The organism is Anabaena azotica FACHB-119 (genome assembly GCF_014697625.1).
GTDB lineage: Bacteria > Cyanobacteriota > Cyanobacteriia > Cyanobacteriales > Nostocaceae > Trichormus > Trichormus azoticus_A.
Genome location: NZ_JACJSG010000004.1, coordinates 1 through 226,706 on the forward strand (window position 1 = coordinate 1; position 226,706 = coordinate 226,706).

At 41.3% G+C, this 226,706-nt stretch carries 234 protein-coding genes and 3 pseudogenes; 114 read left to right on the forward strand and 123 right to left on the reverse strand.

What is annotated here, in order from left to right; translation table 11 throughout:
• On the forward strand, positions 1–684 hold a 684-nt coding region (locus tag H6G83_RS03545), incomplete at its 5' end, for a transposase (RefSeq protein WP_190467053.1).
• A 278-nt stretch (positions 685–962) separates the two neighbouring features.
• Here H6G83_RS03545 and H6G83_RS03550 read toward each other — a convergent pair.
• The 6 genes from H6G83_RS03550 to H6G83_RS03575 all read right to left on the reverse strand — a co-directional run bounded on the left by H6G83_RS03550 (position 963) and on the right by H6G83_RS03575 (position 5,750).
• The gene (locus H6G83_RS03550) at positions 963–1,487 is read right to left on the reverse strand and encodes a tetratricopeptide repeat protein (protein ID WP_190467057.1); all 525 of its coding nucleotides are present in this window, start codon (positions 1,485–1,487) and stop codon (positions 963–965) included.
• Between the two features lie 251 nt (positions 1,488–1,738).
• Positions 1,739–2,551 carry a transporter substrate-binding domain-containing protein gene (locus tag H6G83_RS03555; RefSeq protein ID WP_190467059.1) on the reverse strand — a complete coding sequence of 271 codons (813 nt, stop codon included), beginning with the start codon at positions 2,549–2,551 and terminating at the stop codon, positions 1,739–1,741.
• 12 nt (positions 2,552–2,563) lie between these two features.
• Positions 2,564–2,920 (reverse strand): 50S ribosomal protein L20, encoded by a 357-nt coding sequence (gene rplT / locus H6G83_RS03560; RefSeq protein ID WP_190467062.1) that lies wholly within the window; start codon positions 2,918–2,920, stop codon positions 2,564–2,566.
• A gap of 26 nt (positions 2,921–2,946) precedes the next feature.
• Positions 2,947–3,144 carry a 50S ribosomal protein L35 gene (gene rpmI, locus H6G83_RS03565; protein WP_067766668.1) on the reverse strand — a complete coding sequence of 66 codons (198 nt, stop codon included), beginning with the start codon at positions 3,142–3,144 and terminating at the stop codon, positions 2,947–2,949.
• A 205-nt stretch (positions 3,145–3,349) separates the two neighbouring features.
• Positions 3,350–4,177 carry a peptidoglycan-binding protein gene (locus H6G83_RS03570; protein ID WP_190467064.1) on the reverse strand — a complete coding sequence of 276 codons (828 nt, stop codon included), beginning with the start codon at positions 4,175–4,177 and terminating at the stop codon, positions 3,350–3,352.
• Positions 4,178–4,685: 508 nt separating this feature from the next.
• Entirely contained in the window at positions 4,686–5,750 is a 1,065-nt protein-coding gene (locus tag H6G83_RS03575; protein ID WP_190467067.1) for a M23 family metallopeptidase, read from the reverse strand.
• A 1,330-nt stretch (positions 5,751–7,080) separates the two neighbouring features.
• On the opposite strand from H6G83_RS03575, the gene H6G83_RS03580 reads away from it, so the two are divergent.
• Both H6G83_RS03580 and H6G83_RS03585 read left to right on the forward strand, forming a co-directional pair.
• Complete coding sequence (locus H6G83_RS03580) at positions 7,081–7,326, forward strand: hypothetical protein (RefSeq protein WP_190467070.1); 246 nt, start codon at positions 7,081–7,083, stop codon at positions 7,324–7,326.
• 8 nt (positions 7,327–7,334) lie between these two features.
• Positions 7,335–8,351: a hypothetical protein gene (locus H6G83_RS03585; RefSeq protein WP_190467073.1), complete on the forward strand. Its 1,017-nt coding sequence runs from the start codon at positions 7,335–7,337 to the stop codon at positions 8,349–8,351.
• 63 nt (positions 8,352–8,414) lie between these two features.
• Here the strand turns inward: H6G83_RS03585 and glpK are convergent, their stop codons facing one another.
• The 11 genes from glpK to H6G83_RS03640 all read right to left on the reverse strand — a co-directional run bounded on the left by glpK (position 8,415) and on the right by H6G83_RS03640 (position 23,492).
• On the reverse strand, positions 8,415–9,938 hold the full coding sequence (gene glpK, locus H6G83_RS03590) for a glycerol kinase GlpK (RefSeq protein ID WP_190467077.1): 1,524 nt from the start codon (positions 9,936–9,938) through the stop codon (positions 8,415–8,417).
• A 424-nt stretch (positions 9,939–10,362) separates the two neighbouring features.
• On the reverse strand, positions 10,363–10,962 hold the full coding sequence (locus H6G83_RS03595; protein ID WP_190467080.1) for a DJ-1/PfpI family protein: 600 nt from the start codon (positions 10,960–10,962) through the stop codon (positions 10,363–10,365).
• Positions 10,963–11,114: 152 nt separating this feature from the next.
• A complete protein-coding gene (locus H6G83_RS03600) occupies positions 11,115–11,567 on the reverse strand; it encodes a nitrate reductase associated protein (RefSeq protein WP_190467083.1) in 453 nt (150 codons plus the stop codon).
• A gap of 53 nt (positions 11,568–11,620) precedes the next feature.
• Entirely contained in the window at positions 11,621–12,070 is a 450-nt protein-coding gene (locus H6G83_RS03605; protein ID WP_190467086.1) for a phosphate-starvation-inducible PsiE family protein, read from the reverse strand.
• A gap of 642 nt (positions 12,071–12,712) precedes the next feature.
• Positions 12,713–14,905: a molybdopterin oxidoreductase family protein gene (locus H6G83_RS03610; RefSeq protein WP_190467090.1), complete on the reverse strand. Its 2,193-nt coding sequence runs from the start codon at positions 14,903–14,905 to the stop codon at positions 12,713–12,715.
• Between the two features lie 69 nt (positions 14,906–14,974).
• On the reverse strand, positions 14,975–16,477 hold the full coding sequence (locus H6G83_RS03615) for a NarK family nitrate/nitrite MFS transporter (RefSeq protein ID WP_190467092.1): 1,503 nt from the start codon (positions 16,475–16,477) through the stop codon (positions 14,975–14,977).
• Positions 16,478–16,569: 92 nt separating this feature from the next.
• Positions 16,570–17,400 (reverse strand): nitrate ABC transporter ATP-binding protein, encoded by an 831-nt coding sequence (locus tag H6G83_RS03620; RefSeq protein WP_190467095.1) that lies wholly within the window; start codon positions 17,398–17,400, stop codon positions 16,570–16,572.
• A gap of 92 nt (positions 17,401–17,492) precedes the next feature.
• Complete coding sequence (locus H6G83_RS03625; RefSeq protein ID WP_190467098.1) at positions 17,493–19,466, reverse strand: ABC transporter ATP-binding/substrate-binding protein; 1,974 nt, start codon at positions 19,464–19,466, stop codon at positions 17,493–17,495.
• A gap of 94 nt (positions 19,467–19,560) precedes the next feature.
• Positions 19,561–20,400, reverse strand: coding sequence for a nitrate ABC transporter permease (gene ntrB, locus H6G83_RS03630; RefSeq protein ID WP_190467102.1), 840 nt, complete (start codon positions 20,398–20,400; stop codon positions 19,561–19,563).
• A 95-nt stretch (positions 20,401–20,495) separates the two neighbouring features.
• A complete protein-coding gene (locus tag H6G83_RS03635) occupies positions 20,496–21,812 on the reverse strand; it encodes a CmpA/NrtA family ABC transporter substrate-binding protein (protein ID WP_190467105.1) in 1,317 nt (438 codons plus the stop codon).
• A 93-nt stretch (positions 21,813–21,905) separates the two neighbouring features.
• Complete coding sequence (locus H6G83_RS03640) at positions 21,906–23,492, reverse strand: ferredoxin--nitrite reductase (RefSeq protein WP_190467108.1); 1,587 nt, start codon at positions 23,490–23,492, stop codon at positions 21,906–21,908.
• Between the two features lie 686 nt (positions 23,493–24,178).
• Between H6G83_RS03640 and H6G83_RS03645 the strand changes: the two genes are divergently transcribed.
• From H6G83_RS03645 to H6G83_RS03660, 4 genes are all read left to right on the forward strand, one after another.
• Positions 24,179–24,589, forward strand: coding sequence for a QcrA and Rieske domain-containing protein (locus H6G83_RS03645; RefSeq protein WP_190467112.1), 411 nt, complete (start codon positions 24,179–24,181; stop codon positions 24,587–24,589).
• A gap of 116 nt (positions 24,590–24,705) precedes the next feature.
• Entirely contained in the window at positions 24,706–25,890 is a 1,185-nt protein-coding gene (locus tag H6G83_RS03650; RefSeq protein WP_190467115.1) for a HEAT repeat domain-containing protein, read from the forward strand.
• A gap of 61 nt (positions 25,891–25,951) precedes the next feature.
• Positions 25,952–26,788: a 4-hydroxy-tetrahydrodipicolinate reductase gene (gene dapB, locus H6G83_RS03655; RefSeq protein WP_190467117.1), complete on the forward strand. Its 837-nt coding sequence runs from the start codon at positions 25,952–25,954 to the stop codon at positions 26,786–26,788.
• Positions 26,789–26,806: 18 nt separating this feature from the next.
• The gene (locus H6G83_RS03660; protein ID WP_190467120.1) at positions 26,807–27,487 is read left to right on the forward strand and encodes a phosphate ABC transporter permease; all 681 of its coding nucleotides are present in this window, start codon (positions 26,807–26,809) and stop codon (positions 27,485–27,487) included.
• An 84-nt stretch (positions 27,488–27,571) separates the two neighbouring features.
• On the opposite strand, the gene H6G83_RS03665 is transcribed toward H6G83_RS03660, so the two are convergent.
• Both H6G83_RS03665 and H6G83_RS03670 read right to left on the reverse strand, forming a co-directional pair.
• Complete coding sequence (locus tag H6G83_RS03665) at positions 27,572–28,201, reverse strand: precorrin-8X methylmutase (protein WP_190467122.1); 630 nt, start codon at positions 28,199–28,201, stop codon at positions 27,572–27,574.
• Positions 28,202–28,314: 113 nt separating this feature from the next.
• Positions 28,315–29,124 (reverse strand): TPM domain-containing protein, encoded by an 810-nt coding sequence (locus tag H6G83_RS03670; RefSeq protein ID WP_190467125.1) that lies wholly within the window; start codon positions 29,122–29,124, stop codon positions 28,315–28,317.
• A gap of 260 nt (positions 29,125–29,384) precedes the next feature.
• Here H6G83_RS03670 and H6G83_RS03675 point away from each other — a divergent pair, with 260 nt between their 5' ends.
• The 6 genes from H6G83_RS03675 to H6G83_RS03700 all read left to right on the forward strand — a co-directional run bounded on the left by H6G83_RS03675 (position 29,385) and on the right by H6G83_RS03700 (position 35,695).
• Positions 29,385–30,146, forward strand: a complete 762-nt coding sequence (locus H6G83_RS03675) for a Uma2 family endonuclease (RefSeq protein ID WP_190467127.1) — start codon at positions 29,385–29,387, stop codon at positions 30,144–30,146.
• A gap of 97 nt (positions 30,147–30,243) precedes the next feature.
• The gene (locus H6G83_RS03680; protein WP_190467130.1) at positions 30,244–34,080 is read left to right on the forward strand and encodes a HEAT repeat domain-containing protein; all 3,837 of its coding nucleotides are present in this window, start codon (positions 30,244–30,246) and stop codon (positions 34,078–34,080) included.
• Positions 34,081–34,174: 94 nt separating this feature from the next.
• The gene (locus tag H6G83_RS03685; protein ID WP_190467133.1) at positions 34,175–34,399 is read left to right on the forward strand and encodes a type II toxin-antitoxin system HicB family antitoxin; all 225 of its coding nucleotides are present in this window, start codon (positions 34,175–34,177) and stop codon (positions 34,397–34,399) included.
• A gap of 21 nt (positions 34,400–34,420) precedes the next feature.
• Complete coding sequence (locus H6G83_RS03690) at positions 34,421–34,675, forward strand: hypothetical protein (RefSeq protein ID WP_190467135.1); 255 nt, start codon at positions 34,421–34,423, stop codon at positions 34,673–34,675.
• A gap of 9 nt (positions 34,676–34,684) precedes the next feature.
• A complete protein-coding gene (locus H6G83_RS03695; RefSeq protein WP_190467138.1) occupies positions 34,685–35,125 on the forward strand; it encodes an HNH endonuclease in 441 nt (146 codons plus the stop codon).
• A gap of 90 nt (positions 35,126–35,215) precedes the next feature.
• On the forward strand, positions 35,216–35,695 hold the full coding sequence (locus H6G83_RS03700; protein WP_190467140.1) for a hypothetical protein: 480 nt from the start codon (positions 35,216–35,218) through the stop codon (positions 35,693–35,695).
• A gap of 645 nt (positions 35,696–36,340) precedes the next feature.
• Here H6G83_RS03700 and H6G83_RS03705 read toward each other — a convergent pair.
• From H6G83_RS03705 to H6G83_RS03720, 4 genes are all read right to left on the reverse strand, one after another.
• Positions 36,341–36,874 (reverse strand): DUF948 domain-containing protein, encoded by a 534-nt coding sequence (locus H6G83_RS03705; RefSeq protein WP_190467145.1) that lies wholly within the window; start codon positions 36,872–36,874, stop codon positions 36,341–36,343.
• 102 nt (positions 36,875–36,976) lie between these two features.
• Complete coding sequence (locus H6G83_RS03710) at positions 36,977–37,327, reverse strand: YtxH domain-containing protein (protein WP_190467153.1); 351 nt, start codon at positions 37,325–37,327, stop codon at positions 36,977–36,979.
• A gap of 114 nt (positions 37,328–37,441) precedes the next feature.
• A complete protein-coding gene (locus tag H6G83_RS03715) occupies positions 37,442–37,789 on the reverse strand; it encodes a hypothetical protein (RefSeq protein WP_190467159.1) in 348 nt (115 codons plus the stop codon).
• Between the two features lie 915 nt (positions 37,790–38,704).
• A complete protein-coding gene (locus H6G83_RS03720; protein ID WP_190467161.1) occupies positions 38,705–40,180 on the reverse strand; it encodes a site-2 protease family protein in 1,476 nt (491 codons plus the stop codon).
• Between the two features lie 248 nt (positions 40,181–40,428).
• On the opposite strand from H6G83_RS03720, the gene H6G83_RS03725 reads away from it, so the two are divergent.
• Positions 40,429–41,115 carry an MBL fold metallo-hydrolase gene (locus H6G83_RS03725; RefSeq protein WP_190467164.1) on the forward strand — a complete coding sequence of 229 codons (687 nt, stop codon included), beginning with the start codon at positions 40,429–40,431 and terminating at the stop codon, positions 41,113–41,115.
• A gap of 73 nt (positions 41,116–41,188) precedes the next feature.
• Here H6G83_RS03725 and ctpA read toward each other — a convergent pair whose 3' ends face one another.
• The gene (ctpA, locus tag H6G83_RS03730; protein ID WP_190467167.1) at positions 41,189–42,442 is read right to left on the reverse strand and encodes a carboxyl-terminal processing protease CtpA; all 1,254 of its coding nucleotides are present in this window, start codon (positions 42,440–42,442) and stop codon (positions 41,189–41,191) included.
• Positions 42,443–42,813: 371 nt separating this feature from the next.
• On the opposite strand from ctpA, the gene petB reads away from it, so the two are divergent.
• The 6 genes from petB to H6G83_RS03760 all read left to right on the forward strand — a co-directional run bounded on the left by petB (position 42,814) and on the right by H6G83_RS03760 (position 48,776).
• Positions 42,814–43,461, forward strand: a complete 648-nt coding sequence (petB, locus tag H6G83_RS03735; protein WP_190467170.1) for a cytochrome b6 — start codon at positions 42,814–42,816, stop codon at positions 43,459–43,461.
• A gap of 283 nt (positions 43,462–43,744) precedes the next feature.
• Positions 43,745–44,227 (forward strand): cytochrome b6-f complex subunit IV, encoded by a 483-nt coding sequence (gene petD / locus H6G83_RS03740; protein ID WP_190467172.1) that lies wholly within the window; start codon positions 43,745–43,747, stop codon positions 44,225–44,227.
• 808 nt (positions 44,228–45,035) lie between these two features.
• Positions 45,036–45,479, forward strand: a complete 444-nt coding sequence (locus H6G83_RS03745; protein ID WP_190467711.1) for an ATP-binding protein — start codon at positions 45,036–45,038, stop codon at positions 45,477–45,479.
• A 306-nt stretch (positions 45,480–45,785) separates the two neighbouring features.
• Positions 45,786–46,790 (forward strand): GDP-mannose 4,6-dehydratase, encoded by a 1,005-nt coding sequence (locus H6G83_RS03750; protein WP_190467175.1) that lies wholly within the window; start codon positions 45,786–45,788, stop codon positions 46,788–46,790.
• Between the two features lie 233 nt (positions 46,791–47,023).
• On the forward strand, positions 47,024–48,190 hold the full coding sequence (locus H6G83_RS03755; protein ID WP_190467178.1) for a glycosyltransferase family 4 protein: 1,167 nt from the start codon (positions 47,024–47,026) through the stop codon (positions 48,188–48,190).
• Positions 48,191–48,404: 214 nt separating this feature from the next.
• Positions 48,405–48,776 carry a PHD finger domain-containing protein gene (locus H6G83_RS03760; RefSeq protein WP_190467180.1) on the forward strand — a complete coding sequence of 124 codons (372 nt, stop codon included), beginning with the start codon at positions 48,405–48,407 and terminating at the stop codon, positions 48,774–48,776.
• Between the two features lie 249 nt (positions 48,777–49,025).
• Here H6G83_RS03760 and H6G83_RS03765 read toward each other — a convergent pair whose 3' ends face one another.
• The 3 genes from H6G83_RS03765 to H6G83_RS03770 all read right to left on the reverse strand — a co-directional run bounded on the left by H6G83_RS03765 (position 49,026) and on the right by H6G83_RS03770 (position 53,299).
• Positions 49,026–51,224: a transglycosylase SLT domain-containing protein gene (locus H6G83_RS03765; RefSeq protein WP_190467182.1), complete on the reverse strand. Its 2,199-nt coding sequence runs from the start codon at positions 51,222–51,224 to the stop codon at positions 49,026–49,028.
• A 336-nt stretch (positions 51,225–51,560) separates the two neighbouring features.
• Positions 51,561–51,683 carry a hypothetical protein gene (locus tag H6G83_RS35785; protein ID WP_277876276.1) on the reverse strand — a complete coding sequence of 41 codons (123 nt, stop codon included), beginning with the start codon at positions 51,681–51,683 and terminating at the stop codon, positions 51,561–51,563.
• A gap of 47 nt (positions 51,684–51,730) precedes the next feature.
• Entirely contained in the window at positions 51,731–53,299 is a 1,569-nt protein-coding gene (locus H6G83_RS03770) for a helicase C-terminal domain-containing protein (protein WP_190467184.1), read from the reverse strand.
• 293 nt (positions 53,300–53,592) lie between these two features.
• On the opposite strand from H6G83_RS03770, the gene H6G83_RS03775 reads away from it, so the two are divergent.
• A complete protein-coding gene (locus H6G83_RS03775) occupies positions 53,593–54,558 on the forward strand; it encodes a M48 family metallopeptidase (RefSeq protein ID WP_190467187.1) in 966 nt (321 codons plus the stop codon).
• Positions 54,559–54,598: 40 nt separating this feature from the next.
• On the opposite strand, the gene H6G83_RS03780 is transcribed toward H6G83_RS03775, so the two are convergent.
• A complete protein-coding gene (locus tag H6G83_RS03780; RefSeq protein WP_190467713.1) occupies positions 54,599–54,898 on the reverse strand; it encodes a hypothetical protein in 300 nt (99 codons plus the stop codon).
• A 716-nt stretch (positions 54,899–55,614) separates the two neighbouring features.
• Here H6G83_RS03780 and H6G83_RS03785 point away from each other — a divergent pair.
• Entirely contained in the window at positions 55,615–56,292 is a 678-nt protein-coding gene (locus H6G83_RS03785) for a sugar transferase (RefSeq protein ID WP_190467189.1), read from the forward strand.
• A gap of 400 nt (positions 56,293–56,692) precedes the next feature.
• On the opposite strand, the gene H6G83_RS03790 is transcribed toward H6G83_RS03785, so the two are convergent.
• The 4 genes from H6G83_RS03790 to H6G83_RS03805 all read right to left on the reverse strand — a co-directional run bounded on the left by H6G83_RS03790 (position 56,693) and on the right by H6G83_RS03805 (position 61,518).
• Positions 56,693–57,310, reverse strand: coding sequence for a HupE/UreJ family protein (locus tag H6G83_RS03790; RefSeq protein ID WP_190467191.1), 618 nt, complete (start codon positions 57,308–57,310; stop codon positions 56,693–56,695).
• A 435-nt stretch (positions 57,311–57,745) separates the two neighbouring features.
• A complete protein-coding gene (locus tag H6G83_RS03795) occupies positions 57,746–58,741 on the reverse strand; it encodes a sensor histidine kinase (RefSeq protein WP_190467193.1) in 996 nt (331 codons plus the stop codon).
• A gap of 86 nt (positions 58,742–58,827) precedes the next feature.
• Positions 58,828–60,579, reverse strand: a complete 1,752-nt coding sequence (locus H6G83_RS03800; RefSeq protein WP_190467195.1) for an ABC transporter ATP-binding protein — start codon at positions 60,577–60,579, stop codon at positions 58,828–58,830.
• Between the two features lie 243 nt (positions 60,580–60,822).
• Complete coding sequence (locus tag H6G83_RS03805; protein WP_190467196.1) at positions 60,823–61,518, reverse strand: hypothetical protein; 696 nt, start codon at positions 61,516–61,518, stop codon at positions 60,823–60,825.
• Positions 61,519–61,763: 245 nt separating this feature from the next.
• Here H6G83_RS03805 and galE point away from each other — a divergent pair, with 245 nt between their 5' ends.
• Positions 61,764–62,762, forward strand: coding sequence for a UDP-glucose 4-epimerase GalE (gene galE / locus H6G83_RS03810; RefSeq protein WP_190467198.1), 999 nt, complete (start codon positions 61,764–61,766; stop codon positions 62,760–62,762).
• A gap of 57 nt (positions 62,763–62,819) precedes the next feature.
• On the opposite strand, the gene H6G83_RS03815 is transcribed toward galE, so the two are convergent.
• Genes H6G83_RS03815 through H6G83_RS03825 form a run of 3 tightly spaced genes read right to left on the reverse strand, consistent with a single transcriptional unit; the run spans position 62,820 to position 65,589 of the window.
• The gene (locus H6G83_RS03815; protein ID WP_190467202.1) at positions 62,820–63,683 is read right to left on the reverse strand and encodes a DUF4351 domain-containing protein; all 864 of its coding nucleotides are present in this window, start codon (positions 63,681–63,683) and stop codon (positions 62,820–62,822) included.
• Between the two features lie 3 nt (positions 63,684–63,686).
• Positions 63,687–64,346, reverse strand: a complete 660-nt coding sequence (locus tag H6G83_RS03820; RefSeq protein WP_190467205.1) for a hypothetical protein — start codon at positions 64,344–64,346, stop codon at positions 63,687–63,689.
• Positions 64,321–65,589: an urease accessory protein UreH domain-containing protein gene (locus tag H6G83_RS03825; protein ID WP_190467208.1), complete on the reverse strand. Its 1,269-nt coding sequence runs from the start codon at positions 65,587–65,589 to the stop codon at positions 64,321–64,323. The genes H6G83_RS03820 and H6G83_RS03825 overlap by 26 nt, the downstream gene beginning before the upstream one ends.
• A gap of 163 nt (positions 65,590–65,752) precedes the next feature.
• Here H6G83_RS03825 and H6G83_RS03830 point away from each other — a divergent pair, with 163 nt between their 5' ends.
• Both H6G83_RS03830 and H6G83_RS03835 read left to right on the forward strand, forming a co-directional pair.
• Positions 65,753–66,751 carry a M28 family peptidase gene (locus H6G83_RS03830; protein ID WP_190467211.1) on the forward strand — a complete coding sequence of 333 codons (999 nt, stop codon included), beginning with the start codon at positions 65,753–65,755 and terminating at the stop codon, positions 66,749–66,751.
• Between the two features lie 254 nt (positions 66,752–67,005).
• A complete protein-coding gene (locus tag H6G83_RS03835) occupies positions 67,006–67,446 on the forward strand; it encodes a hypothetical protein (RefSeq protein ID WP_190467214.1) in 441 nt (146 codons plus the stop codon).
• Positions 67,447–67,476: 30 nt separating this feature from the next.
• Here H6G83_RS03835 and rbsK read toward each other — a convergent pair whose 3' ends face one another.
• Complete coding sequence (gene rbsK / locus H6G83_RS03840) at positions 67,477–68,400, reverse strand: ribokinase (protein ID WP_190467217.1); 924 nt, start codon at positions 68,398–68,400, stop codon at positions 67,477–67,479.
• A gap of 55 nt (positions 68,401–68,455) precedes the next feature.
• Between rbsK and H6G83_RS03845 the strand changes: the two genes are divergently transcribed.
• Positions 68,456–68,629 carry a hypothetical protein gene (locus H6G83_RS03845; RefSeq protein ID WP_190467220.1) on the forward strand — a complete coding sequence of 58 codons (174 nt, stop codon included), beginning with the start codon at positions 68,456–68,458 and terminating at the stop codon, positions 68,627–68,629.
• 289 nt (positions 68,630–68,918) lie between these two features.
• Here the strand turns inward: H6G83_RS03845 and ssuE are convergent, their stop codons facing one another.
• A complete protein-coding gene (gene ssuE, locus H6G83_RS03850; RefSeq protein ID WP_190467223.1) occupies positions 68,919–69,485 on the reverse strand; it encodes an NADPH-dependent FMN reductase in 567 nt (188 codons plus the stop codon).
• Positions 69,486–69,523: 38 nt separating this feature from the next.
• Positions 69,524–70,678 (reverse strand): FMNH2-dependent alkanesulfonate monooxygenase, encoded by a 1,155-nt coding sequence (gene ssuD / locus H6G83_RS03855; protein ID WP_190467225.1) that lies wholly within the window; start codon positions 70,676–70,678, stop codon positions 69,524–69,526.
• Between the two features lie 592 nt (positions 70,679–71,270).
• Between ssuD and H6G83_RS03860 the strand changes: the two genes are divergently transcribed.
• The 3 genes from H6G83_RS03860 to msrB all read left to right on the forward strand — a co-directional run bounded on the left by H6G83_RS03860 (position 71,271) and on the right by msrB (position 72,580).
• Positions 71,271–71,690, forward strand: coding sequence for a XisH family protein (locus H6G83_RS03860; RefSeq protein ID WP_190467227.1), 420 nt, complete (start codon positions 71,271–71,273; stop codon positions 71,688–71,690).
• Entirely contained in the window at positions 71,675–71,986 is a 312-nt protein-coding gene (locus tag H6G83_RS03865) for an element excision factor XisI family protein (protein WP_190467230.1), read from the forward strand. Before H6G83_RS03860 ends, H6G83_RS03865 begins: the two co-directional genes overlap by 16 nt.
• 186 nt (positions 71,987–72,172) lie before the next feature.
• On the forward strand, positions 72,173–72,580 hold the full coding sequence (msrB, locus tag H6G83_RS03870; protein ID WP_190467233.1) for a peptide-methionine (R)-S-oxide reductase MsrB: 408 nt from the start codon (positions 72,173–72,175) through the stop codon (positions 72,578–72,580).
• A 68-nt stretch (positions 72,581–72,648) separates the two neighbouring features.
• Here the strand turns inward: msrB and H6G83_RS03875 are convergent, their stop codons facing one another.
• The 7 genes from H6G83_RS03875 to H6G83_RS03905 all read right to left on the reverse strand — a co-directional run bounded on the left by H6G83_RS03875 (position 72,649) and on the right by H6G83_RS03905 (position 81,418).
• Positions 72,649–74,235: a B12-binding domain-containing radical SAM protein gene (locus tag H6G83_RS03875; RefSeq protein WP_190467236.1), complete on the reverse strand. Its 1,587-nt coding sequence runs from the start codon at positions 74,233–74,235 to the stop codon at positions 72,649–72,651.
• A 189-nt stretch (positions 74,236–74,424) separates the two neighbouring features.
• Entirely contained in the window at positions 74,425–75,381 is a 957-nt protein-coding gene (locus H6G83_RS03880) for an NAD-dependent epimerase/dehydratase family protein (RefSeq protein ID WP_190467238.1), read from the reverse strand.
• 52 nt (positions 75,382–75,433) lie between these two features.
• On the reverse strand, positions 75,434–76,690 hold the full coding sequence (locus H6G83_RS03885; RefSeq protein WP_190467241.1) for an RNA-guided endonuclease InsQ/TnpB family protein: 1,257 nt from the start codon (positions 76,688–76,690) through the stop codon (positions 75,434–75,436).
• Between the two features lie 321 nt (positions 76,691–77,011).
• Complete coding sequence (gene hemE, locus H6G83_RS03890; protein ID WP_190467243.1) at positions 77,012–78,064, reverse strand: uroporphyrinogen decarboxylase; 1,053 nt, start codon at positions 78,062–78,064, stop codon at positions 77,012–77,014.
• Between the two features lie 596 nt (positions 78,065–78,660).
• Entirely contained in the window at positions 78,661–79,047 is a 387-nt protein-coding gene (locus H6G83_RS03895; protein WP_190467245.1) for a DUF760 domain-containing protein, read from the reverse strand.
• Between the two features lie 437 nt (positions 79,048–79,484).
• A complete protein-coding gene (locus H6G83_RS03900; RefSeq protein WP_190467247.1) occupies positions 79,485–80,912 on the reverse strand; it encodes a site-specific integrase in 1,428 nt (475 codons plus the stop codon).
• Between the two features lie 50 nt (positions 80,913–80,962).
• Complete coding sequence (locus H6G83_RS03905) at positions 80,963–81,418, reverse strand: TOBE domain-containing protein (RefSeq protein ID WP_190467249.1); 456 nt, start codon at positions 81,416–81,418, stop codon at positions 80,963–80,965.
• A gap of 98 nt (positions 81,419–81,516) precedes the next feature.
• Between H6G83_RS03905 and modA the strand changes: the two genes are divergently transcribed.
• The 3 genes from modA (at position 81,517) to H6G83_RS03920 (ending at position 83,465) form a co-directional block, all read left to right on the forward strand.
• On the forward strand, positions 81,517–82,314 hold the full coding sequence (gene modA / locus H6G83_RS03910; RefSeq protein WP_190467251.1) for a molybdate ABC transporter substrate-binding protein: 798 nt from the start codon (positions 81,517–81,519) through the stop codon (positions 82,312–82,314).
• 375 nt (positions 82,315–82,689) lie between these two features.
• A complete protein-coding gene (locus tag H6G83_RS03915; protein ID WP_190467253.1) occupies positions 82,690–83,181 on the forward strand; it encodes a hypothetical protein in 492 nt (163 codons plus the stop codon).
• 5 nt (positions 83,182–83,186) lie between these two features.
• Complete coding sequence (locus H6G83_RS03920) at positions 83,187–83,465, forward strand: hypothetical protein (RefSeq protein ID WP_190467256.1); 279 nt, start codon at positions 83,187–83,189, stop codon at positions 83,463–83,465.
• A gap of 671 nt (positions 83,466–84,136) precedes the next feature.
• On the opposite strand, the gene H6G83_RS03925 is transcribed toward H6G83_RS03920, so the two are convergent.
• From H6G83_RS03925 to H6G83_RS03935, 3 genes are all read right to left on the reverse strand, one after another.
• On the reverse strand, positions 84,137–84,511 hold the full coding sequence (locus H6G83_RS03925; RefSeq protein ID WP_190467259.1) for a hypothetical protein: 375 nt from the start codon (positions 84,509–84,511) through the stop codon (positions 84,137–84,139).
• A 101-nt stretch (positions 84,512–84,612) separates the two neighbouring features.
• Positions 84,613–85,362, reverse strand: coding sequence for an SDR family oxidoreductase (locus H6G83_RS03930; RefSeq protein ID WP_190467263.1), 750 nt, complete (start codon positions 85,360–85,362; stop codon positions 84,613–84,615).
• Positions 85,363–85,682: 320 nt separating this feature from the next.
• A complete protein-coding gene (locus H6G83_RS03935) occupies positions 85,683–86,171 on the reverse strand; it encodes a hypothetical protein (RefSeq protein ID WP_190467265.1) in 489 nt (162 codons plus the stop codon).
• A gap of 160 nt (positions 86,172–86,331) precedes the next feature.
• Between H6G83_RS03935 and H6G83_RS03940 the strand changes: the two genes are divergently transcribed.
• Positions 86,332–88,257, forward strand: a complete 1,926-nt coding sequence (locus H6G83_RS03940) for a serine/threonine protein kinase (protein WP_190467269.1) — start codon at positions 86,332–86,334, stop codon at positions 88,255–88,257.
• Between the two features lie 366 nt (positions 88,258–88,623).
• Here the strand turns inward: H6G83_RS03940 and H6G83_RS03945 are convergent, their stop codons facing one another.
• The 9 genes from H6G83_RS03945 to glmM all read right to left on the reverse strand — a co-directional run bounded on the left by H6G83_RS03945 (position 88,624) and on the right by glmM (position 101,697).
• On the reverse strand, positions 88,624–89,385 hold the full coding sequence (locus tag H6G83_RS03945) for a hypothetical protein (protein WP_190467273.1): 762 nt from the start codon (positions 89,383–89,385) through the stop codon (positions 88,624–88,626).
• A 7-nt stretch (positions 89,386–89,392) separates the two neighbouring features.
• Positions 89,393–89,683 (reverse strand): hypothetical protein, encoded by a 291-nt coding sequence (locus H6G83_RS03950; RefSeq protein WP_242044406.1) that lies wholly within the window; start codon positions 89,681–89,683, stop codon positions 89,393–89,395.
• An 85-nt stretch (positions 89,684–89,768) separates the two neighbouring features.
• Complete coding sequence (locus tag H6G83_RS03955) at positions 89,769–90,881, reverse strand: hypothetical protein (RefSeq protein WP_190467285.1); 1,113 nt, start codon at positions 90,879–90,881, stop codon at positions 89,769–89,771.
• A 130-nt stretch (positions 90,882–91,011) separates the two neighbouring features.
• A complete protein-coding gene (gene alaS / locus H6G83_RS03960) occupies positions 91,012–93,765 on the reverse strand; it encodes an alanine--tRNA ligase (RefSeq protein WP_190467288.1) in 2,754 nt (917 codons plus the stop codon).
• 251 nt (positions 93,766–94,016) lie between these two features.
• On the reverse strand, positions 94,017–95,180 hold the full coding sequence (hpsP, locus tag H6G83_RS03965; protein ID WP_190467290.1) for a hormogonium polysaccharide biosynthesis glycosyltransferase HpsP: 1,164 nt from the start codon (positions 95,178–95,180) through the stop codon (positions 94,017–94,019).
• 356 nt (positions 95,181–95,536) lie between these two features.
• Positions 95,537–96,712 carry a hormogonium polysaccharide biosynthesis glycosyltransferase HpsO gene (hpsO, locus tag H6G83_RS03970; RefSeq protein ID WP_190467292.1) on the reverse strand — a complete coding sequence of 392 codons (1,176 nt, stop codon included), beginning with the start codon at positions 96,710–96,712 and terminating at the stop codon, positions 95,537–95,539.
• 108 nt (positions 96,713–96,820) lie between these two features.
• Positions 96,821–97,816, reverse strand: coding sequence for a hormogonium polysaccharide biosynthesis glycosyltransferase HpsN (hpsN, locus tag H6G83_RS03975; RefSeq protein WP_190467294.1), 996 nt, complete (start codon positions 97,814–97,816; stop codon positions 96,821–96,823).
• Positions 97,817–97,889: 73 nt separating this feature from the next.
• On the reverse strand, positions 97,890–99,551 hold the full coding sequence (gene hpsL, locus H6G83_RS03980) for a hormogonium polysaccharide biosynthesis protein HpsL (RefSeq protein WP_190467296.1): 1,662 nt from the start codon (positions 99,549–99,551) through the stop codon (positions 97,890–97,892).
• 673 nt (positions 99,552–100,224) lie between these two features.
• Positions 100,225–101,697: a phosphoglucosamine mutase gene (gene glmM / locus H6G83_RS03985; RefSeq protein ID WP_190467298.1), complete on the reverse strand. Its 1,473-nt coding sequence runs from the start codon at positions 101,695–101,697 to the stop codon at positions 100,225–100,227.
• 702 nt (positions 101,698–102,399) lie between these two features.
• On the opposite strand from glmM, the gene H6G83_RS03990 reads away from it, so the two are divergent.
• The gene (locus H6G83_RS03990; RefSeq protein WP_190467300.1) at positions 102,400–103,116 is read left to right on the forward strand and encodes a biliverdin-producing heme oxygenase; all 717 of its coding nucleotides are present in this window, start codon (positions 102,400–102,402) and stop codon (positions 103,114–103,116) included.
• Between the two features lie 361 nt (positions 103,117–103,477).
• Here the strand turns inward: H6G83_RS03990 and groL are convergent, their stop codons facing one another.
• Positions 103,478–105,163 carry a chaperonin GroEL gene (gene groL / locus H6G83_RS03995; RefSeq protein WP_190467302.1) on the reverse strand — a complete coding sequence of 562 codons (1,686 nt, stop codon included), beginning with the start codon at positions 105,161–105,163 and terminating at the stop codon, positions 103,478–103,480.
• 158 nt (positions 105,164–105,321) lie between these two features.
• On the opposite strand from groL, the gene H6G83_RS04000 reads away from it, so the two are divergent.
• A complete protein-coding gene (locus H6G83_RS04000; RefSeq protein ID WP_190467305.1) occupies positions 105,322–106,431 on the forward strand; it encodes an MraY family glycosyltransferase in 1,110 nt (369 codons plus the stop codon).
• Positions 106,432–106,533: 102 nt separating this feature from the next.
• On the opposite strand, the gene fabG is transcribed toward H6G83_RS04000, so the two are convergent.
• Positions 106,534–107,286 (reverse strand): 3-oxoacyl-[acyl-carrier-protein] reductase, encoded by a 753-nt coding sequence (gene fabG / locus H6G83_RS04005; RefSeq protein WP_190467307.1) that lies wholly within the window; start codon positions 107,284–107,286, stop codon positions 106,534–106,536.
• A 225-nt stretch (positions 107,287–107,511) separates the two neighbouring features.
• On the opposite strand from fabG, the gene trxA reads away from it, so the two are divergent.
• From trxA to H6G83_RS04020, 3 genes are all read left to right on the forward strand, one after another.
• The gene (trxA, locus tag H6G83_RS04010) at positions 107,512–107,829 is read left to right on the forward strand and encodes a thioredoxin (RefSeq protein ID WP_190467310.1); all 318 of its coding nucleotides are present in this window, start codon (positions 107,512–107,514) and stop codon (positions 107,827–107,829) included.
• A gap of 384 nt (positions 107,830–108,213) precedes the next feature.
• Positions 108,214–108,636, forward strand: a complete 423-nt coding sequence (locus H6G83_RS04015) for a hypothetical protein (RefSeq protein WP_190467313.1) — start codon at positions 108,214–108,216, stop codon at positions 108,634–108,636.
• Positions 108,637–108,753: 117 nt separating this feature from the next.
• Complete coding sequence (locus tag H6G83_RS04020) at positions 108,754–109,326, forward strand: Uma2 family endonuclease (RefSeq protein ID WP_190467316.1); 573 nt, start codon at positions 108,754–108,756, stop codon at positions 109,324–109,326.
• A gap of 14 nt (positions 109,327–109,340) precedes the next feature.
• Here the strand turns inward: H6G83_RS04020 and H6G83_RS35790 are convergent, their stop codons facing one another.
• Positions 109,341–109,463, reverse strand: a complete 123-nt coding sequence (locus tag H6G83_RS35790) for a hypothetical protein (RefSeq protein WP_277876277.1) — start codon at positions 109,461–109,463, stop codon at positions 109,341–109,343.
• Between the two features lie 252 nt (positions 109,464–109,715).
• On the opposite strand from H6G83_RS35790, the gene H6G83_RS04030 reads away from it, so the two are divergent.
• Together H6G83_RS04030 and H6G83_RS04035 are read left to right on the forward strand one after the other, a co-directional pair.
• Complete coding sequence (locus H6G83_RS04030; RefSeq protein WP_190467319.1) at positions 109,716–110,189, forward strand: NC domain-containing protein; 474 nt, start codon at positions 109,716–109,718, stop codon at positions 110,187–110,189.
• Positions 110,190–110,195: 6 nt separating this feature from the next.
• Positions 110,196–110,657, forward strand: coding sequence for a hydrogenase maturation protease (locus H6G83_RS04035; RefSeq protein WP_190467322.1), 462 nt, complete (start codon positions 110,196–110,198; stop codon positions 110,655–110,657).
• Positions 110,658–110,739: 82 nt separating this feature from the next.
• Here the strand turns inward: H6G83_RS04035 and H6G83_RS04040 are convergent, their stop codons facing one another.
• The 4 genes from H6G83_RS04040 to H6G83_RS04055 form a co-directional block, all read right to left on the reverse strand.
• Positions 110,740–111,114, reverse strand: a complete 375-nt coding sequence (locus tag H6G83_RS04040) for a hypothetical protein (RefSeq protein WP_190467325.1) — start codon at positions 111,112–111,114, stop codon at positions 110,740–110,742.
• A 15-nt stretch (positions 111,115–111,129) separates the two neighbouring features.
• Positions 111,130–112,416, reverse strand: a complete 1,287-nt coding sequence (locus H6G83_RS04045; protein ID WP_190467329.1) for a nitroreductase family protein — start codon at positions 112,414–112,416, stop codon at positions 111,130–111,132.
• Positions 112,403–112,867, reverse strand: a complete 465-nt coding sequence (locus H6G83_RS04050; RefSeq protein ID WP_190467332.1) for an ankyrin repeat domain-containing protein — start codon at positions 112,865–112,867, stop codon at positions 112,403–112,405. Before H6G83_RS04050 ends, H6G83_RS04045 begins: the two co-directional genes overlap by 14 nt.
• Positions 112,868–113,120: 253 nt before the next feature.
• Positions 113,121–113,717, reverse strand: a complete 597-nt coding sequence (locus H6G83_RS04055; protein WP_190467346.1) for a CBS domain-containing protein — start codon at positions 113,715–113,717, stop codon at positions 113,121–113,123.
• Between the two features lie 707 nt (positions 113,718–114,424).
• Between H6G83_RS04055 and H6G83_RS04060 the strand changes: the two genes are divergently transcribed.
• Positions 114,425–114,634: a TOBE domain-containing protein gene (locus H6G83_RS04060; RefSeq protein ID WP_190467349.1), complete on the forward strand. Its 210-nt coding sequence runs from the start codon at positions 114,425–114,427 to the stop codon at positions 114,632–114,634.
• Between the two features lie 291 nt (positions 114,635–114,925).
• Here H6G83_RS04060 and H6G83_RS04065 read toward each other — a convergent pair whose 3' ends face one another.
• From H6G83_RS04065 to H6G83_RS36340, 13 genes and pseudogenes are all read right to left on the reverse strand, one after another.
• Positions 114,926–115,171 carry a FeoA family protein gene (locus H6G83_RS04065; protein ID WP_190467352.1) on the reverse strand — a complete coding sequence of 82 codons (246 nt, stop codon included), beginning with the start codon at positions 115,169–115,171 and terminating at the stop codon, positions 114,926–114,928.
• A 115-nt stretch (positions 115,172–115,286) separates the two neighbouring features.
• Entirely contained in the window at positions 115,287–115,586 is a 300-nt protein-coding gene (locus tag H6G83_RS04070) for a 2Fe-2S iron-sulfur cluster-binding protein (protein WP_190467355.1), read from the reverse strand.
• A gap of 285 nt (positions 115,587–115,871) precedes the next feature.
• Complete coding sequence (locus H6G83_RS04075) at positions 115,872–116,243, reverse strand: HesB/IscA family protein (protein WP_190467357.1); 372 nt, start codon at positions 116,241–116,243, stop codon at positions 115,872–115,874.
• A gap of 250 nt (positions 116,244–116,493) precedes the next feature.
• Positions 116,494–117,297 (reverse strand): HesA/MoeB/ThiF family protein, encoded by an 804-nt coding sequence (locus tag H6G83_RS04080; RefSeq protein WP_190467360.1) that lies wholly within the window; start codon positions 117,295–117,297, stop codon positions 116,494–116,496.
• 10 nt (positions 117,298–117,307) lie between these two features.
• Positions 117,308–117,625 carry a nitrogenase-stabilizing/protective protein NifW gene (gene nifW / locus H6G83_RS04085; RefSeq protein WP_190467362.1) on the reverse strand — a complete coding sequence of 106 codons (318 nt, stop codon included), beginning with the start codon at positions 117,623–117,625 and terminating at the stop codon, positions 117,308–117,310.
• Entirely contained in the window at positions 117,622–117,837 is a 216-nt protein-coding gene (locus H6G83_RS04090) for a CCE_0567 family metalloprotein (RefSeq protein WP_190467366.1), read from the reverse strand. The genes nifW and H6G83_RS04090 overlap by 4 nt, the downstream gene beginning before the upstream one ends.
• A gap of 115 nt (positions 117,838–117,952) precedes the next feature.
• Positions 117,953–118,429, reverse strand: a complete 477-nt coding sequence (locus H6G83_RS04095) for a NifX-associated nitrogen fixation protein (protein WP_190467369.1) — start codon at positions 118,427–118,429, stop codon at positions 117,953–117,955.
• Positions 118,426–118,839, reverse strand: coding sequence for a nitrogen fixation protein NifX (gene nifX / locus H6G83_RS04100; RefSeq protein WP_190467372.1), 414 nt, complete (start codon positions 118,837–118,839; stop codon positions 118,426–118,428). The genes H6G83_RS04095 and nifX overlap by 4 nt, the downstream gene beginning before the upstream one ends.
• 82 nt (positions 118,840–118,921) lie before the next feature.
• Entirely contained in the window at positions 118,922–120,256 is a 1,335-nt protein-coding gene (nifN, locus tag H6G83_RS04105) for a nitrogenase iron-molybdenum cofactor biosynthesis protein NifN (protein ID WP_190467375.1), read from the reverse strand.
• Positions 120,256–121,698 (reverse strand): nitrogenase iron-molybdenum cofactor biosynthesis protein NifE, encoded by a 1,443-nt coding sequence (nifE, locus tag H6G83_RS04110; RefSeq protein ID WP_190467377.1) that lies wholly within the window; start codon positions 121,696–121,698, stop codon positions 120,256–120,258. The genes nifN and nifE overlap by 1 nt, the downstream gene beginning before the upstream one ends.
• Before the next feature lie 476 nt (positions 121,699–122,174).
• Positions 122,175–122,504: a Mo-dependent nitrogenase C-terminal domain-containing protein gene (locus tag H6G83_RS04115; protein WP_190467380.1), complete on the reverse strand. Its 330-nt coding sequence runs from the start codon at positions 122,502–122,504 to the stop codon at positions 122,175–122,177.
• Between the two features lie 114 nt (positions 122,505–122,618).
• Positions 122,619–124,157: a nitrogenase molybdenum-iron protein subunit beta gene (nifK, locus tag H6G83_RS04120; protein ID WP_190467382.1), complete on the reverse strand. Its 1,539-nt coding sequence runs from the start codon at positions 124,155–124,157 to the stop codon at positions 122,619–122,621.
• A 199-nt stretch (positions 124,158–124,356) separates the two neighbouring features.
• A pseudogene (locus H6G83_RS36340) lies at positions 124,357–124,506 on the reverse strand (nitrogenase molybdenum-iron protein subunit alpha); the annotation flags it as partial.
• A gap of 110 nt (positions 124,507–124,616) precedes the next feature.
• On the opposite strand from H6G83_RS36340, the gene H6G83_RS04125 reads away from it, so the two are divergent.
• Genes H6G83_RS04125 through H6G83_RS04135 form a run of 3 tightly spaced genes read left to right on the forward strand, consistent with a single transcriptional unit; the run spans position 124,617 to position 126,816 of the window.
• On the forward strand, positions 124,617–126,035 hold the full coding sequence (locus H6G83_RS04125) for a site-specific integrase (RefSeq protein ID WP_190467384.1): 1,419 nt from the start codon (positions 124,617–124,619) through the stop codon (positions 126,033–126,035).
• Between the two features lie 41 nt (positions 126,036–126,076).
• Entirely contained in the window at positions 126,077–126,346 is a 270-nt protein-coding gene (locus H6G83_RS04130) for a UPF0175 family protein (protein ID WP_190467387.1), read from the forward strand.
• Positions 126,343–126,816: a DUF3368 domain-containing protein gene (locus tag H6G83_RS04135; protein ID WP_190467390.1), complete on the forward strand. Its 474-nt coding sequence runs from the start codon at positions 126,343–126,345 to the stop codon at positions 126,814–126,816. The genes H6G83_RS04130 and H6G83_RS04135 overlap by 4 nt, the downstream gene beginning before the upstream one ends.
• A 1-nt stretch (position 126,817) precedes the next feature.
• Here the strand turns inward: H6G83_RS04135 and H6G83_RS04140 are convergent, their stop codons facing one another.
• The 3 genes from H6G83_RS04140 to H6G83_RS04150 form a co-directional block, all read right to left on the reverse strand.
• Complete coding sequence (locus H6G83_RS04140) at positions 126,818–127,480, reverse strand: hypothetical protein (RefSeq protein ID WP_190467393.1); 663 nt, start codon at positions 127,478–127,480, stop codon at positions 126,818–126,820.
• 171 nt (positions 127,481–127,651) lie between these two features.
• Complete coding sequence (locus H6G83_RS04145; protein ID WP_190467397.1) at positions 127,652–128,203, reverse strand: REP-associated tyrosine transposase; 552 nt, start codon at positions 128,201–128,203, stop codon at positions 127,652–127,654.
• 218 nt (positions 128,204–128,421) lie between these two features.
• A complete protein-coding gene (locus H6G83_RS04150) occupies positions 128,422–128,991 on the reverse strand; it encodes a Uma2 family endonuclease (protein WP_190467401.1) in 570 nt (189 codons plus the stop codon).
• 479 nt (positions 128,992–129,470) lie between these two features.
• Here H6G83_RS04150 and H6G83_RS04155 point away from each other — a divergent pair, with 479 nt between their 5' ends.
• The 6 genes from H6G83_RS04155 to H6G83_RS35795 all read left to right on the forward strand — a co-directional run bounded on the left by H6G83_RS04155 (position 129,471) and on the right by H6G83_RS35795 (position 133,760).
• Positions 129,471–129,647 carry a hypothetical protein gene (locus H6G83_RS04155; RefSeq protein WP_190467404.1) on the forward strand — a complete coding sequence of 59 codons (177 nt, stop codon included), beginning with the start codon at positions 129,471–129,473 and terminating at the stop codon, positions 129,645–129,647.
• Between the two features lie 162 nt (positions 129,648–129,809).
• Positions 129,810–130,388 (forward strand): hypothetical protein, encoded by a 579-nt coding sequence (locus H6G83_RS04160; RefSeq protein ID WP_190467407.1) that lies wholly within the window; start codon positions 129,810–129,812, stop codon positions 130,386–130,388.
• 29 nt (positions 130,389–130,417) lie between these two features.
• On the forward strand, positions 130,418–130,897 hold the full coding sequence (locus tag H6G83_RS04165) for a DNA methyltransferase (RefSeq protein WP_190467410.1): 480 nt from the start codon (positions 130,418–130,420) through the stop codon (positions 130,895–130,897).
• Positions 130,898–131,083: 186 nt separating this feature from the next.
• Positions 131,084–132,883, forward strand: a complete 1,800-nt coding sequence (locus tag H6G83_RS04170; protein WP_199328311.1) for an N-6 DNA methylase — start codon at positions 131,084–131,086, stop codon at positions 132,881–132,883.
• A complete protein-coding gene (locus tag H6G83_RS04175; RefSeq protein ID WP_190467413.1) occupies positions 132,880–133,617 on the forward strand; it encodes a restriction endonuclease subunit S in 738 nt (245 codons plus the stop codon). Before H6G83_RS04170 ends, H6G83_RS04175 begins: the two co-directional genes overlap by 4 nt.
• Before the next feature lie 11 nt (positions 133,618–133,628).
• Positions 133,629–133,760 (forward strand): hypothetical protein, encoded by a 132-nt coding sequence (locus H6G83_RS35795; RefSeq protein ID WP_277876278.1) that lies wholly within the window; start codon positions 133,629–133,631, stop codon positions 133,758–133,760.
• A 128-nt stretch (positions 133,761–133,888) separates the two neighbouring features.
• On the opposite strand, the gene nifD is transcribed toward H6G83_RS35795, so the two are convergent.
• Both nifD and nifH (H6G83_RS04185) read right to left on the reverse strand, forming a co-directional pair.
• Complete coding sequence (nifD, locus tag H6G83_RS04180) at positions 133,889–135,331, reverse strand: nitrogenase molybdenum-iron protein alpha chain (protein WP_190467416.1); 1,443 nt, start codon at positions 135,329–135,331, stop codon at positions 133,889–133,891.
• 138 nt (positions 135,332–135,469) lie between these two features.
• Positions 135,470–135,928 (reverse strand): annotated as a pseudogene (gene nifH, locus H6G83_RS04185) (nitrogenase reductase); the annotation flags it as partial.
• Between the two features lie 109 nt (positions 135,929–136,037).
• On the opposite strand from nifH (H6G83_RS04185), the gene H6G83_RS04190 reads away from it, so the two are divergent.
• The 3 genes from H6G83_RS04190 to H6G83_RS04200 all read left to right on the forward strand — a co-directional run bounded on the left by H6G83_RS04190 (position 136,038) and on the right by H6G83_RS04200 (position 138,705).
• Complete coding sequence (locus tag H6G83_RS04190) at positions 136,038–137,465, forward strand: integrase (protein ID WP_190467419.1); 1,428 nt, start codon at positions 136,038–136,040, stop codon at positions 137,463–137,465.
• 180 nt (positions 137,466–137,645) lie between these two features.
• Positions 137,646–138,248, forward strand: a complete 603-nt coding sequence (locus H6G83_RS04195; protein ID WP_190467422.1) for a hypothetical protein — start codon at positions 137,646–137,648, stop codon at positions 138,246–138,248.
• Positions 138,249–138,450: 202 nt separating this feature from the next.
• Positions 138,451–138,705 carry a UPF0175 family protein gene (locus tag H6G83_RS04200; RefSeq protein ID WP_190467425.1) on the forward strand — a complete coding sequence of 85 codons (255 nt, stop codon included), beginning with the start codon at positions 138,451–138,453 and terminating at the stop codon, positions 138,703–138,705.
• A gap of 49 nt (positions 138,706–138,754) precedes the next feature.
• On the opposite strand, the gene H6G83_RS04205 is transcribed toward H6G83_RS04200, so the two are convergent.
• From H6G83_RS04205 to nifH (H6G83_RS04230), 6 genes and pseudogenes are all read right to left on the reverse strand, one after another.
• Positions 138,755–139,177: a pepsin/retropepsin-like aspartic protease family protein gene (locus H6G83_RS04205; RefSeq protein WP_190467428.1), complete on the reverse strand. Its 423-nt coding sequence runs from the start codon at positions 139,175–139,177 to the stop codon at positions 138,755–138,757.
• Entirely contained in the window at positions 139,170–139,430 is a 261-nt protein-coding gene (locus H6G83_RS04210) for a hypothetical protein (RefSeq protein WP_190467433.1), read from the reverse strand. The genes H6G83_RS04205 and H6G83_RS04210 overlap by 8 nt, the downstream gene beginning before the upstream one ends.
• Positions 139,431–139,632: 202 nt before the next feature.
• Positions 139,633–139,848 (reverse strand): type II toxin-antitoxin system HicB family antitoxin, encoded by a 216-nt coding sequence (locus tag H6G83_RS04215; protein ID WP_190467436.1) that lies wholly within the window; start codon positions 139,846–139,848, stop codon positions 139,633–139,635.
• Complete coding sequence (locus H6G83_RS04220; RefSeq protein ID WP_190467439.1) at positions 139,848–140,072, reverse strand: hypothetical protein; 225 nt, start codon at positions 140,070–140,072, stop codon at positions 139,848–139,850. Before H6G83_RS04220 ends, H6G83_RS04215 begins: the two co-directional genes overlap by 1 nt.
• A 30-nt stretch (positions 140,073–140,102) precedes the next feature.
• Positions 140,103–140,927 carry a hypothetical protein gene (locus H6G83_RS04225; RefSeq protein ID WP_190467442.1) on the reverse strand — a complete coding sequence of 275 codons (825 nt, stop codon included), beginning with the start codon at positions 140,925–140,927 and terminating at the stop codon, positions 140,103–140,105.
• Between the two features lie 317 nt (positions 140,928–141,244).
• A pseudogene (gene nifH, locus H6G83_RS04230) lies at positions 141,245–141,544 on the reverse strand (nitrogenase reductase); the annotation flags it as partial.
• Between the two features lie 24 nt (positions 141,545–141,568).
• On the opposite strand from nifH (H6G83_RS04230), the gene xisF reads away from it, so the two are divergent.
• Entirely contained in the window at positions 141,569–142,927 is a 1,359-nt protein-coding gene (xisF, locus tag H6G83_RS04235) for a fdxN element excision recombinase XisF (RefSeq protein ID WP_190467445.1), read from the forward strand.
• Positions 142,928–143,357: 430 nt separating this feature from the next.
• On the opposite strand, the gene H6G83_RS04240 is transcribed toward xisF, so the two are convergent.
• The 4 genes from H6G83_RS04240 to H6G83_RS35135 are packed head-to-tail and all read right to left on the reverse strand — an operon-like array spanning position 143,358 to position 147,885.
• Positions 143,358–144,374 (reverse strand): phosphoadenosine phosphosulfate reductase domain-containing protein, encoded by a 1,017-nt coding sequence (locus H6G83_RS04240; RefSeq protein ID WP_190467448.1) that lies wholly within the window; start codon positions 144,372–144,374, stop codon positions 143,358–143,360.
• A gap of 43 nt (positions 144,375–144,417) precedes the next feature.
• Complete coding sequence (locus H6G83_RS04245; protein WP_190467450.1) at positions 144,418–144,630, reverse strand: hypothetical protein; 213 nt, start codon at positions 144,628–144,630, stop codon at positions 144,418–144,420.
• On the reverse strand, positions 144,627–144,815 hold the full coding sequence (locus tag H6G83_RS04250; protein ID WP_190467453.1) for a hypothetical protein: 189 nt from the start codon (positions 144,813–144,815) through the stop codon (positions 144,627–144,629). Before H6G83_RS04250 ends, H6G83_RS04245 begins: the two co-directional genes overlap by 4 nt.
• 1 nt (position 144,816) lies before the next feature.
• Complete coding sequence (locus tag H6G83_RS35135) at positions 144,817–147,885, reverse strand: DUF5906 domain-containing protein (RefSeq protein WP_190467456.1); 3,069 nt, start codon at positions 147,883–147,885, stop codon at positions 144,817–144,819.
• A 363-nt stretch (positions 147,886–148,248) separates the two neighbouring features.
• Between H6G83_RS35135 and H6G83_RS04260 the strand changes: the two genes are divergently transcribed.
• The 9 genes from H6G83_RS04260 (at position 148,249) to H6G83_RS04300 (ending at position 152,849) form a co-directional block, all read left to right on the forward strand.
• A complete protein-coding gene (locus H6G83_RS04260) occupies positions 148,249–148,590 on the forward strand; it encodes a helix-turn-helix transcriptional regulator (RefSeq protein WP_190467459.1) in 342 nt (113 codons plus the stop codon).
• Positions 148,591–148,676: 86 nt separating this feature from the next.
• Entirely contained in the window at positions 148,677–149,720 is a 1,044-nt protein-coding gene (locus H6G83_RS04265) for a hypothetical protein (protein WP_190467462.1), read from the forward strand.
• Positions 149,721–149,792: 72 nt separating this feature from the next.
• The gene (locus tag H6G83_RS04270) at positions 149,793–149,975 is read left to right on the forward strand and encodes a hypothetical protein (protein WP_190467465.1); all 183 of its coding nucleotides are present in this window, start codon (positions 149,793–149,795) and stop codon (positions 149,973–149,975) included.
• A 1-nt stretch (position 149,976) separates the two neighbouring features.
• Entirely contained in the window at positions 149,977–151,542 is a 1,566-nt protein-coding gene (locus H6G83_RS04275; RefSeq protein WP_199328312.1) for an AAA family ATPase, read from the forward strand.
• Entirely contained in the window at positions 151,535–151,825 is a 291-nt protein-coding gene (locus H6G83_RS04280; RefSeq protein WP_190467467.1) for a hypothetical protein, read from the forward strand. Before H6G83_RS04275 ends, H6G83_RS04280 begins: the two co-directional genes overlap by 8 nt.
• 44 nt (positions 151,826–151,869) lie before the next feature.
• The gene (locus tag H6G83_RS04285) at positions 151,870–152,082 is read left to right on the forward strand and encodes a hypothetical protein (RefSeq protein ID WP_190467472.1); all 213 of its coding nucleotides are present in this window, start codon (positions 151,870–151,872) and stop codon (positions 152,080–152,082) included.
• 39 nt (positions 152,083–152,121) lie between these two features.
• Positions 152,122–152,268 (forward strand): hypothetical protein, encoded by a 147-nt coding sequence (locus H6G83_RS04290; protein WP_190467475.1) that lies wholly within the window; start codon positions 152,122–152,124, stop codon positions 152,266–152,268.
• Between the two features lie 55 nt (positions 152,269–152,323).
• Positions 152,324–152,629: a helix-turn-helix domain-containing protein gene (locus tag H6G83_RS04295; protein ID WP_190467479.1), complete on the forward strand. Its 306-nt coding sequence runs from the start codon at positions 152,324–152,326 to the stop codon at positions 152,627–152,629.
• Between the two features lie 7 nt (positions 152,630–152,636).
• The gene (locus tag H6G83_RS04300; protein WP_190467480.1) at positions 152,637–152,849 is read left to right on the forward strand and encodes a DUF2997 domain-containing protein; all 213 of its coding nucleotides are present in this window, start codon (positions 152,637–152,639) and stop codon (positions 152,847–152,849) included.
• Here H6G83_RS04300 and H6G83_RS04305 read toward each other — a convergent pair.
• Positions 152,846–153,058, reverse strand: a complete 213-nt coding sequence (locus tag H6G83_RS04305) for a hypothetical protein (RefSeq protein WP_190467484.1) — start codon at positions 153,056–153,058, stop codon at positions 152,846–152,848. The two genes, H6G83_RS04300 and H6G83_RS04305, sit on opposite strands and share 4 nt — an antisense overlap.
• On the opposite strand from H6G83_RS04305, the gene H6G83_RS04310 reads away from it, so the two are divergent.
• From H6G83_RS04310 to H6G83_RS04335, 6 genes are all read left to right on the forward strand, one after another.
• On the forward strand, positions 153,057–153,413 hold the full coding sequence (locus tag H6G83_RS04310; protein ID WP_190467486.1) for a hypothetical protein: 357 nt from the start codon (positions 153,057–153,059) through the stop codon (positions 153,411–153,413). The two genes, H6G83_RS04305 and H6G83_RS04310, sit on opposite strands and share 2 nt — an antisense overlap.
• A gap of 323 nt (positions 153,414–153,736) precedes the next feature.
• Entirely contained in the window at positions 153,737–154,150 is a 414-nt protein-coding gene (locus tag H6G83_RS04315) for a DUF1257 domain-containing protein (protein WP_190467487.1), read from the forward strand.
• A 165-nt stretch (positions 154,151–154,315) separates the two neighbouring features.
• Entirely contained in the window at positions 154,316–154,777 is a 462-nt protein-coding gene (locus tag H6G83_RS04320; RefSeq protein ID WP_190467720.1) for a hypothetical protein, read from the forward strand.
• Positions 154,778–154,869: 92 nt separating this feature from the next.
• Positions 154,870–155,703: an ATP-dependent DNA ligase gene (locus tag H6G83_RS04325; protein ID WP_190467490.1), complete on the forward strand. Its 834-nt coding sequence runs from the start codon at positions 154,870–154,872 to the stop codon at positions 155,701–155,703.
• A gap of 78 nt (positions 155,704–155,781) precedes the next feature.
• A complete protein-coding gene (locus tag H6G83_RS04330) occupies positions 155,782–156,366 on the forward strand; it encodes a hypothetical protein (protein WP_190467493.1) in 585 nt (194 codons plus the stop codon).
• Between the two features lie 69 nt (positions 156,367–156,435).
• Complete coding sequence (locus H6G83_RS04335) at positions 156,436–157,377, forward strand: Calx-beta domain-containing protein (RefSeq protein WP_190467496.1); 942 nt, start codon at positions 156,436–156,438, stop codon at positions 157,375–157,377.
• A 78-nt stretch (positions 157,378–157,455) separates the two neighbouring features.
• Here H6G83_RS04335 and H6G83_RS04340 read toward each other — a convergent pair whose 3' ends face one another.
• From H6G83_RS04340 to H6G83_RS04370, 7 genes are all read right to left on the reverse strand, one after another.
• Positions 157,456–157,980: an HU family DNA-binding protein gene (locus tag H6G83_RS04340; RefSeq protein ID WP_190467499.1), complete on the reverse strand. Its 525-nt coding sequence runs from the start codon at positions 157,978–157,980 to the stop codon at positions 157,456–157,458.
• Between the two features lie 50 nt (positions 157,981–158,030).
• Positions 158,031–160,646 carry a hypothetical protein gene (locus tag H6G83_RS04345; protein WP_190467502.1) on the reverse strand — a complete coding sequence of 872 codons (2,616 nt, stop codon included), beginning with the start codon at positions 160,644–160,646 and terminating at the stop codon, positions 158,031–158,033.
• Positions 160,647–160,650: 4 nt separating this feature from the next.
• Complete coding sequence (locus tag H6G83_RS04350; RefSeq protein ID WP_190467505.1) at positions 160,651–162,213, reverse strand: hypothetical protein; 1,563 nt, start codon at positions 162,211–162,213, stop codon at positions 160,651–160,653.
• Positions 162,214–162,331: 118 nt separating this feature from the next.
• The gene (locus H6G83_RS04355) at positions 162,332–162,799 is read right to left on the reverse strand and encodes a hypothetical protein (protein WP_190467508.1); all 468 of its coding nucleotides are present in this window, start codon (positions 162,797–162,799) and stop codon (positions 162,332–162,334) included.
• 468 nt (positions 162,800–163,267) lie between these two features.
• A complete protein-coding gene (locus H6G83_RS04360; RefSeq protein ID WP_190467511.1) occupies positions 163,268–163,651 on the reverse strand; it encodes an RNase H family protein in 384 nt (127 codons plus the stop codon).
• A gap of 39 nt (positions 163,652–163,690) precedes the next feature.
• Positions 163,691–163,873 (reverse strand): hypothetical protein, encoded by a 183-nt coding sequence (locus H6G83_RS04365; RefSeq protein ID WP_190467513.1) that lies wholly within the window; start codon positions 163,871–163,873, stop codon positions 163,691–163,693.
• A gap of 42 nt (positions 163,874–163,915) precedes the next feature.
• A complete protein-coding gene (locus tag H6G83_RS04370) occupies positions 163,916–164,764 on the reverse strand; it encodes a DNA cytosine methyltransferase (protein WP_190467516.1) in 849 nt (282 codons plus the stop codon).
• Positions 164,765–164,780: 16 nt separating this feature from the next.
• Between H6G83_RS04370 and H6G83_RS04375 the strand changes: the two genes are divergently transcribed.
• The 21 genes from H6G83_RS04375 (at position 164,781) to H6G83_RS04475 (ending at position 175,420) form a co-directional block, all read left to right on the forward strand.
• Entirely contained in the window at positions 164,781–164,963 is a 183-nt protein-coding gene (locus H6G83_RS04375) for a hypothetical protein (RefSeq protein WP_190467519.1), read from the forward strand.
• Positions 164,964–165,042: 79 nt separating this feature from the next.
• Entirely contained in the window at positions 165,043–165,402 is a 360-nt protein-coding gene (locus H6G83_RS04380; RefSeq protein ID WP_190467522.1) for a hypothetical protein, read from the forward strand.
• An 84-nt stretch (positions 165,403–165,486) separates the two neighbouring features.
• Entirely contained in the window at positions 165,487–165,843 is a 357-nt protein-coding gene (locus H6G83_RS04385; protein ID WP_242044407.1) for a hypothetical protein, read from the forward strand.
• Between the two features lie 95 nt (positions 165,844–165,938).
• A complete protein-coding gene (locus tag H6G83_RS04390; RefSeq protein WP_190467526.1) occupies positions 165,939–166,418 on the forward strand; it encodes a hypothetical protein in 480 nt (159 codons plus the stop codon).
• Positions 166,419–166,469: 51 nt separating this feature from the next.
• Positions 166,470–166,862, forward strand: a complete 393-nt coding sequence (locus tag H6G83_RS04395; protein WP_190467529.1) for a DUF4326 domain-containing protein — start codon at positions 166,470–166,472, stop codon at positions 166,860–166,862.
• A gap of 38 nt (positions 166,863–166,900) precedes the next feature.
• Positions 166,901–167,281 (forward strand): hypothetical protein, encoded by a 381-nt coding sequence (locus H6G83_RS04400; protein ID WP_199328314.1) that lies wholly within the window; start codon positions 166,901–166,903, stop codon positions 167,279–167,281.
• Positions 167,282–167,421: 140 nt separating this feature from the next.
• Positions 167,422–167,763: a hypothetical protein gene (locus tag H6G83_RS04405; protein ID WP_190467532.1), complete on the forward strand. Its 342-nt coding sequence runs from the start codon at positions 167,422–167,424 to the stop codon at positions 167,761–167,763.
• Positions 167,764–167,849: 86 nt separating this feature from the next.
• A complete protein-coding gene (locus H6G83_RS04410) occupies positions 167,850–168,116 on the forward strand; it encodes a hypothetical protein (protein ID WP_190467534.1) in 267 nt (88 codons plus the stop codon).
• 110 nt (positions 168,117–168,226) lie between these two features.
• Positions 168,227–168,739 carry a cupin domain-containing protein gene (locus tag H6G83_RS04415; RefSeq protein ID WP_190467537.1) on the forward strand — a complete coding sequence of 171 codons (513 nt, stop codon included), beginning with the start codon at positions 168,227–168,229 and terminating at the stop codon, positions 168,737–168,739.
• Positions 168,740–168,824: 85 nt separating this feature from the next.
• Positions 168,825–169,073 (forward strand): hypothetical protein, encoded by a 249-nt coding sequence (locus tag H6G83_RS04420; RefSeq protein WP_190467540.1) that lies wholly within the window; start codon positions 168,825–168,827, stop codon positions 169,071–169,073.
• On the forward strand, positions 169,070–169,558 hold the full coding sequence (locus H6G83_RS04425; protein ID WP_190467542.1) for an SLOG family protein: 489 nt from the start codon (positions 169,070–169,072) through the stop codon (positions 169,556–169,558). Before H6G83_RS04420 ends, H6G83_RS04425 begins: the two co-directional genes overlap by 4 nt.
• Positions 169,559–169,641: 83 nt before the next feature.
• Positions 169,642–170,139: a hypothetical protein gene (locus tag H6G83_RS04430; RefSeq protein WP_190467545.1), complete on the forward strand. Its 498-nt coding sequence runs from the start codon at positions 169,642–169,644 to the stop codon at positions 170,137–170,139.
• Positions 170,140–170,197: 58 nt separating this feature from the next.
• A complete protein-coding gene (locus H6G83_RS04435; RefSeq protein ID WP_190467548.1) occupies positions 170,198–170,410 on the forward strand; it encodes a hypothetical protein in 213 nt (70 codons plus the stop codon).
• 111 nt (positions 170,411–170,521) lie between these two features.
• Positions 170,522–170,896, forward strand: a complete 375-nt coding sequence (locus H6G83_RS04440; RefSeq protein ID WP_190467551.1) for a hypothetical protein — start codon at positions 170,522–170,524, stop codon at positions 170,894–170,896.
• A gap of 83 nt (positions 170,897–170,979) precedes the next feature.
• Positions 170,980–171,156: a hypothetical protein gene (locus H6G83_RS04445; RefSeq protein ID WP_190467554.1), complete on the forward strand. Its 177-nt coding sequence runs from the start codon at positions 170,980–170,982 to the stop codon at positions 171,154–171,156.
• 28 nt (positions 171,157–171,184) lie between these two features.
• Positions 171,185–171,640: a hypothetical protein gene (locus tag H6G83_RS04450; protein ID WP_190467557.1), complete on the forward strand. Its 456-nt coding sequence runs from the start codon at positions 171,185–171,187 to the stop codon at positions 171,638–171,640.
• Between the two features lie 51 nt (positions 171,641–171,691).
• Complete coding sequence (locus tag H6G83_RS35140) at positions 171,692–172,615, forward strand: DUF5895 domain-containing protein (RefSeq protein WP_242044408.1); 924 nt, start codon at positions 171,692–171,694, stop codon at positions 172,613–172,615.
• Between the two features lie 87 nt (positions 172,616–172,702).
• Complete coding sequence (locus tag H6G83_RS04460; protein WP_190467560.1) at positions 172,703–173,020, forward strand: hypothetical protein; 318 nt, start codon at positions 172,703–172,705, stop codon at positions 173,018–173,020.
• 80 nt (positions 173,021–173,100) lie between these two features.
• On the forward strand, positions 173,101–173,304 hold the full coding sequence (locus H6G83_RS04465; protein ID WP_190467563.1) for a hypothetical protein: 204 nt from the start codon (positions 173,101–173,103) through the stop codon (positions 173,302–173,304).
• 104 nt (positions 173,305–173,408) lie between these two features.
• Complete coding sequence (locus H6G83_RS04470; RefSeq protein ID WP_190467566.1) at positions 173,409–174,404, forward strand: DUF5131 family protein; 996 nt, start codon at positions 173,409–173,411, stop codon at positions 174,402–174,404.
• Positions 174,405–174,445: 41 nt separating this feature from the next.
• Positions 174,446–175,420, forward strand: coding sequence for a hypothetical protein (locus tag H6G83_RS04475; RefSeq protein ID WP_190467569.1), 975 nt, complete (start codon positions 174,446–174,448; stop codon positions 175,418–175,420).
• 32 nt (positions 175,421–175,452) lie between these two features.
• On the opposite strand, the gene H6G83_RS04480 is transcribed toward H6G83_RS04475, so the two are convergent.
• A complete protein-coding gene (locus H6G83_RS04480; protein WP_190467573.1) occupies positions 175,453–175,887 on the reverse strand; it encodes a thermonuclease family protein in 435 nt (144 codons plus the stop codon).
• On the opposite strand from H6G83_RS04480, the gene H6G83_RS04485 reads away from it, so the two are divergent.
• Positions 175,886–176,404 (forward strand): thermonuclease family protein, encoded by a 519-nt coding sequence (locus tag H6G83_RS04485; protein ID WP_190467577.1) that lies wholly within the window; start codon positions 175,886–175,888, stop codon positions 176,402–176,404. The two genes, H6G83_RS04480 and H6G83_RS04485, sit on opposite strands and share 2 nt — an antisense overlap.
• Here H6G83_RS04485 and H6G83_RS04490 read toward each other — a convergent pair.
• The 6 genes from H6G83_RS04490 to nifB all read right to left on the reverse strand — a co-directional run bounded on the left by H6G83_RS04490 (position 176,401) and on the right by nifB (position 181,993).
• Positions 176,401–177,210 (reverse strand): hypothetical protein, encoded by an 810-nt coding sequence (locus tag H6G83_RS04490; protein WP_190467580.1) that lies wholly within the window; start codon positions 177,208–177,210, stop codon positions 176,401–176,403. The genes H6G83_RS04485 and H6G83_RS04490 overlap by 4 nt on opposite strands.
• Positions 177,211–177,310: 100 nt before the next feature.
• The gene (locus H6G83_RS36495) at positions 177,311–177,568 is read right to left on the reverse strand and encodes an AAA family ATPase (RefSeq protein WP_277876279.1); all 258 of its coding nucleotides are present in this window, start codon (positions 177,566–177,568) and stop codon (positions 177,311–177,313) included.
• 283 nt (positions 177,569–177,851) lie between these two features.
• Positions 177,852–178,754 carry a Fe-S cluster assembly protein NifU gene (gene nifU / locus H6G83_RS04500; RefSeq protein WP_190467582.1) on the reverse strand — a complete coding sequence of 301 codons (903 nt, stop codon included), beginning with the start codon at positions 178,752–178,754 and terminating at the stop codon, positions 177,852–177,854.
• Between the two features lie 134 nt (positions 178,755–178,888).
• The gene (nifS, locus tag H6G83_RS04505) at positions 178,889–180,091 is read right to left on the reverse strand and encodes a cysteine desulfurase NifS (protein ID WP_190467584.1); all 1,203 of its coding nucleotides are present in this window, start codon (positions 180,089–180,091) and stop codon (positions 178,889–178,891) included.
• 18 nt (positions 180,092–180,109) lie between these two features.
• Positions 180,110–180,445, reverse strand: a complete 336-nt coding sequence (locus H6G83_RS04510) for a 4Fe-4S binding protein (protein WP_190467587.1) — start codon at positions 180,443–180,445, stop codon at positions 180,110–180,112.
• Between the two features lie 111 nt (positions 180,446–180,556).
• On the reverse strand, positions 180,557–181,993 hold the full coding sequence (gene nifB, locus H6G83_RS04515) for a nitrogenase cofactor biosynthesis protein NifB (protein WP_190467590.1): 1,437 nt from the start codon (positions 181,991–181,993) through the stop codon (positions 180,557–180,559).
• A gap of 1,415 nt (positions 181,994–183,408) precedes the next feature.
• Between nifB and H6G83_RS04520 the strand changes: the two genes are divergently transcribed.
• The 3 genes from H6G83_RS04520 to H6G83_RS04530 all read left to right on the forward strand — a co-directional run bounded on the left by H6G83_RS04520 (position 183,409) and on the right by H6G83_RS04530 (position 187,414).
• Positions 183,409–184,770 (forward strand): APC family permease, encoded by a 1,362-nt coding sequence (locus tag H6G83_RS04520; RefSeq protein ID WP_190467594.1) that lies wholly within the window; start codon positions 183,409–183,411, stop codon positions 184,768–184,770.
• An 84-nt stretch (positions 184,771–184,854) separates the two neighbouring features.
• Positions 184,855–185,508, forward strand: coding sequence for an SAM-dependent methyltransferase (locus H6G83_RS04525; RefSeq protein WP_190467596.1), 654 nt, complete (start codon positions 184,855–184,857; stop codon positions 185,506–185,508).
• 499 nt (positions 185,509–186,007) lie between these two features.
• Entirely contained in the window at positions 186,008–187,414 is a 1,407-nt protein-coding gene (locus tag H6G83_RS04530) for a glycoside hydrolase 100 family protein (protein ID WP_190467599.1), read from the forward strand.
• Between the two features lie 147 nt (positions 187,415–187,561).
• Here the strand turns inward: H6G83_RS04530 and panB are convergent, their stop codons facing one another.
• Entirely contained in the window at positions 187,562–188,335 is a 774-nt protein-coding gene (gene panB, locus H6G83_RS04535; protein WP_190467602.1) for a 3-methyl-2-oxobutanoate hydroxymethyltransferase, read from the reverse strand.
• Positions 188,336–188,417: 82 nt separating this feature from the next.
• The gene (locus tag H6G83_RS04540) at positions 188,418–189,542 is read right to left on the reverse strand and encodes a ligand-binding sensor domain-containing protein (protein ID WP_190467605.1); all 1,125 of its coding nucleotides are present in this window, start codon (positions 189,540–189,542) and stop codon (positions 188,418–188,420) included.
• Positions 189,543–190,132: 590 nt separating this feature from the next.
• Between H6G83_RS04540 and H6G83_RS04545 the strand changes: the two genes are divergently transcribed.
• From H6G83_RS04545 to H6G83_RS04560, 4 genes are all read left to right on the forward strand, one after another.
• Complete coding sequence (locus H6G83_RS04545) at positions 190,133–190,297, forward strand: hypothetical protein (RefSeq protein WP_190467608.1); 165 nt, start codon at positions 190,133–190,135, stop codon at positions 190,295–190,297.
• A gap of 116 nt (positions 190,298–190,413) precedes the next feature.
• Positions 190,414–191,844 carry a form I ribulose bisphosphate carboxylase large subunit gene (locus H6G83_RS04550; RefSeq protein ID WP_190467611.1) on the forward strand — a complete coding sequence of 477 codons (1,431 nt, stop codon included), beginning with the start codon at positions 190,414–190,416 and terminating at the stop codon, positions 191,842–191,844.
• A 100-nt stretch (positions 191,845–191,944) separates the two neighbouring features.
• The gene (gene rcbX, locus H6G83_RS04555; RefSeq protein WP_190467615.1) at positions 191,945–192,352 is read left to right on the forward strand and encodes a RuBisCO chaperone RbcX; all 408 of its coding nucleotides are present in this window, start codon (positions 191,945–191,947) and stop codon (positions 192,350–192,352) included.
• A gap of 44 nt (positions 192,353–192,396) precedes the next feature.
• Positions 192,397–192,726: a ribulose bisphosphate carboxylase small subunit gene (locus tag H6G83_RS04560; RefSeq protein WP_190467618.1), complete on the forward strand. Its 330-nt coding sequence runs from the start codon at positions 192,397–192,399 to the stop codon at positions 192,724–192,726.
• A 124-nt stretch (positions 192,727–192,850) separates the two neighbouring features.
• Here the strand turns inward: H6G83_RS04560 and pstB are convergent, their stop codons facing one another.
• The 5 genes from pstB to H6G83_RS04585 all read right to left on the reverse strand — a co-directional run bounded on the left by pstB (position 192,851) and on the right by H6G83_RS04585 (position 197,321).
• Positions 192,851–193,657 (reverse strand): phosphate ABC transporter ATP-binding protein PstB, encoded by an 807-nt coding sequence (pstB, locus tag H6G83_RS04565; protein ID WP_190467621.1) that lies wholly within the window; start codon positions 193,655–193,657, stop codon positions 192,851–192,853.
• Positions 193,658–193,707: 50 nt separating this feature from the next.
• On the reverse strand, positions 193,708–194,589 hold the full coding sequence (gene pstA / locus H6G83_RS04570) for a phosphate ABC transporter permease PstA (protein WP_190467625.1): 882 nt from the start codon (positions 194,587–194,589) through the stop codon (positions 193,708–193,710).
• Positions 194,590–194,606: 17 nt separating this feature from the next.
• Complete coding sequence (gene pstC, locus H6G83_RS04575; RefSeq protein WP_190467629.1) at positions 194,607–195,557, reverse strand: phosphate ABC transporter permease subunit PstC; 951 nt, start codon at positions 195,555–195,557, stop codon at positions 194,607–194,609.
• A 226-nt stretch (positions 195,558–195,783) separates the two neighbouring features.
• Entirely contained in the window at positions 195,784–196,965 is a 1,182-nt protein-coding gene (gene pstS, locus H6G83_RS04580) for a phosphate ABC transporter substrate-binding protein PstS (protein ID WP_190467633.1), read from the reverse strand.
• 149 nt (positions 196,966–197,114) lie between these two features.
• Positions 197,115–197,321: a hypothetical protein gene (locus H6G83_RS04585; RefSeq protein WP_190467637.1), complete on the reverse strand. Its 207-nt coding sequence runs from the start codon at positions 197,319–197,321 to the stop codon at positions 197,115–197,117.
• A gap of 87 nt (positions 197,322–197,408) precedes the next feature.
• Here H6G83_RS04585 and H6G83_RS04590 point away from each other — a divergent pair, with 87 nt between their 5' ends.
• Both H6G83_RS04590 and lspA read left to right on the forward strand, forming a co-directional pair.
• Positions 197,409–197,999 carry a biotin transporter BioY gene (locus H6G83_RS04590; RefSeq protein ID WP_190467641.1) on the forward strand — a complete coding sequence of 197 codons (591 nt, stop codon included), beginning with the start codon at positions 197,409–197,411 and terminating at the stop codon, positions 197,997–197,999.
• Positions 198,000–198,098: 99 nt separating this feature from the next.
• Positions 198,099–198,575 (forward strand): signal peptidase II, encoded by a 477-nt coding sequence (gene lspA, locus H6G83_RS04595; protein WP_190467729.1) that lies wholly within the window; start codon positions 198,099–198,101, stop codon positions 198,573–198,575.
• A 130-nt stretch (positions 198,576–198,705) separates the two neighbouring features.
• Here the strand turns inward: lspA and H6G83_RS04600 are convergent, their stop codons facing one another.
• Together H6G83_RS04600 and H6G83_RS04605 are read right to left on the reverse strand one after the other, a co-directional pair.
• Complete coding sequence (locus tag H6G83_RS04600) at positions 198,706–199,743, reverse strand: ABC transporter permease (protein ID WP_190467644.1); 1,038 nt, start codon at positions 199,741–199,743, stop codon at positions 198,706–198,708.
• Between the two features lie 100 nt (positions 199,744–199,843).
• On the reverse strand, positions 199,844–200,362 hold the full coding sequence (locus H6G83_RS04605) for an adenine phosphoribosyltransferase (protein ID WP_190467647.1): 519 nt from the start codon (positions 200,360–200,362) through the stop codon (positions 199,844–199,846).
• A 551-nt stretch (positions 200,363–200,913) separates the two neighbouring features.
• Between H6G83_RS04605 and H6G83_RS04610 the strand changes: the two genes are divergently transcribed.
• Positions 200,914–201,540 (forward strand): DUF3038 domain-containing protein, encoded by a 627-nt coding sequence (locus H6G83_RS04610; RefSeq protein WP_190467650.1) that lies wholly within the window; start codon positions 200,914–200,916, stop codon positions 201,538–201,540.
• Positions 201,537–203,051, forward strand: a complete 1,515-nt coding sequence (locus H6G83_RS04615; protein WP_190467653.1) for a DUF4335 domain-containing protein — start codon at positions 201,537–201,539, stop codon at positions 203,049–203,051. The genes H6G83_RS04610 and H6G83_RS04615 overlap by 4 nt, the downstream gene beginning before the upstream one ends.
• Positions 203,052–203,196: 145 nt before the next feature.
• Here H6G83_RS04615 and H6G83_RS04620 read toward each other — a convergent pair whose 3' ends face one another.
• A complete protein-coding gene (locus tag H6G83_RS04620) occupies positions 203,197–205,467 on the reverse strand; it encodes a transglycosylase domain-containing protein (RefSeq protein ID WP_190467656.1) in 2,271 nt (756 codons plus the stop codon).
• 759 nt (positions 205,468–206,226) lie between these two features.
• Between H6G83_RS04620 and H6G83_RS04625 the strand changes: the two genes are divergently transcribed.
• Positions 206,227–206,928 (forward strand): hypothetical protein, encoded by a 702-nt coding sequence (locus H6G83_RS04625; RefSeq protein ID WP_190467659.1) that lies wholly within the window; start codon positions 206,227–206,229, stop codon positions 206,926–206,928.
• A 377-nt stretch (positions 206,929–207,305) separates the two neighbouring features.
• Here H6G83_RS04625 and H6G83_RS04630 read toward each other — a convergent pair whose 3' ends face one another.
• Positions 207,306–209,501 carry a CHASE2 domain-containing serine/threonine-protein kinase gene (locus H6G83_RS04630; RefSeq protein ID WP_190467662.1) on the reverse strand — a complete coding sequence of 732 codons (2,196 nt, stop codon included), beginning with the start codon at positions 209,499–209,501 and terminating at the stop codon, positions 207,306–207,308.
• A gap of 662 nt (positions 209,502–210,163) precedes the next feature.
• Between H6G83_RS04630 and H6G83_RS04635 the strand changes: the two genes are divergently transcribed.
• The 5 genes from H6G83_RS04635 (at position 210,164) to H6G83_RS04660 (ending at position 215,898) form a co-directional block, all read left to right on the forward strand.
• Positions 210,164–211,279 (forward strand): sensor histidine kinase, encoded by a 1,116-nt coding sequence (locus tag H6G83_RS04635; RefSeq protein WP_190467665.1) that lies wholly within the window; start codon positions 210,164–210,166, stop codon positions 211,277–211,279.
• 11 nt (positions 211,280–211,290) lie between these two features.
• Entirely contained in the window at positions 211,291–211,968 is a 678-nt protein-coding gene (locus H6G83_RS04640; protein WP_190467669.1) for a response regulator transcription factor, read from the forward strand.
• A 43-nt stretch (positions 211,969–212,011) separates the two neighbouring features.
• Positions 212,012–214,135: a substrate-binding domain-containing protein gene (locus H6G83_RS04645; protein WP_190467672.1), complete on the forward strand. Its 2,124-nt coding sequence runs from the start codon at positions 212,012–212,014 to the stop codon at positions 214,133–214,135.
• Positions 214,113–214,799 carry an FHA domain-containing protein gene (locus H6G83_RS04650; RefSeq protein WP_190467674.1) on the forward strand — a complete coding sequence of 229 codons (687 nt, stop codon included), beginning with the start codon at positions 214,113–214,115 and terminating at the stop codon, positions 214,797–214,799. Before H6G83_RS04645 ends, H6G83_RS04650 begins: the two co-directional genes overlap by 23 nt.
• A 184-nt stretch (positions 214,800–214,983) precedes the next feature.
• A complete protein-coding gene (locus tag H6G83_RS04660) occupies positions 214,984–215,898 on the forward strand; it encodes a DUF928 domain-containing protein (protein WP_242044414.1) in 915 nt (304 codons plus the stop codon).
• A gap of 137 nt (positions 215,899–216,035) precedes the next feature.
• Here H6G83_RS04660 and H6G83_RS04665 read toward each other — a convergent pair whose 3' ends face one another.
• Positions 216,036–216,419 carry a MerR family transcriptional regulator gene (locus tag H6G83_RS04665; RefSeq protein ID WP_190467682.1) on the reverse strand — a complete coding sequence of 128 codons (384 nt, stop codon included), beginning with the start codon at positions 216,417–216,419 and terminating at the stop codon, positions 216,036–216,038.
• 198 nt (positions 216,420–216,617) lie between these two features.
• Here H6G83_RS04665 and H6G83_RS04670 point away from each other — a divergent pair, with 198 nt between their 5' ends.
• On the forward strand, positions 216,618–216,791 hold the full coding sequence (locus H6G83_RS04670) for an SDR family NAD(P)-dependent oxidoreductase (RefSeq protein ID WP_199328315.1): 174 nt from the start codon (positions 216,618–216,620) through the stop codon (positions 216,789–216,791).
• A gap of 206 nt (positions 216,792–216,997) precedes the next feature.
• Positions 216,998–217,834 (forward strand): SDR family oxidoreductase, encoded by an 837-nt coding sequence (locus tag H6G83_RS04675; RefSeq protein ID WP_190467685.1) that lies wholly within the window; start codon positions 216,998–217,000, stop codon positions 217,832–217,834.
• Positions 217,835–217,840: 6 nt separating this feature from the next.
• On the opposite strand, the gene H6G83_RS04680 is transcribed toward H6G83_RS04675, so the two are convergent.
• Positions 217,841–218,767 (reverse strand): lysylphosphatidylglycerol synthase transmembrane domain-containing protein, encoded by a 927-nt coding sequence (locus H6G83_RS04680; RefSeq protein WP_190467688.1) that lies wholly within the window; start codon positions 218,765–218,767, stop codon positions 217,841–217,843.
• A gap of 508 nt (positions 218,768–219,275) precedes the next feature.
• Between H6G83_RS04680 and H6G83_RS04685 the strand changes: the two genes are divergently transcribed.
• Positions 219,276–219,839, forward strand: a complete 564-nt coding sequence (locus H6G83_RS04685; RefSeq protein WP_190467691.1) for a DUF6658 family protein — start codon at positions 219,276–219,278, stop codon at positions 219,837–219,839.
• A 58-nt stretch (positions 219,840–219,897) separates the two neighbouring features.
• Positions 219,898–220,440, forward strand: coding sequence for a hypothetical protein (locus tag H6G83_RS04690; protein ID WP_190467694.1), 543 nt, complete (start codon positions 219,898–219,900; stop codon positions 220,438–220,440).
• Positions 220,441–220,562: 122 nt separating this feature from the next.
• Here the strand turns inward: H6G83_RS04690 and larC are convergent, their stop codons facing one another.
• Positions 220,563–221,840 (reverse strand): nickel pincer cofactor biosynthesis protein LarC, encoded by a 1,278-nt coding sequence (gene larC, locus H6G83_RS04695; protein ID WP_190467697.1) that lies wholly within the window; start codon positions 221,838–221,840, stop codon positions 220,563–220,565.
• Between the two features lie 244 nt (positions 221,841–222,084).
• On the opposite strand from larC, the gene H6G83_RS04700 reads away from it, so the two are divergent.
• Together H6G83_RS04700 and H6G83_RS04705 are read left to right on the forward strand one after the other, a co-directional pair.
• Positions 222,085–222,744: an L-threonylcarbamoyladenylate synthase gene (locus H6G83_RS04700; RefSeq protein WP_190467699.1), complete on the forward strand. Its 660-nt coding sequence runs from the start codon at positions 222,085–222,087 to the stop codon at positions 222,742–222,744.
• Positions 222,745–223,109: 365 nt separating this feature from the next.
• Entirely contained in the window at positions 223,110–224,324 is a 1,215-nt protein-coding gene (locus tag H6G83_RS04705) for a HetZ-related protein (RefSeq protein WP_190467703.1), read from the forward strand.
• Positions 224,325–224,445: 121 nt separating this feature from the next.
• Here the strand turns inward: H6G83_RS04705 and H6G83_RS04710 are convergent, their stop codons facing one another.
• Together H6G83_RS04710 and H6G83_RS04715 are read right to left on the reverse strand one after the other, a co-directional pair.
• Positions 224,446–225,708: an MFS transporter gene (locus tag H6G83_RS04710; RefSeq protein ID WP_190467706.1), complete on the reverse strand. Its 1,263-nt coding sequence runs from the start codon at positions 225,706–225,708 to the stop codon at positions 224,446–224,448.
• A 290-nt stretch (positions 225,709–225,998) separates the two neighbouring features.
• Positions 225,999–226,571 carry a hypothetical protein gene (locus tag H6G83_RS04715; protein WP_190467708.1) on the reverse strand — a complete coding sequence of 191 codons (573 nt, stop codon included), beginning with the start codon at positions 226,569–226,571 and terminating at the stop codon, positions 225,999–226,001.
• Between the last annotated feature and the right edge of the window lie 135 nt (positions 226,572–226,706).

The following is a 226,706-nucleotide window of genomic DNA, read 5'->3' on the forward strand; positions in this document are numbered from 1 at the left end:
ACGGACTTAGCAGGTAAATCTGTGCCTGTCAATTATCGCATTTATAACAAACAGGAGGGAAAGACGAAGAATGATTATTTACAAGAAATGATTGCCGAGGTTTTGAATTGGGGGTTAAGTCCAAAAATAGTAACTACTGACACTTGGTATTCGAGTCAAAAAAACCTGAAATTCTTTAAAAACAAAGGGTTAGGGTTTTTAACTGGAATAGCTAAAAATCGCTCGTGTTCGATTGATGGTAAGAATTTTACTCAAGTTCAACATCTAGAAATCCCAGAATCTGGTTTAATAGTATATCTGAAAAATTTTGGTCAGGTGAAGGTCTTTCAGAGAAGTTTCAAAAACGAAACAACACGATATTACATTATGTATATCCCTGAAAAAGATGCACTTGACTCAATCACTAGAACAGAATTTAGGGAACTTCATTCAATACATTGGGGTATTGAGTGTTACCACAGAGCTATTAAACAAGTTTGTGGCATTAGTCGATTTATGGTGAGGACATCTGAAGCAATTAGAACTCACTTTTTTAGTGCAATTCGAGCTTTTACACAACTAGAACTAATGCGCTCCGAAGAGTTAATTGAAAATTGGTATGAAATCCAAAGAAATTTATCTCTTCAAGTAGCTCGTGACTTTATTTTAGAACACCTAACACAGAAGTTGGGCTTGATTGCATAGTATCAACTTTCTGTCAATGCGTAAGTCCTAATTATTACGACAATCTGAGCTTGAAACTTATTATTTCGTAGCCCACCATCTGCTTCCACAAGGGATGTGCAAGATGTCAGTTACATAACTAGGGCCGACAAGATACCCACCGCACAAGAGTTTAATTTAACTTGGGTTGAATATGAAAAATAGATATTTTTCAGCTTCTTCTACTTTCCTACACAAAAAGGTGCAGTAGTTAATTGCACCTTTTTGATATAGCCTACTTGTAGCCGAATTTTGAGTAATTATGCAGCAACCAAGCGCCTTAAAGATTCAGCACGACGTTTTGCTGTGACGTTATTGGGGGCAAATTTGAGTGCTTCTTCGTACATTTGTAACGCTTGAGCATTCAATTTTTTGCGCTCATAAGCATGACCCAAATTATTCAATCCTACTACATAATCAGGCTTCAATTTTAGCGCTTCTTTATATTGGCGAATCGCTAAATCATATTGCTCTTGGGCAAAATAAGCGTATCCCAAACCATTGTAAATAGGAGCAGTATTTTCTTCTCCTTCCTCCTCGGCTGCTTTAAGAGCCTTTTGAAACAATGGTATGGCTTGTGTAAACACTTTCTTCTCTGAATAAATACAGGCTAACTCGTAATATTCTTGAGCCGTACCTTTATCTTTACTCAACTTGTTACGCAATCGTGATAAAGAACTTTCACGCTTACGAGTTTTGAACAGCTGGCGGAAAACACTCACAACTGCGAATGCTAGTAAACCCACCAAAACAGAGAGATAAACAACCGCTAGACTGTTATCCATTGCCTTCAAATCAAATTATTATAGGTGCTTCAATATCTATTATGAGTCTTTTGGGGAAAGGGGAAAGGGGGAAGGGGGAAGGGAAGGGGAAAGGGGAAAGGGGAAAGGGGAAGGGGGAAAGGGGAAGGGGGAAAGGGGAAGGGGGAAGGGAAGGGGAAAGGGGAAAGGGGAAGGGGAAAGGGGAAAGGGGAAGGGGAAGGGGGAAGGGAAGGGGAAAGGGGAAAGGGAAGAAATCGACTATGGACTATGGACTATGGACTATTAACTAATCTCCAGTATTTAATCCTTTCTTTTAACCAGCCTTGAGCGATGTAACGAGCGATCGCTTCGTTAACTTCTCTTCTGAATTCATCATACTGCAAACCCTTAGGCATAACTACAGATAAGGGTGCTGTTGATAATTTTGTAGATAGCAGGCGATATTGGGGGTTTTGCTGCACCCAGCCACTCAAAACGCTACCATCGGCGGCGAAAGCAGTCACGGTATTATTTTCTATTGCTGTTTGTGCTTCTTGGTAGGAATTAACCCCTACTAACTCGGCGTTGGGAATATAGTAACGCACTTCGGCGATGGTGCTGGAATTATAGAGGACAGCTATTTTACGTTTTGCTAAATCATTTATTTGCTGTATAGCCGCATCCTTGGTAACTATATAAGTGCCATCCAGATAATAGGGAACACTAAAATCTACCAAGCGTGAACGTGATGCGGTGGCTGTGACTCTAGCGATCGCCATATCAACTTTATGGTTCAATACTACAGATAGGCGATCGCGATTACTGACACTTTGCAATCTTACAGCCTCTGGTTTACCTAGCAAATCGGTTGCTAAACGCTGTGCTAAATCAATTTCTAATCCTTGTAATCTGCCGTTAGCATCTTTGAAACCCAACAGAGGTAAATTATCTTTCACCGCCACAGTGATATAGCCTCGGCGTTGAATTTCTGGTGTTGATGCGGCAGATGCAACAAATCCTATTACTAACAAAAGGCAAATAATAGTAGCGGATAATACCAGATGTAACCGACTAATTATTCGCCTGCTGTTACATCCGTTATTCATCCGTTACCACCTTTAACCTTTAGCTTGACTTGCCAACTGTGCCACTTTGCTGAAGCTAGCGGGGTCGAGAACTGCCAACTGTGCCAACATTTTGCGGTTGAGTTGGATGTTAGCTTTTTTCAAGTTACCGATTAACTGACTGTAGCTTAATCCTTGTTCTCTAGCAGCAGCATTAATGCGGGTGATCCACAGACGGCGGAAATCGCGCTTTTTCTTTTTGCGATCGCGGTACGCACTGCGGAGTGCTTTCATTACCTGCTGGTTAGCGGTTCTAAACAAAGTGGAATGAGAACCACGAAAACCCTTAGCCAGTTTGAGAATTTTATTGCGGCGTTTACGAGCAACATTACCGCGTTTTACACGAGTCATCTTTTATTCCTAAAAAACTTACAAATTTACAAATAAGGCAACATCAAACGCACGTTTTCTTCATCGCGCTCATTGACAATTGCCATCTTGGACAAGCCACGCTTTTTGTTAGTAGTCTTGTGTTCCAAAAGGTGATTTTTGAAAGCCTTACGGCGCACGATTTTACCGCTACCTGTAGCGCGAAATCGCTTCGCTGCTGCTTTGCGTGTTTTCAGTTTAGGCATGGATTGGCTTTAATTCGACACAATCCCTCATTATATATTATTTTTGTCAGTTGTCAGTTATCAGTTATCAGTTATCAGTTATCAGTTATCAGTTATCAGTTGTCAGTTGTTCCCCCTTTCCCCCTTCCCCCTTCCCCTTCCTCACTCACTCAATAAGGGTGCAAGAGTTCACCCCTACACCCCTACACCCCTACACCCTTCGTGACTAACTTCTAAATAAAGCGCTACGAGTTTCCGGGCCGAATACGCCATCAACACGTAAACCGTTATTAGCTTGGAACTCACGCACACGGCGGACTGTCACCCCACCATAATAGCCTGTGGGTTCCACACCCAGCGCCCTTTGCAATTCTGAAACTGCTGAACCACGAGAACCTAAGCTAAGTGTTACAGGGCCGCCAGTACCGCCATTATCACCATTCCCGCCGTTACCACCACCTCTAAACAAAGCATTGCGAGTTTGAGCGCCGACTACACCATCAACACGCAAACCATTATTAGCTTGAAACTCGCGCACCCGGCGAGCTGTCACCCCACCATAATAGCCTGTGGGTTCTACACCCAGCGCTCTTTGCACCCGCGAAACTGCTGAACCGCGAGAACCAAGTCCTAATGTGTAAGTACCACCAACGCCGCCGCTATAGTTACCGCCATAGTTACCGCCAGACGTACCCGTAACCCATCTAGCAGCTACGTATCTGTTACCATACAGACGAGCAAAACCATTGACATTTCCCCTAGTGGTGATTCGCGTACCGTTAGGGATGCAGTCTATAACTCTAGCATTGACATTGGGAGAACTGCGTACATTTAGGCAACTACCATTAGTCCGAACGTAGGCGGCTAAAGCGCCATTTACTTGAGTTAGAGAGGTAAATAACACCATTAAGCCGGCTACAGATAACCAAGCCGAAGACTTGAGTAATTTGCCCCAACTAAAATCAAACTTAGGTAGTTCATATTCGAGATATTCAGCCTGACCATTTGCCTGTTGATTAGCAATGACCATAGAAGAATAAGCGATAAATTCCATTGCAGAACACCTTTACCTATTCAAGCTAAAAGATGAAAATTGATATAGGAAGACGATTTGATTTTTGTGTAATCTCAGTATTTGTAGCGTGGGTATTGCCCAAAACCATGATACTACTCTTACGTATATTTCCCAAATCAGGATGAATCCTTTACCATATTTGTGTATTTTCGATTACTGGAGATCATAAGGGGTTTTCCCTTTTAGTATCAATAAAAGTAAGAAAATTTATAAAAATCCATGACATTGTGGTTTTCATCTGAGACTGGTTGAGCTAAAAGTCAGAAAAACTTGATTTTTTAAATCAGTTATCAGTCATCAGTTATCAGTTATCAGTTATCAGTCCTGACGGCCTATGGTGGGGGATAAAGAAGCGCCACCCTAAGTTTTCCACCAAAACAATTGGTGGAAGACTTTCGTATTTAACTGAATAACTGTTCACTGATAACTGATAACTGATAACTGATAACTGATAACTGATAACTGATAACTGATAACTGATAACTGTTCACTGTTCATTGTTCACTGTATAAAAACTATCAGTGCGTATCTGATTACCATTACGCCAAACTTCTACCTCTTCCGGACTAACTACGTAAGAGAAAGTACCATTATCAGCTTGATATCTATTACTACCAATCATCCAAGCTGGTATTTTGACAGGCAGGCTGGGTTTCTGTTTCAACTCACCAATATAAAATAACTGCCCATTCTCGTCACAAATCCTGATGAGCGCATTTGCTGTCTCTCCTTGCACAAGTGTCAAACCATTGCATTGTGCATCGGTCATTGGTATGGGTTTTGAGGGTGAAACTTGTTGTTCTGGGGAAGGTTGGGTAATTAGTGGGGAGGGAATGGGGAGGAGGCTACCGCCGTAAGCGCCTGGAGAACGGGGGTAGGAAGTAGGGTAATTATTTTCTGGTTTGGTGGATAATTGCCGTACTTGTGTGGTTGGACTAACTTGAGTCGCATTACTAGCAACAGGCTGTGATGGAATTTTGTTAGCTGTTGAAGACCCTAAGAAACTCATAGGGTTAACAGCTAATCTTCCATTAGGATAATATTCAAAGTGTAAATGCGGTGCGGTGCTGTTACCTGTAGACCCCATCTCCGCAATTATTTGTCCTTGTTTCACCTGTTGACCTTTGCTCACCAACAAACGGCGATTATGTCCATAAACAGTAACGCTACCATTGGGATGTCTAATTTCTATTGCGTTACCTAGTCCCCATTCATCCCATCCAGCCTTAACTACATTTCCCGCCGCCGCCGCGACAATTGGTGTTCCCGCCGCACCTGCAATATCAATTCCTTCATGTCTGTATTTACGAAAGCCTTGGGAAATATATCCTTTTGTGGGCCAAATTAAGTTAGGGCTAGAAATAGGGTTAGGGGTAGAAATAGGTTTGGGAACGGTAAGAGGGATAGACTTTTGTGGAATCTGAGAATACTCTGTAACTTGAGTGAAAGCAGTAGTATTTGTACTGAATACTGTAGTTAAAGATGTAAAAATTATATAAGTATATATACGACGGTTAATGAAGGCAAATTTTTTGATTAGTTTTGAGAGCATATAATGATATCTCAGATACTTTTATGAATATTTGCTATTTCACTCTTATGCTGGGATGGTCAGGGAAGTTTTAGTCAAATTTATCACTTTAATTGATGCTGTACATCAAGTAGACGAACATCTATTGCGAAAGTGTCAGGGTCAGATAATTTTGATATAAAGAGCTAAAAATAATGCAAATCATTGGCGTAGTTTTGTAGGTTGGGCATCTTGCTGGTTGTATTTTCGGGGCAGGCAGTAGTGGGGTGAGCAATGCCAACAGTATAATGTTCTTGATGGGCAATGCCCACCTACTTATGTTTGAAAAACTAAGTATGAATCCTATTGAGTTTTTCAGTCTTTACCCTTTACCCAAAAGGTTTTCATCTTCAGGCTTTATACCTATCTTATAAGACTACTAAGAAACACAGGCGACAGGTGACAGGTTACAGGTTACAGAATAAGAAAATAGGGAATAGTTGTGTTTCTTTGATATTTTGCGGGAGCGTTCATCGCGCCCGTAGGAGGCTCATATCTAATTTTTGGAGAGATCCAGTCAATTTCTACCTAGTCAGGACTTACGCAAGTGTCACAATTGGTGGTTGGTGCGTGACGCTACAAGTCTCATGACTACGTTCAAATATTATCGCCAGTCACACACCCTACAGAAAAAATATGCCAGTTGCGTAAGTCCTACTAGTTTCTTAGCTGTTTCCTGTAACCTCTACCCTATTACCTAGAATTCTTTACAAGACGGTAAAACCCACATCATGAATAAGGCGAGGTCTTCTTTGTACCAATTATTCATAGTTATCATAAGGCTAGAGTTGGATATTTTTTACCGCAAAGGCGCTAACAGACAAAGCTCAAGGGTATTTCTACTTGTCTTTGGATAAGTCTAGAACTAAGCGATCGCACATACAACCCCAACATCCCCTATGACGAAGCAAAAATCTGCTTACTAACACTACAAGAGAGTATATGTTTGATTTTGTTTAATTTTTGTATTTGATAGCCTATATATACGATGGCAAATAGTACTTAAATGTTAATAATGCAATATATAGGAGTCCGATTTGATTTTTGTAGCAAATTCAGTACCTATCTATTCCTTCCTAACTGTTACCTGTTACCTGTCACCTGTTCCCTACCTACGCAAATCAATTCAGGAATCAAACCGGATACTATATGCTAATAAAACAAGCAATTAATGTTTATAGTTGGTTCTGTGCCAATTTGGCTTTCTACAAGATTGCTAATTTGCCCAAAACAGACAACTAAACACACACTGATCCCAGTTTATTTGCTTGAATAGCTATATTGAGAGACTTGTAATTTCATACTCTTGATTATGACCAGTAAGCTCATTGATGTTAGAGAATACACTGTAAGAGCGCATAAGCGACTGATTCACACTCGCGTTTTTAACTTTGTGTGTAAGCAGTGTGATGAACCCACAAAACGCGAGACTTTTGGCCCTCGTCCTTTGTATTGTGAAAGATGTCGTCCCCCACAAGCACCGAAGAAATCTCAGCAGCCATCTCGCAAAGCTAAACCTCGACCAACTACTTACAAAAGCGACATTGATTTAGGTTGATTTGAAGCATGATTAATCCTCAATTACAATTAGAACCTCCCCCCCAAGACTTTGTTTCGCCACTTTTGGAATTACGAGACTATTATGCGCGTCTTGTAGAAGAGTATGAAACCCTATTTACACAAGCGCGATCGCAATTAGACCATGTAGAAGCTTTATTATCTACTTGGTCTGGTGATAACAAACTGCAACTACCAGCCAGTAAAATTACTCAAGAAGTTCAGACTTCTCTGGCGCAAGTTTCTCTACCCTCTTCAGCTAACGGTATTTCTCACACTCAGCTGAACTTGCTGGAGTCTAGTAGACATGACTCCGCCAATGTCGAAGACTTGGAAGCAGAAGATATAGAGACTCTAGAAGAGGATGAGGACGAGTTCCCAGTCTCCAGATCATCACCGACTATAGAAATTACTCCAGAGACTATCAAGGGAACTGATATCCCGATGTTACCTGAGTATGAGTCTCTGACTCGCATGGAAGCGATTAAACGGCTATTGCAAGAACATCTTGGTTCTGTATGTCACATAGATTTTATAGTGCGATCGCTTTATGGAGAGTTAGAGCCTTATATTTTTAGAGTAGTCAAAGGTCGAGTGCAATCATCTCTGACTCAAGGTAGAGAAAGACAGGCTTGGTATGGTATTCCTGACGAACCCGGATGTTACACTTTGGATTTAGGTTTAGTCACATCCAACCGCACTCATACCTACTCCCAAAATGGCAGAAGTAAGAAGAAGAAGCCTATACCTGCGCCTAAAGCCAGAGTTGTCCCGATGTTGGAACCTTACGAAGGGCAATTTTTAATTGATGCTTTGAGTGTTTTCTTCAAAAAAAATCCAGGGAAAGTTTTTGGTGTAGGTGACGTGATCTCTGGACTTTATGGAGAACTAGATGAGGAAGATACTAGAGAGGTGAAAAGCAAAGTCTTGAATGAACTTTCACGGGGTTATCGTACAGGTAGATTCGCTAGAATACCTAATAAAGTTGGCTTTTATACTTTGGATTTAAAGTTAGCTGGGAAGTAGGGGAAGTTAATCAGTTATCAGTTATCAGTTATCAGATGATGTTAACTGATAACTGTTCACTGTTCACTGACACACCCACCCCAAAGTCCGTTGCACTGCTTTTTGCCATGTGGCAAAATTCGCTCTGGCGCTGTTGCTGGCTTCTGTTGGCTCAAATATGCGGTCGATTTGCCGTTGGTTGACTAATGTTGTATAATTATCCCACAAGCCTACGGCTAAACCTGCGGCGAAGGCTGCGCCTTGAACTGTTGTGTCGCGCATGATGGGGCGTTCTATGGGTATACCTAAGACATCGGCTTGGAACTGCATGAGGAAATTGTTCTCGCAAGCGCCACCATCTACAATTAAGCGCTGCATGGGACTACTACAAGAGGCGTTGATGGCTTGTACTACTTCTAACACTTGATAGGCGATCGCTTCTAGTACCGCCCTCACTAAATGTTGGGTTTGCACACTGGCGGTAATGCCAAAAAAGGCTCCCCTGGCGTTCATATCCCAGTAGGGTGCGCCTAGTCCACTAAATGCAGGAACAAAGTAGACTCCGCCGTTATCTGCTACTTGCTTTGCCATTGTCTCGGTTTCCGCCGCCGTTTTGATGATTTTCAGGCTATCACGCAGCCACTGGATACAAGCACCACTCGTAAACATACTGCCTTCTAGGGCATAGCCAATATTTAGCTGTTGCTGGGAATTGGCTTGTGTCCAGGCAATTGTGGAAATGAGTTGATGTTGGGAACGGATGATATTATTGCCAGTGTGAGCTACTAAAAAGCTACCAGTGCCGTAAGTACATTTCATTAAACCAGGGCGATCGCAGCCATGACCAAACAACGCGGCTTGCTGGTCGCCTAAAATAGCTGTGATGGGGATAGCTGCACCTAATAAGTTGGTATCGGTGATGCCAAATTTGCCTAAGCTGGGTTGAATTTGCGGCAGAATATGGGCAGGTATTTGGAAGATATCTAATAGTTGTTCATCCCAGTTGCAGGTTTTGAGATTCATCAACATTGTGCGACTGGCGTTACTATGGTCGGTAGCGTGGACTCGACCACCTGTTAATTTCCACAATATCCAAGTATCAATTGTACCTGCGAGGACGTTGTTTAAGTCTAAGCCAGAGATGTGATCTAATAACCACCGGAGTTTAGTAGCGGAGAAGTAAGCATCAATGACTAAGCCGGTGCGATCGTAAATTTCTTGGGCGTAGCCTTGTGATTGTAACTCATGACATAGTGGCGCGGTGCGGCGGTCTTGCCAAACTATGGCTTTATGTAATGGTTCCCCTGTAGTTTTGTCCCAGAGTAAGCAAGTTTCCCTTTGGACAGTTAAACCGATAGCAGCAATTTCACTGGGTGAGATTTGAGCATTTGCAATAGCTGTTTGCATCACCCAGTATGTATCTTGCCAAATTTCCTTGGGGTCATGTTCTAACCATCCCGGTTGGGGATAATATTGTGTCAGTTCTTTATATGCTTGCGCTACTATTTTACCTGCGGCGTTAAAGATAAATGCCCGGTTCCCTGTCGTCCCCAAGTCTAAGGCGAGGATATACCCGGATGATAGTGTTTTGCTCCCCAATGTCTGCATAGGTGTTGTAAATATTTATTGAAAATCTACTTATATATACCCAATTAATGATTTTCTCGTTAGTAGGGGCGGGTTTACCAAGATCATCATCAATCATCAAAGGTATTTATCAACCCGCCCCTACAACTCACTGCTATATTAAAAACCTACACTTGTGAGTGTTCCCCTCCTGGGAGGGGCTAGGGGTGGGTTGCTCTGACTTTTCACGGGATCTGAAAGACCTCTCTCCAAACCTCTCTCCTACAAGGAGAGAGGCTTTGATTTCTCCCCCTTCCCTTGAAGGGAAGGGGGCTGGGGGGTTAGGTCTGCTGTTAACTTTACATAACGTGAAAAGTCAGGTGGGTTGCTCCCCCTGCTCCCCAAAGTGTTGGTATATTTTTAGTTTGCAGTTCTTAAGCGAAAAACGCTGTATGTTTAAGCTTGACTAAACCCTAGCTACTTCAGGATGTTCAATTTTAGTACCTAAGACCTTGAGAAACTCGGCTAACCAACGGGGATGGGCTGGCCAAGCTGGTGCTGTAACTAAGTTACCATCAACTATGGCTTCATCCACAGGAATTTGTACGTAGATACCGCCAGCAGCACGGACATCTGGACTACAAGCCGGGTAGGCAGTACAACTCTTACCGCGTAATACATCCGCAGCCGCCAATAGTTGTAAACCATGACAGATAGCAGCAATAGGCTTATTTACTTCGGCAAAATGACGAGTTATTTCTAGCACTCTTTGATTAAGGCGGATATATTCGGGTGCGCGTCCACCAGGGACAACTAAAGCATCGTAATTTTCCGGTTCGACTTCTGCAAAGGTGGCGTTTAAGGTGAAGTTATGACCGGGTTTTTCACTATAAGTTTGATCTCCCTCAAAATCGTGAACTGCTGTGCGAATTTTATCCCCTGCTTGCTTGTCTGGACAAACTGCATGGACTGTATGTCCTACCATTTGCAAAGCCTGGAAAGGAACCATAACTTCATAATCTTCTACATAATCTCCAACAAGAAACAGAATTGTCTTTCCAGTCATATACCTATATCCTTGTTTTAGTTGTAAATTATCAGTATTTAATACATCGGTAATTGAACTAAATATTATTCAATTAGGCTGTAAGAAACCAGCTTAATTCGTAAATTTTTACATGGGATTGGGAAGGCAGAGGAGAATAACTAATGACTAGACTAATGAAGATGAAATTCGGCGATCGCTTTGGGAAAATTCTGGTTTTCATGTCCTGAACGGCTGAGTTTAATCAAAGCAAAACGCTGTAATGGCGTTAAATTCATCCATTGCGACAATGTGAGAGTTACACCTATTTCTTGAGCTTTATCCTGAATACTATCTGGTATGGTGTTTGTATTTAACCAAGCAGGCTCAGGCTCAATTGGTAATGTTGCAGGTGCTGTGCCAGTATGTTTGATAATTAGCTGTTGGAGATAGTTTTGATAAGCTTGAATTTCTGTTTCTGTAGTGCAAGGTAATTCGACTAAAGCTTCTCGTTCAGCTTGAGTCATGTGGTTCCAATCAGATAACTTTAATTTAATGCCACAGGTATCAAGTTTGTAACGTACCTGCATGGGTATACAGCGTAGAGAATCAACAAAGTCTGATTCAAATTGAAAAAAATCTGACATAAAAATATTAAACAAAGTTATCAAAAATACTTCCTAAAATAACTCACTTTCTATTATTTAGAGTTACTGGAACGGATAATTAAATAACTAATTGAAAGAGCTAAAACAGCAGTTCCTAAACCAATTATATCAAGTCCTCTTACCTTTTCCAAATCCAGAATAATAATTTTTCTAGCAACGGCAATTAAAGAAGTAACAATTACCAATTCAACTTGGAAAACGTGTTTCTTAAGATAAGCAGTAATGTTTTCTAAAATTTCTAAGGCAATTAAGATATTTAAAAATAAACCAAAAACTTTAAATAATGTAGTATTAATTTTCCCATAGGGAACGGTAAAAACTTCTTTAACAATAAAAGTTCCTAAATCAACGAGCGCCACTAAAATTACAAACACCATGAAAATAGAGAGGACTTTAGAAACTATCACCTCTACATTTTCAATGGCGTGCATGAAGTTTTCGTCTTTCGTCCAACCAAACAGTTGTCTCATTAACCTTTTCATAACCTACACCCCAGTTCTCAGTAAGCTTTACCACCTAAAATAAAAATCCTATAGATTAATCTAGAGGATTCTATGATTATTCCGTTATTTGTTTTTATGTTTAGTTATGTAAAGGTTTTAGTTAAACACCAAAACTCAGGACAAGTATAGTTAGTTCATGAGAAACCATAATTATAACTATTGATTATTGTCTATTGATGAAATTACTAAAAACCTATACCTAGAAGCTTACCATTGAGAGGACTGGAGTTGTTGACACTCCCCTGCCTAACCAAGTTTCGCTTTCGCTCACTTGCTTAAAAAGGCAGGGGATTCTTGGTTCAATGAGTCCACTTAGCGCCCGATTCCTTGCGGTATCTTGTGCCAGAGGTGGTTCTCTCCCCAAGCGTTAACTTTTGGTCTGCCCGACCATAGTTGCACAGTGTGCAATATTTGTTTGGTAGAGAAGCGATTAATCGCTTCTGTACAATGCTGTTCGTCTAGTACCTGTAAATCTTTTACCTACTTCCAGGTGATACTAGAACTACGAAGTAGAACCCCCTAGATTCATTTGTCAAGGTTCAGCTTCTGCGTATTAGGCAGCAATAGGGTTTTTTCAGTGGTTGATTACCCTTCCACAACCATATTCTACCAAAAGCCGTCCTATAAGGACGGGGTTTTCAACCCAAATTTTCGATAATTTTGGGTAGGAATTTCTACACAAACGGGTATTAGTTGGACTGCACAGGCTTTCAACTCTGGTTGCAGTGAGTCAGGGCAAGATTCAGGATGAGTTAGGGCGTTAGCTTCGGCATTATCTGCCCAGAGTGTACCCCAGTGCATGGGGACAAAAACTGTACCTGGGGCGATCGCTTTTGTCACTTTAGCAGGAAACTTAGCGCTACCACGACGCGATCGCACTTCTATCACTTGCTGATCTTCAATTGCTAACTTCGCCGCATCACGAGGATGAATTTCGATAAGTGGTTCTGGGTGCATGGCACGAATTTTTTCTATTCGACCTGTGCGGGTTAGCGTGTGCCAATGTCCGTATAAACGCCCAGTAGTCAAGACAAAAGGATATTCTGGGTCTGGTGGTTCAGCCAATCCTTTAGAATAATAAGCCCCAAAGCGGGCGCGACCATCAGGCGTATGAAACCGCAAATCAGTATAAAGTCTTTTCCCTTGATCCCCATTCCCCATCTCTGGATGCGGCCATTGTGTAGGACCTTGCGCCTGTAATTGTTCGTGACTAATACCAGACATATCACAAGGGCGACCCCTGGTCAGTTGGACAAACTCGGCGTAGACTTGGGCGGAGTTGGTAAAGGCGAACTTGTCCGCAAAATCTAATCTGCGTCCTACCTCCGCGAAGATTTCCCAATCTGGTTTCGCTTCCCTGGGCGGTTGGCGGAAGGCTTGACATAGGGTAACACGGCGTTCTGAGTTAGTCATGATACCAGTTTTCTCACCCCATTGTGCCGCAGGGAGAAGCACATGAGCATAAGCTGCCGTTTCTGTGGGATAGTAAGCATCTTGGTAGATGGTGAAAGGCGATCGCAATAATGCCTTTTTCGTCCGTTCCAAATCTGGCATACTGACAGCTGGGTTAGTAGCTGCAATCCACAACAATCCCACATCACCAGTTTCTAAACCTGTAATCATATCCCAAGCTGTTAACCCTGGATGGGGGGAAATTTGCCCAGGCTTCAACCCCCAAAATTGTTCTACCTCTGCGCGGTGTTGGGGATTTTTCACCAACCGATAACCGGGTAACAAATGGGCTAAACCGCCAGCTTCGCGTCCTCCCATTGCGTTGGGTTGTCCAGTGAGGGAGAAAGGCCCCGCCCCTGGTTTACCAATTTGTCCCGTCATCAAGTGCAAATTGATAATCGTTCTAACCTTAGCTGTACCTTCACTCGATTGATTTACACCCATCGACCACATCGACAACACAAGCCCAGACTCGCCCCAATAACGGGCGGCGGTTTCCAAATCTTCCATGCTGATACCACATTGACGGGCTACCACTTCGGGCGAATAGTGGCGAATTACCTCAGCATAAGCAGAAAAATCACGGGTACAATCATCAATGAAACCCACGTCTATCATATGCCAGCGCATCAATAAATGGGCGATCCCATTTAACAAGTCGATATCTGTACCGGGATTTATTGCTAAATGTAAATCTGCTGCTTCGGCGGTGGGTGTGCGTCGAGGATCAACCACAATCATTTTCATCTTGCGGTTTTTGCGGTGGTACTTTTCCAGACGGTTAAAAACGATGGGGTGACATTCGGCGGTGTTTGTCCCAATTAAAAATGCACAGTCGGTTAACTCCAAATCTTCGTAGCAGCAAGGAGGCCCATCAGCGCCAAAACTTTGGATGTAGCCAGATACCGCACTGGACATACATAAGCGCGAGTTAGCATCGAAGTTGTTACTACCTAAACAACCTTTCATGAGTTTTTGGGCGAGGTAGTAATCTTCGGTTTGGAATTGACCGGAACCGTACATACATATAGCTTCTGACCCTTGGGTGAAGCGTACAGTTTGAATGCGGTTGGTGATGAGGTCAAAAGCTTCATCCCAACTGACGCGGCGAAACTCCTGATCTAGAGAGTCGCGCACCATTGGGTAGTGTAATCTATTTTTATCCAAAGATTCAGCGATCGTTGCACCTTTGACGCACACCATACCCTGGCTAGATGGGTGGGCTTTATCTCCACGTACCCGCCAGATGGGATTTCCTTTACTATCTCGATTAGTGGCTTTATTGGCTTGGGCTGGTGGTGATACTTCTAGTCCACAACCGACACCACAATAGGGACACTGGGTTTTGATAAATTCACTCATGTTTTTCTCACGCAAAGGCGCAAAGTCGCAAAGAATGTTGAGTAAAGGTAGAGGTTAGTAGTAAGGACTTTAGTCCTCTGCTACGAATGCAGGTTTTTGCGGCGTATTATTTGCTAATTCACTTTCAGAAGTACCCGCAAAAGAACCTTGAGGTTCTTTGAGGAAGAAGGCACACATAAAGGCACAAATTAAAGCAGCTATACCCATTGTGGTAAACAAGGTGGGTGCATCGGTGAGGCTGAAAATAGTTAGATAAATTACGCCGCCAAAATTACCGTAAGCGCCTACGTTTCCAGCGATTTGTCCGGTGACTTCTTTCTTAATTAGGGGGACGATACTATAAGTTGCACCACAGCCTGCTTGAGAGAAGTAGGCGGCGAACATGGTGATAGCGATCGCCAAAGGAATCGGCCAGTTACTATTAATAAAATGTGCTGCTAAATAGCTTACACCAATCCCAACGCTAATAATTGTCATCGTCCATTTACGAGAGCCAGATTTATCAGAAATTAAGCCACCGCTAGGACGAGAAACTAAGTTGAGAAAAGGGTATGTCGCCGCAATCATCCCGGCGACAACGTGTTCTAAAGCAAAGGTTTTTTCAAAGAATGCGGGTAGCATGGAAACAACTGCTAATTCACTACCAAAGTTAGTGACATAGGTAAACTCAAGTAAGGCAACTTGTCCAAATTGATAGCGCCCAGATGGTGGATAATTTTTCTTACCAAGCAGTAATTCTTTGTTGACTTGGTAAGCTTTGTATGTTTGATAAGTAAACAATCCAGCTAATAAAAACCAGACAAAATACATCTGGTTAATTGTGAGGAAGTGGATATTTTTTTGTGCTAACCGCCAAGCTAACAAACCCAAAGCAAATATTAAACCAAAGTTGGAAATTAACATCGCCCAGAAGCTTTTGACGCTGGTGACTTCTAAAGCACCGTTTTTCTTAGGTCTTTGGTAAGTTTTGCCTGGGGGTGTATCTTGGACGCTATTGTAATAAACTACGCCGTAGATAGCGGTAATGATACCAGTGAGAGCGATCGCTAAACGCCAATTAGAAGCACCACCTGCTAAAAAGCCTGTAGCCACCGCAATCATTGGTAGGGCAAATTCTGCACCAAATGCACCAAAATTACCCCAACCACCATAAATCCCCTGGGCAATTCCCATTTCTTTGGGTGTGAACCATTCCGCCACCATGCGGATACCCACGACAAACCCAGAACCGACAATTCCCATCAACAGGCGACTGATAACTAACTGATGAAAGTCTTGAGATAGGGCGGTGGCTAAACAAGGAACCGCCGCAAATATCAGGAGGATAGAGTAGGTTTTGCGAGGGCCGAATTTGTCCAGCAGCATCCCAATAATTAGGCGTGCGGGAATTGTCAGCGCCAGGTTACAAATACCTAAAGTTTTAATTTGTTCAGGTAACAGATGTAACTGTTTGCCGATAGTAGTTGCAAAGGGCGCAAAGTTAAACCAACAGACAAAAGTAAGGAAGAAGGCGAACCAAGTTTGATGTAAAATTCGGTAGCGATCCCTGATAGAAAATAATTCTCTCAGCATTTTATTATTCCTGATTGTTGAGAATGAGTGTGTCAGTGAACAGCTAACACAACCTGATAACTGATAACTGATAACTGACAACTGATAACTGACTACTCATCATGAGCAAATCGGTTATATAAGAAATCTAAGGCGTAGTTTCGTAAGTTGTAGTATTCGGTGTCTTCCATGATGCGGCGGCGGTTGCGGGGACGGCTGAAGGGAATATCGAGGATTTCGCCGATTTGCGCGGCTGGGCCGTTGGTCATCATCACAACTCGGTCGGCTAGGAACAGCGCCTCATCGATGTCGTGGGTAATCATTAATACGGTAACTTGGTGGTCACTCCAGATTTGTAGTAGTTCTTCCTGTAATTCCTCTTTAGTAATTGCGTCTAATGCGCCGAAGGGTTCATCGAGGATGAGGACTTGGGGACGGATGGATAAAGCGCGGGCGATCGCAACTCGTTGTTTCATCCCCCCGGAGATTTGGCTGGGTTTCTTATCTGCGGCTTCTGTTAAACCCACCATTGCTAAATGTTCTCTGACAATGGCGCGTTTTTCGGCTTGGGGTTTGTTGGGGAATACTGCATCTACGGCTAGGTAAACGTTATCGAAGACAGTTAGCCAAGGGAGTAAGCAGTAGTTTTGGAAGACCATCATCCGGTCTGGGCCTGGTTCGGTGATGGGTTGGTCTTGCAGGAGAACTACGCCTTCGCTGGGGGTGTTAAACCCGGAAATCATGTTAAGTAAGGTTGATTTACCACAGCCTGAGTGACCGATTAAGCAAACAAATTCGCCTTCACGAATTTTGAGGTCTATTCCGTCGAGGACGGTGTAGGGGCCTTCGGGGGTGGGGTAGATTTTGCTTACGCCTTCGATGACTAGGAAGTTTTCTTTTTGGGTTTTTAGGTTCGTTTGGTTATTTTTATTGATTATTTGCATATGGCGAATAGATTGATTATTTACTCACGCAAAGGCGCGAAGATGCAAAGGAAAAAAGGAGATACTATGGACTATTGACTATGGACTTTGGACTAAATAAATATTTCTTCAATACGGATTTGTCGTTTGATTTCTAAGTTTTTGAGGTATTCTATGGGGTCTGAGGGGTTGAAGGTTTTGCCGTCGAATAGGTGAATGGGGTTGTCTTCGCCGATGTCTAGTAAGCCCAGGTCACGGGCGGCTGCGCCGAATATGTCTGCGCGGCAAACTCTTTCGATGACTTCTACCCAGTTTTTAGGGAATGGTGTTAAGCCCCAGCGTGCCATTTGTGTTACCATCCACAGGATTTCGGTACGGTTGGGATAGTTGGTTTTGTTGAGGTAAAACTGGTTGTAGGTTGTAAGTTCTTGGGGTGGTGTACCGTCGCCGCGATCGTAGGGGTCGGTGAAACCTGGGCGGATGTATGCAGGGTTTACATCCAGATATTCGGGACGACAGAGTAATTCGAGGATTTCTTCGCGGTTGCGGAGGTCGTCGCAATATTTGCAGGCTTCTAATAATGCTTTAACTAGGTTCAGGTAGGTTTCTGGATATTGTTGCGCCCATTGTTCCCTTACTCCCAAGACTTTTTTCGGTTGTCCTGACCAAATTTCTAGGGCGGTGGCGGCTACAAAGCCTATGTCTTGATGCACTGCTTGGTAGTTCCAAGGTTCTCCCGCACAGTAACCATCAATATTTCCGGCTTTGAGTTGGGCTACCATTTGGGTTGGCGGAATGACTGTTAAACTCACATCTCTATCGGGGTCTATCCCACCAGCTGCTAACCAGTAACGCAGAATTAAGTTCTGCATGGAGGTGGGATGAACTACGCCCAAGGTGAGGATTTGGTCGGGGGAAGCGTCAATTGCGGCTTTTAAGTCGGTTAAGGTTCTTACGCCTTGGTTGTAAAGTCTTTTGCTGAAGGTGATGGCGTTGGCGTTGCGCGAAAGATTTAAGGCGTTAACTATGGGGACTGGTTGATGATCACCAGCACCTAAAGTTAGGGCTAGGGGCATTCCTGCCACCATTTGGGCTGCATCAAATCTGCCAGAAATCACACCTTGAGATATTTCTTGCCAGTCGTTGGCACGGTTGAGGGTGACATGATTTAAGCCATACTTAGCCAAGAAACCCATTTCTTTGGCGACAATTAGCGGGGCTGCATCAGTCAAAGGCATAAAGCCAATTTCGAGGACGGCTTTTGCTGCTGCAACTTTTGTCGAGGCTTGTTGAGTCTTGCGTTTCTTCGCCTGCTTTTGTTGGTTGAGGAAATAAATTATTTCGTTGCGGAGATTATAGTAACTAGGATGTTTAACGACTTCTAAACGCTGACGGGGACGAGGGATTGGTACTTCCAGAATTTGTCCAATGTGGGCTTCTGGGCCATTGGTTAGCATGACAACGCGATCGCTTAACAACAATGCTTCATCTACATCATGTGTCACCATTACGCAAGTAATTTGATGTTCATTGCAGATTTTCATCAATTGTTCTTGCAAACTCCCCCTAGTTAAAGCATCCAACGCACCAAAGGGTTCATCTAATAATAATAACTTGGGACGAGTAGCTAAAGCACGAGCGATCGCTACCCGTTGTTTCATCCCCCCAGATAACTCACTCGGACGTTTATTCGCCGCCAAGCGCAGCCCCACCATATCGATATGTTCTTCAATAATTGCCCGACGCTGACCTTTAGGTTTACCTTGATAAACCTCATCCACAGCCAAAGCAATATTGTCCCGCACCGTTAACCAAGGAAGCAAGGAATAATTTTGAAAAACCACCATGCGATCGGGACTAGGTTCTCTAATTTCCCGCCCTTCCAAAGTCACACCACCAATACTAGCCCGATCCAACCCAGCAATGATATTTAATAAAGTAGACTTACCACAACCAGAATGCCCAATTAAAGATACAAACTCGCCTTGTTTGATTTTCAATTCAATATTTTTCAGGGCAATATATCGACCACCATTAGGTAGTTCAAAAATCCGATCAACGTGGTCAACTTCAACAAAAGTAGTCATTAGTCCTTAGTCCTTAGTCAATAGTCCAAAGTTCATTCATTCCCCTCCAGGGAGGGGGTAGGGGTGGGTTAATCCCTCTGCGTTTAACTCCTAACTACTTCTGATCAGCCACAACTTTACTAGCAACAAACCCAACCAACCTATCTAGAAATAACCCAACCAAACCAACATAAATAAGTGCCAAAATAATCTCACTTAAATTAGTTTCCGTCGTCGTATTATAAGCATCCCAAATAAACGAACCGATACCCACACCACCAACTAACATTTCTGCCGCCACAATTGCCAACCAAGACAACCCAATCCCAATACGTAAACCCGTGAAAATATAAGGAACAGTTGCAGGGAAGACAATTTTAAAGAAGTATTTCGCCCCCTTCAGCCGTAATACCTTAGCTACATTAATATAATCTTGAGGAATTTGTTGTACACCGACTGTTGTGTTGATGAGAATCGGCCAAATTGAAGTGATAAAGATTACGAAAATTGCTGAAGGGTTAGCTTGTTGAAATGCTGCTAAAGAAATAGGCAACCAAGCTAGAGGCGGTACAGTTCTTAACACCTGAAAAATCGGGTCTACAGCATTATAAACCATAGGATTAACACCGATTAAAATGCCTAGTGTAATGCCTGCGATCGCCGCTAACGAAAAACCTAAACCAACTCTTCCCAAACTACTAAGTATCTGCCAACCCAAACCCTTATCACTTTCGCCATTATCAAAAAATGGATGAATAATAAACGGGTCAAATGTTTCCGAGAAAGTTTCTATCGGCCCAGGTAATTTAAAATTAGGATTTAAACATAGTAATTGCCAAATAACCAGGAAAATTCCTAATGCTATCAGAGGTGGTACAATTTTTTTCCAAATAAATTTATTGATAGTATTTTGAGACTTTCTTATTTTAACGCGATTCCCTAAAGTAGCTGCCATTTTCTCATGTCTCCCGTGGATAATATTCGCTCGTAGTAAGGGCTTTAGCCCTTTCTTATGCCTCTAAGGACTAAAGTCCTGACTACAAACCCTAATTAAACTTTTTTAATCTTCAAACTATTCAAATATTCTTCAGGTTTTTCTGGGTCAAATTTAACTCCATCAAAGAAGGTTTCCACACCACGAGAACTGCTAGCAGGAATTTCCGCAGCAGCTAGATTAAGAGATTTCGCAGCTTGCTTCCATAAATTTTCTTTATTTACCTGATTCACAAGGTCTTGAACTTTGGTATCTTTTGGCAAATAACCCCAACGAATTTCCTCAGTTAAAAACCATGTATCATGACTCTTATAAGGATATGAAGCATTATCTGCCCAGAATTTCATACGATGTGCATAGTCTTTTTGTGTGCGACCATCGCCATAATCAATATTACCCTTAGACCTTTCTAAAATATCAGCAGCAGCCACATTTAAGTATTTGCGGTCAGCAATTATTTTACACATTTCCTCTTTATTTTCTGCCTTGTCGCACCATTGTTGTGCTTCTAAAATCGCCATCAAAATCGCCTGTGCAGCGTTGGGATTTTTATCAACCCAATCTTGACGCATGGTAAAAGCTTTTTCTGGGTGGTCATTCCATAATTCGCCAGTAACTAAAGCAGAATAACCTAATTTTTGGCTGACTAATTGAGCGTTCCAAGGTTCTCCTACACAGAAAGCATCAACCGTACCAACTTTCATATTGGCAACCATTTGTGGTGGTGGTACAGGTTCCAAAACTACATCTTGGTCTGGGTTAATACCGCCAGCAGCTAACCAATAGCGCATCCATAAATCATGGGTTCCGCCTGGAAAGGTAATCCCAGCTTTCCACGCTTTCTTATCAGCTTTGGCTTTGGCTGCGGTTTCTTTTAAACCTTTGCTTTCTAAATTAATTTTCAAATCTTGATACTTTTGGGCAACAGAAATAGCTTGACCGTTAGTATTTAAACGAGCCAAAATATACATTGGCACTTTATCGTTGATGGTCATCAAATAAGGCATGGGGCTGAGAATATGTGCGCCGTCAATACCATCACCTGATGAACCGATTTTCAAGTTATCGCGAGTGACAGGCCAAGATTTCTGTTTGATGACTTCCACATCAGTCATGCCGTATTTGGCAAAGATGCCCTTTTCTTTGGCAATAATTAAGGGTGCAGCATCAGTCAGAGGAATAAACCCTAGCTTGGCTTTGGTGGTTTCTACTTTAGGGGCGTTGGTGGCTGTAACGTTGGCGGCTGGGGCGGCTGAAGGTGCTTCGCCTGTGGAAGTTGATTGTGTGTTGGAGGTGCAAGCATGGGCGAAGATGGAAGCCGCAGCCGCCGCGCCTGTGGTGAAAATAAATTTTCTTCTGGAAACCTGTGTCATTGTTGTTGTGTAAGTTGTTAATTCGTCAGTGGTTGGTAGTAAGCACTTTAGTGCTGAGAAGAATTAAGAAGGACTAAAGTCCTTACTACATACTTATTTGGGTTTTGCGCCGAAGTTTTGGATGAGTAAGTCTCTTAATATGGGCTGCAAGTCTTCACAAGGGATGCCTTTTTGGACGCAGCTACCCAAGTGTGCGTCTTTGCCAACTTTGCCTCCCATATAGATGTCAACGCCTTCTACAGCTTTGCCATCTTTACGGGCTTTGGTTCCCATAAGTCCGATATCTGCAACTTGGGGTTGTCCGCAGGAGTTGGGACAGCCTGTCCAATGAATGCGTACTGGACGAGTGAATGTGAGTTCACTTTCTAAGGCTTTAATCATTTCTGAGGCGCGGTTTTTGGTTTCGATGAGGGCGAAGTTGCAAAACTGTGCGCCTGTGCAGGAAACTAGCGATCGCGTTAACATTCCCGGATCAAGGGAAAATCTCTCTAGCAAGGGATCTGCTAACAATGTTTGTAACCGCGAGTCGGGAATATTGGGAATAATCACGTTTTGTTCCACAGTCATACGGATTTCGCCGCTACCGTAAACATCAGCTAATCTCGCCAGTTCAAACATATCTTCGGCATACAATCTACCCACAGGTATGTGTAAGCCTACATAGTTTAATCCCGCTTGTTTTTGTTTATAAACTCCAATGTGGTCGCGCTTTTCCCAATCGATTTCGTCTTTGGGTGCGGCGTGGAGTAAGGTTTTACCTAAACGCTGTTCGACTTCACTACGGAACTTCTCTATCCCCCACTCATCAATTAGCCACATCAAACGAGATTTCAAGCGGTTAGCCCTGGGGCCGTTGTCCCGATAAACCTCTAAAACTGCCCTACATACCGCTACAACTTCTTCTGGTGTGACCCAAGCATTCAAGGGGATCGCCGCCTCACAACGTTTAGCGGAAAAGAAACCACCAACCAGTATGTTAAATCCGAAGACTTTTTGCGGTGTAGGAGGCTTTTCAGGATTGCCTAATACCCAGTCTCCATTGACTTCTTTGAATGCTGGGACAAAGGCTAAATCGTTGATTTCTGCGTGAACTGAATTGTCTCTTCCACCAGCGATCGCAATATTAAATTTCCGAGGTAGATTACTAAATTCAGGATTTCCTTCTCCTTTATTGGTCAACATATCCTGAATTTGCTGGACTAACTCGCGAGTATCATACAATTCATCCGCATCCAACCCCGCCACAGCATCGCCTGTGATGTTGCGGATATTATCCATCCCTGATTGCACACTGGTTAAACCTACGGCGTGAAACTTATTGAAGATATGTGGCAAATCTTCAATTCTGATTCCCCGCAACTGAATATTCTGCCTAGTTGTAATATCAGCGTTACCTTCATCTCCGTAACGCTGCACCACTTCAGCTAAAACACGCATTTGATCACTGGTGAGAATACCATTAGGCATTCGCATCCGCATCATAAATTTACCAGGAGTGACTGGACGAAAGAATACACCCACCCACTTAAGACGATGATCCCTGTCTGTTTCGTCCATTGCTTCCCATCCCAGGGAGGCAATTTTCTCGATTTCTGCCTTGATAGCTAGCCCGTCTTTTTCAGCTTTGAACTTTTCAAACTTATTCAGACTGGCTTTTGCGGTAGTTGCTGTATCTGTCATGAGCTGGTTCTCATAAACTACTAATCATCGGAAACTTGAAACCTATCTACTCAACATCCATCAGCCCGTAGTTTGTTCTTTGGTCTACGCGGTCTAATCATGAAATATTTATTTAGATTTGATTACTTGTACTCAAGAGCGTTTTAAGATGATTCTTCTGCTACTTCAATGACTGGCACGCCGCCTATTGTTCAGTGAATGCAGTTAGGAGTGATTGGTTATCTTTTACATTGGCTCCATTTGTCAAGAGGTTGGTGTAAATGTTCATGTAACAATTTCGATACTTATAAGGTTATGTTGGGATTCCAGGTAAAATAGTATAAGCAGCTACAAAATTTTAGTAATAATCCCTAAATTGAATAGCTTATATGCGTTTTCTGCATTACACTGAGCAAGTGAGTAGTGCAAAAATACTTGTAAAGCATTGCTACGCATGGCATACAAGTGATTGATGATAGTAGGGGACAGGGGACAGGGGACAGGGAACAGGGGAGCAGAGGAGCAGAGGAGAAACCCACCCCTAACCCCTCCCAGGAGGGGAAAGGAGCAGAGGAGCAGAGGAGAAACCCACCCCTAACCCCTCCCAGGAGGGGAAAGGAGCAGAGGAGCAGAGGAGAAAAACTATTGACTATTGACTATTGACTATTGACTATTGACTATTGACTATTGACTATTGACTAAAAACTATGAAACGTCGTGATTTTATCAATTGGGTGGGTTTGGGTTTATTAGCAAGTAGCTTACCTGTAGCGATCGCCGCTTGTAGTCCTGCACAAACAGCATCTACAGACTGGCAAACTATAGGGACGGTGGCAGACTTAGATAAATCAGGTCAATTACTCAACGAAAATTCCCCCATCGGCCCGGTTTTAGTAGTGGGGACATCAAAAGCACAAGAAAATCTTGTGGCTGTTAACCCCACCTGCACCCACAAAGGCTGCACCGTCGCCTGGAAAGCCCAAGCGAAAAAATTTGTCTGCCCTTGTCATGGCGCAGAATATGGAATTGATGGTACAGTGCAGAAAGAACCAGCTACAAAACCCCTCAAAACTTACGCCGCCAAAATTGAGGGCAATTCCGTAGTAGTCAAGCAATAAGGTTTAGGGATTAGAGGCTAGAGGCTAAAGGCTAGTAGTTTTTACGCAGCAATAGTAAAAATTACATCCCCAGTCCCCAATCCCCAGTACCCAGTCCCCATTTAATTTAAATTACTGTGAATAATATCGGGCAACTTTTGGCACAGGCAAAAGCAGCAAACCATGCAGGTGATTGGTCATCATTGATTAATTATCTGCAACAGCTAATTTTGGTATGTAAGGATGAAGCTGATCGAGAATGTCTGTTGGAATTGGCACTCTCAGCTTTAGAGATGGGCGATTTTCAGCAAAGATGGGATATTGCTAAGGTGTTGATCAGTTTGGGAAATATTACCATCAACCCATTGATAGAAATTTTGCAAGATGAAGATGCAGAGGATGAATTGCGCTGGTTTGCTGCAAGAATTTTGGGTGAGTTTCCCCATCCAGATGTGATTAATCCTTTGGTAGGATTTTTGCAGACAAATCAGGATGAGGAACTAAAAGCGATCGCTGCATCTTCTCTCGGACAAATGGGGACTGTAGCTATTCCCCAACTAACGGAACTGTTAAAAGATGAACAGACAAGGCTTTTGGCAGTGCGATCGCTAGCTTACATCCGCAGTAAAGAAACTATCACACCCCTATTAACTGTGGTGCAAGATAGTCAAGTCGCAGTCCGTACCGCCGCCTTAGAAGCCCTCAGTAGTTTCCATGATGAGCGTGTAGCCCCTGTATTGTTGCAAGCTTTAGATGATTTAGCCGCGCCTGTGAGACGTGCGGCAATTGTCGGTTTAAGTTATCGTTTAGAATTATGCACCGAATTAGATTTGATTGCTAAAATCAAGCCGCACCTTTATGATTTTAACATTGAGGTGTGCTGTGCAACTGCCGTTGCTCTTGCCCGCATGGGTGATGATGCTGCCCAACATCTATTTACAGTATTGGTATCACCCCATACACCAATTACATTACAGCTAGAAATCATCCGCGCCTTGAGTTGGTTAGAGTCATTAATAGGACTAGAGTATTTACAGCAAGCACTCAATCAACTCACCTCAGCAACACTTTGGCAAGAAATTATCACACTTTTGGGAAGGGTGCAAAAACCTGAGTTAAAGACAGCAGCCGCAGAGATTATATTACAGATGGTGCAAGCCGGACATCCAGCGACAAAAATTAACAGTATTAAAAGTGCGATCGCCTTAGCTTTGGGACAGTTGAGTTATTCACAAGCCACAGAACTATTAAACCAGATGCAGCAAGACCCAGATGAATTTGTCCGACTCCATGCGATCGCGGCACTCAATAAACTAGGGTAGGGAACTAGAAACAGGTTTGACCGTATAATTCCCTTGTTAGCTGAAAAATATTTGCTCAATTATGACTAATCAAGCTCCTATCCCGGTGATTGTCAACGGTGCGGCTGGTAAAATGGGTCGTGAAGTGGTGAAAGCTGTAGCCCAAGCACCAGACTTAAATTTATTAGGTGCAATTGACCGCAGCCCAGAACATCAAGGTAAAGATGCTGGAGAATTAGCGGGTTTAGGTGAAGCCTTAGAAGTACCCATAACAGACCAACTAGAACCAATGCTGGGTTATGTGGCTGGTGAAAGAAACGGGCCGCCAGGGGTAATAGTAGACTTTACTCATCCTGATTCAGTTTATGATAACGTCCGTAGTGCGATCGCCTACGGTATTCGTCCAGTTGTCGGGACTACAGGTTTAAGTCCCGCACAAATTCAAGATTTGGCTGACTTTGCGGAAAAAGCTAGCACCGGTTGTCTCATTATCCCTAACTTCTCCATCGGGATGGTATTACTCCAACAAGCCGCCATCACCGCATCCCAATATTTTGACCATGTAGAAATTATCGAACTCCATCATAACCAAAAAGCTGATGCGCCTAGCGGGACTGCAATTCAAACAGCGCAGTTACTAGCAGAAATGGGTAAAACTTTTAACCCGGCAATTGTGGAAGAAACGGAAAAGATAGCCGGGGCTAGAGGTAGTTTAGCCGGGGAAGGGATTAGAATCCATAGTGTGCGCCTACCTGGATTGATAGCCCATCAAGAAGTCATATTTGGTGCGGCTGGACAAATTTATACATTACGCCATGATACAAGCGATCGCGCCTGCTATATGCCTGGAGTTTTGCTTGCGATTCGCAAAGTCTTACAGTTAAAGTCGTTAGTATATGGTTTAGAAAAAATCCTTTAAAATACCAACTTTCCACTCATGTTAGTACCACTGACCCGCCAGAAACTTGAACAACTAATTCCCCTCATCGCCACTGGCCCGCAATTCAAGTACTACTGGGGAAAGTTTTCTAACTTTTTGCAACGCCTACTAATTTCCGTCGTGGCGATAGTCGCAATTCTACTAATTAGGACTGTCTTTGGTTTAGATTTTGGCTTTATCGTCTTTCTTGTAGGAGTATTCGCCGCGCTGTTTTGGTTGTGGTATCCCATATTTCAGGCTAGTCTACGGAATGTCAAATTGCGCCGTTACAAATACGGTGGCTTTTTCCGTGGACGAATCCTCGATTGGTGGATTACTGATAAATTGATGGGTAAACAAGAAACCGTCAACAACAAAGGCGAATTGGTAATTGTCGAAAACCGAGAAAAGCGCATTAACATCGAAGTAGGCGATGATACAGGCTTCAGCATTGAGTTAGAAGCACCCCTCCGTCCCTTTCATAAAGCCATTGCCCGTGGTCAAATAGCCGAAATGATTGTCCTGTCAAATCGCGCTGATTTAAGTAGAATCGAAGAATTTAGCGACGTTTATATACCCAACCGCGACATTTGGGTAAATGATTATCCTGTACTGCGGCGAGACTTCTTTGGCGAAGTTAGCGATCGCCTGCGTGAAGACCGACAAGACAGACCACGCCGTAGGCGGAGAGTTGAGTAGGGACTGGGGACTGGGGACTGGGGAGATGAGGGAGAATAACTGACAACTGATAACTGATAACTGACAACTGATAACTGTCAACTGTCAACTGTCAACTGTCAACTGTTTCCCATAAGCTTGCCATGCTAAGTCTATTAGACCAACGGCGATCGCAGCTGCTACAACTGCATTACCTTTGGGACAGTCAATTGTGATATTGGGTATTAAGGAATCTTGCAAGCGCCTTTTATAATCTTCCTCATCTAAGAATATTGCAGGCGTAGCAATAATCAAAGCTGGGTTAATCTCTTCCACTTCGATTAAATCTACCAGCGTAATCAATGCTGTCTGGGCTTGACCGACAATAAAAATTCCCTCTGGATAGCGTTTAGCTAAAGTTTCCATTCCCCAAGCCGCGATAGTTTTGTCCGTTTGGGGACGGGTCAAAGCTTCCGTACCACAATACACTGGATTAGCAAAAGTATTTTGAATATTTTGGGCTATCCCTGTTTGCATCATCGGCACATCCACCACAATTGTAGTTCTTGCCGCCAATGCAGCAGCCCCAGCTTGTAAAGCACGCTCAGAAAACCGAATTAAAGACTTATACTCAAAATCAGCCGTAGCGTAAATTACCCGGCGGACAATCTCATATTCTGCTGGCGATAACACATGATCGCCAATTTCGCTATCAATGATTGCTAAACTTTGAGCATCAGTTACGTGCCATTCCATTGCTATTAAGTACCAAAAGACCAGCTTTCAGCTTATCAGGTTGCTGTGTTTAAGGTAATCCTGCACCAAATAAATCCTGTAGAGACGTTGCATACAACGTCTCTACAACTCCCCTAAGAATTAGCATTAGAGGAAGGACGACTAAAAACAGGGGATAGGTAAGCCACTAAAGCACCAATGAAGAAACCAGAGAAGTTACGAACCAGAGGTAGCCAGTCACTAGTGCGTGTCACCACAGGCCCGATACCGAAAGCAAGAAACAAAATTCCCCATAAAGGCGAGAAAATTAAAGCCCATTGCCAAGCGAAAACTTGTCCCTCCTGGCGCGGTTGTCCGGCAAAGCCACAAATAATTCCACCAATAATTGATGTAATTAAGGTTAAAATCCACTGTTCCCTGGGTAAACCAGGTACAACCGTGCAACCACCCTTGAGTAAGCAGCCTTTAACCGAATCTAAGGCTTGTAAAATCGCTTGGTCTTCGCCTTGTTCTCGCACAAAATACAAATTCCCAAAGCGGGTTTGCAGTTCTATCCAAAATGTCCGGGGTAAAAGTTCATAAACTGCATCACCAACACTAAAGCTGAGGATGTTCCCGCCACGGGAGTCAGCAACTAAAAGAATGCTTTTATCATCCAATCCCCAATAATTGATGACAGCCCTACCTGGAGTACGGTCATACTGAGTTAATACTCGCAGTTTCCAACCAGTATCCGCCTCGAACTGTTCGATTTCTTTAACTAGCTTGTCTTCCTGCGGATCAGGTAATGTCTTAGCTAAGTCTACAACTGGGGTAAAAAACTTAGGTAACAACTCAGGATTGTCATAAGCCAACGCCGAGGGAGAATGTAGTCCCCAAAGCGTCCCAGCTAAGAAAAATACTGTAATAGATACTAAAATTCGTCGCCAAAAACGAGACTGCATGGACGTTCTTATACAAATATCAGGAGTAGAAGTGAACAAGTTGATTTAAAAGAATACGGGAAAAGTGATAATTCGTTACACTTGTTTACTTTACTCTAATATATCGATGTGTTGCAAAGATTTTTTGCATCGGTATTACTAATTTCAGTGCGATCGCCTTCTGCTCACCATAGGCGATCGCACAACTGATGAGAAATCAGCCGATAAATCGTTATAATGCTGATGAAAACACTGGCGTAGAAGATTTGGTGTCACCAGTCATGTTAAATTTGAACCTGCCAAGGTACTTACCTTCAGCCGACGAACTACCCGACTCTGATGATGCGCCAGTGGATAATGAACTGCAAGAACTCATCCCCGGCTTACTTAAAGCTATTCTGCTGATACTTTGGGCGGAACGCATGGATTGGTTTTTTGGGGTGGATATGGGTATTTATTATCACCCTGATGAAAGTGCGATCGTTCCCGATGGCTTTTTAAGTCTTGGGGTAGAAAGATTTTACGATGAGGAACTACGTCCCAGTTATGTGCTGTGGGATGAAAAGGTAGTCCCCATTTTTGTGTTAGAAGTGGTTTCGCCCAAATATCGCAAAGAATACAGCGATAAATTAAATGATTATGCCGCTTTGGGTGTACTTTATTACGTCATTTATTCTTCTCAACGCCGCCGTAAACCGCGTTTAGAAGTACATAAGTTAGTTAATGGTAAATATGAATTGCAAACAGGAAACCCAGTTTGGCTACCAGAAATTGGTTTAGGAATTGGTTGTGAAAGGGGAAATTATTGTGGAGTAACGCGAGAGTGGATGTATTGGTATGATGAACAGGGACAGCGTTACCCGACACCCCAAGAACAAATTAAACAGGCGCAACAACAAGCGCAATTAGCACAAGAACAGGCGCAATTAGCCCAACAACAAGCGCAGCAGGAAGCACAACGCGCCCAGCAGGAAGCGCAACGGGCGCAGCAGTTAGCGGAAAGATTACGTGCTTTAGGGATAGATCCTGATAATCTTATTTGAGATTTAACCGTGACTTTTGTGTAATAATCTGGAAATTTCGCCGCCTTAATTGAGATTGGTGTATATACTCGTAGTCAAGATATCAATAGACACGGGTATGCTAATTGAATGGTTTGGTACTTGGATTGCAGGTAAAGCATTTGGATTTCTGGTTAAGACTATTATTAGCCAGGAATTTTTACAAGAGTTAGTTAAAGATTACGCTAAAGATTTTTTCAGAAATATTATTCATACTGCTGTGACTGCACCATTCCAGCGCGAACCACTACAGAAAGCTGAGGTGATGGCGTTTGCAGAATTTTTGCAACTCATGCAGCAAGACTTAGAAGATAGTCTACTCTCTCAAGAGGAAATTGAAAATTATAGCCAGCCTTTACAGCAGTTTTTAAAGCAGTCAGAAGTTAAAGAAATTTTGGGCGCTGCTTTTTACTATGAATGTGAGGCTATCAATACTAAGAGATTAAAAGAAATTTGGTATCAACTGACCGCCTCTAGTTCGCTACCAGAGGATTTTAAATGGAAGAAGATAGGCAAAGAATATTTACAAAAAGTGAAAAATATTATTCGAGAATTTCCTGAACTTAGGGCAATTCTTGATTCTCAGAATATAGAACAAATCAAAGAATATACAAAAGCCCAAGCGGGAATTATTCCGGCTTTTGATTTAGAACGCTATCAGGAAGGAATTAAGGAGCGTTACGGTAATTTAAAATTAGAAAGTTTAGATACAACTGGCTACGCTTATAACGAACTCAAGTTATGGCGAATGTTCATTGCTCAAAATGTGCGGGAAGTGCATCAAGTTTTGCCGCGAGTTCATGAACTGCCCAAGGAACATTTTAGAAGGCTGCGAGAAACTGACCAAATAGAGGCAGAAATTGCTGCCGAGGAATTGCAACAACTCACAAGGGTTTATTTAGAACAGCCGCTACTTTCAGTATTAGATGTTGTTAATAATCAGCAGACCTATAAATATATTGTAGTTTTGGGTGATCCTGGTTCTGGTAAGTCTACACTGTTGCAGTATTTAGCTTTGAATTGGGCTGATTCACCATTAGATAATGTCATCTCACAACCCATTCCTTTGCTAATTGAGTTACGTACTTATATGCGGCGAAGAGATGATAAGGAGTGTGATAGTTTTCTGGAATTTTTGGATAAATGTAGCGGTACAATTGAACATCTCAATCAACATCAACTACATGAACAGCTACAAGCTGGTAACGCTTTAGTCATGTTTGATGGGTTAGATGAAGTATTTGAAGCTGGTAAGCGAGAGGATGTAATTACAGATATTCATCGCTTTACTAATGAGTATCCTAATGTGCAGGTGATTGTTACTTCTCGCGTAATTGGCTATAAACCGCAACGGTTGCGTGATGCTGAGTTTCGCCACTTCATGTTACAAGATTTGGACGCAGAACAAATTCAAGATTTTATTTACCGTTGGCATGAGTTAACTTTTAGCGATGAAGCGGATAAACTGAGAAAACGGGAAAGGCTGGAAAGAGGAATTAAAAATTCCAAAGCGATTACAGAATTAGCAGGAAATCCTCTATTGTTGACGATGATGGCAATTCTCAATCGTAATCAGGAATTGCCAAGGGATAGAAGTTCACTTTATGAACAAGCATCGCGGGTATTGCTGCATCAGTGGGATGTGGAACGGGCTTTAGTTGAAGATAAGCGGCTAGATCATAAGACTATTGATTATAAAGATAAGCAAGCAATGCTGCGTCAAGTTGCTTATAAGATGCAAACTAGCGGTGCAGGTTTAGCTGGGAATGTGATTAGTAGCAGTGAATTAGAAAAGATTTTGGCTGAATATTTAAGAAGTATAGAAATTCAGCAACCGAGAGAAGCGGCGAGGGTGATGATTAATCAACTACGGACTCGTAACTTTATGTTATGTTTCCTTGGTGCTGATTATTATGCTTTTGTGCATCGGACTTTTTTGGAATATTTCTGTGCTTGGGAGTTTGTATGGCAGTTTAAAGAAACGCAAACGCTGAATATTGAACGGCTTAAGGAAGAGGTTTTTGGCAAACACTGGGATGATGAAACTTGGCATGAGGTATTGTTGTTAATTGCGGGGATGATTGAAGCCAAGTTTGTTGGTGAGATTATTGAATATTTAATGGTGCTAGATGGTGAAGAGAAGAAATTTATTAATATCTTTTTGGCAGCTAATTGTCTTATTGAAGTGAGAAATCACTCAGTGATTGAGTCAACGGCTGATAAATTGCTGAAGCGGTTAAAAGATTTAACTGAATATGACCTCTGGTATTGTCGTCATCCTGACTTTGATGACGAAGAAGCTAATCTCATTCAAGAAATTCGCTCTGAAGCAGTCACAGCAATTATCACAATTTGGCAAGATGACCCCAACACCAAAACCTTTCTCGAACAACTCGCCACGGCGAAGGATGATTGGGATGTGCAATGGATAGTAGTGGAATATTTAGTTCAGGCTTACAAGGACGACCCCACCACCAAAACCTTTCTTCAACAACTTGCCACTACGGATAGTAATTCGGGTGTGCGATGGACAGCAGTAGAACAATTAGCCCAGACTTACAAGGATGACCCCACAACTAAAACCATTCTTCAACAACTCGCTACTGTGGATGATGATTCGAGTTTGCCACTGACAGCAGTGCATCAATTAGTCCAGGCTTACAAGGATGACCCCAAGACTAAAACATTTCTCCAACAACTCGCCACTGCGGATAATAATTTGATTGTCCGACAGATAGCAATAAGAGAATTAGTTCAGGCTTACAAGGATGACCCCAATACCAAAACCATTCTCAAAAAACTTGTTATTAAGGACAATAATCCTTATGTGCGACAGACAGCAGTAAGAGAATTAGCCCAGGCTTACAAGGATGACCCCACAACTAAAACCATTCTTCAACAACGCGCCATTGTCGATAATAATTCAAATGTGCGACGGACAGCAGTGGAACAATTAGCCCAGGTTTACAAGGATGACCCCACAACTAAAACCATTCTCCAACAACGCGCCAGTGGGGATAATAATTCGGATGTGCGACAGACAGCAGTGGAACAATTAGCCCAAGCTTACAAGGATGATCCCACAACTAAAACCATTCTCCAAGAACGCGCCACTGCCGATGATAATTCGGATGTGCGACGGACAGCAGTCAAACAATTAGTCCAGGCTTACAAGGATGACCTTACCACCAAAACCTTTCTCCAAGAACTCGTTAATACAAACGATAATTCAAATGTGCGAGGGACAGCAGTAGAACAATTAGCCCAGGCTTACAAGGATGACCCGAATATTAAAAGCATTCTCCTACAACTCGCCACGGCAGACGATAATTCTGGTATGCGACTGACCGCAGTCAGAGAATTAGCCCAGGTTGATGAGGATGACGCTAATATCAAAATAATTCTCCAACAACTTGCTACTGAGGATAATAATTGGTATGTACGATGGACAGCAGTGCAAGATTTAGCTCTGACTTACGAGGATGACCCCACAACCAAAAACATTCTCCAACAACGCGCCACTGCTGATGATAATTGGGAAGTGCGACGGCTAGCAGTGGAACATTTAGTCCAGTCTTACAAGGATGACCCCGATACCAAAACCTTTCTCCAACAACGCGCCACTGCTGATGATGATTCGGATATGCGATGGACAGCAGTAAATGAATTAGCCAAGGCTTACAAATCTCAGCCTGAACTTTTTGAAATCTACTATGACTGTGCTATTAACGACCCCTTTGACGATAGCCATGATGATTTTTACGCAAATCCCCGGCGCGTTGCACTTGAGATAATTGTCAAACAATATCCCCAGCATCCCCAGACTTTACCACTGTTGCGCGACAGAGCAGAGAATGACCCAGATGAGAAGGTGCGGGAGTATGCAAGAGAAAAGTTGGCAAAATTAGATCAGTGAAAGAATGGCTGATATCAATTCTCTATGGAGTCGCGCTAAATATAATGTAGAGACGTTGCATGCAACGTCTCTACAGTAAAGCCTATAAATAAAGATGAAATACACAATCGTTATTCAATGGTCAGAGGAAGATAAATGTTATGTGGTTTTTTTACCTGAGTTTATTAATGTAATGCAGCCTTGCACTCATGGAGATAGTTATGAGGAAGCTGTAAAAAATGCTCAGGAAGTTTTAGAAATGCTAATTGAATCAGCTTTAGCCGATGGTGAAGCTTTGCCGGAACCGCAAACTTTGGGAAAGTCATTTAAGGTAGCATAGTTGAATTAGGGAGATAAACTGATGACTACATCTATAAATACAGCCAAAGTCTACGATGAAATTATCGACTTTATTGCGGCTGGTACTACACCGGAAACTGTTGTGAAGTTTCAGCTTTCCGAGATGGCGAAAGGGCGTTTAGAATATCTGGTCTATCAACACAAAATGGGCGAACTGACACCAGAGGAAAAGAAAGAATTAAATCATTTCCTCACGTTAGAACATATTATGAGATTAGCAAAAGCAAAAGCACACTTGTACATCAAGGCAGAGTAGGTATTTCCAGTGTCTAGTAATTACGTTACTGTAGAACTGCGGCGTTTAGTGATTGATCGCGCTGATTGTCTGTGTGAGTATTGTTTAATTCCTGAAACAGACGGCTTAAGTTTTCAAGTTGATCATATCATCAGCGTGAAACATGGCGGTTCTACAACAGCCGATAATCTCTGTTATGCCTGTATTTTCTGCAATCTCCAAAAAGGAACGGATTTAGGCTCAATTAATTGGCGCACTGGGGAACTTGTGCGGTTTTTTAACCCCCGGAGGGACTTTTGGGGCGACCATTTTCGCTTAGATGAGGCTGTGATTCAACCTCTCACCGATATCGGCGAGGTAACGGCTCGTATTTTGGATTTTAACATCGATGAACGGATTCTAGAGCGCCAAGTTTTCATTATGTCTGGTCAGTATCCATCAGCATCAGCACTAAAACGGATAAATAAGTAAAATCATTGTGTGTTTTTGCTCTCTTCAATGGGCATCCTATACTTAGCAATTACTGCTACTCACCCCTCGAATTAGCACGGTAAATATAGGATGCCTTATCAAAATATTAACGCCTCTCTGTCAGCAGAAGATATCAAAGAAATCAAAGCAGCGTTACAGACAATTCAAAACAAGTTACCCTTTCTCATTACTCTGACTATGCAGGAACGGCGGAAGCTGGTGAAAATGGGTGATAAAAGTCTAGCTTTCGTCAACAATAGCATCACGGCTGCTCAGTCTAACCCGGAAATTTTGCCAGCTAGTTTTAATGTTGAGGAACTTGTGCGTGATTATCAGTTAGCGATCGCACTCAACGAGTTATTAATCTCCATGAACCAAATGACTGAACAGGTTGATGATACTCTACTTGCTGTCGGTAGTGAAGTGATGACTGACAGTTTAACCGTTTACGACTACGTGAAAACAGCCGCAAAGAAAACCCCCGGTTTAAAATCTCTGGCTGAACAGTTAGGTGAGCGTTTTAAGGCTATTGGTAAAGGTAAATCCGCAAAAACTGCCAGCGTTTCATAAGTGAATACTCGTCGATGAGTAGTTGAGGTGGATTCATCTATCTCAGATACTCGTCGATGAGTAGTTGAAGTGGATTCATCTATCTCAGATACTCGTCAATGAGTAGTTGAAGTAGATTCATCTGTCTCAGATACTCGTCGATGAGTAGTTGAAGTGGATTCATCTATCTCAGATACTCGTCGATGAGTAGTTGAAGTGGATTCATCTATCTCAGATACTCGTCGATGAGTAGTTGAAGTGGATTGATGTCATGTGGAAAAGCTAACGCCAAACCTAACCCTTCCTTCCCTTATTACTTTACCTGACTTTTCACGGGATCTGGAAGACCTCTCTCCAAACCTCTCTCCTACAAGGAGAGAGGCTTTGATTTCTCCCCCTTCCCTTGTAGGGAAGGGGGCTGGGGGGTTAGGTCTGACGGAGCGCTTTTCCACATAACGTGAAAAGTCAGATTACTTTACAGGACTTACGCAAGTTTCACAATTGGTGGTTGGTGCGTGACGCTACAAGTCTCATGACTACGTTCAAATAATTTCGCAGCGTCACACACCCTACAGAAAAAATATGCCAGTTGCGTAAGTCCTAAGAAGAAAAACTAATAACTATGGACTATTGACTATGGACTATGGACTATTGACTATTGACCAATCACTCATCAATTTCATTGTCCCAGTTAGAAGCTTCTTGATAACCATCACTAATACGGTATGCTTCTGCTTTGGGGAGACGGTTTTCTGGTTTTAGTGCTTCTCGTTCTCGCACAGTCAGGGAAGATTGTTCTGTAATAGGTAGACGTTCGACTGTTCGCCTTGTTGGTTTTTGCCTAGTGAAGGTCTTCCAGGCTGCTTTAACACCAACAAATACGCTACGTGTACCTGTTTGGATATTTTGAGCTTGTTTTCTGGCTCCGTCTAAACTCTGATCAACTTGCTTGACAACTTGACCAGCACTTTTGACACCTTCGCTCACATCTTCGGTCAAATCTGTGATTTCTAAGCCTGTGGTGCGGATGGCTTCTAAGGTAGGTGGGAGTTCTCTTGAGAGTGTATCAAATAACTTTTCTGCGCTACGAGCAGCCCGTGCTAGTTCCTGCAAAGCGGGTATTGCTGCTACCAAAACAGCAGTTAAGCTAGCAGCAACTAAGACAATGGAAAGTCCCAACCAAAACAGGGGTTCAGTCACGGTAATAAAATTTTACAATTCAAAATGCTTTTGGCTAAGTTACAAAATCAGCAAATACTCATTTACTGTAATCAATTTTGATATTGTTACCTGTTTGACAACTTATGGACGTTCTAATTCTTCGGCTAGCGTATCTGATGCTGGGGTAGCTTGTTGGCGTTTCAAGACTTGACTTTCACGCTGACTAGCATCTATACCAGCTGCGATCGCATCCCGTAATCTATCCAAAGTTTCATCCCAGTTTCGCAAAGCGTTAGCAGAAAGTCTGTCTGCTTGAATTTGTACGCTTGTTGATAAATCCTCTGCCAATTCGGGAATTGCATCAGCAGATTTTTTCAAAAGTTTACGAGTTTCGCGCCCTGTGCGTGGAGCTGCAAGTAACCCTGCTAAAGCACCAATGGTAGCTCCCAGCATCAAACCGCCAATAAATACTCCAGAACGGTTATTAGACATCTTATACTGTTTCTCTCCTTACACCTATTTTAGGTGCTTTTCACTGATGGCAAAACGCCAATAATTTTCCGCAGTTAGCTTCTGTTGACAATATATCAACTAAAAAAGTTGCTTTTATGCCTTAACTGATTTTACAGACTGTTGTTTCCCAGATAGAGAACTTGGTCTGCGAACGTAACGCCCCCAGCTTCTTTGCCCAAGTAATAGTAAACTGACGATTTGCCGTATTTGTTGAATTTTTGTCTGTAAACCTTGGTTACTCTGCCGTAAATTTAGAATATTCTGCTGACCAAGATAAATGTTTTCCGGTGCGTTGTGTAGTAAATTGTGACTACATTGCTCGTATTGCAGTAGGCGATCGCTCAATAAAGCTATCCGCTTTTTCAGTTGCCAAACTTGCCAAGCTACGAAGAGTAGCATGAATGAGATGAGAATGTTAATCGCTACAACCACTGTTACCATCATTGAACTCAGGGAATTTTGTTATTTGTGGTATTAAAGAAGCTAATATTTCCCACTTAGCATCACACAGTTCTGTCAGCTACGGCTTGTCAGGCATACTTACTTAGTGGATATCCTCTTTGATGAGTATATTATCCTTCTTGTTCAATCTCTGTTTTCTTCTTTATATTTCCTTTATAAATAACGTCTAATGTGAATAAAAATCTTGTAATTGGGTAGACATTTGTAGGGGCGGGTTCACCGGGATCATCGTTAATTGTTGATGATATTTGATTAACCCGCCCCTACCGAGTCTCATAGGCTCCAAGCATAGGCTATTTTTTGGATATAGAAGGTTTTCCTAATTCACATCAGACGTAAATAGATTTTTGACATCTCCGTAGATTATGATTAGCTGGGCAATTTCTCATCTACAGATGCTTAGTTAACGCCTTCTTTCTTTTTTAGAATACCAAATCTCTGTAACAATGAGCTTAATACAATTACAGCAACTTTTGCGTCTTTGCGCCTTTGCGTGAGTTATAGAAAGCAATATTAAGCTCAACTTCATAGAGAAATGGTATAAGTAGGTAGACATAATTAAATATAAAATGAGTTGTTGTTCGTAGTTAGCGATTTATCGCTCTATTGCTGGGTTTGAAAGGACTAAAGTCCTTACTACAAACTTATATTTAATTAAGTCTCTCTACTTTCAGTTACTGAGCAGATTAGGAAATGCTGTAATATAAAATTTGCAAAATTTAAAATAATTAAACTAGACAATAATTTTCATATATTAATATAGCAAGCAGCTAGGCTGGAGGTAAAGCGATCGCCACACAGATTACAACCAATCTCATCAGCAGATATAGTTACGAATCACCTCTTTAGCTGTAACCTGTAACCTGACACCTGTTACCTATCTCCCTGCTATATTTAAATTTGCAGCAAATTAGCAAGCACCTGCGGCATTGGCAACACAATAATTACCAACAAAGCTATTGCTAACAGACCTAAAATATCTCGCTTGCTATCCAATTCCGTCACATCATTCAAAGCAGGTTCATCAACTAAGGGAATGAACAATAAGATAATTGCCCAGACAAAAAATTCAGATTGAACTAATGAAAGTAACAATAACAAAAGCCGGGCAATTTGACCGATAAACATAGCTTTTCTTTGTCCGAACATGGCATGAACAATATGTCCACCATCTAATTGCCCCACAGGCATAAGATTTAATGCTGTGACAATTAATCCTAAAAAACCAGCCACTGCAACTGGATGTAAATCAATCGCTGATTTTGCAGTTAATGCACTTCCCATAGCTAATTTAGCCAGTAATCCTACAAGAATTGAATATCTAGGATTAAGAGCATCAGGATTGAGTAAACTTGTTTTGTCGGTTAAGGGAATTACATCCGAATGAGCCAAGCCCCAAATAACTAAGGGTAATGTAGCGATAAACCCAGCCAGAGGCCCAGCAATACCCACATCAAATAAAGCCTTGCGGTTGGGAATAGGACTCCGCATTTGAATGAATGCACCAAAGGTTCCCAAGAAAAAAGGTATGGGAATAAAATAGGGCAGAGTCGAGCGAATTTTGTAAAACCTAGCTGCTAAATAATGACCCATTTCATGGATACCCAAGATAGTCATTAACGCTAAGGCATAGGGTAATCCTTGTAAAAGTATTGTTGGGTCGCTTTGTAATCTTGTCAGGTCAACTCCGGCAATTCTGACACCTACTATAGTAGTTGTTACTAAAGTTGCCGCTAATAATAATAAAGCTAATCCAGGGCGGGTTAATTGTTCTGATTGTCTAGCTTTAGCTTTAGCAGCTTGGGTGTTGGGAACTAGTACAAAGAAAGGTTTACCGTTGAAACCTTCTTGAAAGATGAGTAAGAAGCGATCGCCAAATTCGGCTTCAATATTCGCTCTAATCTGCTGGTAAGCTTGAGTTGGTGTCGTGCGTAACTGTCCCCGGCAAATCACCGCCTGGGGTCTATACTCAATATTCTGGACGTAGTAAATAGACCAGGGAAAACAATTACGTAGTTGGGTTTCTTCCGTTGGTTCAATGGGACGCACAGGCACTGGTTCTACGGTAGGATGAATAGCCGATTGTGATTCTGGGGTCTGGGGTGCAGTTTGCGTATCCCTTGGCGTTTGCCGTCCCCACTGAAACAACAGCCAGTATAACAAAAGGCAGATAATCGACGGCCAAAATATCAGTGCTGGCGGTGGAGCTTGTTTCGCCCCATAAATCAGCGTCCATCCAGTTAAAATTAGTGCCGGTGTCATCAACACCAGCCATAACAGCCAGATGGGTGTTTTGGTGATGTTAGCCACACTGCGCTGCACCATCAGATAAGTAGCAATTCCCAATAACAGGAGAAACCAAAATGTCATGTTTTCTTTAGTATTTTTGAACAATGTCCCGCAAGTAGTGCTAGCACCGTAGCCATCACTACCAAGCAGACCTGCAACCCCAGATTTTTAGATCACATTTTATGTGTCAGTTGTTAGTTGTCAGAAGTCAGTTGTTTTAGGATTTGGTGTAATACATTCCTGATGGGGTAGTTTTCACAAATCTCAGCTACTGACCACTGACCACTGACAAAAACTATTTTTACAACACATCAGGTTTAGTTTTTCTTATGTGTCCCTTACCTCAACAACCTAGTTCTACAACCAAGTCACCACGGGATGTTTTAGACAGTATTTTTGCCTTTCCACCAAATCGGGACACATTAGGAGGAACCTCTTATTTCATTGTAGGAAATGAAGGCAATATCCTCATAGATTGCCCTGGCTTAGACCAAACAAATTTAGATTTTTTGCGATCGCATGGCGGCGTAAAGTGGTTATTCCTCACCCATCGCGGCGCTATTGGCAAAAGCGCGGAAATTCAACAAAATTTCAGCTGTGACATTCTCATCCAAGAACAAGAAGCCTATTTACTACCGGGCTTAAGCCTCACCACCTTCACCCAAGAACTCACCATCACACCCACAGCCAAAATTATCTGGACACCCGGACATTCTCCTGGTTCCTCTTGCTTGTACTATAACAATTTAGGCGGTGTATTATTTTCCGGTCGTCATTTACTCCCCAACCAACAAGGTGAACCCGTCCCACTACGCACAGCCAAAACCTTTCACTGGCCAAGACAAATCAACAGCCTCAAAACCATCATAGAAACCTTCACCCCAGATAATTTAAATTACATCTGTCCCGGTGCTAACACTGGCTTCCTCAGAGGTAAACGCTGCATAGACCAAGCCTATCACCGCCTCGCCGCCTTGGATTTGTCAACTTTGCTACAGATACAGGCGATTTTGTAGTTAATCAGTTATCAGTTATCAGTTATCAGTTATCAGGTTATGTTCACTGTTCACTGATAACTGTCAACTGACCCTACTCCCCAGTCCCTAACTTCGCCACCACAGCATTTTTACTCAACACATCCAAAGCGGCTTGATATTGCAAATCTGTTTCTGTACCAATTTCATCGCGGGTGAGTATTTGTTGGGTAACAACCGTATCTGGTTTGATGCCTAACTTGTTAATATCTCGGTGGTTAGGAGTCTCATATTTAGCGATCGTCACGGCTAAACCAGAACCATCGGATAATTCAAATAAAGACTGAATTAAACCTTTGCCAAAAGTGGTTTCCCCTACCAACTCGGCGCGACCGTTATCTTGGAGTGCGCCGGCGAGAATTTCGCTAGCGCTGGCGGTTCCTTGATTGACTAGAATTACCAGTGGGTCGTCTGTCAAGGCTGGGCCGAAAGCTTCAAAGCTACCTTGAATACCTTGGCGATTGACGGTGTAAACAATTGTACCGGAGTCTAACCACAGACGGGCAATTTCAATACCGGCTTGGAGTAAGCCACCGGGATTATTTCGCAAATCCAAGATGTAGGCAGCCGCACCTTTTTTTTCTAGACTAGAAATAGCGTGTGCTAATTCCATTGAGGCGTTAGCATTGAATTGATTTAAGCGCAGATAACCGTAAGGCGTACCTTGGGGGGATGAGCGTAATTCTGCCACAACAGGGTTGAGGGCGATGCGATCGCGCACGACTCTAATTTCCTGTTCGCCTTCGCCGTCGCGTTCAATCAACAGCGTCACTAAACTACCAATGGGGCCGCGCATTCTAGCAGCAGCTTCGTCTAATGTCAAGTCTGTAGTAGAAATGCCTTCAATTTTGACAATGCGATCGCGTGGTCTAATTCCCGCTTTCTCGGCTGGAGAACCCGCGATCGGCGCAACTACTTCCAACTTCCCACTTTGGGGATTGAGGGCAATTTGTAAACCTACTCCCGTCAGTTCTCCAGAAGTATTCACCTGTAAACTGCGATATTGCTCAGGGTCTAAAAACCTAGTAAAAGGATCATCCAAGGTTTTGAGCATATTTTGAATAGCGCCGTAAGCAGCTTTCTGGTCTGAGATTGGCTTTTCGAGTACCTTCTGTCTTACCGCCGCCCAGTTTTGATGATTAAAAGTGTCATCCAGATAAGTGCGATTAACAATTCGCCACACTTCCGACACCAGTTTTTGCTCATCCGTCAACGCTGCGGCTGGTTGAATAAATATTCCACAAGCCAAACTCAAAGCCACTAATAACGAAAATCCCAACCGAAAAACCTGTTTTTGCATGAACCCCATTTTCAGTTTTACCTCAACCCAAATTGCCTAGAATTTAGCCAGTTGCCCGATTTTTGATGAAATCTATCTCTCGACTATGTTACTTTTTTTATAGAAGTGGTGCATTATTCTCATCAAGTCGTTAAGGCAGCTGGTGTTAGTGCATCCCCTCTACCAAAAGGTTTATGATCTACTTTGTACCCCCCAATCGGGTCGGCTTGCAAAGAGAACGCAATATATTCCATATTTAACAGAGTGTTAAGTTTGTGAAAACTCTTAGCATTCTGCAAGAGTGAAAAACAAACAAAAAAACCTCCTCTTAAAAGAAAATCCCAAAATTGCCAATTGGGAGATTGAATCAACCGCAACCGATTTTAGGAACTTGAGATTGTATGGCCAACGTTTACGACTGGTTTGAGGAACGCTTGGAAATCCAGGCAATTGCCGAAGATGTGACAAGCAAATACGTCCCTCCCCACGTCAACATCTTCTACTGCTTGGGTGGCATTACCCTAGTTTGTTTTCTGATCCAGTTCGCCACTGGATTCGCTATGACGTTCTACTACAAGCCAACAGTTGCTGAAGCATACTCCTCGGTAGAGTACATCATGAACGAGGTGAACTTCGGTTGGCTCATTCGCTCCATCCATCGCTGGTCTGCCAGCATGATGGTGCTGATGATGATTCTGCACGTCTTCCGCGTTTACTTGACTGGTGGTTTCAAAAAGCCCCGCGAATTGACCTGGGTTAGTGGTGTGATCCTCGCTGTCATCACCGTTTCCTTCGGTGTTACAGGTTATTCTCTACCTTGGGATCAAGTCGGCTACTGGGCTGTGAAAATCGTGAGCGGTGTACCAGAAGCAATTCCCGTAGTCGGCGTACTCATCTCCGACTTGTTGCGCGGTGGTTCTAGCGTAGGTCAAGCAACCTTGACCCGCTACTACAGCGCCCACACCTTCGTTCTACCTTGGTTAATTGCGGTATTCATGCTATTCCACTTCTTGATGATCCGCAAACAAGGTATTTCTGGCCCCTTGTAATCGAGCAATGAGTTTTCAGAGCTAGTAGTTTGTTTTAAATTAAGATTGCTGAGTAGTGAGTGGTGAGTGTTGAGTGAAAAACCAAACACAAAAGGCAGCAGATCAGCCAGGGAGTGAGAGGAACTTACTCACAACTCAGGACTCAAGACTCAGCACTATAATTCCCTAGTATCTGAAACTGAAAGTTGTAAACAGCCTAAAGAAGGCTAGTGAAAATCTAGTAATGATTTAGGTTCAATACAAGGCCTTTAATTGAATTTTAAGCAGGAGAGCGCATTTAAACATGGCTACACTGAAGAAACCCGATCTGAGCGATCCTAATTTAAGAGCTAAACTCGCCAAAGGCATGGGTCACAACTACTATGGTGAACCAGCTTGGCCTAACGATTTGCTGTATGTATTCCCAGTGGTCATCATGGGTTCATTTGCTTGTATCGTGGCTCTAGCTGTATTAGACCCAGCAATGACAGGCGAACCAGCAAATCCTTTCGCTACACCACTGGAAATTTTACCAGAGTGGTATTTGTACCCAGTATTCCAAATTTTGCGATCGCTCCCTAACAAATTGTTGGGAGTATTAGCAATGGCTTCCGTACCCCTGGGATTAATTCTCGTTCCCTTCATTGAGAACGTCAACAAATTCCAAAACCCCTTCCGCCGTCCAGTTGCAACCACAGTGTTCTTGTTTGGCACTTTGGTAACTCTCTGGTTAGGTATCGGTGCTGCATTACCATTAGACAAATCTTTAACCTTGGGCTTGTTCTAAGATAGTAAGCTAGTCACCTAGAAGCTCCTTGACACCTGTAGGTTTCAGGAGCGTATATCTGAAAGTTATGATGTCATTCATATCAAGGATATGCGCTCTTGAAAACACAAAACAGGTGTCAATTTTAGTGATAATGATTAGTCAATAGTCAATAGTCAACAGTCAACAGTCAATAGTCAACAGTTAAAGAGTTTGACTATGGACTATGGACTATGGACTAATTAATTTTAGATACAAAAAATTCTCCAAAATCTAAAATAGACTGAAGATCATAAGACCTCACGGGACGTGGGAAACCCAGTAGCTTTAGCTCTGGGAGGAAAACGGACAAGGCAACTTTAGTCGCCGTCAAACATGGTAAAATCGATACAGCCACTAAGACCTTAAATGGTGGGTGAGACTCCCAGTGGTGGGACATACAGTTAAAAGACGGTTCACCGAAATGGTGACTTGCTACTAAGTGTAGTCTGTTTCTAGCCCCCGCAAGCAAAGACTTTTAAGAGAGTGAAGCAAACAATATACAAAACGTAGACCCAATGGTAGAGGCGGGTTTATATAGATCATCGCTGATCAGGGATAATGTATGTGAACCTGCCCTTACGCACTGTTTCGGAGGGAGTAGTGGGAATTGATGCCCCCTGTCGCACGACACCGGGATACGAGTAAACGGTCTTGGGAGTTGTGGTTCGAGCAATGCCTTGGTGGTATCTCCTTTTCAAGAATCCCCCGACTTTTTGTGAAAATGAGCGATAGCGAAATTTTCACAAAAAGTCGGGGGAGTGTCAAAGTTACATTAAACTCACGGTCAATGCTTGGCATAATGCAGCACGACCAACTCACAACTAAGAGCGAACTGAAGCTCCTCAACCAAGTACAACAATGGTTTGAGGATTTTTCCCTAAAATACCTGTTTCAACTTGGCTGGACAGAAACACAACTTTATCGCCTCAACTTAGCGTTAGCGGAAGGTTTTACAAATGCAGTCCGCCATGCTCATCGTACTTTACCACCGGAAACAACCATAGAAATTGAGGTCAATCTATGGATTAACAAAATAGAATTGAGAATTTGGGATCATGGTAATCCTTTTGATCCAGATGCGATCGCCGAACCAGAACCAGGTACTTTACAGGTGGGTGGTTATGGCTGGTTCCTCCTGCGACGCTTGGCTGACCGTGTGGTTTACGAGCGCAGTGAGGATGGAAGAAATTGTCTAGTAATCGTTAAATATCTCAAAGAAGGGCAGCATTAGGTACTGGGGACTGGGGTAAAGGATGCCCATTTTTCCCTTTCCCCTTTCCCCTTTAAACTTTTCCCCTCATCCCCCTCAAACCTGTGACAGTGGAGAAAGTCAAAGGGAAATCTGTATAAAAAATAATACTCACAGTAGTGTAGTTAGCATACGAGTTACTTTTAGGACTTTGTTACAATTAGGCAAAATTATTTTCGGCGGGAAATTTCACTAAAGTGTTTATCGGTGCAAATGGTAAACGCTGAGTAACTTTTCCTAATGCTGCTTTAGCTCTTATGTAGTAAAAGAGGGGATAGCGAAAAGGATATGACTAAGACAGCCCTAGTTACAGGTATTACTGGTCAAGATGGCTATTATCTCAGCCATTTGCTTCTCAATCAAGGTTATCGAGTTGTAGGACTGGTTTCACCGCACCGCCAACCGAATTTGGCAAAGTTGGGGAATTTGGCAACTCAGGTAGAAATATATAATGTTGATTTGAGAGATCCTCTAGCACTACTAAATGCAGTAGAACAACTGCGTCCCCAAGAAATTTATAATTTGGCTGCACCTAGTTTTGTTCCTGACTCATGGAAAGACCCACTAGGAACTCTTGATTTAATTACTGGGACGGCTACTAGATTATTGGATGCAGTCCGACAAGTTGGTTTATCTACCCGATTTTATCAAGCTAGCAGTTCCGAAATGTTCGGGGATGTGTTATCTTCCCCTCAAGACGAAGAAACTACCTTTCGTCCCAAAAATCCCTATGCAGCAGCAAAGCTACACGCCCATTGGACAATGGTGCATCACCGACAACGCTATGGTCTGTTTGCTTGTAGTGGGATTTTATACAACCATGAATCTCCTTTGCGCCCGCCTCAATTTGTTACACGCAAAGTATCATTAGCGGCTGCATCGATTAAATTGGGTTTAGCTGAGACTTTAGAAATGGGTAATCTAGATGCTAAACGCGACTGGGGATTTGCGGGTGATTACGTAAGGGCAATGTGGTTGATGTTGCAAGCTAATGAGCCAGAAGAGTATGTAATTGGTACAGGTAAACTACGCAGTGTGAAAGAATTAGTGTCTATAGCTTTCGATTCTGTGGGCTTAAACTGGGAAAATCATATAGTAATTAATACAAACTTACTCAGGCAAGACGAACACTTCCAACTGGTAGCTAACCCTAGTAAGGCGAAAAAAAATCTGGGCTGGGAACCGGAAGTGAGCTTTGAAGCACTTTTAGAGAAAATGGTGCAAACCGATATAGAACGATTACAAAATGGCTCAATTAGCCAAGCAACAGAAGGGAAATTACTGGTAGATTAATATCTTTGATTTTTAAAATATGGCGTAGTGCTGTTAAGGTAGCTAATAAAACTCTTAATTTTGCTTTCTGTGTTTTTTGTGCCTCTGTGGTTTAATAAATTATTTTTTACCACAGAGTCACAGAGGCACGGAGTTAAGAGATTATACCTTGACAGAGTTAGCAATGCTTACCCTACGATCTCAATGGTGGGCATTGCTCACCCTACCGATACTAGCCTAATAAAATAACTTCAATGTCAATTGATACAGTGGGTGAAAACATAAGTCTAAATCATACTTCTGGTGGAAAAACTCAGCATATATTCCTCTTTTTAGAAGTTTTTTGCCAAGAAGGCGGAATTCAATCTTATGTCAAGGATATTTTTCGGGCATATTCAGGATTAGGTCAAGGTTATCAAGCAGAGGTTTTGATACTGCGAGATAGCCCTGAAGACTCAAATCCTTTTACATCAGATATTTTGAGATTTCATTATTTTAAAAGCCGCAAGCCCCAATTAGGCAGAATTAAAATGGCTGGGGTGCTAGTGAAGTTATTATTGCAGAGACGACCACAACAGGTTTTTTGCGGACATATTAAGCTAGCAGTATTAATACAAACCCTCTGCCAACCTTTGGGTATTCCTTACACTATCTTGACTTATGGTAAGGAGTTTTGGGAACCTTTGAGCGATAAAGAACGCCGCGCTTTGGCTGGCGCAAAAGAAATTTGGACAATTAGTCGTTATAGTCGCGATCGCGCCTGTGCAGTTAATGGTATAAATCCACAAAAGGTGAGAATGTTGCCTTGTGCAATTGATGGGGATAAATTCACACCAGGCCCCAAGCAGCCAGAATTAGTAGAAAAGTATGGCTTACAGGATGCTAAAGTGTTAATGACTGTAGCCAGACTATGGTCAGGCGATATATATAAAGGTGTGGATGTGACAATTCGGGCATTACCGAAGATTGTCCAGGCGTTCCCAGAAGTAAAATATTTAGTCATTGGTCGGGGTGATGACCAACCGCGACTAGCACAATTAGCCCAAGATTTAGGTGTAAGCGATCGCGTTATTTTTGCAGGTTTTGTGCCTACTGAACAGTTAATGGCACATTATCGCCTAGCGGATGCTTATATTATGCCCTCACAAGAAGGTTTTGGTATTGTCTATCTAGAAGCAATGGCTTGTGGTGTCCCCGTGCTGTCTGGTGATGACGATGGTTCAGCAGACCCCTTACAAGATGGTAAGCTAGGGTGGCGCGTTCCCCATCGCAACCCAGAAGCCGTAGCCGCAGCTTGTTTAGAAATTCTGCAAGGAAACGATAAACGCTGTGACGGAGAATGGTTACGCGAACAGGCGATCGCACTTTTTGGTATAGAAGCTTTGCAAAAGCAGCTTTTGTCTTTAGTCCAGAGTCAATAGTCCAGAGTCCATAGTCCATAGTCCATAGTCCATAGTCCAGAGTCCATAGTCCATAGTCCATAGTCCAGAGTCCAGAGTCCATAGTAATAACAACTGATAACTGATAACTGACAACTGATAACTGATAACTGATAACTGATAACTGATAACTGATAACTGATAACTGATAACTGACCAAACGCTATCCTAGAAGGAGAGCAAGACAGTATTTAAAATGAGCTTTAACAACTCTCAATTGAATCTTTTAAACTTCCGCCCCTGGCTAACCGCTTTAGCGATCGCTTGGCTACTCGCTTCTTTGGGTTTAGGCTGGTTAGTAAATTCATTATTGATCATTTTTGGATTGCTATTGCTAGCGCCCGTTGTGGCATTTTTCGGGTTTCGCTGGTGGCTAGAACGCAATTTAGTCACTGATCAATGTCCCGTCTGTAATTATCAATTTACGGGTTTAAATAATAGTCAACTGCAATGTCCTAACTGCGGAGAAAACGTCATGATCCAAAAGGGGCGTTTTCAACGCTTCGCACCAGAAGGAACAATTGATGTTACCGCCATTGAAGTACCATCACAACAATTGGAAGATTAAGTTAATCAGTTGACAGTTATCAGTTATCAGTTGTCAGTTGTCAGTTGTCAGGTTATTTCGGCTGTTCACTGATAACTGTTCACTGATAACTGTTCACTGATAACTGTTCACTGATAACTGTTCACTGATAACTGTTCACTGATAACTGTTCACTGATAACTGTTCACTGATAACTGTTCACTGATAACTGTTCACTGATAACTGTTCACTGATAACTGTTCACTGATAACTGTTCACTGTCAACTGTCCCTAATTCCCCTCGGCTGGGAGTTTTGGGTGCTGGGCTGAATATTTAGCTACGACGTTGGAAATCTCCGGGTTATAAAGTCGTAGATAATTCCAGTAATTACCGAATACTTGCCGCACGTAGTCTCTAGTTTCATTGAAAGGGATGGCTTCAACAAACTCATCTGGGTCTTGGTTGGGTATAGTTTGTAACCATTTAGCGACGTTACCGGGGCCTGCATTGTAACTGGCGATCGCTAGCATGGAATTATTGCCATACTGTTCATGAGTATGGTCTAAATACCATGTTCCCAACATAATGTTGTCGTTGGGGTTTTCTAAATCAAGAGTCTTATTATCAACTTTAATTTTTTCAGCTATCCATTTTCCAGTATCTGGCATTACCTGCATTAAGCCAGTAGCGCCAGCAACAGATTTAATTTTCGCTTCAAACCGTGATTCTTGACGCATCAAGGCAGTTACTAACAGGGGATTAAGTTGTCTCTGTGATGACCATTTTTCAATTTCTCTCAGGTAAGGGAATGGGTAACGAGCTTGCCAGTAGGTGATTTGCTGACTCAATGCTTGATATTGGGTTTGTTCTTCTGGTGTTTCCCTGTCTTCTAATTTGGAAATGAGGTTAATTCCTGAGAGATATTCTCCTCTAGCTAACAGCATCAGTCCTTCAGTGAATTGTTCGGCTACCGTGGGTTGCTGTTTATTGAGATATTCTGTTTCCCATTGCAGCCAAGCATCACGGTCTTGACCAAGTAGATACAATTCTTGAAAAGTTTGGGAACCGGCTGGGGGTACGGGACGTTGGTAGGGAATAACTTCCGGCTTAAGTTGACGGACGTTATTAAAGTTGCCGACATTCAACCCTAACAGGTTCGCCGATCGCCAGGCATAGTAAGAGTAGGGAAATTGGCTAATCACATACTCATAAGCATCTTTAGCTTCCTGTTCTCTGCCGATGGCGGTTGCCCATTTACCCATCCAAAAACCTGCTCTGGGAGCCAAAATACTATTAGGATTGTTGATCACAATCGGTTGCGCCCACTTCCAAGCACTGGTATAATCCCTAGCTTTGGCTTTGTTGAGAGCAGTTTTCCAACGATACTCTGCTGCTTCATCAGACTTGGGATACTTGGTGATCAGTTGTTGCCAAGTTTCTTGGGCTGATTTTTGATCGTTGAGGGCTGTGAGAATTTCCGCTTTTCTTTGCAATGCTTGACTTGCTTGTTCCGGGAACTTAGCAATTACTTGGTTGAGATAGGGTATGGCATCTTTACTAGTTCGCGCCATTTCTGCCATACGTAACAAACCTGTGCCTGTTTCCCTAGCAGTAGGAAATTGTTGGATTAATTGATTATAGGTGGCGATCGCTTGTTCTCGATTTTTCCCGCCTACCTGTAACCCTCGTGCAGTCCGGTAGAGGTTACGCGCTGTCTTGGGTGCTTTAGCGTAAGCATTCGCCGCTTTGAGGAATTGATTGTTCTCCCAGTAGGCTGTACCGATGATATCCCAATCTTGGGGTTTAAGGTTAGGCTGTTGCACTAACTGGTCTAACACACCTACTGTTCCAGGCTGATTATAGGCATATTGCGCCAAGATTAACTGTAACTGCGGCTGATTAGGATTTTCTGACAAGCGCTTCCTGATAATTTCCCAAGTGAGGGGATGAGAGGGAAATTGCGCGATCGCTGTATCTTGAAGCTTTGGTTGGGCAATTAGATACATAGCCTTTACAGCCGCCGCTTCCTTCGGGTACTCTTTTAACACCTTTTGTCTGAGGTCAGAAGCTTTGCCATCTTCACCCAGTAAATCCTGTGCTTGTGCTTGTTTCAGTAAGATGTAGGGTGCAAGAGCAGGATAATTCTTCTCTAAACCCGTCAGTAATTCTAAGGCTTTTTCACCTTGTTTTCTGTCAATATAATCACTCGCCAACAAATAACGCGCCCGTTCTCGGTCTGGCGATCGCCCGTTTTGTGCAAGTTCCTCTAGTTTAGCGGCTCGTTCTGCTGGGGGTTGTGATATGAGGGGAAATACATCTGATCTAGTCTTCTTACCCTCAGATAACTGTTCTGGCTGATCCTTAAAATTAAGCCATCGCCCTAAAGACTGACCAATTTGAGGTGCTGCTACCATCGCCCCTGCTGAAAAGGCAAACAGCGCCGCACCTGCAATTATGGGAATTTGCTTTTTCTGGATTTTCTTCAGCATGGATACTCGCCAAACAGCGCAGATGAATTTTTTAGCAACTCTAGCATTAGTTGCTAGGAATGTAATCACCCTATTAGTTAGTTGTCAGTTGTCAGTTATCAGTTATCAGTTATCAGTTATCAGTTATCAGTTATCAGTTATCATTTTTTCTCCTCATCTCCCCCATCTCCCCCCACTCCCTCATCTCCCTCATCTCCCCCCACCTTTCAAGGGCAGGTTTTTTACACTTCGACCCAAAAACACTGATTTTAGGGTGTAGGGGTATAAGGGTGTAGGGGTGTAGGGGTAGATGAAAGTCTGATAATTTACTGAATCTTATAGTCCTCACTGATTACTTTATGAAAAACCTGCCCTTAAGAGTCTCCCCCCTCCCTCATCTCCCCCATCTCCCCCCACTCCCTCATCTCCCCCATCTCCCCCCACTCCCTCATCTCCCTCATCTCCCTCATCTCCCCCCACTCCCTCATCTCCCTCATCTCCCCCATCTCCCCCACTCCCGTCTCACGTTAGGCTGAATTTTCCTCACCGCTAGGAGCAAATACACTGGGGTCGAGATAGTTGAGACGGGCGAGGGGGCTGAGGGAGTTGAGGATTTGGGAGCCGTAGCTGCGGTTGACTACACGGCTATCGAGTAGGGCGACGATACCTTGATTTTCGCGTACCGGGGCTACTGCCCGTTGTAGTTCATTTAAAGCGGTTGGTAATAAGAATAAACGGAACCAGTCTTGATGCGATCGCTTATAGTGAGCTACTCTACCCGCCACAAGGGGATGCTCTAAAGATGGTAAGGGTAAAGTCGCAATCACTAACAATTGAGGCGCGGGTAAGACGGCTTGATGTTCTCGCCAAAACTCCCAACCGCTCACTAAAATGCCATTCTCATCTAAACAAGTTTTTTCTACCTGCACCCGCGAACCAAACTCAGAGGCTAAAATTGCACCCACCTGCGCCTTTAATGGCACATCTCCCACTAGTAAAACTGTCAATCCCTTTGCCGTAGCGCTCAAACAGACTAAAGTCCGCACCTTATGAATAAATGCTGCTTGGAACTCTGGCGTATTGGGCAGAGGTAACTGATATGGTATGTACAGTTGAATTGCCTCTGATTGGCTATCAGAAGCGAATTTTAGGCAGGTTAAATCATCTAAACCCAAACGCTGACGGAACAGAGGAGCTTCGGTTTCTGGCTCTAAAGCGCTGCCAATTAGGACGACTGGCTGTCGTTGCCAAATGGGGGCAAGAATTTCGCCTAATTCCAATGGTGCGTAGTGTAGCGAGAATAAACCTTGGCGACGGGCGATAGTTGCCCAGAGGAGGGGTAGGGGAGATGGGGGAGATGAGGGGGATGAGGAAGTTTCATTGGTTGGTAATTGCTGCCAGAGTTTCTGCCAAACTTCTGGTACACCTGATACTGATGCTAAAGTTGCTTGGAGTTGGTTTAAAATATCGGTTTCTGATTGGGAAATTAAATAACACTCGTAGGGATTAGCTGGATGTTTATAAAGTTCACTTGTCAGTTGAATCCTGGCGGCGCGAATTGCTTCGGCTTGTTCAGGACAAGCGAGAATTAGCTGCTCCCAGTCTTGGGGCTGGATATTTTGAGTAAGCTGATGACGTACCCAATCTTCTAAATCATCTACGCCATCGATAATTGTGGGGATGCCTTGGGGAAAACTATCGGCAGATGTGATCTGTCCTTGTAACCAAGCTTCGGGAGAAATCAGAAGTATTCCTTGGAACTCAGGGTTGGGCCAAGCGTCACCTGTTCTGATTGATTTGTTAACTTGTAACCACTGCTGTAGACGAGGAATTTCCACTCGCAGCAGCAGTTGTTGTACTGTTTGGGTAGCCACAATAATTACAGGGCCATGCCACATCAAAGCGGAGGCAACAAAGCTAGTGCGATACCGTCCTTGATAGCCACAAACAGCCCCTACTTGAATTAAGGCGCTACGTCCCAGACGCAAGGCGCGTGCTACCAACCGTGCCATCGTTAAATGATGGGGCCAGGAAGGGAAACCCGCCTGCGATCGCAAAAAGTTATGTAATGACAAATGAACTTCTGCCTCAATCACACGCTTTCCATCCCATACAAAATGACTTTAATTGCCAATAGCCCCATTTCTATTATGTTGTCAGAAGTCCATAGTCAACAGTCAACAGTGAGTCCAGTCCTGTAGGAGGGTTTCCCGCGCCCTCTTAACTGGCGTTCGCCCTTGGCGTGCCGTTGGCATACCCGTTCGCGTTAGCGTCCCGTAGGGAAGGGTCAACAGTTACTAGGTCGTATTTTGACCAATTAAGAATTATAGATTTTTGACATTGGACTATTGACTATTGACTATGGACTAATTACCTATCACCCCAAATTATGCCAACTTACACAGGAATTTCCAGCGAAGCCTTCAGGCATCCACTAGATCGTCAAGCCGAGCAAGCTTTACGGAATTTACCAGGATTTGATTTAACTGCTCGTAAATTTGTGGAATTTGTCTACGAACGCCCTCAGCTAGTTTATCTCATGGGCAACACCATCCAAGTCGGGCCAAGGCAATATTCCACTATTTACCAGATATTTCGGGAGTGTGTGCGGGATTTGGATATTTATCCAGAACCTACACTGTTTGTTGCACAAAATCCACAGGCAAATAGCTACGCATTAGGTCAAGAGAATCCTTATATAGTCATAGACACAGGGATACTGGACTTACTGGACGAATCCGAAATTCGGGCGGTGTTAGCCCACGAATTGGGGCATATTAAATGTGGTCATACTATTCTAATTCAAATGGCGATGTGGGCAATGAGTACGGCTTCTGCCTTGGGGGAATTCACCTTTGGCATCGGCAATTTCGTCTCTGGAGCCTTAATTTATGCTTTTTTTGAATGGCGGCGTAAGGCTGAGTTAACGGCAGATCGGGCGGCTCTGTTGGTTGTAGATGACTTGAATACGGTTTTATCGTCAATGATGAAGCTTGCTGGCGGTAGTGGTAAATATGCCCATGAATGCAGTTTGCCGGAATTTATCAAGCAGTCCGAAAATTATCAAGCTCTAGACCAAGATGGACTTAATCAAGTTTATAAATTCTTAATGTATAACGGCGCTCAAGGGATGATGTTAACTCATCCTTTCCCTGTAGAAAGAGTGCAGTATTTAAAACAGTGGGCAGTGTCATCAGAATATCAACAAATTCGCCAAGGTAATTATCAGCGATCGCCTGCCTCCGGTTCCGTAGAAGTACCAGTCGCCACACCAGAAGCCGAAGCCGAAAAGCTACGTCGTCAAATTGCAGAATTACAACAACAAATTAACAAAATGAAGCGGTCTGAATCATAGGGAGTAGGGAGTGGGAGAAAAATCTGGATATTCTCCCAATTTATTCCTCTACTGCTTCAATTAAAGAAGTCAGCCTATCTAAAGTTTGTGTGAGCTGTGTGAGTTTTCGTAATGATTCATTTTGAGATTCAGCCAGGCTTTGTACTGCATCACACAAGGCAAAAACTTGATATCCCTGTTGCTGTAATTGCTTGCCTTGTGCTTCAACTTGGTTACTGATATTTTCTACTCTTTCGGCAAGTCTTTCTATAGCTTCAGTAGTAGATAGTACTGCTTCCCCAATCTGTTCAACAATTGATTCCAAACGGCTAATTTTTACTTCGACCCCAGATGCAATCATTTCTTGACCACCCCGATTATAAGAGAGCATTTTAGAATCTTGTGACGTAAATAATTAAGTAATTAAATTCAACAAACTTAGATTTCTATAAATGTTTTTTCCTACTATTGATGATTTTGTTGCTCGTTGCTTCTAGCAAATGATAGAAGCTTTTTTGCCATATCAATGGTAAGTCGGTAGATGAATGATTTAATTGGCAATTTCCTTAGTAGGAAGACAAAAATAAACTTAACTATATATAGCAGTAGCCACATAGGTTAGGACATAGGTAAATCATAAAACCCTTATATTAACAAGCTTCCCTTGCCTATACCTTGTACCCTGTGACCTGTCCCCTGCTATAAATCAAAGTCAATATATAGCAGGTGACAGATGCTTGCTATCAAGAGTTGATGATTTAGCCATCTCCTCACCTATGTGATTACTGCTATAGCTAAAAACTTTTTTATTCTGCCTTTTGCCCTCTTCAACAGAGGATCACAATTAGTAGGAGTAAGCTTTTTTGTTACATATTATGGTCTATTTATCATCCTCCTTACGGAATATTTATCTTTCTTTATTCTAAGTTTAAAAAACTTCATGATCCCTAGAATATTGATGAAGATTACGTAAATATACCGTAAAAAGCGAATTTTTTTCATAAAGAGGAGTTTATATTTTGAGTGAAACTCCGTGTTTTTACCCTTGTTGTTAGGCAATCGGCTAGAAAATGTACCATGTATCAAACACAAATAGAAAGCGTCTTGCAAGGTACGAGTTACAAGGATTGGGAATTTGCACTTATGCCCCATCCCTCTGCACAATCCAAGTTCAAGCGTTGTTTGGATATTGTAGGTAGCTTGGTGGGGTTATTGATTTTGGCGATCGCCTTCGTACCAATTGCGATCGCCATAAAATTGGATAGTCCAGGCCCAATCTTCTTTTCTCAAGAACGTTATGGTCTTCGGGGTCGTCCCTTCCACATCTGGAAGTTTCGCTCAATGGTGAATGATGCGGAAAAACTGAAAAGCTTAGTAGATAATGAAGCTGACGGACTGATCTTTAAAAACAAAAATGATTTCCGTGTTACCAGAGTAGGACGCATCTTGCGTAGTACCAGCTTAGATGAACTGCCCCAATTCTGGAATGTGTTTATGGGTGATATGAGTTTGGTCGGAACACGTCCACCCACGGCTGATGAAGTAGCTAAATATAACAAGCGTCATTGGCAACGTTTGAATGTCAAGCCTGGTTTAACCGGAGAGTGGCAAGTTAACGGTCGTTCTCATGTGAAAGATTTTGAAAAAATAGTAGATTTAGATTTGCAATATCAAAATAATTGGCATCCACTATACGATTTACAACTGATTTTTAAAACGATTTACGTGATCCTTGGCAGAGTTGGAGCATTTTAAAACAGTTATCAGTTATCAGTCAGCCAGGGCGTATGGTGGGGGATAAACAAGCTCCTACCTACGCTTTCCACCAATTACTGTGGTGTTTCACTTTCGTTTTTACAGCATATTTTGGGTAAATTAGGTATAAGCGTAATACCCAAAACCATGTAGAGACGTTACATATAACGTCTCTACAGTATTTCACAAATAGCGACATTGCTTTAACTGATACAGCATATTTCATCGGTACACAAGGGCGGGCAAGATGCCCACCCCACAAGACTTTTACCATTTATATCTGTACCTCATTTACCTACAAATTGCTGTAACTATTTACTGTTAGCTGTTAAATCATCGATTTAACACCACCCTATCTTGGCAAAGGCTGTCATAGGGTGGTGTTTTATGCCAGTCTTAATCAAGTTGCTAAAAATACGATACCAATACTAGCTAGAGCAAAGCCAACAAAATGGGCAAGAGGTAAACTGTGAGAGTTGATTTTTCTGGCGGTGGTCGCCACTGTGTAGTGAGTGAAAGCCATACCTGATGTGTAGATAAGCGACGATGTTAGGTCAGTCCCAGTTATTGTGTGACCTGTAAGGTGGCCTTGAAACAAACCAGCGATCGCACCTAAAATAACCACAATCAACAAGTTTGAGCGATTGGGCGTGATTAACATAATACCAACAGCGAGAATAGAAACAGCGATCGCTATCTCTGCACTGGGTAAGTGGAACTGTAGTAAATGAGTAATTAAGCCTAAAACCGATGCTAATACAAAGGTGTTAGTGACGATAGCACCATGTACAAGACCAGCAGAGAACAAACCAATAGCCAAGAGATTAACCAAACTATTCCAGTGCAGTACCGGGTCGGCAACTCCCCATAAACAGCCATCCCAGACATTAGAGATAGTATGCTGGAGTGGTAATCCACTCAAAGAGCTTAACAGACTAATTACTATCACAGATGCGATCGCTCCAACATGACGATGCTGTAATTTCCCCAACGTAGCAGGCTTAGAAGTAGAAGACATTATTATGCACCATTAGTTTTTGAGGTAATATCAAATCCGACTAATTACTTACAATATGGTTGGTTGAATTACTAATGGGTAATTGTTTTCTACCATTACCCATTACCAGCCACCAAGATATGATAAGTGTTTAAGCGGACATCATATATAGCAGGGGACCTGACTTTTCACGGCATCTAGAAGACCTCTCTCCAAACCTCTCTCCTACAACGAGAGAGGCTTTGATTTCTCCCCCTTCCCTCGTAGGGAAGGGGGCTGGGGGGTTAGGTCTGACGTTGGCTTTTCCACATAACGTGAAAAGTTAGAGCAGGGGACAGGTGATAGGTGACTCTTTACAGGGCTGAAAGCCTTTGAAACCAAAGGTTTTAAGATTGTATGATGTCCTAACCTATCACACAACTGCTGTAATTTATACTTCCCTAGTAGTTAGGCAAACTAACACTGCAAATAAATCTGCTTGATTAGGCAAAACGCCGTAGAAACACCCACATATCTAAAGAAAATTGTCCAGATTTCTATGAGTTGTTTAGAATAACAACTAATTTTTGGTAAATTGCCGTATTCCTTAATTATCTCAATCGCTGGGTATTTACCTTGACCTTTTAAGCGATTTTGCAATAGTAATAATGTAGAATCAATACTTTGGTGAATATCTACTTTTTTTATTTCAGCTTCATCTAATCGAGAAAATTTTCGTAAATATATAATTACCTCTCGAATCCTTGTTGCTCCAATTGCGATTGAAGATAATATCTTTTGTATATCTTCTTGAATAAAATCGATATCAAATTCTTGAATATAAGTTTGAATCGCTGATGTTGGTTGGGGATATTGTTCCTTGTAAAGCGCAATTAACCCTAATAAATTTTGCACATATTCCTGAGCAAAATGAATATTGCCATAGATGAAGTTAGTTGGATTATTAATTTCGTAGGCGATACCGGAAACTAACTTAACCAGAGAGGAAATTTTCTCAGTTTGAATGAGTTGCGCTTGTGTATTTTCTAGATTTTCTAAAGTTGCTTTGAGTTCAGCATTACTAGCCGCCAATTGAGCAGGACTGGGTAAAGCTAGTGCTTGGGGAATTATCGGTACTAAAACCATAGCTGTATAAACCGATAATAAAGCTGTAATAGCTTTGATACTGCCAGATAACCAGTAAGTTGGATGCCAAATTGTCCAGATTTCCATTATGTGGGTTGTACCGCAGGAGACAATAAAAGCTCCAAATAACAGCAGTATGTTTTTGAAAGGTAAATCCTTGCGTTTGTGGGCAAAATAAATCAGACTGATGGGGATTGAATAATAAGCAAGAGCAATCAAAGAGTCTGAGAGGATGTTTAACCACAATAAACTAGGTTTCCAAAGGTAACAATGCCCATACGGAATGAATAAGCCGTCTGTAAAAAATTGTTGTATGAATTCAAGCATTAATTTCTAAAAGTATGAATATTTTCGAGTTGGTGTTTACCAAAAAGTATACTCATAAGAGCGGAAATATGCCTAGATGGAAAATACTAATTTAGTAATTCTTCTACTTGATGCTGACTCCACAATTTTCTGTAAAGACCTTCTTTCTGCACTAGTTCTAAGTGATTACCCATCTGGACAATTTTGCCTTTATCCATGACAAAAATCCGGTCAGCTACCGCCGCAGCCGAAAGTTGGTGAGTGATGAAAACTACTGTTTTACGTTCAGTGCCATGAGAAAGATTATTGAGGATTTGGGTAGCTGTTTGATTGTCTACACTTGAGAGGGCATCATCTAAGATTAAGACCGGAGCATTGACTAACATTGCTCTAGCTAATGCGGTGCGTTGCCTTTGCCCACCAGAGAGGGTAATACCACGTTCGCCCACAATGGTTTCATATTGTTGAGGAAAGTTAATGATTTCTGGATGAATTTGGGCAACTTTAGCCACGTACTCGACATTTTCCATTGGGCTGACTGGATCGCCATAACGAATGTTATTTTTAATGGTGGTACTAAATAAGAAGCTTTCTTGAGGAACGTAGGCGATCGCGCTACGTAAATCTGCTATGGCTACCTTAGTAATATCCAACCCATCTAAAAATAACTGTCCTGGTTCAATTTCCAATAATCTAGGCAAAGCATTGGCTAAAGTGGACTTACCCGAACCGATAGCCCCGACAATAGCCACGGTTTCACCAGGGTTAATGGTAAAGTTCACTTTGTCTAAAGCTGGAGTTTCCGCCCCTGGATAAGTGTAACTGAGATTTTTAGCTGTTAATTCCCCTTTGACTTCTGCCAAGGGTAGATTGATGGCTTCTTCTGCATCTTGAATTTTAGCTTTAACGCTGAGGATAGATTCTAAACGATCCACACTCACCTCACCTCGTTGGTAAGTGGAAATAGTAAAGCCCAAAAGCGCCGTAGGAAATGCTAAACGTTCTATATATAATAAAAGTGCCAAAAAATCCCCAACAAGCAAGGTTCCCTCAGCAATTCGTGATGTTCCCAACCAGATAATCACCAGTGAACTCAAACTGGCTAAACCACCAATTAAAGGAAACAGAGTATTACGAGTTCTGGCTAGTTCCAAGTTAGCTGTTAATAACTTTTGATTCTGCACGTCAAAAGCCCGACGCTCGTTTTCTTCTTGGGCGTAAATTTTAATTAAAGCAATACCACTAATATCTTCCTGAATTAGTTCACTAATATCAGACAGTTGTTCTTGTACCAACGCCTGTTGTCGCCGTAAATGATTACTAAATAAATTTACTAAAACGAACATAAAAGGATAGACAGCCAAAGCTGCTATTGTCAAATCCACACTAATTCTCAGCATGACTGGCAGTGTGAGAGTATAGGCAAATAAAGTATTTGCTAAACTTAATACTGCAAAACCTAACAATCGTCTGACATTATCTACATCGCTGGTAGCTCTGCTGATTAAATCGCCTATACTATTGCTAGCAAAATAAGCAGGCTCTAGCTTAAGTAAATGTTCAAAAATACGTTGCTTCAGGTCAAATTCTACTTGTCTACCTACACCAAATAACCAAATCCGCGAAGCCATGCGGATGAGTAACATAGCCGAACTCAGCAAAATAATCACAACTACATAATGTAGTACTTGATTCCAACTAAACTGAGTAGAAAGTTTATCAACACAAGACCGGATCAACCAAGGAATATAAACACCCAGCCCATTGACAGACAACAAAGCTAGGATGCCCAATGTCGCATCGCGCCAATGGGGGCGCAAATAAGCAGCAAGTTTAGCAATTCGTTGAGTTTTTGCCATGATGGGGGGTTGGGGACTGGGGACTGGGGACTGGGGGTTGGGGGAGCAGGGGAGCAGGGGAGAAAAACTGTCAACTGTCAACTGTCAACTGCCTTTTTCTAGCCCCTAGCCCCTATTCCTGTTTTAAGATACTTACAGCAGATTGCAGGTGAATGAGGTACAACTTACCCAAAAGTTATGTACCAACAGACTTTCCCGCCTGTTCCCTGTTAAGAGTTCCCTGTTCCCTGCTGTATTTTACACTTATGCCTGACGACCACGTAAGAAAAAGTAAACTTGATTGAGGTAACTTTCCCAGACTTGGGTTGTCAGTTGTAGTGTTGTGGCACTAGGCACAAAGTCTTCTAGACGTAGCCCTCGCTCTTGAATTTGTTGAGGATTTTGTAACAGATAGGGTGGAATGCTATTCAAAGGGTTGAATGCTATGGTTGTCCGTCCTAGTTCTGGGGTTGGTAGTATAGTATCGCCAACAATATCGGCAACTGGTGTTTGGTTGGTAGTTTGTGCCAAAGCTATTGTTGTTGTCGATGGGGCTGCTGACAATAATTGATAACTGGGAATAACCGCGCCTGTAGCCAATGGCGCTCTGATTAAGAAGTAGGCGATCGCTGGCGTACTTGACAATAGTAAAATTGTCAATGCCCAACCTACTAGATATCCTCCGGGTTTATCTATGCCACCACCTTTAATTCTTTGGGCCGCAAAAATCATCATCAATACCGCCGCCCCTAAAGGTTTGAGTGGGAAAGAGATTAATCGCCATAAAGATGCCACAGCTGGTTCGTTGGGATTAATGAACGATAAAGCTATGACTATCAACACAATCACTAGAATTAATCTGCCGACAAAACTACCGGAAGGATAGAATCGCTGAAACAGAGCAAATACGATAGTACCAATCAGTAACCACAGCAGTACTCGGCTTAACAGTAAAAACATAGATTTACCTCAAATCTCCTTTTGCAGTGAGCCTAGAGGTTTTGCGAAGTGGATTTATTTTAGCGTCAACTGTAATTGCAGCATTTGACATAAAATACTTCAACCCTCACACAAAAGACCACCGTCGTAGTGATTTTAGTGCAAATTTTCGTCACTGCGCTCAATATTTATAATTTTCGAGATTAGTAATGGGGTACACCATTAAATTAAATTAATTGAGTAGTTGTTACTCAAAAGGAAAAACTATGTCGCCTGGAAAGCCCAGCATTTTGGTAACGGGGGGAGCAGGATATATCGGTTCACACACTGTACTGGCTCTCAAGCAAGCAGGTTATGACGTGGTGATACTAGATAATTTGGTTTACGGACACCGTGATCTAGTAGAAAAGGTTTTGCAAGTAGAACTGATAGTAGGGGATACAGGCGATCGCCCTTTGTTAGATGATTTATTTCAGTCCCGTCATTTTGATGCAGTGATGCACTTTTCCGCCTATGCTTATGTAGGCGAATCTGTAAGTGACCCTGCTAAATACTACCGCAATAATGTTTTAGGGACATTAACACTCTTAGAAGCGATGCTAGCTGCTTCAATTAATAAGTTTGTCTTTTCTTCCACTTGTGCCACCTATGGAGTACCGACAGTTGTCCCCATTCCCGAAGATCATCCCCAAAACCCCATTAATCCTTATGGTGCGACTAAGTTGATGGTGGAGCGGATTCTGTCGGATTTTGATGTGGCTTACGGTTTGAAATCTGTACGTTTCCGTTATTTTAATGCGGCTGGTGCTAATCCCGATGGTTTATTAGGTGAGGATCACAACCCTGAAACTCATTTAATACCCCTCGTTTTATTAACAGCCTTGGGTAAACGCAAATCAATTTCTATTTTTGGTACTGATTACCCGACAGCAGATGGCACTTGTATTCGGGATTATATCCACGTTAATGACTTAGCTGATGCCCATATTTTAGGGCTGGAATATTTATTGAAGGGGGGAGATAGCGAAGTCTTTAACTTGGGTAATGGGCAAGGTTTCTCTGTGAGGGAAGTGATTGCAGCTGCCGAACAAGTGACAGGATTACCCGTAGCTGTGGAAGAAAGCGATCGCCGTCCCGGAGATCCTCCCAGCCTGATTGGTAGTGGTGAGAAAGCCAGAAACATCCTTGGCTGGCAACCGCAATACACATCAATCAAAGATATCGTTTCTCATGCCTGGCAGTGGCATCAGAAGCGGCATCAATAGATGGATAAGTAGGTAGGGGACGGGTTTAACGAGTGAAATCTGTGGTAGATTAAATAATTAATCAACCCGTCCCTCATCTAATACGGTGAACCAATTTTCTAAATCGGCTAAATTCTGAAAATCTAACAACGCTTCACCCAGATTTTCTAATTGTTCTAAAGGTAGAGTTTCGATTTGTAACAGCGTTGCTTGGGGTAATTCTCCAACGCGACGGGTAAGTTGACGAAGAATGAGCGATCGCTCTCGCTGTTCACCGCGCTGTTCACCGCGCTGTTCACCGCGCTGTTCACCTTCAGCTAAAATTTCTTGATAAATCACCGATTCGCGCATCATACCCTCCCGAAATATCTGTCGAATCAAGTCTTTATCGTATTTTAACCCCGCCAAGATTTGGGTGTATGTGGAAATATCCGGTCTTTGTTCTGGATCAAGTTGATTGACTCGCTCTACTACTTGTTGCAATAAGGCTTGGGGTTGGGTTGTTGCTGCTAATGGTGCTAATGGCAACAACGCCTCGTTATTGAGGAAGATTTCGGGGTTTTCCTCCCACATACAAATTACCCGATATTCGTGACGGGTGTTTTCCACATGAAAAACTGTTTCAATAACTGTCCCTGGTGCGGGGGGAAGTAATAATACTACGACTTGCGTTATTGGTAGACGATACAAACGATACAACCTCACCCAATAATCAAGCATCCGTAGGGGTAAGGGTGGTGTGGATTCGAGTTTGGTTTGAAATTCCAGGTGGAGAATACGTTGTTCTAGCTGTAGGAATGTCACATAATCTGCACGTATTGGTTCAATGCTCAATTCGGTTTTGAGGACTTTGGCGCTCCTTTGGGGAGTCCCTAATACCCAACTGGCAAAAGTTTCAGGGTGCTTTTCTGATAGGAGTTTACACAGGTTATCAAACGACATTAATTATCTCTTTTTGTTTTGCCAAATTGCGAATACTGTACCCAAGATGGCGACAATGGGAATTGCGATCGCCCACAATGGTATCGAGTTAGATTCAGTCTCTACGGCAACTGATTGATTATTGTTGACATTTTGATTATTTTGTGTATCAACTCTATTTCCGGCGGCTACAGTGACTTCAAATTTAAATTCAAATGGTTTGAAGTTCGCCCCACTTGTGGGTTTACCACTTAGCTGTAGCTGATAAATTCCTGGTTTGGGAAAGGTAATATCTGCACCTGGTATTCCCTGATAAATTTCAGCATTCACAGGTTTTAAGGATGGTTCCAAAAGTGCAGGTTCGCCGGGTGTGTGGGGTTGGGCGTAAACTGCTAACTGACAATTACATTGCACCAGAGGAATGACTTTACCACCTTTACGGGTGAGGGCAAACCAAGTTATTGTCGATTCTCCAGCACGGGGATTATCATTTGGTTCGATGTGCAGTGTAGCGCCAACATCTGGTGTTGTCTCCACCTTATGGGCGGTAGCTGGGTAAATATCAGTGGTAGAGAGAGCAACACATCCTAGTAGTAATATTAAATACTTTGATGCGGGGACTGAGTAAGAATACACCTGCTGTTTTTCTTTGGTTGTTTTAGCGTGATTTGTTAGGGGGGACATAAAATTTTTCTAAGGCTAACTTTGACCAAAAAAACTTTGTTCTTACAAGCAACACGCCAAGAGTGACAATTCCTAACAGCACTGTTGCTAACTTATTCCCCCAACTTGGGATAGAACCCAAATAATGAGAACCAATCAACACTGTATGAATCGCACTCAAAAGCAAAGCTGGTACACTCAATAAATGAATTTTTCGCCAGTGCTTGCCTAAAGATTTTTGCAATGATTCCCAACTTGTGAAAGCTGCGGGGGTCATTAATAATAATGCTACAGCACCCGCCGCGATCGCTAATTGAAATTGTGGTACTAAAAAGAAAAACCTAGTTAATTTCCACTCAAATAAATGTTCAATCATGTGGCTAGTGTGTGCCACAGATAAAACAAATGCCCCTACTCCCAAAGCGCGGCGATAACGTAAAGGCGATGCCCACAATTTACTTACAGGACGAGCAATTAGCGCCAAAATTAAGCAGAGTAAGGCTGCGTGTCCAGTATAATCTACCATTGTGTCACCAGTCCGCAGCAAGGTAATTACCCCCATACTTAGGGTAATCACACCACCTAAACGAAATAACTGACTACGTTTATCTTGACTCACCAGGGAAGTAGATACGCCTACACCTAACATGGTGGGTAGGGTTCCCAAACCAAAAGCCAACATAGTCGCCCCACCCATCCATAAATTCCCCGTTTCCGCCGCTTTAATTTGAGCAGCGTAGAGGAAGCCACAGGGCATCAAACCCCAAGTCATACCCAACAGTGCAGGTGTCCACCATCGCTGTTGTAGGGAAAGTTTCATCATACCTGTACTCAGGCGGTTGTGTAAATTGCCTCTTAATAGGGGGTGCAATATGGGAATGTGGGGTAAAAAATTTGGTGCTAACTGTCCTAAACCAAACCAAATCAACATCACACCAGTAATAATTGCCATCACACGGCGTAAGTCGCTACCAATACCCGCTAACTGTCCGCTTTGCACTAGCACTGAACCCACTCCCCCCAGTGCAGCACCGACAAGAGCATAACTCAACATCCGTCCCAAATTGAGCAGAAAATGAAACTTTAATTGCTGTTGCCAAGTCGGATGAGTTTTTGAGGGTGATGTGTTTTTCTGAGAATTTTTATCAGGAATGCTGTGTTGATGAGACAGTGAAAACGCTACAGTTAGCGGCCCGCACATCCCGAAGCAATGCCCAAAACTACCGAAGAACCCCAGGATGGTGATGAGTGATAAATCTAGCATATGGAGGGATTGGGGGAGTGGGGGGAGATGAGGGGGAAAGGGCAAAAGGGAAAGGGCAAAAGGAACAACTGTCAACTGTCTGTTACAAAGTTCTAGGGCAAAACTTTAAGTCATATTAGTCACTTTGTCAAAAGACAAGTTGTCGAACTTATAGGTATTTATAATGAAAAAACGAATTTGGCTGACGTTGTTAGTATTGGTAGTGGTTGTGATAGTGGGTAGTAGGGGGAGCGCTTTTTTTGAGCAGCGTTCTTCCCCGGAAATTGTTGAGACTGTGCCGCTAACAACGCCTCAGCCACAACCAGAGTCTCAGGAAGTGAAAAATGAATTGCAAGTATCTATTGATAGATTATTAGGACATATCCAAAAGTTAAATTTTCAACGTTACACAACAGCAGAGCGATCGCGCACTCGCACATATATCATGAGTGAACTGCGGAAATTTGGCTGGACACCCAAATTAGAAAAGTTCCCTAATGGTATAAATGTCTTTGCTGAACGTCAAGGCACTGACAGCACAACCAAGGCAATTTTGATAGGCGCTCATTATGACACTGTAGCCGCTTCTCCAGGCGCTGATGATAACGCTAGTGGTGTCGCTGTCTTACTGGAAATTGCCAGGTTGTTTGCTTCCCATCCCACACCCCGGACTTTGCAATTAGCTTTTTTTGATTTAGAGGAAGCTGGGTTGCTTGGTAGTAAAGCTTTTGTTACTAATACTCAACGCTTGGAAAAACTCCGGGGCGTGATAGTTATGGATATGGTTGGTTATGCTTGTTACACTAGTGGCTGTCAAGAATATCCTGTGGGATTACCTGTTACGCCACCCAGCGACAAGGGTGATTTTTTGGTAGCCGTTGGTGATACTGAAAATCTGTCTCTACTCAACACTTTTAACAATACTGATACAACCAACCTCCCCAACGTCCTCACTCTGCCAATTCCCTTAAAAGGTTTACTCACACCTGACACATTGCGTAGTGATCATGCACCATTCTGGTATCAAGGAATAGGTGCAGTGTTAGTTACAGATACTGCCAATCTCCGCACACCATACTATCACCAACCTAGTGATGTACCCAAAAATATCGAGCGATCGTTTTTCGCTGGTGCAGCACAGATTGTTGTCAAGGCTACTGATAGTTTGTTAAAGAGTCAATAGTCCATAGTCAACAGTGAGATAGTGCGTTCCTGAGCCACCCCTGTGCGGGGGTTCCCCCCGTTGAAGGGAGTGGCGTGTCGCCTTGCGTCGGAAAGCAACTATCGAACCCGCAAGGGTCAACAGTTAACAACAAATATTAAATTTTTTAGCCTCCGTGTAATTACATAGACGTTTACAAAAAAATGAATTATAAAGTATCAGGAATAATTCCATTAGTCCTATTTTTACTTCATATATTCAGGGGTTTTAATAATATGCTACGTATATATAAATCGACTATTAAACTTTCATCTGTGGCGGCGATCGCATTATTATTTACAAGCTGTGGTGAAAGTAAATATGCTCAATGTAACAAATTGATAAAAATTGTTAATGAAGCAGCTTTCTTCGGTCGGCAATACCGTAATAATAACGATGCTCAAGCTACTCAAGGCTTAACTGAAATTGCTAGTAAAATAGACAAACTAAATACAGACATGAAAGGCTTAAAAATTCAAGATGACGAATTAAAAAGTTATCAAATACGTTTGATCAAACTTTATCAAGATATTAGTAAAGGTTTAAATGATACAGCAACAGCCATAAATAAAAAGGATATTCAACAAACAAATCGCCTTTTAGCTGCATTACAAAAGAGTAGTGTTGAAGAACGTTCAATACAAAATGATATGAGAAATTATTGCCTTGGTGAATAATTTAGGACTTACGCTTTTCCACAGCGTGTTTTATCGACCACGTTCTTCAAGAAAAGTATCAAATGTAAATCTATCAGGTAACGAAGTTTGTGCGCCTAATTTAGTGGCTGCTAAAGCACCCGCAGCCGCACCCCAAACAACTGCTTGATGTAAAGAAAGACCTGTGTAAAGTGCTGCTGCTAAACCACCATTAAAAGCGTCACCAGCAGCTACAGTATCCACAGTTTCTACAGAGAATGCAGGGACAAAAAATACTTCTTTCTCAGTGGCGCAAACAACACCCTTAGCGCCTAATTTAACGATCGCACTTTTCACGCCTCTCTGCAATAACACCCCAGCCGCCTTTGCTGCTGCATCTTCCCCATCCACAGGAAAACCAACTAATTGCCCTGCTTCCACTTCATTGGGGGTAATAATATCAACTAAGGGATATAGTTCTGCTGGTAAATCTACTTGTGCTGGTGCAGGATCTAAAATTACGATGATATTAGCATTTCTTGCTGCTTGTGCAGCCGCAACTACGGTATTTATAGGAATTTCTAGTTGCAATAACAATGTTTTAGCGTTTGGTAATATGCGTGATAATCTCTCTACATCTTCCTGATTAACCTTTCCATTAGCACCAGGAATAACTATTATTTCATTATCACCATTATGAGCTACAGTGATTATAGCTACTCCAGAACTGATAGTTTCATCAACAAAAATATTGTCAGTTTGTACGCCAGCATCTTGTAAATTTTGTACCAGTTCTGCGCCGAAACTGTCTCCACCAACTCGTCCTCCCATTTGGGTAGGAACTCCTAACTTTGCTAGGGCTACGGCTTGGTTCGCGCCTTTACCCCCTGGAACTTTTAAGAAAGTATCTCCCAGCAATGTTTCTCCGGCAATAGGTAAGCGGGGTGCTGTGGCAACTAAATCTATATTGATGCTGCCGAAGACGATAATACTCATGATTTATATCATGTATGTTTCAATACTTATCATATCGTAGGGGTTGGTCATTCAAATGCGGGAATCGATTTGGATAAAATTAACCGCCGATAAACGCCGTACCCGTTGGGAACCGAAGGAAGAAACGCCGATAAATGCTTTATATCATGTCCGCCTAATTAGTTGTAATTCGGTGCATCTGTGCAAAAAGGTGAAAACTCTTTCTCCCCCTGCCCCCTTGCAGTCTTAATGATAAGTCTTTTACCGGACACGATATTACTCGGATGGGTATTGTCCACGATATCAAGGTTTTGGTGGGCTACAAATACTTAATTTTTTTAATAAATAATGGGATTTGTATATGTAATTAATTTATATATTTAGGTGTTAAAATAACAATTTTTCTCTGTTTTAAGAAAGGTAGCAGATGAGTTTTATTTTACCATCTGCTAACAGCATACGGAGGTATAAACTTAATTAGTCATTGGTCATTAGTCATTGGTTTTTTACTATGGACTATGGACTGTTGACTCAATAAATTAATTGGCATTAACCAATTCTTGAGTAGCTGTTGCATCAGCTTTGACAGCTTTGACTAAATCTTTGAGAACGTCGTTAAGTCTTTGGTCAATCTCGGCATCGAGTTGGACGCTACCATCGGCTTGACGTTCAATTTGTTTATCTACGGCGTAAACAGTCGCTAAAATATGCCGCGCTCCTAATTCGCCTAAGATGGGTTTTAAGGCATATTCTACTGATAGTAAATGAGCAATGGTTCCACCAGTAGCGATTGGTAAAACTACTTTTCCTGTTAAGGATTTTTGTGGTAACAAGTCTAAAAATGCTTTTAATACGCCTGTGTAAGCAGCTTTATAGATGGGGGTGGCAATGATGACACCATCTGCTTTTGCTAGTAGTTCTTTTGGTTGTTCTAATGCGGGGCTGTCATATTTGCCGAATACTAAATCTTCGGCGGGTAAATCACGTACAGAAAGAATATCTACGTGCAAGCCTTCTTGTTGTAGTAGTTTGGCGCTATGTTCTAAAATTCCGTAGGTTCTGGATGGATGTGAAGGACTACCAGCGATCGCTAAAATACGTGCCATTTAATTCAACTCCAATAGTATTTTATAGTTCTGCGCTCTTAAGACACAAACGTAGCTTTTTGTTTGTGCTGCTTAGGAAAATCTTCGTTGGCAACAATCTCACCAAATGGGCTGAGGATGTGTTGTTGCTCGACTATAGGTATATTTAAAGGCAGGCGAGGAAATAGTAACTCGGCAACGCGATACGCTTCTTCTAAATGGGGATAGCCGGAAAGAATAAAGGTTTCAATTCCCAATTCTGTATATTCCAACATCCTGGCGGCTACGGTATCAGGATCACCGACTAGGGCTGTACCTGCACCGCCTCGGACTAAGCCGACTCCCGCCCATAGGTTAGGGCTAATTTCTAATGCTTGGCGACTACCTTTGTGTAGTTGACTCATGCGGCGTTGTCCTTCTGAGTCCATGCGGGCGTAAGCATTTTGGGCTTTGGTAATTGCCTCATCATCCACATACTTAATTAACTTATTGGCTGCGTCCCAAGCTTCGGTTTCGGTTTCGCGTACAATCACGTGTAAGCGAATGCCAAACCGTAATTTTCTACCTTGTGTTTCAGCTAGTCGGCGGACTGTGGCTATTTTCTCGGCTACTTGTGCGGGTGGTTCACCCCAAGTAAGGTAAACATCTACTTGTTTAGCAGCGATTTCTTGGGCGATGGGGGAGGAACCGCCAAACCATAGGGGTGGATGGGGTTTTTGGACTGGGGGAAATAACAACTTTCCTTCTCGGATGTCGAGATAGTCGCCTTGAAAGTTTGTTACTTCACCACTTACAAGCGATCGCCACACTGTGAGAAATTCATCTGTCAGTTGATAACGGCGATCGTGACTCAGGTGTAAGCCATCCCCGGCTAACTCTACCGGATCGCCACCTGTGACTACGTTAATCAACAACCTTCCACCAGATAAACGGTCAAAAGTTGCCGCCATCCTTGCTGCTACCCCAACAGAAGTTAACCCTGGACGAATTGCTACTAAAAAACGCATCTGGCGAGTTAGTGGTAGTAGAGAAGATGCCACAATCCAAGCATCTTCACAAGAACGTCCTGTGGGAAGTAATGCCCCTGTGTAACCCAGGTCATCCACTGCTTGGGCAATTTGCCGGAAGTACTGAAAACTAACTGCCCTTCCGCCTGTGGCCGTACCGAGGTAGCGTCCATCGCCGTGGGTGGGGATGAACCATAGTAGCTGCATGAGTCTTATCCTTAAAATATCGGCAACTCTATCGATTTACCGTAATTTATGTTTACAAGTATTGCATATTCCTCTTGAGCAAGCAAGAGGTTTTTAAAAAACTACTGTATTCCTACAAATATAAAAATAAAGCTTTAAAGACACTTGACCTGGGAAATAGGGAAATGCTTAAGAGAAACTTGATATATAAATTTATTTTAAGATAACTTTTTGTGAAAATTAATTTAATGTAAGATTATAAACCCACTGTAAATAAGATATTGAGCGATAAAAAGATACAAGCCCCTCTACAAGCAAAGTTCAGTTCGTCGGAGAGGTTGCTGTAGGCATTGCCGGAAGCCAGCGCTCTGACTTCGCGCTAAATTTATGGGATTGTGAACACAATAAACCTCCAAAATTTTCATTTGGTCTGTAACGCACCAGTGGGAAAGTCTAACAACCGAACGCACTGGTTTCTCTGTATATGTGTGGTTTGTATGTCTCTATGTAGACTTGCCAACAATCAAACTTCCGTATTCTGATATAATAAGTATATGCGTACACATTAATTAACTCTTACACAAAATGATTAAATTATTAATGTCGGCGGCAAATGTCTAGACGAGATAATTTACATTTCTCTGTGCGTCGCACTCTTGAAAAAGATGGCTGGACAATTACAGACGATCCTTTGATTTTGGTATTAGAGCAGACCCTGTTGAAAGCTGATTTGGGAGCCGAGAAATTTTTCACAGCAGAGAAAGATGGTCGTAAAATTGCTGTAGAAGTTAAAGATTTTGATGCTATCTCTGTTATCAGTGAACTTGAAAAAACAATGGGACAACTTCAGCTTTATCAATGGGCATTGGAAGAGCAAGAGCCTGAGCGTCAGTTATATTTAGCAGTGAGTCAAGAGATATACATTAAGCATTTTCAAAAACCAATTTTTCAGTTGGTTGTCCAGCGCAATAAAATTAACTTATTAGTTTATGAACTAAGCCGAGAGGTAATTATTAAATGGATCAAACATTGAATTATGCAGACATTCTCAAGACAACGGTGCAAGAAGCAATAATTAATCAACCCCGTTTACAGGCGCTTAAACTTTATGCTGTTTGCGATACCGAGTCAGGTCATTTTCTGGTTCTAGCTACAGGTTGGGATAAACAGCGTTGGATTGATAGCATTTTATTTCATGCTCGTTTAGTAGAACATCAAATCATCATTGAAGAAGATAACTTTGAAGAAAGCTTAACCCAGTTACTCATCGCTAAAGGTATCAGAAAAGAGGATATTGCGATCCATTTGCAGCCTGCAATCCTATCCTGAGAAGCATATCGGAGCTATTCAGATTTCTTTGGAAGATTTTACCAACATGTCAAGGTAGAGGAATCCCGACATAGTGACTGTGATGGCTGAGTCAAAAATAGAAAATAATAGATATATGAAGAAACGTGATTTTTCCAAGCTAGTACAGCTTTGTTATCACCCTATATTTTCCCAAGGTCAAGCATAATGACAACTTCTAATACTCAGTTTGAAATTACTAAATCTGAACAAGAATGGCAATCGATTTTAACGCCGGAACAGTATCGTGTATTGCGGAAGCATGAAACTGAACGGGCTTTTACTAGTCCCCTTGATAAAGAATACAGCGAAGGGACTTATGTTTGCGCTGGTTGTGGACAGGCTTTGTTTACATCTGATACTAAATTCAATAGTGGTACTGGCTGGCCGAGTTTTTTCCAACCCATTGAAGGCGCAATTGCTACTACTGTAGATAGGTCATTTTTCATGACGAGAATTGAAGTACATTGCAGCCGTTGTGGTGGACATTTGGGTCATGTTTTTGATGACGGCCCTGCACCCACTGGTAAGCGCTATTGTATGAATGGTGTCTCGTTAAAGTTTGAGCCTGCTTAAGATTGGGTAATTGGTAATTGGTAATTGGTAATTGGTTTTTACCATTACCAATTTACCTCACCGGCTACTTAACTAGCTACAGCTTCGGCTTTCGCTTCTACTGGTACATAAGGTTTTTCTGCACCTTGTGCTAAATATTTAGCTAGTTGTTTTTCAATTTCGTCGCGGACAATTTGGCGATATTCTAGAAAATGTTCGTTGTGGGCGCAGACAGCAATGTAATGTTCCACAACTCCAGGGTTATGCTTAAGGATGCTAAACAAGTGATGCCAGAATTTCCAACGGGTTTCGCGTTTGATACCTTGCCGCCAGATAACGATTAATAAGGCTTTAATTACTACCCATTCTGGCATTTTGAATGGTGTTTTGTAACGTGGCGCACCCAACATGAGGAAACAACGATAGGTGCGGTCTAAGTATTTTACAGGGTCATATAAACTACAGAACGCTTCAACATATTCCCTGGCAATATCTTCTAAAGGACGAGTGGCAATAAAGTTCATCAACGTTGTTTGGTTGATGTTACTTTCTATATTTTCCCGTAGTCTGCCTTCCTTCTTCAAGCGATGCCATAATGCTGTGTTGGGTAAGGCTTGTAACATGGCGAAGGTGGTGGAGGGGATACCGGCTTGTTCGGCAAAACGGACGATGCGATCGCCTGCACCTGCTTTTTCACCATCGAACCCAATAATAAACCCAGCCATTGGGCGTAACCCAGCCTTAATGATGGTTTGCACTGCATCTATTAAGGAGTTGCGGGTATTTTGAAACTTCTTCGTCAGTTGCAAGCTATCTTCATCGGGTGTTTCAATTCCCAAGAAAACGGCAGAAAAACCAGACTCTACCATTAAATCTAGTAATTCCTGGTCTTGCGCTAAGTCAACGGAAGCTTCAGTATCAAATTTGAAGGGATATTGATGTTCAACCATCCAAACTTTTAACTCTTTCAGCAACAATTTCACATTGCGCTTGTTACCGATAAAGTTGTCATCCACCATGAACACACCACGCCGCCAGCCTAACTCGTAGAGGTAATCTAACTCTGCTAATAACTGCGCTGGGGTTTTGGTACGTGGTTTGCGTCCGTAGAGAACGATGATGTCACAAAATTCGCACTGGAAAGGACAACCTCGCGAGAACTGTACTGACATCATGTCATAGGCATCTAATTCTAGTAAATCAAACCGGGGTATGGGTGTAGTCGTCACATCCGGCTTTTCGGCGGTGCGGAAAATACCCGAAGTTTCTCCTCGTTGCACTGCTTCCACAAACAGGGGTAGGGTGATTTCCCCTTCATCAAGAATGAGAAAATCTGCACCGACATTCTGCACATCGCTGGGTGTGGAGGTGGGATAAGGGCCACCGACGGCGACTAACTTACCACGGCGTTTTGCTTCTTGAATTTGTTCCAGTAAGTCTTGTTTCTGGACAATCATCGCAGAGAAGATGACGATATCAGCCCAAGCCCATTCTTCTTCGGTGACTGGGCGAATATTGCGATCTACTAGCTTAAACTCCCATTCTTGGGGCAATATTGCCGCTACTGTTACTAAACCCAAGGGTGGTAACAACACCTTGCGATCGACCAAAGCTAAAATCTTTTCGTATGACCAAAAGGTTTTGGGAAATATTGGATACACTAATAGGATTCGCATCTCGTCTCATTCCTCACGCTGTGATTGTATTCCCACGCTAACAAAAATAATTACTTATTGACTTTTTGTTAAATTTGCTTTAAGTTTACCGCAAATGCTTTTGTTTGGGATAAAAAATCTTCAAGCTACCTAAATTTTCCTTTAAATATCGCTATTATCCTTGGTAGGGGGTATAGAAATAATTTTAACTCAACTTTTATGACGCTCAACACCGCTAATTTTTAAAACATCGCTCATGGTTGCACAATAATTTGGCAAGCCGAAACTCTTAGGATTAATCACTGTGTCATAGGTGAAATGCCGATAGTTCATACAGAATCTATCCCAATCTGCCATTTGGATGCGAAATACAGCAATAATTATATTTGCTAATGATATGGATAGGGGGATGCGGAAATAAATCTTTTTGCTAAGATAAGCGCAAACTTGTTCTATTGCTTGGTTAGCTGTTAAACGTTTTTGTCCTAATACAAATTTACGCTGTGCAGCTTCTTGAGGGGGATTAACTATTAAATAGTTAACTACACTGGCAATATCTTTGCCGTGGATGAAGTGGAAACTGCCATCGGCTTGTAAGAAGCGAATTAAATTAATATATTTGGTAACTTCGGGAATGCCAGATGTGAGATGAGAGTATGGCTTTTTGGCATCGCCACCTAAAACTAAAGTGGGAAAAACAGTGGTGATTTTGGGTGCGATCGCTAGTTGTGGTATCTTCTGTAAACACTCATATTTCGAGCGAATATAATCTGTACCAATCTCCCCCGCTTCTTTGAGTGGTTGATTGTTGCTATCTAAAACACTGGCTGTAGAAAAATAAATGACTTGTTCACAACGGACTGGATCTAATAAATTTAGTAACTCTATAGTTTTAGATACATTAATATCAAATGTTTGCTCACCACCCCAAGCTGTTGCTGTCAGTACAGCTACATCAATTGTTGGTAGTAAATCAGCCAGTTGACTAATATTTTGCATATCACCCTGTAAGACGGTGATACCTGGACGAAATTGCGTATCAACTTGTAATTTATGGGTATTTCTTACTAATAAATATAGTTCGTAATCTGTTTCTTGAATTAAGCTTTCACTAATATAGTGACCAATACAGCCACTAGCACCTGTTACTAAAATTCGTTTTGTCATAGAAGGAGGCAGAAAGATATATTTTACTTGCCTGATTAAATCTTTACGTGAACTACCCACACTGAAGAGACGTTACAGTGTGGGCTTCCAACTTCACGGAAGATTGCCTCATCTTGGATTTGCGTCCGCGAATTGGTCTTACATCCTCTCCATTGGCGTTATCCTCCCCTGTCCCAGAGGAGGACAGCATTCTGATACCTTCCGCTCTAATATTTATCGCAGCATTACCGTCCCTGTCGTGATGAGTGCCGCAACTAGGACAAATCCAAGTTCTTGCATCTAGTAGCAACTCCGAAATCTGGTAATGACAATTAGAGCAAAGTTTGGAACTGGGGAACCATCGATTTATCTCTACCAAATTTCCACCACTACGCTCTAATTTGTAGCTGAGAAAGTTGACGAAGCTTCCCCATCCCGTATCAGATATTGCTTTTGCTAGTTTATGGTTACGAACCATGCCCTTGACGTTGAGATTTTCGACTACTACCACTTGATTATTGTCTACTATCTTTCTTGATAGTTTGTGTAGATAGTCTTGGCGGACATTACTAACCTGTTCGTATACCCTAGCGACGATCTTGTTAGCCTTTTTGCGACGATTACTACCTTTATTTTTTCTTGCAGCAATGCGTTGTTTTACGGCTAATTTCTTTTCATATTTAGATAGATGCCTTGGGTTGGGATATTTGGAAACTTTCTCGCCATCATAAGTGATTGCAAAATCCTTGATTCCTAAATCAATTCCAATAACTTTACCGTCATTACCTGTTGTAGGATAATCAACTTCTCCTGTCGGAGACGCTACGCGAACGTATTCCATCAGAACAGAAGCGTAGTATTTACCAGATGGGCATTTACTAACAGTTACAGTTTTGATCATCCCATCAAGAGGACGATGAATTTTTGCTTTAACAGTCCCTAGCTTACCAGGGAATTTCAAGGACTCATCAACCTGTTTGACTTTTTGTGGATATTGAATTGATTGACGGTGGTGTTTTGATTTGAACCTTGGGTATTTTGCTCTACCTTCAAAAAAGTTCTGATATGCACGGCTAAGGTTGAGACTCACAGATTGTAAAACTTGTGAATAACATTCTCCTAGCCATTCTGTTTCCTTTTCTTTTTTGAGCTTTGGCAACAAAGAATTTAACCCAGACTGAGACAAACCCTTGCCAGTTGCTTTATAGGTTTCAATACATTGATTCAACCCATAATTCCACCACCAACGCGCACAACCAAAGTGTTGAGCTAACACCTGAATTTGCTCATCTGTGGGATACAACCTGACTTTTACGGCTTGTCGTCTCATCTAGATTTCTCCAATTCTCGACCTATTACTATTATATACATATTGCAGTAACAACGTTCAAGAAATATTTGGCTACTCCGCACTACGTGCCGCTACGCGAACATATATCTCCTCTCTCGCCTTACGGCATTGGTCGGAGATACAATCGTCGCAGCCCGCCTTATATCCCACCACTGAGCGCGGAGTACACTGGGGAGCGTGGGGGACGAGGGCGCGATTCAGTTAAAAGTCAATAGTCTCTAATCCTCAGCCAATAGTTCCCAGCCAAAATACCAATGACTAATAACTATTGACTATTGACTATTGACTATTGACTATTGACTACACAAGCGCATTAAGTTGCTTGGCTGTTTCAAAGAAAAAGGCGACGTTTTCTTCTGGGGTGTCTGGTAGTACACCATGTCCAAGGTTGAGAATGTGACCCCAGTTTCCAGCTTTCTTGACGGTATCGATGATGCGATCGCGGATAAAATCTTTAGAGCCGTAAAGTACACCAGGGTCAAGATTACCTTGTACTTTCATCTGTTTACCTAATCTGGCTCTAGCATCAGCCATGTCTACTGTCCAGTCTACAGTGACGATATCAGCACCGGATTGTCCCATGCGTTCTAATACGCCTGCGCTACCACTAACTAGCAAAATCAAGGGTGTGTCAGGATGGGTTTGCTTGATTTGCTGAAATACTCGTCGCTGATAGGGTAGGGCAAAGGTGTCATAATCTTGGGGGCTGAGTTGTCCTGCCCAAGAATCGAACAATTGTACTACTTGAGCGCCGGAGTCGATTTGGTAACGGGCATAAACAGCGATCGCATCTGCTAATTTAGCTAGCAGTTGATGCAGAATTGTCGGGTCTGAGAATGCCAGATTTTTGATGATGGAATAGGTTTTAGAACCTTTACCTTCCACTGCATAGGCGGCTAGAGTCCAAGGCGCACCAACAAAGCCCAATACCGTTGATTTATCCCCTACTTCTTGGCGTAACGCCTGCAATATGGTTTTAATGAAGGGCATTGCCGCTTCTGGTTCTAGAGGACGCAGTGCATCAACTTGTGCTTGAGTGCGAATGGGGGCGTGAATGATGGGGCCTTTACCTTCCGCAATGTCCATTTCAATGCCCAAGGCTGGCAAGGGGGTGACAATATCGGAAAATAAAATTACTCCGTCTGGCTGGAAAGCTTTCCAAGGTTGCAGGGAAACTTCAATCGCCACGTCTGGAATTTCCGAGCGATCGCGAAACGAAGGGTACTTTTCCCTTAAATCCCGATATGCTTTCATATATCGTCCCGCTTGCCGCATCATCCACACGGGAGGACGATCTACAATTTCACCACGAGCAGCCCGTAAAAGGTGAGGAGCCGTTGAAGTAAGACCCATTTAACACTTCATCCTAAGTCACTTTTTTATGTCAATGTTTAGCTTATCATTCTGGGATTACGCTTTATCGAGGGGGTTGGGGATTGGGGACACTTCTTGAGCTTGAGTGCATCGCTGGGAATTGGGTTTTTACTTAGGAGTGAACACTTGCTAATTTTCAGACAAAAAGTAATAAAACTTTAAATTTAAATTTATACGCTGTAATAAGATGAATTAATGGCGATCGCTCAAAATAAATAGAGCCTGATTATTTTCCAGCAGTCTTAACAACCATACTGAAAATAAAAACTCCATCCCTTTATGGGTGGAGTTTTGTCAGTGGTCAGTGGTCAGTTGCAAAGACATATAAAAGCCACCCACCTGTGTATGGGGTATTAAACCAGATCAGGACTTACGCAACTGGCACATATAGTTAGGATGCGTCAGATGTGGAAAATCCCTTCATTTGTACGAAATTATTGGGTCTGACGCACCCTACAGTTAGTTTGATTATGACACTTGCGTAAGTCCTACAGATCCAAAACAACTACCAACTGACAACTAACAAATGACACCAGCAGTGTAATAAACAGACTCCCCTATTGTTTTTCTCCGATTTAGTAGTCCAAATCTCCATTTACCGGAGTTTCACCTGTTAAATGAAGGTGAGTTGAGGCTTCATTACTGGGAGGTAAAAATGATTTTTCCAACTCCAAGCGCTGTTCTACATTACGCAAGAAATACCCATCCACCATTGCCGAACCTAAAAGCTTACCCAACTCCTCACGACTGGTAGTAATATTTGTGTTAAATCCCTCATGAGGCAAATTACCCAAAGTTGCCACAACAGCACGTTGAATTAATTGCAAAACCTCTACTGAACAAGGTTTAGATAACTGTTTAACCGTTTGCGGACTCATCGCTTGCACATATTCCCACAGCCCATTATTGTTAAGTGCTTCACTAGCAAAATATTCTGGATGACGATGGGAATCATTACTCATGGTAACTATCTCAAATATTGCACAACTATCAATTAATTTAGCAATTGAATTTATATCTCTGAGTTCGCATAACCGAACTTTTAAAGACAGGTATCCTACTAAGGGACTTCCAACTAAAAAAATATACAATCACTTTGGTGAGCAGGGAGTGTAGGGGTGTAGGGGTGTAGATGAAGAAAAAAGTGTTGATTCTATATTTTGCTCTGGCGTTCATCGCGCCCATTGGGCGCTGACATCTTGCACTTCCCTTGTGGAAGCAGCTGACTATGCACTCCCCACCCTACGAAATCTGAGTACTGAGTCATGAGTGCTGTTAGCGGTAGCGGGGCGTTCAGCCCGTGGTAAAATTTCTTCCTCTGCGTTCCCAGTTCCCAATACCCAGTCCCCAGTCCCTACTCCCTAGCTATCACAATATCGTTAGAAGGGTATAAGGTAGGTTATTTAGTCTCTCTTTCAGCTAGCAACTTGTTAATTAGTTCTTGCTGCTTTTGCATTTGTTCCTGTTGTTGCCTTAACTGTTCCTTCAGTATGTCCAACTCTGTTTGTTGTGGCACTTCTGGGTTAACTCTTTCAGCAAATACGGCTACATCTTGATAATGTTTGTTGCTCACATCGATATTATGACCGCACCACTTACTTACAATCTTTTCATCAATTCCTAAGTCAAAAACAGCATGAGTAATAAATGAATGTCTAGTGTTGTAAGGTGATAGGTATTTAGTGAGTTTCCCTTGTTCTATTAACTGAGGAATTATCCCTTTTATCCTTGAAGATTCATTTCCGCTATATCTATTTCTAAATACTGCGTGATTTATTATTTTCCCCCCTTTACTTTTAAACACCACTTCGTTATCTTCACCTTGAGGAATTGATTTCAATAAATTCCATAACTCACCATCTTTAGGCATTGGAAATTTACGGATTAGCTCACCCTTATAACTTTTGTCATTTTTTAGTGGGTAGAATTTTTTTGTGGCATAGTCGTAAGTTCGTCTAATTAAAATTCTCTCTTTATTCCATTCAACATCAGACCACATAAATGCTATAGCTTCCCCAGTCCTACAACCCGTCAAGAACTTGAATTTGAAAAACCCATGCCATAAAGGGTATTTATCTTTAACAAAATCAAGTATTACCTGTACTTCATTCCAAGTGTAAGCTTTTGATTGGTCTAGTACATCATTATCAGTTTCTACTTCATTTTGTGTTTTACCTTTAGCACCTTTGGTTGTTATCTCATCACTTAAACCATCGTAGGGGTTATGAGTTAATAGTTTGTTTTTTATCCCTAATTGATGAGCTTTTGAGAGATTAGATAAAACTTGTTTAACCAATTTTAAATGTCTATTTTCTATCAACCAATTCCTGATTTTTAAGGCATCTTCTGATTTAGTAGCCTCAATTGCTGATTCAAGATAGTTCTTATATTGTCCTTGATACACTCTGCAATACACGCTCTCCCTTAACCCTGACTTTCTGTATTCACAGTACATATCCCAAACCTCCATCAGCGATAACTGGGGTTTAGGTGGTATTTCATCAGTGGTACTTATAGCAGCATCTCTTACTAATCTGAGCTTTGCCCTTAAACCGTATTCTTCGAGTATTTCTTGGTATCTGCCTAAATTGAATATGCCCTCATCAGTAGATAGCTTCCCTTCCTCCAACTCAAGCTGTAACCTACGCTGCAATTTTGCGGCTGTAGCTTCCCAATCGTCAGGGTTGATACCTGTTCCTAGCTTGATTTGTTTACCATCTGCAAAGTAACTGCGGGGGAAACAAGCCTTAATTCCCCCTGAGTCTGGACGTACAGTTACCTGACCCTTCTTAGCCTTACCTGTGGGTGTTTTTGCGCTGTTCACCATAATGCTCAATCAATGCTCAAATGTGGATGTTCAATAGCTGATGTATTGAACTAGTGGACATCCTCACAGCCTATCACAATATCGTTAGACTTAATTACCGCATAGGCTTCTGCACCCTCAGTCAGTTCTAACTCCTCGGCTGACATTCTCGTAATAATCGAGGTTAATTCAACTTTGTGAACAATTTCTAATGTCACCTCGCTGTTAACAGCTCCAGTGACAACTTTTTTGACAACTCCTTTGAGAATGTTACGAGAACTAACTTTTAATGGTCTTTTGGAACTGGTAACTTCCAGCTCAACAGTTTCAGTCGCTTCTTTTTCCACCTTCTGCGCCTGTTTGGTTGGTATTGATTTTGGCGGCGGTGGGGGTTGATTTAGTCCGCGCACAAGTTCCCGCAAAATCTCAGTTTTGGTGCGCTGAGACTGCTGACAAAACTCTTCTAGAATCTTGCGCTCCTCTTCTGATGTTTGAAAAGTGATCCATCCTTGTTCTTTTCTTGGCATAATGTTACCAATTAGGTTGGTACATATCGGAATTGTCTAAGTACGATCCTACCAAGCCGCCATCCTCTGAAGAAGAGTCTATCTAAACACGATTCTCTATGAAACGAAGAAACATTCTCGCCTTTATTGGTACAGCACTTGCTAGTTTGTTTTTAGTAGTGGGCTTACCATTTTTCCCACCTTCTCCTGTAGTAGCACAATCAAACGTTAGCCTACTGGTGTCTGCGGCTGCTAGTTTGAAAGATGCACTAGAAGAAATTAAGCCTCTCTATCAACAGAGTAAGCCGAATGTCAACATTAATTTTAACTTTGGTGCATCCGGTGCTTTGCAGCAGCAAATTGAACAAGGTGCGCCAACAGATATTTTTATATCTGCAGCCAAAAGACAAGTAGACGCTTTAGAACAGAAGAGGCTGCTTGTATCTGGTACAAGAAGTATCATAGCAAAGAACCGTCTAGTATTAATTGTGCCAAGGAATACAACTGGGATTACCAGCTTCTTCAACTTAAAAGATGAAAGCATTAAGCGAATTGCCATTGGTGAACCTAGAAGCGTTCCTGCTGGACAATACGCAGAACAAGTATTACAGAAGTTAAAGCTGTTACCTCAAATAAAGCCAAAACTAGTCTATGCTAACAATGTGCGTCAAGTTTTAGCTGCGGTAGAAAGTGGTAATGCTGACGCAGGCTTGGTTTACGCCACTGACGCAAAGATTTCTGACAAAGTAAAAACTGTAGTTGCTGCTGATGAAAAATACCACTCTGCCATTACTTATCCTTTAGCCGTAGTCAAAAGTAGCAGAAATGTTGAGGCGGCTAAGGACTTTGCCCAATACTTAGCTACTAACAGTCAAGTTAAGGCTGTGCTACGCAAATACGGGTTTCTTTTGCCTTAATAATATTTTTCTTCATTGTACGAGTGAGGGCTTAAGGTTGTAAGTCCTCACTTAATTTTTTTTGGGCAATCAAGTTTAACAATCTTGCCTTTTAGCATAGAAGTAATACTATACATAAAATGTTTATTGTTATTTAATTTTTCAGTATAAATGCTGCCATTTTATCTGAAAAATTTGGTTTTAAAATTTGTGAATTATCCTTGCATGAAAGCTGTGGAATTGAGAGATTATTCCTGTGCGGGGCGTAGCCCATCGCACAGGCACACAATTGTACAAAACTTCTGCAATTTGCCAGACAGTTTAATTAGATGAATAGATGGTAAACTTTTTTACTAATAAAATCTTTTACTCAAAAGTTCGTGAGAAAGGGTCTGTATGAAATTTCAGTCAGTATCAGTAACTATTGGTTTAAGCGTTCTCAGTCTATCAACCCCTTTATTTAGTTCACCGCGAGTTCTAGCTCAAGAAGTTGCAGCTTCCTGTCCTTTGCCAACAGAAATTGCTATTACTTTCCTTGATTCTAAATGTCAGGCAGTCACACTAGAACAACCTCAGACTTTTTATCGCTACTATAGTAGCAGTACAAATAAATACGGTAGATATTTAACTACAAACCAATATAAAACAAACGTAGAAGTAATTAGGAATCTAGCTCTCAATCAATCCTGGGGCAACAAAGCTACTACCATGCTAAAAGTGACATTACCAGCTGGCACAGTAGTTTATCAAGGCATTGTTGCCCCTCAAAATCCCTCACAATGTTACCCAGGGGGAGGTCAACAAACCTTCATTCAGGATACAAGAGATCCCAATATCAAATGGGTTGAGGGAGAAAATCTTATTGTCGAAGATTTCACCTGTCAATAAAATTCATGGAAACCAAGACCGAAACATTGCTCAAGCTCATAGAACAAGCGCTGAACATAGCAGAACAGATGCGTCCTGAACTAGCAAACCCAGAGCGTTTAAATAATGTGGTTAGAGTCCTGCAATCAATCAGAACTAAGACCTTAATTGGTCAACTTGAACCATCAGTAGGAACCTCAACTTTTGGGTTAGCGCGTGAAGTCGCTGATTGGGTTGAACCTCTAGATTCGCCCTTATTAAAAGTTGTGGGCGCAATTGAAGAATATTATCAAACTAATTTCTAGAGTAGCTTGGCAAGGCTAAAATGTGGCAATAGATTGAGAAAAGATTGAACGCAGTTAACAATTCAAAATTCGCGCATTCAAAATTCGCGCATTAAAGACATTTTGCCTACGGCACGCTACGCGAACAGTTGGGGTTTAAATCCCCAACTGAAAATTTGCTACGTACAGACGTAGGGGTCTTTAACCCTCGGAATTACGATAAACGCAGATAAACGCAGATGGGTGGGGGCGCACAGATGTCAAGTCGCTTCTCTACGAGACGCTACGCGAACGCTCCAATTCAAAATTCACGCATTGCAATCCCCATAAATAAATTTAGGCGGCTCAAGACAAGGATTTTTTTGCCTTGTGCTTACGCATCTCGGCAAAATTGTTTCTACATTGTCCATAAATAAATTTAGGGGCTTGTATCCTTTTCAACTTCGGTCAAAATCTCTGCTACAACACTAGAAATCAGAACTTATAAATTTTTCTTTTTCTGTATGAAACCACCCTGCTTATGATTTCGTAGGGTGGGGAGTGCATCCCCACTAGCTTCCACAAGGGAGGTGCAAGATGTCAGTACCCAAAATATGCTATGAATAGTAAAACTCTTGTGGGATGGGACGAACAGCCTGCCCTTATTTAACCCACTCAGATGAAATGTGCTGTAGGTGTTGTCTGTTCCCTTTTCAATTTTTCTGACAAGCTTGCTGCATTAAAATCCGGTTATTTTTATACACCTCCAAAGTTCCAGACTGCCTGTTATCCAAAGTGCCATCCCACACCCAATATTCATAGATTCCATTGCGGAACTTATACACTCGAACACCTTCTGTTGCTTGACTAGTTCCTTTACCCAAACTTAAATTACCATTGCGACTGGTCGAGCGATAGAGCAGTTCATTGGATCTATAATTCCGCCAAATATTGACATTGTAGCCATTTTGACATTTCATGCTGAGGACGATTCCCGCAGTAGAATCAGCAGAGGCGCTTAAGGGGTTAGCTAAAACACTGGTTACTAGACCAAGGAGCAATGCGGATTTTTTCAGTATTGAGGTCATTGTTTTTAAGATAAGTAAAACTTTGGGGGAAATCGAATATCAGTCAGCTAGGGCGTGAATTACTCAATGAACCCGCCCCTACAACTGTTGACTGTTCACTGTTAAATCTGTGCCATACCACCATCGACAAACAGCTCAATGCCATTCACAAAGCTACTGTCATCTGAAGCCAAAAAGACAACGGCTTTGGCAATTTCATCGGGTGTACCTACTCTTCCCATAGGAATTTTTCTGGCTTGAGTATCCACAAACTCTTGCAGTTGCTCATCATTCAGTCCCAAGAGATTGTAAGCAGGAGTAGGCACAACACCAGGGCTGATAACATTAACACGGATTTTGCGCTCTTTGAGGTCGATTGTCCAATTACGGGCAAACGATCGCACGGCAGCTTTGGTAGCACTGTAAACGCTGAAGGCTGGCGTGGCTTTGATAGAACTAGTTGAGGCGTTCAGAATGATAGAAGCGCCCTCTGGCAACAAAGGCAATGCCTTCTGTACGGTGAACAGCAGACCTTTGACGTTAATGTTGAACATTTTGTCAAAATGTTCTTCGGTAATTGAGCCGAGTGGGACAACTTCTGCACCGCCAGCATTGGCGAATAGCACATCCAGGTGTCCTTGCTCTTGCTTGATGGTAGCAAACAGGCGATCAAGGTCTGCCAAATTAGAAACATCGCTCTGAATACCTGTGATATTTTCAGCGATCGCGTTCACTGCGGCATCCAGTTCCGCTAGGCGACGACCTGTAATGTATACATAAGCACCTTCTGCAACAAAGCGCTTGGCAGTAGCAAGACCGATGCCGCTAGTACCACCAGTGATCAGAGCAACTTTTCCGTCTAATTTTTTCATGATGAGTTCTTTAATTGTTTATGATGTTTGCTAATTCATAGCATTATTGTCAGAGCGTATTGGGGAGCTTGGGCGATCGCCTGACGAATATCTGCATCCGTGACATAATCGTAGGTAATAACCCTGCTTCCCCCTTCCCCTTTCCTCTTAAGGGCAGGTTTTTCATAAAGTAATCAGTGAGGACTATAAGATTCAGTAAATTATCAGACTTTCATCTACCCCTACACCCTAAAATCAGTGTTTTTGGGTCGAAGTGTAAAAAACCTGCCCTTGAAAGCTTCCCCTTTCCCCCTTTCCCCTTCCCCCCTGATCGCAATTTTTTAACCTTCTGGTAAACTGGCAAACACTTGCTCAACTAATTCCTTCGTCTTATCTTCCAATCGCTGCCAATCAACCTCACCTGCGTCATCAATTAAGCTAGTATCGATATCAACAGCATCACGATCAGAGTTGTAATCAAGAAAACATACTTGATAACAGAGTTCCCACAGATCAACACTCACAGTTTGCTCTTGACGTTGCAAGCATAAATGATATCCTGGGTGGGGCATTGGCAATTGTGCCAACCTGTCTCTGATAGCCTCAGCCTGTTCAAAGGTCGCAGACTCCATTTCTTGCAATAACTGCGTCACCAAAGCTTTTGTCTCATCAGTGGTGTTAGGCGGCCAAATCAGTACATCTTGGTAAGTTCCTTTCCAAGCAGACTCATCCAACTGCTTGCGGAGATTATCAATAACGCGAATAAAAGCAGGCTGCATGAGGAGTTCAGCCTGCTGCCATGTAACTTGGTTGGTTATTTTGGGTGGCATTGGTAAAAAGGCACTAAAAGAAAAATTTACAGTCTGTGTATATTAAAAAGAATGCTTATTTAGTTCAAATCTTTTATCAAGATAGCGGATTTCTCGGAAAAAAAATTGGAGATATTTATTACTATCGGGAGATTTTCGGTAATAATTCTGGGGAAGGAATATGATTGGCAAACTACTAGATCACAGATACCAAGTAATTAGAGTCCTGGCTACGGGAGGATTCGGTCAAACCTACATTGCCCAAGATACTCGACGGCCCGGCAACCCTACTTGTGTTGTCAAGCACCTCCAGCCAGCCACTTCTGACCCCAGAGTTTTTGAGACAGCCAAACGCTTATTTAACAGTGAAGCCGAGACTTTAGAAAATTTGGGGCATCATGACCAAATACCCAGACTATTGGCGTATTTCGACGAAAATCAAGAATTTTATCTAGTACAAGAGTTTATTGACGGACATACGCTGACAGAAGAACTCATCCCTGGTAATCGTTGGAGTGAAAGCCAAGTCATTCAATTATTACAAGAAGTTTTGGGTATTTTAGAGTTTGTCCATAACCAAGGTGTAATTCACCGGGATATCAAGCCAGATAACCTCATCCGCCGCCAGGCTGATAATAAATTAGTGTTGGTAGATTTTGGGGCGGTAAAACAATTACGTACCCAAATGGTGACAGTTGTTGGTCAACCTACTGCTACAGTAGTTATTGGCACTCCAGGCTATATGTCTACCGAACAAGGGCAAGGTAAACCCCGTCCTAACAGCGATATTTATGCTTTGGGAATTATCGCTATTCAAGCTTTGACTGGTTTATCACCCACAGAGTTACAAGAAGACCCCCAAACCGGGGAATTGATTTGGCGGCATTTGGTGAATGTCAGTGAAAGGCTGGCGGTAGTCTTAAATAAAATGGTGCGCTATCACTTTAAAGACCGCTACCAAACCGCCACAGAAGCATTACAAGCCTTACAAGCAGCGATTAATCCTGTGCCGGTAGCTGTCTCATCCCCATCGGCAAAATCTCTCAACCATTCCACCTATCAACCGGCTAAACCATCATCGCCTGTATCTCGCCAACAAACTGTAGCCGTTGCACCAGCCAACCCAGTTGTTAACCCACCAGCACGTAAAGACTCTAGCAAATCTGACCCATTACCCCTATTAATTGGCATCGTCCTAGCAGGCGGTGCGGCAGCTTTGGTAGCTAATTTCTACCCCAATGTGCGAAATTTTGCTGCTAATGTTTTAAGTAATAATACCAACAGCAATAAATGCTTGGCTGTGGTATCTGGTAATTCTAATATCCGTTCTGAACCTAGTTCAATTAATACTGATACGGTTTTGCAAACCCTTGGTGTAAATACTAGCTATGAGGTAACGGGTAGACGGACGAAACGCGGTTGGGTAGAACTCAAACTTAACTCTGGTCGTTTAGCTTGGGCGCACTCAGGTGTAATTACTAATAATTCACAGTGGACTGCTTGCTTGCGCGATCGCGGCATTGCTATAAAAACAGTAGATGATAGTAGCCTAATTGCTGCTAGACCCGAACCCAAACCCCAACCAAGGTCAGAAACTATTATTCAGCCAGCGCCAGAAGCGGAAAGTTCGCCTGACTCGCAGCCCACCAAACAAGCGCAACCGCCAGTAGATAGTAGCAAAATTATCGAACAAGCCAGGAAGAGGTATGAATCAGGGGATTTGGTGGGTGCGATCGCTATGCTAAGATCAATCCCAGCAAATGCTTCTGCTGGCATTAAAGAAACAGCCGCCATGATTAACCAATGGCAGCAAGATTGGCAAAAAGCCGACGCTTTATTTAATGATATAAATAAAGCTTTGGATGATGGTCAATGGGACAAAGTTTTAGAATACAGAGACCATCCCGAAAAGTTACCTAATATTAAATACTGGCGAGATAAGTTAGAACCTGTATTTAAAGAAGCCGCCGAAAATGTAGCTAAACAAGCCATCCCCAAAACGGAAAATCAAGGGGAAAATCATACCCAACAGGAAACTCCAAATACAGAGGAACCATCTGCGAATGAAACACCTAGTTCTCAAGAAGTTCCCCAGGGTGGCTATTAATTTGTATAAGTAGGGCGGGCAAGATGCCCACCCCACAAGAATTTAATTTAATTTCAATATGCAAATTAGATGTTTTTCAGCTTATTGCTCTTTTTGGTGGGCATTGCCCACCATACTACAGATATTTTAAGTATTCGATTATAAATTACCAATTAGTATCAGGTCTTTTTATATCTGCTTTTATCTGAGGAAATACGCGATAAGTATTTAAATTCATTTGCGAATTACTAGCTGTTTGTGCTTCTGCCATTTCTATCAAGTTATATTTTACGTCTTCTGGATAAATTGCAAATATAATGTTATATGACTCGATAAAATTAATTATTTATTTGCATTCATCCACTGATTTATTGCTATTTCAACATATTAAGTATCAGTTTCATATAAAGTTTTTAAATGAGCAGGTAAATCTATTTCTTGAAACTGTTCCGCAGGAGTAGTAGGAAGTCCGCTTAATTCTGATAAATCTCTAATTTTTCTAATTAATATTTCAATTAAACTTCCATTCTTAGTTAATTCAGATAAATCTTCCTTGTCTAAGACAACTACAATTTTATTTGTTCTGGCATGGAAAATTATCTGGCGCAGTCTACAATCACTAACTGCTCTTTGTCTGGTACTACCTCGTTTAGGAAATCCTGATGCCCCATTTAATGTAACAAAAATTCCAAGACCTGCACCTCTTAAATTATGCTCCATTATACTGCATAATCTAGCAAATTGCTTATCTGGTAAGGGTGAGTTTGTCGCCTTTGCTTCAATTACTATATCTCTCTGCTCCCAGTCAAGATATAAAGTTTTACAGACCCCCTTCCAGTAAAGATCATCTCCACTTACTAACAAATCATATTGAGGCCCTGCGGACTGAAAACTCTTGATAGTTTGAACACCTTTTAGTCCTTTAAAGGATAAAAGTACAATCTGTTCCAAGAGTTTGCCTGCATCCTGGGTTTGTTTGGGTGTTGGCTTGTCTGATTGTATATATATATTAAGTTCGTTTAAATATTGACAAAGTTGTGCATCTGCTTTATGCAGGTAAGAAGCTAATTTATTTAATGCTGGATTTCCTGATTCCAAGGAATCCATCGCATTAATAATCAATTCCACAAGATCGTCCTGACTTTGCATGAATCAATCAAACAAATTTAATTGGTTGTTTAGATATAGCCATAAGATCAAACGATAACTCATCATAAGTTTCGACAACGCTCTCGCAATTGGGACAAGTCCAAGGTAAATTAGGAAACCCTATACCATAAGGTATTGCATCTATAGGTACATCTGGCTCACAATTATGATATATGAGCAGCTTCATTTCACAGATGCCTTTAGATTCCAGGTCTGCTAAGAGTGCCAGAGCATCAGAGTATTCTATACCTAATTGCACAGCAAGTTGATGCGGCATTACGTTGGTCGATGCCTTCATAAAATACTTGCTCAGTTCCGCTTTTTGATTTTCAGATAAGAAGCCCAAATGACTCTTGTGGATGAAGCTAGTCATGACCTTAGCCTTAAAGTCCAAGTTCTCTCAGCAGAAATTCAAGAACGGACGTACTACCACCATAATACCCTGAATAGCACTTGAGATGCTGAAGAGAATCTTGTGTTGTAGAGTTAGGTTTTAGTCCAAAATAGCAGTGTGCCTTAAGAAGACGCTTAATTTTAACTTTTTTTAACTCGTCTATCTCCATTTCAGCCTGCGATAATTCCTGATCCAGTTGAAACTCATAAGATTTAGTTCCCCATTTCTGAACCAAAGTTAATAAAATAGCTTCTTCAGCATCATGAATTTTTTCTGGATCACCTACTAAACCAAGTTTATCTAAAACCGAATTAGCTAATTTCTCTGAAAGAGCTTGTAATCCTTTAACATCAATCTCCTGAACTCCTGCACTATGAGCATTGATAGCTAGTCCAGATGCTTCCGCTCTAATACGTAAATGTCGCCATTTATACGGAGAATGATTGAGATATTTATCCCACATATCATGCAAAACAAGCTTATGAAGGTTGGGATAACTCCATTGCACTCGGCAATGTTCAGCCAATTCGTCAAAAAACACAGGAATATGATGCCAGAAAGGAAATTGAGAGGGTTCTATACGTTCACTTGTTATTGAACTAAAGGTAAAACCATTCCAAGATAAAGCTACATAATCTTGTGCTAACTCAGCAATAACAGACCAGCGAATATAACGCTCATCGGTTTGACTAGCATCTCCCGAACCTCGACGCACATAATCAACAATTCTACGAGTTCTGATATACCATTTCTTATTAGGTTGATTCGGTTCGTGAATTGGCCCATACCAACCTTCATTACCAAATTCTTGTAACAAAGATGCAGCAGAATTTAGTTGTGGTGTAACAGTGCAAGCACCTTTTTTCAAGCTTAACCATGTTCTCGACTGTTTCACATATGCTAGTAATATTTCATCTGCAGTAAGCTTACCTGCTTCAAGTGCATTGACTATATTTAATGCTAATTCACCTTTTTTAGCTCGACTTGCTCCAGATGAAATAAGTTGGAGGGTTTCAACAGTAAACTCACTACTAGATAAAAATTTCTCACAAAATTCCCTACCCGGAGAAAACCCTTGATCAACAAAAGCGTTAATACTCATAAACTATTGCTCAAAATATTGTGTCCATGCACTTAAAAGGTGGTTAAAAGAAGAGCATAGCAAAAAGTATATACGCCTAAGCAATTAATAGTAGGGCAGGAAACATACCTGCCCCCTAAAAAAACAAAACTTAACCCAAAGCGGAGTTTAACTCGCTCTGTGCTTGTTCCAAGGCTGCTGGTAATTGACTCGCATCGCGTCCACCGGCTTGGGCGAGGTTTGGTCTACCGCCGCCGCCACCACCGCAAATTTTGGCGATCGCACCAATAAATTTCCCCGCCTGTAAGCCTTTCTTGTTGACTTCTGGGCTAAAAGCTGCTACTAAGCTCACTTTGTCGGCTTCGGGAACGGAACCCAGTACCACCGCACCGTTACCAATTTTCTGTAATAGGCGTTCGGCTGCACTTTTCAATGATTCCGGGTCAACGCCTTCTAACTGGGCGACTATTATCTTATGGTCGCCTACAGTTGCGGCTGTTTGCAGTAGGCTGTCAGATTTGGCGATCGCTAGTTGCGATTTCAGATTTTCCAGTTGCTTCTCTGCTGTTCTCAGTTCGTTTTGCAGTGTGGTGATTCTCTCTGGTAGTTCTTCGGGTTTGACTTTAAAGCGATCGCTTAAATCCTTAACTACTTTATCCCGCACATTCAAATAATCCAACACAGCCGGGCCGGAAACCGCCTCAATTCGCCGCACACCAGAAGCAACGCCAGCTTCAGAAATAATCTTGAATACGCCAATTTCCGCCGTATTGCTGACGTGTGTACCACCGCACAGTTCCATCGACACACCAGGGAAATCTATCACCCGCACTTCATCACCATATTTTTCGCCAAACATGGCTACTGCACCTCTAGCTTTAGCCTCAGCTAAGGGTAATATTTTAATATTAGCAGAATGGGCTTCCGCAATCCAGGTGTTAATTTGTTCTTCGACTTGTTGAATTTCCTCTGTTGTCAAGGCGCGGGGACAGTTGAAGTCAAAGCGCAATCTATCGAAGGATACCAAAGAACCAGCTTGTGATATCCCCTCATCAACGAATTTCTTCAACGCTGCTTGTAATAGGTGGGTGGCGGTGTGGTTGGCTTGGGCGCGACGACGACATGAGCGGTCAATTTGGGCGCTGACATTATCGCCTACGCGCAGAGTTCCCCGTTCAATGCGTCCGAAGTGGACAAAGAAATCTGATTCTTTCTTGACATCTTCCACCCGCAAGACAAGACCATCGCCGGAGATATAACCGCGATCGCCTATTTGTCCACCAGACTCAGCATAAAATGGCGTTTTGTCAAGTACCACTTGTACATCTGTTCCCGCTTCGGCTTCCTCTTGGGAAACACCACCCACTAACAACACTTCCACCTTCGCTGTCGCCGCCGATTGTTTATAACCGATAAACTCAGTAGCGTGGATATGTTCGGCGAGTTTGTCGAGGGAACCTTGCACAGTTAAGTCGATGGTTTCGTGGGCAGATTGAGAACGTTTTCGCTGTTCTTCCATTGCCTCATTGAAACCCTTAACATCAATGGTTAAACCATTTTCTTCTGCAATTTCTTGGGTTAGTTCTAAGGGAAAGCCATAGGTATCATACAGGGTAAACGCTTCATATCCACTAATCCGATATGCGTCTTCAGCATTAATAGGAGACATACCAGAAGGTTTCTTATTTTTGATTTCCATTAATAGAGCATTAGCTTCAGCATCTATTGGCGAAACCATTGAAGATGAAGATTTTGGCACATCTACTTTTTTGCTGTTAATGATAGCAGCTAGGAGTTTTTCACCCCTATCCAGGGTTTTGAGGAAATTTGCTTCTTCCCTGGCGAGTTCCGCCTTGATTGCGGCTTCTCGTTGGCGGACGTTGGGGTATGCTGATTCAGAAAGAGCGATCGCAGTTTCCGCAACTTGGTTAATAAACTCCCCAGTAATCCCAATCAAGCGTCCATGACGCACCACCCGCCGAATTAATCGCCGCAACACGTAACCCCGCCCCACGTTGGAAGCGCGGATCTCATCAGCAATCATGTGAACCACGGAACGGACATGATCACCGATAACTTTTAGGGAAACTTTGGTATTTTCGTCGCTGCTGTGGTAGTCAATCCCTGCGATTTTTGCTGCTGTTTCGATAATGGGGAAAATTAGGTCTGTTTCGTAATTATTCGGTACTTGTTGCAGAATTTGGGTGATTCTCTCCAAGCCCATCCCCGTATCGATGTTTTTGTTTTGCAGTGGTGTTAAGTTACCCGACGCATCCCGATTGTACTGCATGAATACCAAGTTATAGAACTCGATAAACCGGGTATCGTCTTCTAAATCTATATTCTCATCACCCCGTTCTGGGTGAAAATCATAATAAATTTCCGAACAAGGGCCACAGGGGCCAGTGGGGCCAGATACCCAAAAGTTATCATCTGCACCCATGCGCTTGATTCTCGCTTCTGAGACACCAATTTGGTCGCGCCAAATGGCGTAGGCTTCATCATCATCTTCAAAGACGCTGACGACTAAGCGTTCCTTGGGTAAACCAAACACTTCTGTGGAAATTTCCCAACCCCAGGCGATCGCTTGTTCTTTAAAATAATCACCAAAGCTGAAATTACCCAGCATTTCAAAGAAAGTTTGGTGGCGTTTGGTGCGTCCGACATTTTCGATATCGTTGGTACGGATACACTTTTGCGAAGTTGTCGCCCGTTTAAATTCTGGTGTGCGCTGTCCCAGGAAGATAGGCTTAAATGGTAGCATCCCCGCGATCGTCAGCAGCACGGTGGGATCTTCTGGTACTAGGGAAGCACTTGGTAAAATCTGGTGTCCCCTTTGAGCGTAGAAGTTGAGGAATAGAGAACGAATTTCGTGACCGCTAAGGTGCTGGGGGTTTGAAGACATGGGAGGAAAGTAAAAAGTAGTTTAATTATATTTACTTTATAAATGACCTCTGAACTCAACGTAATAACCAATCGCTGATTTTCTAAGAAATCACCCTAATTGTTTGGTCTGACTTTTCACGGCATCTAGAAGACCTCACTTCCATTCCTCTCTCCTACAAGGAGAGAGGCTTTGATTTCTCCCCCTTCCCTACGAGGGAAGGGGGCTGGGGGGTTAGGTCTGACGTTGACTTTTCCACATAACGTGAAAAGTTAGATTGTTTGGTAGGCTTGGAGCATTTGCCCGGCGATCGCATCCCAGCTAAAATTTTCTAAGGCGTAATTTTGGGCATTTAACCCCCGACGCTTGCATTCTTGGGGGTTTTGCAATGCTTGTTGTAATAATTCCACTAGTGACTCCACCTCTGTTGTCCCCACCCAGCCAGACTCACTATCACGCACTTGTTCCCAGATATGTACTTGGTCGGAAATAACTACAGGTACACCCGCAACCATTGCTTCGGCTACCGCAATCCCGAAGTTTTCGTAATATGAAGGTAGGACGAATAAATCAGCAGCTTGGAGTAAACTAACTTTTAATTCCCCTGTGACAAAGCCTGTAATGGTACTGTGCGATCGCAGTGATGAATTAGCCATCTGGTCTTTTATTTTTTGTTCAAAATCTGGGTCTTGGGGGTTGGTTCCCGCTAAGACAAAATGAAAGTTATTACCAGATACTAATAGTTTTTCTAAAGCAGGTATTAATAAGTTTAACCCCTTTTTCGGCTCAATTCGCGACATAAATAATATCAATGGTACACCTTGAGGTATTCCCAACTGACTCAGCACTGTATTCTCTACTTTTTTTTGCTGAGGAATTACACCCAAAGGTATCACTAAATCCCTTGTAGTTACGCCAAATCTTGCTGATATTTTAGCTTCTTGTTCGCTAGTAAAATGAATAGCTGTTGCACCAGCTAAATTACGCCGTTCAATAATTTCTACATACAGTTTTTTTAATTGCTTTTTCTTCTGTAAATCAGCCGGGTCAAGAGTACCCAAGGGTCGTAAAATATAAGGCAATTTTTTTTGCCGACATACAGTAGCAGCCGCACTACTTACAGGCGAAAATAAAGCATGAATATGAGCTATATCATACTCGTGAGCGTGAATATTTAACCATTTGAGTAAATCTAAAGAAAACTTATAACGCCGGAATGGCGAACAGCGAAAATAAATTATTTCATAACCATCTTGTTTAATAGGAACATTCAACGGTACATCTAAAGGTTTTTGACCACTATCACCATTACTATCAGTTGTAATCACTGTCACTTCTGCACCTGCTTTAGCTAACGCAGGCGCTAACCCTAAAACCATTTGACTAGGGCCGCCATAAACCAGAGAAATTGAGGGAACAATTTGTAAAATTTTCATTTTTCTAAATAGAGAGACTTAATAAAATATAAGTTTGTAGTAAGGACTTTAGTCCTTTAAAACTCAGCAACAGAGCGATAATTCGCTCTCTGGGTTCTCTACGAGACGCTTACGCGAACACTACGAACAACAACTCATCTTATACCAATTCTCTGTAACGATGCACTTAATAAAATGTTCTTCCTTTGCTCCTTTGCGCCTCTGCGTGAGGTTAATAATCTACAGTATTAAGTGCAGCATTATGGAGAAATGGTATTACATTTAATTATGTCTACCTACTTAAAAATATTAAAACTCTGTGTCTCTGTGTTTAATTATTTCACCACAGAGACACAGAGGCACAGAGGAAACTTAATCTAAGTATTCACTAATTCTTGATAAAAATCATATTGTTGCTTGGCTACAGCTTTATTTGTATATTTAACCATAGCTTTTTGATAACCCTTTGCACCCAGTTCTTGAGTTAGATTTGGTTTTTCCATTAGTTGGAATAAGCAATTTGCTAATGCTTGCACATCACCTTCAGGAAAGACTAAACCAGCATCCCCAATTACATGAGGTATTTCGCCAGAATTAGAACCAATTACTGGTACTCTGCAAGCCATAGCCTCGATTAATACATGACCAAATTGTTCTTTCCAACCTACAGAAGTTAAAGTTTTAAATTTATAAGTTGTTTCTGAAGGTAATAACAAAGTAGTCATTACATTAATGTAATTAGCGACTTCGTTATGTGGTACACTTTCTACCAAAATCACCCTATCTTGGATATTATTTTCTGAGGCAACTTTAACTATTTCCTCTTGTAATGAACCTCGACCTAATAATAATAGTTTCCAGGGTTTATCAAGTGGTAATTTAGTTAATGCCTGCAAAAGTGTCAGTAAACCTTTTTCTGGCACAAATCGCCCAACGAAGCCAATAACAAATTCACCCGGTTGAATACCCAACTTAGCAGCTAATTCCGGTTGTGGTTGAGGTGTAAATAAAGTTTCATCCACACCCAACTGTGGCATAACTTTAATTGGGCCTTTATATCCCCGTTGTTTTAAAATTTCTGCCCCATCTTGATTACCGGAAATAATACCGTGGCTGTTACTAAGGTTAAACTTTTCTAATAGAGCAATTGGTAATTTTAACTCGTAAGGTAAATTCCACCAAGTAAAAAAGACATTTTTTGCCTTAAGCCCTAATAGTTGATTTAAAACAATTAACTGGGTATATGCAAGTCCTCTAGACCCTTGTTCTACTTGTATTACTTCGGGGCGAAACTCACGTAATAATGAGATTAAATCAGCCCCAAATGTGAGTAGACCTTGGTGGTTTTGACTAAAATTGGTAACTGGAACTATTTTAAATGCACCTTCATCCCGATACTGGGTTGCAATAATTTTATTCTGCACACCCCCAGGTTTCCAAGTTTTAGGGACTACAACTGTAACTTCAATCCCTGGTTCTAGTTGAGATAAAGCACGGAGTTTTTCGCAGTTCAGGTCTACGATATAAGTATGACTGGCAACTAAAATTCTCATAAATATTTGTTTAGTTGTTAGTTGTAAGGCAGTGCGTTGGGCGGGTCTCCCGACTTAAAGCAACTGCCGAACCCGTAGGGTCAGTTGTCAGTTGTCAATGGCTAATGACTAATGACTCTTGACTAATGACTCTTGATCGAGATGAGTGTAAATTTGACCATCATTCCAAGGTGACTGGATGACGGTTCCTAAAGCTTTGAGAAAACCTAATGTATAGAATACTGCACGGCTGAGAATTTTGGCAGGAGAACCGCTTTTGTGACAAGGGGGACGACCCAGGACATGACAATCAAATAAGCGGGCGTATAAGCGTAGGGCTTGGCTAACGTTGAGGTTTTTCAATCCCAGGAGGAAATGATTGTGGTAGAAGGTGAATTGATATTGGAGCGATCGCGTACTAATATCATGACAACCCCCTGTTTCTTCACCTAAGTGAATTAAATCTGCCTCTGGGTCATACCAAATTTTATACCCTGTCCGCCGAAACCTCAGACAAAAATCTGATTCTTCACGCACTGCACTTCCACCAAATCTTTCATCAAACCTCAGTCCGTGTTTGGTAAAAATCTCTCGCCGAAAAGACATATTACAACCCCTAGCAGTCAACACTTGCTGGGGTTTAATCGTATGTACTAAGTCGATATGATACCAAGCAATTCCCGGATCCATTGCTTCTGGCGGTAAATATTCAATCTCTAAATTTCCCCCAGAATCACCTAATTTCATTCTGTCAAATACGCGACCTGCAACAGCCCCCACCTCTGGATTTTGGATGTAATTTTTAGCATGGGCTGCTAAAAAACCAGGTTTTAACTTGACATCATCATCAATAAATAAAATTATTTCCCCAGATGAACGCCTGATAGCATAGTTACGTGCGCCTGGTAAACTCGCCCAATTTAAGCGAAACCATTTAATCTTCCCGGCGGTTGCGACTTCTTCTAAGTAAGCTTGAATTTCTGGCTTGTGTGTTGGCGACTGGTCTACCACCAAAACTTCATAGTTGGGATAATCCTGATTCAAAACATCTACAATGCTATCCTTTAGGGGTTCTTCTCTTCCGTAGGTTGGTATCACTACGGTAATCAAAGGCAAATTACTCATATAAATTTACTACCTAGTTAAAATTAGCTTGCTCAGATTGCCATATTTATCTTGCACCTACTGAGAGTGTAGTTTATAAAAATTTTAGTTGTAGTCCTTTTTTCTGATTTTTTTGTGGACTATCAGCATTTTCTCTCTCTTGTTTATCTATGTCTGGTAATTTAAACAATATCCCCGCAAAAAACCAGTAGTACACGGCTACCGGGTCAACATCTAGAGGATAGTAATAAGTGTTATAACTAATGAACAATATAAACACCCATAAAGCAGCCGCATAAGTACGGAAATTACGGTTCTTGATGGAGCGATACGTTTTAAAAGCCGCCACTGTAATTGTAGTCACCAAGGCGAGAAAACCCAGTGTGCCAACTATGCCCACTTCATACAAAAGTTTGGGGTAATAAGTTTCTATCAACCTTGTGGAACCCAAAGTCCGGGCAGAGTTAGTCGCCCGACCCAAGCCATTGCCTAAAATGTTATTTGAACTTCCCAAGGAGTCTTCAAATTGCTGAACAATAAAGTCTTGGGGTGGCGAAGCTTCCCAACGACTAGAAAAACTATTTATCCGTTCCTGAACAACCGCAGGGTTACTAGCCATAGCAATTCCTAATAAGAAAGCTAACCCCACACCGATAGGAATGAAACGTTTTAAGTTACCGATTTGACCTGTGAGTACAAGTAAAATCACAAAGCAAACGGGTACTAATGCTAAAGCAATTCTTTGTCCAGATATAACTGCATTAATAAATATGCCAGCCATAGAACCTAGACTGATCAACCGCCAAATTATTGAAGGATCAGAGAAACCTGTAGCAAAAGCCAAAAAAGTGCTAGAAATTAAAAACCATGCCCACTGCCAAGGGGCAACAAAGGTTCCTGGTAATCTAATCATTCCCTCATCAGGGCTGTAAACTAAAGCACCACCAAAGTAACATCTTGCTTCCAATGTTGCCTTAAATAAGGCATCTCCTGTAGCATTTCTAGTACCTTCACATATCCCAATTCGCAGTAAAAGAAACTGCACAATACCTAATGCACAACATACGAGTATGAGGACTACTTGTAGGCGCGATATGAAGAGAAAGTCTTTTTTATCCTTCATGAGGTAATAGACACAAGCTATCAAAGGCAAATAACCTATAAGTACTTTTAATCCCAAAATTCCCATCCCTAAAGGTATTTCATTAGGTGCTTGTTTAAATGGGCCAAGATCAGGAGGGCTGAATTGTTGTGCGCCATTCACAAATAACAAGGTCAAAAGACACACACCTAATAAGATAAAGAATGGTGTTCTAATAGCTGGGGGAAAAATTAAAGGTAGTTTTTGCCGACGACAAGCTTGCCAAATGGCAATTAGCGCTGGAATGTAAAAAGCATCTTTTGCTAATTGTAAAATTGGGCTGTTACCAATGTAGTAAGTGATGGTTCCGCCAAAAGGTACATATACTAAAAACGCTATCAATCCCATAAGGGGATATTTGTAAGAAAGGGACATGACAATAATCCCTAAAACAACGGGAACTGCGGTTTTAATACCAACTACCAAAAACGCTAAAAGCCCCGCAAAGAGGCTAACAACGGTGACAGTAGTCAGTGTGCTGATGAGTTCTTTACGTGCTTTAGTAGCTTTACGTTTTTGGGCTAGCTGTTCTTTGATACTCAGGCTAGGGGTTTCGACCTGTGACTGCTTTGCTGATTTTTTAGAGCGTTTGGATTTAGATTTTGTTACTGCCATAGGTGCATTTTAATTTATCTGCGTTCATCTTCTAGATCGGCGGTTATTTGATTCTTTTTTTCAGATTTAGATATGGATCAATATTTAGCAATAGATTTAGGGTGGGTGATGCCTAACCAACATATACTTTTTTATTTCTGCTCATATATTAATTAATATTTACTACGCGGAAGCTTTGAGATCAGACGTTTCTAACCTTTTTGATTTCTCGCTATATATAATAGTTGGGTTTATTTATTCCTATAAAGTTAACAAGTAAATATTATCACGTTAGTAAAAACCCTAGTGTTTGACTAGGGTTTTTACGAAAGAATTGCAATAAATTGATGAATTTGTCAAAATTAAGACTTAACAGTACCTGAGTTCGACCAGCGTTGTTTTGACCTCACCCCCAACCCCTCTCCTACGAGGAGAGGGGAGTAAGAGGGTGATTTTTTCGTTTCTCCTCCCTCTCCTCGTAGGAGCGAAAAGTCTCTGGCGAGGCTTCCTCCGTTCAGAACTTTTCTAGAGAGAGGGAGGTTGGGAGGGAGAGGTTCATCGAACTTACGTTAACAGTGAACAGTTATCAGTTAAATACATTGGTGAAACACGAATTGGGGGAAGGCGTAAAGTGACGCTTGTTTATCCCCACGATACGCCCTGGCTGACTGATAACTGATAACTGATAACTGATTTAAGCAGCTAGGTGTTGCTGTACTTGGGCGACTAATTCATTTGTCCAGTGGTTAGCTAGTTCAGCGTTAGCCGCTTCTACCATGACTCTAATAACTGGTTCTGTACCAGAAGCCCGGACTAAGATTCTACCAGCATCACCCATTGCTGTTTGGGCAAGGGCGATCGCTTGTTGTACTGGTTGGCAATTTTGCCAGTTCAAACGGCGATCGCGGTCTACCACGCGCACGTTCCGCAACAATTGGGGATAGGTCTGGAAGCTTTGGTCTACCAGTTGGGCTAGGGAAACTCCAGTCTGTTTGACCAGACTTGCCAAATGCAATGCTGTTAACAAACCATCGCCAGTCATACCATAGTAACGGCAGAGAATGTGACCTGATTGTTCACCCCCCAGCATTCCCCCAGTTTTCACCATCTCTGCTTGCACGTATTGATCACCCACGGCGGTGCGAATTAATTTACCACCCTGTTGTTGCCAAGCCCTCTCAAAACCTAAGTTTGCCATGACTGTAGAAACAATCAAGTTATCTGGCAGTTGGTTTTGTTGTTTGAGATGCTGTCCCCAGAGGTAGAGGATGTAGTCGCCATTTACAGGACGACCAGTGGAGTCTACAGCCAAAACGCGATCGGCATCGCCATCAAAGGCAAAACCTACATCGGCGTGATGTTCCCTGACAGCAGCTTCCAGCATTTCTAGGTGGGTAGAACCGCAGTTGACGTTGATGCGATCGCCATCTGCGGCATTATGCAGGCAAATAACTTCCGCCCCCATTTCCTGAAATATTGCTGGTGCTAACCCCACGGCTGCACCCCAAGCTAAATCCAGCACAATCTTCATCCCCTGGAGATTCACACCACCTTGCAGGGGTTGTTTCAAAGCCTCGCCATAATCTCTCACCAACTCCAGTCGTGAGTAATGCCTTCCGCAATTACCCACATTACCAGCAACAGAAAGATTTCCCCGCAAACCAGCTTCAATTTCTGTCTGTAACGCCTGCGCCAACTTGCCACCAGTAGCCCCGAAAATTTTAATCCCGTTATCTTCTGGGGGGTTATGGCTAGCAGAAATCATCACGCCACCGATGGCTTCACTAACGCTGGTGAGATAAGCCACGCAAGGAGTAGGACATAACCCCAAATACCAAACTTCTAAACCAGCCGCCGTCAACCCCGCACTCAAAGCCATCGCCAACATATCGCTAGAGTTGCGGGAATCTTGTCCCAGGATGACAGGGCCTAATTGACTAGCATGGCTACGTAAAACTACGCCAGCCCAATAACCAATTTGTAAAGCTAAAGGCGCAGTCAGTAATTCCCCTACCTTGCCGCGAATACCATCTGTACCAAATAAAGGCGTGGCAGGTAAAGAGATTGTACTGGGCGCGAAACAGCCCTCAAATACCTTTCCTAAACCTTTAGATTCAGTTGCAACTTCTCGGATATAGCTTTGAGTTCTTGTTATAGATGAAACCATAATTTTCCACACTCCACACTTCACACTAAAAATTTTTAATTTAACGTCAGTTCGATAAATTGCCAGTGCTGATTACTGATTAAGAGAACGCTAGCCTCAATCCTCAGATATCAGCCTTCTTTATACTCCTACCTCGAATGACACAGCCAAGCAAGTCACTTAAGAAAGAAGTAGCCTTTACCTCTATCGATGAACTCACGCCACTTTACACTTTATTCACAAACTATGGGTAAATACTTTTCGATTTAGTTTAATGATATTTTTTTCTTTTATTAAAGAAATTTAAATTAACTTAATTCAGTATTTTTACGGAGGAGAAACTATGATGTTGTCAACATTTCATAAAGATTTTATGACTGGATTTTGATGCCCTTCAGTTTAACCCTTGACTTTCATAGTCGCCAGTGGCAATTAAGAAAATTCATTAAAGCCTCATAAAAATCAAGGTTTTTGTATTATTGAAGCAGGAAAAAGTTAAGAAATATTTCATGGTTGAGCAGTTGACGCAGTTGATGATTACCGCTAATTGCGATTAAGACTTGGCATACTTTGTAACTTAACAAAAGTATAGATTGCGGTTACTTAAAAAATATTAATATAAATTCTCATCAAATAGTTCTAATGTTACGTTTTAGTGGCATTTTTTAGCCGTCCGTAATTTAAAACTCCGGTAGTTGACCTTTTAAAGTTGAGATATTTAGTATGAGCAGCAATTTAGCAAGCAAACTGCGTGTTGGTACAAAAAAAGCCCACACAATGGCAGAAAATGTAGGTTTTGTCAAATGCTTTTTAAAAGGGGTAGTAGAAAAAAGCTCTTACCGGAAGCTAGTGGCTAACTTCTACTACGTATATTCAGCGATGGAAGAAGAGATGGAAAAACATAGCCAGCATCCCATCGTTTCTAAAATCAACTTTTCCCAACTGAACCGCAAGCATAGCTTAGAACAAGACCTGAGTTATTATTATGGCGCTAACTGGCGCGACCAAATCAAACTGTCACCAGCAGGAGAAGCTTACGTACAACGCATCCGCGAAATATCAGCTACCGAACCAGAATTGTTGATTGCTCACTCTTACACCCGTTACTTAGGTGATTTATCCGGGGGACAAATCCTCAAAAATATTGCTGTGACAGCAATGAATTTGAATGAAGGGGAAGGAACCGCCTTTTATGAGTTCGCAGATATTACCGATGAGAAAGCTTTTAAAGCTAAATACCGTCAAACTTTGGATGAATTGCCAATTGACGATGCTACAGGCGATCGCATTGTTGAGGAAGCCAACGCCGCTTTTGGTATGAACATGAAAATGTTCCAAGAACTAGAAGGCAACTTAATCAAGGCGATCGGAATGATGCTGTATAACACCTTGACCCGCAAACGCACACGCGGCAGCACAGAACTAGTTACTGCTGAGTAGTATCAATTCAAAATTCAAAATTCAAAATTCAAAAATTAAGGGATTTTGGATAATTAGAAAGGGGCAGCCTCTTTGGGTTCACCTGCAAAGCAGCAGGCGATCGCGGAGAGGATGCCCCTAACGTTTTGGGGATTGGGGATTGGGGATTGGGTAGAAAATGCTTCCCCTACTCCCGGTTGCTGAGCGCAGTCGTACCACTCCGTGGAAGCGGTAGCTAGCGGAGCGTCTGTTTACGACACGCTATCGCGTACTCCAAAGGAGAAGCGTCCCGTAGGGAACGCAGAGAAGCACATCTCCCAATCCCCTCTTGGGAGGGGCTAGGGGCTAGGGGTGGGTCTGTCCCCTGTCACCTGTTCCCTATTTAGAACATACCCATGCCGCCCATACCGCCCATGCCGCCCATACCGCCCATGCCGCCCATGCCAGGATCAGCAGGAACAGCAGGTTTTTTCTCTGGTTTTTCCACAACGATCGCTTCGGTGGTGAGAACTAAACCAGCGATGGAAGCGGCGTTTTGCAATGCAGAACGGACAACCTTAGCGGGGTCGATAATACCAGCTGCAATAAGGTCTTCAAATTCTCCGGTAGCAGCGTTGTAACCTACGTTAAAATCGCTGTCTTTCACTCTAGAGACGATAACGGAACCTTCTGCACCAGCATTATCGGCAATTTGGCGTAAGGGTGCTTCTAAAGCCCGTTTAACGATATCAGCGCCGATTTTTTCTTCTTCATCAAAATTAGCCTTAATCGCGTCTACTTTGCTAGCTAAGTAAATTAAGGTTTTGCCACCGCCGGGAACGATACCTTCAGCTACAGCAGCTTTGGTCGCGTTGAGTGCGTCTTCAATTCGCAGTTTGCGGTCTTTGAGTTCGGTTTCGGTAGCCGCACCGACTTTAATTACTGCTACACCGCCAGCTAACTTGGCAATGCGTTCTTGTAATTTTTCTTTGTCGTATTCGGAATCAGTTTCTTCCAATTGTTTGCGAATTTGACCAATGCGTTTTTGAATTTCGGGCTTGGTGGTAGTACCTGCAACAATTGTGGTGTTTTCCTTATCAATTGTGATTGTCCGCGCCGTACCTAAAGCTTCGATGGAAGCTGTATCTAGGCTTAAGCCGATTTCTTCAGAAATTAGCTGACCATCTGTCAGAATGGCGATATCTTGTAATAACGCTTTGCGGCGTTCGCCAAATCCAGGGGCTTTAATTGCCGCTACGGAAAGTACACCCCTGGCTTTGTTCACCACTAAGGTTGCTAAGGCATCACCTTCTACATCTTCAGCAACTATGAGTAGGGGTTGACCCAAACGAGCTACTTTTTCCAGAACGGGTACTAATTCTTGGATGCTGTTAATTTTTTTGTCGGTAATGAGAATCCGGGCATTTTCCAATTCCACCGTTTGACGTTCGTTGTTGGTGATGAAGTAGGGGGAAATGTAGCCTCGGTCGATCTGCATCCCTTCTACCACGTCTAGTTCGGTGGTGAGGGATTTGGATTCTTCGACGGTGATTACACCGTCTTTGGTGACTCTTTCCACCGCTTGAGCAATCATGTTACCAACTTCTTCATCGTTACCAGCTGAAACAGTGGCAACTTGAGCGATGCCTGCGGCGGGCGATGCCAACGCACTGCCTTCTACTGGTTTGGCTACCTTGGCAATTTCTTCTACCAAAGCCTCAGTAGTTTTATCAATACCACGCTTCAAGCTCACGGGGTTACTACCAGCCGCGACGTTCTTCAAACCTTCTTTAATTAAAGCTTGTACCAAAACAGTCGCAGTGGTTGTACCATCACCAGCAACATCTTTGGTTTTTGATGCTACTTCTTGAATTAATCTAGCACCAGTATTTTCTAAAGGATCTTCTAATTCAATTTCTTTAGCGACAGTGATACCATCATTAACAATTTGGGGTGTGCCGTATTTTTTTTCTAAAAGCACGTTACGACCCTTTGGCCCCAAAGTGATTTTCACTGCATCAGCCAGGGCGTTGACACCCCGCTCTAAAGCACGCCGTGAATCTTCATCAAATGAAATAATTTTTGCCATGTTTCTTTTCTCTTGCGCTTCCATTAGACAATTTAGCACTCACAGGCGCAGAGTGCTAAACACATTAAAAACTCAAACCGGATGTGGAAAGAAAAAAAATTGATTAATATACACTTGATGCTCATGTGGAACAGTAGCAGTGATGGTGAAATCGGGAGATGAATATCTACAACTCCCTTAAATATATAGGCATTGCTGACCCTAGCGGCTCCGGCTGGTTGGCAGTAGTATTTACGTTTATGTTGGCTTGGCTAGTAACGTGGCGTTTAATTCCCACGGTACGTCAATTCGCCTTGCGGGTGGGTTGGGCTGACCAACCGAACGCCCGACGGCTCAACCCTGAACCGTTGCCAAATGCAGGGGGTTTAGCCATTTACGCGGGAGTAATCGCCGCATTGGTGTTAGCTAGCCTTTTGCGACCCATCGAACTGCAAAGCGTTTTAGCTCAAGTATTGACTATTTTACTAGGGGGTTCAATCCTAGTCTTGGTCGGGTTTATTGATGATCAGTTCGGATTACCCCCCTCTGTAAGATTGTGCGCGCAAATTGTCACGGCACTATTACTAGTAGCTAATGGCATCAGTGTTGATGTAAAATTTGGCACACCAATCGATTCCATCCTCTCAATGTTGCTAACTGTGCTGTGGGTGGTAGGTATCACCAACGCCGTCAACTTAATGGATGGGATGGATGGATTAGCAGGAGGAATTAGTTTCATCACTGCCATGAGTTTGTTAGGAGTATCCGCCCAATTTCCCAATCGGGCGGCTGCTACTCTAGTTTTGGCAGCCTTGGGAGGTGCAGCTTTAGGCTTTTTGCGTCATAACTTCCACCCCTCAAGGATTATTATGGGTGATGCTGGAGCATACTTTTTTGGTTATGTATTAGCGGCAACCAGTATTCTCGGTAGTCTACAACGCAATACTATATATGCTCTTAGCCCCACGGTTTTGTTTCTGTTGTTGCCAGTGCTAGATACTACCCAAGTGTTTATCAAACGGCTACTGGCAGGTAAAAATCCCTTAAGTACCCCTGGAAAAGACCATTTACACCACCGTTTACTCGCTTGGGGATTTTCTCAACGCCGTGCCGCATTTACCTTGTGGTCAATCACTTTAGGTTGCAATGTACTAGCGATGAGAGTCCAAGGCATGAGCTTGATGGTGATAGTTACCACAGCCACTAGTATCATTCTTCTGCTCGGCTTTACAGTTTGGCAAAGAATTAGAACAGGGAATAGGGTACAGGGTACAGGGGACAGGGAATAGGGTACAGGGGACAGGGGACAGTGGACAGTGAACAGTGAACAGTGGAGATAACCCGATAACTGATAACTGATAACTGACAACTGTCAACTGTCAACTGCCCCCTTACATCACCATGCCGCCATCGACATTAAAGACTTGTCCGGTAATATAGGCGGCGGCTGGGTCGGCGGCGAGGAAGCGCACCATTCCCGCGATTTCCTCTGGTTGTCCGTAGCGACCTAATGGAATGAATTGCAAAATATCGTCGGCTTTCAGGTTGCTGGTCATGTCTGTGGCAATGAAACCAGGGGCCACGGCGTTAACGGTAATGCCACGAGAGGATAGTTCTTTGGCAACTGTCTTGGTAAAGCCAATTACGCCAGCTTTAGCAGCACTGTAATTTGCTTGACCAGGATTACCCATTTGTCCGGCGACGGAGGCAATATTGATAATTCGACCAGAACGCTGCTTGAGCATCAGCTTACTGACGAGGCGAGTACATAAAAATACACCAGTTAAATTTAGGTCAATTACAGCCTGCCAGTCTTCTGGCTTCATCCTCAATAGAAGGTTGTCGCGGGTAATCCCGGCATTATTCACTAAAATATCGATGCGTTTGAATTTATCAACAACAGTGTTGATGAAATTGTCCACTTGATCTGCTTTGGACACGTCGGCTTGTAGGGCGATCGCTTCACCACCAGCATTGGTAATTTCTGCTACTACGTTATCAGCAGCAGTGCTAGAACTAGCATAATTGACGACGACGGTAGCGCCATAATTAGCTAATTCTAAGGCGATCGCTCGTCCAATTCCTCGTGAAGCACCTGTAACAACGGCTACTTGTCCTCGTAAATTTTCAGTTAACACAGCCATAAAACATTCCTCAAGCTTTTAAATTCCCGCGCTAATTATCTTATGGCGATTTGTACCTAAAACAGTCATTAGTCAGTTGTCAGTTGTTAGTTGTCAAGTTATGTGAACTATTCACTGTCAACTGTTCACTGCCCTTAGCAACAATAAAAATAAAATAATGTTACACCGTTTTCAGAAATCAGACATTAATATTAAATTCAAACAATAAAAAATGGTGTGTGTCACATGACTACTAAAAAACAATTCAACAGCTTTGAAGAAATGCTGTCTGGTTCTGATTTGCCTGTTTTAGTAGACTTTTATGCTGATTGGTGTGGCCCTTGTCAGATGATGGCGACAATTTTACAGCAAGTAAATACTCAACTTAAAGACCGCATCCGCATCGTCAAAATCGACACTGAGAAATACACAGAATTAGCCACCCAGTATCAAATTGCCGCTTTACCAACACTGGTATTGTTCAAACAAGGTCAGCCAGTTGAGCGCATCGAAGGCGTAGTACAAGCACCGCAGTTAGTCCAACATCTGCAAAGTTTACTTTAATTATTATTAAGTTGGAGATGTAAATTTTTGCATCTCCGACTTAATAGTATTTAACTAACTTTAGGATCACTTATCTTTTAGTTCACCCCTTCCTTCCTACTCATGTTACAAAATCTCGTAAAATCAAATATCTTAATTCCTCTCATCAAACTCTATGTAAATATATAGCAGGGGACAGGTGACAGGTGACAGGTGACAGCTTCAAAAGCTGCTTAATATAAGGGTTTTTTATAATTTACCTATGTCCTAACCTATGTGGCTACTGCTATAACTGTTTAACTATTTACCTAAAAGTCGTAGTGTAACACACTAAAACTACTAGAAACTGTAAGCTAGGCTTGGCTTAATGCACTTCAACAAAACTGAAATATATTAGGTAAGCCTGTGTCTGATTTAGAACTACACAAATATCTGCCCAAACTTCCCGAAGAAGCACTACAAGAATTTACAGAATGGTGTGTTATAGAGCAATCAAGAGCCGCAGGTATAGAATTTGTACCCGACAGAACTAAGTTAGAAAAGTTAATTCCTAATGAATATATCTGGCAAATTATAGACCAGTTCATGAAAGTCAAACCAGATCCAATCAAAGCAGGGTTAGTATCAGCAATGGCGGGACAGGAAGCTGATAGTCATGGTTTGATTGGTTCAGCAGTCATGGTGGATTTTGTCGCCCTTTATGTGAAGTATTTAATTCCCGAAAATGGCAATACACCAGAAGAAGCCAAACAGTTAATTATTGAAGCAGGGCTTCAGCAGTATGAAAAGCTTTCTGAACTTGCTGACAAATATAACGTAAAGTTCTAATTATTAAAACTCCCTAACTTCTGAAAGAAGGCGGGGAGTTACGTATCATCAAAGATTGGTGTATACTAATATAGACAACTACATCACAATAGAGTCATCCTATCCTCATAAGTAACTATGACTCAACTTAAAAATCAACTCACCTTAGAAGAATTTTTTGCGCTCCCCGAAGGAGAAGTGATCTACGAACTAATTAACGCAGAAGCTGTTGCCAAATTTAAAAACAGTGAAATGTCGCCAAAATTTTTTCATAGTTCCATCACAGGTGCATTATTTATACTATTGTCTGCTTGGGCGCAAGGTAAGGGGCGAGTTGTCATTGAGTGGGGTATTAAACTCACAAGACATCAACAAGATTGGGTTGCTGTAGCAGATTTAGTTTATATTTCTTATGACAATCTTTCTGCTGATTGGTTAAAAGATGAGGCTTGTCCTGTTCCCCCTGAATTAGTGATTGAAATTATTTCTCCTGGGCAAACTTTTGGGGAGATGATAGAAAAAGCTACTGATTATCTCAAGGCTCAAGTTAAGAGAGTTTGGGTTATTGACTCTAGAGCAAAAACTGTGACTATTTTTTATCCAGATGCTACGCCGCAAACCAAACGTGGTCAAGATAGGTTAGAAGATTCTCTATTTTTAGGACTACAAATTACACCTGAGCAAATCTTTCAACAGGCGGGGATTATTTAGGCGATCGCACTCTATCATCCCTCTTCCATTATTTGTTTCATTGCTTCAATATTAGTAGTAAACTTTAATTCGCCATTCTTTTCTTCTTGCTTGGTTTCTTTGTAGTTATTATATATTTCCTCTCGGCGTTCTTCCATAACATACTGCTGTAGTAACAATTGAATTTCTTCTTTTTCTTAAAACGAAAGCGTTTTGATAGCTTCGACTACATCACTAAAGCTCATAGCTCATTGTAATTGATATACTTACTCGATAAATCTAACACAATGTATAGTTTTTCAACTCAGGGCTAGGTTGGGTCTCATTCAACCCAACATACAACTATTTTTATCTACCCAAAGTGATTAAAGCGGTATATAATTAATAACTCTAAAAATATTACATTACTTATGCTTAGTATTTACAGTATACCCATTAACTCTACATTGGGCATTGCACGCCATTATTATCTAAGTGAAGACGGTAATTTTAATAATTCTGTGGGTTGGGGGCCAGCCGGAGTCGAGTGGAAGGGAAAAGTTGACTTAACAGAAGAAGAACTGAAGCGTGTCAACGAATATACTGATAAATTTGGAGTTTACAATATTCACTTTAATAACTGTGAAATGTTTGCTTGGTATGTTAAAACTGGTAAGCGGTACTCTGGTCAGACAGAGGAAATAAGGATCACTAAATTTGGTGCAGCTTTAGTATCTCTTGTACAGCCTGTTCATACTGTTCGTAGTATTAAATATTTGGAGATAGAAAAAGCTATCATTACTAATCTACAAGCTAATTTAGATGAAGTAAAGCGAAGTAAACTTTTAGCAGAACAAGCAGCAAGAGATGATTTTTGGAAACGTCGAGATGCGGGTTTATCATAAATAAAAATGCTCACTATTATCGGTTGTGGAAATCTTAATCGCAGTGACGATGCTGTAGGTGTAATTATCGTACAACGCCTACAAAAATATCTAGCCGAAAATCCCCACCCAAATGTGCAAGTCTACGACTGCGGAACCGCAGGGATGGAGGTAATGTTTCAAGCTAGAGGTAGTACAAAATTAGTGATTATTGATGCAAGTTCCACTGGTGCGGAACCTGGCGCAGTTTTTCAGGTTCCTGGTGAAGAATTAGCAGCTTTACCGGAACCTAGTTATAACTTACATGATTTTCGTTGGGATCATGCGTTAGCCGCCGGGAAGAAAATCTTTCAAGATGATTTTCCGCAAGATGTGACAGTTTATTTAATTGAAGCAGCTAATCTTGATTTTGGACTAGAATTAAGTCCTGTTGTTCAACAAGCTGCTGATTTAGTGTTTGAGAAAGCTGTAGAAATAATTTGTAATTAGGGACTGGGGACTGGGGACTGGGGACTGGGTAAATTTCTTCTCCCTCATCTCCCTCATCTCCCCCATCTCCCCCATCTCCCAGTCAAGCCATATCTCGATACACAGAAAGTTCATCTACCCTCATCTCAAAAGGTACACCTTCGCTTTCTGGGGGACAGACGCGAATTTTGGCGCTGCTGACGATTTGATTGATTAATTTACCCATTGGTACGAGTTTTTGCAATACCCGCCAGTTGGTGACTTGATCTGGACATTCGATTACCAAAGTCATGGCGTTGGCTTGGGTTGTCACATACCATCTGCAATTAGAGAGGAGATTTTGTAAAGTGCGATCGCACCCTTCATAAAAGTATTTACTCAAAGAATACTCTAATTGCTGTCTCAACATAATATCAGCCGAAGTTGGCTGCATAGGATGGGAATCATCACCACTAAAAGAAAATCTTTGCCGACTCATCTGTTACAATCCTACTTAGATTCCAATTGCCATTGCATAAAGCACATCTTTAGTTGTTTGTAAGAATTGTTGGGTTTCATCATCATAAAAAGCACCAATGCCACTACATTGAATGCCTATATAATTACTAACCAAATAAATTCTTTGCCCTAAAAAACCAGCCAACTGCATTGCAGTTTGATAACTGGTGTATTCGGACACAAAAAAGAAAACCACAGCACAATCTCTTGCTAGTGCTTGATTCACACACAAGTAACCAGTTTGTTCACAAAAGTTACCTGTTTTAATCAAATTCACGCCTTTATATAACCCTGATATCATTCCCTCAACTCGATGTACCACCGAGTAGAGTTCTATCTCCTCATACTGTTTTGTTGGGATTGGCTGTTGTAGTAGTTGCAAGACATATAAATAATGTTCTTGCGAAATCAACTCTTTCCGGAAACACCTAATCGAGCGTCTGTTCCAGATAGTTTGGTAGAATTTATCCTGCTCAAAATTAAACTTAGGCTGTTTTAATTTTTGCTGGCGACTTGGTTGCACAGCCGTCGCTTGATAGCTATCCTCTATAAATTGATTAGCTTCAAAATAATCTGTGCCGCAAACAAAAGGAACTTTCAGTCTTAATTTTCTAACTTGCTTTTCCTGAAGTTCACCAGATATCGCACAACCAGTAATAAACTCTTTATTCTCAAAACCTAAATCTGTATTGAGAGTGAGTTTATCAAAATCAAAAATTAGCTGAATATTTCGCTCATGCAGATATGCTGAAGCAGCAACAGCACCTAAATGGTGTCCGCTATCTAGCAAGCAATATCTCAAGCTCCTTTGTTTATATTTCCAGCTAGACCTATAATAAACAGAACTAACTAAAAAAATGAATCCATTTATACTTTTTCCTGGTATAATATAACTCTCTAAACCATCATCAATTAATTCATAAATGAGAGTTAGACAATTATTCTCAACTTCTAAATGATATATCCCATCTACTATTTCCGACATTCCGCGAATCTGTACATATATCTCAGTAGGGTACAGTGCGCCTGCTGAAGGATTTACCCTGAGTTTGTAGGAATCACTGTTATATACCTTCTCAAAAGTAACAGCACTGGTTAACCAGATAAAAGAGTGAATGGGATTATTGAGATTTAATTTCACTCGGCGATAGAACTTGGGATAAACTTTAAATGCCGATGGTTGAGTTGACGCATCTACATAATTTGGCTCAACCTGCACCGACAAGTATGAATGCTTAGTGGCATTATGATAGGCTTTACCGAAAACATCACTTTGTGGCATTTTTCAGCAACTTTAAAACTTCTACATTACTAGCGAAATCTATAGCCTGAAAATCATCCAAATTTTTTAAATATAGGTTAGGATGATATTGTAGAAGTAACTTTACTACTTCTGTTTTTCCTGCCGATGCGGCATACATTAAAACAGTCGCACCGTTATCATTTTGGTTGTTAATATCAATTTTTGCTGCTAGTAGTAGATGAATTAAATCGTAGTGGTTCCCAAAACAAGCAAACCACAAAGCGTTGTTATTGTCGTTGTTTCTAGCGTTAACATCCGCACCTAAATTAATCAATTCCTTGACGACATCATTCACACCTTCTCTTGTAGCTTTCATCAAAGCAGTATCGCCATTTTCCCCAAGCTGATTTAAGTCATCAGGATTGTATCCTTTTTGTAGCAACCATTCTCTAGTGGTAACACTCAAATCCGATTTACTGTTCTCTTTCATAATTAACTCTTGATAAGGCTTGTAGTAAGGACTTTAGTCCTTAAATAAGAACTAAAGTTCTTACTACGAACTTAATTAATAATGCAAAACTGTTACTCTGCAACAATATTGCAAAGCAAATATAATGGTGGGTTTGTCCCACCATTAATAAAAACAAGGCTATATAAGTCTATTGGTTAGAGTTGTAAAACCCTAGTCTAAATAGCACCAAGATTACAGGATGACAGAAATTACTATCATCCCTTACCTTTTCCTAACCAACTGCTACTAACTCTGGCTTATCAGCAAATAGCTCTCTAGCAGATTTATCTGGTTTTGGTAAGCCATAAAAGCAGGCTTCCGTTTCTAGTTCATCTACTAAATCCCAAGCCTCAACCGCTCTTTTAGAATCTGCGCCAAAGTTAGCAGAAATTGCCCGCGCATCGGAGATAGCTTTGTGCAATTCTTTCCGTAAAAAGGTTAGTTTTGGTTTAGCAATAAAGTCACCTTTGCTAACAATATCAGTAATAGAGATTACACCCATTAATTCACCGCGAATTACAGGCGCACACCACAAATTATTGTTTGACAATAAACGAGCTACATACTCTACATCAAGGTCAGGATCGACGGTGATGCAGGGTTTGCTCATAATTTCATAGACACGTACATTGTCTGAATCTTTTCCATAAGCAATAACTTTGCCTGCGATATCAGCCACAGTGACAATACCATAAGCATCAGCACTATGACGAGGTTCGACAATCAAAGCACGCAGTCCTTTGAGCCTCATTAGTCTGACCGCTTCAGCTACACTAGCGGAGCCGCGAATTGTAGCTACATCTTGAGTCATAATTTGTTTGGCTCTCATAATTACTGCTCCTTATGTTTGCAAGGAAATTATTTCTAAACTGCTGTAATTCTTCCCAAACAGCTTTTGCATAGCTTGCGTATTTATCTCAAAATACGCCAACTAAAAAACGTTTAAGGTAATTAAACACACCTATTAATAAGTATTAAACTTATTACACGCCTTAATAAATCTGGTGATTTTTGTCTGAATATTTACGCAGCATTCCGAGAGTATCATCTTGAAGATATGTGACCTTCTACCCAATTTTTGAGTTTGACCATTATTAAGGTAGGAATGTCTGAGATAACCCTGTAGTCGCTTTTTGTTGAGTTGAGGTTCACTAGCAACAATTTAGCTTACTTATATATTATCACTCTGAGCGCTTGGGAACATGAATGTTTATAACAATCACCATATACATTGATTAAAAGCACTTAAAAATTACTACAAAAGCAATTATTTTGACAATTTTATTGTATGATGATTCACTGTTTTTACTAGAAAATCAGGCTGTGATTATCTAACATCTTTCCTTATAGATGTCAATTATAAAATTATAATATAGCGTTTCAATAGCTACCTGACTACTTAGAGAAATTAAGTAACCATATGTTTGAATGTTTAATTTATATCTAGCGAAATAATTAAAACAATCTAAAGGGGTGATTTGATTTACTGTAAAGATTGGTATTCTATCAGGTGTAAATAGCTAGATACCTTAAGATATGGAAGTTAGCGCTCGTAATTTCTTAAAAACCACTGTTAAAAAAGTAGTTCCTGGTGCAATTAATACAGAGGTAACTTTAGAACTAGCCCCAGGGGTAGAGATAGTTTCGATTATCACAAAATCATCAGCAGACAAGTTAGAACTTTCTGAGGGTAAGCAAGCTTACGCTTTAATTAAGTCTTCAGATGTGATAATTGCTATTGATTAAAAAACACTGAAGAAGTAAATTAGCTTGATTTGATAAATAGAGACATTTTCAGATAATGTCTCTATTTATTAAGGATTAATAATTGTTATTTGCTGTATAATAGAAAAGCAAATTAAAAATCAAGTTTAAAGGTTATTTATAAAGTAAATATTAAGTAGGGTGTGTTACAGCTATTTCAGGATTTGAGCGTTGGCGAAATTAAGAATTAGCCGTAACGCACCAGCAAATACAGTGCGTTAAATCAGCGCTTAATGCACCCGGCAATTTAAGGTTTACTTTATAAATCATCTCTTAAAGCAGACGAACGTAGATAGAGCGAGCTAGTGCTTTATCTATTTCTAATAAGATAGTACCTACTGTAATGATTAAAGAAGGAAAATCTTGTTGTACAGAAATCATTACTCCTGTTGTTAAACCGAGTGAATTAAGTTTTTTGAGAATATTTTTGTCTTGAATATTGCAGAACTTGACTAGAGCGCGATCGCCAACTTTCAGCAACTCCAAAGAACTGCTAGTTACAGTGAAGGGAGAATACATTTGTAATGTCCAGTTCCAACGCAAAACTATAAAAAATCAGGATGATATATATTATTCATCCTGATGTAAGCTTTACTTTTCAAAAGCTGTAAATAGTAGCGACTACAGCAATTGATTAAGCGAGATATGGTTCTTGGTGAGTCTTAATTGTGCAGTTGGAGCGGGGGTAGGTGACGCAAAGTAAAGCGAAGCCTTTAGCAATCTGTTCATCATCTAAAAAGATTTGCTCAGATTGGTCGATTTCACCTTCAACAACTTTGCCTACACAGCTAGAGCAAGAACCAGAATGGCAAGAAAAAGGTAACTCAATACCTTGTTCTTCTGCACCGTCTACAATTGTAGTATCTTCATCAATTTCAATTGTAGTGTCGAGGTCTTCTTTCTTGTTGATTAATCTAACTTGATAAGTAGCCATTTTCCGATTCTCCTCAATTTATAGGATGCGATTGATTTCTCGAAGTTACTCCCTGAAATATTCGAGAAGCGATGCAAAAGTGGACATTGCAATTGATGAGAAGCAAGTATCCATTTTGTTTACAGGAAGACTTTTTATCATGTCTGGTTAAACACCGATATTCTCTGTGGAGTTGGTAATAGGTAATGGGTAATGGGTAATATAAAAAACAATTACCTATTACCTATTACCCATTACCACCTTAGACGAAGCATATCGTCAGTAATTAACCAGACTTGATATTATTTAGCTACAAGGTACACCTTCGGGAGAACAGTCACCTGCTTTGAAAGACTTTCCACAACCGCAAGTGCTGGTTGCATTGGGGTTAGAGAACTTAAAGCCACTTTCTACAACCCCTTCTACAAAATCGATGACAATTCCTTCCAACAAAGGAGCGCTTTTCGCATCGACGTAAACCAATACACTACCTTGTTGAATTACCAAATCATCTGGTTGCGGCTGGCTGGTGACATCCATTGTATACTCATAGCCACTGCAACCACCATCTTTGACAGATACGCGAATACCTTTAGTAGTTTCTTCGCCATCTTTAGCCGAACCTCGAAGGAAGGCTCTTAGACGAAATTCAGCCTTTTCTGTTAAAGTAACGGTCATCAAATCTCCTGATTAGTAGCGAATAGTTGTTGTGTTTTCAGGTGTGGGTATTTGTAGTGATGAGCAAAGCCATGTCTCCTGACACGCTACCTTGCATCTACACAATCAGTAATTTGATTGGTTGAGCGAATACAAGTAGTAACAATTCAAAATTCAAAATTCAAAATTAAGAGGATGAAATAAAATCTTCTTAATTACGAATTACGAATTACGAATTGATAAAGCCATCACCTGCTAGATTGTATTTGTATTAGCTATGTGTGCAATTGCTGCTGGTTTCCATTGAATTGGATTGTCCATATCTCCAAGGTGCATTATTACCGCAGACTGGACAAGCGCGATCGCGGTATGATTTACGCTTGGCAAACTCCATCCGATTCAAGTCAATGGTGAGTAATTGCGACAATAGCGGTTGACTAAAGCCAGTGATCAACTTAATTGCTTCCAACGCCGTCAGACAAGCTAACGTCCCAGAGACAGCGCCGAGAACAGAAAAGCCGCGTCTATCCCACTCCGGTTTTTCCGGGAAGATACAAGACAAACAAGGAGTCACACCAGGAATAATCGTTGTCAGGTAAGCCTCCATCCCATCCATCGCCGCTTCCACCATTGGTTTCCGCCAGCGCACACAAGCTGCATTGAGCAAATCACGCTCAGTAAAATTGTGAGCGCAATCTAGCGCCATATCCGCAGATTGTACCAATGAATCTACATTTTCCGGGGTCACATAGTCATGAATTGTTTCTATCTGGATATCAGGATTGATAGCTTGTAGGGTTTCTTTCGCCTTGAATACCCTTGGCTTACCTACCCAATCATCAGTCATCAAAATCTGACGATTCATATCATCCAGACGCAAATCACCGCCCCGGACGAGGATTAGTCGCCCAACGCCCGCTACTGCTAGGTAAAGCGCCGCCGTACCGCCTAATCCCCCCACACCTGTCACCAAAACCGTTGCTGACTTCAGACGTTTTTGTGCTGCTTCGCCAAAATTAGGGAGCATCATTTGGCGGCTATAACGTTCTAACTCGGTAGGCGTTAGGTTGATCACTTTATACCTCCTAATCAGACGAGAGTTCTGTTAGCGTGATTACATTTTTTGGCTTATCCTTAAACACCTTGAACAGCTTTTGTTCTTGCGGTGATGACTCTACAAATACTTGATAAGCTGATTGCAAAGCTAATGAATATTGGTTTAACTTTTCTTGATCACTTAACTCTGGATGATTAGTATCAATTTCGCTGATAAGTTGCGAGAACTTTTTCAAAATATGCAAACGATTAACATTGACAATTTTTACATCGTAGGGAAGTTCAAAGAATTTTAAAAATTCTTCTGCATCTACGAGTTTTTTAAATTCTTCTAAACTCTTAGTCATTTCGCATTCTCCAATTGCTTTAACTCTTGTTTGAGTTCATCTAGCTGACGATATATCTCATAAGTTGCGGCTGCAACTTCCATGATTTTTGTGTAATCTGTGGGCAAACCTTCTGCTAAGTCGTGCAAATCCATTTTCATTTGTCCGGCTTTGCTGTTGAGGCGTTTGATTTTGGTTTTGATTTCCTCTATGGTTGTTTGTTCTATTTGCATGGTGTGAAATGGTTTATAAATGCCTCACGCAAAGGCGCAAAGGCGCAAAAGGAAAGAAGGAACTCTCCACTTTCCTCTGCGAAAACCTCCGCGCCCCTCTGCGTTTAAAAACCTCTTACAACTTGCTCACTTCTCGATAGCGTTTGGCTAAGTCGAGTCCTTTTTCAACAAACTTTTCGCCTTCTTCCGCTAGTTTTTCTAAGGAGTCGAAGCCAAAGCGATGTGCATCTCTTAAGGTTTTGACGGTGAGTAATAAACGACCAGAAAAGACTAACGCCCAACCGAAACCTTCGTGGCTTAAGTCAATGACAACTTGAGAAATTAAGCCTGTTTCTTGTTCAATTCTGGCGGCTACAGCACGAAAGAAGGACATAATTCGCGCTTGAGTTACGGGGTCAACTTCGCCTTCAATCGAAATTTCCCGTTTCTTCTGTTTGGAAACTACAAACGCTTTGAGGAGTAAATCATCAGACCAACTACGATATACTCCGTAAGCATCTTGTCCACGAATTTGTAGGACTAATGTTTTCAGAAATGGAGAGGTAGAAACAACACTAGCAGCAGTGCCGTTTAAATTATTTTCGGTTGTCATACTGTTGCTTCATCTTCAAGTTCATCAGCAAAATTTCTGGTTTTTGGTTGCAATGCTTTCCGCAACCAAGGTGGAGGATTACCTTTGAGAGTTTCCACTAATTTATTCAGGAGTTCGCTGATTTTTTCTTCTTCGGAACGCGCCTTTACAGGAGTGACACCTTTTTTGATTAATTTAGCAGCAGCAGTTCCACCAATAGCAACTACATAAACAATCGCACAATCAGCTAATGCAGCAAGTTTTGGTGCAACTTTATCCTCGTTACCATCTTCTTTGAGGTCGCCTTCAAAGTTCAAGGTTTCTAAGAATTGATATCCGTTTTCGTCAATTTCGTAGACATCAATTTCTTTTGCAGAACCGAAGTGCGAGTTAATATGAACTCGGTCACTAGTTGTAAAGGCTATTTTCATTCTGATTACTCCTTGGGGATTGGTAATTGGTAATTGGTGATTGGTAATAGGTAATAGGTAATTGGCTATTACCCATTACCTATTACCCATTACCACTTACAAAATTCTCGTGAAAGTTCTTAACTCTCGCTTCTTCTGCATCTATAAATAAGTTACCGATGCCAAATAAGACTTCCATTGAGCCGCGATAGCCGACTTTGGTGAAATGACCATTACCTAAACGGTCATAAATGGGGATACCGAGACGATAGTGGGGGATGGAAAGACGTTTGGCGATCGCTGTTACGTTAGAATTACCAATGAGCAGGTCTGATCCCACAGCCAGTTCTTCAAAGTCTTCTAAATCCCCAATAGTCACGCTCTTGATAGGTAGTTGTTCTAATAGGGGTGAGCGTGTGGTAGTAACGGCTGCGTGAATTTGTGTCCCCATCGATTGTAGAAATCTTACCATCGACCACAGCAAGTCCGGTTCTAACGCTAAGGATATGCGTTTTGCACCAAAGTAAAAGTGTGTGTCTAACATCGCGTCTTGCAACTGGCGACGTTGACGGCAATACTTTTCTGGTACTGGGTTGCTGCTGAGAATTGCTAAGGCTTGGATAAATTCGTCTACAGGTTCTAAGCCACTCAGTTCGGTAAAGACTTCGTAGGGAATATTGAATCTATCTTCCAAAATCCTCGCCGCACCGCGCATACTCTCACCCAAGGCGATAGTAAAAGCAGAACAACCAACTTCTTGGAGTTGTTTTACCGTTGTCCCACTGGCTGTTATCGCCGTATATTCGTCTTCTAGGTGTCCGTCCAAAGAAGCACCAATATCAGGTACGAATATCGGTACAAGTCCAAAAGAGGTGACAATCTCTTTGATTTCTTGCAAATCTCCGGGGGTGAAGGCGGAACCAGCCAAAATTGTGACTTGTTCGCTTCTGGTTGTACCGGGTTGGGGAATTTCCTTGACGATGCTTTCCACAGCCGCCGCAAATCCATCTTGCAACGCCCCTTTAAAATCTGGTGTAGGCGCGAATACAATTGGGAGGTGGGATATTTCAGGATGGCGATCGCGGATTTCCTTCAAGAATTTTTCAATATCATCGCCTCTGGTTTCAGTTAGTCCAGTGCTACACAAACCGATAATTTCCGGGTTGGACTTCTCCACCAAAGTCAAAATCGCCTGCTCGATATTATCCTCACCACCCAAAATGGTAGTTACTTCCGTCATCGCCGTAGTCGCCAGGGGAATGGCTTCCCGAAAATGGCGGACTAACACCACCTTGGCGAAGGCTGTACAACCTTGGGAACCGTGGAATAGAGGAATCATCCCCTTCAATCCCAAGAAGGCGAGAGAAGCGCCTAAAGCTTGACTCTGTTTGAGGGGATTGACTGCAACTGATTTATTGGGGAGGGTAACGATCGCCATCAAATTAACTCCTCGATAGATGCCAAAATAGGATGTTGATTTGTTGTGTATTCGTGAGCTAGTGTCCCCATATCTTCATCCCAAGGCGCAGGCTTACGGATTTGTTCCCAAATAGGACTATACAGAGCCTCGTACAATTCCCGCGCCATCTCAATCATTCCCACATAACCAGCGTAGGGATGATGGCGTTCTTGGTTGATATCCAAGAAAGGAATCCGAGCTTTTAGGGCGGTGTATTGGTTACGACCACCAGCAATTAACATATCAGCTTGCGTATCTTTTACCAGTTGTAGAAGTTCCTTGGCATTGCCTTTTTCTAGCATGATGCCATCAGTACCCAACAACCGTTTAATCTTAGCTTTATCTTCTTCTGTACTCTTTCTGGTGCTGGTAGCCACAACCTCTATACCCAAATCCTTAGCCGCCGAGATAATAGACCAACTCTTGACACCGCCTGTATAGAGTACGACTCGCTTACCCTTGAGACGAGCGCGATAGGGAGCCAGCGCCAAATCCAAAGCTGCTGTTTCTTCGGCAATTAGCTTTTCTGTACGCTCTTGTAAATCAGGGTCGCCCAATTTAGCGGCGATATTCCGCAGACACCGATTCATATCATCGATGCCATAGAAAGACTCTTCAATGTAGGGGATGCCGTAATTTTCCTCCATTTTTCTCGCCATATTGAGCAGCGCCCGTGAACAGATCATCACATTCAGCTTGGCGCGGTGTGCATAGCGGATTTCCTCAAATCGAGCATCGCCTGTAATTTTCGACAGGACGCGAATACCCAATTTTTCGAGTAACGGCAGGACTCCCCACATTTCCCCGGCGATGTTATATTCGCCGATTAAGTTTATATCATAGGGAGTAGTGTACTCTGGTTCTGCTGTTCCCACAACATAATCTAATAAAGATTCACCACCAAAGCGGTTGCCCAAGTTCTTACTGCCAATGAACCCTGGAGCAATTACAGGGATAACAGGAGTGCCAATTTTTTCTGCCGCAGTTTTGCAGACAGCTTCCATATCATCACCAATCAAAGCCGTCACACAAGTCGCGTAGACAAATACCGCCGATGGTTTGTAGCGTTTATTGATTTCCAGAATTGCCTTGTAGAGTTTCTTTTCACCGCCGAAAATGACATCATTCTCTGACATATCGGTAGTGAAGCCCATTTTGTAAAGCTGGGGGCCGGAAGAGAGACTACCGCGACTACCCCAGGAATTACCAGCGCAGGCGATCGGCCCATGCACTAAATGAGCAGCATCGGCGATGGGTACAAGCGCAATCATCGCCCCATCAAAAGCACAGCCCCCTTGAGCCGCCCCTGGTTGTGCTTGTTGTGTACAAGACTTATTTTTCTTTTCGCCGTTTTTGTGCTGGTTGTGTTCGCATCCTGATTCATTCAGTAGCTCGTTGATTTTGCCTTGGGTATTCTTCATCTCTCTTCTCGTAGGCGATCGCTATTGTTGATTGTCATATCAAGTCCGGCTAAAAACTTACGATATCGTTGGTTTTGTCGGTAATGGGTAATAGGTAATAGGTAATTGCTTTCTACTATTACCTATTACCTATTACCTATTACCTATTACCAGTTACCAACCCCCAAAATATGATAAGTATTCAAGCGGACTTGATATCAGTTATCAGTCATCAGTAAACAGTGATAAATTATCAATCAATTCACTGATGACCGTTCTTAATAAACTTCTTGCAAAAATCTTATTTAAACCAGATACACATCCAAATCGTAAATAAAAAATTTGTAATTTTCCTTACGATTTGCTATGATTAATTATTATGTATCAATGGTTTCATTTTTCTAAAAATAAACTCGACTTTTGCAAGAAATACGGCTAATTAGGAAACACAAAAAGTAAGAGAAAACTTTCCCCCCCTATTACCTAACCTCTAGCCTCTAGCAAATGTACTTTGTCACATCCACTCCACATTCATCAGCCAAATAAGATAAAGCGCGGAAACGCAATCCCACAAACTCGTCATAGAGAGGATTGAATTTACACAAAGCTGGAATGTGGATAGTTCTTCCAAATAAATTAATGTCTCGCTCAAAAGGGCAACAACAAGGAATTACTTGACAGACAAGATGAGCGAAACGAACATTTTTAACCGGAAAATTATCAATCCAACCACGCAAAGGGCGAAGCACAACATCAAATGGGCTAGGCTTCTTATAGTTTGGTGGATGTAAATTAGGATGATGGTGATGAATTTGAGTTGATGGCATACTTAAGGAATTTCAAGTGAATAGAGTATTAGATATTGGGTACTGGGGATTGGGTATAAATCCCAGTCCCCAGTCCCTAAGTTCTACCTGTCAATGGCAAGCTGTAAGCAATTTCTAGCGAATCAAGTCGAAGGAGATATCGGTCTTACCAGTGATGTTGGTATTGCGATCCATTTCATCCAGAAGAGTGTTAACAACCCAGTTGAGGATGTTTAGACCACCTTGGTAGCCGAGGGTAGAGTAGCGGTGTAAGTGGTGGCGATCGAAGATAGGATAACCAATGCGTACCATTGGGATCTTAGTATCGCGCCACAGGTACTTACCGTAGGAGTTACCGATGAAGAAGTCTACAGGCTCGGTGAACAACAAGCTACGGAAGTGCCACAAGTCTTTTTGAATCCAAACTTTAGCTTCCTTACCGAAGGGGCTAGCAGCGAGGATAGCTTCCATTTCTTTCTTGAAAGCTTCATCGCCATTGTTGCAGAGAATGTGTACAGGTTCAGCACCCATCTCTAACAAGAAGCTGGTGATGGAGATAATCAAGTCGGGGTCGCCGTAGATAGCGAACTTCTTACCATGAATCCAAGCGTAGGAGTCAGTGATAGCATCAACTAAACGACCGCGTTCGATTTCCAACTCTTCAGGAATAGCCTTACCAGTCAATTCAGAGATAGCAGTCAAGAACTCGTCAGTACCCTTAACACCGAAGGGACGCAATACTTGAGTCTTTTGGTTCCACTTGGTTTCGATGTATTCGCGGGTCTTGGGTGTGGTGTAAGCTTGGAGAGCAACTGTTGCCTTAGCGTTGATAGAATCAGCAGCATCTTCCAGCTTAGTACCACCTGGGTACATTTCGTACTCACCAGTGTTGGGTGAATCGAAGTAGTCACTGCTATCAGAAAGAATGGTGTAGTCAACACCCATTGCACCCAGCATCCGCTTAACTTCGCGGTTGTTACCTACATAGGTATCAAAACCAGGGATGATGTTGATTTTGCCATTGCTGGTAGCTTTCTTCTTACCTTCTGTCAAGTTAGACAGAATACCCTTCATCATGTTGTCATAACCAGTGGTATGAGAACCAACGAAGCTAGGTGTGTGAGCGAAGGGAACGGGGAAGTCTTGAGGAATAGAACCAGCATTCTTAGAGTTGGTGATGAACGCGCCTAAGTCGTCACCAATAACCTCAGCCATACAGGTGGTGCAAACAGCAATCATCTTGGGCTTGTACAATTGGTACGCAACTTGCATACCTTCAATCATGTTGTTCAAGCCACCGAATACTGCTGCGTCTTCTGTCATGGAAGAAGATACTGCGGAGCAAGGCTCTTTGTAGTGACGGCTGAGGTGTGTACGGAAGTAAGCTACACAACCTTGAGAACCTTGTACGAAAGGTAGAGTACCTTCAAAACCCAGAGCCGCGAACATAGCGCCTACTGGTTGACAACCTTTAGCGGGGTTAACGGTTAGAGCTTCACGAGCGAAGTTCTTTTCCCGGTAGTCCCAAGATTTTGTCCATTCAGACACTCTTTCAACTTCTTCAGGAGGGTGAGCGCCTTCAAAGTTCTTTCTCTTGTTTTCAAATAGCTCGGTGTATTCTGGCTGTTTGAATAGATCAACGTGGTCTACAATTCTTTCTGGATTCTGAGGCATTTTAGTATCTCTCTACGCTTGCTGGTTGGTGTGTAAGTGATGAGTGAGGATAGCCTGGGGGGTTAACTCCTTCCTCAAGGTAGTAACGAGAGATGAATCATGAATATTGAATAAAAATCTTCATCCAGCATTCAGCATTCACCATTCTCCCCTGGGTTCCTGGGGCTATAACCCCAGGCTATCCCTCTATTTCAAGGAATTAGGCAGCAGCCTTAGCTTTTGTAGCAGCTTTCTTCCAAGGAGCGCCGATTAAGTCCCAAGTGGGGCTGTTGAGCGCTAAATCCATGTCACGGGCGAAGATAGCGAATCCGTCGTAACCGTGATAAGGGCCGGAGTAATCCTTTTTGTGGTTTAATAGCTTTACGCGGCTTAATGTTTATATTGGGCATTGTTAGTCATAAACATTGTTTGCCGAGAACAAATTAATTTTTAGGCTAAATATAGGCTAATACCACAGCGATGGAAAATCAGGGTCAAGACAAATATCAACAAGCCTTTGCAGACTTAGAGCCACTTTCATCTACCGACGGCAGTTTTCTCGGCTCAAGTCTGCAAGCACAGCAGCAAAGAGAACACATGAGAGCAAAAGTCCTAGAAGAATTAGAAAAAGTAAATCTGCGTTTGAAGTCTGCAAAGACCAAAGTATCAATCCGGGAATCTAACGGAAGTCTGCAATTGAGAGCAACGTTACCAATTAAACCCGGAGATAAAGACACAAAGGGAACTGGGAGAAAGCAATACAATCTCAGTTTGAATATCCCTGCAAACTTAGATGGGTTGAAAACGGCAGAGGAAGAAGCTTACGAATTAGGTAAGTTAATCGCTCGTAAAACCTTTGAATGGAATGATAAATATTTAGGCAAAGAAGCGACTAAAAAAGATGTAAGAACCATAGGTGAGTTACTGGAAAAATTCGAGGAAGAATATTTTAAAACCCATAAACGCACCACAAAAAGCGAACATACATTTTTCTATTATTTTTCCCGCACTCAACGCTACACAAATCCCCAAGATTTAGCAACTGCGGAAAATCTCATCAATTCAATTGAGCAAATTGATAAAGAATGGGCTAGGTATAATGCAGCCAGAGCTATATCTTCCTTTTGCCAAACCTTCAATATAGAAATTGATTTATCCAAATATGCGAAAATGCCCGATCGCAATTCGCGCAACATTCCCACAGACGCAGAAATACTATCAGGAATTAGCAAATTTGAAGAATATTTAACTACTAGAGGCAATCAAGTTAACCAAGATGTGAAAGATAGCTGGCAACTGTGGCGCTGGACGTATGGAATGTTAGCTGTATTTGGTTTACGTCCGAGAGAAATTTTTATTAACCCTGATATTGATTGGTGGTTAAGCAAGGAAAATTTAGACTTGACATGGAAGGTGCATAAAGATTGTAAGACGGGGGAAAGGCAAGCATTACCCTTACATAAAGAATGGATTGATGAGTTTGATTTAAGAAACCCGAAATATTTAAAAATGCTGGCAACAGCAATTAGTAAAAAAGATAATAATAACCATGCAGAAATAACAGCATTAACCCAACGAGTAAGTTGGTGGTTTCGCAAAATCGGCTTAGATTTTAAACCTTACGATTTACGTCACGCCTGGGCAATTCGCGCCCATATTCTAGGCATACCAATCAAAGCGGCGGCGGATAATTTAGGTCATAGCGTGCAAGTGCATACGCAAACCTATCAGCGTTGGTTCTCGTTAGATATGCGGAAACTGGCAATTAATCAGGCGTTGACTAAACGGAATGAGTTTGAGTTGATTAAAGAGGAAAATGCTAAATTGAGGATGGACAATGAAAGGTTGAGAATGGAGATTGAGAAGTTAAAGATGGAGTTAGTATATAAGCGTAGTTAAAATGTGTGCATAAAGTCTAAGTTAATAAAGGAACATCAATCATGCAAATTATCATTGAACTCCCAGATGATATAGCCAATCAATTACAAGTGCAACCCGCTAATATTTCTCGCCGGGTTTTGGAACTCATTGTAGCTGATAATTATCGCCGCGATCGCATTGGAGCAGCCGAAGTCCACCGAATACTGAACTTTTCCTCCCGATGGGAAACTTACGAATTTCTTAAACGTGAACAAGCCTATTTACCTTATACTGAAGAAGACCTAGAACAAGATGTTCAAGCAATTCGTAACATACTAGGTGCTGAATGATTATTGTCTCTAACACTTCTCCAATCAACTACCTAATTTTGATTGAGCAAATCAATCTCCTAGCTGAACTATTTCAGGAAATTATCATTCCGCAAGCAGTTTACACCGAGCTATCTGATAAATTTGCTCCACCACCTGTTCAAGCCTGGATTAGAAACCCACCAAGTTGGCTAAAAATTCAACCTGTTAGCCAAACTGCGGATGCGATTGCAAATTTGCTTGATCCTGGTGAAACTGAGGCTATCTTACTAGCCCAAGAACTTAATGCAGACTTACTTATCCTAGACGACATGAAAGCAAGACGCATTGCTAAAGATAGAGGTTTAGCTATCACAGGTATCTTAGGAATTTTAGACCAAGCAGCAACAATGAAGCTCATCGATTTACCCGTCGCTATTCAAAGCCTTAAAAATACATCTTTTTGGGCATCTGATAGTTTGCTTCAAAAGTTATTAGATAAACATTATTAACTCAAATACTTTCCTCTATCGCCATACCTAAAGACTCAATAAGAGCTTTTATTTTCGGCATATAGGCTTCAATTATAGTGCTGGCTAAAATAACAGGATAGTTATCGATAGGCTTTTTTGGGCGATTATACGTGAAAGCTTGAAAACGGATACCCATAGTGTTTTCCTTACCCAGACCAAATTCTGCATGATATTCGGTATCTAAAAGACGACGATGTTTAATAGTATTCACAAAAGCAGCAATGTATTTAAACTCATATGAGTTACAAAGATTCTCAAGAGTAATCTTGACCTTATTTAGATTTCTATCATTAAGTTCCTGAATAGTTTTATTTACATTTACTTCAGCTTCGTCTAATACAGATTCCAAAAGCACTACATTAATAATTTGACATACAATGTCTGCTATAGAATGCAAGTTCTGCAAAGCAGCTTCTATATAAGTTTCAGATTCAAGTTGAGCTTGTATGAAAGCGTTAAGATAAGGTTGTTCATTACTTATTTGCGAATGTGAAGCCCAAAAATTTGTCCATGTCTCCTGATATTTATCAGTCAGTATTAAAGCCTTACTGTATTTATAAGACAGAGCTTTGCAATACACACTTGAATCTGGCAAACCTTTGGAGAGGCTGATTCGTTGAAAATCTCTTAAATCCCAACCCATACATTTATGTGTGAAGATAAGTTTTACTCCATGAGTGTATCACATTACTACAGTAAGTAGGGTGCGTCAGCTTGGGTATACTATTTCAGGAAGCCAGTAGGGTGCGTCAGCTTGGGTAGAATATTTCATCACGAAAATGAATTTATGCTGACGCACCCTACAGAATATGGGTTATTCGCTCCCAATATTGTCAGGTATATTTGGTATTTGAATACTTCCCCAATCTGCTGGATAAATTCCTTGTTTAACAAAACGGTGAAAACTTGAATATTGCCACTCTTTGGGAGATTGGCATAAACCATGTTTGACAGGATTATAATGGATATAATCGCAATGATTGGCAAAATCTTTTTCATCTCTAATTAAATGTTCCCAATATCGTCTTTGCCATAAATTACCTTCTTGGCGTTTTTGGCGAGATTCACTCATCTCGGCTGTTATGTTTAACTGTTCTGCACAACTTTGGGTAACAAAACTTTTAATTAACCGCCAACGGATGGCATAATTACTATCATTTTCCGGTAAAGTCCAGATACAATGAATATGTTCAGGCAAGAGAGCGATCGCCTCAATTGAAAAAGGATAAAGTTGCTGAACTCGCCGCATGGATTTGCGTAAATTTTCTCGCGCTATATCGCTACATAGCCAGGGGATTCTTTGGTAAGTTACCTGTGTAAAAAAGAATGTACTTCCAGAGGCGATCGCTCTGCGATAATTTGACATAGTTCAGTGTAGTAATTCAATATTATTTAATTTTAAGCGCAAAAATTTTGACTGCAACGGATACAAGCTATGACTACTATAATATGGGGTGCGTCAGCTTGAGTATACTATTTCATCATGAATATCAGTTAACGCTGACGCACCCTACAGAATATTACTGCTAAAAGAGCGATCGCCTCAATAGATACCGAAATAAAAAGCATATCCATAGGCGAATTTTATTCAAAAACAACACCACGGTAAATTTCGGCGATCGCCAACTCCTTACCAACTGAATCTAAAGAAATAGAACCATCCAAACCGTTAAATTCACTCAATAACCAGCCTTGGGTTTGCTTGCTGTAACGTTCAATAAAAGGCTCATCCTGTTCTACTAATAAATATTCTGTAAAGCTTGTAATTGAACGATACATCCGAAACTTACTTTGTCTGTCGTAATCTGCGGTAGATGGACATAGAACTTCAACAATTAAAATAGGGTTTAAGACTTCATCTGAGCGATTTTCATTAAGTTGTGGTTCGCCATCAAAAATCATCACATCTGGATATACTCCGCGTCTATATTCAGGTATCCACAGCCGCAAATCGCTATTGATTGGTTCAAATTGAGTATCACGTAAAATGGATGTAAAATAAGTCAATATGTTCCCGCCTATGCGGCTGTGTTTGAGAGTTCCTCCGGGTATGGGTACTATTTCTCCATCTCGATACTCATTGCGTCCTTCTGCTTTTTCCTCAAGCGCACGATATTCATCCAAAGTGTAGCGATGTTTGATAGTAGAAACCATAAGTCTTAACTGATCGCATTGGCTCTAGGATAACAATAATATTTTGTCACAGATTTAAGTGAAAGTGAAGATGATGATGTGTTTGAGTTGAATTGCGTTCCCTACTAGCAGCCAAAACTATTTTACTCAAAAATAACCCCAAGGCAAATTGTGGCGATCACTTGCTTTTAATCTCGGATTCCTTGTGCTAAAACTCCTAATTGTTAACTAAAATTATAATAACTTTGGTCAAAGAGCGATCGCCTGTTGCTGTTTCGCTCCATCCTTCAGCAATCCTACACTGCACACATCATCAAAACATTATGGAAACATGGTTCTGCTACTTGTTGATATCGACTGCAATCTTCAATTTACTGGGAGCAGTTATATTTGCATTACCCTGATTCGGTCAACAAAAACTCTCTGGACTGCCTCAAAATGCTCATCTTCTGTATCTGGGAACTATATCATCTTGGATTCTGATATTTGGTGTAGGGTACTTGTGGCTAGCTTTTGCAGCCAAGCCTGAACCGTTGTTCATTGCAGTCGTCGCCGCCGCCAAAATTGCGATCGCCATTCTCTTCTTCACATTTTGGTTGCTTGGTGAACTGGGTTTGACCTTTGCATTGTCTGGGTGCATTGATTTATTTTATGCGATGGGCTACGCTCCACCGTAGGTGATCGCCTTCATCTACTGGCTGTTGCAGACAAGTCAAAAAACTTAGCCATCGCTAAATAGACAATTTGCTACTATGAAACAAAGTTGGGAATTGCCTACAAACTAGGCGATAACCTCTGGTCAGATTCCATCGCAAGAATAGCAGATTGGCAAAAACACTATGGCAAAGCGGAAAAAAAGCAATCTCCAGTGGATTAAAGAAACGCTAGACCTAAAACCTGACCATCGCTGGGAATCACCATCAGGTTACAAAATATTTGTCGCTAATCGGGGTGCTGTTCGCTTCAATGTCCCCGAAGATTGGCATTTTGAGCCGCAAGAAAAATCCTTCAAATTCAGCGATAAAAAACCGCCTCACGATGATTGCTGTCTGGAAGTATCTTTTAATCAACTCCCCCCCAACGACTGGAGTCTGTTTCCCCTGAAAGCTACCTTAAAAAAAGTGGTAGAAGATGACAGTCGTGATGTGATTGAGAAAGGCGAAATCATTAGCCTCAAGCGCCAAACCGCCAGAGTTGTCTGGACGGAGATTAAGTTTATCGACACTCAAGAAGAACCAAGGGAAGCTTTTTCCCGGATTTGCATTGGTTTGGGGTCAAATGTGCAATGCTTGATTACGTTCGATTATTGGGCAGATCAAGCAGAGCAGTTGATACCTGTTTGGGATGAGGTAATGCGATCGCTTACACTAGGTTTGTACATTCGTGACCCAAGGACTGGCTTTGCTTTCCCAGACTGAGCCACAAAAACAAATCGTATCATTTTTTAATGACTAATCCTTTTCAACTTCAACTGTTTAACCCCAGTTCTGATGATTGTCCAAAAATTGTTAGAGAAAGAACAGGTAGTTTTATCGACAATATGAAACTACCTGTCCATAGGTGGTTTCGTTATTCTGCTGGTTTTTCCGCCGCTTGGGTTGAAGAGTTAATCAAAGATTTAGAGCCTCAAATTATTCTTGATCCATTTGCAGGCTCTGGTACTGTTTGTATTGCTGCTGATAAGTTAGGCGTTAGTTCTTACGGTGTTAAAGCACATCCTTTTGTTTATTGGCTTGCCAAAGGAAAGATTTCATGGAATGAAGATATATATAATTTTTTAGCAGTAATTAAGCTTACAATAGTAGCTTGGTACTTTGGCGGAGCATATCAAAGCGATCGCCTAATTCATATCATCTCGCCTCCTCTAGCTACAAAGTGTGAACGTCAGCATTGCCCAGAGCGATCGCTCCCGCTATTATTCAATTAGCAGGAAACCTTAGCAACCAGCCAGCTATACCTTTATTGTTAATCAAAGATTGAACAGTTTAATTAGATTTTTTAGTGGTAAGTGTGATCATTAAGTCAATACCACTCGCAGGAGTTATCCCTATTTTCCATGAAATACTAATCTTAGATTTGCATACTGGCTTATATTGCAGTAATCTTAATTCTCATGTCCATTGCGAAGGAAGTACAAGTAGATGATATGCCACTAAATAAAAAAGCTATTCTTGAAGATATATTTCGCAGCGCACCGCCTTTAAATTCAGAAGACGATTGTGCCGAAAATATTGTGATCCCTTTTCTGCAAAGACTGGGCTATGAAAAAAATCAAATACGTCGCAAAGTCTCAATTACTGGAACTTCAGGACATCGCTTTAGAAAACAAGCTGATATTGTTATATACATTAATGAGCATCCAGCTTTTGTCATTGAAACTAAGCGAATTCAACATCGCTTGAAAGAAGAGGATGTTAATCAGGTGCTTTCCTATGCCCAACTCCTTGAACCACCCACACCAATTGCTGTTTTAACTAATGGACGTGATTGGGAAGTTTACTATTTAGATAGAGATGATATTGGTAGTTTAGAATCAATACCGGAGCCACAAGAACTTGAGAGTGTAGTAGTTGCAATTCCAAGCACTCCAATTCAATTACAAAAGCGACAAGCTGCTGAAAGACTTCTTGTAACCATTGAAAATAAAAGTGATTTAGAAACGGCATTTAGAGAATGCCGCAACGAGTTGGCTAAGGAAGGACTTATTGCCGAGTCTGCATTTGATGAACTAACTAAGATCCTTACCTGCAAATTTAATGAGGAGAAAAGGGCAGCTGAAGGTCTTGCGACAAATCGCTTTACTTCTCAGTGGCTCTTAGGTAGTAGTCCACTTGTTGCTTTGCAACAAATGTTTGCTGACGCAAAGCAAACTTTTAATGTTTTTCCTACTGGTACACAAATTCAAATTAGAGCTAATGAAACTGTTGAGAAAATTGTCCGTGAGTTAGAACCATTTGGGCTGTATGGATTTAAGACACCTCTTGGTTTAGCAGGAGCTGGTGGCGATGTGGTTGGTTCTGTTTACGAGGCTTTTCTTACAGGTACACTTCGTGGTGACTTAGGCCAATATCTGACTCCTAGACAATTAGTTGAGTTTATGGTTGAAATAGCCGATATAAAAATAGGTGAAAAAGTCCTCGATTTATCATGTGGTAGTGGTGGTTTTTTAATTAGAACCTTCATGAATGTTCGTAAGAAAGTTCGCTCACTTAATATAGCGCAAAATGAAAAGGAGCAATTAATAAATGACCTTGTAACAAATCATTTATGGGGCATTGAGATAAATCCACGTCTAGCTACGTTGTGCAGAATCAATATGATTTTGCATGGAGATGGTTATGAACATATTTATACAGGTGACTCAATTCGGGAAGACTTTTTTGAAAATACAGATGGACGAAGAACTAATTTTTCAGCCATTGAACAAAACAATTCAGCAAAATTTGATTTAATTCTTATCAATCCTCCATTCAATAGGCCCTATCAAGATGCTGCAACTCTTAACAGGTATGAGCTAGGACGTGGCCAAGCCTCTCAAGGTTCAGATTATCTCATTTTAGAGAGAGCTATCCGACTATTAAAACCTCAAACTGGTCGATTGCTTGTAATTTTACCTCATGGTGTTGCAAGTGGAGTTTCGGAAACAGAAATCCGAAATTTTATCAAAACTAACGCTCATATTCATGCGTGTATAAGTTTGCCTGTCGGAGCATTTAAACCCTTTGGAGGTTCTAACGCTCGGACTTGTGTTTTATATTTGAAGAAAACTCCGAAAGACAATAGGAAACGTTTTTTGGCACAAGCAGAAAATGTGGGTTATGATATTACATCAAAGTATTATAGAGAGGTAGATTTTAATGATTTACCTATCATTTCTGAAGCCTATTATAATGTGGATAACAAATTACAATGAGTATACAGTTAATTCAAACAGAGCCTCTAATTTTAACAATCACAGAAGATTCAGCCAATAATATTGACACTATTGATGCTGGTGCTGCATATACACAGTATTTACACGATCAGGTAGGAGATTTTGAACAACAGCCATTAGGGAACTTTGTAGAAGTAGTATCAAAAAGCATCAATCCACGTTCTAGTAAATATGCGCGAGAAATATTTGAGTACATAGATTGTGCAGAAATAGATGAAATTTATGGATATATATTAAGATTTAAAATTAATTCAGGAGGTGAAATTGGAAGTACAAAAAATAGATTTCAAAAGCATGATATTTTGTTTGCAAAAGTCATGCCTACTTTAGCAAACAAAAAAATTGCGTTGGTAACGGAAGATGTAACCAACGCAGTAGCATCAACTGAATTAATTGTCTTAAGGAAAAAACCAGAAGTTGAGATAAACCTCTATTATCTGTTTCGAGCCTTGCGTTCTGATCACTTCACGCGCCAAGCGATAGCAAATGTTACAGGTGCAACAGGTCTTCAAAGAATAAATCCATCAAGATTACTAGAACTAAAAATAATTGTTCCACCACAGGAGCTTCAAAATCAAATTGGTGATGCTGTTGAGCAAGAGTTTACGCTGCGAACTTTAGCAGCAGAACAATCTAAAAAAGCTGACGATTTAGCCCGACTTGTTCTTGGCAGTCTTACTCTTAGAACTGATAAGAAACGACATAATAAATAATTGGATAGAAAGTGAGCATTTTCGTTCTATTAAGTAGAAACAGTCATCACTATCCAATGGGTGAAATTTTGGAGCGATCGCACCCTAATTATCTCATTAAGCAAGTGCGATCGCCCCAAGTTAATCTAAAAAACCTCTGTTAAAATAGTTTTTCACTTTACAATTTCAATATCACCAAAACCTAACAAAACCTAAAAACCAAACCCCACAAGAGTTATATTGTCTAAAGCTGCCAAAATATATTGTCCTTAGCCAACCCTAAAACCTGCATTTAGGCTAAAAATAGACTCATTTTTCTCCCACCACTAAAAAACCTTATCTTCCCTGACATCTGCACCCTATCGCTAGGTTCGGAGTAATCCCAAGAGTGCATTTGACGGAAGGGAAGACCCATCTTTTGGAAGACGTACTTCTCTTTAATACCAGAAGCGATTAAATCAGGCTTCTTAGCTTTTACGAACTCCTCGAACTCGTAAGCGGTAACGTCATCGTAAATGATGGTAGCGTTATCGATGTAGTGAGTGGTACGTTTGTAGTCGTCGTTGTGAGCGAACTCGTAACCTGTACCGATAACCTTGATACCCAAGTCTTCAAAAGCGGGAACAACGTGACGAGGACGTAGACCACCTACGTACAGCATTACGGTGTTACCTTCCAAGCGGGGGCGGTACTTCTCAACCACAGCATTCATGATTGGAGTGTACTTAGCAATTACCTTCTCGGCGTTTTCTTGAATCTTGGAATCAAACTTAGCTGCAATTTCACGTAAAGAAGCAGCAATCTTGGTGGGGCCGAAGAAATTGAACTCCATCCAAGGCATACCGTATTGTTCTTCCAAACTACGGCAGATGTAGTTCATAGAACGGTAGCAGTGGATGAGGACTAACTTAGCAGCAGGCCCTTGGATCAACTCGTTAAGAGTACCATCACCAGACCATTGAGCTACTACACGTAAACCCATTTCTTCCAACAACATCCGGCTTGCCCAAGCGTCACCACCGATGTTGTAGTCACCGATTAAAGCTACGTCGTATGGGCTTGGCTCGAAGTCAATTTTGTTTTCCTTCTTAGCCTTGTCAAATTGAGGGAAGATCCAGTCACGGATAGCGTCGTTAGCGATGTGGTGTCCTAAAGACTGAGATACACCACGGAAACCTTCGCAACGTAGGGGTACTACAGGCTTACCAATTTGTTTAGAAGCTTTCTTAGCAACAGCTTCGATGTCATCCCCAATTAGACCGATGGGACATTCAGATTGAATGGAAACACCACGGTTTAGTGGGAATAGAACTTCGAGTTCTTCGATGAGTTTAGTTAGTTTTTTGTCACCACCGAACACGATGTCGCGTTCTTGGAAGTCTGAGGTGAAGTGCATAGTACCAAAAGAGTTGATACCAGTTACACCAACGTAGTAATTACGACGACCAGACCATGACCAGTAACCGCAACCTACAGGCCCGTGGCTGATGTGGATCATGTCCTTAATAGGCCCCCAAACCACACCCTTGGAACCTGCATAAGCACAACCACGCGCGGTCATTACACCAGGAACAGATTTGATGTTAGACTTAACGCCGCAGTCAGACTTGTTTTCTTCGTGAACGTTGAGGTGCTTCTCGCGTTTTTTGCGAGATTTTTCTGGATAAGCTTTGAGAACTTCTTGGATAAGTTCCTTATTTTCTTCTACTAGGTTCTTGTTTTCTGGAGGTGTCATAGTCTGCCTCAGTGACTCTTTATGAATGGGAAATAGAAGGATATTTGCGGAGATGGAGAAGGAGAGTGGGGAAGGGAGAGTGGAAGAGGAATTGCTCCCTAATCTTCCTGTCTCCGTATCTCCAAGTTACGGTATTACCTATTTAGCGTTAGCGGGCTTACCGATGATTTCTGCGTGCTTGGTATCATCGTCAAGGATACCGTATTCGATCAACAGAGCTTCCAACTCATCCATTTCCATTGGAGTAGGAATTGTCAGTTTTTCGTTGTTGATGATCTTCTTAGCTAATGCGCGGTATTCGTTAGATTGGTTGCTTTCAGGAGCGTACTCGTTAACGGTCATACGACGCAATTCAGCGTGTTGAACGATGTTGTCACGAGGTACGAAGTGAATCATTTGGGTGTTCAAACGTTCAGCCAAGTTTTCGATCAACTCAGCTTCACGGTCAACTTTACGGCTGTTACAGATCAAACCACCCAAGCGTACACCGCCGGAGTGAGCATATTTCAAAATACCGCGAGCGATGTTGTTTGCAGCGTACATCGCCATCATTTCACCAGAGGTAACGATGTAGATTTCTTGTGCTTTACCTTCACGAGTAAGAGCGACAATATTATCATTATAGCCTAAAATGTTCATTTTTAACAATGTTTGCTGTCATCATTGTCAATGGTGGACAGTTTTTTTATTAGGGTAAATCTAGGGTATGGACAGAACACAGGAAGCATTTGCCGATTTTCAACAAACAGCCATCACGGATGGAGGATATATAGGCAGAATGCAGGCAGTAATTGAGCAAGAAAATCATTTAGCGGCAAAATTAGAGGCGGAATTAAAGGCGGTAAATGCTAGACTGAAGGGGGCGAGGGTGAATGTTTCTGTCAGGAAATCTGGATATTCACTGCAACTCAGAAGCACTTTACCTATTAAACCAGGGGATATTGATAAAAAAGGTATAGGAACAAAACAATATGATATTTCCTTGGGTATTCCGTTTAATTTTGATGGTTTAAATACGGCGGAAGAAGAAGCTTATGAGTTAGGGAAATTAATTGCCAGAAAACAGTTTCAATGGACTGATAAATATTTAGGCAAAACTCGGAACAAAGTTAAGGCAAAAATCATTGGTGATTTGATTGCAGATTTCGAGCAAAATTATTTTCAAACTAGAAAACGGACTTTGAAGAGTGAGAATACATTTAGTAGTTATCACTATATTGCTCAAACGCACTTACCGAAGGATAAACCAGCGACCAATGTTAATTTTATTGAGGCTGTGCAATGTTGTACTTCATCGGATAGTGTAAAAAATGAGTTAATTAAAGTTATTCGGGTATTGTGTAAATGTTCTGGGTTAGAAGTTCCAGAATTAAGTAATTTAAAAATTAAACCTAGTGCTACACGTAAGCGTGATATACCCAGTGATGCAGAGATAGAGCAGGAATATCTCAAATTTGAAACTTACGCGCTGAACCGTCCCAGTAAATTGCTGACAAGGGAAGATAGAAATAATTGGCAACTGTGGCGTTGGGTATATGGAATGTTAGCTACCTATGGTTTAAGACCTAGAGAAATTTTTCTCAATCCTGATTTAGATTGGTGGTTATCAGCAGATAATAATATGAATACTTGGCGGGTGAATGAAGAATGCAAAACAGGCGAAAGGGAAGCTTTGCCATTATACCCGCGTTGGGTGGAGACTTTTAATTTAAAAACGGATATAGAAGCAATTGAGTTATTAGAAGCGAAGATAAAAGATAAAGTTTCCAGTAAACAAATTAATTCGGCTCGACATGGCACAGACCGATGGTTTAGATTTGTGGGTATTCCTTTTCAACCTTATGATTTACGCCATGCTTGGGCAATTAGGGCGCATTTAATGGGGATACCTATCAAAGCTGCTGCTGATAATTTGGGTCATTCGGTGAATATGCACACATCAATTTATCAAAAGTGGTTTAGTTTGGAAAATCGCAAGGTAGCTATTGAGGAAGCTATTAAGAAAAAGTCTAGGGTGCAAGAGTTGCAAGATATCGCTATTCAGCTTCAGCAGGAAAATGAGCAGTTGCGGTTGGAAAATGAAAGGTTGCGGTTGTTGGTAGAAAATCAAGATTTGATACGGATGATGAATTGAAGATGTATCTGTGCCTGGAAGGTACAGATAATAATAATTAAACGCAGATAAACGCAGATAAACGCAGATGATTTAAGATATTTAATATTGCTAGCAAAGGATATAATGGCTAAGATAGGAGGTAAATTTTTTCTGGCAAATGGGCAAAGGTAAAAATTTGAGATAAGGAATTGATCAGCTATGCCTTACAGTCAGTTTACGAATATTAGTAAGGTTAAAGAGGCTTTTGGGTTGAAAACACAGGAGGGTGGACGATTTATTCCGGCTGTTGAAGCAATTGAACCATCTGCGACACTTAAAGCTTACCTGGAGGAAAGTCTTCCCCTTGCTTCTTCGGCAAGTGAAAAAGCGCGATCGCAGGGGATTATTTACCCCGTATTATTAGAAGTAAGAAGGATATTAAATCGGCAAGTTAGTTTATTTTCCGGCGAGGATTTTACAGTTGATGAGTCAATTGGACTCGATGGAATGTGTGGTTTTTTATTAACTCGTTCTACTGAAGTCTTGGAAATTGAAGCGCCTGTACTTGTAATCGTTGAGGCGAAAAAGGCTGACTCAAGAACTGGATTTGGACAATGTATTGCAGAGATGATTGCTGCACAAAGGTTTAATGCAGAGAAAAATCGTCCAATTTCGACTGTTTATGGTTCGATTAGCAGTGGTACACAGTGGCGATTTCTGAAGCTTGAAGATAGTCTTGTAACTATTGATTTGTTAGATTATCCTTTACCTCCTGTGGAGGAAATTTTGGGGATGTTGGTTTGGATGTTGCAAAATGGATGATGGATTTTAGGGTTAAATTGTTGGTGTTGGTGATTAGAGGATGGATTTATTTAACACAGAGACGCAGAGGCACAGAGAATAAGACAGTTAGTTTTTAAATTTGGTGATTTAATTTAGAAATGGCGAATTTCTTATAAAAAATCCTGTGTATTGAGTAGGAGTAATGTTAGTGTAAGAAAAATCTGTAATCATAAATTAACCTATGAGTATACAAGTTAGTATTGAACTGCCTAATGATGTGTTTTCTGCACTTCGCAGTAACCCAGAAACTTTTGTTCAGGAAATGCGTTTAGCGGCGGCTGTTAAATGGTATGAGGTGGGTATGGTTTCCCAATCGAAAGCGGCGGAAATTGCTGGAGTTAGCCGTCACCAGTTTTTAGAAGCACTGCATCGCTATCAAGTTTCGCCGTTTCAAGTCACTCCTGAAGAATTAGCCGAGGAGTTAGGGCGTGACTAGAAGATGGGTTGTGAATAGTTTGCTCGCCTAACTTATTGCAGATATCGCTTTATGGTTTTACTCTTGGGCGTACCTCGAATGTTAAATCTGCACGGTAAAAACAGACATCAAACTCTGCAAAAAAGTTCATGTGTCCGAGTATCATAGGTGCTTCTCTAGATTCTGTCCAAGCAAATGCTAGCAAAACAGAAGGAAATTCAGCAACTGTAGCTGATAGAATTAATCCCTGTGCTGGAAAATTAGCTAGATTTCCGGTTAACTTGATTGGGACTGTTTGCTCTTCCCAAACTGCTCCTAGTTGTAGACCTAATTCGTAAGGCAAAACATTAACACTTGCACCTGTGTCTAACAAAGCCATAGCTTCCAGTGAACGGTTTTTGTAAGTCAATGTCAATGGTAAATAAGGCATCGTACTAGAAACGCCAGGAATATTACTTCGCTCAATGAAGGGAAATCTTCTACCCTCAAGCATTGTTTTCTTCCTTGTGTGCGGTAAGCATATCAGATAATGTTTGGGCAGCTTCATGAGCATCATAAGGAGACCAGACAACAGCTTCGGTTGATGCTAATTGCTCTAGCAGCAGGTTTTCCGATGTTTGATTCTCAGTTGGTTCTAAATTGCATCCTTCTTCTTTTGCCACCTCTAACAAGAGAAAATGGATGAGACGTAGTTTGTCTTGGTGGGATAGCTGGCTGACAGCAGGTATCAAGTGATTGAGAGACATATTGCAACTGATTAAAGATTTGATGCCTTTCCTACGATAATAGCAAGTTGAATTGTGTTAGCGTGGGTTCTCACAAATAATATTTTTTATAAACTATTTAATGGAGAAGCGATCGCCTGCCTATTTCTCGGCGTTGCTGATTGAAAATATGAATTTGCATCACGCAAAGACGCAAAGTTACAAAGAAAAATAAAAGCTAATTTCATATTTCATACTCTGATTCAGCAACCCTCATTTCTCGATGTTCTCGTTTGTCCGCAATGACTCGTAGAGCTAACGCCTGGACATGGGATATTGCTTGTTGTTGAGTCTCACCATACGCCAAAACACCCGGTATTTCTAAAACTTCTGCAATCCAACTACCATCATCTTCTTGTTCGATTTCGATAGTTAAGTGAGTAGATATTGAACTGTGCATTATATCAACCCCGTTTTTTTACTCATAACAATGTTCATACTCAGATGAATGCTCAACCATTCTAGCTTGGCGATCGCCTTCCGCAAACCAAGCAGTAGAAGTGCGATCACTTTTCCCCAAGTATCGCTCTCATAACTCATAACATTACAAAAGCGATCGCACCCATAACCCACATACCCAACAACCGATCGCATCCTTATCAAATACAATAACAGGAATGCCATTCCTTCAATATATAGTGATAACGCCAGTAACTAAGGGCTTGTTAATTCAGTCCAATTTTTCTCAGCAAACAGAACAAAACGTAGCAAGAGAATTAGAGAAGTATATGCTTCTTCTTCTTGTATGCTAGAGACTGCTCCATGAGAAGCATCATCTCGCCAATACTTCAATAAATCCGTATATCTAGTAAACTCTTTCTGAATAAATTGATTTTTTTGCCCTATAAGATCGTTTTCAACTCTACTACGACCTTTGCTAGCATTGTACATCCTTAAAATTTCATCTTCATTTCCTTTTTTCTTGATTGCAAGAGCTAACAGAATTGATTCATAGGCAGAACCACACATTACACAACATGCAAGGTAGCTTTGCGAACGATAGCATTTGATTGCTTCCTGACTTCGAGAATTGTAACCTGCACCAAACAAGTGAACTCGATCATTAAAAAGTTGAGAAAATCGTCCGTATTCTGAGGGAGTACAGTTATTCTGATCAAATTTTTCCAACCAGGTTCGACCATATTGTGTTACTACAAACTTGCCACTAAAATTTACAGGGTATTTAAGCTCATCATGCTCATTGACTGGATATGGTCTTAGTATATTTCTAGAACAAAGATGCCAAGCAGCATCATAGAATGCTTCAGAACCAGTTACAGTATCATAACTTATCGGCTGAAGATATCCTGATTGAATCTCCAAGTTAGGAGGCTTATTTTCTTCTAAAACAGACTCTATTAATTTATTTATTAAAAAATCTTGTACTTGCCGATTCTTTTTTAAGTAGCGAAAAATATGATTAATGGCATCTTCGTCTGTTATGTCTGGCATAATATCGGGAATTTTTAGTTTAACCATATATCTTTAATTTTACTAGAATATTTTTTATCTCAGCCTTTAATTTTATCATAAACAGTAATATACATTAAAGCCAACTATTCTGCTTTATAAAGACTGTCATAGGTAAAGATAAATAGTAAACTATTCATCAGTAACCCATTTATCAAAATTTTTGTATTGAACTTGACAATAGGGATAATATAGGGTAAACAAAAGGATATAAACACAAGAAATTACTAATTTTTCTACTTTTCCCCAGGGCAAAAACAGGGCAATATAAAAACAAAATCCTAACTTAATTGCATAATAAAAACTCTGGCAAACAGGGCTTAATCTTCACGGATAGGCATAGCGAAACCACCGCACACAACGTCACCCAATACGTCGTAGGAAACGAAGTCTAGGTCTGTGTAAGCACCGTTTTCTTCCAAGAAGTTAATAGCGGTGATGATACCACGACCAGCGCAACCTACACCGGGTTCAGGACCACCAGACTCTACGCACTTAACACCACGGAAACCGGTGAGCATTACTTCTTCGAGTTCTAAGTCTTCTACTGCACCGCGTTCAGCAGCCAAGTGTAATACGGTGGTTTGAGCTTTGGAGTGGAGCATCAAACGGGTAGTGCTATCTTTACAATATGGACATGAGGATTGACAATGAAAATAGGCTATGTGAGGGTTTCGACCCGTGAGCAAGACGAAGGCAATGCTTTAGATCAGCAAACAGCACGAGTAGAAAAGGCTGGTGCTGTCATGATTTTCTCAGATGTCGAGTCAGGACGCTCGGACAAACGCAAGGAATTTAACAAAATGCTGACACTTTGCAAGCAGGGTAAAGTTAGCGAGGTAATCTGCACTAGAATAGACCGATTAGGACGCAGTGTAGTTGGGATTCACAAGGCGATCGCTATCTTTGAAGAATACGGGATTAAGCTCACGGTTTTAGATGCCCCCGTTGACCCTTCCTCGCCCTTCGGCTGGTTTTCTGTTAACCAAATGGCTGGACTCGCTGAATTTGAATCCAGACTACTTGCTAATCGAATCAAGAACGGTATGGAATTTTTCAGGGAGCAGAAAAAAGCATCCCCCCGTCCGCCATTCGGTTATTGTCGGGTTGATGAAAAATATGCTCCTGATTTCTCTGAGATTCAAGGGAAAAGTAAATGGGCGATCGCTTCTGATATTGTTGATTATTTCCTTAGCGAAAAAGGTACACTCAGAAGCACAGCCCAATATCTTCTTGCTACCTACGGCTTAACCTGGACAGCCGCAGGTTTAAAATATTGGTTAACGAATCCCGTGCTGCGTGGGCATACTGCATATGGCATTAAAGCAAATCTTTCCCGTCCTGATGAATGGGAAATACAAGAAAATACACACCAGCCTTTAATTACTGAAAATACATTTAGAAAAATAGTCAGAAAACTTCAAGAAAACAAATTTAAGTATAGCTACGGTAACAAAAAAGAAACTGAAATTCTCCCTCTGGCAGGACAAATAATTTGTGGAAGCTGCGGTTACAAATGCTTTTGTAAAAAAAGTTATTCTACTTACAGAATACGCTGCAAAAAGCATGAAAATATGGGTGGCGACTTCTGCAAGAACAGAATTAGTACCTATCTGCCAGATATTATTGCGGCGGTTGATAAATCTTTAGTAAAAAGACACGCAGAGATTAAAGAATATGCAGTTACTAATTCAAATATTGATCAGCAGGACAGCCCTGAATTAATTGCGAGACAAGAGCAACTAAAAGCACTTAAGTTAATGCCTCTAACTCCAATAATTCAAAATGCAATTGACGATACCATTTTAGAAATACAGCTAATAAAACAAAAAGCAATCACAATTAACCAAGTCAACAATGAATTGTTTGAGGTTCTTTCATTTGTTACCGCTAATCCTAGCTTTTGGGATGAAACACCCTGGAAAGATAAACGACTGATATACACAGAATTAGTTGATTACGTAACAGTTTTAAATGGCGAAATCTTAGAAATTAAGCTGCGGGTTTGAGAATCTCAAGCTCTATTTCAAAGTCCTCCTGTGACAGTAACATCAACCGCCTTCTTGTATTTGAATCTAAATGCCTAATTTTGTACCACCTTTGAGAAGTACGTATTAAAACTTGTGTTGCTGTTTCTGTCATTTTTTTTAGCCTGTTTTGATTAGTTTATATTTTAGTTGATGGATTTTTGGGATTTTGTCTTTTAATATTCAATCTGGGATAACACTTCTGTGCTACTCGTTATCTAAATTACAGGAAATTAACCGTAACTTTGGTTCAATGTTTTCCATAACTGGTATTGAGGATTGGGTATTGAGGATTGGGTATTGAGGATTGGGTATTGACGATTGGGTATTGAGGATTGGGTATCAGTCATTAGTCGATAGTCGATAGTTCTCAGATCCCAGTCCCCAATCCCTAGTCCCTAGTCAACTGACGTTAATCTATACAATGACATTGGCGAGATTCTTGTACAGATCCGATCGCTACTTCCTCAAGTCCTGACAAACTATCAACATCTCTCCAGCTAAATCTACGTCCTAAACCCTTGATAGAACTGTCTTGCTTTTGACATCCATCTTGCCAAACTTGTTCAATCAAATGCGCCTTAGCTCTATCTTCAGGTTTCATGGTTCTGATTTCCTCAAGCTTGGCGTTGGGGCAAAACACACAACTACTCTTGGGTGGTATTGGTAGACCAACAGAAATTATCAGAACTTGGCAAGCTAAGTTGTCTAGTCCATGTAACATCAATGGATATTCCATCCTGTAAATGCCATCTGTCAGTGATCGAATCTGTCTTGTTTTTCTATCAATCAGCCTGTGAACTTCAGCAGCATGAAATCCAATGAATTTTCTAACTGGAACTCTAGTAAATTCATTTTCTATAACCCAATTCTCCACAAATTCATTCTGTGGCTTCACCTTCCACTCAATCGAGCATTTCTTGTGTCCATAGGCCACACTGGGCAAAGCTTGATTAACTAGGCATTCCTCTTCTAACGTTGTATACTGCGACCCCGCTACATTAAACCAATGAATCAACCATTGGATAACAAATATTGTTTTGTTATTCCTAGAATCAGGTAACAATATCTGCAATCGTATCAGAATTTGCAAATTTGATATTGCGGCTACTAATGCTTTGCGTCTACTTGATACTTTAGAAGGTGTCCTGATGACAACAGTTATCGGGGGCATTCCACGTTCAACCAGCCATTTACTAAACATCTCAATGTATTGGTAGGTTTCGGCTTTCTCTGCGCCTGTGTCGGCAAATAGTATCAAATCGGGCTTAATGCCCAACTTCCAACATAGAATCAGCAAAGCTGTGGAATTTCGACCACCTCCGTAACTAACCACTATCGGTGATTTTGGATCGGGGGCTGGTTCATTTAGCAGAACTTCAATAGGCGATCGCGTTTCTTCCAACAAACTTAATTGTAGGTTTAGCATTGTTATTGCACATTTAAATCATCAAAAATCAAAAGCGATAGCATTAATTCTGATTATTGTTCTCTGGTTTTCTGCGATAACTTGCGTTTCTATTAGCTTTATATTCGGCAAAAGTTCTCAAATATGATGCCGCACCTTCGAGTAGTTTTAAGCCGTTTCTATGGTAAAAAATACGTTCAATTAATTGATGGCATTCTTGCCTTAATTGTTGCCGTTTTTCATATAGCGCATTCTCGTCAATATGTGGATTTGTCATGCTACCTCTGGTAAATTTTTTAGAGTTTCTAAAAGCGCATCTTTTCCAACAAAATCACTATCTTGATTAGCAGCATATTTTGCAGCTTCGGCAATCATTTCTAATTGCTTGATGTATTGGGTTGTTTTGTTATTTAAATGAGTTGTTGCCAGCCGATTCAAAAGCTGAGGAAATGTTTCAGCCATATTATTTATCCTTTGGCAAAATAATTGATAATCCCAACTCAAGCATTTCTATTCGGCTCATAAGTTGGCAATAATCAGGATTCACAGATCCATAAAAGCTAGACTTATTCCTGCCATCTAGAATTAATTTTGGCTCTTTATTAAAGCCTAATTGAAGATGCTTCGTGATTTGTGCAATATAGTTCTGTTCAAAACCCAGCTTGTTGTCGGTATAAGTCACCCAATGTCCTAGCGGGAAATTTTGAACCATTTCAGCAAATTTATCTTCTACAACTTGTGATGGGTCATTTTCTGCCGTCACCAACCCGTCACAGCTTTGCACAGTGGAGGTTTCACTCGTTTTTCCCTCGTCCCCTGTGATGGGTTGTGATGGGTCAAATAGTTCCCTTAGTATTTCCGTACTATCGCAATTTGTACTTAGATAATTATTCATGTTTTCGTTAGTAACTAAACAGTTTTGATTTTTGCCATCACACCCGTCACAAGCTTGCTGTGCAATCGCTTCAGCCGTCACGTGACCCATCACCGACCCATCACACGACCCATCACACTCGCTCACATCCGTGCTAGAATCGCTGGTTTTCTGTGTAAAGTCGCACATTCCCGTTACAAGCGGTAATAATTCATTGTCACAGTCATTTCTTAGTCGGACACCGACAAAGAATGAGCCGTTTCTGTCTCTGCTTTTGGCGATCGCAGGAAGTTTCAACTGTGCCGAAAGCAAATCAAATAGCAGATTAGTGAAACGCTTCTGTGAAAGCGATTTTGTTCCTGTTTGGTCTGAAAATTTTGCATAATTGGCGTACAACCAACTATCGACGTTGCGATATTCTTCCCAAGATTCTGATGACCCAGTATCTGAAATTGTGCGGCGGATTTTCTGCACAATTCCTACATAAGTTTTCGCGCTCTCATCCGCTATCAAACAATCATCAGCCCAAGCAGCCAACGGGTTGGTTTCTGTGAGCATAATTGCTTTTTCTTGGTTGAGAGCGTCCGAAGCTTCACAGTGGTTTCTAAGAAGTTCTCTGGCACAAGACTCACCAATCCCCAATACCCAATTAAGCAAGCCCGGAATGTACTCGCTGAACTCTCCGAACATTTCACCAGTGCCACGAAAATCTAGCAAAGTCCGCTGATTTTTGCGCTCAACTTGGTTGTCAAACCTCACGGTGATGCGGCGTCGCTCAAGCCCGGATGTATAATCCGCAGACGATATTGGCTCATTGGCGGCGACCAAAATCATTCCTTCATAAATAAATCCAGAGGTGGACTGTTTAAACTTCCTTTCATAAGGAAGCAAATCTGACCCGGTTGCCGCTTTGAGAATGCTAACCTCACCAGCAAATCGCTCTGAGTCTGTGATTACACACAGCCTTTTTCCCTTGAGTGAGGATGATTCAAAGTTAGATCCTTCAAGCTTTTGCAGCTTTGTTGAATGGGTGTTATGGAACCCAATCAAAGCTTGAGCCATTCGGGTAAACGTCCCCTTGCCTGTCCCCCCCTTTCCAATTACTTCTAGATATTGCTGCCACTCGTACTTGCCAGTGGCGATCGCGTAAAGATAAGCCCGTAAAACTTGAATCGTTCCGGGGTCTCCAACCTGGGAGTTAAACCAATCTAGAATCGGTTGGCAGGTGGCGATCGCTATGTAGTTATAAGGTAAGCACCAAGTCAGCCTATTTCCTGGGCAGTGTTCAGCGAGTTCAAAAGTTTGAGGATTCAAAACACCGTTGGTTAGAGGAATCAAACCCTTAATTTCGTTCCATTCTTTGACCGCTAATTTCGCTCTTAGTTTACGCTCAACCCCAGAGGTGAATTTTTGTGAGATGGGGTGTGGCCTACCGTGGGAATCTGCAAACTGATATTTATATGGCTTGATTTCAGTTTCACAAATCAGTTCTACAGCGTCAGAGGTTTCATTCCCCCAAATGCCATCAATACTTTCAGAATATCTGTACCATTGTTCTTCCTGTACATTCCACGCGAGTTGATCACGGTATTTCTCGGCTATCAAGTCGGAGAATTGAGACTCACACCAGGATTCAACGAATGGCTTGCTACCGTCGCCACCCCCTAAATCCTCGCGGTCTTCAATAGTTGAGGGAAGTCTTTCAGATGTAGCGCCAATGAGCCAATTCATTCTTTCAATAAACTGCTCACGTGTCCAATCTCCATTGGCTGACACCCAGTCGGCAATGTCGCCCTTTTCGGGCATATCTGCATAGAGTTCTAGAGGGTTGAGGATGAGGCAAGGGAATTGTGTTTTGGCGGCGGCGTTAGCGATCGCTTGAGCTTTCTTTTCTCCTGGTGCGTCGTTGTCAGGTAGATAAACTAGCCCAACAACCCCTGCTTTCTTGAGCGCCATTAACCCACCAACTAAATCAACTTCTGCCCACGCTGACCCCATCCAGGTGATAGCGCATAGTTGGAGGAATCTTGCGGCTTCTACTGATTTTTCTCCCTCAACTCCCAGCACCCATTTACCAGAGGCAAATTCTTCAACTTCCGAGAGACGGTAAATGGGCCAGGGATTATCCCCTTTGGAATTTACATTTTTGCCGTCTGCGTTGACGTGCCAGGGTTTTGTAGTTTTTCGGGCGCGTTCACCAGTCTCTTTATAGTAGTCAGTTCTGATAATCCACTGGTCACAACTATATTGATATGTGATTTCCGTGTTGAGTCCTTTTTGAATTGCTGGTAAAGTTTCTGGAACTTCTGGTAACTCAGCAAGAACTATTTCACCCTCTGGCAACGGTGCTGGCTTGTAGACCTTGACTGGTGAATTAATAACCCGGAGGTTTCCGCGTTTACCTGAACCTCTATATGATTTGATGCCAGCGTTTTCAAGGGCTTCTGATAGGGGGGCGATCGCTTCTCTAATTTGTTCCGATGTACATCCACCAGAGTAACAAGCGTAACGCCCAGCGTGTTTTCCGTTCAGAGTAATTTTCAGATTATTGTCACCACACACTGGACAATATGCTATGATTTCGCTTCTCGTTTGCTTCAACACATTCAATTTATCCAGGTGGTCAAATATTGAGAATACTGGAAGTTTATTAATCACTGTATTTTCCTTCTAGATTATTGAAAATCCTAAAAGTTAGATAGATTTATTGCTTTATGTCAGTGCTATGATTGTATTCCTCTTTTAGAGGGCATCTGTTTCATTGACTTTAGATTTCAAATATTCAGACAAGATTTTTTCTATGAAGTGACTTATTTTCATGTTTTGTCTTGATGCTTCTTTCTTGATTGATTTATTTAAGTCTTTATCTAAGGTTATGGTTTGTTGAATCCTGTTATCGCTTACGTACTTCATGTTTTTTGTAATTACCAGATTGGTAGACACTCTTTACTATATCAACTTACTTACCAAAATGGTCAGCATAAGTACCAGAAATTTTATAAAAATGGAATCGCATCTACCATGTATACGGAAAAACCTGTGGATCAAGAATCACGGCAACGCTTTGCGGAAATTGTCAAGAATCTTAGAGGAGAAAGGGATCTGAGACAATTTGCTCGTACTTTAGGGGTAAGTCATCCTACGGTTATCGCCTGGGAAAACTGCCAAAGTGAACCCAAACGACAAAACCTAGAGAGAATAGCTGAACTAAGAGGCGAAAGTCTGGAGGTGCTGCTTGAATATATAGATGGTAAGCAGCAAGTGTCAGGTCAAGATAGGCTTCTCTCTGCCATCAGGGGGGCATCAAAAGAACAACTTGCTGTTCTTGTTCGAGCGATCGCTGATCGTTTAGAAGCCCTTTAAAAAAAATTAATATTTTTTTGTCTTACCATTTTGGTAAGTAAGCATTAATGTGTATACTGGTAAGTATACTAACCAAAATGGTAATTATGCCCAAACTACCAACAACATTCCAGTCCTTGGACTTAACAGGCTTTGAAGACAAAAACCAGCGACACAACGCAATCACGCGAGAAATGGTTGATGTTGCTTGTAGTGTTTTACAAAAGAACCGCATCGGGATCGTGGTTCGCAGCGTACAAGCCGCACTCAAGCATATTTATGGCTTAGGTGGCAGTGCCGAGACAGTTTGTCAGTTACTTAAAGAATGGCGCTCTGAGAACTTGGCTGCACTCAAGTCTGGAAAGGGTGAAAAAGACCTAATTACAGCGATTGTAGAGGCTTCTGATGATGGGTTATTGGATGACTCGGATATTCCTGAAGAATACCTACAAGCACAGCGACAGATGGCGATCGCTGGATATCGGTTGGCTTATCAAAAAGCTGATACATCGGTGGCTGGCGATCGCATTCAGACTTTAGTCAACGAAAATGACTTGCTGAAAACTCAACTTAAAGACTTTCCACAGCTTCGGATGGAGCTTGAATTTTATAAAGCTGAAGCTGAACGTCAAAGGATTGAGTTACGCGAAGCTTACTTAAACATTAATAAACAACAATTAGCTGATTCCGAGACTTTCCGCGCACAACTAGAGGGTTTACAAAATGAGCGCAATGATTTGATTTTAAAGAATAATGAACTTGGCAAACAAATTGCTGAAATGGCTGAGATTCAAGGTAAGGCTGTAGAGCGTGACGGCGAAATTGCAAAATTAAATGGTCAGCTAGAAGCCCGTGAGCGTGAAGTTATGGAAATGCGTGAACAGATTCAAAATTTACAGACTGAATCTGGTCAAAAACTTGTACTTGAATCCCAGTTAACAACTGTTCAGGAACAATTAAAACAAGCCAACGAAACTATCACATTGCTACAAGTTCAACTACAAGAAAAGTCTACATCTGAACTACAAGTAGATATTGATGTTGATGCTCTTGTTGCTGAAAGAGACTCTTTAGAACTGAAGGTAAAAGAACTAGAGTCTCAGGTTGGTAAGAGAAACAAAAATAAGCAACCCGCAGGTGTTAACGGGTAACAGTTAATGATTTTCCCGTAACAGAAAAGCGTTTGTTACGGGTTAAATATCTTGATAACCATTGGATGTGAAATGAACAACCTAGTAATTTTAAATTTGGACTGTTGTGTTTATTTAACGCAACTACCTAACGGCAAATGCGGGTGGACTAAATCAAAGCAATTTGCCAAACAGTTAAACAAAGAACAAGCCGAATTATGGCTAAAACAATTAGCTAATGGTAACGGACTTAAGTATTTAATTAAATCTGCGTAACATGGAAAATAAAGCAAGTTATGCTCCTAAGAAATCAGAAAAATCAGAGCTTGAATTGATGTTAGCTGCTCGGTTTCCTCTGATTTATATTGTTAGCCCAGAAGAAGAGATAGCAGAGAAAGAATTAATTGCGATCGCCGAGTCTCGCAAAGGTCAAATATTTTTCTGGGACTATGCCCGTGGTTGGTATGACAACAATCAGGATAAAAGCAACCCAATGAGTGCATTGGCGCGTGTGGCGAAGGCTGGAGGAACTCACTCTGTATTGTTTGTCATGAAAGACATTTGCACTTTGATTGCCCCAGGCAGTAACGGTCAAATTATCCCCGCACAGTTGGCACTTGTCCGTGAAATTAAGAATCTGGCGCGGGACATGGCGCGGGATAGGCGGACTTTAGTTTTACTGTCTGATCAGTTGAGATTACCCCTAGAACTGCGGGAAGAAACAACAATTATAGATTTCTCATTACCTACTGCCACAGAAATTTCCATCCTCATTAATGACTTGGTTGGCAAGAAGACTAGTTTGGCTGAACCAGAACGAGAACAACTTATTAAAGCCTGTCAAGGTTTGAGTCGTTGCCGTATCAGTCGCGTGTTGGCGAAGTGTTTGGCCAAGTATGGGAAAGTTGATGAAAATGCGATCGCCGCCGTCATAGATGAGAAGCGCCAAACTATCAGAGAGACAGGCATTTTAGAATTTATCCCTGTAGAAGCTGGGTTAGAGTCGGTTGGCGGGTTGGAGAATCTCAAGCAGTGGGTCAGGGTCAGAGCGAATAGTTTCAGCGATGCAGCCCGTAGGTATGGCTTACCGTCACCCAAGGGTATGTTACTGGCGGGGATTCAGGGAACGGGTAAGAGTTTGTCAGCTAAGACAATCGCTGCTGAATGGAAATTGCCTTTACTCAGGCTAGATATTGGGCGGTTGTTTGGGGGAATCGTCGGGGAAAGCGAATCACGGGTGCGGCAAGTAATCAGACTGGCTGAAGCGATCGCTCCCTGTTGCTTGATGATTGATGAGTTGGATAAGGCCTTTGGCAACATCAACAGTGGCGGAGACGGCGATTCTGGCACATCTCGCCGTGTGTTTGGAACACTCCTAACTTGGATGCAGGAGAAAACTAGCCCAGTATTTATCATTGCCACCGCCAATAACGTCGAGTTAATTCCCGCAGAAATGTTACGCAAGGGAAGGTTGGACGAAATATTTTGGCTAGATTTGCCTAACCAATCGGAGCGATCGCAAATCTTCAAAGTTCATCTTTCTAGACTCAGGCCGCAGCGAGTTATTGATAACGAGTTTGATTTTGATTTGCTTGCCTATCGTGCTAGGGATTTTTCAGGTGCAGAGATTGAGCAAACTATTTATGATGCAATGCAAGAAGCTTTTTCTAGAAGTGAGGAATTTACTCAAGAGGATTTGTTAGGTGCGATCGCTAACTCAGTTCCTTTAGCTCAAGTTGCATCAGCACAAATTTATTCACTAATTAAATGGGCAGAATGCAGTAATGCAAAAAACGCCAGTTCTAGAGTGAAGAAAGAAAACCCTTTAGAAGTTGATGAATAATCCAGTTATAAAATGCCAGCATCCAGATTGTAAAAGCACAAATGTTACAGAATGCTTTTACCCAACTGAATCAGGCAGAGAAGAAAAAGCATATTACTGTACTGACCACACTCCTTTGCATGGTTTTTGTCGGTTGTGTGGTCAGTTTTGGACTGGTGTCGAATATTTTGAATTTGCTATATTGCATGACGGGATGGGGGGAGTCTGTGAAAACTGCGAGGCAGAACTTAGGGAAGATTTAGACGATTACGAAGAGGATGATTATTTCACAGACTATTTGTAACTAATGCTGTCGCTTGTGGATTTTGATTTTATACAGGTAGCATCATGTCTATTGAACAAATCAAAGCAATTATCAAGGGAAATGCCGAAAACCTAAAAATGCTGGCAGCCACACCGGAGTATCAGCATTTAGAAGAAAGTGAAAAGTTTACAACGTCTAACGATTTAGTATTGGGTGACGCGATTTTAGCATTAGATGAGATTTATGAGGCGATAATTCATCTTGAATATGAACAAGAATGTAGTGAGTCAAAATAATGGTTCAAACAGCAATAGATTTTAAAGGATGAACAGCTAATGGAACAAAACACTTTTGAGATTATGTACCAAGCCTTAGTAGAAATTGCTACAGCCAATACATTCTTTGATGAAAGCAAGAAATTGAGCCAAATTGCGAAGCAAGCCCTACAAAATATTGGGAAAGGTGAAGAAACAACAAAGTAATTAGCGCTCTGGTGGGTCGCTCCCACCTTCAGCATAAATCAAAAGGATTTAGGCAATGACTAGTCAACTAACTTTAGGTTGGTTAATTCGGAATGGAAGAAAAAGTATTGGTTTGAGTCAAAGTGAACTATGTAAGGAATTATCCAAGCACGGCATACAAATTGATTACCACCAACTTTCTAAGATTGAAAATGACAGAATTGATGTCCGCAATCGCTCCTACGACAAGTTAATTTTGGCAATCTCCAATATCTTCACTTTAGACCCAACATATCTTGAAGAAATTTGCCAACAAACAGAAATTCAACCGTTAGATTTGAGTCAAGGAATTTTCCCAATTTACATTAAGGATTTGAAATAGAGGAAATATGCAATATCGACAAGTTCAAATAACAATCGCTAAAGACGGAACTATCACCGAGCAGGTTATTAATGGTGTTGGTAATAGTTGTACAGAACTCACTGCCGGGTTAGAAAATGAGTTGGGTAAAGTTGAATCACAGGAACTGTTACCTGAATACTATCAACAATCCATTGAACTGCAAACTCAAGAGGATGAAACCCTATGGCAAAGCAGTTAAAACATTTCTGCCATTTCTGCGTGTTCAAAATTAGCGATCGCTGTGGATGAATAATTACTACTGCTATAACTGCGGCGCTGATTTCTCCAGAGATAAACCCTGGAAACTTGCCTATTTGTTGTCCTTGTTGTGGAATTCCTTATGAAGATGAGGAAAATGAAATTTATTAATGCTGTCGCTTTTTGAGTTTGATTTTGAGGAAAATTCATGAAACTACTAACAAAGCAACCTAGAAGCAAATTTTGGGGAGAATTGGCAGATACATCTAAAAAGTATCAGGACGAAATTGCAAAATTGGAGGATCAGCGTCAAAATGAATTGGAAGAAAATCTTAAGTATTTATCAAACATTGCTTTACTAGCTTTGATTAGAGAAGCTAATAATCTTAAACAACAATGGCGAGATAAATACTTGCATAATAAGCCCAGTAATCGCACTGATAAAGAGCTAGATAGCGCTGAATTTGTAGTTGATGCAATACGCTCTATCCTAATTGATAGAGGAATAACATATTGTTCAGTTCGTGATGCTTTAGTCAAAGGTGATGAAGTTTTTCTGAAGTAGTTGAATTTGCGATCGCACCAAAGCGATCGCATCAACGCGAATGTGGACAACTAATCACTAATGACGAATAACTATGTTTACCTTCCCCTACAAGTTGACTGTAAAAATTGGCAAATACCCACCTAAAGGTATCATTCACAAATGCGACTTTTGGTTTTACAAGAATCTGCCTTTCTGGAATTTGAAATTTTTGATTGCATGGGAGAACAATTATCACTTTGTAGACTGGAGTGATGAAGAGTTTATTCCTTTTTAAGCTTTTCGTGCTTTCCTTTGAAATTACAGTATCTTACCGTTCAATCTCATCAATTTAGGAGCAGAATATGTCTCATTTAACCCATATCAGAACGACTATCAAAAACCAACAAGTTCTAGAGAAAACCTTGAGCCAAATGATTGAAGATGGACTTAACGGCATTCTCGCAGGAGCAAAACTAGAGCATAACACCGAAATTCATGATCCTTTCGGGAATAGCAAAGTAGCAGAACTTGTTATTAGACGATTACAAAGCTTTCAGGGAGGCTACGATTTTGGATTTAAGCTTAGTGATTCTGAAGAGTTTGAGTTTTTAACCCGTGATGGTTCAAAGTGGGATGCTCATAAGTTCATGGAAGCTTTAACCCCTTGGTATGCGAGGGAGAATGCGATCGCTAGTTTAGTTGCCCAAGGATTTGATATTGAATCTATTCATGAGGAAAACGGCGAGGTCAAAATTAAAGCTGGTAAATGGAATTAGATACTAAGTTGTCTATTTGAATATAACGCGATCGCCTCAATTAACTTAGAAGCGTGTTGACGAAACTTAATGTATTAAAGTTAATTTTCGTTGACACGTGTTTATCTAAAGACTTAGATTTTCCCTAGAGAGAATAGCCTGATAATTGCTATGTACAACAAAGCTATGCCATATCAAATTCAACAAGCCATAGGCAATAGTCCTCTAGCAGTAAACGAACGATACTGGGGAGAGGCTGAAATCATTAATTTTGGAGCAATGACAAGCTGTATTGCAATAATTGGTCAAAGACCAAGTGTTAACCGAGTTACAGGTATACATCTATCGATATTTAGCAATGATGAAACGCCTGTTTTTGACCCAGCGTCTAACGTCTTGGGTCAAGTGAACAATATTATGAGAAATGCAGTTAATTTGAGAGCGTGTTTAGGAAGAATAGATTTTTGGCAAGGAAACCAGTCACAACAAGTTCAAAACTTCTTTATCCAATTGATGACTGAACTTGATATTCTTACGTGGGTACAACTTGTTGATGGAACATTAAATGTAAGATTCAACAATCAGAAAAATACTATCCAATATCAACATAAAAATGGTGCATGGACTGATGTGCCATACGTAGATTAACAGCTAGAAGTAAAATTATTCCCCTATTGAGCAATCAGTAGGGGATTATTTTTTATGGTAGTATTTGGAGTAATTATGGTGCAAATGTACTTATGAAATGCCAACTCGCAAATATTTATAGCCCGACTAAAAACTACGGCATTAGCAATTGGTTTTCAACTCCGAAATTGGACGGTATTCGGGGGTTGTATATTTCTGGTCAGGGATTAATAAGCCGTACATTAAAAACAAAATATGTCGGACTTAAACATATTGAGAATGTTTGCGCCCAGATAGCACAAGCTGGTTATGTTATTGATGGAGAGCTTTACATACCCAATGAAAAGTTTGATGTTATATCAGGAATAGTCCGCGATCGCAAATACGACATCGCCCAAAAACAGCGCGTCCAGTTCCATGTATTTGCTCTATGGAAAGACAACAGCACATGGACAAATACAGAAGCAATGGTTAGTAAAATTCAAGAAATAATTCCCGGCAATCAATTAGCAGTCGTAGCAGTGCCGTACACAGTTATCGAAAGTGATCCGGTGATTGTGCAAGCCCAAAACCAACTTAATAAAGATTTCGGTGCTTCTCTGGAAGGAACGATGTTAAGACATCCAGACGTAGCCTATTATCAGGGGCGATCGCAACATCTACTGAAAGTGAAAAACTTTGAGAAAGGTGAGTTTATTATCACAGACTTTCATAAAGGTACTGGCAAGTATTCTAATAACCTGGGTAAACTTTCTATTGAAGGTGTAGTTGGTGAAGTTACCGTAAAATCCAAAGTTGGAACTGGATTTACAGATACAGAAAGATCAGAGATTTGGAATAATCAATCTAAATATATTGGAAATAAGATTGAGATAATTTATATGGGTGTCACCAACGGAACGCAAAGGAGTTTAAGACATCCAGTATTTTCTAAATTCTTGAAATAAATTAAGCTTTTCTATTGACCAGTACAGATATAGTACATTACTCTATAAGTATTCATTCTGTTCACAAAGAATAGCTTTATGCCTACTACTTTAACCAGAAAAGATGCGCTTAATGAACTGAAAGCTAAAATCCTTCGTGATGATTTAAATGATTTTGGTGGAACTGAATCTTCAGATGGTGCGCCTCTGACTTTCAAATCTTCTTCAACCACAACTTTGGATGAGAAACGGATTCTATCTCTTGATGCGTCTTTGCGTAAGTCTGAGATTAAGTCTACTCCCGATGATGATGGTATGTTGCCCGCGAACTATCAAATCCCTGAAAATCGGATTGTTCAGCAACAAACTTTAGCTGAGGCATTTAACACTGGCGATCGCCTCAAAGCTGAAGCGATCGTTGAAAAACTCAAGACGATTTATCCCAGTATTTTGGGTTTAAATACATTTGGTTTAAATACACAGCCAACGGGGAAATTTACCGATTTAGCTAATGAGGTGAAAGCCGCAGATTTCAGTATTGATGTGCAAGCAATATTCACCAAGCTGGACGAAGTGAAAGTCTATAACGTTAGCGCACCCAACGACCCGTACACCGGGACTTTGATTATCGCAAAAGCCTCTGATGGATTAGTAATAGGGCAAACTCTGAGAGTTACTACCTAAACCTATTTGAGTGATTTGGTTCACCCCCGGACTATTGATAGTTCGGGGATTGTTTATTAAAAGGGGATTATGTCAGGGATTTTACAATTTAGCAAACCAATTTACACTATTACTGAGTCTGGTAAATGGGTAGGCGATGCCGTCACTGTTATACGCACAGACGGCTCGGAAGGTGAAGTGAGTGTTAAAGTAACTGGCAAAACTGAAAGCGCCACAGTTGGTAAAGATGTTGAGAAAATTAGCCAAGTCCTAACATGGGCTGATGGTGATACTGAACCAAAATTAGTAGATATTAAACCAGTCCTTGATAAATATGAAGAGGGTGAAGAATTTTTAAGTTTGACGCTGGGCAGTATTAAAAAAGCCAAATATGCCAGTGTCAAAACTTGCCAATTGGTAATTATTGATGAAAAACAATATGCGGTAACAGATGTTTTAAAAATATATCCTCCATCGCAACAGCCACCGATCAATCCTATCAATGGTTATAGATGGACACAGCTTAATAATCAGGGAAATCCTATAGAAAACTGGCATTTTAGGGATGAATGGAATTATTGGTTGTCTGATCCATACTTTTTCAGTAATCAATTGAGAGATATTAATGCTGATAAAATCATTCCTTTTGTGTCTTTCATTGATATAGTTGATGGAGGTAATCCGCAAGAAATTTTTGTTGATACATTATCCTATAATCTGCGGATTTATGATGGCACTGCACCAGCAGGTACGAAATGGGTGGCGAAGGTTTTAAAAAATGGCACGACATTTGTAAACTTTTTGGATACTACATCAAATGTTATCCTTAACAACGCCAACCAGAATGTTGAATTTACTAACTTTAGTTTTCAATATAGTACAGGTGAGTTGAATGCTTGGAAACTAGAAAAAGGTGAAACATTAGACTTACAATTCAATAGAATAGGCGAAATCCCAAAAATAGACTTTACTTACTCATTAAAGTACAGAAAAGTAATGAGAGCTTCTAACCCAAGTATTTACGGTATGTAATTTATCGTTAACAAAGTATAAATTAAATCCCCTACAGACAACTATAGGGGATTTTTAATTTGTAACGATTGTCTGAAACTATGCTGCTTTTGAAAACAAATAGCTGAGTTCAGGAATATCTTTAGCTAGCTTCCAGTTAGTGCGATCGCTCCACAAAGGAGTTGTTTCAGTTAAGCCTTTACTGAGAAGTTCAGACTCTTTGAGTTGAACTGGCTTGCCGTCAATTTGCATATGCCATAAATTTTCGGAGCTACTTGCTAGTAGTTCAGGAGGGATTGGCGGAGGTGATTTAGTGTTACCTGCTTCAGATTGATTTTGAGATTGCAAAGTAGAAGGTTCAGGTTCAATTGAGAATGTATTTGCAAATTTAAACACTGCTTTCCGTCTAGCAGCGATTCTAATCACTTCTCCAGTTTTGGGATTTCTGCCGTCACGTTCGGGTAAATCTTTGTGAGAGAAAACACCAAATTTTTCTATGCGAACAGATTCACCCTTGCGGAGTGAGAGTTGCACAAAATTAATGAATGATTCGAGAACACCATCAATATTTGCTTTGCTGTAGCCAGTTGCATTTTGAATATATTCAGATAGTTGGGTATTCATAGGTGTAGATGAAAGACAATCAAGCTTCACATGATTATAGCTAATTATAGTTATTTAAAGAAAAGATATTCTTTAATTTCTTCATCAGTCATGCTCAAATCAAAAAGTGTAACTTCAGTTGTTTTAGAATCCTTGAATCTGGTTGAATAAATTTTCATCGTCTTAGTAGTTCCTGGGAGCATATAAGGTCTGTGATTTTCACCGATATTACCCAAATGGAACCAACCTATTTGGGTTTTTGCAGCTTCCCATTTCATTTCAAGGGCTAAATATTGCTTGCCAGAAACTTCACGAATGTAGGCGCGAACCATCACCTCTTGCCCTTTCCAAGGGGTTTTTTGTGGTGCAGACCAAGAACCGTGTTGAACAGCATAACAAACAATAACCTTAGCTTCCTCTGGCTTAGAATTTTTCAGTTTTTCCACAATTTCGTCAGCGAAGATCATAAATACTAATCCAGCATCCCCTGTTTCTGCTTGATGTGCAACTGCCCAATAAGCACTGACCCAAGACATCGGCTCATAAAAAGTACCGTCAGATTTGGGAGTTTCCAGAATGTTTGGTTTACTGGCCTTCGTTGCCTCCGCTACTTCACGAATCAATCTAGTAGAACCATCATTAGCTTCTTTCCATTCAATAGCCTTTCGCATTGCAGCCCGGTAGGTATCCCGATGAGCGATCGCTATCTGCAATTGTTCCGGTGCATAACCCACATCATTGAACAACACCTTTTCATAGGTTCTTGGTGAAGAATCAAGCCGGAGGTCTGGTGCTTTCCATTTGGAATTAACTGTTTGCACTATGCGAGATATAGTATCAAGGGCATCTGGTTTAACTGCACATGGGCGATCGCGGTAACAAGCTGGGTCTTTAAAATCCTTGAGCCAGGGAGATTCAGCACCTTGTTCATCTAAGAACTTCTTGACAGCATCTAACCCATTGGTGTTATTGGGATAGGCAGATTTCAATGAGTCAACGGCAATTTGCACCTGCTGGGAGAGGAAGTCAATAATCCGCATTTCCTCATCTTGTTTCTGTTCACCGCCAGCAGGAATATTCAGTACAACTTGCTCACAACCCCCAGAACGCGCCCGTGCCAAAAGCGAGGCAACAACCCCGGTTAAATCGTTCATTGAGTTGATTGCAATTTCTTGTAAGTTACCAGTCAGTGCCATTTTGGGGAATTTCTTTGTGGCTGGGGGTTCGTCGAAGTTAGCGATCGCTTCCCTCATGTTGGGGTACGCACTGCTCTTAATAAGTTGAATAAAATCCCCGTCAGTATCCCGCCCCAGGTTTAGCAGTAGTAATCGTGGTGCGGACATGATGCCCGTGCTGTTGATGTAGGTTCCTTCGTGAATGTTTTCCCACAACTGGCAATCTCCCCAGTGCCGCATGGGGTTACAAAACACAATGTAATCACCTTCTTCAAGGTCAGGAGCGCAAAATACTTTCCTACCTTTGATTCGTCCATCAGGTAAAACAATGTGGTAGTGAGCAAGTGACTCGTCAGGTTGTGCCATCAAACTGTAGAACCGCACCCCCGCAGCTTTAGCCAAATTTAGCCAGACAGCTTGCATTCGCTCTTTCACCCGCCGCACAACATAGGGGTGCAGCAGCAAAATTCCTGCTTTGTCTGCCTGGATAATGCGAATCATCGTGTTTTCATATTCAGCTTCACTCTGAAGTTTGTCTGACCCTTCCTCAAGTTCTGCTTCTGCTTCCGACTGGTCGATTCTTAGGATTTCGGCTAGGTCAGTGATGGAGTTATAGGCTTTGGATAGGCGATCGCACTTTTCTTCAAGACGACTAATAATTTTGTCTTTTTGTAAAGTTTCAAAATCAAACCACTGAAACAACATCCATCCTGGTTTGGCTCTACGTTCCTCAGCTTCAAACACCAAACCCATAAGAATCTTTCCTTCGTGGTTGCCAAGCGCTGGCTTGTTACCTTTTAGTGAGGATAGTGGAATTACTAAATCAGCGCCAAAACTATCAAGCTTGGGGTTGTAAGCGATTGTGCCTTTACCAATCCACTGACCCCAAAGTGCAGCGCGAAACTGCAAGGGTCTACCTTCATCTACATAATTGTTATCACCATCTGGGTCAGCAGGCAGTCCCAACAGTTGCATAAGACGTTTACTCGCCTTGGCGTGGGAATCACCACTTTCCCAGTGAATATTGTTTACTTGGTCATCCAAGAAATTAGCATCTGCGTCTCTGGCTTCGTCGTCTACAACAATATATTTCATCTGCAAGTAAACAAGTTTCTTACAGCCAGTATGCAGAATTGACCCATAGATAATGCGTTTCCACTGGTCTTTAGCAGCCTCGCCGTAGTATTTCTTTCCTACAGTTGTTTTATTGGCAAGCGTGAATCTTCCATGATTACGGGAGCCGCTAGCCATGTCTAAGAAAAATGCCGCTTCATATCCTTTTGGCTTGAATGGATCTAGCGATCGCGGGTTAGTTTCAGTTTTATCTATTTCCCCAATACAAAACTCTGTTCTGGGGTGCAATCCAGCAAGTAATATATTCCGACTAACTACTGGCGGCGCTTCTGACCAGTTTTTATTTTTGCAACTCCACACCTGCCATTCAGAAACAGTTTCAATTCTACCCTGAGAACCATCTGGTAAATATCTTGTGTTTTTAAATTGAATAGTCATATTCTTACTGTTGAATTAAGAAATCAAACTTTGTAGAAAACTCAGTCCACAATTGAGTAGCTATTTCATCTTTCATAGGGACAGGTACAGCTAAACTCATATCAACACATAATTTTCTCGCATCACCATCAAATGAAAATGCGTACACATTCTCATAAATCTTCCCAGTCTCCTGAAGTAAATCTTCCTTTAATTTACCCAAGTCTTTCAGCTTTTCTTGAACATCACCAAATAATCTAGCAAATACCGTATCAGGTTCTTGATTCTTGTTATCTCCTATTGCCAATAATGTTATCCAGTTACCGATATCGGACTTCTGACTCAACTTAATTGCAATAATAATAATGACTGCTGCGGCAATTATGTAGGGAGCGCATGAAGTCAAAAAACCCCAAACACCTGCAAACATTCCAGTGTTATTAAAAACTGCGGGGAGTAAATCCTTTGCACCTCTTAAAACATCTCCAGCAATGTAACGAACAGCTTCAGAACCAGAAGCATTTAATCCTTTCAAAACGATGCTCGTCACAGTTTTGGTAAGTGCTTCTGCCAGTTGCGTAGGGATAGCCACCCCTTTGAGGATAAATGTTTGGAGTATCCCGGAAGCGATCGCGTTCACCACATTAATCACATCAATAACATTTGGTGAAGCAACAGGAACAATAGCTGTTGAGAAACTTGAGGAAACTGTATAATCACCAACAGAATCATTTTTGTACTTTTCATTTTTTATGAAAGATAATAATTTATTAGCTTTTCTTATAAAAGTACGAAAGTCTTTAATTGCTGGATTAAAGATTTTTTTCCTTAACTCTCTCATATCAGCAATAAAGGCATCTAAGGCTTTTTCCTTCAATGCTTTAATACCTTCTGCAAAATCATTCTTAATTTGCTGTAAAGTTTGTTCTACATCAATATAAAATTTAGCAGATTCCTCTAAAACTTTTTCTCTAACAAACTTAATTCCTGAAATTACTTGTTCTGGAATATAATCTTTTTTTTCTTGTAACTGTTCAAGAAGAGGCTCTAAAATTTTGACAGCTTCATCTTGAATTTTTTCTACTAGACTCTGCAACCAATCTTTATTTTTAATCTCTGATTCTTTAACTTTTTGATAAATTGAAACTTCTCCCATTTGCCCGTTATAACTGCTAGAACTAAGTTGCTTATTCAACAAGTTCATATTTAAGAAGAAATTATTTGCTTGAACAGCAGCGTAATAAATTTGACGGTCACGAGTTTTTAGTTTTAAGCTCGTTGCAATTTGGTTGCCTTTTCCAGTCAAATTAATGTGCGCTTTGGAATTAAAGCACTTATTGATACCGTAGGAAGTACGCAGCATTTCTAGCGACGAAGCTTTGACGATATCACCTATCTCAGTCTCAGGAAAGGAGTCGAGAATATTTTCTAGAGTGGGTAAATTTCCTCTGGAAAAATTGATAGGTTTTAAACTATCAAACCAATCAAATGGACTGTCCAAGGCATTGAAAATGTCATCTGGGACATCCAACCCACCTTTTTTAATCCAGTCCTCGCCGGATATTTGACCTAAAATATCTCTGCTCATTACCCATAACCGCTATTTAGTACAAACGCACTAATATTTTATCCTACAAATAAAAAAAAGCTACCTCCCAAGTAGCCTCTAATCTGATATCGCTATCGTACTTTTTAAGTACTAAAAGTTATATTCTTTCAGGAATTTTCGTAGCATTAGGATATTTCTGGAGAACGTGAACACCTCCTACCTTATAAAATTCTATGATTATCTTCTGTTTTTGCGTTGCTTTGATTAATAAGTCTAGTCTGTCTCTTCCTTGTTGGGTTGTTTCCCACGCATCTAGGTCTTGCTTAACACTAATTACCCCTAAAGGTCTTGTTATTTTCATCATCAGATTACTCAGCTTACCTTTCTGGATATCGGTAATAACCTTGCTATCAATTTGTATGAAACTAATATACATGTGAGGAGGTAATCCTTTACGATTCGCCGGTCCTTGAGTTTGTTTTAATCTATCATTTAATAAATTCCAAGCATCTTGTGTATCACGATTTGAATGATGAATTTCTTGTTGAAAATCCCCTTTTAATGCTTCACGTAAAAGTGTTAAATCTTCACTTTCGATTGAGACGATTAATAAATCTCCTGCCATTTGTTCATTCCTGCATTGATTATTTTACTTGTCATCTGCCCTAAGTTTATGGCATATCGACCTAATAGTAAACAGCTTAAAGCCTAATGGCAAGCGTTAATCTATTGATACTGGCTAACTCTCATCTTGCACCAAAAAATATTGATGTAATTTTATTACTCAGTAAACAGCCAAAATCTCTGATTTAGCGTTCAAATCCAATTAAAATCAGGTAGCTTTATTGGATACTTTTTTACTTTTCCTGGGATTGTACGGAGAGGTGCAAGATCTGAGTATAAACTGGTGACTGATAAATAGAAAAACATTAATATAAAAAAACCACCACTAGGGTGGCTGTAACTAACCTTGACTAGTACTCGACCAACCCAAAATTGCTAGGTGGAGGCAGGCAGGGAGTAGAAAGTAGGAGCAGAGGGAGAAAAAGATTTTTTTGTGCTATCAAGGCTGCAAAGTTGCCTTGGTGGACTACTAGTTCGTATGAGATTTAGCGATCGCGTCGCACTCTTCAAGCTCAAGTAACGAATTTCGCTTAACCCAAGTCCAAGTTATGTTATGAATGTCGGCGGCTACATCAAGTTCTTGCCATAGGTCGAAATTGACTTTCCGTTTCCAGCCTTTAGACATGGTGTTGACCAAGTACTGGGAATCAGAAATTATCTCGACATCACAAGGGTATTTGAGAGCGCGGAGTGCAGCTAAAGCCGCCATTATCTCCATACGGTTGTTAGTAGTTTCCTCAACACGACCACTAACAGTTTTAGGTGGGTATTTCTTTGAGGTAAGAATAGCTGCATATCCACCAACGCCAGGATTACCCGCACAAGCACCGTCACAGTAAATAGTGATTTTCATTTGCTTCAGGAATAACAACACCACCTACAAGCGACAGCGTTATTCGCTTTTCTCATTCCTACAAACAGCCCAACAACCACCTGTTCCACCCAATCCATTCTTTATAGCTATTGTTTCAGCCTCATTTTTAGATTCAGCATAAACAACACCTAACAGTGGATCTCCCATCATCCGCGCATACTCACGGTTTTCATAATAAATATCAAATCTAAGAAGCGTCATTTCTCTATAAATCTAGATAACATCACCTGAAAGCGACAGCACTTAAGCTAATAACTCTGCTAAAAACTTTACTCTCATCAATGTGATCGCAGCCTGTAACGGCACTATTGACCGTCCAATTAAATTTATTGCTTCCCTTCTGCCAGGGCTTCTCGGTTGAACTCCAGAGTCAACTGGCGCTGGGTTGCGTTTCCACCATCCTGAATAAGACAATCCAGCCAAGTAGCCGGGAATGCCATCATCCATAGGCACAGATAAGGGTTGAGTTTGAGGGTAGTTAGTAAACGACCTTGCGATCGCAATGTGTTCTCTAATTTGTTCGTTCCAGCATCCCCACCCTTGCCGTTGCTGCAAGGATAAGTGGTTGGCGTGGGCAATAATGAATACTCTGTTTCTTTGATGGGGCGCTCCAAACTCCGCCGCCGAGATAAGCTCAATTTCTGTTTGATAGCCTGCCATTCGCAGTCCGGCAATAGCCGCTCGGAGTCCTCTGTGGACAAACCCTTCAGGCTGTTCCACAACCACAAACTTTGGCCGCCCGAAGCAGATGCACCGCAGAGATTCATACCACAGGCTTGATTCTGGGTGTTCAAGTCCTGTCCGCTTTCCGGCGTTGCTTGTTCCGGTACAGGGAAATGAAATGAAGTAGACATCAGCTTTTTCTGGAGTTGGTTGATAAGTTTTTACGTCTGGGTGAATTGGGATATTTGGATAGTGCGATCGCAATACTTTTTGAGCATTTATATCAATCTCGATAAACTGAATTGTTTTGAATTTAATTTCATAGTTCTGGTTAATTATTTCACTGGCTAATTCCCAAGCTCCAATTCCCGCAAAAAAGTCAATGCAAGATAATAAACGCTGTCGCTTTGGGGGAGTGATTTCTATCATTTAGAGGTTTATTACCATGCAAACTCAGCAAACATTGATTAAGTCTGATTTGACTGATTCTGATTTGTCGGAACTAGTAGCTAAGATTAACTCACTTGCAGATTTAGAACAGGATGAAAATCTTTCTTTAATCCTGTCCGACGCTAGTCTATCAATTCAAAACTACTTGTTCCTTAAATCAAAACAAAACAACAATTAATTAGCGCCAACTAATTAAAAAATAAGTGGGGAGGATGACGAACTTCCCACTTTAACCATGCAATTGTTTCAATTTTAACATGAATAAAATTAATTTTGCAGGAATTGAATGTCAAGTTTTGCAATCTTCTCCACATGGTAATTACATTGTGGTTAAATTGAGTAAACGCATCGTTATCTGTGGGACTTACAGCAATCAATTTAACTGGGACGAATCACCAGATTTAGATTCTGGATTTACTAGCTTTATCACTTATATTGGATTAAGGAATGAGTTAGAGTTTCCAAGATTTAGAGATTTGGCGATCGCTCACAATGGCTATTTTGACAGGGATGATGGTAGTCCCAGAAAAGCAAAGCGAGTCATAGAATTTCCACTTGAAATTAAAGTACGTGGTTTGCTGCCAGAATCAGTTGTTGAGTTAGTGAAATTAGGATAACAAAAACGCAATAGCATTATTGATTATTCAGTAATGCTGTCGCTTTATGATTTTGATTCTTTAATTCAATTTAAGAGGTACGAAATGATTGGACAACTATTCACTACTGGAGTCGCTATCAAGCAGCAATATCCTGGCAATGAGAATAAATGGATTGCGACTATTAATTATGAAGATGAGAGTCATGCACAGTTAAGAGGTGTTCAAGGAACATTACAAAACAAATACAGTGATAATTTGCTAAGTGCTGTTAGAACTGTTTTCGAGGATAGCCAAAAGATGGGAATTAGAATGTTGACTCTACCAGAACAAAATCCCAGGCTATATATCAAGGAATTAATTGCAGCAGACAATCCAGAAACTTGGAAACAAATTAAGTTAGTTGCTGATGCTTTACATTTTGAAGTTTGTGTTTGTTTAGAGAAATCAGTAACTAAATAATTCTGTGCTGTAACGTGGCGTTGCTGGTAATTCAGTAACGCCATTAAGCGGCTGTCGCCGAAAGGTAATGTAGTTAAAGATTATTCAGAATACTAATGAATATTCTAAAGTTCAAAAATGGTTATGTTGGCAACAACAGGCTTGTATATTGTGGTAGACCTAAAAAGGATGAATATTATGTTGGTCAGTTGTTGATTGGTTTAGGAAATCCATATTCATGGAAAAGAAATAAAAAGGCTAAGTTTCAGGTTAAGAACTTAGATGAATCTTTGACAAAATATCGAAAGTTTACTTGGAAATTAATCTGTTGTTATAGAGACAGAAAATTAGATGAGCTTCAACCTTGGGAATTTCGATATTGGCAATTAATGAACCTCTTAGCGATCGCAATTATGAATAACGAAATCGATGGCTTAGTGTGTTGGTGTACTGAAATACAAGACTATGTACCAATCAAGGGTCAAGAAGTTTGTCATACACAGATACTATATGCGGCGTGTCTGTATATGATTGACAAAGAGCTTGTATGTATTTCTGAACTTATTAACCAAGTTAATTTGCAAAATTTGTGGTGAATGTAATGCTGCTGGCTTTGTCCAGTAGCATTTTTAATAGGAGTAATTAAAATGGCTATCAAAGTTGTAAATGGTAAAATTCACGGTTTTATCGGCAAAGATAAAATCTACATTGGTAGAGAAAACCAACAGTATTCATTACCTCAAAGCCCATTACATAATCCCTATGTAATTGGCAGAGATGGTAATCGCGCCGAGGTTTGCAAAAAGTTTGATTTATACCTTTGGAAAAAAGTTAAACTTTGGTCTGAAACTGGCGAATGTGACGATACTGTAATGGAAATTAAAGACATTGCTTATCAGGTTAAAGAACGTCGTGACAAGAAAAACAATGGTCAAGATGTTGAAGATATTGAACTAACTTGTCATTGCCACCCTTGGAAGTGTCACGGCGATGGAATTATCAGGTGTGTAAACTGGATTATACAGCAAGGTTTAGTGTAATTAGCTGTCGCTAGAAGGATTTGATTTATGGTGTAATCATGACTGTAATGATTTCTGGCAGTCGGTCAATTAAGCGGTTGCCCCAAGAAGCGATCGCCTCTCTCGACAAAATCATGGAACTTGGCTATGAAATAATTATCGGTGATGCCCCAGGTGTTGATGCTTTAATTCAGCAATATCTCAGGCTCAAAGGTTACGAAAAAGTAACGGTTTATTATGCAATGTTCAACGGCTTGGGATGTCCCAGAAACAGTAATGATTATCCGACTGTTGGTGTTGTTGGTAATTATGTTGATAGAGATAGTAGACTTTGTACGATCGCTAATTACGGTTTAGCAATATGGGACGGACGCAGTAAGGGAACTCGTAATAATATTGCTAAAGTCAAGCGCACTAAGGTAATTACTGTAATTGCCTGATTTAATAGCTTCAACTTCCTGTGAGGTTGGAGCTTTTTGTTTTTATCGCCCAAATAATATATACCTAGAGTTTTTTCGTTAAGGGCGCTGTCGCGCAGGGAAAGTGGTTTTTTTCTTTTCTTTTTCTGGAGATTTTCATTATGCCTATCAGAATTGTTTCTAAATCCGATAAAAAACTTTCTCAACTCAAAGATGCTATTCGTATCCTTGCTTGGGAACAGTACAAAATTGATAACAAAAAAGCTAAGGGCTTAGAAGGTTATGAATTATTTAATGAAGAATGGAAAGATCACGAGATTCATAATATGGATCAAAATGAGTTTAATAACTTCATTAAGGATTTAGGATATACCGAAGCTGATTTAGTTGCAGAAAGAAGCAGATATTATCAAAACCGTAATCAAATTAATGGTACTGCTAGCGTTCCTGCAACTCCTCAAGATATTGAAATGGATAATGATGATAATTATCCTCCATACTAATATCTGATTTATTAGTTTGATTTGAAGTTCTAGTTCCCCATGTGGGAATTAGGGCTTTTTGTTTCAATCGCATTTATTGAGGATTTATGTCAATCAAAATACCAGCAAAATTTGGCTCTAAATTACCTCCTGAAGATTCTGGATCTGGCGGTGTTAATTTCGCTAATTTACTCCAAAAGCGTAAGCTAGAAAAAGAACAGATTAAGCCAGTTCTCGGAGATTTATTTGCTCTTTATCATCATTATTGTGCAATATTTATCAGTGGCAAGTGTGTAGGTTCTGGCTACGGAATCTACAGCGACAATAGAGATTCTGATTATGATGAAATTGGAAAAATCTTAGCTAATTTGTAGTAAATACAGTCTCTAGTTCCCCGTGTGGGAATTAGGACTTTTTTTTATTTGAAGCTTAAAGTTAATGTCCCTGTCGGGAAAGGAAATTGATTTAAATTTTGTGAGGTTTTATGAGTTCTATCAAGTTAGTTGGCAAAGTAAAATCTGAAACTTTGGCTGACTTGAAAAGCTTTTGTAGAAGTTCTGTTAACTTAATGACTCGTGATGTTTCTACATATGCTAAAGGTAGATATCGGCTTTGGTTGTTTCATGAGTGTAATCTCAGAACTAGCGAAATTACCAAAGGTTATTATGACGATCGCCTATGGAATTTCTGTCAGAGAGTTTATCCTGGCTGTAATATTGGATTATTAACTTTCGGCGGTAAAGTTGGTAATATCACTAGTACAGGATTAATTCAACCACATCGAGATCATAGCTACAGTGAAGCGATCGCTAGAACTGTAAATGTTGGAACTTGCATCTTTCACTATGATGGTAAAGACTATCAGCTTAATGATGGTGAAATCATTGAGTTTAATTGTAAGAAAATTCATGGTGTAACGAAAATCATAACTCCAGAAAGATTTAGTATCAATCTTTGGAAATTGAATGAAAATAAAGGTTATAAACCTATAGTTTAATAAATAGTATCCAAATCCATAAGTTGGGTTTGGATATTTACATTAATGCTGTCGCTTTGGGAATTTGATAAGTTTGGAAAGAAAAGTGACTTACAGCCGCCAAATAATTGATGCTCACGGAGCGCCAACCACAGAACTTAGATATGAACCTGAATATCCCGAACTCTATGATGATGACTTCCCAGATACAGAAAAAGCTATGGCTTTGAACTGTCTGCATTCAGCAAAATATCAGTTAGATAATCTGAATGAAAATAGTTCTTTTTCTAAAGAACAGCGAATAGAGCTAACTAAGAGATTTATTGATAACGCGATTAAGGCATTAAGCAAATGAAAGCATTTATTACAGGGCATCGCGTGATATCTAAATCTGCGATCGCTCAACTTGATAGGTTGATTGACATCGCAATTGAACACGGTGCAAATCACTTCTTCAATGGCATGGCGATAGGAACGGATCAAGAGTTCGCAGAAGTTTTAATTCAACGCAAATTAGACTGGACGGCTGTCATACCGTGCGTTAATCAGGGTAGATTTTGGAGTCTTGAGCAAAAAGCCAGATACGAGAAAATATTACTCCATGCCCCAGAGAAAATAACCCTAGCTACTGACTATTATCCGGGCTGTATGCAGGCAAGAAACAAGTATATGGCTAATAACTCCAATATTTGTTTAGCTGTCTATGATGGGCGGCTAACTGGGGGAACGGCGGGGACAGTGAAGATGGCGATCGCCAAGGGATTACCAATTATCCAGCTTCATCCGGTAACACTCCAAATATCAACTATCGAGCCAGCCACTCAACTTAGCTTGTTGTAACGTTACTTGCAGCGACAGTATCAGAACAAATTGCTTGTTATTGATGCTGTCGCTTTTTGGTGTTGATTTTTAGAGTGATTTGCATGATGATGCACGAAAGTTTCTATACTTGTACTCAGACGTACAACAAGTACAAGAATCTCATTTATCCGTTTCCGCAAAACCCCGAAAGTATCAGTGCAATTGAAGAACTATATGTGCAATTGCTAAATGCAATTACAGCACATTTCGGTGAGGATAAATTTAATTTAACTTACGGCTTCTGTTCAGTGTCGTTAATAAAGTATCTGAACAAAAAAGACCCAGCGACAAAACTAAAAAATGGTCGGATTTGTCCAGCAGTTGATCAGCATACAGCATTTGAGCGCGATCGCAAAGGAAATTACATCTGCAAACATCCCGGTGCTGCTTGTGATTTCTTGATTAAAGACTTTCCAAGCAATCAACTAGTGGAATGGATTCTTGACAGTAAACTCCCCTTTGATGCGATTTACTACTACGCTCTCAACCGACCAATTCACTTAAGCTATGGCTCTAGTCATAGGCGAGATATGGACGTTTACAGCCTGAACATTGGATAGCTAAAGCCAAATTAATTTAGCTTACTCCAACACCTGTTACTTATACACTTCAAACATTATGACAACTCAAGACTTTCTAAAAGCTCTATCTTCTGCCTACTGGGAACTTGACTATCACAAATTCCTTGAAATTACTGGGTTTGTTGATAGTCAATACTCGCTTGACAAATTCCAATTGTTTCAGCAAAGCGCTAAGGGATTAGTTCAGTTTGATGCAGAAACCTTGGAATGTCTCCTTTCAAAGACAAAAAAGACCGCCGAAGCAGTCTAATTCTGAATTATCTTTTTCTTCTTACCATACCATTCTACCATGCAAACCCTACAATATCTATTCACTCTGCGTTCAAAGATTAAGTCAATTCAAAATGAGATTGACTCATTAATGCCAAATGCAATTGACGAAGCACTACAAGTTGCCAACAATAACAAGAATCAAACAGTGTATCGAGAGGAGAATAACGGCAAGATTGTCTTGGTATTTAAGAAACAGTTTCCTACTCCCAAGGATGACTTGAAATTAAGTCGGTTGGAATCTGACATTATGGGAGCGATCGCCAAGCTGCATGAAAAGCATTCAATTGAAATTCAACAGATTGATTCCTCAATATCAGAATTGAAAGAAGCGATCGCCCAGTTGGAAAACAAAAAGCAAAGCTTGTTATCCAGTAGTTATGTTACTCGTCTTAAAAATGAGTACGAAAAATATCGGCAAGATTCAGTCTATTTATCTCCAAACTTGTCGATTTACTTGAATTAAAACATAAGCGGATTGTAGAGGAATAACCTCTACAATTGCATTAATGCTGTCGCTTTTTGATTTTGATGCTTTGATTACTAGATATGGAAACAACAAAACTCAATGATTTAGTTACAGCACTTATCAATCATTACAGCATTCATGAAGTGCTGACTGAAATGGTCAAAGTTTGTGAGACAGCTAATACTAATAATCCCGGTTTTGGTTGGGATTCTGATAAAGAAGCGATCGCTGAAATATTACCAGTGATTAAAAACTAGTGCTATTCAGTGATTTCAATGCAAAAAAATGGAAACAAAACAATACAGATTTAATCGAAAAACAGGTAAAATTTACCTAGTTGGCAATGAATTAAATGATGTTGGTTCAAGCTTGAAGATGATTATCTTATGGGCATCCACACCAGTATTTGCTAAACCATTTGCTCATTTACCTATACAGTATTGGGTGCAATTAACCTTTCTGGATATACAAGGTAATTGGTGTTATGGACTGCTAAATAGTGGTGCTACTGATGCTCTTGTTCCTTGGTTTGAATATAAACATCAAGTTGAATCAAACGCATTACAATTATGCGGACTGATTACAACCATGAGCTTAACCAAGATTGAATGCGAGAATGAATATTTTGATTATTCATTTTCGGGAGTTAAAGGTAAACCAGGACTCGAAGAACGCATGAAACAATTAATTCAGAACAATTCTGATTTATTGGTAGATACGTCGTTGAATTTGGTTAGATAACCTTGTCTCAATGCTGTCGCTTATTGATTTTGATGATTTTCAAGGATTGCTATGCCTAAAAAAACACTTTCTAACAATGAAGTTAATGAAATGACTGAGAATCTTGGAGTTAATGAAATGAATGTTGACCATGTTAATCCAGTTGATGTAACCAATGACATTAGTGCTGAATTTGAAATCGACCCGTCATTACTAGGGGAGAAATTTAACTGTAGAAGACAAAAGCGATTTCCCTACGGTGTTGTAATAAATGCTGAAACATCCGGCTTATTCATTCCCGAAAAGAATCTAGTAAAAGCTGGTTGGTATGAAACTCCTGAAATAGTTGAAAAGGAATTATCAGGAGGTGTTGAAAAGGGACACTTCATCACCAATGCCAGAATGATTATTCTGGGTAATGTGCGGACATACTTGCGGTATAAAACAGACCTTGAGGATAATAAAGAACTACAGGGTACGATGATTGATTGGTATGATAAGTATGCTGGAGAAATTGACAAGAAAACGATGGATGCAGTTTCGGAGCATTTAGTGATGTTTCTAGACACTGCAAACAACTTTTTGCATGAAATACCAATCAGAATCAGATTCAAGAATGTAGCTTTGTGGAGTCTGCGAGAAGTCCTAGAACAATATTACTCTCAAGCAGAATTAACCTTCGCTAGAATGCTGAATCTTAAACCTAGTGCAAAAGATGATAGATGGCGATCGCTATGTATTGTTGATTTGCAGTTTAAAGGTGTTAAGGAAGGTGAAGGGAAGAATAAATCATTCTGCTGCAAAGTTGACAGTTATGTCCAACCTGACATAGAAAACTTCCCAGCTTTATTTATGGGAACAAAAACCAAAATGGCGGCGGTGTTGGAACAGTATGAACTTAGTTTAGGATTTGACGATTCCGTTAAGGCATTGTTAGAAGCACCAACTAAGTTAGCATTGCCAAAAAGTAATCAGAAATTATTAGCTGATTCATAGTAATCAGGGAATGAGGGACTCAGGGGAAACTCTGGGTCTTTTTTAATGCTGTCGCTTATCGGTAATGATTGTTTAGAGAGATTGTTTATGGAAGAACCTTGGAAAAATTGGAAAGTTCCACAGGATGCAATTGATTGGGCAAAAGCATTGTTACCGGATCGAAGACCCAAACAGCGTTTACTAGATGTAATAAAGATGTTAGATACTCATGGTGAACTAACAGAGTACAACGCACGTTTGATTGAAGCGATCGCACTATCATCATTATGGGATGAGGAGGCATACCTTAAGTTTGAAGCTTTAGGTTTGGAACTAGCTAAAGAACAGTTTGATTTAGCCTTTATCAATTGTGAACATGATGAAACTATAGGATCACCTGAAAACCCTAGAAATTGGAAAAAGTAATAGTTAATAGGCTGGGAGCAATCCCAACCTAATTTTTTAATGCTGTCGCTTGTGAGTAATGATTCTTAGATATTAATGTAATGAAATACACATTGCACGAATTAAATAGATTACCCACGATATGCACTTCACAAGCTGATGATTTGAAAATAGAAAAAAATGGAGTAAGAGTATGGCTGTCTCGTTGCACTGTAGAAGATGGTGAACCATTCAACAATAAGGTAACTGTTGAAAAATGTGAAAACGGTTGTTGGGTAGTAGTCGAAGAATATCAAGCAGAATAACTTTTGCGATCGCATTCAACACCATTCAGATTTTTGTAGTGCTGGAAGCAATTCCAGCTTATTTTGACTTTTGAATTTTGCAATTGTAGCGACTAAGGAAAAAAATGAGTAATATACAATGGACAGATATCACATCCAACCCAATTCATTTAGTCAGACCTGACGGTTCTCATGGAGGGCATTGGTGTAAAAAGATTTCACCGGGTTGCGCCAATTGTTATGCTGAGGCACAGAACAATAATAAGTTTTTTAGCTTTGCATCAGGGCTACCATACACGGGTAATGCTCCAGAGAATTTGATTCTAGATGAAAAAGTTCTTCAAGAATGGCTGAAAATTAAACAGCCTCAGAAAATATTTGTCTGCTCAATGACAGATATGTTTGCGGAGTGGGTTAGTGATGAATGGCTTGATAGGATTTTTGCTTATATGTGCATTGCTCACTGGCATACCTATCAGATATTGACTAAACGCGCTGATAGATTGCCTAAATACTTTACGCTGGAATCAGCATCACGGGTTTCTAGGCTTGCTCATCAGCTACTTAAAGATGGAGTAGCCGGAAAAGAACGTCAAGACTATGTGAATAAGCGCTGCATTATCACAAACATTAATGAGTTCTGGCCACGCCATAATATTTGGATAGGAGTTAGCGTCGAAGATCAGAAATCAAACGATGAACGCATTCCATATTTGCTAGAAACCCCCGCAGCAGTTCGGTTTCTGAGTTGTGAACCGCTACTTGAATGGATAAAATTAACGCTCTCAGCTAAAATACTTAATCCTGATACACCCCATTTATGGTCAAAGGAAGATGACTCAGGCACTATCACCAGAGAAATCAATTGGGTAATTGTTGGCGGTGAATCTGGTTCAAATGCTAGGAATACCTATATAGACCATCTGCGATCGGTTGTTCATCAATGCCAAGAAGCAAATATTAAAGTACTTGTCAAACAAGTTGGCGCTAAACCCGTAGCTCATTGGGATAAAGAGAATGAAATTCTAACCATGCACAGGATTAGCGATCGCAAGGGTGGAATCCTAGAAGAGTTTCCCCCAGACTTGCAAATCAGACAATTCCCAACATTTAACCAATAAACCGGATACTCCAGGCTGGCAACAGTCTGGAATAAATTGTCATGAGTAAAACAGTTTTTCTCAATGCACATTCTTGTCGTGCAGAAACGCTCAAACTCTTTGAGAAATATAACAAGCAACTTCTCAAAGAAATTCGTACAGAAAGAGATTATCAAATTCCCAAAGGATACATTTCTTGGCAACAATTGAGTGCCATCACTGGACTAGCACTTTCAACCTGTGAAGTTGATTATGTAAAAGTTGACATATCTGCTTTTTATCACAGTTATCGATTAGCCCTTTGGTTTGCCCAGGATGCGCCACTTTATTGCCTTTCAAATTCACTATTTGAAGCATTAGATAATACCAACGCTCTCGATAAACCAGAGGTATTTGCTGGTTGGAAGCCTTCTTTACCTTCTCTAGTAGTTGCAATACCAAAGGGAGTTTTATTATCGCCAACTGGTGAGATTGACTACATAGTTATTTATTGCTCTGAACCTAGTCATCCTGAGTGGAATTTTTCTAGATGGAAAAATGTTAATATTCCGAATTTAACTAGAAAAGAGGTTAGTTTTGAATGGGCTGCGGTTGATAAAGGCGAAACAGTGTGGTTTTCTGGTACAGTTGTTACGCCACAGGGAGATTTAATTTACGACAAACAATTTCTAACTAATCTAGGAAAGAATCAAATCAAAAATAGGGATAGGGACTTTATTGAAAGAGTTAGAAACTTAGTTATCAATATTTTGTTGTCACTGGAATTTTGTCCAGAATTTACCGGAGAAGTTCTAGATAATGAAGTAGTCCAACCAAAGGGATTTGGGAATGTAGCAAGCGATCGCTCCAACATTCGCCGTCCAAGATGGTTGGGTAAAAACTACCAACGCAAACATAAGGGTGTTGGTGAATCAACTCACTTATCACCTCATACCCACTGGCGTAAAGGTCACTGGAGGCTGTTGGAGCCAACGCCGGGTAAACCCTGGAAACAATCACAACTTATCTGGATTGAGCCTGTTTTAGTCAATGGTTAATAACTATAAACTACTCCTTTGGAGTGGTTTTTTTATTTCCAAACTCCAAGAAGTTTTTCTTTAGCCATTTGTTCAGCAATTTTTAGAGTATCGCTATTAGGACAATTATCCTGGACGTTGAACTTAGCAAGCCCTTTCACTAATAATTCTTCTGAAAGCATTTTTTCTTCTTCAGAACCAGGGACAAAGATTTCTGCTGTGTTACCAGAAAATACGGCTGATACAGATTTATTCTCTGCTAGGGAAGCAATTACCCTTTTAGCTTCTGCTTGGTTTCCCGATATGACCACACCGCACAATCTCAGCTGTCGAGTTTGATTGTCGCAATTGAGAGTTAGAGAATCCCCGCTTGTCACTTGTGTAACTTCACAAAGTTGGCTATTAGGTTTCTCTTTTGGGAACAATATCATTAACACTAAGAATACTAAGCCAAATAAACACGTAACGCCAACAGCAAATTTTTTCATGAATACCATAGCGATCGCACCTAATAAAAAAATCAAGCCTGCAATTAAATCGGTAGTTGATGGCGATACCCTATTGCTTAACTACAGTGGTCAGGACTTCTATAGCCGCGCCAGATGGATCGACGCACCAGAAACCAAAAAACAGGGACAATCCAGCAATGACCCAAAAGTGCTGAAACATTGGCAATGGGCTGTAAAGTCTAAAGGATTTTTGACTGATTTAATCATAGGAAAAACTCTGATAGTCATACCCTACGAGCTTGATCAGTATAACCGTTGGTTATGTGATTGGTATGTAAACACCGTTGCAGCAACCAATAATATTCAACTGCAAATGTGCTTGTCTGGAATGTGCGCTTATTACTTGCCATTCCAATTCTACGAATTTCCTACCAACAGAGAACTTAATCTTTATCTGGGTATCGTCAAAAACTGTGCGATCGCCTACAAGCTAAAGTCTGGATTTTGGTCTGAAAGTATGATGCTACCTTATGATTTCAAAAAATTAACAATCTAACGTTTTCTGTCAATTGGTATCACTTGCTCAAGATTAAATACTCTAATTCCTATATCAATAGCAAAGATTCCTAGCAGTTGAATTACAACAAAAATAATAAGCCAAGTTTTAATTCCGCCTGGAATGCCAGTAAAAAAATTAACTAATTTAGATAAATCATTAGACAACTCTTTAATATTATTTACCTCTTTCCATTTTTCATTATCAGCAGTTTGAATAACTTCTATAGATTTCAAGCGGCTCAATAAAGAATTATTATCAATATAAAGTATTCTCTCAATTTCTCTTACCTTTAAAGTTGCCTCTCGCAATTCAACTTCTAATGTTACCAAAGATTCAATACTTCCACGTTGGTCTACTATAGGATTTTCCAAAAGAGCATTAACCAAAAGCTTAAGCTGTTCGGCACTACGTCTAGTTTCCGCGAAACCAATAGCTTCGGGAATGGATTTTAATAAAGTAGTATTGCGTTCGTTCTTACGTATTAAATCTTCTTCTAAAAGTTTTTGGTTGGTTATGTCAATCCCCTGACTGATAATAAAGTTTTCTTGTCTCAAGGAACACACAAACAAAAAAGTAGAATTATAATAGCATTCCCAAGTTATGTTTGTTCCTACAGGAGAATCTACAAGGCTGTTTATTATTTCCCTCTGAATACTACATTTTGTGCCAAAGCTCATCCCACTAATAGATTCTTGTTCTAGATTAAATAAATCTGCTAGGTTTTTATTGATGGCTACATACTTCATATCTAAATCAATAATAGATATGAATCCTGGCATTAAGTCTATTTCAAAAGTATTCATAATTCTCAATAGATAAAAATCCATTCTATCTTTTACCCGATTACAACGCCATAAAAACCTGTTGACTCCACTTATTATGCTTTGATATAGAATTTTCAATTCAGCGATCGCTATTTATGTACTGTGTGAAAGCTTCTTGCGACTGCACATATAATTTAAACGGAACAAGCAGATACTTTGCAACGTCTTCACTGTCCATATCGTAAAATCCACTAGAGTCAGCTTTGGGGTCGCAACCTACGATGAGAATGCGTTGACCCATTTCTGCCATAGCTGCGAGGGTGTTTTGGGAGGTGGTAGACTTACCGATACCGCCTTTACCGTAGAAAGCTATCTGTCTAATGTTTTCGTCAGTCATTTTTCTCTTCCTGCTAGTGGTTGGTTAGTTGGTGGGTCTTTCGTTTGGATCTCACGCCTGTTGAGCTATGGCTGTGAGGGTTTTATAGAACGTCGCCGAATGGGGGCGATGGGCTACGCCCCACCGGAGGTGAACGCTCTACAAAAAACACATTACAATTGGTACTCATGATGGTTAGTTATGTGGTTGTGAAAGTTCTTAATGGAGTCCAGAGTCAATAGTCCATAGTCCAAAGTATTGATTTTTCTCTGTTGACTAATGACCATTGACTGTTGACTAATGACTAAACTGCTTCTACTACTAGGCTTGGGTTGATGCGATCGCGTAATCTTGATTCAATCGCTATCTTTAATGTTGCGGTACTGCTGGGACAAGAGCCACAAGCGCCTTGCAATACTACTTTGACAATATCGCCGTCTACATCGTAGAGTTCTACATCTCCACCGTCGGCTATTAATACAGGTCTTACTTCTTCATCTAATACTTTTTGGATGAGGGCAATCTTCTGCACATTGGTTAATGCTCGTTTCTGCCCAGAAATAGCGGTTTCTTTAGCAGGGTTTACGCCATTTGTGTTGAGATTCGTTACGGCGTTCTTTTCCTTTACATCTTTAATGATATCATCAATTTTAGCTAAACAGGAACCGCAACCGCCACCAGCTTTGATGTAATTTGTTACCTGTTCCGCAGTGGTAAGGTTATTTTCGATAACTACGCGACGCACCTTATTTTCGCTGACACCGAAGCAAGTACAAACTAATGCACCTTCGTCATCGTCATCATGAGCAGCGCGAGGAATGCCACGATAATTATAGATAGCAGCTTCCAGAGCTTCTTGCCCCATCACAGAGCAGTGCATTTTGGCTTCTGGCAAGCCACCAAGGTAATCAGCAATGTCTTTATTGGAAACTTTCAGGGCTTCATCCAAGCTAAGACCTTTAATCATTTCTGTCAAGGCGCTAGAAGAAGCGATCGCACTTGTACAGCCAAAGGTTTGGAAACGTGCATCAACAATCTTATCCGACTCCACTTGTACCTTGATGTGCAATCTCAGCGCATCACCGCAAGCAATACTTCCTACTTCGCCCGTAGCGACCTTCACGCCAGGTTCGCCATTATCTTCAATAACTCCCTGATTCTTGGGATCGTAAAACAGTTCCAATACTTTATCTGTGTAGTCCCACATATTTTAAGTTATTAGTGCTGAGAGATGACTGGTGACTAGTGGCTGGTAATAGGTAATGGGTAATAGGTAATAGGTGAGAGAAAATTATCTGTTACCTATAACCTGTAACCTGTACCCTGTAACCTATTCCCTAATTAACGATGTGCCAATGTCTGTTCTTGGGCTTGCAGCCAACCCGCTTCGTCATTCTTGAAGGGGGAAAGGGCGCGGAGACGTTCGACAATTTCGGGCATGACTTCGATGACGCGATCGATTTGAGCTTCTGTAGTGTAGCGACAAAGACTGAAGCGAATCGAACCGTGCAGGGTGGTGTAGGGTAAACCCATAGCCCGGAGGACGTGGGATGGTTCCAGCGACCCAGAGGTACAAGCCGAACCAGACGACGCACAGATGCCATATTTGTTTAAGGAGAGCAGAATAGCTTCGCCTTCTATGTATTTGAAGCCGATATTGGTGGTGTTGGGCAATCTCTGCGTAATGTCACCGTTAACTTCGCAGTCGGGGATTTTGGCGAGTAAGGTTTGTTCTAGGCGATCGCGCAGCCTTGTTTCTCTCTTAATCGCTGTTTCTAGGTGCTGTAGTTCCAACTCTGCGGCTTTACCTAGACCGATAATTCCCGGTACATTCTCTGTACCTGCACGGCGACCGCGTTCTTGATGTCCCCCAATTAGTAAGGGGCGGAACCGCACACCACGACGCACATATAAAGCGCCGATACCTTTGGGGGCGTGGATTTTGTGACCAGACATAGTTAACATATCTATGGTGCTGGTCTTCATATTCAGAGGTATCTTACCTACTGCTTGCACCGCATCTACATGGAAGATTGCGCCGCGTTCCTTCACACGTTTGCCAATTTCTTCAATCGGGAATATAGTCCCAGTTTCGTTATTGGCGTACATAATCGTCACCAGGGCGGTGTTACCAGTCAACGCGGCTTCTAGTTCATCTAGATCCAATTGTCCGTGACGATTGACTGAAAGATAAGTAACAGTATAGCCTTGGGTTTCTAATTGTTTGCAGACATTTAAGACTGCGGGGTGTTCTACCTGTGTGGTAATGATGTGACGCTTTTCCGGCTGGGCTAACAATGCGGCGCGGATAGCTGCATTATCACCTTCTGTTCCACAACTGGTAAAGACAATTTCTGATTCATCCGCACCCAACAGGGCTGCAACTTGTTCTCTGGCTGTTCTCACTGCCTTGCCAAGTTGCCCGCCGAAGGTGTGCATACTCGAAGGATTACCGTAATAATCGGTCAGGTAGGGCATGATAGCCTCTACAACTGCTGGGTCTACCTTAGTGGTAGCATTGTTATCTAAATAAATAACACTCATCTTTATATCCCTAAGATTTCACCCTGATGTTTTTTGTAACTGTTCTGCATATATTTGTGAATAGCAGGTAAACCAACGCTCCCAATAGTCTTGTTTTTTTGTTAATTTCGCCTTAACTTGGTTGTAATAAGCAAACCAACGCTCCCAATAATCGCTAGGTTCTTTGACGCAACCATCACGGGTAGGACATACAGCTTGGCATTGGGGGACGGTGTGGATAGTACCAGCGCAGTTTGTACATAAGTCGGGGTCAATCCAACGCTTACCGTCTTCCACAACCAAGATTGCATTGTTAGGACAGACAGACAGACAAAGTTTGCAGGAAATACATTGGCTGGTAATTTGATAGGCCATGATTTATGCTCCTTTTTGATTGGGTGAGTGGGGATTGGTAATTGGTAATTGGTAATTGGTAATTGGGAATTGTTTTTTATCCATTACCTATTACCCATTACCCATTACCCATTACCCCTTATTCCATTGCTCGTAAAACTCTAAAGCAACTTTCTCAATCACGTCGTAAGCTTCAACAGCCTGTATTCCAGCTTGGAGCAGTTTTTCTTTGGGGGATTCGCCAATTTTGGAAACTAAAACTGCTTTGCAATCTGCGATAGTCTTCACAATATTATCAAATGTGGCTGCTTCGCCGTATCCACCTTGACAATAATGGTCTACTTTGCGGTGACTGATAAAGCGTACTTCTCTACCATCTACTTCGTAAACTTGAAATTCTTTGGCGTGACCAAAATGTTGGTTCACTAAGCCGCCGCCTTTGGTGGCGATCGCCACTAAAATTTTAGGATTACTAGCTGTTTGTGTTTTACCAGCTACTACCTTTTCTCTAGCTGCTTGCAGTTCTTCTCTAAATTTCTCAATTCCTTCGTGAACTTCTTGGCGCTTGTCGAAGTCATATTCGGGAGCCATTTCTAAGAATTTATCTTTGGTAAATTCTTGGCTGCGGTCTTCTCCTAACAAGCCTACAGCATCGGCACGGCACTGGCGGCAATGGCGCATCATTTTCATGTTACCCGCACATTGGTCTTGCACTGACTTCAGTTCTATCTGTGTGGGGCCGCGTTGACCAGTTAACCCGAAGTGTGTACCATGTTCTGGTGCAGAAATCAGAGGCATGATGTTGTGCAAGAATGCCCCGTTTTCCCGAATCACCTTGTTAACTTCTACTAAGTGCTGGTCGTTAATGCCGGGAATCATGACGGAGTTCACTTTGCAAAGTATATCAGCTTCTCTGAGAGCTTGCAAGCCTTCTAGTTGCTTCTCTAGCAGAATCTTTGCGCCTTCTACGCCTCTATAACGTCTACGGTTGTAGTGAACCCAAGAATAAATCTGTGCGCCGATTTCTGGGTCAACTGTGTTGAGAGTAATTGTAACGTGATCTATATTTAATTGCTTAATGCGATCGATATATTCAGGTAACATCAAACCATTGGTTGATAAGCACAGTTTAATATCTGGTGCTTTATCTGCAATCAACTCAAAGGTGCGGAAGGTCTTTTCTGGGTTCGCTAAAGGATCGCCAGGGCCAGCAATTCCCAAAACGGTCATTTGGGGAATTTTGCCAGCAATTACTAAAACTTTGTGTGCTGCTTCTTCTGGTGTGAGTAATTCACTAACTACCCCCGGACGGCTTTCATTAGCGCAGTCATATTTACGGTTGCAGTAGTTGCATTGGATGTTGCAAGCTGGTGCAACTGCAACGTGCATTCTGGCATAATGATGGTGAGCTTCTTCGCTGTAGCAGGGATGTTTAGCAATGCGTTCTTTGAGCTTTTCGTCTACTTCCACGGTGGTGCTGCTGTCGCATCCGCAACCACCCGATTTTGCTATGGTAGGTGTTGATTCAGTAACCAAAGAATCGGAAAGTCCTGTAACTGGTGGTGTCATTGAATTTCGCAAATGTCGGTGGACTAGCTGCCACTGTGGGAGATGCCGTTGCTATAATCTTTGCCCTAAGAATTGAAGTCGCGACTGCCACATTGCCTGTGCGGCTTCGCTGAGTAGGGCAGGCTATGAAGTCCTGGGCTTTTGGCTGGTGAGTCAATTTGGGTTCTAAGTACAATGTGTGCAGCCGAGACTTCCATTCACGAAGGCATAGTGCTATCTCATCCCTCCACTCACTTTTGGCTTGCGTTTTGTGTAGAAGCTTTAAGTGATTGGCGATATAAGATTTATAGCAGTTGGTTTGGACTATTAAATTTTGTATCGCTGGAATAGAATTTATTGGATTTATTAGAAATGTACTCAAAATTCAAAATGATGATTTTGAGGATGTTTTAAGAATTTTAAATTTTTTTCCGGGTAGGGGTTCTAGTATTTTTTAGTTGGGGTACGAGTATTTATGGAATGGGGTTCAGGATCTAGTTGTACTCATCTATAACCCAATCACAGCAACAATTTGAGGGCAGTTGATGCTCATTGTTAACTATACAATTTTGTACTCAACCCCTCTTGCAATATCGCTAGAAGTCAACATTTATAAGGGATTTTGGGGGAAAAACTGGAGTAGATTACGTTGTACTACTCCAGATACGTGCGAAATTCAATTCTGTATCCAACATATCATTTTTTTTCAAGGAAAAATGTAATTTACATTTTTTTAATATTTTGTTTACAATGATGTTCAATTAGAGTTATAAGCCTTATCTGATAAGCTATGCAAGCCTTTGTAAACAACCGGATTAATGCAGATTATTTTCAATAAATTTATTATTTTTTTGTTTTTATTCTAGGTTTAAATACTCTATGAGCCAAGTAGATATTTATGTAAATATCGGTGATGAATCTGGTTATAAGTTAATATTTAGTGATTGGTAGTCAGTAGTTTGGTGCTGAAAGATTAAGGACTAAAGTCCTTACTACGAACAGTTTTTCAATTACATAATTAGTGCGGGATAGTAGCAGATGATTGTGACAAAAGTAAAGACGCTTTGGATTTAGTTTAATGAATGATCTACTTTTGGTAGTAAGCGATCGCCAATAATGTATCTCTCAAGGTAGATTTATCAAGCGGGACTAAGGACGATGTTCGCAGCAGATGGTATAAATACGGCAAGGAATCCATAATTTATATCTGGGTAGATTATTTCCACCAAAATTAGATTGAAATTTGTCACTCTTGCGTCACAATTATTTATGAAAATATAAATAAGCAAATATTTAAATACTTTTTTTCTGAGCCATAAGTAACCAACCAGTGTTATTTATTGCCAATTTGTCATGTCTAAATAAATTGGCTGACTCTTATATAGTCCTAATATCAACACTTTTGACTCGGTGACAACAACTAATGAGGAAGCAATGTGAGTAGAGATACAGACTACAGCTTACTAGAGGAAGTAGACACTAATGGCAAGGCAGCACCTAAGCCACTGTTAACGTTATCAGATGCAGTTGCACTCATTGTTGGCATTGTCATTGGCACAGGTATTTTTAAAACACCGCCACAAGTAGCTAGCCAAGCAGGAAGTGAGATTACTGTCCTATTCTTATGGTTAGCAGGTGGGGTAGTATCTATTATTGGTGCATTGTGCTATGCAGAGTTAGCCACAACTTATCCGAATGTTGGTGGAACCTATTATTACTTAAAACGAGCATTTGGCAAAAACATTGCCTTTTTATTTGCTTGGGCAAGGCTGACAGTGATTCAAACTGGTTCTATTGCCTTGGCTGCATTTGTCTTTGGTGACTATGCGTCTGAGATTTTTCGTCTGGGGACATTCTCATCATCTATATATGCCGCAGTAGTAATTACTCTATTAACTCTCTTAAATATACAGGGTTTAAAGCAGGGAAAGTGGACACAAAATTTACTGACGGCTGCCCAAGTGTTGGGTTTGTTACTAGTAGTAATTGTAGGTTTAACTACTACTGCTGCTGATACTACTACTGTACCGCCACCATCTACTTCTTCAGGAAATTGGGGATTAGCAATGGTGTTTGTGCTGCTGTCTTACGGTGGCTGGAACGAAGCAGCGTATATTTCGGCGGAAATAAAAAATAGACAACGGAATATAGTGCGATCGCTACTTTGGAGTATCGGTATTATCACCGCAATTTACCTGCTGATCAATCTGGCTTTTCTCCGAGGCTTAGGATTAGCTAATATGTCCAACTCATCAGCAGTTGCCGCCGACTTGATGCTTGCTGTTTGGGGTACACCAGGTGCTATATTTATCAGCTTCCTGATTGGAATTTGTACTCTAGGAACAATCAACGCCACAATTTTCACTGGTGCGCGGACTAATTACGCCTTGGGGCAAGATTTCGCCTTGTTTGGCTTCATGGGACGCTGGCAGCAACTCCCCAGTACCCCAGCCTCTGCCCTAGTTGTGCAAGCAGCGATCGCTCTAGCCTTGGTTGTATTAGGCACATTCACCCGCAAAGGGTTTGAAACAATGGTGGATTACACCGCACCTGCTTTTTGGTTCTTTTTCCTACTCTCAGGCGTATCACTACTAGTATTGCGCCAGCAAGAACCAAATATACCCCGCCCGTTCCGTGTGCCTTTTTATCCCATTACACCCCTACTCTTTTGTGCTGTTTGCGGTTACTTACTGTACTCCAGCATAGCTTATGCCAATGTAGGCTCATTCGTCGGTGTTTTAGTAGTAGCCGCCGGTATCCCCATCTTGTTCTGGAATAATTACCAACGTAGGGCTTGATTATGAACAGTTAACAGTGAACATCACCTAATAACTGATAACTGACAACTGATAACTGATAACTGACTCACAAGGATAATAATTATGAAGTTGCAAAAAATCTTACTATCGGTGGTTGCAGGTGCTAGCGTTGTTGGCTTGGGATTAGCTGGATGTACACCACAACAAAACAATTTACAAGCACAAGTAGAACCATCTCCATCCAACATAGCAACTGAAACTCAAGCACAAGCTCCAGCAACCCAACCACAAGAACGTCCAGGGGATGTTCCCTATGTACCAACACCACAGGAAGTGGTAGATGCGATGTTGAATGTAGCAAAGGTAAATAAAAATGATACCCTTTACGACTTAGGTAGTGGTGATGGGCGTATTGTCATCACAGCCGCGCAAAAGTTTGGTACAAGAGGTACAGGTATAGATATTGATCCAGAACGTATTCAAGAAGCTAATGCAAATGCTCAGAAGGCGGGAGTAAGCGATCGCGTAAAATTTGTTCAGCAAGACTTATTCAAAACCGACTTTAGTGATGCTACCGTAGTTACTCTCTACCTTTTACCTGATATCAATCTCAAATTACGTCCCATCCTCTTACGTCAACTTAAACCCGGTACTCGCATTGTTTCCCACGCTTTTGATATGGGCGACTGGAAACCAGAAAAGACTCTGCAAGTAGATGGTAGAACTGTTTACTATTGGGTTGTTCCTAAAGAAGTACCAGCTAATTTACGTCAGTAGACATACAGTAGTGTCGCTATTCGTGAAATACTGTAGAGACGTTACATGTAACGTCTCTGCATGGTTTTGGGTTTTACGCTTGTACCTCATTTACCCAAAATATGCTGTAGGTAAAGGACATGGGGGATATCATAAATACTCAGTCCCCACTGTCCAAAACCACATATTAAAAAATTTATGATAAGGTGAAGAAGAAACAACGCCTTGCATACAGGTGCAAATTCAAGGATTAATTAAGCGATCGCTATCAGACTTGTCAACGAAAGCTACAATATCCCCATCAATACGCTGTTAGACAGTGGAGATATTCTAGTTAATCATGTCAAAATTAAATAGAATAGTCAATTTGACGATGTGACCACCGCATATTTTAATCGGGTAATGTTTATAGGCGGTGGAATTGGTATTGACGCTATTTTGGGGAATCTTGGTAATGCGGAAAGTTAAGCTAGTATTTTTTCTAGTATTGAGCCGAGATTAGTAGTCAAATTATATCACTATGGAACCTCGTCTAATCAATCAAAAGTCTCTTCAAGAAACAGCAAATTGGCAACTCCTAGAAAATTCCATTATTTATTATGGTGGAAAACCGATTGGTACTGTAGCTGCTCAAGATCCAGAATTAGCCGCACTCAACTATGACCAGTGTTTTCTGCGTGATTTTGTTCCTTCCGCTTTTGTGTTTCTGATGAATGGACAAACAGATATTGTCCGTAACTTCTTAATAGAAACATTGACATTACAAAGTCATGAAAAGCAGATGGACTGTTTTCAACCAGGAGCAGGTTTAATGCCTGCGAGTTTTAAAGTAGAATGTAATGGTAGTCAAGAATATTTAGTTGCTGATTTTGGTGAGCAAGCGATCGCCAGAGTTCCACCAGTTGATTCTTGTATGTGGTGGATACTCCTACTACGCGCCTATGTAAATGCTACAGGTGATTTGTCTTTAGTGCGTCAACCAAAATTTCAACAGGGAATCAAGTTAATTTTAGATTTGTGCTTGGTACATCGATTTTCCATGTACCCGACTATGTTAGTTCCCGATGGGGCGTTTATGATTGACCGCCGGATGGGAGTCTACGAACATCCTCTAGAGATTCAAGTATTATTTTATGCCGCATTGAGGGCAGCACGTGAGTTACTTTTACCCGATGGAGATGGAGAAAAGTATCTTGATCAAGTTAATGGAAGATTAGGTGCTTTGCAATATCACATCCGTAATTATTACTGGATAGATTTAAAGCGGTTAAGAGAAATATATCGTTACAAGGGTAATGAATTTGGCAAAGAGGTAGCCAACAAATTTAACATTTTCTCTCAATCTATTCCCGATTGGCTGATTGAATGGTTGCCTGAAAAAGGTGGATATTTAGCCGGAAATTTAGGGCCGGGACGCATGGATTTTCGCTTTTTTGCCTTGGGAAACCTAATGGCAATTTTGGCAGGTTTAGCCGGCGAAGCAGAAGCTCAATGTATCATGAATTTATTTGTTCATCGCTGGGAAGACTTAATTGGATATATGCCTGTGAAAATCTGTTATCCTGCTTTGCAGGGTTCAGAGTGGCAGATAGTTACAGGATGTGACCCGAAAAATACACCTTGGTCGTATCACAATGGCGGAAACTGGCCGGTTTTACTGTGGTTATTTACTGCTGCTTGCCTGAAAACAGGTAGAGTAGAACTTGCTCATGAAGCGATCGCTATTGCCGAAAGTCGTTTAACCGCAGATAAATTCCCCGAATATTATGATGGCAATAACGGTCGTCTCATCGGCAAAGAAGCCCGAATTTATCAAACTTGGACTATTGCTGGATTAATGGTAGCAAAGCAGTTTTTAGCTAATCCAAATCACATCGAATTAATCAGTTTTCCTGAAACCTTTATCGGCCCTGGTTGCAGTCTTTAGGAATTATAGCGGATTGCAACCGAATAGAATACAAATTCATCTGCGTTCATCTGCGTTCATCTGCGTTCAATTATTTTTTCTGTACCTCACTGACTTGAAAATCGCTATAAACTCAAAAACACTACCGTATTCGACAGATCAAAGACATTATTCTGGAAACTGGCGATCGCGTACTTCCGTAGCATAATCTTGTACAGCTTTGGTAATCGTAGCGCGTAAATTTGTGTAAACTTTGGCAAAGGGCGGTTGTCTTTCCGATAAACCAAGTACATCAGAAGTAACTAAAACCTGACCGTCACAATGGGAACCCGCACCAATACCAATTGTGGGAATGCTAACTTTTTGTGTAATCTGCATTGCCAAATCTGCGGGTATATGCTCTAATACCAGAGAAAATACACCAGCTTGTTCTAAGGCGATCGCTTCATTAAAAATTCTCTCAGCTGTTTCCTGAGTCTTCCCCTGTTGTCGCAACCCCAACTGATGAACTGATTGGGGAGTCAAACCTACATGACCCATCACTGGGATACCCGCTTGCACCAAACGAGTAATAGTCTCCACCATTGCCGGATAGCCACCTTCCAATTTTACAGCTTGAGCGCCAGTTTCCTTCAATACACGTCCAGCCGAGTGAATAGCCTGGGAAATACTTTCTTGATAAGTCAGAAATGGTAAATCTACAACCACTAAAGCCCGTTGTACACCACGACAAACAGCTTTAGCGTGGTGTAACATTTCTGCCAAAGTAATTGGCAGAGTTGTTTTGTACCCCAACATCACCGCCATCGAGTCACCCACAAGAATTAAGTCTACACCAGCCGCATCGAGAATTTGAGCGATCGCATAATCCCAAGCCGTCAACGCCACAATTGCGCGTCCTTGTTGTTTCCATTGAATTAATTGTTGGGTAGTGACTGGCATAGAGGTTATAGGTTATAGGTTACAGGGAACAGGTAATTAGTGACACTTTTTTACTGTAACCTGTCACCTATCACCTGTTCCCTCACTTCACAGCACGACTAAAAGCTAAATGAGGTCTTGCTTTATCCATTTTAGGCATCAACCAAGCCAGACCCTCACTAGTACCAATCCATAATTTACCAGCGACATCAGGCACAATAGACAACACTCGGCTAGAAGGAAGCCCAGCGACTTCATCTAATACAGCCCCAGTATTGGGGTTTAATCGTAACAAACCATTGTTAGTTCCTACCCAAACACTACCATCTTTAGCAAAGCGTACTGCTGTGACATTCCTACCCCGTAAACGAGCCACAGACCGCAACACTATACCATTTTTCGGATTAATCACGAGCAGATTATTCGGCATTCCCGCCCAAATTAAACCTTCGGGACTGATAGCTAAAGCCTGTACAGTTGAACCGGGTAAATCATTAATTCGCTTCATCACTAAAGCACTAGCAGTATTGATGCGTACCACGCCATCCAAAGTCCCTACCCAAAGTTGACCATCAGCATCCAAAGTCAAAGTATTGGCACTAACACCAGGTAAATTTTTCACTGTAGTCATAATTAAACCTTGGTCGGGACTAACCAAAGCTAAACCATTGTCAGTTCCCACCCACAAATAACCCCGCTTATCCGTTAACAGTGATAGCACCCGTTTGGAAGGCAAAAATAAATTCTGTGCTGTAATCTCATTAGTACGCGGTTCCACGCGCATCAGTCCTTCATAAGTTCCTACCCACAACCGCCCAACTTTATCTTGCGCTAACGCACCAATGGCTAAATTAGGTAAACTAACACGAGCTAAAATCTTACCTGTTTTCGGGTCAATCCGCGATAACCCCCGCCAAGAACCCACCCAGAGATTACCAGCAAAATCCCCCAGTAAGTTACTCACCCGATAATCAGTTTCTATTGTACGTTCTTGTATATCCCGTTCATCAGGTAAAGGGTCTATCCTTCGGGGTGGCGCAGATGCAGGATAAGACGGTATCAATTCTGCCGGTTTAACATCAGGGGTTTTTTGTGTCGCTGCATTAGTATCAGCTTGTTCAGCCCTGGCAAGATTGTTTATACCAATAACGCCCATGCTTGGTAAACTGATTAACCCCAGCAATGCAGAAGTAATAAGTAGATTAGTACGCTTGCGAAATAATCCCACGACCGTATTTCCTTGAGAAACAACACCTCTAGCCGTTAGCGAAACTGACTAAAAGATTGATCTCAGTTTTCCCTGACTGGAGATTTTTTAATCACGTAGGGGATAGGTTACAGGTTATAGGCGACAGATTAGAGGTTACAGGTGATAGGCGACAGATTACAGGCGAAAGGTTATGGATGATTTTCTCTCACCAATTACCAATTACCAATTACCAATTACCCCATTACAATCACCGATACAATTTGTAAACCATTCTTAACAAAATGTTTAAAACTTTCTTTAATAAGAAAATTAAATAAATAAGTTAAAAAGTTTCAAAGAATAACTTATGCCATTTCTTGATATATTGTGAGACAAGTTACAAATTACATGGTGTGCAGTTTTTATCTTGCGCTCATCACTCTACTAAATATCCGTCAAGCAATTTGACTCCTGTCTTGCCTCCTATTACAAAAGGAAAATAGCAAGAGTAAAAACACGGAAATGTGTGAAAAGCAGCCCAATTCCCGAAAAACCCTGAAATATGGGTAAGTAATCTCATACTTTCCGTAAATCGCGAAGGTCGTGATGGGATAAAAGCAATTTAGTGGGTGAGAAAAACAGATAAAAGAGAAATTTTCATGATGGAACGAGGGAAAAGCAAAAGCGCGAATTATGTAACCCTAGATGGGAAAAACACTGGTAAGGATGATTACCACCAAAACCAGCAGTTATTTGCAGAAAATAGCTTGCCTCTACCTAAAAACCAACTCTAACAAAAGATTGTTCCTGTTTTTCTCCTAACTGATGGGAGTAGAGTAATTTTGCCGAGAAAAATGTACCCAAACGTGATTTGATAAGTAATAAAGAGTGACATCTTGGAAGGATAGATATGTCTTACGCTCAAACGAAGACTCAGTCAAAAGCTGGGTATAAAGCCGGGGTTCAAGATTACAGACTAACTTATTACACACCTGATTACACACCTAAAGATACAGACCTTCTGGCGGCGTTCCGTGTTACACCCCAGCCTGGAGTTCCCTTTGAAGAAGCAGCTGCGGCTGTAGCGGCTGAGTCTTCTACTGGTACTTGGACAACCGTATGGACAGACTTGTTAACTGACCTAGATCGTTACAAAGGTCGTTGCTACGATATCGAACCAGTTCCTGGCGAAGACAACCAGTTTATTGCCTACATTGCCTATCCTCTGGATCTCTTTGAAGAAGGCTCCATCACCAACGTTTTAACCTCAATTGTAGGTAACGTATTTGGTTTTAAAGCTTTGCGGGCATTGCGTTTGGAAGACCTCCGCTTCCCTGTTGCTTACATTAAGACCTTCCAAGGCCCTCCTCACGGTATCCAAGTTGAGCGTGACAAATTAAATAAATATGGTCGTCCTTTGTTGGGTTGTACCATCAAACCAAAATTAGGTCTATCTGCTAAGAACTACGGACGCGCTGTGTATGAGTGTTTGCGCGGTGGTTTGGACTTCACCAAAGACGACGAAAACATCAACTCTGCACCATTCCAAAGATGGCGCGATCGCTTCTTGTTTGTAGCTGATGCGATCACCAAAGCTCAAGCTGAAACAGGCGAAATTAAAGGTCACTACCTCAACGTCACCGCTCCTACCTGCGAAGAAATGTTGAAGCGGGCTGAGTACGCTAAAGAACTCGACCAGCCTATCATCATGCACGACTACCTAACAGCAGGTTTCACTGCTAACACCACCTTAGCTCGTTGGTGTCGTGATAACGGCGTACTACTGCACATCCACCGCGCGATGCACGCAGTCATCGACCGTCAAAAGAACCACGGTATCCACTTCCGTGTATTGGCTAAAGCACTACGTCTCTCTGGTGGCGACCACATTCACACCGGTACAGTTGTAGGTAAGTTGGAAGGTGAACGTGGTATCACAATGGGCTTCGTTGACCTATTGCGTGAAAACTACGTTGAGCAAGATAAGTCTCGCGGTATCTACTTTACCCAAGATTGGGCTTCTCTACCTGGTGTAATGGCAGTTGCTTCCGGTGGTATCCACGTATGGCACATGCCCGCACTAGTGGAAATCTTCGGTGATGACTCCGTACTACAATTCGGTGGTGGTACATTGGGACACCCTTGGGGTAACGCTCCTGGTGCTACTGCTAACCGCGTAGCCTTAGAAGCAGTAGTCCAAGCTCGTAACGAAGGCCGCAACTTGGCTCGTGAAGGTAACGACGTTATCCGCGAAGCTGCTAAGTGGTCTCCTGAATTGGCTGCTGCTTGCGAACTGTGGAAAGAAATTAAGTTCGAGTTTGAGGCAGTTGATACCGTCTGATAATTGAGTAAAAGGTAAAAAGTTAAAAGGAAAAAGAAATTAATTTTCAATCCTTCTTTTTACTTTTTACTTTTGACTTAAATTTTAGGCTGGGTCAAGCATGAATCTCAAGCAAATTGCGAAAGATACAGCCAAAACTCTCCAAAGCTACCTGACTTATCAGGCACTGAGGACTGTACTGGCGCAGATAGGCGAAACGAATCCACCGTTGGCGATTTGGCTGCACAATTTTTCTGCTGGCAAAGTTCAAAATGGGGAAACCTTCATTGAAGAACTTTTCCGAGAAAAGCCAGATTTGGCATTGCGAATTATGACAGTGAGAGAACATATTGCTGAAGAAGTCGTTGATTTCTTACCAGAAATGGTCAAAAGTGGCATTCAGCAAGCCAACATGGAACAACGTCGCCAGCATCTAGAACGTATAACGCAGTTGAGTTTATCTAACCCAAGTTCTGAAATAGACCAGCAGACATTATCCGATCCTGATTGGGATAACTTAGCCAGTTAGGATTTTCCAAGTCGTCACAATATAGCAATCTCTTATTATCAGCCATGCAAACCTTACCAAAAGAGCGTCGTTACGAAACCCTTTCTTACTTACCTCCCCTCACCGACGCTCAAATTGAAAAGCAAGTTCAGTACATTCTAAACCAAGGCTACTTCCCAGCTATTGAGTTCAACGAACAATCTGAACCCACCGAATATTACTGGACACTGTGGAAGCTACCCCTGTTCAACGCTAAAACCACCCGCGAAGTATTGGCAGAAGTACAATCTTGCCGTTCTCAATATCCCAGCCACTACATTCGTGTAGTAGGATTTGACAACATCAAGCAGTGCCAAATCCTCAGCTTCATCGTTCACAAACCCAGCAGATACTAAAAGCTGATTTGGTTTAGATAATCAAAAGAGAGGTAAATTTTTTACCTCTTTTTTGATTTTTATAGGAGTATTTACATTCCTATTTACATTAGGCGTAAATTAGGTTATCAATCCTTAAAAATATTTAACCGAATCTGCCACTAACGTAATCCCTGGTGTCTTCTTGCTGGGGATTATTAAAAATCGATTCTGTGGCATTGTACTCTACTAAATAGCCACTACGACCGCCTCCATCTGTTGACTTGACGTTAAAAAATGCTGTCATGTCAGACACCCGCGCGGCTTGCTGCATATTGTGGGTGACGATAACGATGGTATATTGCTCTTTGAGTTCGTGAATTAGTTCTTCTACACGTAAGGTAGAGATGGGGTCTAAGGCAGAGCAAGGTTCATCCATAAGTATAATCTCAGGTTGCACTGCGATCGCTCGCGCAATACACAAACGTTGTTGTTGTCCACCAGATAAAGACAAGCCACTTTGCCGCAGTTTATCCTTAACTTCATCCCACAACGCCGCCTGGCGCAAACTGCGTTCTACCAATTCATCCATATTGCCTTTGAAACCGTTAATCTTGGCCCCATAGGTAATATTGTCGTAAATTGATTTAGGAAAGGGATTTGGTCTTTGAAATACCATCCCAATCCGACGACGGACTTCTACAGGATCAATATCTGGCGCATACAAGTTTTTATCGTAGTAGTAAATTTTACCTTCAGCCCGGAATGATTCAATTAAGTCGTTGAGACGGTTATAGCACCGCAATAAAGTACTTTTACCGCAACCAGAAGGGCCGATAAAGGCTGTCACTTTATTTTTGGGAATATCTAACCAAATATTTTGTAAAGCCAGAAATTTACCGTAATAGATGTTAAGATTTTCAGCTTTGAGAACGGTTTCTGTGCTATTGAGAGTGCTAGTATTTGTAGCCATAAATGGTCTAGTGTTAAGTGTTAAGGATAACAGACGACTTTAATTAAGTTTTAAACTTTTTGACGAGTCGCCCAACGAGCAATAATACTGGTGATGAGAACCATCAACACCAAAATCAAAGATGCCGCCCAAGCCAATGACTGCCAATTTTTAAACGGAGAAATTGCAAAGTTATAAACCAACACAGCTAGAGAAGCTGTTGGTTTGAATAAGCCATCAGGCCAGAATGGTGAAAATAAAGCAGTAAACAATAGAGGTGCAGTTTCCCCAGCCGCACGGGCGATCGCTAATGTTGAGCCTGTGACAATTGCCGGTAATGCAGCTGGCAAGACAACTTGTGTTACTGTCTGAAAATTTGTCGCTCCTAATCCTACAGATGCTTGTCGTAAATCTTGGGAAACTAGCTGTAAAGCTTCGTCTGTAGTTCTGACAATAATCGGCAACATTAATATTGCCAATGCAAATCCTCCACCCAAAGCTGAATATGATCCTAAATTCAGTTTTACTAATGTCAAAACCACAATCCCATAAGCAAATACCCCGGCAATAATTGAGGGAACGCCGCTCAGGACATTAGTAGCAAATCTGATCCACCTAGCTAGTTTACCCGAACTAAATTCTGTCAGATAAATTGCTGCTATCACACCTAATGGAATGCTAATTAATGCACCAATCCCTACCATTAGTAATGTACCTAATATAGCATTACCAAAGCCGCCTCCTTTTCGTAAGGGGGCTGGCGGTAGTTCAGTAAATATGCTCAGATTTAAGCTGCTAAAACCTTGAATAATTACATAAGATAATACTGCCAAAAGGGGCAAAAGTGCCAATGCCCCGCACAAAAATGCCACTCCCGTCATCCCCGTATTAAACAGCGTCCGTCCCGACATGGGGTCGCGAGTTAAATTTCTTTGCGGAAAATCAGTATTCATAAACTCAACTCACCACACTAAATGCGCTTGACCCGGATAACTATAAATTCAGCCAAAACATTGACAATCAAAGTCAAAATAAACAAAACCAAAGCTGCATACATTAAAGCCGCAACTTGTAAACCACTGGCTTCGGAAAATTGGTTTGCAAGTAGGGAAGAGATTGTATTAGCTGGTGCTAAGAGCGAAGGGCTGATATTGTTGGAGTTACCAATCAACATTGTTACAGCCATCGTTTCTCCCATTGCTCGACCCAGTGCTAGCATCACAGCACTCACAATTCCAGAAAATGCAGATGGAATGAGGACTTGAAAAATAGTTTCCCAGCGTGTCGCCCCCAGTCCTAAAGATGCTTGACGCAAACTTGGTGGTACGGAAATCAAAGCATCACGGGAGATAGCAGTAATAATTGGCAAGGTCATAATTGCCAAGATGACTCCAGCCGGTAACATACCAGGCCCTGTGGGAGAAGTGCTAAAAATTGGCAACCAACCCAAGGAACTATTGAGCCATCTGCCTAAATTACTTAAGATTGGCACTAATACAAAGATACCCCAGACTCCATAAACAACACTAGGAATAGCTGCCAGCAATTCTACTAAAAACACCAATACAGTGCGTACCTTGACGGGGAGAAAATCTTCACTCAATAAAACCGCCGTCCCCACCCCGATGGGTATTGCTAGCAATAAGCCGATGAAGGAACTAATGATAGTTCCGTAAACTGGAGCTAATACCCCATACTCATCATTAACCGGATTCCAAGTACTTTTAGCGAGAAAGCCAGCACCGAATTGCTGTATGGCTGGCCAAGCAGCAATTGTCACTTGTACTGCTATCCATAATAGAGTGCCAGCGATCGCCAAAGCAAAAATCCGAGTCAACCAAATAAAGCCTCGGTCTAGTGATTTTTCTGCTTCCGAGCGACTTTTAATAGCTGTTGACAAATTTTGAGAGTTTGTAGCCATGAATACTGACTTTCAATATTAAATCAGAGAAAAATGTGAGAAGCAAGCTAAATCTATTACATTGTGGCTTCACTTTAATCTAAAAACCAGCCACATCAATCTGGAAAACGTTAATGCCCTGAAAACGAAAATGAATCATTGGATGTCAATATCCCATCTTACAGGTACTTTCTGAAAGTGGCACAAGGCTCAAAGCCCTGCCACCTTGCACCAGCACTCCGCACTATTACTTACTAGCACTTGTACTACTACCTACCGCAATTTTATAGTCTGGACTAATTTGATCTGCGGCCGCAGCCACCTTAGTTACCACGTTCTGGGGTAAAGGTACATATCCTAGTTCGGCGGCGATTTTTTGACCTTCTGTCAAGCCATACTCAATCGCAGCTTCAACTGCTTTTGCTTTTGCTGGATTATCGTATTTTTTATAAGCCAGAATCCAAGTGTAAGTGACAATGGGATAAGAATCTGCACCGTCTGGGTCAGAGATAAAAGCGCGTAAGTCTGCTGGTAGGGTAACAGCTTCTAAGGTTTTCGATGCTGATTCTTCTGTAGGTGTGACAAACTGACCACCTTTATTTTCTAATGCAGCAAACTTGAGTCCGTTTTGTTTTGCGTAACCGTATTCTACATAACCAATTGAACCTTGAGTTTGTTGAATTTGCGCTGTTACGCCTTCATTTCCTTTAGCACCAACACCCACGGGCCAGTTAACAGTTTTACCTTCACCTACTTTGCTTTTCCAAGCTGGGCTAACAGCACTGAGATGTTTTGTAAATACACCTGTAGTCCCGCTACCATCTGAACGATGTACAACTGTAATTGGCTGGTTGGGAAGGTTAATACCTGGGTTTGCGTCAGCAATTCTTTTGTCGTTCCAGGTTTTAATATTGCCTAGCAAAATGTCAGTGTAAACTGCTCTTGGTAACTTCAATTCGGCAACATCAGGCAAGTTGTAAGCAAGTACAATGCTACCCGCAGTCATTGGTAGTAATATGACACCTTTGTTTGCTGGTACTTTTTTAATTTCCTCATCCTTCATAGCCACGTCACTGGCCCCAAAATCTACAGTACCTTGAATAAATTGTTCAACTCCAGCACCGCTACCAACAGACTGATAGTTGACTTGTAGATTGGGATATTTTTTGTTTAATTCTGTGAACCAACTTTGATACAAAGGTGCAGGAAAAGATGCACCAGCCCCAGTCAAAGTTACATTGCCACCCAAATCTAATTTTGCTGGACTGGAAGCTGTAGCATCTTTAGCAGTACCAGATGAGGCATCGGGATTTGTAGCATTGTCTGAGCCTTGCTGTCCGCCACAAGCAGCTAAACTCATTGCCAGTGATAATACTGTAATTGCTACTGGGATGCGGTTATTTTTAATTCTTTTTAAATGTGAGAGCATCGCTATCTGTTTTCGGAAATTTCAGAGGGGCGTTTATAAGCTACCTCTTATAGATAGGTACTAAGGTTAACATAGAGTTAAGATAGACAAAAAATTATATATTCTTTAGATATGTTGCTAAAGTTTTACCTATATTGCTATGAATGTTTTTATACATTAAGAAGTGTAACAACTTGACAAGTAATTGTTGTGTAGTGCAGATGATGGCGATCGCAGATTGCAAATTGCTGCCATACACAACCGATGACAACCGAGTAACCAAGCGGGGGGAGTGGGGGAGATGGGGGAGATGAGGGAGATGAGGGAGTGGGGGAGCAGAGAATAATAACTGACAACCGACAACTGACAACTGACAACTGTCAACTGCCCATCACTCAAATAATTAAAACGGATGACTATAATTAATGCCTATACTGGTTGCTGTTGCTTTCCCCTGCTGATAAATGATTGCCGCCTCGAATCAACTACTTTGGTCTATGATTGGCTTACTCCTAACAATAGGTGGTACTTTCTTAGAAGCCTATGGCATTACCTTACCTTGGAATTGGAGTCAGAACGGAATTAGAACTTTTTCTTTAGGAGTCAGCTATCAGATTGGTGCAGTGCTGTTAGTAGGTTGTTTAGGGGGCAAAAATGCTGGCGCACTCTCACAAATTGCCTACCTAGTCATGGGTTTGACCTTGCACCCTGTTTTTTCTGACGGTGGCGGCAATATTGGATATGTGAAAGCATCACAGTTTGGCTATTTGCTAGGCTTCATTCCAGGCGCTTGGATTTGCGGTTTGTTGGCCTTTAAAGCTAGACCTAAAATAGAAACTCTCACATTTAGTTGTATTTGTGGTTTAGTCTGTGTCCACCTGTGCGGCATCATCTATCTGCTGCTCAGGTCTTTATTTCCTTGGCAAGGTACAGACAGCATAAACTTAATGCAAGCCATACTCATATACTCTTGGTGGGCAATTCCAGGGCAATTAGCTGTAGTCTGTGCTGTGTCTGTAGTAGCATATGTGTTGCGACACTTAATGTTTTATTAGTCATTAGTCATTAGTCATTAGTCATTAGTCAAAATTTATTGTTTGATTTCTGACTGTTGACTGTTGACTGTTGACTGTTGACTATTGACAAAACTTACCATGCGTTTCAAAAATCGCCTTTTCTGGATAGCTGCTTTTGTTGCTTTTTTCTTAGACCAAATTACCAAATACTGGGTAGTGCAAACTTTTAGTTTGGGGGAAACTCTACCACTATTACCGGGAATATTTCACTTTACCTATGTTACAAATACAGGTGCAGCCTTTAGTTTGTTTAGTGGGAAAGTAGAATGGCTGCGCTGGTTATCTTTAGGAGTGAGTTTATTATTAGTAGCTGTGGCATTATTTGGCCCGGTTTTACATCGCTGGGATCAACTGGGATATGGTTTTATTCTCGGTGGTGCTATGGGCAACGGCATTGATCGGTTTGCTTTAGGATATGTAGTTGATTTTCTGGATTTTCGATTGATTAACTTTGCTGTTTTTAATGTGGCCGATTCATTTATTAGTATTGGTATTGCTTGCCTGCTAATTGCCTCTTTTCAAAAACCTCCTACTTCTAGTCACAGGCTTAGATAGAAGAAAAGGCTAGGGTTGAATTTTTCCCTAACCTTTTTCTTTATATCAAAATCTGATTTGATATCATTTCCATTTAAGCACTGAGCAAGTGGCCAATTGACTATTGACTATTGACTATTGACTATTGACTTTATTCCAATTTGATCCGTGGGTCGGCTACTTTGAGTAATAGGTCAGCTATTAAGTTACCAACGTTGAGTAAAACGGCACTCATGACTAAACTCGCCATGACTAAGTACTGGTCTTTAGCGATGACGGCTTGTAAGGTTAATCTACCTAAGCCTGGCCAGTTGAAGAATTGTTCGGCGATAAATGCACCACCTAATAAACCCGCTAATTCAAACCCTAACAGAGTAATTAGGGGGTTGATGGCGTTACGCAGTGCATGAACGTAAATGACTTTATTTTCTGGTAGTCCTTTGGCGCGTGCTGTTTGAATGTAGTCTTGTCGCAGTACGTCTAATAATTCGCCGCGAGTGATGCGTTGTAAGCCGGCAAAGCTGGTGATGCTCAAGGCGATGGTTGGTAAAATCATGTGCCAGCCGATATCAACAATTTTACCGAACCAGGATAAATCAGCGTGGTCAATGCTTGTCATTCCCCCGACTGGAAATAGAGGTGAGGTGATTTGAGCAAATACTAGTAAAATCAGTACGGTGATAAAGCTGGGGAAACCCTGTCCTGTGTAGCTAATTACCTGTAATATTCTGTCGGTAGCTCGATTTTGTTTGACGGCGGCAACGATACCCAAAGGAATAGCGATCGCCCATGTCATAATTAAAGAAGCGATCGCTAATAGCAATGTCGCTGGAATTCTTTCCCACAACAAGGATGCTACTGAACGCTGATACACAAAACTTGTGCCAAAATCTCCTTTAGTGAGAATATTCACCAGCCAAAACCAATACTGTTCTACCCAAGTTTTATCTAAACCAAACTGTCTCTTAATTTCCTCAATACGTTCTGGCGAAATTTTCGGATTTTGCCGCAATGTATCTACATAATCCCCAGGAGACAATTTCATAATGAAAAACGACAACGCCGAAGCTAAGAACAACGTCAACAGCGCCTGTAATACCCGCTTCACTATGTAAATAAATGTCTCGCTAGTGACAAGCCGAATCAGCCAATCCCAACTATTTTCCAGAGAAATTTTTGTAGATGTCATAGTTGTTAGTCATTAGTCATTAGTCATTAGTCAACTGTCAACTGTCAACCGTTTTGCGACTTTAGTCATTAGTCAACTGTCAACCGTTTTGCCACATTACTTAATACTCTACTAAGGAAATAATGGGTACATCGGGGAGAAGTTTTCGCCCTTGTAAATCCCGTAGCTCGATGATAAACCCAAATCCCACTAATTCACAGCCAATCTGTTGTACTAACTTGGCTGTAGCGCTGGCTGTGCCACCTGTGGCAATTAAATCATCTACAATTAAAACTCGACTGTCTTGATTTAAAGCGTCTTGATGCAGTTCTAAACAGTCAGTGCCATACTCTAATTCATATTCAATCGCATGAACTGCGGCGGGTAACTTGCCTTTTTTGCGGACAGGAATAAAACCAGCATCTAATTTATAAGCCAGAGGAGTGCCAAAAATAAATCCTCGTGACTCCATACCTAGAACATAATCTATCTGAAAATTGGCTTCTAAGCATTTTTCGGCAAATAAGTCAATAGTATATCGCAATCCTTGGCGATCGCGCAGTAGAGTAGTGATATCTCGAAATAAAATTCCGGGCTTAGGAAAATCAGGGATGTCGCGAATGAGAGATTTTAGATCCATAGGTTGGGTAGTGGGTACTGGGGATTGGGAAGATGAGGGGGATGAGGGGGATGAGGGGGATGAGGGAGATGAGGGGGAATAATAATTTTTTGGTTACTAGACTTTGCTTCCCCTACTCCCCCTACTTCCCCTACTCCCCCATCTCTCCAATTCCCCAATCCCTAACTTACATCTGAAAAATCGTACACTATAATGTCATACGCTTGGAATTAAGGCTACTATCTCGTTATCCATTGACGATACGCAGAATCTACATCAAGCTTAAAGGTGGATTTATACTCGTAAGCTAGGAGAATAAAATTATGCTTTAAAAACAGGTCTATACTTAACAGGTCAACTTCCGCATAAAACAAGTTAAGTAATGTATATATCAAAGAGCTAGGCTACTGCTGCAAGTTTAATCTTGTTGTTTGGCTGTTTATTTTAGAATTAGCAACCAGACAAAAGCCTTCGAGACTTCACAAAGCAAGCTTTTTGAATTTGAAATTGATAATTTTACACTCCGCAAAGCGGTACTAGTTTATTGGAACTGCACAAGGTATTTTAGAGTAATGAATGCTTCTGCTAGCTTAACGCCGTTTAATAGTCCGACACCTCCATCACTGCCGATGATTTTGGACACTTTACCAGATCCTGCGATCGCTGGACAGGGTTGTCCCCCCAGAACCAGGTTACAAATTGATTTAATTCTACTGGCAATTGAAGCATTAGAACTGGGTGGTTCTGAAGCGATATTGACTTTTGCGGCAGAATTGGAATTGAAGGGAATTGTCAAAGACCGGGTGAATTTGTGGCGGATGCGCTCATCTAACCCAATACGCCGAGCGCATATTCGCCGCCCTTTAACGATTATGGAAGCCAAGGCTTTAGTAGTTATTGCTTGTCACATTGCGCGGCGTTTGACGGTAGTTATTCGCCAGATGCTGATGATATGTCAACAACTCAATGATAAGCAAATTCCCCTAGAACAGAATTTACGCCTATCTAATTATCTAGAAAGATTTAGAGCGCATTTTAAGAGTAGAATGAATGCCCGTCGTTTTGGTGCATTAGCATTAAATTCAGATGAAAAACTAGACGAATTAGCAATAAATCTGTTAGGACAATTACTATTTTGCACTGGTACTGCTGGAATGCAGCGATTTTGGATCAGTCTATTTGACGGTGAAGTGGAATGAACATTCAACGAAAGTATAGTCTACCTAATTGTACGTTACTTTTAGAAGGTTTAAGTGATGCTACCAAGGGCGCAAATTTTCGAGAACTGCGCCCTGAATTGTCCATCTTGGTAAATGCCGAATGCTATATATCTGGACACAATCAACCTTTGGCTGGGGGACGAGAGTTTTTTGAAAGTCTAGTTAGAGCAGTTAGTGGCTATGCACAAGAATTTTTGAGTAATGTACCAAATCCCCAAGCACATAATCAAGATTCAGAAATCGTAGAAATTCAAAAAATTGACAGTAACCGCCATAAATTAATTGTACATTCCGAGAATGCGCCAGAAGAATTTAATACAAACGCTCATTATAATAATCAGCCGATAGCAATAGACTTAAATACAGTACAGTTGTTTGATTTAGTAGAAGCTGTAGATCAGTTTTTTGCTGACACACAAACTTTACCGGAATTATCACTAGAATTACAGCCAGTTACCAGACGATACGGTGGCGCTAGTCAAGCTATCCTCAAACAGGCAGTACCAGCAACTATTGGTGTTTCCAGTTTAGCAGTAGCGGCGATCGCTTTTAGCTTCGTTCCTGTGCCACAGATACGTGTCCCAGAACCAAAGCCACAGGAGCAAAGTAATTCCGCCGCTCCCACGCCCAATTCTACCCCGAAATCAACAACCGCCGGAGTCACAGCCACAGCACAGCCTACTCCCGCCGCTACTACAACGCCTATTGCAGAACCTATTTCCACCAACGCCATAGCGACACCCGTAGCCTCTGCTACTCCCACCGCCACACCCGCAGCCACAACCCAGCCTACTGTTAAAGATTTAGAAGCGCTGTTAAATACAGTGCCGGAAATCACAGATCCTTCCCAGTTACGGGCTTTAAATCGGCAAGTTTGGAACCAAATCGAGCCAGCGTGGAGTAATCGTTCAGCAATCAAAGAGAATTTGATTTATCGTCTCGGTGTAGCGGCGGATGGCTCAATTGTCGGTTACAAAGCCGTGAATCAAGGAGCCAACGAAGGCATTGAATTAACACCTCTACCCAAGCTTCTGTATAATATTACTGACCGTGGTTCAAATGGTAAGGAACCGATCGCTCAATTTAGAGTAGTCTTTACTAGCAATGGTGTATTAGAAGTCAGCCCTTGGCGTGGATATGCCAAAACACCACAAGTAGTTGGTGCAAAAATCACGAATACTAACACAATCAAAGGTTTAAACCAAAAGCTTTACGATACAGTCAAGCAAAATTGGACTAGTACTCCCACCTTTAATAAAGATTTGCAGTACCGCGTCGCCGTCAATAAAGACGGTACAATTGCTGACTATGAACCACTCAATCAAGTAGCCTTTGATAACTTCCGTGAAACACCATTACCTAAGATGTTTCAAGCAGTTTACGGTAACAACTCAGCCGCACCCAACAACAAAGAACCCCTAGCCCACTTCCAAGTAGTCTTTCAACCCAGTGGACAAATAGAAGTGACTCCTTGGCAGGGATACAGGTAATTCAGTTATCAGTGAACAGTGGACAGTTATCAGTGAACAGTGGACACAACCTGATAACTGATAACTGATAACTGATAACTGATAACTGATAACTGATAACTAATAACTGATAACTGATAACTGATAACTGATAACTGATAACTGATTACCTCGTAATTCTCCCCATATAATTTCCCCACAACTGTGCGGCTTGGGCGCTGCTACCAGATGTGGGGGAGTTGTTATCGTTTCCTAGCCAAATACCTGTGGCTAACCTACGATTGGGAATAAAACCAATAAACCACAAATCGACGTTTTTATCGGTTGTACCAGTTTTTCCCGCTTCCCCTAAACCAATAGCTGCACTGCGTCCTGTACCTCTGGTAATTACTCCCTGCATTAAATCAGTCATTTCGTCAGCTACAGGCTGCGGTAACACTCGCTTGTTGGCTTCGCGGTTATTGTCAAAAGAATAGATGACACGACAGGTTTTTAAATCGTTGCGATCGCTACAGTCACTACTATCTAAAATCCTATTAATGGCATGGGGAGGATTCCACACACCACGATTACCAATTGCTGCAAAAGCCCCTGTCATTTCCAGCACATTGACCACACTTTGACCCAATACTAAACCGGGTACTGGGTCAAGTTGCGACTTTACTCCCAAGCGTTGCGCCATTGAGACTACGTTATTCAGCCCAACTTCCCTAGCTACTCTTAAAGCAATAGGGTTTTCCGACAAAGCCAGTCCTGTGGCAATATCCATACTCCCATCCCCACCAGCACGGCAAGGTCTGTAAGTAAATCCCTGCCAAGTTAAAGGAGCGCAAGAATATGTTCTTGATGCTGGTATTCCTTGTAATATAGCCTGGGTATAGGCAAAAATTTTAAAAGTAGAACCTGGTTGTCTTTGGGCTTGCACAGCCCGATTAAACTGACTGCTTTTATAATCAGTCCCACCTACCATTGCCAAAATCGCCCCTGTTCTGGTATCCAAAGTTACCATTGACCCTTGCGAAAACCCAAAGGTTGAACCAGCCGTCCTGACTGAATTGCGTAAGGAGGTTTCTGCTTGTGCCTGAATGGCTGGGTCAAGTTGGGTTTCAATGATGTAATTACCCTCTCTCGCCGCCCCTTCACCTAAAATGGATTCCAGTTCTTGAAAAACGTAATTATAAAAATAGGGTGCAATTGTCTTAGCTTGTTGTTCACAAACCTTGGGGCTAACTTGCACAGTGGATCTTCTGGCTCGGTTCGCTTCTTCTGGCGTAATTTTCCCCATCTCCAACATCCGCTTAATCACGCGGTTGCGGTAGTCGGCGGCTTCTAGTTTATTCGGCCCGCTTCCACAAAAATCAAAAGCGTTAGGAGCTGGTAAAATCCCCACTAGAGTAGCAGCTTCCGACAGAGTTAAGTCTTTGGCTGGCTTATCAAAATAATACTTGGCAGCATCTTCAAAGCCAGAGGTATCGCCACCTAAAAATACCCGATTCAGGTACATCAGCAAAATATCATCTTTGCTGTAAAAGGTTTCTAACTTCAAAGAAACAATCGCTTCTCGTAATTTCCGCCCCAAGGAGTCTTGTCTACCCACATACTCACGGAACAAACTCCGGGAAACTTGTTGAGTAATGGTACTGGCTCCCTGTTGGACATCACCACTGCGAGTATTAATTAACACAGCCCGCAAGATACCTAGAGGGTCTACCCCAAAGTGCCAGTTATAGCGGCTATCTTCCGAAGCTACCACAGCCTTTGGTAGATAAGGCCCAAAGTCTTCTAAGCGCTTCATGTCTACGTGAGAGATAGTCCGAGGCTCACGTAAGGGTGTGCTACCATCACGGGCATAAACTACTACCGGAGCGCGACTAGCTGTAGGTAAAGGTCTGACAGTAAATTTCAGCCATTCCACACCGATAACTAATGCTAATAAGGCGCTGACACCGCCGATACCATAGCCTGCCCAAGTTGCCCCTTTGACATACCAAGCTGGCGGATCGACATATTGTAGGCGCACAGAAGCAGCCAATTCTGGCGGCCCCAAGGTGAGGATATCGCCGTGACGCAGTTCTAAGGTATTAACACGCCGTTTACCGCGATAGATGCCATTGGTAGAGTTTTCATCTTTAATAATGAAAACTGGGGTACGCTGACTAGAATCCCGTGATAGTGACAGGTGAATTTGGCTAACTACCGGGTTACGTACAACTATATCACTGGATTTGGAGCTGCGACCGAGAACATAGCGATCGCCCAGTAGCGGATACACCTCAGCTTTATCCGCCCCCGCATCCTGCACCCAGAGTTCTGGCACTTTGGCGTTAGGTTTGAGCGCTAGCTTGGAAAAATCAACCCTAGCTTGAATAGTATTAACTGCTTGAGTCAGTTGACCAAGTAACGTTTGTGGCTTTTGGGGAGGTTGGGGGGAGTTCATCGGCTATTTACATCAAGATTTATTACGCGAGTGCGTGTCAGTTGTTAGTTGTGAGGCAGTGTATTAGGCGGCTAGCCTCCGGCAACGCCAAGGGCGAATGCCAACTTGTAGCAACTAACCCGGAGGGGCAGTTGTTTTTAGTCCCGGTTAATTTTAATTCATGAGTGATTTTTACATATCTCTGCCACTAACTACTGACCAATGACCACTGACACAAACTCTATCCCTTGCTGGGTAGAGTTTTTTATTAGCTACTACCATTTCAGAGAACGTTTTTCCAGATACGTGGCTACAGGTGTACAGCCGATTCATCTGTGACAAACATTTTGGGAAATGATATTTTAAGATGCTGACGTATACCAATCTCAACATTGGTATGTCATCACTATTTTACTCTTAAGCCAAAAGTAATTGAGCTATACGGTATGATGCACGATTCAATCTTATCTCAATATTATATCTTGACCGTACATTCACTTGGTTGACTTAATAACTTTATATCTCCAGAAAAAATACTTGATAGTTAATTGGTAAAGCTTATCTTATATGATGTTAAAAAATTGCCTACATATTTAACAAATTTACTTTGGTATTTTTAACAACTTCCTGCCATAAATTACTCATTTAAATTTTACAGCTTGTGCATATCTACCCCACAAATAACACAACTCAACATCTTCCTAAATGAATATTTTCTTAAAGGAGATAATTTGGTTTAATGGTGCGAAGTGTTCCGTTTCCGTTGAGGTTAAGTTCAGAATGAAGGGAAAATCTCTGAGTTTGATTGGTACAGCTTTAACTTTAGCCCTCACAAGTAATATCGCTGTTGCTCAATCTAGTAAATCCCAAATTGCTCAAGCAAACGACTCATCCAGCAGTTCACCAACGGAAATCAAGCTATCACCAGAAGCATTTAAAATTCTGTGTGAGCGTTTCCCCCTCAATTCCCGTTGTCCAGGCAATAGCAATAGTGCAACTACACCAAGTGGTTCCGGCAACACCACTGTAGAAACTCAGCCTACTGAAAGCACTACCCCATCCACAACGGGTACTCCAGAAACCACAACCCCTACACCAAGTAACAGTCCAGAAACCACAACCCCTGCACCCGGTAGCACTACTCTACCTGCACCTGAAAATACTCAAGAAACAACGCCAACACCGGGTAGCACCACTGCACCCACACCTGGGGACAGCCCAGAAACCACAACCCCTGCACCAGGTAGCAACAACCTCACCGCACCTACCGAACAACCAGCAACCACAACCCCTGCACCAGGTAGCAACAACCTTACTGCACCTACAGAACAACCAGCAACCACAACCCCTACACCAGGTAGCAACAACCTCACCGCGCCTACCGAACAACCAGCAACCACCACACCCGCGCCAGGTAGCAGCAATATGACTTCCCCTGATAGCAGTTCTGGTGGTGTAAAAACTCCAACCACTGGTAATTAGGGTTTCACAACAACCATTATGTAAACTACCCACACTGACCTGAAGGTACAGTGTGGGCTTTTAGTAGCTGACAGGTGTAGGGGTGTAGGGGTGTAAGGGTATAGGGGTGTAGGGGTGAATAAAACAACGATTTTCTCGTTAGTTTTAGAGTCTTTACTCACTGCTAAATTAATAGGACTTACGCAAGTGTCATAATCAAATTAACTGTAGGGTGCGTCAGCCCCAATAATTTCGTACACATTTAAGGATTTTTCTCATCTGACGCACCCTACCCCAAGTGCCAGTTGCGTAAGTCCTGATTAAAAACCTACACTTGTGAGACTCCCTCATCTCCCCCCACTCCCTCATCTCCCTCATCTCCCCCCACTCCCCAGTCCCTATAAACTCTCCACAATATTCAACACCTCCGCCGCCGACTGATATCTTTGTGTAAAGTCAAGATGCACCATCTTATTTACCACTTTGGTTAAAGCCTCCGTAGTATCTGCTAGTTCCCACCAATATTTCCAAATCTGTTCCCCATCCGCAGTGATAGGAATAATTACCACACCTGTATCTACATCTCTGCGGAAAATTTTAGGATTAACTCCAGTAAAAGCTTGTATCACAACTATTCCCAAAGCATAAATATCACTGTTGAGTCTGGGTACACCACTCATTTGTTCACCAGGTGCATAAGCAGGAGTTCCCACAGCAATTGTCTGGCTTTCTTGTTCCGGGGACTGCGTTTGTGGTTGGACTTGTTTCACCGCACCAAAGTCAATTAACACCAGGTGTCCATCTGCTTTACGTCTCATCAAGTTGTTAGGTTTAACATCTCGGTGAATTACACCATAACTGTGAACAAAAACCAAAACTTGTAAGACTTCCTTCAGTATACTCATCACTTCACCCCGTGAACGAGGTACTCCGGGAGTTAATTCGTCAGATAAAGGATGACCAGCAATATATTCTTGCACTAAATAAAATAGCTGATCTTCTTCAAAAAACGCTAGTAAGTATGGTACTTGTGGGTGTTTACCTAAAGTTTCCAGAATATATGCTTCATTATTAAATAAGCGTCTCAACACGCTCAGATATTGAGCGTCTTGGCTGGCTGGTCGCATCTGTTTAACAACGCATACAGGACTTCCCGGTCGTTGAATATCTTCAGCTATGTAAGTATCACTAAATCCGCCACTACCCAAATTTTCAGTAATCTTGTAACGTTTTTTAAGTATTGTATTTACCTGAAGCTTTTGCCCCATAGGATAAACTGTGGGAGCAATGGTGATTCCCTGAGTTTGCATGATCGGGTTTTGTGATGCGTATGCTTGCAACTGTGCAATTAAATCTTTTTGCTCTTGCACTCTTTGCAGGATTTTCTCTTTTTCTTGCTGACTCGCATAGGCGCTATAAGCTAGGACACTACCAGCAGCAACTACTAAACCCAGTGCGGGAGAAATGACTGGAAACCATCCAGCTTGGGTGAAAATAAGATAATTACTGCCAAATAAGGCTGCTAAAGATCCAGCTTCTGCTAGTCCTAAACCTAATGGATGGCGGATACGCCATGCTAAAAACCCGCCAACTACACACCACCCGCCTATCCAAAGCACTTCACCCCACGCAGGTAGAAACCAAAACAGACGCTGGTTATTCAATACTATACCGAGAATTTGGCTGATGATTTGGGCATGAATTTCTACTCCTGCCATCCTACCAGTATCATCAGCTTTACCAGTAGTAAAAGGTGTGTTAAAAATATCTTTTAAGCTTGGTGCTGTAGAACCAATGAGAACTACACGGTCTTTAATTAAATCGGGTTTTACCTTACCTGAGAGTACATCTGTGACCGTAACTTGTTGGGCAATCTGACGCGGAGAACGATAATTTAATAAAATTTGGTAGCCTTGAGTATCGGCATTTTCATAACCACCAGAGTGACTTTGCAGAGGTTTAAAGACCACATTGCGTATTTGCAGTTCCTTTTTGGCGGTTAATTGCGGTTGAATACCGCCTACTTCTAAATATTTCAGAGCTAATTGCCAACTCAGGGAATAGGGACTTTGGCAAATTTCCGACTCAGATACATTAACTGATATCAGATTACGGCGGATCGAACCATCAGTGTCTTCAACAATATCACTAAATCCTACTCGTTCTGGTTCTACTCCCTTGGGAGGTGCAACACCAGCATTTTTAGCATCTGCGTGTTTACACACAGGTATAATCAAATCACTTTGTTGAATGTGTTGTAGCAGTTTTTCGTGACCGGGTTGTACGGGTAAGTCGCGGTAAATATCTAACCCAATAGCGCGGGGTTCTGATTCTTCTAGTTTACCTAACAGTCGGTCTAACACTTCTCCAGGTATAGGCCAAGTCCATTTTTGCAAATCCTCTTCGGTGACAGCGACAATTAATAGACGCGGATCTGTCCCCTCATCGCCGCGTATTTGCATCATCTGGTCATAGACCCTCAATTCTAGAGGCTCTAGTACTTGCAGCTTTTGCAGTCCTAGCATGAAAATTGTGGCGATCGCGCTAGAAATAATCACTGGCTGCTTGAATATTTTCTGAAAATTCTCCAACATTTCTCTAGTATTTTATTTAATAAAATTTAAGTATTTATCATCCTATTTGATGTTATACATATGACTTGATGATATTTACAATTTTTATAATTAGGTACTGTATATTTTTATATATTTTTTTGAATATATTCGGTTTCTAGCAGCAAATACTGTTGTCTTTGTAACTTATCATAATTATACTGGCAATACCAATTGTGGTTCCCTTTTCAACTGAGTAAAATTAATTACCAATTAGCAAAAGAACAATTTAGTTTTTTTGCTGGAAATTGAGCAATATCGTGAAATTTTCGCTAACAGCCGCCGTGAATCTCAGTGACAATAATTTTTAGTTACGTCAAAACTAATCACAGCGATCGCTGAATTAGCGCCCATGTTTGTAGTGGCGATGCTTTAGCAACCAGCAGATAGAATTGGCTGTCAGTTATCTTTCTTTACATAAGTAAACGGTCGAAAATAAATCAAACTATGTTAATTCATGTAAAGTTATCACAATTGGGTTTGTAGTCAGGACTAAAGTCCTGACTACAAACCTTGATTTATTTAGTCCGTCCTACATAATCAATTTTGATGATGACAACTTATTGAGCATATTTGGCAGCGTTGGTTCATAGTATTGAGCAGTAGAAGTCAAGAATTCCTTAGTAATCAGAGGTTGCAGGGCTATGAGCAGAGAGCATATTTTACAACAAAAAGGAATGAGAATTCATGATTTAAACCCATCAAACATTCAAACATATTGTCAATTACAGTCTGAACAATTAACAAATCAATGTCCTATCTTATTCGCTCGGATTGTCTATTATGATTGTTTCGCTAAAAAACACCAAGAAGTAATTAAATATGCAGCAAACCAAGCACCATTATCCCGCCACACTCTCTCATACTTGCGCTCAGAATCATGGTTAGTAGATTTTCCTCCAGTAGGGGAAATATATGAGTTCCCCATGCAGTATCCTGGTTTTGCATATATTTGTCCCACAGGTTATAGGCAACAAAAACCAGAATATATCCAGATAATTGCAGACCAACCTATTTCTCAAAATGTACGAGAGTACGTCCAAAAATCCGCCATTCTCCTCAGCAATTACGCCGACATATATTTAAACTATGGTAGGCAGAAATCAGAAATCCAACTTTTAGAACAAGTACTACATAGAGTGGGACATCAACTGCGGAGCTATTTAGCCTTGGTAGGGTTGTATGCTCATAATTTATGTTTCAGCTTAAAACAAAGCCCTGAATATGAACAAGCAACTATCATTCGTGACAGCATTGAAGATATAGATAATAATCTTACCCAACTGATCAATTGTGGTCAAGGTGAGAAATTAAAAGTCACACCACAAGATTTAAGAAACTTAGTGGTAGAAACTATTAACACCCTACAGCCATTACTTAATGAAAAGCAGGCGAAGATATCAATTCCCGAAACTTCTACGACTTTGTTAATTGATTATTTACAACTCAAACAAGTCTTTAACAATATACTGAGTAATGCTGTTTATTTTAGCCCCCAATCTGGCACAATTACCTGTAGCTGGCAGATTTTCCAAACAGAAGTGCTAATTAAAATTTCCGATCAAGGTCAAGGACTCTCTCCAGAAGATATGCAGAAAATATTTACACCTTTTTACACCCGCCGACCTGGAGGTACAGGACTAGGTTTAACCATTGCCAAAAAAATTATTCTAGACCATCACGGAAACTTGTGGGCGCAAAGTGTAGCAGAAGGTGGAGCGCAATTTTGTATAATTTTGCCTCGCACCCCCAATATCTAGGAGTGTCAAAGATGGCTAATGACAATTCTTTGACGGTTTTGTTGGTAGAAGATAACGAACGCTTTCGCCAAGGCTTGCGGACTCTGTTAAGTTTTTATAACGGTAATGGTTCATCAGTTTTAGAAGTAGTGGGTGAGGCTAACTGTTTAGACCAAGTATTAAAGTTGACAAAAGACAAATCACCAGATTTAATTTTATTGGATTTGCAACTAGTTGGTACTGATGGGATTACAGTTTTAGTTTCTCTCAAACAAATTAACTATGCTGGTAAAGTGTTAGTTTTATCTGCTCATCAAGAAGACGAATGGATTTTTCGCGCTATGCAGGCGGGAGCATCTGGTTACGTCTTTAAAAACCATTTGGGGACTCAACTGTGTGAAGCCATCAACACTGTAACTAATTCAGAAATTTATCTACCTTCAGAAGTTGCTAGTCGCTTTTTCCGGTTTTTTCAAGCATATTCAGACTCTTGTTTGCGTGCTTGTTATGAGCGGAACTTAACAGACAGAGAGCAAGAGGTTTTATACTGGTTAACTCAAGGTGCTTCTAATGAAGAAATAGCCAAGCATTTATATGTGACGGCTGCGACTGTTAAGGCTCATCTTACCAGTATTTTTGATAAATTAAAAGTTAATAGTCGGAGTCAAGCTATTGTGACTGCTTTAAAGCTAGGACTCGTGAAAGCTTAAGCACGACGTTATGATCAATATAATTTGGCAGAATACTTAATTTATGACCTCATTTGGTGCATTTTATCGAGAATATTCCTGTGCTTATAATAATCCTTTAAGTTGCGATCGCCCATTAGAAACGGCACAAGAACTCAAAGGTGCTAAATTCTGTTTAGAATGCGGCTTTCCCGCCACCTTACCCGAACAAGCCGAGATTAAAGGTAACTGGGGGACTTATCAGGTAAATAATTATTTAGGAGTGCGGGGTTATGGACGCTTATATGCAGGTGTGCAAATTAAGGATAAACAGCCTGTAGAGATTAAAGAATATCTCCTCCCCAACCGTTGTTTTAACGAACAAGAGAGTTCGCAGCGTAAACAAGTTTTTCAACGTGTAGGCGGAATCAAGTTAGCAGATAGCAGAGTCCAGAATTTTCGGTTGGTGAATATTATAGAAGCGATCGCCGATGAAAAAGCTGATCGCTGTTATTTAATTAGTCAAAAAATAGAAGCGTCCCAAACACTCAGCCAGTATCTGACAGAAAAGGGTAAAATGACAGCCTCTCAAGTCAGAGAGGTCTTAAATCAAACTCTACAAACCTTAGAATTTCTCCACAGTCAAAAATTGCGTTTTCCCTCCAACCAAGTGCAGGAAGGAATCGCTCATGGTAATCTTCATCTTAATAGTATTTTAATTAAACTTGCTACTAATCAACAGTTTTATATATATCTTAGTGATTTAGCAGTTTGGGAAAACCTATTTATTCCCCCAGCTATTACTCAACCAGCACCTGCTCAAAGAGAAAAAGATTTAGAAGCATTAGGCTTAGTAGCTTTTTATCTACTAGCAGGACGTACTGTAGACTATTCTAATCAGCCTCTAGACCCCAGAGACAGTCAACAATGGTCTACTACAGATAGCCATTTAAAACAGTTCATTCAGAGATTGATGGGTTTAGCTACACCTTTTACCAGTGCAGAAGCGGCTCGTCAAGCACTCATCCAATTACCTAAAGAGGGTCAGGGAAATAATTTATCACAATCGGCTGAAGATGAATCAACTAACCAGAAATTTAAGCAACGTTTAATTTGGTTATTAATTCTCGTCTTCTTATTATTAGCTGGGGGAATTGCTTATTATTTTTTCCGCAATACAGGAGATGATAATAATAGATATATAAAATGGAACAGTCTCTTGGGGAGATTTTCAGATGTGCCGAATGTCCCACCGGGTAGATTTAATTATACAGGAGAAACTGTCGGCACATGGACGGTGATTATTAAACAGCAAGTTGATAACGCTGTTTTAGAAAATATCTTAACTAACCCAGTCCCTAACGCCCAATCAATTTTTCAATATACCCCGGTCACATCAAATTTACCAAATCCAGTTAGACCGATAGCAGAAGTGAAAACAGGTGCGACAAACTTTGGAATTACAAGTTTGACTAATAATATTTCCGATGAATTAGATCAGAAACCTGTTGCTTATGATGGATTACTAGTCTATGTTGAATTTAGTAAAAGAGATGTCAATTTAGCAAGTGCGTTAGATGGGAAGATTACTCTTGAGCAGTTACGTCAAATTTATACAGGAAAAATTACAAATTGGCAACAAATCAACAGTAAGTTACCAAATGTAAACATTATACCTTATAAGCCGACTGAACCGGAAGCAATCAATAAATTTCAAGAAATCGTTCTCAAAAATGACCCGCAAGATATAGCCTTATTTACCAACGTACCTTCCCTGGATACTACCAGCACGCAAAACCAAATTCGTGAGCAAATTCTCAACACCAAAAAAAGTGGCATTATTGCTTTTGGTATTCTGAGTAAAACTAAAGGTCAATGCACTGGTTATCCCTTAGCCATCGCTAATGGTAACAGCACAGCTATTCAACCCTTGTTTCAAAAGCGCGATCGCCGTCCTATCAACACCTCAGATGACCTATGCCAGCATGATGACTACTTTTTTGATGTAGATACTTTTAAAACGTACCCTTTGGGATACCCTATATTTGTAGTTTATCCCAGAAACAACAGCCTGCCACCAGCCGGCTTGACATTTTCTCAGATACTAACTACTCGTCAGGGTCAGTGTTTACTTAATAAAGTAGGTCTTGTCCCTTTACAACCTATACCTAATGCTATAAATAATTATGCCTGCCAATCGCTGCCCTAATCCTAGTTGTGAATATTTTAACCGCACCCTACCCAACAGTGCTAAAGTTTGTCCTTGGTGTTCTACTCCTTTAGGTAATGTAGTCGCACCTACGCCTACCCCCGCACCCAGTGTACCTAACCCCCCACAACCTATTCCCCAACAATATACCCCACAACAACCAGTACAACCACCACAACCTATTCCCCAACAATATACTCCACAACAACCAGTACAACCACCATCCGTTACACCCCAGCCTACTTATCAAACCCCCGTTGAGGATCGCACCAACTATCAGCCACGTCCACCAGTACAACCAGTACAACCAACCTATAACCCCCAGCCTCCTAGATTACCACTGCTCAAATTGATCCACACTTCAGGGAGGGAATATCAATGGTCTGGGGAAGCAGGTTTTATTGGTCGTCGCAGTAAAAATATGAATATTCCTCCAGAGATTGACTTGACAGGTATACCAAATGAAGGTATAATATCACGCCGTCATGGGCGATTATCTTGGGATTGGTCGCAAAATAGTTACATGATCGTTGACATGAGTACCAATGGTATTTATTTGAATGGAACTGCTTTGAGTCCAGGTGTGCAGTATCGACTGATGAATGGTGATTTATTGCAGTTTGGTCAGGAAAACTTGGTACGTTTTACGGTGTATGTCATGTAAATAACTGTTAGGAGTGCGATGGCGTACCCGCCCGCCGGAGGCGATCGCCACTAAAAACCCTGGAACATAAACCCCAAGAATTACGTATTATACTTAGTGGGGGAATGACAAAAGTGCAGAGGCCGCAAGCAGCAATATTTGTGTTATCCACAACACTTAATTAATAACAGTAAATATGTATCTTATGAAACTTCACCTTTGGACAGGCTGTTTGCTTGCTAGTTTGGCTTGTCTACCCTTAAATTTTGTCAATCAGACTCAGGTATTAGCAGCGAGTCAGGTTGTTGAGATTGCACAAAGCAGTTCGGCTTACAACCAAGCTATGCGACTTGGTTATACAGCAACCAGACGTAGAAACTATCGCCTGGCGTTGTCATACTTCCAGCAAGCATTGCAACTACGCCCTAACGATCAGTATGCCACAAGCGCAATTAGAAATGTCACCGGCTATATGCAGCGCCGCACAAGTTTGATTTCCTTTGTCCCCGGCAGACCTGGTAGATTAAGAGCTGCGGCATCAAGAGGAAGTTGCTTTATCAATGAAAAGCCAGCTATTCCCCTCATCCCCACCAATAAAGAAGCACAATTAACCACAGCTGCAAATCCCACCTTCTATTTCTACCTTCCGCAAACTGCTAAACCAATACACAGTTTGGAATTTATATTGCGGGATAATGACAGTGTTGCACCTTTATATAGAACCACATTTCAACCTGTAAAACAAGCAGGTATCGTCAGCGTTGCTATACCTACACAGCAAGCATCATTAAAAACAGGTAAAGCCTATACTTGGACTTTCTCGATGATTTGCGATCCTCGTAATCGTGACCAAGATTTATTCCTGAGAGGTAAGATTGAACGTGTGCAAGATGAAAACCTGTCCGAACAGATACAGGAGGCAAAACAGCCATTAGATCAGGCGGTTATTTATGCAACGGCGGGATTTTGGGAAAATGCTCTCAGTACCCTGGCTAATTTACGCCGTCAAAAACCCAATGACCCGGAAGTTAATAAATATTGGACAGATTTACTTAACTCAGTAGGTTTGGATGAAGTGACAAATCAGCCGCTTTTACCTTGTTGTGATGCTAGACAGTAAAATATTTATTAGTGGCGTGGTAATGGATTTGGAAAAATTGAACGCAGATAAACGCAGATAAACGCAGATGAGTAGGGGCGAACAGATGTGCGCCCCTACAGATAATCGCTGTGTTGCCAAGATTTTTTGAATCGGTATTATGAGGAAATAGCAGATATTGAATTTTCTGATTCCTGGGTGATTTTGTGGCGCTTGGCGGTGAGGTAAGATTGAATCTCTTCAAGTTGCCGCATTTTTTCAGTAATTTGTGCAAGTTTGTAGTCAATAATTTGTAACTTTTGGGCGGTGGGTATAGAACCATTTGCCCAAGTTTCCATCAGATGCTTTATCTCGTTGAGAGTGAATCCCAAGGATTTACCTAATGTAATCATGGCAAGCCTTTCCACCATTTCTGGAGGAAAATCCATATAAGTTCTTGAGCCTGCTTGGCGTTCTTGCGCCTCAATTAATCCCATTTTTTGGTAAAAACGAATTGTATCCTTTGATAAACCTGTTTTTTTAGCTAATTCTCCAATCAGCATGGCAGTATCCTAAATCTTGAAAAATCCTCTTGACTGTGGAGTATAGTCCATAGTTTAAGCTGCTTGATATTAAATCAGTTATCAGTCAGCCAAGGCTTATGGTTGGGGCTACGCCTTCCACCAATTGCTGTGATGTTTCACCAACGTATTTAACTGATAACTGTTCACTATTCACTGTTAAAACGAGGATTAATGGCAATGATACGCAGCAAGAGCAAAACAGTTTTAATTACAGGCGCTTCCAGTGGTATTGGTAAGGCGAGTGCTGAATATTTTCACAAAAAAGGTTGGAATGTGGCGGCGACGATGCGAGCGCCAGATAAAGCAGGTGATTGGTTGACACTCCTCGCTCTAAAGAGACGTTCGCGTTAGCGTCCCGGAGGGAGGATTCTTGCTTCATCCGTCCTCTCTAGAAATCTGAATACTAGTATTCAAATTTCTCCGTTTGGATACGTCCACAAGCTCACACGGACTGCCCGACCGCGTTTGAAAAGGTTTTTAATTTCTGTGTTTACTCCCACATTTGTCAGCCACTGCGTTGGACGGGTTCCCCGGCATAAAGCAAGTGGCGGTACAAGATGCGCGGATTTATACTACCAGGGTTCCGGATCAGGAGCAGTCCGCTTGACCTACTTCGTTTTTTATTTGTGCGCTTTACCGCTATCAGTTATACTACCACAAAAGCCGCCCTAGAAGGGCGGGGCTTTAAACCCAGTTTTTCGGTAAAAGCCCCAAATATCATTTGTCCTCAGTTAGACTTGACAGTACCAGAAACGATTAAGTTGGCGATCGATGAGACGCTTGACGAGTTTGGGCGAATTGATGTGTTGGTAAATAATGCTGGATACGCATTGATGGGGCCAATGGAAGCAGTAACACCTGAGCAATTGCATCACCAGTTTCAGATTAATGTGTTTGGTCTTGTTTCGACGATGCAGGCGGTTATACCGTTATTTCGAGAACAGAGACAGGGGACGATTATCAACGTAGCATCAATTGGCGGTCGCATCGGTTTTCCTATGACTGCATCTTACCACGGGACAAAGTGGGCAGTCGAGGGAATTTCTGAGGCAATGCGCTATGAATTGCAACCTTTTGGTATCCGAGTCAAGATTATTGAACCAGGTGGTATTAAAACTAATTTTATTAATCGGGGCGCAATGTGGGCAATTCATCCCGAATACAGCCAAATGATCCAACAGGTGAAGGAATTTATGTATAAAATTGACAATATGCTGCCGGAACCGGACGGAGTTGCAAAAGCCATTTATCAAGCTGCTACTGACGGTAGCGATCGCCTACGTTATTCACCGCATGGCGAAGCATTTCTACTACTGCACGCGCTTTTACCTGATCGAGTATGGCGATCGCTAGTCAAACGCATCATGCTGGGAAAATCGTCACGCGCAGCGTAGTCAAGTTCATGATTTAGCGAGACGTTCATCCAACGTAGCTAAACCAGCACCAGCAGCTTCAGCAATAATACTGATGAGACGATATAAGGCGATCGCACTAATTACAGCCGCCGAGGGGAAGCGGTGTTGCAAAAGTGCGATCGCTGTTGCTTCAAACACACCCAAACCTCCAGGCGCACCCGGAACCACAAACCCTAACAACCAAGCAAAACTAAAAGCCCCTAACAATATAGGAACTTGACTCATATTTAAAGGCATCAAAGCAAACAGAGTCAAAATAAATCCTATCCCGCGTATCAGCAAAAATCCCAACTCACCTAATAATGGTCGTAGAGGATAGCGTCCAATACTAAAAGCCCCGGTTAATTGAGTATCGGTTTTTTTAGCTTTCAATTTATGCAGAAAGCTAATAACTGGATTCAAAAATCGGGGATGTATCCCAGCCAAGATAATTACTAAACTGAGTAATTGTAAGATACGTACTGTCAAACTATTGGTATTAACTGCAAATCGCCTACCAAAAATCACCACTATAATTAAAGCCGCCGCCGCCATGAGTAATGCTTCTAACAACACACTCAGAGTAGCCGCACCAGTAGCGACATTGGCATCTTTTAACGCCACAACTCGCCGATAATGATGCCAAACATTCCCAGGTAAATACTTAGCAATGTTAGTTTTGAGATACACCTGAATAAACTGAGAAGCGGGGATTGGTTGATTTAAATCTCGTAAAATCCAAGTCCAAATCCAACCAGCCCAAGTATGAGCGAATAAAGTGACACCTGTGGCGATCGCTAAAATTGCCCATCCGACTTTATCAATGCGGATAGCCGTCACTCCCAACCAGTTATCCTTGAGCGCGTTAGCTAAAAAAATCAGCGTTACACCCAAAATTACCCAACGTAAAATTTGTTTCAATTTTATATTCATTCAACAGCTAATACACTCAAGGCTGATTATCTCAAATCTTATGCTACATCAGCTACAAGCCATAATTTCATATAAAATTTTCTTGCAGAGTAAAAATATTGATTTTTCTCTGAATATTAATATTAGATATCTATTCTTACAGAATACTTAAATTAAGTATATTTTTCTGGATTTATGCTCAAGTAAATACAGTAAGCCTAAAAAATTACTATCTTTCTCAAGACAGAGATAAATATCCTTAATATTTCAGTAACTTAGTAATTCCCATGCGAATATTCATCATCCAAATAATGTTGAGATATATTAAGCTTTCTCTCTCTGTAGTTAGATAACTATGGCACATTGTCGCGCAAATTGATGTGACTTACGCTAGATGCAAAGCCTTTTTTAACTCTCTAATATTAAAACCTGTTGGGTGCATAATTAGCCAACACAAGAAACACTGGACTTTCGCTTGTCTTAAAAATATTCAGCGAAAAAATTTGTGATAAAGAACAAGGAGGAACTAGTGAACTTTATTAATGTATGGAAAAGACTAAGACTGCGCCAGATTTTAACTGTATTTTTGGCTGGTGTATTGTTAATAGTTAGTACCGCTTGTACTCAGGCAAATCCTCAAGGAGCTAATCCTAAAAATCCTGCTGTACAAGCTGGTGGAGCTAATAATCCTTATAAGAACGGTGGAGACGGATACGTTAACTCACAGTTTTCTACCGACCCCAAAATCACTAACCCTGAAAGTAGAAAAAACCGCGATCAAGCTAACTTACTCAGCAATTCACAAGTATTGATCGCCAATAATAGAGATGCAGAAATCCTTTACCCTGGAGCAGAAACCCCAGCAGGTAGAATCCAAAAAGAAAACGAACTACCACTCATCAGAGAAGAAGACTTCCAAAAACCTGAACCAGGTGGTTTAATCCAACGCGAACCCAATGTAGGAACTCGGATTAAAGAACGGTTAGAAACAGTGAAAGAAAACGTTCAAGAAGCTTCTAAGTTCATCCCAGAAAAAGCAGATGAAGCAAGCGCTAGACCTGAATTACAAAAGAATCCTGCTGTTGGTAGATAGTATTCTTCTAGCTTCATTCACAGTTTAATTGAGTAACAAAAAAACAAGGAGTAGCAATATGAAAAAAGCCATTAACTGGTTAAAAAATCTTCGTCCTCTGAGAATTGTCACAGTTTTTGTATTAGGATTCGTCCTATTGTTCACCCAAGCTTGTTCTAATGCAACTGCTGCCCAGCCATCACCACAAAAAGGTGAATCAGCATATATTCAAAGAAACGACCCCACTAAAGAATATCCCCTCAACAGTCCCAGAGGCGGGATGAATAACTTTAGCGATGTAGACCCCAGAGGTGAAGCTGGTGAAAAAACAGCCGAAACCAGAGCTAAAGGTCTGCGCGACAATTCTCAGAGAAATATTGATGAAAAAGGCATCGACAGCACAGAACAGTATGCCCGCAATTATCGCGGAGGCACACCTTTTCCAGAAAGAGTTAAGAACTTAGGCGAAGATATCGGTGGCTCTGCGGAAGAATTAACAACAGGTGTAGTCAAAGGAACTCAACGCGGTGTTGACAATATCAAAGAGAATGTCAGCAACGCTGGTGATGACTTGGCTAGAAAAGGCAAGGAAACCACTCAAAACGCATACCCTAATAAATAATCGGGTGTTGCTAAATTAACAGATGATTCTTGTAGGGTGGGCATCTTGCCTGCCCTATAAATGTATGGTGGACGGGCAAGATGCCCATCCCACAAAACTAACAAAATCATGCCGCTAATATGCTACGAATGATTTTCATACCATCGCTGTAACGCCAGTTGTTGAACTTCCCGCCAGGGAATTTTGTGTTTGCGGGCTAGTTCTGCACAATCTTCGTATTCTGGCTGCGCGTTAGCAATGACTTTATCAGATGACTGTCCTTGCCATGCTACTTTAATTCGTACTGTGCCATATTTGGTTTCTACTTGTTGAAATTCCCGTTGCAGGATGGCGCGTTGTTGAGTGGTTCGGCGAACTCCCAAGGTAGTAGTTTCGCTAAATAAGACAGCTTCGCAATCGAGTAAGTTTTCTGGATGACAAATAACAGTTAGTAGAATCCCTGGACGGGATTTTTTCATACCTATAGGCTGGGTGAACACATCCAACGCACCGACAGCAAACAAGGCTTCAAACACATATCCGATCGCCTGCGGATTTAAGTCATCAATTTGCGTTTCTAATACAGAGATTGTCTCCAAATTTTGGTGATTTGCCGCATCATCCTGAATATTAGCGCTGGTAGTGGCAGTTTCGCCCAGCCAGAGGCGTAGTATATTAGGGATAGGTAAATTGATAGTACCTGCACCCAATCCTACTTGTTTGATTGTCATGGGTGGTGGGCTGCCAAAATCTCTGGCTAGGGTAGTGGCGATCGCAGCTCCCGTCGGTGTCACCAATTCCCGATCAATACCGTTGCTATAAACTGGACAACCCCGCATTTCCCACAATTTTAAAACGGCTGGTACTGGTACTGGCATTTGTCCATGCGCCGCCCGCACCGTTCCCCCACCAGTGGGAAAAGGCGAACAATATAGCAGAGGAAATCCTGCGTCATCACTATCAATACCCAGCCAATCCAAACCTAAGCAAGTGCCAACGATGTCTACAATCGCATCTACAGCACCCACTTCATGAAAATGAACCTTTTCAGGTGCAATCCCATGTACAGCCCCTTCAGCCACTGCTAATTGGCGAAATACAGCCAAACTCCAAGCCTCAGCCCTGGGCGGTAAACCAGCTGGCAAAATCATCTCCTCAATTTCTGGCAAATGTCGCCCGTGGTGATGATCATGTTCATGGTCATGGTGGTGATGATGGTCTAACAAATCTACATGAACCTTAGTCGCCTCTTGACCATTCTTTTGTACCAGTTCCGCTCTTAATCTATATTCCTTAGCTATCCCCAAATTGTTAAGTTTTTCTGTGAGGTATGCCATCGGCACACCCAGACTAGCCAAGGCTCCCAGGCACATATCACCCGAAATACCCGTGGGACATTGAAGGTAAGCAATTTTGTTCATAATTTGTAATTTGAAATACCCTGCCGCTAGGCACAAGCCTACGTAATTCGTAATTAACCATGATTAAGTACGGATTATCGTCGCTTGTTCTTAAATATATGTATCTACAGTTTAAACAATTGCTTCTTTATGTAAATATATGCAACGCTTAATTGTACATCAAGTCGATAGACTCAATCAGTTATCAGGTTATGTTCACTGATAACTGATAACTGATAACTGACATTCAGTAACCCAAACTTCTATGGCAAAAATTATTTCCATTCATCCTGATAATCCCCAGAGTCGCAGAATAGAAGAAATAAAGTCAGCGCTTTCTAGTGGCGCGGTGATGCTTTATCCGACTGATACAGTTTATGCGATCGGTTGTGATTTAAATGTCAAGTCTGCGGTGGAAAAAGTACGAAAAATCAAGCAGTTAGCCAACGATAAACCACTGACGTTTTTATGTCCTTCCCTGTCAAATGTAGCTACTTATGCCTTTGTCAGCGATCCGGCTTACCGCATCATGAAGCGACTAATACCAGGAACTTACACATTTTTGCTACCAGCAACAAAGTTAGTACCGAAATTAGTCCAAAACCCCAAACGTAAAACTACTGGTATTCGCGTACCAGACCATACCGTATGTTTAGCGCTACTAGAAGCTTTAGGCAATCCCATTATCTCCACTTCCGCCCACCTGCCACCAGATGAGGCAGATAATGGGAAAGTGGGGATAGTTTCCGAATCGATAACTTCAAGGGCTGAATTGTTTGACCGCGTGGATAAATTTGTTGATGTTATTGTAGACACAGAGCAAGAACCGACTTATGAAGTGTCTACAATCGTCGATTTGACGGGAGATGAACCAATGATTACTAGGCGAGGTTTAGGCTGGGAAGCGGTAACAGCGTGGGTATAAGAAACAAGCTTCACAGCTTTCCTCGCCAATTTCGCAAGTTTGTCGCCAAATAACACCACTTTCCTGAACGTCATACGTAAGTATGCTGCTGGTGGATTTGAGGAAATGCTTGTATTTCTTAAAACACTAAGCTTTTTAGCATTTTGGCAGGCAAAGCGAATATGTGTGTGTTAACCTCGATCTGGTTGCGGATAGAAAAAGCGACACAATAGCTTATCTGTAACTTTTTTTGATTGTTTACAGTCTTATATATAAGCAGTGCTTGTATTAGGTCTTGGTGGATTGGTTAACTCTCCGGTGAAGCCTGGTGGCAAGTGCTGTTAGTGCATTGTATTTAAGGTGCAAGACCAAACCCAGGAAAATACATGAAAGTAAACCTTGCAAATCTACCAATCTCTACATCTGCTTTTTTGAGCAATGTTGTTTCTTCGGAATCACCAACTACAGATGCGGCGATACAATTTTTATATAAGGAAATGCAAGCTCAAGTCAAAGCATCGCCCAAATGTATACAAGCTGTAGCTTATCGCATTACCAAGGAAGTAAATCGCATATGCGACAAAAGTTCTCGCATTCAAACATCTGGTGAAGTTCACTCTTGGCACTTGAATCTATGTCGCCATCGTTTGCAAAAGTGCCTACATTACTATAAATTAGGTTCTCGCCAGGGAAGGATAGAGTTACATAGTAGTTTGGGCGCTATGGTTTACCGCCATGTAACAGTAGCAGGTTCAGATTTAGGTTTTGACGGTCGCTACATTTTAATTGAAGATTTTTTACAAGCATTTTATATCGAAGCTATTAAAGCTTTTCGTCGGGAAAACGAATTAGCTGAAGATTATACGCCACGCACTCAGTTACAACTAGCAGAGTATATGGCGTTTACTGAACAGTATGCCAAGCGGCGGATTAATTTACCGGGTGGAAGTAATCAACAATTAATTATCTTACGCGCTCAAGGTTTCGCCCGTCGTCAGCCGCAAGAGACAACTGTAGATATTGAAATGGCGGTGGAATCTGCCAAAAGTGAGGAAGCAGAATCTTACCAGCGTAACTCGGCTGTACAACAAATCCGATCGCAGATGATTGCCCAAGCTAGTTTTGACCCCTCAGAAGAATCAGAGCGCGATCGCATCATTGCCGAATTAGTTAAATACCTGGAATCTCAAGGACAATCTGACTGTATCGACTATCTTACCCTGAAGTTACAAGACCTTTCCGCCCCGGAAATTGACCAAATTCTTGGTCTTAACAGCCGTCAACGCGACTATCTACAACAGCGTTTCAAATATCATGTGCAGAAGTTCGCTAAACAGCATCAATGGCAATTAGTCCATCAATGGTTGGGTGCAGGTTTAGACCAGAAATTAGGCTTATCTGCCCAGCAGTGGGAAACCTTGATGGGTTCAATCACCCCGCAACAGCAGCAACTCCTCAAATTAAAGCTAGCTGGACATAACGATCAGGCGATCGCTAAAACCCTAAAATGCACCCCCAAACAATTACAAAAACGCTGGACTGAACTGTTAGACATAGCCTGGGCTATCCGCAATGGAGATCATGAAATGCAAACAGGGTGAAGAGGGGAAAGGGGAAGGGGGAAAGGTTAAAGGGAAAAGGGGAAAGGGAATAATTTGTTCCCTTTCCCCTGTTTCTTTTCTAATAACTAATGACTATTGACTAATGACTATTGACTAATAACTAAATTACATCTTGCAATACTCTGCGGGTATTTTTCCACGCCCAGACACCAACTACCACTACAACTACACTCATCGTCGTTAACACAGTTCGTAATCCCAAAGCATCCGTCAAAGGGCCAGTAATTGCCAAGGGTGCAGACAAAGCAATATTAACAGCATGATTTTGAAAACCAAATACTTTACCGTGCATATTTGGTGGTGTTTGTTGCTGAATTACAGTTTGCATAGGTACACCAATTAAGGCAGCACCTATACCTAATACCGCACATAAACCTAGCGCTAAAGCCAGATTGTGAGTAAAGGTGAATACGCCTAAAACTAACGCTATTAATAAGAAACCAATTAAGGGTAGAGGTTTGCCATGAAAATTTTCACCCCAATGCCCTAAAATCCCTGCTCCTAATACCATCCCTACGCCGGCTGCTGCTAAGAAAAACCCGAATTGTTTTTCTTTTAAACCAAATTCTTCCGCTAGCTGAATTGTTAATACTGTTAGTGCTGCAAACACACAATATAAAGTAGTTAATTGCAGCATAGCATTCAACACCAAACGATTCTTTTTCAGATAACGAATACTCTCTGTAAATTCAGCCCAAGGGTGAGCATTTGACCATTGTTCTTTCTGGTTTTCTTGTTCCGTAAATTTAATCGGTTGCATGATGAGCGCCGATAAAATGTACAGTCCGCCTACTACTAGTTCTTGACCGTATGTTTCTCCCATCAAGCTTTTCGCCCAGCTTAAAATTGGTTCGCCAATAGCAAAACCAACTATTAACGCTCCCATCATGGTGCTGCTAAACAAGGCATTTGCCGCTAATAAATTCTCTCGCTTGACTAATAAGGGAATCGCGGCTTGTTCGGCTGGGGCAAAAAATTGCGTCACAGAGGAAATGGCAAAGGCCAGGATGAGCAATATGACAAACTCTCTTGGCAAAAGGGGCAGACACAGCGTCAACAACCCGCGCACAATATCTGACCCAACCATAATCAATTTTTTCGGCAAGCGGTCTACAAATATGCCTCCCGCCGAGCCGAATAAAATCGCCGGAATGGTGAATACCACCATTAATGTTGAGTACATTGAGTTTTGTGCCACTCCCGGCGGGGGTGGATACACCTCTAACAAGGCAATCATCAACACGAAGAAAACCTTGTCTGCTAATTGGGATACTAATTGCCCAATCCACAGAAGCATGAAACCGCGATTTTTTAGCAGTGCGCCAAACCCATTATTAACAGCAGCAGGTTCAGTGGGAAACATGGGATCTTCAGTTAGTAACTAGGGTAGATGGGCGGTGGGAGTGGGGGGAGTGGGGAGCAGAGGAGCAGGGGAGCAGGGGAGCAGTGGTTCGGCTACGCGGTAATCGAGCGGAGTCGAGATTCACCAACCGGAGCAGAAGAGCAACCCACCCCTAACCCCTCCCAGGAGGGGAAAGGAGCAGAGGAGTATAATCACTGACAACTGACAACTGTCAACTGTCAACTCCCTCATCTCTTTAATTTTCTCATCACTCAATAATTCACTCCTGTTTACTGTGACCGTTTTCCGGACTATTTTGCTTCATAGTGTCTTAACAATAAGTGTAAAAACTCAGCCGCAGTTAGACGAATATTTGAGGTAGTGTTTTCTACAGATGAATCAACTTGCCACCCTTGTACTGTTTGGGGCGATCGCCACATAGTTAAATGTTCAACTGGTGGTTGTGCGTAAAAGTTATTTTGCCCACTTCCTAGTAATAATGAACTCCAGTGCGTGAAAAAGTCATGACTCAGCCGATGGATAGGAAAGTTCCCCCATAGTGGTACTCCCCACCCATCTATAGCAACAAATGCTTTGACTTGACCTCCCTCATGTTGCCATTGCCATGCAGCTGCGATCGCTCCTACTACGCCTGCACTAAAGCTAATAAATATAACTGGCGATGCTCGTTTATTACTCAGGCGATCGCGCATAAACTGCAATACATAAGTTGCTGATAATGGCAATACCCCTTGAGTGGGAACCACAAGTATATTTAGCTGATTGTAACCGATTGCGCTATCAGAGACTGTACTTAACAACTCTGATATAAAGCTTTCAGTTAGTTCCAAGTCATGAATTCCAGGGCAAAGAATAATAATCATTAGTCATTAGTCAACAGTCCATAGTCCATAGTCAACAGTCCATAGTCAACAGTCCATAGTCAACAGTCCATAGTCAACAGTCCATAGTCAACAGTCCATAGTCAACAGTCCATAGTCAACAGTCCATAGTCAACA

Bases quoted from the DNA above. Each gene is read 5' to 3' on its own strand.
- H6G83_RS03550 (WP_190467057.1), bottom strand. From the start codon at position 1,487: ATGGATAACAGTCTAGCGGTTGTTTATCTCTCTGTTTTGGTGGGTTTA.
- H6G83_RS03555 (WP_190467059.1), bottom strand. From the start codon at position 2,551: ATGAATAACGGATGTAACAGCAGGCGAATAATTAGTCGGTTACATCTG.
- rplT (WP_190467062.1), bottom strand. From the start codon at position 2,920: ATGACTCGTGTAAAACGCGGTAATGTTGCTCGTAAACGCCGCAATAAA.
- rpmI (WP_067766668.1), bottom strand. From the start codon at position 3,144: ATGCCTAAACTGAAAACACGCAAAGCAGCAGCGAAGCGATTTCGCGCT.
- H6G83_RS03570 (WP_190467064.1), bottom strand. From the start codon at position 4,177: ATGGAATTTATCGCTTATTCTTCTATGGTCATTGCTAATCAACAGGCA.
- H6G83_RS03575 (WP_190467067.1), bottom strand. From the start codon at position 5,750: ATGCTCTCAAAACTAATCAAAAAATTTGCCTTCATTAACCGTCGTATA.
- H6G83_RS03580 (WP_190467070.1), top strand. From the start codon at position 7,081: ATGACCAGTAAGCTCATTGATGTTAGAGAATACACTGTAAGAGCGCAT.
- H6G83_RS03585 (WP_190467073.1), top strand. From the start codon at position 7,335: ATGATTAATCCTCAATTACAATTAGAACCTCCCCCCCAAGACTTTGTT.
- glpK (WP_190467077.1), bottom strand. From the start codon at position 9,938: ATGCAGACATTGGGGAGCAAAACACTATCATCCGGGTATATCCTCGCC.
- H6G83_RS03595 (WP_190467080.1), bottom strand. From the start codon at position 10,962: ATGACTGGAAAGACAATTCTGTTTCTTGTTGGAGATTATGTAGAAGAT.
- H6G83_RS03600 (WP_190467083.1), bottom strand. From the start codon at position 11,567: ATGTCAGATTTTTTTCAATTTGAATCAGACTTTGTTGATTCTCTACGC.
- H6G83_RS03605 (WP_190467086.1), bottom strand. From the start codon at position 12,070: ATGAAAAGGTTAATGAGACAACTGTTTGGTTGGACGAAAGACGAAAAC.
- H6G83_RS03610 (WP_190467090.1), bottom strand. From the start codon at position 14,905: ATGAGTGAATTTATCAAAACCCAGTGTCCCTATTGTGGTGTCGGTTGT.
- H6G83_RS03615 (WP_190467092.1), bottom strand. From the start codon at position 16,477: ATGCTGAGAGAATTATTTTCTATCAGGGATCGCTACCGAATTTTACAT.
- H6G83_RS03620 (WP_190467095.1), bottom strand. From the start codon at position 17,400: ATGCAAATAATCAATAAAAATAACCAAACGAACCTAAAAACCCAAAAA.
- H6G83_RS03625 (WP_190467098.1), bottom strand. From the start codon at position 19,466: ATGACTACTTTTGTTGAAGTTGACCACGTTGATCGGATTTTTGAACTA.
- ntrB (WP_190467102.1), bottom strand. From the start codon at position 20,400: ATGGCAGCTACTTTAGGGAATCGCGTTAAAATAAGAAAGTCTCAAAAT.
- H6G83_RS03635 (WP_190467105.1), bottom strand. From the start codon at position 21,812: ATGACACAGGTTTCCAGAAGAAAATTTATTTTCACCACAGGCGCGGCG.
- H6G83_RS03640 (WP_190467108.1), bottom strand. From the start codon at position 23,492: ATGACAGATACAGCAACTACCGCAAAAGCCAGTCTGAATAAGTTTGAA.
- H6G83_RS03645 (WP_190467112.1), top strand. From the start codon at position 24,179: ATGAAACGTCGTGATTTTATCAATTGGGTGGGTTTGGGTTTATTAGCA.
- dapB (WP_190467117.1), top strand. From the start codon at position 25,952: ATGACTAATCAAGCTCCTATCCCGGTGATTGTCAACGGTGCGGCTGGT.
- H6G83_RS03660 (WP_190467120.1), top strand. From the start codon at position 26,807: ATGTTAGTACCACTGACCCGCCAGAAACTTGAACAACTAATTCCCCTC.
- H6G83_RS03665 (WP_190467122.1), bottom strand. From the start codon at position 28,201: ATGGAATGGCACGTAACTGATGCTCAAAGTTTAGCAATCATTGATAGC.
- H6G83_RS03670 (WP_190467125.1), bottom strand. From the start codon at position 29,124: ATGCAGTCTCGTTTTTGGCGACGAATTTTAGTATCTATTACAGTATTT.
- H6G83_RS03675 (WP_190467127.1), top strand. From the start codon at position 29,385: ATGTTAAATTTGAACCTGCCAAGGTACTTACCTTCAGCCGACGAACTA.
- H6G83_RS03680 (WP_190467130.1), top strand. From the start codon at position 30,244: ATGCTAATTGAATGGTTTGGTACTTGGATTGCAGGTAAAGCATTTGGA.
- H6G83_RS03685 (WP_190467133.1), top strand. From the start codon at position 34,175: ATGAAATACACAATCGTTATTCAATGGTCAGAGGAAGATAAATGTTAT.
- H6G83_RS03690 (WP_190467135.1), top strand. From the start codon at position 34,421: ATGACTACATCTATAAATACAGCCAAAGTCTACGATGAAATTATCGAC.
- H6G83_RS03700 (WP_190467140.1), top strand. From the start codon at position 35,216: ATGCCTTATCAAAATATTAACGCCTCTCTGTCAGCAGAAGATATCAAA.
- H6G83_RS03710 (WP_190467153.1), bottom strand. From the start codon at position 37,327: ATGTCTAATAACCGTTCTGGAGTATTTATTGGCGGTTTGATGCTGGGA.
- H6G83_RS03715 (WP_190467159.1), bottom strand. From the start codon at position 37,789: ATGGTAACAGTGGTTGTAGCGATTAACATTCTCATCTCATTCATGCTA.
- H6G83_RS03720 (WP_190467161.1), bottom strand. From the start codon at position 40,180: ATGACATTTTGGTTTCTCCTGTTATTGGGAATTGCTACTTATCTGATG.
- H6G83_RS03725 (WP_190467164.1), top strand. From the start codon at position 40,429: ATGTGTCCCTTACCTCAACAACCTAGTTCTACAACCAAGTCACCACGG.
- ctpA (WP_190467167.1), bottom strand. From the start codon at position 42,442: ATGGGGTTCATGCAAAAACAGGTTTTTCGGTTGGGATTTTCGTTATTA.
- petB (WP_190467170.1), top strand. From the start codon at position 42,814: ATGGCCAACGTTTACGACTGGTTTGAGGAACGCTTGGAAATCCAGGCA.
- petD (WP_190467172.1), top strand. From the start codon at position 43,745: ATGGCTACACTGAAGAAACCCGATCTGAGCGATCCTAATTTAAGAGCT.
- H6G83_RS03745 (WP_190467711.1), top strand. From the start codon at position 45,036: ATGCTTGGCATAATGCAGCACGACCAACTCACAACTAAGAGCGAACTG.
- H6G83_RS03750 (WP_190467175.1), top strand. From the start codon at position 45,786: ATGACTAAGACAGCCCTAGTTACAGGTATTACTGGTCAAGATGGCTAT.
- H6G83_RS03755 (WP_190467178.1), top strand. From the start codon at position 47,024: ATGTCAATTGATACAGTGGGTGAAAACATAAGTCTAAATCATACTTCT.
- H6G83_RS03760 (WP_190467180.1), top strand. From the start codon at position 48,405: ATGAGCTTTAACAACTCTCAATTGAATCTTTTAAACTTCCGCCCCTGG.
- H6G83_RS03765 (WP_190467182.1), bottom strand. From the start codon at position 51,224: ATGCTGAAGAAAATCCAGAAAAAGCAAATTCCCATAATTGCAGGTGCG.
- H6G83_RS03775 (WP_190467187.1), top strand. From the start codon at position 53,593: ATGCCAACTTACACAGGAATTTCCAGCGAAGCCTTCAGGCATCCACTA.
- H6G83_RS03780 (WP_190467713.1), bottom strand. From the start codon at position 54,898: ATGATTGCATCTGGGGTCGAAGTAAAAATTAGCCGTTTGGAATCAATT.
- H6G83_RS03785 (WP_190467189.1), top strand. From the start codon at position 55,615: ATGTATCAAACACAAATAGAAAGCGTCTTGCAAGGTACGAGTTACAAG.
- H6G83_RS03790 (WP_190467191.1), bottom strand. From the start codon at position 57,310: ATGTCTTCTACTTCTAAGCCTGCTACGTTGGGGAAATTACAGCATCGT.
- H6G83_RS03795 (WP_190467193.1), bottom strand. From the start codon at position 58,741: ATGCTTGAATTCATACAACAATTTTTTACAGACGGCTTATTCATTCCG.
- H6G83_RS03800 (WP_190467195.1), bottom strand. From the start codon at position 60,579: ATGGCAAAAACTCAACGAATTGCTAAACTTGCTGCTTATTTGCGCCCC.
- H6G83_RS03805 (WP_190467196.1), bottom strand. From the start codon at position 61,518: ATGTTTTTACTGTTAAGCCGAGTACTGCTGTGGTTACTGATTGGTACT.
- galE (WP_190467198.1), top strand. From the start codon at position 61,764: ATGTCGCCTGGAAAGCCCAGCATTTTGGTAACGGGGGGAGCAGGATAT.
- H6G83_RS03815 (WP_190467202.1), bottom strand. From the start codon at position 63,683: ATGTCGTTTGATAACCTGTGTAAACTCCTATCAGAAAAGCACCCTGAA.
- H6G83_RS03820 (WP_190467205.1), bottom strand. From the start codon at position 64,346: ATGTCCCCCCTAACAAATCACGCTAAAACAACCAAAGAAAAACAGCAG.
- H6G83_RS03825 (WP_190467208.1), bottom strand. From the start codon at position 65,589: ATGCTAGATTTATCACTCATCACCATCCTGGGGTTCTTCGGTAGTTTT.
- H6G83_RS03830 (WP_190467211.1), top strand. From the start codon at position 65,753: ATGAAAAAACGAATTTGGCTGACGTTGTTAGTATTGGTAGTGGTTGTG.
- H6G83_RS03835 (WP_190467214.1), top strand. From the start codon at position 67,006: ATGCTACGTATATATAAATCGACTATTAAACTTTCATCTGTGGCGGCG.
- rbsK (WP_190467217.1), bottom strand. From the start codon at position 68,400: ATGAGTATTATCGTCTTCGGCAGCATCAATATAGATTTAGTTGCCACA.
- H6G83_RS03845 (WP_190467220.1), top strand. From the start codon at position 68,456: ATGCGGGAATCGATTTGGATAAAATTAACCGCCGATAAACGCCGTACC.
- ssuE (WP_190467223.1), bottom strand. From the start codon at position 69,485: ATGGCACGTATTTTAGCGATCGCTGGTAGTCCTTCACATCCATCCAGA.
- ssuD (WP_190467225.1), bottom strand. From the start codon at position 70,678: ATGCAGCTACTATGGTTCATCCCCACCCACGGCGATGGACGCTACCTC.
- H6G83_RS03860 (WP_190467227.1), top strand. From the start codon at position 71,271: ATGTCTAGACGAGATAATTTACATTTCTCTGTGCGTCGCACTCTTGAA.
- H6G83_RS03865 (WP_190467230.1), top strand. From the start codon at position 71,675: ATGGATCAAACATTGAATTATGCAGACATTCTCAAGACAACGGTGCAA.
- msrB (WP_190467233.1), top strand. From the start codon at position 72,173: ATGACAACTTCTAATACTCAGTTTGAAATTACTAAATCTGAACAAGAA.
- H6G83_RS03875 (WP_190467236.1), bottom strand. From the start codon at position 74,235: ATGCGAATCCTATTAGTGTATCCAATATTTCCCAAAACCTTTTGGTCA.
- H6G83_RS03880 (WP_190467238.1), bottom strand. From the start codon at position 75,381: ATGACAAAACGAATTTTAGTAACAGGTGCTAGTGGCTGTATTGGTCAC.
- H6G83_RS03885 (WP_190467241.1), bottom strand. From the start codon at position 76,690: ATGAGACGACAAGCCGTAAAAGTCAGGTTGTATCCCACAGATGAGCAA.
- hemE (WP_190467243.1), bottom strand. From the start codon at position 78,064: ATGGGTCTTACTTCAACGGCTCCTCACCTTTTACGGGCTGCTCGTGGT.
- H6G83_RS03895 (WP_190467245.1), bottom strand. From the start codon at position 79,047: ATGAGTAATGATTCCCATCGTCATCCAGAATATTTTGCTAGTGAAGCA.
- H6G83_RS03900 (WP_190467247.1), bottom strand. From the start codon at position 80,912: ATGGTGAACAGCGCAAAAACACCCACAGGTAAGGCTAAGAAGGGTCAG.
- H6G83_RS03905 (WP_190467249.1), bottom strand. From the start codon at position 81,418: ATGCCAAGAAAAGAACAAGGATGGATCACTTTTCAAACATCAGAAGAG.
- modA (WP_190467251.1), top strand. From the start codon at position 81,517: ATGAAACGAAGAAACATTCTCGCCTTTATTGGTACAGCACTTGCTAGT.
- H6G83_RS03915 (WP_190467253.1), top strand. From the start codon at position 82,690: ATGAAATTTCAGTCAGTATCAGTAACTATTGGTTTAAGCGTTCTCAGT.
- H6G83_RS03920 (WP_190467256.1), top strand. From the start codon at position 83,187: ATGGAAACCAAGACCGAAACATTGCTCAAGCTCATAGAACAAGCGCTG.
- H6G83_RS03925 (WP_190467259.1), bottom strand. From the start codon at position 84,511: ATGACCTCAATACTGAAAAAATCCGCATTGCTCCTTGGTCTAGTAACC.
- H6G83_RS03930 (WP_190467263.1), bottom strand. From the start codon at position 85,362: ATGAAAAAATTAGACGGAAAAGTTGCTCTGATCACTGGTGGTACTAGC.
- H6G83_RS03935 (WP_190467265.1), bottom strand. From the start codon at position 86,171: ATGCCACCCAAAATAACCAACCAAGTTACATGGCAGCAGGCTGAACTC.
- H6G83_RS03940 (WP_190467269.1), top strand. From the start codon at position 86,332: ATGATTGGCAAACTACTAGATCACAGATACCAAGTAATTAGAGTCCTG.
- H6G83_RS03945 (WP_190467273.1), bottom strand. From the start codon at position 89,385: ATGCAAAGTCAGGACGATCTTGTGGAATTGATTATTAATGCGATGGAT.
- H6G83_RS03950 (WP_242044406.1), bottom strand. From the start codon at position 89,683: ATGAAGGCATCGACCAACGTAATGCCGCATCAACTTGCTGTGCAATTA.
- H6G83_RS03955 (WP_190467285.1), bottom strand. From the start codon at position 90,881: ATGAGTATTAACGCTTTTGTTGATCAAGGGTTTTCTCCGGGTAGGGAA.
- alaS (WP_190467288.1), bottom strand. From the start codon at position 93,765: ATGTCTTCAAACCCCCAGCACCTTAGCGGTCACGAAATTCGTTCTCTA.
- hpsP (WP_190467290.1), bottom strand. From the start codon at position 95,180: ATGAAAATTTTACAAATTGTTCCCTCAATTTCTCTGGTTTATGGCGGC.
- hpsO (WP_190467292.1), bottom strand. From the start codon at position 96,712: ATGAGAATTTTAGTTGCCAGTCATACTTATATCGTAGACCTGAACTGC.
- hpsN (WP_190467294.1), bottom strand. From the start codon at position 97,816: ATGAGTAATTTGCCTTTGATTACCGTAGTGATACCAACCTACGGAAGA.
- hpsL (WP_190467296.1), bottom strand. From the start codon at position 99,551: ATGGCAGTAACAAAATCTAAATCCAAACGCTCTAAAAAATCAGCAAAG.
- glmM (WP_190467298.1), bottom strand. From the start codon at position 101,697: ATGGTTTCATCTATAACAAGAACTCAAAGCTATATCCGAGAAGTTGCA.
- H6G83_RS03990 (WP_190467300.1), top strand. From the start codon at position 102,400: ATGAGCAGCAATTTAGCAAGCAAACTGCGTGTTGGTACAAAAAAAGCC.
- groL (WP_190467302.1), bottom strand. From the start codon at position 105,163: ATGGCAAAAATTATTTCATTTGATGAAGATTCACGGCGTGCTTTAGAG.
- H6G83_RS04000 (WP_190467305.1), top strand. From the start codon at position 105,322: ATGAATATCTACAACTCCCTTAAATATATAGGCATTGCTGACCCTAGC.
- fabG (WP_190467307.1), bottom strand. From the start codon at position 107,286: ATGGCTGTGTTAACTGAAAATTTACGAGGACAAGTAGCCGTTGTTACA.
- trxA (WP_190467310.1), top strand. From the start codon at position 107,512: ATGACTACTAAAAAACAATTCAACAGCTTTGAAGAAATGCTGTCTGGT.
- H6G83_RS04020 (WP_190467316.1), top strand. From the start codon at position 108,754: ATGACTCAACTTAAAAATCAACTCACCTTAGAAGAATTTTTTGCGCTC.
- H6G83_RS35790 (WP_277876277.1), bottom strand. From the start codon at position 109,463: ATGGAAGAACGCCGAGAGGAAATATATAATAACTACAAAGAAACCAAG.
- H6G83_RS04030 (WP_190467319.1), top strand. From the start codon at position 109,716: ATGCTTAGTATTTACAGTATACCCATTAACTCTACATTGGGCATTGCA.
- H6G83_RS04035 (WP_190467322.1), top strand. From the start codon at position 110,196: ATGCTCACTATTATCGGTTGTGGAAATCTTAATCGCAGTGACGATGCT.
- H6G83_RS04040 (WP_190467325.1), bottom strand. From the start codon at position 111,114: ATGAGTCGGCAAAGATTTTCTTTTAGTGGTGATGATTCCCATCCTATG.
- H6G83_RS04045 (WP_190467329.1), bottom strand. From the start codon at position 112,416: ATGCCACAAAGTGATGTTTTCGGTAAAGCCTATCATAATGCCACTAAG.
- H6G83_RS04050 (WP_190467332.1), bottom strand. From the start codon at position 112,867: ATGAAAGAGAACAGTAAATCGGATTTGAGTGTTACCACTAGAGAATGG.
- H6G83_RS04055 (WP_190467346.1), bottom strand. From the start codon at position 113,717: ATGAGAGCCAAACAAATTATGACTCAAGATGTAGCTACAATTCGCGGC.
- H6G83_RS04060 (WP_190467349.1), top strand. From the start codon at position 114,425: ATGGAAGTTAGCGCTCGTAATTTCTTAAAAACCACTGTTAAAAAAGTA.
- H6G83_RS04065 (WP_190467352.1), bottom strand. From the start codon at position 115,171: ATGTATTCTCCCTTCACTGTAACTAGCAGTTCTTTGGAGTTGCTGAAA.
- H6G83_RS04070 (WP_190467355.1), bottom strand. From the start codon at position 115,586: ATGGCTACTTATCAAGTTAGATTAATCAACAAGAAAGAAGACCTCGAC.
- H6G83_RS04075 (WP_190467357.1), bottom strand. From the start codon at position 116,243: ATGACCGTTACTTTAACAGAAAAGGCTGAATTTCGTCTAAGAGCCTTC.
- nifW (WP_190467362.1), bottom strand. From the start codon at position 117,625: ATGACTAAGAGTTTAGAAGAATTTAAAAAACTCGTAGATGCAGAAGAA.
- H6G83_RS04090 (WP_190467366.1), bottom strand. From the start codon at position 117,837: ATGCAAATAGAACAAACAACCATAGAGGAAATCAAAACCAAAATCAAA.
- H6G83_RS04095 (WP_190467369.1), bottom strand. From the start codon at position 118,429: ATGACAACCGAAAATAATTTAAACGGCACTGCTGCTAGTGTTGTTTCT.
- nifX (WP_190467372.1), bottom strand. From the start codon at position 118,839: ATGAAAATAGCCTTTACAACTAGTGACCGAGTTCATATTAACTCGCAC.
- nifN (WP_190467375.1), bottom strand. From the start codon at position 120,256: ATGGCGATCGTTACCCTCCCCAATAAATCAGTTGCAGTCAATCCCCTC.
- nifE (WP_190467377.1), bottom strand. From the start codon at position 121,698: ATGAAGAATACCCAAGGCAAAATCAACGAGCTACTGAATGAATCAGGA.
- H6G83_RS04115 (WP_190467380.1), bottom strand. From the start codon at position 122,504: ATGCCATCAACTCAAATTCATCACCATCATCCTAATTTACATCCACCA.
- nifK (WP_190467382.1), bottom strand. From the start codon at position 124,157: ATGCCTCAGAATCCAGAAAGAATTGTAGACCACGTTGATCTATTCAAA.
- H6G83_RS04125 (WP_190467384.1), top strand. From the start codon at position 124,617: ATGGAAAATCAGGGTCAAGACAAATATCAACAAGCCTTTGCAGACTTA.
- H6G83_RS04130 (WP_190467387.1), top strand. From the start codon at position 126,077: ATGCAAATTATCATTGAACTCCCAGATGATATAGCCAATCAATTACAA.
- H6G83_RS04135 (WP_190467390.1), top strand. From the start codon at position 126,343: ATGATTATTGTCTCTAACACTTCTCCAATCAACTACCTAATTTTGATT.
- H6G83_RS04140 (WP_190467393.1), bottom strand. From the start codon at position 127,480: ATGGGTTGGGATTTAAGAGATTTTCAACGAATCAGCCTCTCCAAAGGT.
- H6G83_RS04145 (WP_190467397.1), bottom strand. From the start codon at position 128,203: ATGTCAAATTATCGCAGAGCGATCGCCTCTGGAAGTACATTCTTTTTT.
- H6G83_RS04150 (WP_190467401.1), bottom strand. From the start codon at position 128,991: ATGGTTTCTACTATCAAACATCGCTACACTTTGGATGAATATCGTGCG.
- H6G83_RS04160 (WP_190467407.1), top strand. From the start codon at position 129,810: ATGGCAAAGCGGAAAAAAAGCAATCTCCAGTGGATTAAAGAAACGCTA.
- H6G83_RS04165 (WP_190467410.1), top strand. From the start codon at position 130,418: ATGACTAATCCTTTTCAACTTCAACTGTTTAACCCCAGTTCTGATGAT.
- H6G83_RS04170 (WP_199328311.1), top strand. From the start codon at position 131,084: ATGTCCATTGCGAAGGAAGTACAAGTAGATGATATGCCACTAAATAAA.
- H6G83_RS04175 (WP_190467413.1), top strand. From the start codon at position 132,880: ATGAGTATACAGTTAATTCAAACAGAGCCTCTAATTTTAACAATCACA.
- nifD (WP_190467416.1), bottom strand. From the start codon at position 135,331: ATGACACCTCCAGAAAACAAGAACCTAGTAGAAGAAAATAAGGAACTT.
- H6G83_RS04190 (WP_190467419.1), top strand. From the start codon at position 136,038: ATGGACAGAACACAGGAAGCATTTGCCGATTTTCAACAAACAGCCATC.
- H6G83_RS04195 (WP_190467422.1), top strand. From the start codon at position 137,646: ATGCCTTACAGTCAGTTTACGAATATTAGTAAGGTTAAAGAGGCTTTT.
- H6G83_RS04200 (WP_190467425.1), top strand. From the start codon at position 138,451: ATGAGTATACAAGTTAGTATTGAACTGCCTAATGATGTGTTTTCTGCA.
- H6G83_RS04205 (WP_190467428.1), bottom strand. From the start codon at position 139,177: ATGCTTGAGGGTAGAAGATTTCCCTTCATTGAGCGAAGTAATATTCCT.
- H6G83_RS04210 (WP_190467433.1), bottom strand. From the start codon at position 139,430: ATGTCTCTCAATCACTTGATACCTGCTGTCAGCCAGCTATCCCACCAA.
- H6G83_RS04215 (WP_190467436.1), bottom strand. From the start codon at position 139,848: ATGCACAGTTCAATATCTACTCACTTAACTATCGAAATCGAACAAGAA.
- H6G83_RS04220 (WP_190467439.1), bottom strand. From the start codon at position 140,072: ATGGCATTCCTGTTATTGTATTTGATAAGGATGCGATCGGTTGTTGGG.
- H6G83_RS04225 (WP_190467442.1), bottom strand. From the start codon at position 140,927: ATGGTTAAACTAAAAATTCCCGATATTATGCCAGACATAACAGACGAA.
- xisF (WP_190467445.1), top strand. From the start codon at position 141,569: ATGAAAATAGGCTATGTGAGGGTTTCGACCCGTGAGCAAGACGAAGGC.
- H6G83_RS04240 (WP_190467448.1), bottom strand. From the start codon at position 144,374: ATGCTAAACCTACAATTAAGTTTGTTGGAAGAAACGCGATCGCCTATT.
- H6G83_RS04245 (WP_190467450.1), bottom strand. From the start codon at position 144,630: ATGACAAATCCACATATTGACGAGAATGCGCTATATGAAAAACGGCAA.
- H6G83_RS04250 (WP_190467453.1), bottom strand. From the start codon at position 144,815: ATGGCTGAAACATTTCCTCAGCTTTTGAATCGGCTGGCAACAACTCAT.
- H6G83_RS04260 (WP_190467459.1), top strand. From the start codon at position 148,249: ATGTATACGGAAAAACCTGTGGATCAAGAATCACGGCAACGCTTTGCG.
- H6G83_RS04265 (WP_190467462.1), top strand. From the start codon at position 148,677: ATGCCCAAACTACCAACAACATTCCAGTCCTTGGACTTAACAGGCTTT.
- H6G83_RS04270 (WP_190467465.1), top strand. From the start codon at position 149,793: ATGAACAACCTAGTAATTTTAAATTTGGACTGTTGTGTTTATTTAACG.
- H6G83_RS04275 (WP_199328312.1), top strand. From the start codon at position 149,977: ATGGAAAATAAAGCAAGTTATGCTCCTAAGAAATCAGAAAAATCAGAG.
- H6G83_RS04280 (WP_190467467.1), top strand. From the start codon at position 151,535: ATGAATAATCCAGTTATAAAATGCCAGCATCCAGATTGTAAAAGCACA.
- H6G83_RS04285 (WP_190467472.1), top strand. From the start codon at position 151,870: ATGTCTATTGAACAAATCAAAGCAATTATCAAGGGAAATGCCGAAAAC.
- H6G83_RS04290 (WP_190467475.1), top strand. From the start codon at position 152,122: ATGGAACAAAACACTTTTGAGATTATGTACCAAGCCTTAGTAGAAATT.
- H6G83_RS04295 (WP_190467479.1), top strand. From the start codon at position 152,324: ATGACTAGTCAACTAACTTTAGGTTGGTTAATTCGGAATGGAAGAAAA.
- H6G83_RS04300 (WP_190467480.1), top strand. From the start codon at position 152,637: ATGCAATATCGACAAGTTCAAATAACAATCGCTAAAGACGGAACTATC.
- H6G83_RS04310 (WP_190467486.1), top strand. From the start codon at position 153,057: ATGAAACTACTAACAAAGCAACCTAGAAGCAAATTTTGGGGAGAATTG.
- H6G83_RS04305 (WP_190467484.1), bottom strand. From the start codon at position 153,058: ATGAATTTTCCTCAAAATCAAACTCAAAAAGCGACAGCATTAATAAAT.
- H6G83_RS04315 (WP_190467487.1), top strand. From the start codon at position 153,737: ATGTCTCATTTAACCCATATCAGAACGACTATCAAAAACCAACAAGTT.
- H6G83_RS04320 (WP_190467720.1), top strand. From the start codon at position 154,316: ATGCCATATCAAATTCAACAAGCCATAGGCAATAGTCCTCTAGCAGTA.
- H6G83_RS04325 (WP_190467490.1), top strand. From the start codon at position 154,870: ATGAAATGCCAACTCGCAAATATTTATAGCCCGACTAAAAACTACGGC.
- H6G83_RS04330 (WP_190467493.1), top strand. From the start codon at position 155,782: ATGCCTACTACTTTAACCAGAAAAGATGCGCTTAATGAACTGAAAGCT.
- H6G83_RS04335 (WP_190467496.1), top strand. From the start codon at position 156,436: ATGTCAGGGATTTTACAATTTAGCAAACCAATTTACACTATTACTGAG.
- H6G83_RS04340 (WP_190467499.1), bottom strand. From the start codon at position 157,980: ATGAATACCCAACTATCTGAATATATTCAAAATGCAACTGGCTACAGC.
- H6G83_RS04345 (WP_190467502.1), bottom strand. From the start codon at position 160,646: ATGACTATTCAATTTAAAAACACAAGATATTTACCAGATGGTTCTCAG.
- H6G83_RS04350 (WP_190467505.1), bottom strand. From the start codon at position 162,213: ATGAGCAGAGATATTTTAGGTCAAATATCCGGCGAGGACTGGATTAAA.
- H6G83_RS04355 (WP_190467508.1), bottom strand. From the start codon at position 162,799: ATGGCAGGAGATTTATTAATCGTCTCAATCGAAAGTGAAGATTTAACA.
- H6G83_RS04360 (WP_190467511.1), bottom strand. From the start codon at position 163,651: ATGAAAATCACTATTTACTGTGACGGTGCTTGTGCGGGTAATCCTGGC.
- H6G83_RS04365 (WP_190467513.1), bottom strand. From the start codon at position 163,873: ATGACGCTTCTTAGATTTGATATTTATTATGAAAACCGTGAGTATGCG.
- H6G83_RS04370 (WP_190467516.1), bottom strand. From the start codon at position 164,764: ATGATAGAAATCACTCCCCCAAAGCGACAGCGTTTATTATCTTGCATT.
- H6G83_RS04375 (WP_190467519.1), top strand. From the start codon at position 164,781: ATGCAAACTCAGCAAACATTGATTAAGTCTGATTTGACTGATTCTGAT.
- H6G83_RS04380 (WP_190467522.1), top strand. From the start codon at position 165,043: ATGAATAAAATTAATTTTGCAGGAATTGAATGTCAAGTTTTGCAATCT.
- H6G83_RS04385 (WP_242044407.1), top strand. From the start codon at position 165,487: ATGATTGGACAACTATTCACTACTGGAGTCGCTATCAAGCAGCAATAT.
- H6G83_RS04390 (WP_190467526.1), top strand. From the start codon at position 165,939: ATGAATATTCTAAAGTTCAAAAATGGTTATGTTGGCAACAACAGGCTT.
- H6G83_RS04395 (WP_190467529.1), top strand. From the start codon at position 166,470: ATGGCTATCAAAGTTGTAAATGGTAAAATTCACGGTTTTATCGGCAAA.
- H6G83_RS04400 (WP_199328314.1), top strand. From the start codon at position 166,901: ATGACTGTAATGATTTCTGGCAGTCGGTCAATTAAGCGGTTGCCCCAA.
- H6G83_RS04405 (WP_190467532.1), top strand. From the start codon at position 167,422: ATGCCTATCAGAATTGTTTCTAAATCCGATAAAAAACTTTCTCAACTC.
- H6G83_RS04410 (WP_190467534.1), top strand. From the start codon at position 167,850: ATGTCAATCAAAATACCAGCAAAATTTGGCTCTAAATTACCTCCTGAA.
- H6G83_RS04415 (WP_190467537.1), top strand. From the start codon at position 168,227: ATGAGTTCTATCAAGTTAGTTGGCAAAGTAAAATCTGAAACTTTGGCT.
- H6G83_RS04425 (WP_190467542.1), top strand. From the start codon at position 169,070: ATGAAAGCATTTATTACAGGGCATCGCGTGATATCTAAATCTGCGATC.
- H6G83_RS04430 (WP_190467545.1), top strand. From the start codon at position 169,642: ATGATGATGCACGAAAGTTTCTATACTTGTACTCAGACGTACAACAAG.
- H6G83_RS04435 (WP_190467548.1), top strand. From the start codon at position 170,198: ATGACAACTCAAGACTTTCTAAAAGCTCTATCTTCTGCCTACTGGGAA.
- H6G83_RS04440 (WP_190467551.1), top strand. From the start codon at position 170,522: ATGCCAAATGCAATTGACGAAGCACTACAAGTTGCCAACAATAACAAG.
- H6G83_RS04445 (WP_190467554.1), top strand. From the start codon at position 170,980: ATGGAAACAACAAAACTCAATGATTTAGTTACAGCACTTATCAATCAT.
- H6G83_RS04450 (WP_190467557.1), top strand. From the start codon at position 171,185: ATGGAAACAAAACAATACAGATTTAATCGAAAAACAGGTAAAATTTAC.
- H6G83_RS35140 (WP_242044408.1), top strand. From the start codon at position 171,692: ATGCCTAAAAAAACACTTTCTAACAATGAAGTTAATGAAATGACTGAG.
- H6G83_RS04460 (WP_190467560.1), top strand. From the start codon at position 172,703: ATGGAAGAACCTTGGAAAAATTGGAAAGTTCCACAGGATGCAATTGAT.
- H6G83_RS04465 (WP_190467563.1), top strand. From the start codon at position 173,101: ATGAAATACACATTGCACGAATTAAATAGATTACCCACGATATGCACT.
- H6G83_RS04470 (WP_190467566.1), top strand. From the start codon at position 173,409: ATGAGTAATATACAATGGACAGATATCACATCCAACCCAATTCATTTA.
- H6G83_RS04475 (WP_190467569.1), top strand. From the start codon at position 174,446: ATGAGTAAAACAGTTTTTCTCAATGCACATTCTTGTCGTGCAGAAACG.
- H6G83_RS04485 (WP_190467577.1), top strand. From the start codon at position 175,886: ATGAATACCATAGCGATCGCACCTAATAAAAAAATCAAGCCTGCAATT.
- H6G83_RS04480 (WP_190467573.1), bottom strand. From the start codon at position 175,887: ATGAAAAAATTTGCTGTTGGCGTTACGTGTTTATTTGGCTTAGTATTC.
- H6G83_RS04490 (WP_190467580.1), bottom strand. From the start codon at position 177,210: ATGAATACTTTTGAAATAGACTTAATGCCAGGATTCATATCTATTATT.
- H6G83_RS36495 (WP_277876279.1), bottom strand. From the start codon at position 177,568: ATGACTGACGAAAACATTAGACAGATAGCTTTCTACGGTAAAGGCGGT.
- nifU (WP_190467582.1), bottom strand. From the start codon at position 178,754: ATGTGGGACTACACAGATAAAGTATTGGAACTGTTTTACGATCCCAAG.
- nifS (WP_190467584.1), bottom strand. From the start codon at position 180,091: ATGAGTGTTATTTATTTAGATAACAATGCTACCACTAAGGTAGACCCA.
- H6G83_RS04510 (WP_190467587.1), bottom strand. From the start codon at position 180,445: ATGGCCTATCAAATTACCAGCCAATGTATTTCCTGCAAACTTTGTCTG.
- nifB (WP_190467590.1), bottom strand. From the start codon at position 181,993: ATGACACCACCAGTTACAGGACTTTCCGATTCTTTGGTTACTGAATCA.
- H6G83_RS04525 (WP_190467596.1), top strand. From the start codon at position 184,855: ATGAAGTTGCAAAAAATCTTACTATCGGTGGTTGCAGGTGCTAGCGTT.
- H6G83_RS04530 (WP_190467599.1), top strand. From the start codon at position 186,008: ATGGAACCTCGTCTAATCAATCAAAAGTCTCTTCAAGAAACAGCAAAT.
- panB (WP_190467602.1), bottom strand. From the start codon at position 188,335: ATGCCAGTCACTACCCAACAATTAATTCAATGGAAACAACAAGGACGC.
- H6G83_RS04550 (WP_190467611.1), top strand. From the start codon at position 190,414: ATGTCTTACGCTCAAACGAAGACTCAGTCAAAAGCTGGGTATAAAGCC.
- rcbX (WP_190467615.1), top strand. From the start codon at position 191,945: ATGAATCTCAAGCAAATTGCGAAAGATACAGCCAAAACTCTCCAAAGC.
- H6G83_RS04560 (WP_190467618.1), top strand. From the start codon at position 192,397: ATGCAAACCTTACCAAAAGAGCGTCGTTACGAAACCCTTTCTTACTTA.
- pstB (WP_190467621.1), bottom strand. From the start codon at position 193,657: ATGGCTACAAATACTAGCACTCTCAATAGCACAGAAACCGTTCTCAAA.
- pstA (WP_190467625.1), bottom strand. From the start codon at position 194,589: ATGAATACTGATTTTCCGCAAAGAAATTTAACTCGCGACCCCATGTCG.
- pstC (WP_190467629.1), bottom strand. From the start codon at position 195,557: ATGGCTACAAACTCTCAAAATTTGTCAACAGCTATTAAAAGTCGCTCG.
- pstS (WP_190467633.1), bottom strand. From the start codon at position 196,965: ATGCTCTCACATTTAAAAAGAATTAAAAATAACCGCATCCCAGTAGCA.
- H6G83_RS04590 (WP_190467641.1), top strand. From the start codon at position 197,409: ATGATTGCCGCCTCGAATCAACTACTTTGGTCTATGATTGGCTTACTC.
- lspA (WP_190467729.1), top strand. From the start codon at position 198,099: ATGCGTTTCAAAAATCGCCTTTTCTGGATAGCTGCTTTTGTTGCTTTT.
- H6G83_RS04600 (WP_190467644.1), bottom strand. From the start codon at position 199,743: ATGACATCTACAAAAATTTCTCTGGAAAATAGTTGGGATTGGCTGATT.
- H6G83_RS04605 (WP_190467647.1), bottom strand. From the start codon at position 200,362: ATGGATCTAAAATCTCTCATTCGCGACATCCCTGATTTTCCTAAGCCC.
- H6G83_RS04610 (WP_190467650.1), top strand. From the start codon at position 200,914: ATGAATGCTTCTGCTAGCTTAACGCCGTTTAATAGTCCGACACCTCCA.
- H6G83_RS04615 (WP_190467653.1), top strand. From the start codon at position 201,537: ATGAACATTCAACGAAAGTATAGTCTACCTAATTGTACGTTACTTTTA.
- H6G83_RS04620 (WP_190467656.1), bottom strand. From the start codon at position 205,467: ATGAACTCCCCCCAACCTCCCCAAAAGCCACAAACGTTACTTGGTCAA.
- H6G83_RS04625 (WP_190467659.1), top strand. From the start codon at position 206,227: ATGAAGGGAAAATCTCTGAGTTTGATTGGTACAGCTTTAACTTTAGCC.
- H6G83_RS04630 (WP_190467662.1), bottom strand. From the start codon at position 209,501: ATGTTGGAGAATTTTCAGAAAATATTCAAGCAGCCAGTGATTATTTCT.
- H6G83_RS04635 (WP_190467665.1), top strand. From the start codon at position 210,164: ATGAGCAGAGAGCATATTTTACAACAAAAAGGAATGAGAATTCATGAT.
- H6G83_RS04640 (WP_190467669.1), top strand. From the start codon at position 211,291: ATGGCTAATGACAATTCTTTGACGGTTTTGTTGGTAGAAGATAACGAA.
- H6G83_RS04645 (WP_190467672.1), top strand. From the start codon at position 212,012: ATGACCTCATTTGGTGCATTTTATCGAGAATATTCCTGTGCTTATAAT.
- H6G83_RS04650 (WP_190467674.1), top strand. From the start codon at position 214,113: ATGCCTGCCAATCGCTGCCCTAATCCTAGTTGTGAATATTTTAACCGC.
- H6G83_RS04660 (WP_242044414.1), top strand. From the start codon at position 214,984: ATGAAACTTCACCTTTGGACAGGCTGTTTGCTTGCTAGTTTGGCTTGT.
- H6G83_RS04665 (WP_190467682.1), bottom strand. From the start codon at position 216,419: ATGCTGATTGGAGAATTAGCTAAAAAAACAGGTTTATCAAAGGATACA.
- H6G83_RS04670 (WP_199328315.1), top strand. From the start codon at position 216,618: ATGATACGCAGCAAGAGCAAAACAGTTTTAATTACAGGCGCTTCCAGT.
- H6G83_RS04675 (WP_190467685.1), top strand. From the start codon at position 216,998: ATGCGCGGATTTATACTACCAGGGTTCCGGATCAGGAGCAGTCCGCTT.
- H6G83_RS04680 (WP_190467688.1), bottom strand. From the start codon at position 218,767: ATGAATATAAAATTGAAACAAATTTTACGTTGGGTAATTTTGGGTGTA.
- H6G83_RS04690 (WP_190467694.1), top strand. From the start codon at position 219,898: ATGAAAAAAGCCATTAACTGGTTAAAAAATCTTCGTCCTCTGAGAATT.
- larC (WP_190467697.1), bottom strand. From the start codon at position 221,840: ATGAACAAAATTGCTTACCTTCAATGTCCCACGGGTATTTCGGGTGAT.
- H6G83_RS04700 (WP_190467699.1), top strand. From the start codon at position 222,085: ATGGCAAAAATTATTTCCATTCATCCTGATAATCCCCAGAGTCGCAGA.
- H6G83_RS04705 (WP_190467703.1), top strand. From the start codon at position 223,110: ATGAAAGTAAACCTTGCAAATCTACCAATCTCTACATCTGCTTTTTTG.
- H6G83_RS04710 (WP_190467706.1), bottom strand. From the start codon at position 225,708: ATGTTTCCCACTGAACCTGCTGCTGTTAATAATGGGTTTGGCGCACTG.
- H6G83_RS04715 (WP_190467708.1), bottom strand. From the start codon at position 226,571: ATGATTATTATTCTTTGCCCTGGAATTCATGACTTGGAACTAACTGAA.